The sequence below is a fragment of the Actinomyces procaprae genome (genome assembly GCF_004798665.1).
GTDB lineage: Bacteria > Actinomycetota > Actinomycetes > Actinomycetales > Actinomycetaceae > Actinomyces > Actinomyces procaprae.
In genome coordinates, this window is sequence record NZ_CP039292.1 from 1,842,586 (window position 1) to 2,073,271 (window position 230,686).

187 protein-coding genes, 3 rRNA genes, 3 pseudogenes and 2 riboswitches (2 of these 195 running past the window's edge) are annotated in these 230,686 nt (G+C 68.8%); of the genes and pseudogenes, 65 read left to right on the forward strand and 128 right to left on the reverse strand.

Translation table 11 applies throughout. The features are described from left to right. Positions 1 to 616, reverse strand: the start of a protein-coding gene (locus E4J16_RS07390; protein WP_136193254.1) for a DNA gyrase/topoisomerase IV subunit B. 1,604 nt of this gene lie to the left of the window's left edge; only the first 616 of its 2,220 coding nucleotides appear in the window; it begins with the start codon at positions 614 to 616; the stop codon falls past the left edge of the window. A gap of 214 nt (positions 617 to 830) precedes the next feature. Here E4J16_RS07390 and E4J16_RS07395 point away from each other — a divergent pair, with 214 nt between their 5' ends. After that, complete coding sequence (locus E4J16_RS07395) at positions 831 to 1,109, forward strand: DUF7455 domain-containing protein (RefSeq protein ID WP_136193253.1); 279 nt, start codon at positions 831 to 833, stop codon at positions 1,107 to 1,109. Here the strand turns inward: E4J16_RS07395 and thiD are convergent. The 4 genes from thiD to E4J16_RS15705 form a co-directional block, all read right to left on the reverse strand. Next, positions 1,060 to 2,010, reverse strand: coding sequence for a bifunctional hydroxymethylpyrimidine kinase/phosphomethylpyrimidine kinase (thiD, locus tag E4J16_RS07400; RefSeq protein ID WP_136193252.1), 951 nt, complete (start codon positions 2,008 to 2,010; stop codon positions 1,060 to 1,062). The genes E4J16_RS07395 and thiD overlap by 50 nt on opposite strands. Further along, positions 2,007 to 2,663, reverse strand: a complete 657-nt coding sequence (gene thiE / locus E4J16_RS07405) for a thiamine phosphate synthase (protein WP_136193251.1) — start codon at positions 2,661 to 2,663, stop codon at positions 2,007 to 2,009. Before thiE ends, thiD begins: the two co-directional genes overlap by 4 nt. Further along, a complete protein-coding gene (thiM, locus tag E4J16_RS07410) occupies positions 2,660 to 3,532 on the reverse strand; it encodes a hydroxyethylthiazole kinase (RefSeq protein WP_136313654.1) in 873 nt (290 codons plus the stop codon). Before thiM ends, thiE begins: the two co-directional genes overlap by 4 nt. Beyond that, a riboswitch (TPP riboswitch) is annotated at positions 3,522 to 3,610 on the reverse strand. Its footprint overlaps the gene before it by 11 nt. Before the next feature lie 85 nt (positions 3,611 to 3,695). Then, positions 3,696 to 5,390: an RNA polymerase sigma factor gene (locus tag E4J16_RS15705; protein WP_136193249.1), complete on the reverse strand. Its 1,695-nt coding sequence runs from the start codon at positions 5,388 to 5,390 to the stop codon at positions 3,696 to 3,698. Between the two features lie 268 nt (positions 5,391 to 5,658). Between E4J16_RS15705 and E4J16_RS07420 the strand changes: the two genes are divergently transcribed. Further along, entirely contained in the window at positions 5,659 to 6,840 is a 1,182-nt protein-coding gene (locus tag E4J16_RS07420; RefSeq protein ID WP_136193248.1) for a polyprenyl synthetase family protein, read from the forward strand. Between the two features lie 88 nt (positions 6,841 to 6,928). Continuing rightward, complete coding sequence (pknB, locus tag E4J16_RS07425; RefSeq protein WP_136193247.1) at positions 6,929 to 8,977, forward strand: Stk1 family PASTA domain-containing Ser/Thr kinase; 2,049 nt, start codon at positions 6,929 to 6,931, stop codon at positions 8,975 to 8,977. 143 nt (positions 8,978 to 9,120) lie between these two features. Here pknB and E4J16_RS07430 read toward each other — a convergent pair whose 3' ends face one another. From E4J16_RS07430 to E4J16_RS07445, 4 genes are all read right to left on the reverse strand, one after another. After that, on the reverse strand, positions 9,121 to 10,464 hold the full coding sequence (locus E4J16_RS07430; RefSeq protein ID WP_420809301.1) for a class II 3-deoxy-7-phosphoheptulonate synthase: 1,344 nt from the start codon (positions 10,462 to 10,464) through the stop codon (positions 9,121 to 9,123). A gap of 184 nt (positions 10,465 to 10,648) precedes the next feature. After that, entirely contained in the window at positions 10,649 to 11,881 is a 1,233-nt protein-coding gene (locus E4J16_RS07435) for a pyrophosphate--fructose-6-phosphate 1-phosphotransferase (RefSeq protein ID WP_136193246.1), read from the reverse strand. A gap of 106 nt (positions 11,882 to 11,987) precedes the next feature. Further along, on the reverse strand, positions 11,988 to 16,475 hold the full coding sequence (locus E4J16_RS07440; RefSeq protein ID WP_136313655.1) for a P-loop NTPase family protein: 4,488 nt from the start codon (positions 16,473 to 16,475) through the stop codon (positions 11,988 to 11,990). A 45-nt stretch (positions 16,476 to 16,520) separates the two neighbouring features. Beyond that, positions 16,521 to 17,459 (reverse strand): lysophospholipid acyltransferase family protein, encoded by a 939-nt coding sequence (locus E4J16_RS07445; RefSeq protein ID WP_240038057.1) that lies wholly within the window; start codon positions 17,457 to 17,459, stop codon positions 16,521 to 16,523. Positions 17,460 to 17,652: 193 nt separating this feature from the next. On the opposite strand from E4J16_RS07445, the gene E4J16_RS07450 reads away from it, so the two are divergent. Further along, positions 17,653 to 19,317, forward strand: a complete 1,665-nt coding sequence (locus tag E4J16_RS07450; protein WP_136314624.1) for a DEDD exonuclease domain-containing protein — start codon at positions 17,653 to 17,655, stop codon at positions 19,315 to 19,317. 63 nt (positions 19,318 to 19,380) lie between these two features. Here the strand turns inward: E4J16_RS07450 and E4J16_RS07455 are convergent, their stop codons facing one another. After that, a complete protein-coding gene (locus tag E4J16_RS07455) occupies positions 19,381 to 19,824 on the reverse strand; it encodes a DNA-binding transcriptional response regulator (protein WP_136193242.1) in 444 nt (147 codons plus the stop codon). Between the two features lie 228 nt (positions 19,825 to 20,052). On the opposite strand from E4J16_RS07455, the gene E4J16_RS07460 reads away from it, so the two are divergent. Then, entirely contained in the window at positions 20,053 to 20,700 is a 648-nt protein-coding gene (locus tag E4J16_RS07460) for a superoxide dismutase (protein ID WP_136193241.1), read from the forward strand. 112 nt (positions 20,701 to 20,812) lie between these two features. Here the strand turns inward: E4J16_RS07460 and E4J16_RS07465 are convergent, their stop codons facing one another. The 4 genes from E4J16_RS07465 to E4J16_RS07480 all read right to left on the reverse strand — a co-directional run bounded on the left by E4J16_RS07465 (position 20,813) and on the right by E4J16_RS07480 (position 24,973). Next, positions 20,813 to 21,796 (reverse strand): FKBP-type peptidyl-prolyl cis-trans isomerase, encoded by a 984-nt coding sequence (locus tag E4J16_RS07465; protein WP_136193240.1) that lies wholly within the window; start codon positions 21,794 to 21,796, stop codon positions 20,813 to 20,815. 131 nt (positions 21,797 to 21,927) lie between these two features. Beyond that, positions 21,928 to 22,329: a HesB/IscA family protein gene (locus tag E4J16_RS07470; protein WP_136193239.1), complete on the reverse strand. Its 402-nt coding sequence runs from the start codon at positions 22,327 to 22,329 to the stop codon at positions 21,928 to 21,930. Between the two features lie 146 nt (positions 22,330 to 22,475). After that, positions 22,476 to 24,134 (reverse strand): ABC-F family ATP-binding cassette domain-containing protein, encoded by a 1,659-nt coding sequence (locus tag E4J16_RS07475; RefSeq protein WP_187271269.1) that lies wholly within the window; start codon positions 24,132 to 24,134, stop codon positions 22,476 to 22,478. A gap of 107 nt (positions 24,135 to 24,241) precedes the next feature. Next, positions 24,242 to 24,973, reverse strand: coding sequence for a hypothetical protein (locus E4J16_RS07480; protein ID WP_240038058.1), 732 nt, complete (start codon positions 24,971 to 24,973; stop codon positions 24,242 to 24,244). 419 nt (positions 24,974 to 25,392) lie between these two features. Here E4J16_RS07480 and E4J16_RS07485 point away from each other — a divergent pair, with 419 nt between their 5' ends. Continuing rightward, positions 25,393 to 27,435 carry a glucose PTS transporter subunit IIA gene (locus tag E4J16_RS07485; protein ID WP_136313656.1) on the forward strand — a complete coding sequence of 681 codons (2,043 nt, stop codon included), beginning with the start codon at positions 25,393 to 25,395 and terminating at the stop codon, positions 27,433 to 27,435. A 121-nt stretch (positions 27,436 to 27,556) separates the two neighbouring features. On the opposite strand, the gene E4J16_RS07490 is transcribed toward E4J16_RS07485, so the two are convergent. The 6 genes from E4J16_RS07490 to E4J16_RS07515 form a co-directional block, all read right to left on the reverse strand. Further along, positions 27,557 to 28,426: a TrmH family RNA methyltransferase gene (locus E4J16_RS07490; RefSeq protein WP_136313657.1), complete on the reverse strand. Its 870-nt coding sequence runs from the start codon at positions 28,424 to 28,426 to the stop codon at positions 27,557 to 27,559. Continuing rightward, positions 28,423 to 30,417 carry an ABC transporter ATP-binding protein gene (locus E4J16_RS07495; RefSeq protein WP_136313658.1) on the reverse strand — a complete coding sequence of 665 codons (1,995 nt, stop codon included), beginning with the start codon at positions 30,415 to 30,417 and terminating at the stop codon, positions 28,423 to 28,425. The genes E4J16_RS07490 and E4J16_RS07495 overlap by 4 nt, the downstream gene beginning before the upstream one ends. Beyond that, positions 30,414 to 32,162 carry an ABC transporter ATP-binding protein gene (locus E4J16_RS07500; RefSeq protein ID WP_136313659.1) on the reverse strand — a complete coding sequence of 583 codons (1,749 nt, stop codon included), beginning with the start codon at positions 32,160 to 32,162 and terminating at the stop codon, positions 30,414 to 30,416. The genes E4J16_RS07495 and E4J16_RS07500 overlap by 4 nt, the downstream gene beginning before the upstream one ends. A 72-nt stretch (positions 32,163 to 32,234) precedes the next feature. Then, a complete protein-coding gene (locus E4J16_RS07505; RefSeq protein WP_240038059.1) occupies positions 32,235 to 33,467 on the reverse strand; it encodes an SPFH domain-containing protein in 1,233 nt (410 codons plus the stop codon). A gap of 70 nt (positions 33,468 to 33,537) precedes the next feature. Then, positions 33,538 to 34,002 (reverse strand): NfeD family protein, encoded by a 465-nt coding sequence (locus tag E4J16_RS07510; RefSeq protein ID WP_136193233.1) that lies wholly within the window; start codon positions 34,000 to 34,002, stop codon positions 33,538 to 33,540. A gap of 59 nt (positions 34,003 to 34,061) precedes the next feature. Beyond that, positions 34,062 to 34,844, reverse strand: a complete 783-nt coding sequence (locus tag E4J16_RS07515; RefSeq protein WP_136193232.1) for an ABC transporter ATP-binding protein — start codon at positions 34,842 to 34,844, stop codon at positions 34,062 to 34,064. Positions 34,845 to 34,907: 63 nt separating this feature from the next. On the opposite strand from E4J16_RS07515, the gene E4J16_RS07520 reads away from it, so the two are divergent. Continuing rightward, complete coding sequence (locus tag E4J16_RS07520) at positions 34,908 to 35,618, forward strand: hypothetical protein (protein ID WP_136313660.1); 711 nt, start codon at positions 34,908 to 34,910, stop codon at positions 35,616 to 35,618. Positions 35,619 to 35,708: 90 nt separating this feature from the next. On the opposite strand, the gene glgA is transcribed toward E4J16_RS07520, so the two are convergent. Further along, positions 35,709 to 36,941 (reverse strand): glycogen synthase, encoded by a 1,233-nt coding sequence (gene glgA, locus E4J16_RS07525; RefSeq protein ID WP_136193326.1) that lies wholly within the window; start codon positions 36,939 to 36,941, stop codon positions 35,709 to 35,711. A 252-nt stretch (positions 36,942 to 37,193) separates the two neighbouring features. Between glgA and glgC the strand changes: the two genes are divergently transcribed. Then, positions 37,194 to 38,438, forward strand: a complete 1,245-nt coding sequence (gene glgC, locus E4J16_RS07530) for a glucose-1-phosphate adenylyltransferase (protein WP_136193229.1) — start codon at positions 37,194 to 37,196, stop codon at positions 38,436 to 38,438. Positions 38,439 to 38,551: 113 nt separating this feature from the next. Further along, positions 38,552 to 39,262 carry a phosphoserine phosphatase SerB gene (gene serB / locus E4J16_RS07535; protein WP_136313661.1) on the forward strand — a complete coding sequence of 237 codons (711 nt, stop codon included), beginning with the start codon at positions 38,552 to 38,554 and terminating at the stop codon, positions 39,260 to 39,262. A gap of 117 nt (positions 39,263 to 39,379) precedes the next feature. Here the strand turns inward: serB and E4J16_RS07540 are convergent, their stop codons facing one another. Together E4J16_RS07540 and E4J16_RS07545 are read right to left on the reverse strand one after the other, a co-directional pair. Further along, positions 39,380 to 39,892 (reverse strand): SixA phosphatase family protein, encoded by a 513-nt coding sequence (locus E4J16_RS07540; RefSeq protein WP_136193227.1) that lies wholly within the window; start codon positions 39,890 to 39,892, stop codon positions 39,380 to 39,382. After that, positions 39,882 to 40,733 (reverse strand): SDR family oxidoreductase, encoded by an 852-nt coding sequence (locus E4J16_RS07545; protein ID WP_136313662.1) that lies wholly within the window; start codon positions 40,731 to 40,733, stop codon positions 39,882 to 39,884. Before E4J16_RS07545 ends, E4J16_RS07540 begins: the two co-directional genes overlap by 11 nt. Before the next feature lie 202 nt (positions 40,734 to 40,935). Here E4J16_RS07545 and dusB point away from each other — a divergent pair, with 202 nt between their 5' ends. Beyond that, a complete protein-coding gene (gene dusB, locus E4J16_RS07550) occupies positions 40,936 to 42,126 on the forward strand; it encodes a tRNA dihydrouridine synthase DusB (RefSeq protein ID WP_240038428.1) in 1,191 nt (396 codons plus the stop codon). Between the two features lie 67 nt (positions 42,127 to 42,193). Here the strand turns inward: dusB and E4J16_RS07555 are convergent, their stop codons facing one another. Beyond that, on the reverse strand, positions 42,194 to 43,585 hold the full coding sequence (locus E4J16_RS07555) for a YibE/F family protein (protein ID WP_420809302.1): 1,392 nt from the start codon (positions 43,583 to 43,585) through the stop codon (positions 42,194 to 42,196). 480 nt (positions 43,586 to 44,065) lie between these two features. Between E4J16_RS07555 and E4J16_RS07560 the strand changes: the two genes are divergently transcribed. Further along, positions 44,066 to 45,181 carry a hypothetical protein gene (locus tag E4J16_RS07560; protein WP_136313665.1) on the forward strand — a complete coding sequence of 372 codons (1,116 nt, stop codon included), beginning with the start codon at positions 44,066 to 44,068 and terminating at the stop codon, positions 45,179 to 45,181. A 240-nt stretch (positions 45,182 to 45,421) separates the two neighbouring features. Here the strand turns inward: E4J16_RS07560 and E4J16_RS07565 are convergent, their stop codons facing one another. Next, a complete protein-coding gene (locus E4J16_RS07565) occupies positions 45,422 to 46,816 on the reverse strand; it encodes a glycine--tRNA ligase (RefSeq protein WP_136313666.1) in 1,395 nt (464 codons plus the stop codon). Between the two features lie 134 nt (positions 46,817 to 46,950). On the opposite strand from E4J16_RS07565, the gene E4J16_RS07570 reads away from it, so the two are divergent. The 4 genes from E4J16_RS07570 to E4J16_RS07585 are packed head-to-tail and all read left to right on the forward strand — an operon-like array spanning position 46,951 to position 50,186. After that, complete coding sequence (locus E4J16_RS07570; protein ID WP_136313667.1) at positions 46,951 to 47,937, forward strand: metal ABC transporter substrate-binding protein; 987 nt, start codon at positions 46,951 to 46,953, stop codon at positions 47,935 to 47,937. Positions 47,938 to 47,968: 31 nt separating this feature from the next. Then, complete coding sequence (locus tag E4J16_RS07575) at positions 47,969 to 48,835, forward strand: metal ABC transporter ATP-binding protein (RefSeq protein ID WP_136313668.1); 867 nt, start codon at positions 47,969 to 47,971, stop codon at positions 48,833 to 48,835. Between the two features lie 26 nt (positions 48,836 to 48,861). Further along, complete coding sequence (locus tag E4J16_RS07580; RefSeq protein WP_204520019.1) at positions 48,862 to 49,770, forward strand: metal ABC transporter permease; 909 nt, start codon at positions 48,862 to 48,864, stop codon at positions 49,768 to 49,770. Then, positions 49,767 to 50,186, forward strand: coding sequence for a Fur family transcriptional regulator (locus tag E4J16_RS07585; protein WP_136313670.1), 420 nt, complete (start codon positions 49,767 to 49,769; stop codon positions 50,184 to 50,186). The genes E4J16_RS07580 and E4J16_RS07585 overlap by 4 nt, the downstream gene beginning before the upstream one ends. A 63-nt stretch (positions 50,187 to 50,249) precedes the next feature. Here the strand turns inward: E4J16_RS07585 and uppS are convergent, their stop codons facing one another. The 3 genes from uppS to leuA are packed head-to-tail and all read right to left on the reverse strand — an operon-like array spanning position 50,250 to position 53,624. Beyond that, positions 50,250 to 51,083 carry a polyprenyl diphosphate synthase gene (gene uppS, locus E4J16_RS07590; RefSeq protein ID WP_136313671.1) on the reverse strand — a complete coding sequence of 278 codons (834 nt, stop codon included), beginning with the start codon at positions 51,081 to 51,083 and terminating at the stop codon, positions 50,250 to 50,252. Between the two features lies 1 nt (position 51,084). Further along, on the reverse strand, positions 51,085 to 51,834 hold the full coding sequence (gene recO, locus E4J16_RS07595; RefSeq protein WP_136313672.1) for a DNA repair protein RecO: 750 nt from the start codon (positions 51,832 to 51,834) through the stop codon (positions 51,085 to 51,087). An 11-nt stretch (positions 51,835 to 51,845) separates the two neighbouring features. Further along, positions 51,846 to 53,624 carry a 2-isopropylmalate synthase gene (leuA, locus tag E4J16_RS07600; protein WP_136313673.1) on the reverse strand — a complete coding sequence of 593 codons (1,779 nt, stop codon included), beginning with the start codon at positions 53,622 to 53,624 and terminating at the stop codon, positions 51,846 to 51,848. Positions 53,625 to 53,956: 332 nt separating this feature from the next. Here leuA and E4J16_RS07605 point away from each other — a divergent pair, with 332 nt between their 5' ends. The 4 genes from E4J16_RS07605 to E4J16_RS07620 all read left to right on the forward strand — a co-directional run bounded on the left by E4J16_RS07605 (position 53,957) and on the right by E4J16_RS07620 (position 57,813). After that, a complete protein-coding gene (locus E4J16_RS07605; protein WP_136313674.1) occupies positions 53,957 to 54,880 on the forward strand; it encodes an ABC transporter ATP-binding protein in 924 nt (307 codons plus the stop codon). Continuing rightward, positions 54,877 to 55,728, forward strand: coding sequence for an ABC transporter permease (locus tag E4J16_RS07610; RefSeq protein ID WP_136313675.1), 852 nt, complete (start codon positions 54,877 to 54,879; stop codon positions 55,726 to 55,728). Before E4J16_RS07605 ends, E4J16_RS07610 begins: the two co-directional genes overlap by 4 nt. A gap of 1 nt (position 55,729) precedes the next feature. Continuing rightward, a complete protein-coding gene (locus E4J16_RS07615; RefSeq protein WP_136193212.1) occupies positions 55,730 to 55,954 on the forward strand; it encodes a helix-turn-helix transcriptional regulator in 225 nt (74 codons plus the stop codon). Between the two features lie 107 nt (positions 55,955 to 56,061). Beyond that, positions 56,062 to 57,813, forward strand: coding sequence for an ABC transporter ATP-binding protein (locus E4J16_RS07620; protein ID WP_136313676.1), 1,752 nt, complete (start codon positions 56,062 to 56,064; stop codon positions 57,811 to 57,813). 16 nt (positions 57,814 to 57,829) lie between these two features. Here the strand turns inward: E4J16_RS07620 and E4J16_RS07625 are convergent, their stop codons facing one another. From E4J16_RS07625 to E4J16_RS07660, 8 genes are all read right to left on the reverse strand, one after another. Beyond that, on the reverse strand, positions 57,830 to 58,534 hold the full coding sequence (locus E4J16_RS07625) for an ABC transporter ATP-binding protein (RefSeq protein WP_136313677.1): 705 nt from the start codon (positions 58,532 to 58,534) through the stop codon (positions 57,830 to 57,832). Beyond that, the gene (locus E4J16_RS07630) at positions 58,527 to 59,282 is read right to left on the reverse strand and encodes a hypothetical protein (protein WP_136313678.1); all 756 of its coding nucleotides are present in this window, start codon (positions 59,280 to 59,282) and stop codon (positions 58,527 to 58,529) included. The genes E4J16_RS07625 and E4J16_RS07630 overlap by 8 nt, the downstream gene beginning before the upstream one ends. A 134-nt stretch (positions 59,283 to 59,416) precedes the next feature. Then, entirely contained in the window at positions 59,417 to 61,294 is a 1,878-nt protein-coding gene (locus E4J16_RS07635) for an alpha/beta hydrolase family protein (protein WP_240038060.1), read from the reverse strand. 12 nt (positions 61,295 to 61,306) lie between these two features. Then, positions 61,307 to 62,317: a GTPase Era gene (gene era / locus E4J16_RS07640; protein WP_420809303.1), complete on the reverse strand. Its 1,011-nt coding sequence runs from the start codon at positions 62,315 to 62,317 to the stop codon at positions 61,307 to 61,309. A 10-nt stretch (positions 62,318 to 62,327) separates the two neighbouring features. Further along, positions 62,328 to 63,656, reverse strand: coding sequence for a hemolysin family protein (locus tag E4J16_RS07645; protein ID WP_136313680.1), 1,329 nt, complete (start codon positions 63,654 to 63,656; stop codon positions 62,328 to 62,330). Then, the gene (gene ybeY / locus E4J16_RS07650) at positions 63,653 to 64,111 is read right to left on the reverse strand and encodes an rRNA maturation RNase YbeY (protein ID WP_136193207.1); all 459 of its coding nucleotides are present in this window, start codon (positions 64,109 to 64,111) and stop codon (positions 63,653 to 63,655) included. Before ybeY ends, E4J16_RS07645 begins: the two co-directional genes overlap by 4 nt. Then, complete coding sequence (locus E4J16_RS07655) at positions 64,108 to 65,250, reverse strand: PhoH family protein (protein ID WP_136313681.1); 1,143 nt, start codon at positions 65,248 to 65,250, stop codon at positions 64,108 to 64,110. Before E4J16_RS07655 ends, ybeY begins: the two co-directional genes overlap by 4 nt. 185 nt (positions 65,251 to 65,435) lie before the next feature. Continuing rightward, positions 65,436 to 66,320, reverse strand: a complete 885-nt coding sequence (locus tag E4J16_RS07660; RefSeq protein ID WP_136313682.1) for an EamA family transporter — start codon at positions 66,318 to 66,320, stop codon at positions 65,436 to 65,438. Between the two features lie 651 nt (positions 66,321 to 66,971). Between E4J16_RS07660 and E4J16_RS15710 the strand changes: the two genes are divergently transcribed. From E4J16_RS15710 to brxL, 4 genes are all read left to right on the forward strand, one after another. Beyond that, positions 66,972 to 67,532, forward strand: coding sequence for an ATP-binding protein (locus tag E4J16_RS15710; RefSeq protein ID WP_240038061.1), 561 nt, complete (start codon positions 66,972 to 66,974; stop codon positions 67,530 to 67,532). A 71-nt stretch (positions 67,533 to 67,603) separates the two neighbouring features. Further along, positions 67,604 to 67,816: a Fic family protein gene (locus E4J16_RS15715; protein WP_240038062.1), complete on the forward strand. Its 213-nt coding sequence runs from the start codon at positions 67,604 to 67,606 to the stop codon at positions 67,814 to 67,816. Next, complete coding sequence (gene pglZ, locus E4J16_RS07670) at positions 67,813 to 70,353, forward strand: BREX-1 system phosphatase PglZ type A (protein ID WP_136313683.1); 2,541 nt, start codon at positions 67,813 to 67,815, stop codon at positions 70,351 to 70,353. Before E4J16_RS15715 ends, pglZ begins: the two co-directional genes overlap by 4 nt. Positions 70,354 to 70,362: 9 nt before the next feature. Beyond that, on the forward strand, positions 70,363 to 72,501 hold the full coding sequence (brxL, locus tag E4J16_RS07675) for a BREX system Lon protease-like protein BrxL (protein WP_136313684.1): 2,139 nt from the start codon (positions 70,363 to 70,365) through the stop codon (positions 72,499 to 72,501). 35 nt (positions 72,502 to 72,536) lie between these two features. Here brxL and E4J16_RS07680 read toward each other — a convergent pair whose 3' ends face one another. From E4J16_RS07680 to E4J16_RS07700, 5 genes are all read right to left on the reverse strand, one after another. Further along, a complete protein-coding gene (locus E4J16_RS07680) occupies positions 72,537 to 73,283 on the reverse strand; it encodes an ABC transporter permease (protein WP_136313685.1) in 747 nt (248 codons plus the stop codon). Continuing rightward, the gene (locus E4J16_RS07685; RefSeq protein WP_240038063.1) at positions 73,280 to 74,113 is read right to left on the reverse strand and encodes an ABC transporter ATP-binding protein; all 834 of its coding nucleotides are present in this window, start codon (positions 74,111 to 74,113) and stop codon (positions 73,280 to 73,282) included. The genes E4J16_RS07680 and E4J16_RS07685 overlap by 4 nt, the downstream gene beginning before the upstream one ends. Before the next feature lie 45 nt (positions 74,114 to 74,158). Further along, positions 74,159 to 74,818: a TetR/AcrR family transcriptional regulator gene (locus E4J16_RS07690; RefSeq protein WP_136313686.1), complete on the reverse strand. Its 660-nt coding sequence runs from the start codon at positions 74,816 to 74,818 to the stop codon at positions 74,159 to 74,161. 67 nt (positions 74,819 to 74,885) lie between these two features. Next, a complete protein-coding gene (locus E4J16_RS07695) occupies positions 74,886 to 75,374 on the reverse strand; it encodes a zinc-binding dehydrogenase (RefSeq protein WP_136313687.1) in 489 nt (162 codons plus the stop codon). Then, a complete protein-coding gene (locus E4J16_RS07700) occupies positions 75,375 to 75,965 on the reverse strand; it encodes an alcohol dehydrogenase catalytic domain-containing protein (protein WP_136313688.1) in 591 nt (196 codons plus the stop codon). A gap of 410 nt (positions 75,966 to 76,375) precedes the next feature. Between E4J16_RS07700 and E4J16_RS07710 the strand changes: the two genes are divergently transcribed. Next, positions 76,376 to 76,753: a hypothetical protein gene (locus E4J16_RS07710; protein WP_136313689.1), complete on the forward strand. Its 378-nt coding sequence runs from the start codon at positions 76,376 to 76,378 to the stop codon at positions 76,751 to 76,753. A 243-nt stretch (positions 76,754 to 76,996) separates the two neighbouring features. On the opposite strand, the gene E4J16_RS07720 is transcribed toward E4J16_RS07710, so the two are convergent. After that, positions 76,997 to 77,902: a 16S rRNA (uracil(1498)-N(3))-methyltransferase gene (locus E4J16_RS07720; RefSeq protein ID WP_136313690.1), complete on the reverse strand. Its 906-nt coding sequence runs from the start codon at positions 77,900 to 77,902 to the stop codon at positions 76,997 to 76,999. A gap of 112 nt (positions 77,903 to 78,014) precedes the next feature. Here E4J16_RS07720 and E4J16_RS07725 point away from each other — a divergent pair, with 112 nt between their 5' ends. Further along, a complete protein-coding gene (locus E4J16_RS07725; RefSeq protein WP_240038436.1) occupies positions 78,015 to 78,788 on the forward strand; it encodes a YggS family pyridoxal phosphate-dependent enzyme in 774 nt (257 codons plus the stop codon). Between the two features lie 51 nt (positions 78,789 to 78,839). Here the strand turns inward: E4J16_RS07725 and dnaJ are convergent, their stop codons facing one another. Both dnaJ and hrcA read right to left on the reverse strand, forming a co-directional pair. Then, positions 78,840 to 79,961, reverse strand: coding sequence for a molecular chaperone DnaJ (gene dnaJ / locus E4J16_RS07730; RefSeq protein ID WP_136193192.1), 1,122 nt, complete (start codon positions 79,959 to 79,961; stop codon positions 78,840 to 78,842). 44 nt (positions 79,962 to 80,005) lie between these two features. Beyond that, a complete protein-coding gene (gene hrcA / locus E4J16_RS07735) occupies positions 80,006 to 81,067 on the reverse strand; it encodes a heat-inducible transcriptional repressor HrcA (RefSeq protein ID WP_136313692.1) in 1,062 nt (353 codons plus the stop codon). A gap of 483 nt (positions 81,068 to 81,550) precedes the next feature. Between hrcA and E4J16_RS07740 the strand changes: the two genes are divergently transcribed. From E4J16_RS07740 to E4J16_RS07750, 3 genes are all read left to right on the forward strand, one after another. Continuing rightward, positions 81,551 to 82,360, forward strand: a complete 810-nt coding sequence (locus E4J16_RS07740) for a DUF3097 domain-containing protein (RefSeq protein ID WP_420809304.1) — start codon at positions 81,551 to 81,553, stop codon at positions 82,358 to 82,360. Positions 82,361 to 82,562: 202 nt separating this feature from the next. Further along, positions 82,563 to 83,927 carry a carboxylesterase family protein gene (locus E4J16_RS07745; protein ID WP_136313694.1) on the forward strand — a complete coding sequence of 455 codons (1,365 nt, stop codon included), beginning with the start codon at positions 82,563 to 82,565 and terminating at the stop codon, positions 83,925 to 83,927. 8 nt (positions 83,928 to 83,935) lie between these two features. Then, positions 83,936 to 84,517, forward strand: coding sequence for a hypothetical protein (locus E4J16_RS07750; protein ID WP_136313695.1), 582 nt, complete (start codon positions 83,936 to 83,938; stop codon positions 84,515 to 84,517). Positions 84,518 to 84,688: 171 nt separating this feature from the next. Here the strand turns inward: E4J16_RS07750 and E4J16_RS07755 are convergent, their stop codons facing one another. Continuing rightward, complete coding sequence (locus E4J16_RS07755; protein ID WP_136313696.1) at positions 84,689 to 86,092, reverse strand: sodium:proton antiporter; 1,404 nt, start codon at positions 86,090 to 86,092, stop codon at positions 84,689 to 84,691. A 194-nt stretch (positions 86,093 to 86,286) separates the two neighbouring features. Beyond that, on the reverse strand, positions 86,287 to 87,054 hold the full coding sequence (locus E4J16_RS07760) for a YciC family protein (protein WP_136193188.1): 768 nt from the start codon (positions 87,052 to 87,054) through the stop codon (positions 86,287 to 86,289). A gap of 812 nt (positions 87,055 to 87,866) precedes the next feature. Here E4J16_RS07760 and E4J16_RS07765 point away from each other — a divergent pair. Continuing rightward, positions 87,867 to 89,177, forward strand: a pseudogene (locus E4J16_RS07765) (ISL3 family transposase). A gap of 615 nt (positions 89,178 to 89,792) precedes the next feature. On the opposite strand, the gene hemW reads toward E4J16_RS07765, so the two are convergent. From hemW to glf, 5 genes are all read right to left on the reverse strand, one after another. Beyond that, positions 89,793 to 91,073, reverse strand: a complete 1,281-nt coding sequence (gene hemW, locus E4J16_RS07770; RefSeq protein ID WP_136193187.1) for a radical SAM family heme chaperone HemW — start codon at positions 91,071 to 91,073, stop codon at positions 89,793 to 89,795. After that, positions 91,070 to 91,978, reverse strand: a complete 909-nt coding sequence (gene trmB / locus E4J16_RS07775) for a tRNA (guanine(46)-N(7))-methyltransferase TrmB (protein WP_136193186.1) — start codon at positions 91,976 to 91,978, stop codon at positions 91,070 to 91,072. Before trmB ends, hemW begins: the two co-directional genes overlap by 4 nt. 79 nt (positions 91,979 to 92,057) lie before the next feature. Next, positions 92,058 to 92,942, reverse strand: coding sequence for an MOSC domain-containing protein (locus tag E4J16_RS07780; protein ID WP_136193185.1), 885 nt, complete (start codon positions 92,940 to 92,942; stop codon positions 92,058 to 92,060). Positions 92,943 to 93,024: 82 nt separating this feature from the next. Continuing rightward, positions 93,025 to 94,896 carry a translation elongation factor 4 gene (gene lepA, locus E4J16_RS07785; RefSeq protein WP_136193184.1) on the reverse strand — a complete coding sequence of 624 codons (1,872 nt, stop codon included), beginning with the start codon at positions 94,894 to 94,896 and terminating at the stop codon, positions 93,025 to 93,027. A 143-nt stretch (positions 94,897 to 95,039) separates the two neighbouring features. Next, on the reverse strand, positions 95,040 to 96,194 hold the full coding sequence (gene glf / locus E4J16_RS07790; protein ID WP_136313697.1) for a UDP-galactopyranose mutase: 1,155 nt from the start codon (positions 96,192 to 96,194) through the stop codon (positions 95,040 to 95,042). A 309-nt stretch (positions 96,195 to 96,503) separates the two neighbouring features. Here glf and E4J16_RS07795 point away from each other — a divergent pair, with 309 nt between their 5' ends. Beyond that, the gene (locus E4J16_RS07795) at positions 96,504 to 97,238 is read left to right on the forward strand and encodes a LytR/AlgR family response regulator transcription factor (protein ID WP_136313698.1); all 735 of its coding nucleotides are present in this window, start codon (positions 96,504 to 96,506) and stop codon (positions 97,236 to 97,238) included. After that, positions 97,235 to 98,575: a sensor histidine kinase gene (locus E4J16_RS07800; protein WP_136313699.1), complete on the forward strand. Its 1,341-nt coding sequence runs from the start codon at positions 97,235 to 97,237 to the stop codon at positions 98,573 to 98,575. The genes E4J16_RS07795 and E4J16_RS07800 overlap by 4 nt, the downstream gene beginning before the upstream one ends. Before the next feature lie 797 nt (positions 98,576 to 99,372). Here E4J16_RS07800 and E4J16_RS07805 read toward each other — a convergent pair. From E4J16_RS07805 to E4J16_RS07820, 4 genes are all read right to left on the reverse strand, one after another. Beyond that, positions 99,373 to 100,461 carry a glycosyltransferase family 2 protein gene (locus tag E4J16_RS07805; RefSeq protein WP_168708138.1) on the reverse strand — a complete coding sequence of 363 codons (1,089 nt, stop codon included), beginning with the start codon at positions 100,459 to 100,461 and terminating at the stop codon, positions 99,373 to 99,375. Positions 100,462 to 100,602: 141 nt separating this feature from the next. After that, the gene (locus E4J16_RS07810) at positions 100,603 to 101,226 is read right to left on the reverse strand and encodes a hypothetical protein (RefSeq protein WP_136193179.1); all 624 of its coding nucleotides are present in this window, start codon (positions 101,224 to 101,226) and stop codon (positions 100,603 to 100,605) included. A gap of 87 nt (positions 101,227 to 101,313) precedes the next feature. After that, complete coding sequence (locus E4J16_RS07815; protein WP_240038064.1) at positions 101,314 to 103,731, reverse strand: glycoside hydrolase family 3 C-terminal domain-containing protein; 2,418 nt, start codon at positions 103,729 to 103,731, stop codon at positions 101,314 to 101,316. A gap of 114 nt (positions 103,732 to 103,845) precedes the next feature. After that, positions 103,846 to 106,770, reverse strand: coding sequence for a glycoside hydrolase family 3 C-terminal domain-containing protein (locus tag E4J16_RS07820; protein WP_240038065.1), 2,925 nt, complete (start codon positions 106,768 to 106,770; stop codon positions 103,846 to 103,848). 268 nt (positions 106,771 to 107,038) lie between these two features. Between E4J16_RS07820 and E4J16_RS07825 the strand changes: the two genes are divergently transcribed. Then, positions 107,039 to 107,824 carry a hypothetical protein gene (locus E4J16_RS07825; RefSeq protein ID WP_136193177.1) on the forward strand — a complete coding sequence of 262 codons (786 nt, stop codon included), beginning with the start codon at positions 107,039 to 107,041 and terminating at the stop codon, positions 107,822 to 107,824. 377 nt (positions 107,825 to 108,201) lie between these two features. Here the strand turns inward: E4J16_RS07825 and E4J16_RS07830 are convergent, their stop codons facing one another. Continuing rightward, positions 108,202 to 110,607 (reverse strand): glycoside hydrolase family 3 N-terminal domain-containing protein, encoded by a 2,406-nt coding sequence (locus E4J16_RS07830; RefSeq protein WP_136313702.1) that lies wholly within the window; start codon positions 110,605 to 110,607, stop codon positions 108,202 to 108,204. Positions 110,608 to 110,973: 366 nt separating this feature from the next. Here E4J16_RS07830 and trpB (E4J16_RS07835) point away from each other — a divergent pair, with 366 nt between their 5' ends. Next, positions 110,974 to 112,299 carry a tryptophan synthase subunit beta gene (gene trpB, locus E4J16_RS07835; RefSeq protein WP_136313703.1) on the forward strand — a complete coding sequence of 442 codons (1,326 nt, stop codon included), beginning with the start codon at positions 110,974 to 110,976 and terminating at the stop codon, positions 112,297 to 112,299. Positions 112,300 to 112,351: 52 nt separating this feature from the next. On the opposite strand, the gene E4J16_RS07840 is transcribed toward trpB (E4J16_RS07835), so the two are convergent. After that, positions 112,352 to 115,393, reverse strand: a complete 3,042-nt coding sequence (locus tag E4J16_RS07840) for a glycoside hydrolase family 3 C-terminal domain-containing protein (protein ID WP_204519767.1) — start codon at positions 115,391 to 115,393, stop codon at positions 112,352 to 112,354. A gap of 410 nt (positions 115,394 to 115,803) precedes the next feature. Between E4J16_RS07840 and E4J16_RS07845 the strand changes: the two genes are divergently transcribed. The 7 genes from E4J16_RS07845 to E4J16_RS07875 all read left to right on the forward strand — a co-directional run bounded on the left by E4J16_RS07845 (position 115,804) and on the right by E4J16_RS07875 (position 124,489). Next, positions 115,804 to 117,462, forward strand: coding sequence for an anthranilate synthase component 1 (locus E4J16_RS07845; RefSeq protein ID WP_136313704.1), 1,659 nt, complete (start codon positions 115,804 to 115,806; stop codon positions 117,460 to 117,462). Position 117,463: 1 nt separating this feature from the next. Further along, positions 117,464 to 118,117: an anthranilate synthase component II gene (locus E4J16_RS07850; protein ID WP_136313705.1), complete on the forward strand. Its 654-nt coding sequence runs from the start codon at positions 117,464 to 117,466 to the stop codon at positions 118,115 to 118,117. A 48-nt stretch (positions 118,118 to 118,165) separates the two neighbouring features. Continuing rightward, complete coding sequence (gene trpD / locus E4J16_RS07855; RefSeq protein WP_136313706.1) at positions 118,166 to 119,248, forward strand: anthranilate phosphoribosyltransferase; 1,083 nt, start codon at positions 118,166 to 118,168, stop codon at positions 119,246 to 119,248. Beyond that, on the forward strand, positions 119,245 to 121,533 hold the full coding sequence (gene trpB / locus E4J16_RS07860) for a tryptophan synthase subunit beta (RefSeq protein WP_136313707.1): 2,289 nt from the start codon (positions 119,245 to 119,247) through the stop codon (positions 121,531 to 121,533). The genes trpD and trpB (E4J16_RS07860) overlap by 4 nt, the downstream gene beginning before the upstream one ends. Position 121,534: 1 nt before the next feature. Further along, positions 121,535 to 122,404: a tryptophan synthase subunit alpha gene (gene trpA / locus E4J16_RS07865; protein WP_136193170.1), complete on the forward strand. Its 870-nt coding sequence runs from the start codon at positions 121,535 to 121,537 to the stop codon at positions 122,402 to 122,404. 682 nt (positions 122,405 to 123,086) lie between these two features. After that, complete coding sequence (locus E4J16_RS07870) at positions 123,087 to 123,284, forward strand: hypothetical protein (RefSeq protein WP_136313708.1); 198 nt, start codon at positions 123,087 to 123,089, stop codon at positions 123,282 to 123,284. Further along, positions 123,284 to 124,489 carry a YeiH family protein gene (locus tag E4J16_RS07875; RefSeq protein ID WP_136193168.1) on the forward strand — a complete coding sequence of 402 codons (1,206 nt, stop codon included), beginning with the start codon at positions 123,284 to 123,286 and terminating at the stop codon, positions 124,487 to 124,489. Before E4J16_RS07870 ends, E4J16_RS07875 begins: the two co-directional genes overlap by 1 nt. A 27-nt stretch (positions 124,490 to 124,516) precedes the next feature. Here the strand turns inward: E4J16_RS07875 and E4J16_RS07880 are convergent, their stop codons facing one another. Further along, on the reverse strand, positions 124,517 to 125,200 hold the full coding sequence (locus E4J16_RS07880) for a response regulator (protein ID WP_204520022.1): 684 nt from the start codon (positions 125,198 to 125,200) through the stop codon (positions 124,517 to 124,519). A gap of 5 nt (positions 125,201 to 125,205) precedes the next feature. After that, positions 125,206 to 126,450 (reverse strand): sensor histidine kinase, encoded by a 1,245-nt coding sequence (locus E4J16_RS07885; protein WP_240038440.1) that lies wholly within the window; start codon positions 126,448 to 126,450, stop codon positions 125,206 to 125,208. 290 nt (positions 126,451 to 126,740) lie between these two features. Between E4J16_RS07885 and E4J16_RS07890 the strand changes: the two genes are divergently transcribed. The 3 genes from E4J16_RS07890 to E4J16_RS07900 are packed head-to-tail and all read left to right on the forward strand — an operon-like array spanning position 126,741 to position 129,402. Beyond that, entirely contained in the window at positions 126,741 to 127,772 is a 1,032-nt protein-coding gene (locus E4J16_RS07890) for an ABC transporter ATP-binding protein (RefSeq protein ID WP_136313710.1), read from the forward strand. Continuing rightward, positions 127,772 to 128,572 (forward strand): ABC transporter permease, encoded by an 801-nt coding sequence (locus tag E4J16_RS07895; protein ID WP_204519768.1) that lies wholly within the window; start codon positions 127,772 to 127,774, stop codon positions 128,570 to 128,572. The genes E4J16_RS07890 and E4J16_RS07895 overlap by 1 nt, the downstream gene beginning before the upstream one ends. Before the next feature lie 5 nt (positions 128,573 to 128,577). Beyond that, a complete protein-coding gene (locus E4J16_RS07900; RefSeq protein ID WP_240038066.1) occupies positions 128,578 to 129,402 on the forward strand; it encodes an ABC transporter permease in 825 nt (274 codons plus the stop codon). Between the two features lie 66 nt (positions 129,403 to 129,468). Here E4J16_RS07900 and E4J16_RS07905 read toward each other — a convergent pair whose 3' ends face one another. The 3 genes from E4J16_RS07905 to E4J16_RS15720 all read right to left on the reverse strand — a co-directional run bounded on the left by E4J16_RS07905 (position 129,469) and on the right by E4J16_RS15720 (position 131,533). Continuing rightward, positions 129,469 to 130,239, reverse strand: a complete 771-nt coding sequence (locus tag E4J16_RS07905; RefSeq protein WP_136193164.1) for a hypothetical protein — start codon at positions 130,237 to 130,239, stop codon at positions 129,469 to 129,471. A gap of 142 nt (positions 130,240 to 130,381) precedes the next feature. Beyond that, a complete protein-coding gene (locus tag E4J16_RS07910) occupies positions 130,382 to 131,269 on the reverse strand; it encodes an ATP-binding cassette domain-containing protein (protein ID WP_136193163.1) in 888 nt (295 codons plus the stop codon). After that, positions 131,270 to 131,533 (reverse strand): GntR family transcriptional regulator, encoded by a 264-nt coding sequence (locus tag E4J16_RS15720; protein WP_240038067.1) that lies wholly within the window; start codon positions 131,531 to 131,533, stop codon positions 131,270 to 131,272. It lies immediately after the preceding gene. A 119-nt stretch (positions 131,534 to 131,652) separates the two neighbouring features. Between E4J16_RS15720 and E4J16_RS15725 the strand changes: the two genes are divergently transcribed. Together E4J16_RS15725 and E4J16_RS15730 are read left to right on the forward strand one after the other, a co-directional pair. Continuing rightward, entirely contained in the window at positions 131,653 to 132,216 is a 564-nt protein-coding gene (locus E4J16_RS15725; RefSeq protein ID WP_240038068.1) for a transposase family protein, read from the forward strand. Further along, positions 132,185 to 132,646: an ISAs1 family transposase gene (locus E4J16_RS15730; protein WP_240038069.1), complete on the forward strand. Its 462-nt coding sequence runs from the start codon at positions 132,185 to 132,187 to the stop codon at positions 132,644 to 132,646. Before E4J16_RS15725 ends, E4J16_RS15730 begins: the two co-directional genes overlap by 32 nt. Positions 132,647 to 132,917: 271 nt before the next feature. Here the strand turns inward: E4J16_RS15730 and E4J16_RS07925 are convergent, their stop codons facing one another. From E4J16_RS07925 to E4J16_RS16230, 5 genes are read right to left on the reverse strand one after another with little or no spacing between them, the layout of a single operon-like run. Then, positions 132,918 to 134,678: an ABC transporter ATP-binding protein gene (locus tag E4J16_RS07925; protein ID WP_168708137.1), complete on the reverse strand. Its 1,761-nt coding sequence runs from the start codon at positions 134,676 to 134,678 to the stop codon at positions 132,918 to 132,920. Between the two features lie 58 nt (positions 134,679 to 134,736). Next, a complete protein-coding gene (locus tag E4J16_RS07930; RefSeq protein WP_168708136.1) occupies positions 134,737 to 135,885 on the reverse strand; it encodes a methyltransferase in 1,149 nt (382 codons plus the stop codon). Beyond that, a complete protein-coding gene (locus E4J16_RS16225; protein ID WP_136313712.1) occupies positions 135,882 to 137,051 on the reverse strand; it encodes a radical SAM protein in 1,170 nt (389 codons plus the stop codon). The genes E4J16_RS07930 and E4J16_RS16225 overlap by 4 nt, the downstream gene beginning before the upstream one ends. After that, on the reverse strand, positions 137,029 to 137,724 hold the full coding sequence (locus E4J16_RS07940; RefSeq protein ID WP_136193159.1) for an RING finger protein: 696 nt from the start codon (positions 137,722 to 137,724) through the stop codon (positions 137,029 to 137,031). Before E4J16_RS07940 ends, E4J16_RS16225 begins: the two co-directional genes overlap by 23 nt. Before the next feature lie 26 nt (positions 137,725 to 137,750). Then, a complete protein-coding gene (locus E4J16_RS16230) occupies positions 137,751 to 138,107 on the reverse strand; it encodes an SdpI family protein (protein ID WP_136193158.1) in 357 nt (118 codons plus the stop codon). Positions 138,108 to 138,479: 372 nt separating this feature from the next. Here E4J16_RS16230 and E4J16_RS15735 point away from each other — a divergent pair, with 372 nt between their 5' ends. After that, positions 138,480 to 138,938, forward strand: coding sequence for a transposase family protein (locus E4J16_RS15735; RefSeq protein WP_240038070.1), 459 nt, complete (start codon positions 138,480 to 138,482; stop codon positions 138,936 to 138,938). Beyond that, on the forward strand, positions 138,907 to 139,368 hold the full coding sequence (locus tag E4J16_RS15740) for an ISAs1 family transposase (RefSeq protein WP_240038069.1): 462 nt from the start codon (positions 138,907 to 138,909) through the stop codon (positions 139,366 to 139,368). Before E4J16_RS15735 ends, E4J16_RS15740 begins: the two co-directional genes overlap by 32 nt. Positions 139,369 to 139,607: 239 nt before the next feature. On the opposite strand, the pseudogene E4J16_RS07955 reads toward E4J16_RS15740, so the two are convergent. Next, positions 139,608 to 139,769: pseudogene (locus E4J16_RS07955) on the reverse strand (GntR family transcriptional regulator); the annotation flags it as partial. 162 nt (positions 139,770 to 139,931) lie between these two features. Between E4J16_RS07955 and E4J16_RS07960 the strand changes: the two are divergent. From E4J16_RS07960 to E4J16_RS07970, 3 genes are all read left to right on the forward strand, one after another. Further along, positions 139,932 to 140,564 (forward strand): type II toxin-antitoxin system PemK/MazF family toxin, encoded by a 633-nt coding sequence (locus E4J16_RS07960; RefSeq protein WP_136313713.1) that lies wholly within the window; start codon positions 139,932 to 139,934, stop codon positions 140,562 to 140,564. Positions 140,565 to 140,792: 228 nt separating this feature from the next. After that, positions 140,793 to 141,053 (forward strand): 30S ribosomal protein S20, encoded by a 261-nt coding sequence (rpsT, locus tag E4J16_RS07965; RefSeq protein WP_086614450.1) that lies wholly within the window; start codon positions 140,793 to 140,795, stop codon positions 141,051 to 141,053. A gap of 169 nt (positions 141,054 to 141,222) precedes the next feature. Next, entirely contained in the window at positions 141,223 to 142,710 is a 1,488-nt protein-coding gene (locus E4J16_RS07970) for a DUF1846 domain-containing protein (protein WP_136313714.1), read from the forward strand. Positions 142,711 to 142,790: 80 nt separating this feature from the next. Here the strand turns inward: E4J16_RS07970 and holA are convergent, their stop codons facing one another. The 4 genes from holA to E4J16_RS07990 form a co-directional block, all read right to left on the reverse strand. Then, complete coding sequence (holA, locus tag E4J16_RS07975) at positions 142,791 to 143,828, reverse strand: DNA polymerase III subunit delta (protein WP_136313715.1); 1,038 nt, start codon at positions 143,826 to 143,828, stop codon at positions 142,791 to 142,793. Between the two features lie 3 nt (positions 143,829 to 143,831). Further along, entirely contained in the window at positions 143,832 to 145,553 is a 1,722-nt protein-coding gene (locus E4J16_RS07980) for a ComEC/Rec2 family competence protein (protein WP_240038071.1), read from the reverse strand. Next, the gene (locus E4J16_RS07985) at positions 145,550 to 146,332 is read right to left on the reverse strand and encodes a ComEA family DNA-binding protein (RefSeq protein WP_136313716.1); all 783 of its coding nucleotides are present in this window, start codon (positions 146,330 to 146,332) and stop codon (positions 145,550 to 145,552) included. The genes E4J16_RS07980 and E4J16_RS07985 overlap by 4 nt, the downstream gene beginning before the upstream one ends. Positions 146,333 to 146,433: 101 nt before the next feature. Further along, complete coding sequence (locus tag E4J16_RS07990) at positions 146,434 to 147,267, reverse strand: DegV family protein (RefSeq protein WP_136193153.1); 834 nt, start codon at positions 147,265 to 147,267, stop codon at positions 146,434 to 146,436. 261 nt (positions 147,268 to 147,528) lie between these two features. Here E4J16_RS07990 and E4J16_RS07995 point away from each other — a divergent pair, with 261 nt between their 5' ends. The 3 genes from E4J16_RS07995 to E4J16_RS08005 all read left to right on the forward strand — a co-directional run bounded on the left by E4J16_RS07995 (position 147,529) and on the right by E4J16_RS08005 (position 151,040). Continuing rightward, positions 147,529 to 149,454, forward strand: a complete 1,926-nt coding sequence (locus E4J16_RS07995) for a helicase HerA-like domain-containing protein (protein WP_136313717.1) — start codon at positions 147,529 to 147,531, stop codon at positions 149,452 to 149,454. Between the two features lie 102 nt (positions 149,455 to 149,556). Then, entirely contained in the window at positions 149,557 to 149,940 is a 384-nt protein-coding gene (locus E4J16_RS08000) for a GntR family transcriptional regulator (RefSeq protein WP_136313718.1), read from the forward strand. Between the two features lie 20 nt (positions 149,941 to 149,960). Continuing rightward, positions 149,961 to 151,040, forward strand: coding sequence for a DUF1648 domain-containing protein (locus E4J16_RS08005; protein WP_136313719.1), 1,080 nt, complete (start codon positions 149,961 to 149,963; stop codon positions 151,038 to 151,040). 59 nt (positions 151,041 to 151,099) lie between these two features. Here the strand turns inward: E4J16_RS08005 and E4J16_RS08010 are convergent, their stop codons facing one another. The 9 genes from E4J16_RS08010 to E4J16_RS08050 all read right to left on the reverse strand — a co-directional run bounded on the left by E4J16_RS08010 (position 151,100) and on the right by E4J16_RS08050 (position 162,004). Continuing rightward, positions 151,100 to 151,756: a hypothetical protein gene (locus E4J16_RS08010; protein ID WP_136313720.1), complete on the reverse strand. Its 657-nt coding sequence runs from the start codon at positions 151,754 to 151,756 to the stop codon at positions 151,100 to 151,102. A 431-nt stretch (positions 151,757 to 152,187) separates the two neighbouring features. Then, positions 152,188 to 155,151 (reverse strand): leucine--tRNA ligase, encoded by a 2,964-nt coding sequence (locus E4J16_RS08015; protein WP_136313721.1) that lies wholly within the window; start codon positions 155,149 to 155,151, stop codon positions 152,188 to 152,190. A 212-nt stretch (positions 155,152 to 155,363) separates the two neighbouring features. Continuing rightward, positions 155,364 to 155,792, reverse strand: a complete 429-nt coding sequence (locus E4J16_RS08020; RefSeq protein ID WP_136313722.1) for an HIT family protein — start codon at positions 155,790 to 155,792, stop codon at positions 155,364 to 155,366. After that, positions 155,749 to 156,621 carry a metal-dependent transcriptional regulator gene (locus tag E4J16_RS08025; RefSeq protein ID WP_240038072.1) on the reverse strand — a complete coding sequence of 291 codons (873 nt, stop codon included), beginning with the start codon at positions 156,619 to 156,621 and terminating at the stop codon, positions 155,749 to 155,751. Before E4J16_RS08025 ends, E4J16_RS08020 begins: the two co-directional genes overlap by 44 nt. Next, positions 156,618 to 157,340, reverse strand: a complete 723-nt coding sequence (locus E4J16_RS08030) for a vitamin K epoxide reductase family protein (RefSeq protein ID WP_136193148.1) — start codon at positions 157,338 to 157,340, stop codon at positions 156,618 to 156,620. The genes E4J16_RS08025 and E4J16_RS08030 overlap by 4 nt, the downstream gene beginning before the upstream one ends. 138 nt (positions 157,341 to 157,478) lie before the next feature. Next, positions 157,479 to 159,269 (reverse strand): metallophosphoesterase family protein, encoded by a 1,791-nt coding sequence (locus tag E4J16_RS08035; protein ID WP_240038073.1) that lies wholly within the window; start codon positions 159,267 to 159,269, stop codon positions 157,479 to 157,481. An 89-nt stretch (positions 159,270 to 159,358) separates the two neighbouring features. Continuing rightward, positions 159,359 to 160,183, reverse strand: coding sequence for an HAD-IIB family hydrolase (locus E4J16_RS08040; RefSeq protein ID WP_136193146.1), 825 nt, complete (start codon positions 160,181 to 160,183; stop codon positions 159,359 to 159,361). Between the two features lie 71 nt (positions 160,184 to 160,254). Beyond that, a complete protein-coding gene (locus tag E4J16_RS08045; RefSeq protein ID WP_136193145.1) occupies positions 160,255 to 160,425 on the reverse strand; it encodes a methionine/alanine import family NSS transporter small subunit in 171 nt (56 codons plus the stop codon). A gap of 1 nt (position 160,426) precedes the next feature. Next, complete coding sequence (locus tag E4J16_RS08050; protein WP_187271302.1) at positions 160,427 to 162,004, reverse strand: sodium-dependent transporter; 1,578 nt, start codon at positions 162,002 to 162,004, stop codon at positions 160,427 to 160,429. Positions 162,005 to 162,352: 348 nt separating this feature from the next. Here E4J16_RS08050 and deoD point away from each other — a divergent pair, with 348 nt between their 5' ends. Then, the gene (gene deoD, locus E4J16_RS08055) at positions 162,353 to 163,069 is read left to right on the forward strand and encodes a purine-nucleoside phosphorylase (protein WP_136193143.1); all 717 of its coding nucleotides are present in this window, start codon (positions 162,353 to 162,355) and stop codon (positions 163,067 to 163,069) included. Positions 163,070 to 163,249: 180 nt separating this feature from the next. On the opposite strand, the gene E4J16_RS08060 is transcribed toward deoD, so the two are convergent. The 20 genes from E4J16_RS08060 to pheS form a co-directional block, all read right to left on the reverse strand. Further along, positions 163,250 to 163,651, reverse strand: a complete 402-nt coding sequence (locus E4J16_RS08060; protein WP_136193142.1) for a NifB/NifX family molybdenum-iron cluster-binding protein — start codon at positions 163,649 to 163,651, stop codon at positions 163,250 to 163,252. 48 nt (positions 163,652 to 163,699) lie between these two features. Further along, on the reverse strand, positions 163,700 to 164,455 hold the full coding sequence (gene ppgK / locus E4J16_RS08065; RefSeq protein ID WP_136193141.1) for a polyphosphate--glucose phosphotransferase: 756 nt from the start codon (positions 164,453 to 164,455) through the stop codon (positions 163,700 to 163,702). Positions 164,456 to 165,232: 777 nt separating this feature from the next. Beyond that, a 5S ribosomal RNA gene (rrf, locus tag E4J16_RS08070) occupies positions 165,233 to 165,352 on the reverse strand. Between the two features lie 478 nt (positions 165,353 to 165,830). Beyond that, positions 165,831 to 169,039: ribosomal RNA gene (locus tag E4J16_RS08075) — 23S ribosomal RNA — on the reverse strand. A gap of 322 nt (positions 169,040 to 169,361) precedes the next feature. After that, positions 169,362 to 170,924, reverse strand: a 16S ribosomal RNA gene (locus E4J16_RS08080). Together the 16S, 23S and 5S rRNA genes form the textbook arrangement of a ribosomal RNA operon. 413 nt (positions 170,925 to 171,337) lie before the next feature. Then, positions 171,338 to 172,600 (reverse strand): tyrosine--tRNA ligase, encoded by a 1,263-nt coding sequence (gene tyrS, locus E4J16_RS08085; protein WP_136313724.1) that lies wholly within the window; start codon positions 172,598 to 172,600, stop codon positions 171,338 to 171,340. A gap of 181 nt (positions 172,601 to 172,781) precedes the next feature. Next, positions 172,782 to 173,441, reverse strand: a complete 660-nt coding sequence (locus E4J16_RS08090) for an endonuclease III domain-containing protein (RefSeq protein ID WP_136313725.1) — start codon at positions 173,439 to 173,441, stop codon at positions 172,782 to 172,784. Beyond that, on the reverse strand, positions 173,438 to 174,076 hold the full coding sequence (locus E4J16_RS08095) for a class I SAM-dependent methyltransferase (protein WP_136313726.1): 639 nt from the start codon (positions 174,074 to 174,076) through the stop codon (positions 173,438 to 173,440). Before E4J16_RS08095 ends, E4J16_RS08090 begins: the two co-directional genes overlap by 4 nt. Further along, the gene (locus tag E4J16_RS08100; RefSeq protein WP_136313727.1) at positions 174,073 to 174,783 is read right to left on the reverse strand and encodes a DNA-3-methyladenine glycosylase; all 711 of its coding nucleotides are present in this window, start codon (positions 174,781 to 174,783) and stop codon (positions 174,073 to 174,075) included. Before E4J16_RS08100 ends, E4J16_RS08095 begins: the two co-directional genes overlap by 4 nt. Before the next feature lie 10 nt (positions 174,784 to 174,793). Next, positions 174,794 to 176,317 carry an argininosuccinate lyase gene (argH, locus tag E4J16_RS08105; protein ID WP_136313728.1) on the reverse strand — a complete coding sequence of 508 codons (1,524 nt, stop codon included), beginning with the start codon at positions 176,315 to 176,317 and terminating at the stop codon, positions 174,794 to 174,796. 7 nt (positions 176,318 to 176,324) lie between these two features. Then, positions 176,325 to 177,737 (reverse strand): O-antigen ligase family protein, encoded by a 1,413-nt coding sequence (locus E4J16_RS08110; protein ID WP_240038074.1) that lies wholly within the window; start codon positions 177,735 to 177,737, stop codon positions 176,325 to 176,327. Between the two features lie 312 nt (positions 177,738 to 178,049). Then, positions 178,050 to 179,273, reverse strand: a complete 1,224-nt coding sequence (locus E4J16_RS08115; RefSeq protein WP_136192178.1) for an argininosuccinate synthase — start codon at positions 179,271 to 179,273, stop codon at positions 178,050 to 178,052. A gap of 84 nt (positions 179,274 to 179,357) precedes the next feature. Beyond that, on the reverse strand, positions 179,358 to 179,912 hold the full coding sequence (locus E4J16_RS08120; RefSeq protein WP_187271420.1) for an arginine repressor: 555 nt from the start codon (positions 179,910 to 179,912) through the stop codon (positions 179,358 to 179,360). A 2-nt stretch (positions 179,913 to 179,914) separates the two neighbouring features. Then, the gene (locus E4J16_RS08125; protein ID WP_136313729.1) at positions 179,915 to 181,162 is read right to left on the reverse strand and encodes an acetylornithine transaminase; all 1,248 of its coding nucleotides are present in this window, start codon (positions 181,160 to 181,162) and stop codon (positions 179,915 to 179,917) included. Beyond that, positions 181,159 to 182,094 (reverse strand): acetylglutamate kinase, encoded by a 936-nt coding sequence (argB, locus tag E4J16_RS08130; RefSeq protein WP_136192181.1) that lies wholly within the window; start codon positions 182,092 to 182,094, stop codon positions 181,159 to 181,161. The genes E4J16_RS08125 and argB overlap by 4 nt, the downstream gene beginning before the upstream one ends. Then, positions 182,091 to 183,287 (reverse strand): bifunctional glutamate N-acetyltransferase/amino-acid acetyltransferase ArgJ, encoded by a 1,197-nt coding sequence (gene argJ / locus E4J16_RS08135; protein ID WP_136192182.1) that lies wholly within the window; start codon positions 183,285 to 183,287, stop codon positions 182,091 to 182,093. The genes argB and argJ overlap by 4 nt, the downstream gene beginning before the upstream one ends. After that, entirely contained in the window at positions 183,284 to 184,384 is a 1,101-nt protein-coding gene (gene argC, locus E4J16_RS08140) for an N-acetyl-gamma-glutamyl-phosphate reductase (protein WP_204519769.1), read from the reverse strand. Before argC ends, argJ begins: the two co-directional genes overlap by 4 nt. A 112-nt stretch (positions 184,385 to 184,496) precedes the next feature. Then, positions 184,497 to 184,988 (reverse strand): flavodoxin domain-containing protein, encoded by a 492-nt coding sequence (locus E4J16_RS08145; protein WP_136192458.1) that lies wholly within the window; start codon positions 184,986 to 184,988, stop codon positions 184,497 to 184,499. Positions 184,989 to 185,066: 78 nt separating this feature from the next. Continuing rightward, the gene (gene pheT / locus E4J16_RS08150) at positions 185,067 to 187,721 is read right to left on the reverse strand and encodes a phenylalanine--tRNA ligase subunit beta (protein ID WP_136313731.1); all 2,655 of its coding nucleotides are present in this window, start codon (positions 187,719 to 187,721) and stop codon (positions 185,067 to 185,069) included. A 1-nt stretch (position 187,722) separates the two neighbouring features. After that, complete coding sequence (pheS, locus tag E4J16_RS08155) at positions 187,723 to 188,811, reverse strand: phenylalanine--tRNA ligase subunit alpha (protein WP_136313732.1); 1,089 nt, start codon at positions 188,809 to 188,811, stop codon at positions 187,723 to 187,725. Positions 188,812 to 188,991: 180 nt separating this feature from the next. On the opposite strand from pheS, the gene E4J16_RS08160 reads away from it, so the two are divergent. From E4J16_RS08160 to E4J16_RS16055, 7 genes and pseudogenes are all read left to right on the forward strand, one after another. After that, positions 188,992 to 189,840: a MerR family transcriptional regulator gene (locus tag E4J16_RS08160; RefSeq protein ID WP_136192186.1), complete on the forward strand. Its 849-nt coding sequence runs from the start codon at positions 188,992 to 188,994 to the stop codon at positions 189,838 to 189,840. A gap of 69 nt (positions 189,841 to 189,909) precedes the next feature. Beyond that, positions 189,910 to 190,857, forward strand: a complete 948-nt coding sequence (locus tag E4J16_RS08165) for an ABC transporter ATP-binding protein (protein WP_136313733.1) — start codon at positions 189,910 to 189,912, stop codon at positions 190,855 to 190,857. Then, on the forward strand, positions 190,854 to 192,488 hold the full coding sequence (locus E4J16_RS08170; RefSeq protein WP_136313734.1) for an ABC transporter permease: 1,635 nt from the start codon (positions 190,854 to 190,856) through the stop codon (positions 192,486 to 192,488). Before E4J16_RS08165 ends, E4J16_RS08170 begins: the two co-directional genes overlap by 4 nt. A gap of 73 nt (positions 192,489 to 192,561) precedes the next feature. Beyond that, positions 192,562 to 193,419 (forward strand): MerR family transcriptional regulator, encoded by an 858-nt coding sequence (locus E4J16_RS08175; RefSeq protein WP_136313735.1) that lies wholly within the window; start codon positions 192,562 to 192,564, stop codon positions 193,417 to 193,419. Beyond that, entirely contained in the window at positions 193,416 to 195,077 is a 1,662-nt protein-coding gene (locus E4J16_RS08180) for an ABC transporter permease (RefSeq protein ID WP_240038075.1), read from the forward strand. The genes E4J16_RS08175 and E4J16_RS08180 overlap by 4 nt, the downstream gene beginning before the upstream one ends. A gap of 520 nt (positions 195,078 to 195,597) precedes the next feature. Next, a pseudogene (locus tag E4J16_RS08185) lies at positions 195,598 to 196,654 on the forward strand (IS30 family transposase). Between the two features lie 47 nt (positions 196,655 to 196,701). Then, complete coding sequence (locus E4J16_RS16055) at positions 196,702 to 196,959, forward strand: type II toxin-antitoxin system prevent-host-death family antitoxin (RefSeq protein WP_136313736.1); 258 nt, start codon at positions 196,702 to 196,704, stop codon at positions 196,957 to 196,959. 1,210 nt (positions 196,960 to 198,169) lie between these two features. On the opposite strand, the gene E4J16_RS08200 is transcribed toward E4J16_RS16055, so the two are convergent. Next, positions 198,170 to 199,249: an inositol-3-phosphate synthase gene (locus tag E4J16_RS08200; protein WP_136313737.1), complete on the reverse strand. Its 1,080-nt coding sequence runs from the start codon at positions 199,247 to 199,249 to the stop codon at positions 198,170 to 198,172. 265 nt (positions 199,250 to 199,514) lie between these two features. Between E4J16_RS08200 and E4J16_RS08205 the strand changes: the two genes are divergently transcribed. Together E4J16_RS08205 and E4J16_RS08210 are read left to right on the forward strand one after the other, a co-directional pair. Further along, on the forward strand, positions 199,515 to 200,126 hold the full coding sequence (locus E4J16_RS08205) for a TetR/AcrR family transcriptional regulator (protein ID WP_136313738.1): 612 nt from the start codon (positions 199,515 to 199,517) through the stop codon (positions 200,124 to 200,126). Continuing rightward, the gene (locus E4J16_RS08210; RefSeq protein WP_136192192.1) at positions 200,123 to 200,482 is read left to right on the forward strand and encodes a DoxX family protein; all 360 of its coding nucleotides are present in this window, start codon (positions 200,123 to 200,125) and stop codon (positions 200,480 to 200,482) included. The genes E4J16_RS08205 and E4J16_RS08210 overlap by 4 nt, the downstream gene beginning before the upstream one ends. 297 nt (positions 200,483 to 200,779) lie before the next feature. On the opposite strand, the gene E4J16_RS08215 is transcribed toward E4J16_RS08210, so the two are convergent. From E4J16_RS08215 to E4J16_RS08300, 18 genes are all read right to left on the reverse strand, one after another. Next, positions 200,780 to 201,634 carry an amino acid ABC transporter permease gene (locus E4J16_RS08215; protein ID WP_136313739.1) on the reverse strand — a complete coding sequence of 285 codons (855 nt, stop codon included), beginning with the start codon at positions 201,632 to 201,634 and terminating at the stop codon, positions 200,780 to 200,782. Next, positions 201,631 to 202,284, reverse strand: a complete 654-nt coding sequence (locus E4J16_RS08220; protein WP_136192195.1) for an amino acid ABC transporter permease — start codon at positions 202,282 to 202,284, stop codon at positions 201,631 to 201,633. Before E4J16_RS08220 ends, E4J16_RS08215 begins: the two co-directional genes overlap by 4 nt. 102 nt (positions 202,285 to 202,386) lie before the next feature. Then, positions 202,387 to 203,325 carry a glutamate ABC transporter substrate-binding protein gene (locus E4J16_RS08225; RefSeq protein ID WP_136192196.1) on the reverse strand — a complete coding sequence of 313 codons (939 nt, stop codon included), beginning with the start codon at positions 203,323 to 203,325 and terminating at the stop codon, positions 202,387 to 202,389. Between the two features lie 71 nt (positions 203,326 to 203,396). After that, on the reverse strand, positions 203,397 to 204,164 hold the full coding sequence (locus tag E4J16_RS08230) for an amino acid ABC transporter ATP-binding protein (RefSeq protein ID WP_136313740.1): 768 nt from the start codon (positions 204,162 to 204,164) through the stop codon (positions 203,397 to 203,399). A gap of 240 nt (positions 204,165 to 204,404) precedes the next feature. Further along, positions 204,405 to 205,352 carry a TrmH family RNA methyltransferase gene (locus E4J16_RS08235; RefSeq protein WP_136313741.1) on the reverse strand — a complete coding sequence of 316 codons (948 nt, stop codon included), beginning with the start codon at positions 205,350 to 205,352 and terminating at the stop codon, positions 204,405 to 204,407. Positions 205,353 to 205,492: 140 nt separating this feature from the next. After that, a complete protein-coding gene (gene rplT, locus E4J16_RS08240) occupies positions 205,493 to 205,873 on the reverse strand; it encodes a 50S ribosomal protein L20 (protein WP_108967610.1) in 381 nt (126 codons plus the stop codon). A gap of 30 nt (positions 205,874 to 205,903) precedes the next feature. Further along, complete coding sequence (gene rpmI / locus E4J16_RS08245) at positions 205,904 to 206,098, reverse strand: 50S ribosomal protein L35 (protein WP_136192204.1); 195 nt, start codon at positions 206,096 to 206,098, stop codon at positions 205,904 to 205,906. A gap of 114 nt (positions 206,099 to 206,212) precedes the next feature. Next, entirely contained in the window at positions 206,213 to 206,818 is a 606-nt protein-coding gene (infC, locus tag E4J16_RS08250; RefSeq protein ID WP_240038076.1) for a translation initiation factor IF-3, read from the reverse strand. A gap of 351 nt (positions 206,819 to 207,169) precedes the next feature. Then, positions 207,170 to 207,943, reverse strand: coding sequence for an SseB family protein (locus tag E4J16_RS08255; protein ID WP_240038441.1), 774 nt, complete (start codon positions 207,941 to 207,943; stop codon positions 207,170 to 207,172). A gap of 78 nt (positions 207,944 to 208,021) precedes the next feature. Further along, complete coding sequence (gene priA, locus E4J16_RS08260) at positions 208,022 to 208,765, reverse strand: bifunctional 1-(5-phosphoribosyl)-5-((5-phosphoribosylamino)methylideneamino)imidazole-4-carboxamide isomerase/phosphoribosylanthranilate isomerase PriA (RefSeq protein ID WP_136192206.1); 744 nt, start codon at positions 208,763 to 208,765, stop codon at positions 208,022 to 208,024. Between the two features lie 44 nt (positions 208,766 to 208,809). Further along, the gene (gene hisH, locus E4J16_RS08265) at positions 208,810 to 209,475 is read right to left on the reverse strand and encodes an imidazole glycerol phosphate synthase subunit HisH (RefSeq protein WP_136192207.1); all 666 of its coding nucleotides are present in this window, start codon (positions 209,473 to 209,475) and stop codon (positions 208,810 to 208,812) included. A 42-nt stretch (positions 209,476 to 209,517) separates the two neighbouring features. Beyond that, positions 209,518 to 210,348 carry a hypothetical protein gene (locus E4J16_RS08270; RefSeq protein WP_136192208.1) on the reverse strand — a complete coding sequence of 277 codons (831 nt, stop codon included), beginning with the start codon at positions 210,346 to 210,348 and terminating at the stop codon, positions 209,518 to 209,520. After that, positions 210,348 to 210,947 (reverse strand): imidazoleglycerol-phosphate dehydratase HisB, encoded by a 600-nt coding sequence (hisB, locus tag E4J16_RS08275; RefSeq protein WP_136313742.1) that lies wholly within the window; start codon positions 210,945 to 210,947, stop codon positions 210,348 to 210,350. Before hisB ends, E4J16_RS08270 begins: the two co-directional genes overlap by 1 nt. Beyond that, the gene (locus E4J16_RS08280) at positions 210,944 to 212,149 is read right to left on the reverse strand and encodes a histidinol-phosphate transaminase (RefSeq protein ID WP_136192210.1); all 1,206 of its coding nucleotides are present in this window, start codon (positions 212,147 to 212,149) and stop codon (positions 210,944 to 210,946) included. The genes hisB and E4J16_RS08280 overlap by 4 nt, the downstream gene beginning before the upstream one ends. Before the next feature lie 44 nt (positions 212,150 to 212,193). Continuing rightward, positions 212,194 to 213,861, reverse strand: a complete 1,668-nt coding sequence (locus tag E4J16_RS08285) for a cation:proton antiporter (RefSeq protein ID WP_136192211.1) — start codon at positions 213,859 to 213,861, stop codon at positions 212,194 to 212,196. Between the two features lie 35 nt (positions 213,862 to 213,896). After that, positions 213,897 to 215,093: a cobalamin-independent methionine synthase II family protein gene (locus E4J16_RS08290; protein WP_136192212.1), complete on the reverse strand. Its 1,197-nt coding sequence runs from the start codon at positions 215,091 to 215,093 to the stop codon at positions 213,897 to 213,899. A gap of 8 nt (positions 215,094 to 215,101) precedes the next feature. Continuing rightward, a riboswitch (SAM riboswitch) is annotated at positions 215,102 to 215,203 on the reverse strand. 80 nt (positions 215,204 to 215,283) lie between these two features. Continuing rightward, on the reverse strand, positions 215,284 to 215,940 hold the full coding sequence (locus tag E4J16_RS08295) for an OmpA family protein (protein WP_240038077.1): 657 nt from the start codon (positions 215,938 to 215,940) through the stop codon (positions 215,284 to 215,286). Beyond that, positions 215,937 to 216,593 (reverse strand): hypothetical protein, encoded by a 657-nt coding sequence (locus E4J16_RS08300; protein WP_136192213.1) that lies wholly within the window; start codon positions 216,591 to 216,593, stop codon positions 215,937 to 215,939. Before E4J16_RS08300 ends, E4J16_RS08295 begins: the two co-directional genes overlap by 4 nt. Positions 216,594 to 216,829: 236 nt before the next feature. On the opposite strand from E4J16_RS08300, the gene E4J16_RS08305 reads away from it, so the two are divergent. Beyond that, positions 216,830 to 219,130: a RecQ family ATP-dependent DNA helicase gene (locus E4J16_RS08305; RefSeq protein ID WP_136313743.1), complete on the forward strand. Its 2,301-nt coding sequence runs from the start codon at positions 216,830 to 216,832 to the stop codon at positions 219,128 to 219,130. 69 nt (positions 219,131 to 219,199) lie between these two features. Here E4J16_RS08305 and E4J16_RS08310 read toward each other — a convergent pair whose 3' ends face one another. From E4J16_RS08310 to E4J16_RS08345, 8 genes are all read right to left on the reverse strand, one after another. Continuing rightward, positions 219,200 to 220,819 (reverse strand): Tat pathway signal sequence, encoded by a 1,620-nt coding sequence (locus E4J16_RS08310; RefSeq protein WP_136313744.1) that lies wholly within the window; start codon positions 220,817 to 220,819, stop codon positions 219,200 to 219,202. A gap of 11 nt (positions 220,820 to 220,830) precedes the next feature. Next, entirely contained in the window at positions 220,831 to 222,774 is a 1,944-nt protein-coding gene (locus E4J16_RS08315; RefSeq protein ID WP_136192216.1) for a DUF2334 domain-containing protein, read from the reverse strand. Further along, positions 222,771 to 223,988, reverse strand: a complete 1,218-nt coding sequence (gene wecB, locus E4J16_RS08320; protein ID WP_240038078.1) for a non-hydrolyzing UDP-N-acetylglucosamine 2-epimerase — start codon at positions 223,986 to 223,988, stop codon at positions 222,771 to 222,773. The genes E4J16_RS08315 and wecB overlap by 4 nt, the downstream gene beginning before the upstream one ends. A 66-nt stretch (positions 223,989 to 224,054) precedes the next feature. Next, positions 224,055 to 224,732 carry a hypothetical protein gene (locus E4J16_RS08325; RefSeq protein ID WP_136313745.1) on the reverse strand — a complete coding sequence of 226 codons (678 nt, stop codon included), beginning with the start codon at positions 224,730 to 224,732 and terminating at the stop codon, positions 224,055 to 224,057. A 2-nt stretch (positions 224,733 to 224,734) separates the two neighbouring features. Next, complete coding sequence (locus E4J16_RS08330; protein ID WP_240038079.1) at positions 224,735 to 226,105, reverse strand: glycosyltransferase; 1,371 nt, start codon at positions 226,103 to 226,105, stop codon at positions 224,735 to 224,737. After that, positions 226,102 to 226,380 carry a hypothetical protein gene (locus tag E4J16_RS08335; protein ID WP_168709476.1) on the reverse strand — a complete coding sequence of 93 codons (279 nt, stop codon included), beginning with the start codon at positions 226,378 to 226,380 and terminating at the stop codon, positions 226,102 to 226,104. The genes E4J16_RS08330 and E4J16_RS08335 overlap by 4 nt, the downstream gene beginning before the upstream one ends. Before the next feature lie 327 nt (positions 226,381 to 226,707). Next, on the reverse strand, positions 226,708 to 228,066 hold the full coding sequence (hisD, locus tag E4J16_RS08340) for a histidinol dehydrogenase (protein ID WP_136313747.1): 1,359 nt from the start codon (positions 228,064 to 228,066) through the stop codon (positions 226,708 to 226,710). Positions 228,067 to 228,075: 9 nt separating this feature from the next. Continuing rightward, positions 228,076 to 230,484, reverse strand: coding sequence for a glycoside hydrolase family 3 protein (locus tag E4J16_RS08345; protein ID WP_240038080.1), 2,409 nt, complete (start codon positions 230,482 to 230,484; stop codon positions 228,076 to 228,078). Between the two features lie 88 nt (positions 230,485 to 230,572). Here E4J16_RS08345 and E4J16_RS08350 point away from each other — a divergent pair, with 88 nt between their 5' ends. Continuing rightward, positions 230,573 to 230,686 carry the beginning of an ADP-ribosylglycohydrolase family protein gene (locus E4J16_RS08350; protein WP_136192220.1) on the forward strand. 990 nt of this gene lie beyond the right edge of the window, so the window shows 114 of its 1,104 coding nt (coding positions 1-114); it begins with the start codon at positions 230,573 to 230,575; its stop codon lies beyond the right edge, outside the window.

Here is a 230,686-nt window from a genome sequence, read left to right on the forward strand (position 1 = left end):
GGTCCGGGGCGGGGAAGATCTCGGGGTCGGCCCAGTAGCGCACCCGGGTGCCGGTGACGCCCCGGCGCACCTTGCCGATCACGCGCAGCTGGGTGGCCTCGGTGTATTCCTCGAAGGGTGCGGCGGGGGTCGGGCCAGTCGAAGGATCGGAGAAGACACCGGGCACGCCGCGGCGGAAGCTCATGGCGTAGGTCTTGCCGCCGCGGTCCACCTCCACATCCATGCGGGCGGACAGGGCATTGACCACGCTGGCGCCCACACCGTGCAGGCCGCCGGCGGAGCCGTAGGAGCCGCCGCCGAACTTTCCGCCGGCGTGCAGCTTGGTGTAGACCAGCTCCACACCGGTCAGCCCGGAGGAGGGCTCGATGTCTACGGGCACGCCCCGCCCGGTGTCGCGCACCTCGATGGACCCGTCGGCGTGGACGACGACGGCGATGCGGTCCCCGTAGCCCTCCAGGGCCTCGTCCACACCGTTGTCGATGATCTCCCACACGCAGTGCATCAGGCCCCGCTGGTCGGTGGAGCCGATGTACATGCCCGGGCGCTTGCGTACAGCCTCGAGCCCCTCCAGCACGGAGAGGTGGCGGGCGGAATATGACTGGGAGGAGTCCGGCACGGCTGAAATCTAGCCGATAACGGCAGTAGGACCGGCATCCCGCGCCGCCGCCGCGGGTGTGGCATTCGTCCGCAACCGGGATCGGCCGGGTTGGCACCCGGTTACTGCTCGGGGCACGATTCCCGCCGTTCGCCGTGGGCGCAGGGGGTGCGCCCGGGGCGGAAAACGGCCGTTAGGCGTTGGCGCTGGCGCCCGGCGATGGTGGAATCGGGCCATGAGCACGACAACTCCTATGTCCCCCACGGTCGCCGCACGGGCGGCTGCACCTGAGCAGGCCGTCGGCCCGGCCCAGGCGACCGAGGCGCGTCCGCTCACCACCGCCGATCGTTGCGACGTGTGCGGTGCACAGGCGTACCTGCGCGTGGTCCTCGCCTCCGGCGAGCTGCTGTTCTGCGCCCACCACGGCCACGCGCACCAGGAGGCCCTGGAGCGCCAGGCCCTGTTCATTCAGGATGAGTCCGACCGCCTGACCCGCCCCGCCGAGGTCGACTGACCGACTGGACGGGCGGCGCGCCTGCCGGATCCTGCCTCTTACCGCCTACGCCCTCTGGCCGACTCGGCCAGAGGGCGTAGTAGTGGTGCACGGGGCCGTGCCCGTGGCCGACGGTGAGCCCGTCCGCGTGGGCCAGTGCGCCAGACAGGTAGGTCTTCGCCTCCCTTACCGCCGTGATCCAGCTGTCCCGCTGTGGGCGCAGTGCGGCAATCGCCGCGGAGAGCGTGCAGCCGGTGCCGTGCGTGTTGTCAGTGTTCACACGGGGACCGGGCAGCAGCACCGTGCCCTCGGCATCCGCGTACACATCGCTGGCCTCCCCCAGCAGGTGCCCACCCTTGAGCAGTACCCGGCGGGCCCCTGCGGCAAGCAGCAGTTCGGCCTGGCGGCGCATCTCGTCGGTGTCCGCTGCCGGGGCCCGTCCCAGCAGGGCGGCGGCCTCGGGCAGGTTCGGGGTGATCAGGTCCGCTCGCGCGCACAGGCGCCTGACGGCATCCATGGCCGCGGCGTCGAGCAGCCGGTCCCCGGAGGTGGCCACCATCACCGGGTCCAGGACCGTGTTGGCCATCCGCGCCAGGTACTCCCCCACCGCCTCGGCAGTCTCCGAGGTGGCGAGCATGCCGATCTTGGTGGCGTCGGGGCGGATGTCCACCAGGAGGGTGTCCAGTTGCAGGCGCACAAAGCCCGCTGGAACCGTGTGCACGCCGGTCACGCCGCGGGTCGACTGGGCGGTCAGTGCCGTCACCACGCTCATGCCGTAGGCGCCCAGCGCCCCCATGGTCTTCAGGTCGGCCTGGATGCCGGCGCCCCCGGAGGGGTCGGAGCCGGCGATGGTCAGCACCTTGGGCACCGGGGCGCCGCAGGACGGGGCGTCCACCACGCACGCGGGTGTTACGTCGCTCATTGACCCGACTCCCAGGCCCGGCGCAGCGCGCGGGCGGCCGCGCGCGGATCGTCCGCCAGACAGATGGCGGACACGACGGCGGCCCCGGCCAGTCCCCCGGCGCGCAGGGCGGGCAGGTCCGCCGCGGTGACGCCGCCGATGGCCACACACGGCAGGTCGGTACCGGCGGCCAGGCGGGCGATGCCAGGTGCTCCCAGACCGGCGGGCGCATCGGGTTTAGTAGTGGTGGCACGCACCGCACCGATGCCCACGTGGTCGCAGGCGCCCTCGGCCTGCGCCGTAGCCAGCTCCGCGGGCGTGGCGGCGGACAGGCCCAGGTAGGCGTCATCACCGATGAGCTCACGTACCACCGCAGCGGGCAGGTCGCGCTGTCCCACGTGCACGCCAGCCACCGGCGCGCCGAGCCGCCGGGCCGCGAGGAACACGTCTACGCGGTCGTTGACGATCACCGGGACCTGGCGGCCGACGGCGTGGGCGACGTCGAGCACCTGGGTGAGGAAGTCGGCGCCGTCGGCATGCTTGGCGCGCACCTGCACGCAGGTGGCGCCACCGGCGACGGCAGCCCTGACCGTGTCGGTGACGGTGCGGCCGCGGGCCCGGCACTGGGCGGCATCGGTGACCAGGTAGACCCGCAGGTCGGGGGCGGCTCTCATATCACCGGGATCCTGGCGAGGTCGTCGGCATCCAGCGCGTAGAGGGCGTCTAGCAGGGCGATCCGGAAGGAGCCGGGACCCGCGGCGGTCTCGGCGGCGATCTCCGCGGCGGCACTGTATGCGGCGTGGCACGCAACGGTCGCGGCGCCGGCGTCGGCCCCCGAGGCGCGTCCGGCGGCAACGAATCCGGCCACCAGCGCCCCCAGGGCACAACCGCCCCCGGTCACGCGGGTCAGCAGCGCCGAGCCGCCACCCACCCGGGTAACCCGGGCGCCGTCGACTATCGCGTCCATGGGCCCGGAGACGGCGATGACCGCGCCGGTGCGCTCTGACAGTGACCGGGCGGCGTCCAGGGCGGCCTCCACGTCGTCGGCGGAGTCCACGCCCCGGCCGCCCGCTCCGGAGCCTGCCAGGGCGATGATCTCCGAGGCGTTGCCGCGGATGACGGTCGGGGCCTCATCAAGGAGCCGGTGGGCCAGCGCAGTGCGATGCACCAGCGTACCGACCGCAACCGGGTCCAGCACCCACGGGACGCCCGCCGCCCGTGCGGCGGTGGCGGCCTCCACGGCGGCTGAGCGCTGCTCGGGCTGGGGCGTGCCCAGGTTGATCAGCAGGGCGCAGGCACCGGCGGCGAAGGGGCCGGCCTCCCCGGTGACGTCCACCATGGCGGGGGCGGCGCCGACGGCCAGCAGCACATTGGCGGTGAAGTTCGTGACCACCGCGTTGGTTATGCAGGCCACCAGCGGCCCGGTGGAGCGCAGGGACTCCAGTACCTCCACGGCGCCCGGGGGCGGCGCCGGCACTCTCAAGATCGAGGGTTCGGCCGGGCGGTCGTTCGGATGGGTGTTTGCGTGCGCGCGCTGCGTCATGCGACATCCCTTCGTCAGCATTATCTGGACAGGTTCAACGGGTTTGTTCTCAGCCTTGCGGCACCCCGTGTCGTGCGGCCAACAATAGCAAGCAGACGGCCGCCCCGGAACCGGTCGGTTCCGGGGCGGCCGAGCCGTGTAGGGACGAGGGCTTGCCGTCGCCTCAGTCGTCCAGGTAGTCGCGCAGCACCTGGGAGCGGCTGGGGTGGCGCAGCTTGCTCATGGTCTTGGACTCGATCTGCCTTATACGCTCGCGGGTCACCCCATAGACCTTGCCGATCTCGTCCAGGGTCTTGGGCTGGCCGTCGGTCAGGCCGAAGCGCATGGAGACCACGCCCGCCTCCCGCTCGGACAGGGTGTCCAGGACGGCGTGCAGCTGCTCCTGCAGCAGCGTGAAGCTGACGGCGTCGGCGGGGACGACCGCCTCGGAGTCCTCGATCAGGTCACCGAACTCGCTGTCGCCGTCCTCACCGAGCGGGGTGTGCAGGGAGATGGGCTCGCGCCCGTACTTCTGCACCTCGACGACCTTCTCCGGCGTCATGTCCAGCTCGACGGCGAGCTCCTCCGGGGTGGGCTCGCGGCCCAGGTCCTGCAGCATCTGCCGCTGGACGCGGGCGAGCTTGTTGATGACCTCGACCATGTGGACGGGGATGCGGATGGTGCGCGCCTGGTCCGCCATGGCGCGGGTGATGGCCTGGCGGATCCACCAGGTGGCGTAGGTGGAGAACTTGTAGCCCTTGGTGTAGTCGAACTTCTCCACCGCACGGATCAGACCCAGGTTGCCCTCCTGGATCAGGTCCAGGAACAGCATGCCGCGGCCGGTGTAGCGCTTGGCCAGGGAGACGACCAGGCGCAGGTTCGCCTCCAGCAGGTGGTTCTTGGCTCGCTGGCCGTCCTGCGCCACCCAGTGCAGCTCACGACGGTACTTGGCCTCAAGATCGTTGCCCTCGGTGGCCAGCAGGTGCTCGGCGTACAGGCCCGCCTCGATGCGCTTGGCGAGCTCGACCTCCTGGGCGGCGTTGAGGAGGGCGACCTTACCGATCTGCTTGAGGTAGTCCTTGACCGGGTCCGCGGTGGCACCGGCGGTGACGACCTTCTGAGCGGGCTCGTCGCCCTCGTCGGAGTCGGAGACCGTGAAGGATCCGTCCTTGCTCTTCTCCCCGGTCTTGGCCTTCTTGGACTTCTTGCCCGCGGTCTTCTCCGCCTCCTCCCGGCGCAGGCGGTCCAGCTCGCCGGTCAGCGCCGCGATGGACGGGTTCATCTTGATGCCCTTGATGATCCAGCCGCGGAAGATGAACCCGTTCTTGGTGAGGAACTCGCGGGCGACCACGGGCTCCTCCTCCCCGGGGACCACGAAGCGCGGCACCGGACCGTGCCCGTAGGGAGCCAGGGTGATCGGCTCATCCAGGGTGCCGTCGCCGGAGATCTCCAGGCCCTCGACGACCGTCCGGCTGCGTACGAACAGCGTGGCGCCGGGGGCGAGCCGCACGCTCTTCAGCGCAGCGGGAGTGTTGAATGGGTGGCGCTTGGTTCCGTCGCCGTTCTCCTCGAGCGAGACGTCCAGGTAGTAGTCGCGCAGCTCGGGCGCGGGGGCGGCAGCCTCCTCGGACTCCCCGGCGTCCTCATCGGAATCGTCCTCGGCGTCGTCCTCGTCATCGGCCTGCGCCGAGTCGGCGTCGTCGTAGTCGTCCTCACCGTCGTAGTCGTCCTCGGCATCGAGGTCGTCCTCTTCGTCCAGGTCGTCTTCCGCATCAAGCTCGACGTCCTGTCTGTCCTCGAGGACCTCGTCGACGTCGTCAGCGAGTTCGACACGCTCCCGCCTGGTCGTAGGAGCAGGAGCAACTGTGGAAGTAGCCACGGATTTCCTTTCACGGGGCGGACGGTTCAGCCGGAGTGGCGCACAGAGTCTTGAGCAAGTCTACGCGAGGATCCCAAGCGGGCCCGCAGGCGTGCGCGCAGCGCGCGAATGGGCTCCCCGCAGGACGACCCGACAAGACCTAGGCATCCGCCCCCAGCGCGAAGAGCAACGACCGGTGCCGCCCAGATATTCCCGCGCCCATCGCGCACCGTGGCCGAGTACCCGGATTCCGACGGAACCCGCGCAGCCGATCATCTAGCCTGGGCTCATGACCGACGTTGACGCACTGCTGCCGCTCGTACGCGGCGCTGTGGACGCGCGCCTCGAGCACGTACTGGCGAAACTGCGCTCTCAGTGGCACGACTCGACCGGCTCCGCCCAGGAGCTGTTCGACGCCGCCGAAACCGCGGTTGCCGGCGGCAAGCGCATGCGCGCGGTGCTGGGATCCGTGGGCCTGGCCATGCTCGTACAGGAGCCGGACCCCGACGGCGGCAAGGCCGCTGAGTGCGGTGGGCGGCGCACCGCTGTACTCACGGGCCCGACGGCGACCCGGCTGGGATCGGCGCTGGAGCTGTATCAGGCCAGTGCGCTCGTACACGACGACGTCATCGACGCCGCCGCCACCCGTCGGGGGGCGCCGTCCGCGCACTGCCGCTTCGCCGCCCGCCACCGCGAGGCCGGCTGGCGCGGTTCCGCCGACGGCTACGGCGTGAACGCCGCCATCCTCCTGGGCGACCTGCTCATGTCCGCCGCCACGAGCGAGATGGGTGCGGCCGCGTCCAACTGTGACCCCGTCGGCGCTCGGGCCGCCCGGGACGCCTTCGACGCCATGACCGCGGAGGTCGCCCTCGGCCAGTTCCTGGACGTGCACCATGAGGTGCTGCCACTTCCCGAGCCGAGGGATCATCCGGTTCAGGCGGGTGCAGCCATGCGTGCCGCGGCACTCGGGGTGGTGCGGCACAAGTCGGCGCGCTACTCGGTCATGTACCCGCTGCTCGTCGGCGCCCTGCTCGGCGGAGTGGACCCTCATGGCGCGCTTTTCAAGGCGCTGGAGGTCTTCGGCGAGGAGATCGGTATCGCCTTCCAGCTGCGCGACGACGCCCTGGGGGTATTCGGAGACCCCGCCGTGACCGGGAAGCCGGCCGGAGACGACTTGCGCGAGGGGAAGCGGACAGTGCTGCTCGCCCTGACCTGGCAGCGGTGCAATGACCACGGCCGGGCACTGCTGAGCCGAATACTGACGAACGGGGCTGCGGCCACGGATGCGGACATCGCCGCGGCCACCGGCATGATTCACGACTGCGGCGGCCTGGCGGCGCTGGAGGATGAGATCAGCGCTCACACGCGCACGGGCCTGAGCGCCCTCGCGGCGGTCCCCGCCGGGCTCGGCACCAACTCCCGGGACGCGCTCACTGCACTGGCACGGGTGCTGACCGCCCGGCGGAGCTGATGCCGGCGCCGCTGACCGATCCGCTGACGCGGACGGCGCCAGGCCGCGTAACGCGTCGGTGGGCGTCCTTGCCCGTACACTCGACCCCGTGACCAAGGATCCTCTCATCGGCCGCCTGGTCGACGCTCGCTACGAGATCGTCGACCGGGTGGCTCGTGGGGGCATGGCCACCGTCTATAGGGCGCGGGACCGGCGCCTGGATCGCCTGGTGGCGCTCAAGCTCATGCACCCGCACCTGGCGGACTCCCCCGACTTCGTGGCCCGCTTCCGGCGCGAGGCCCGGGCGGCGGCGAGACTGTCCAACCCGGGAGTGGTGGCGGTGTATGACCAGGGCAGCCTGGACGGGGTCGCCTACCTGGTGATGGAGCTCGTGGAGGGCCCCAACCTGCGCGACCTGATCGCCGCCGGCCCCCTGACGGTGCGTGAGGCACTCGGGCTGACGGCCCAGGTGCTCAGGCCGTTGGGGGCCGCCCATCGCGCCGGCCTGGTCCACCGCGACGTCAAGCCCGAGAACGTGCTGCTTCCCGCCGACGGCTCGGTGGCGAAGGTCGCCGACTTCGGTCTTGCGCGCGCGGTCACCGAGGTCACCCAGACGACCACCGGGAATGTGCTCGGCACGGTCGCATACCTGGCGCCGGAGCTGATCACCACGGGCGCCTCCGCCCCGTGCGCCGACGTCTTCTCCGTGGGCGTGATCCTGTACGAGCTGCTGACCGGCGCTCAGCCCTTCGCCGCAGACACCCCCATCCAGATCGCTTTTCGCAATGTGCACGAGGACGTGCCCGCGCCGTCGCTGCAGCTGCCGGATCTACCCGAGCCCGTTAACGCCCTGGTGGCGGAGATGACCCGGCGCGACCCGCAGGAGCGGCTGGTCGACGCCGATGCGGCGCTGGCGCGCCTGCGGGAGGTCGTCTCCGCGCTGAGCGAGGCCGAGCTCGCGGTCAAGCGCGGGGGCGCGACCGGTTCGGTGCGCACCCAGGAGGTACTGGCCGCGAACGCCGAGGCCGCCCGCACCGCGATGCTGGCGGCGGATGGGGCCGAGGACGCTCCCGACGACGACGGTGCGCCTGCGGACGCGGCCACGCCGGGCGCCGGGCTGCGCACGGTCTCCCTGCCCATAGGGTCCATCGCCCCCGACGAGGCCGCGGGCGTGAGGGACGGGACCACCCGCTCCCTGGACCGCCGCCAGGCCGTCCGGGCAGGCGAGCAGGAGGAGACCGCGAAGGTGGCACGGCACTCGGCCAGGCGTCCACGCCGACGCGCACTGATCGCGCTCGGCCTGCTGGCTGCGGTCGGCGGGGCGGGTACCTGGTACTTCGGAGCAGGACCGGGTCACACCGTTCCGGTGCCGGCCATCGCCGGGATGACGGCGGCTGAGGCGCAGAGCGCCGTGGAGGCCGCCGGGTTGGTGTGGGGCGCCCCCGAGCGCGCCTACTCCGACACGGTGCCCGCGGACTCAGTGATCTCCTCCTCCCCCGATGCCGCCGCCCGCCTGCATCCGGGCGAGGCGGTCACCCCGGTGATCTCCCGTGGGATTGAGCAGAAGACCGTGCCCGACGTCGTCGGCTCCACGCAGGACGACGCCACCGACGCCATCACCGAGGCGGGCCTGTCACTCGGCGCCGTCACCAAGACCTACTCCGACTCGGTCGCCTCCGGCATGGTCATCTCCTCCGATCCGGTTGCCGGCACCACCGTCAACCACTCCTCCGCCGTCGCAATCGTGGTGTCGCTTGGACGGCAGCCTGCCGTGGTCCCGGACGTGACCGGCATGAGCGTGGCGGACGCCACGACCACGCTGGAGGCTGCCGGCCTTGAGCTGGGTGAGCAGTCGGAGGCCTTCTCCGACGACGTCGCCTCAGGCCTGGTGATCGCATCAAGCCCCGCCTCCGGCGCCGCAGGCTACTACCACGGAGACTCCGTTGACGTGACCGTGTCCAAGGGACCGGAGATGGTCACGGTGCCGGACGTCTCCGGCATGAGCGAGCAGGAGGCGACCACCGCCCTGAAGAACGCGGGACTGGACGTGGAGGTCTCCCGGGTGCTGGGAGGACTGTTCGGCACGGCCCACTCCACCGACCCGGCAGCCGGTGAGAGCGTGCGCAAGGGCTCCAAGGTCACCCTGAACGTCGTCTGAGCTCCCGCCCGCAGGCGGCAATTTCTCAACGTCGACGTCGGCGGGGCCTGCGGGCGGCAAACACCCCACCCGCGGGCGGACGCACCAGGATGACCGGGGACGCGGAGTTGACCCACCTCCACGGCGGGACTGAGGCGAGTCCCTCAGCCCCGGAGCATCTCCGCAACCTCGAAGGCCATCTCCAGGGACTGCTGGTGGTTCAGCCGGGGGTCCACGAGGGTCTCGTAGCGGCGGGCCAGGCCGGCCTCGTCGATGTGTTCTCCACCGCCGAGGACCTCGGTGACGTCATCGCCGGTGAGCTCCACGTGAATGCCTGCGGGCACGGTCCCCAGGGAGCGGTGCACCTCGAAGAAGCCGCGTACCTCGTCCATGATCGTGTCGAACCGACGAGTCTTGTATCCGTTGTCCGAGGTGATCGTATTGCCGTGCATGGGGTCGGTGATCCAGGTGACGGGCCGCCCGTCGGCGCGGACGATCTCCACCAGGGGCGGCAGCACGTCCCGGATGCGGTCGGCGCCCATGCGGGTGATGAGGCTGAGCCTGCCGGGATCGCCTTCGGGGTTGAGCCGGTCGATGAGCGCAAGGAGCTCGTCGCGGGTCGTCGTCGGCCCGATCTTGACACCAACGGGGTTGTGCACGCCTGCCAGCAGGGCGACGTGGGCGTCGTCGGCGCCGCGAGTGCGCTCCCCCACCCACAGGAAGTGGGCCGAGGTGTCGTACAGGCGGCCGCTACGCGAGTCCTCGCGTGTCATGGCGTCCTCGTACTCCAGGAGCAGGGCCTCATGAGACGCATAGAAGTCGACCTGCCGCAGGGCGTCGAAGTCGACTCCGGCGGCCTCCATGAAGCGCATGGCCCGGTCGATCTCCTCGGCGAAGGACTCGAAGCGCTTGTATGCGGGATTGGCGGTGAAGCCCCGGTTCCAGGAGTGGACCTCACGCAGGTCGGCGTAGCCTCCCATGGTGAAGGACCGGATGAGGTTCAGGGTGGTGCCGGCACGCAGGTATGCGTCAACCATGCGCTGCGGGTCGGGGATACGGGCATCGGCGGTGAAGGCGTGATCGTTGACGGAGTCTCCGCGGTAGGAGGGCAGCGTGACGCCGTCCCGGGTCTCCGTGTCCGAGCTGCGCGGCTTGGCGTACTGGCCGGCCATGCGGCCGATCTTGACCACCGGGGTGGAGGCGCCGTAGGTGAGTACGGCGGCCATCTGCAGGATCGTCTGCAGCTTCAGGCGGATGTTGATCGCGGTGTTGTCGTGGAAGGACTCGGCGCAGTCACCGCCCATCAGCACGAATGCGCGCCCCTGGGATGCGGACACCATCTTCTCGCGCAGCGAGTCGACCTCCCCGGCGAATACCAGCGGCGGACGGGTGCGCAGGTCGGCCGCGGCGTCGGCGAGCGCCTGCGGGTCCGGGTAACGGGGCTGCTGGGCGGCGTGATGCTGACGCCAGCCGGCCGCCTCACCGGGAACCTGGAGCTCGTTCATCATGGCGCCAGCATAGGCGAGCGCCCTCTCCAGCTGGGGCCCGCGCCGAAAGGTGGGACGCAGCGCACGCCGTCGGCCGCGCTCCCCTGCCGCGACTCGTTGCGCGCAGCGAGCTCAGAAGGGGTCGGGCGAACGCGTTCTCCTGCGCCCGCCCGACCCCTATTAGCCGGTTGGCTGAGCCTGCGGCTCAGGCCTCGCCGCCGGTGGGTGCGGCGGGCTCGAGGTTCTGGCCGAGCTCGGCAAGCAGGTCGACGAACCACTGCTGAGTGATGTCGAAGGGCTTGCCGCCGGCGATGCGGTCAAAGGCGATGGCGCCGAGCTGGTCGCCGTTCTCCTCATCCTGGCCGATGACGCCGGGCTCGCCGCGCAGCGCGCACTCGACGGCGAGGTCGCACATCTGCTTGATCAGGGCCAGGTCCTCCTCATTGGCGGCGGATGCGCGCGAGTAGTAGCCGGACTTCTGCACCATGACCTTCTCGGCGCCGATCTTGTCGGCGAACTGGCGGGCGAACCACTGGCCGGGGTTGATGGTGTCGAGCTTGACGTGGCCGAAGGGGTCGCGCTGGACCTCTTCACCCTTGGCCTCCATCTCCGCGATGATCTCGGGGACGCCGGCGCCCTCGGACAGGAAGATGTTGACGTTGCCCTGCTCGTCCATGATGGCCTTGAGGCGCTCGGCCTCGGCGGCGATGTCCAGCTTGGCCTCCGGCACGAAGACGGCGTGCACGTCCCAGCGCTCCTTGGTGAGCCCCAACGAGGGCGCCCACTGGCGGTCCTTGAGCAGCTCGTGGTAGCGGCGGGCGGTCTCGGCGGTGAGGTAGCCGCAGTTGCGGCCCATGCACTCGTGGACGATCAGCATGCGCGGGTTCGAGCGGTGCTCGCCGATTACGTTGAGAGCGAAGCCGGCACCCTGCTCGGCGGCGGTCCAGGCGCCCAGCGACTGGCGGATCGGGACGACGTCGTTGTCGATCGTCTTGGGCAGGCCGACGACGGTGAGGTCGTAGTCGTGCTCGTGCAGGTAGGCGGCCAGGTCGGCGGCGGTGGTGTTGGTGTCGTCACCGCCGATGGTGTGCAGCACGTCGACGCCATCCTCGCGCAGCCGCTCCGCGGCGAAGGCGAGCGGGTCCACGCCCTCCTCAACCAGGCCGCGCTCGACCAGGTTCTTGGCGTTGGTGAGCTTGACGCGGGAGTTGCCGATCGGGGAGCCGCCGTACTGGCGCAGCACGCCGGCGTTCTTGCGGCCCTCGTCGTCGATGACGACGTAGTTGCCGGTGAGCAGGCCGTGGTAGCCGTACTGGTAGGCGATGATCTCAACGTCGGGGGCGACCTCGGTGTAGCGCTCGATGAGGTCGCCTACGGCGGCGGACAGGCAGGGGGCGAAGCCGCCCGCGGTGAGGAGGGCGACGCGACGGATCGACATCGGAAACCTTTCGTAGGTGGTGGGGCATGTCGCGGCCATCCTATCGGGATGCCGCCCCCGCGCGCCCGGAATCAGACCGAGCAGAAGCCTCCGGCAACGAATGAGGTCACACCGCCTCACCATGGTCCTCGGCGAGCAGGCGCTCGTCGACTAGCCGCGTCGCGAACTCGGGGGCGACGCACGCCAGCACATCGAAGCGCTCGAACACAGGTGCTCCATACAGCCAGCTCCGAGCAATCGCAGAGCGCGCCAGGCTGAGCCACCCCTCATATGCCTCCGGGTCGGCGACATGGCTTTGAGCGACTTCGACGCCGGCCTCGGCAAGGGTACCCAAGTAGGAACGACTGGCTTCAGAAGACTCGATCTCAACCGCTCGGACAATTTGCCCCTTGAATAGAGCTTCAGCTGCCTCGACGTCCCCCTCACGTACAAGTCCTTGAATCACTATCGACAGCGCGCGAGCCAGCGCAAGAGCCCGATCCATGAGCAGGGCGAAGTCAGTTTTCTGCGCAACGGCCAACGCCTCCTCGACGACCTCACGTGCCCGCCCGCTCTGTCCCATTTCCGCCAGCGCCCGCGCCACATCCACCAGCAGGCGCCCCCGATCCGAAGGATACTCGCTCTCACGCGCAGCGGCCAACGCCTCCTCGGCAAACTCACGCGCCCGCCCGCTCTGTCCCATTTCCGCCAGCGCCCGCGCCACATCCACCAACGCACGCGCTCGCCCCGGAGGATACTCGATCTCACTCGCAGCGGCCAATGCCTCCTCGGCAACCTCACGCGCCCGCACAACATCACCCACATCCACCAACGCACGCGCAACATCCGCCAACACGTCAATCCGGCCCGACGGATCCCAGGGTTCCTCAATCTGATGTGCAGTGGCCAACGCCTCCTCGGCAACCTCACGCGCCCGCACAACACCACCCACATCCACCAACGCACGCGCAACATCCGCCAACACGTCAATCCGGCTCCACGGATCCCAGGGAGACTCAATCTGATGTGCAGTGGCCAACGCCTCCTCGGCAACCTCACGCGCCCGCACAACACCACCCACATCCGCCAACGCACGCGCCACACCCGCCAACGCACCCACCATAAACGCCAATGCCTTCACCCGATCCGAGGAAGACTCAATCTGATGTGCAGTGGCCAACGCCTCCTCGGCAACCTCACGCGCCCGCACAACATCACCCACAAGCGCCGAAGCACGCGCCATGTTCATCAACAACACTGCCCGGAAACCAGACTGCTTGTTGATCTCACGCACAGCAGCCAGCGCCTGGTCGGCGACCTCACGCGCTCGCTCAGCCCACCCCGCGTCGGCCAGCGCACGGGCCAAATCCACCAAAAACACGGTCCGGTCACGAGACTTCTTGGGTTGACGCGCAGCAACCAATGCCTGCTCAGCAACCTCACCCGCCTGCACAACATCACCCATAGCTGCCAGCGCACCGGCCACATGCGCCAACGCCCACGCCCGATCCGAAGGAGACACGATCTCACGCGCAACAGCCAACGCTCGAGAAGCATCACCCGCGTCGGCCAGCGCACCGGCCACATGCGCCAACGCCCACGCCCGATCCGAAGGAGACTCGATCTCACGCGCAACGGCCAACGCTCGAGAAGCATCACCCGCGTCGGCCAGCGCACCGGCCACATACGCCAAAGCCCACACCCGATCCGGAAGATACTCGCTCTCACGCGCAGCGGCCAACGCCTGGTCGGCGACCTCGCCCGCCTGCTCAACCCGCTCCGCAGCTACCAAGCCCAGCGCCACATCCGCCAACGCCCACGCCCGATCCGAAGGAGACTCGATCTCACGCGCAGCCGCCAACGCCTCCTCGGCAGCCGCACGTGCACGCCCGCTCTGTCCCATTTCCACCAGCGCCCCCTCCACCTCAACCAACGCCTTAATCCGACCCCACGGACCCCAGGGAGACTCGACCTCGCGCGCAGCGGCCAACGCCTCCTCGGCAACCTCACGCGCACGCCCGCTCTGTCCCATTTCCACCAGCGCCCGCACCACACCCACTAGCACCCGCGCCCGATCCGAAGGTGACTCGATCTCACTCGCAGCGGCCAACGCCTCCTCAGCAACCTCACGCGCCCGCACAACACCACCCACATCCACCAACGCACGCGCAACATCCACCAACTCCCGCGCCCGATCCGAAGGTGACTCGAACTCACTCGCAGCGGCCAACGCCTCCTCAGCAACCTCACGCGCCCGCACAACACCACCCACATCCACCAACGCACGCGCAACACTCACCAACAGCCGTGCCCGATCCGAAGGAGACCTGATCTCACGCGCAGCACTCTCAGCAAAAGAGACTAAGCAGGACGCACTGTCTCCGCGCCCATTCCCATTAGGCGAGCTCCCAGCACCTTGGATTACCTCGCCGACGTCAAGGCGCTCAAGAGACTCCCGTATGGCGTCAATCCCAACATCAACCAATTCGCAGTCACTCGTTCCATGCGCACACACGTAAACCTGAACCGCGAGATCCACAAGACATCCCAGGACCGAATCGCGAAGCGAAGGAATCGCTACCACAGAGTCGATCACCTCGGGCACCAAGCGAACGAAACCATCTCCACGACCCGACTCGATCGCAGCCCTGACAACCTCCTTCAAAGCATCAATTCTCGCACTCGGTTCAAAGACCGCTAAAACTATGTCCATAACCGCCACAGCTTCTCGACTAAGATGCGTCACCCAAGTCGCCAATACCCCGGGAACATAACGCCAACGAGCTAGGATGCCATCGCGCTTTTCGGCGATTCCATGAAGTGCGGGAACCAGTCGTTCCGGTAGTTCACCATCGAGCACCTTCAGGTATTCCCGGTCAAGCACCCGCAATACCCTCGAAGCCGTGCCGGAACGTCTGCGGATCTCCTCATACCGACCCGGCTCAAGCAGCACCTCAACCGCCCCAGCATCCACACCCTCGCCGGACGCCACCATATCGAAACAAGCCTCACTCAGCATGTAGGCCGGCGTCTCCCTCGACCACCCCCGTTCCGCTCGATCCCTGACCCAACGCACGATATCCGCGCGGTAAGGAGCAAGCGCCCGCTCACGGACCCCGGCCCACCAGCGCTCATCGCCATCCCCATTGTCACTGGCAGCGTCAGAATCGATTTCCCGGAGAATCGCCCTCAGCACAGCGTCGTGCCCCAGGCGATAGGCACACACATCCTGATTGCCGAATTCCACTTTGACCGGAGTAAGCATGCGCCCAGGCGAACTGCTGACACACCGATTCACCTCATGCAAGGAAAGTTTCCGACTAGGTTCAAATATATTCAGCAATGAGCGCAGGTCATTCTCCGTGAGGGCCCCGCCGCTGGCAGCAAGGAAAGCGCCGATGTTCGCTGCGAGTGGGTTTTCGAAAAACCGCTCAATGCTCTTTGTATTGATGCTCCGTCTCGCGATAGTAGAGGGGACCAGCGGCACAACATCGCGACTCCCCGCCGCCTCACACAGCACATCCTCCGGCAGCCGGGGGTTGGGGCGGGAAGCGGTGATAATCTTGATTCCATCCGGAAGCTGGCGCGGAAGCAATGACAAAATAGAGGACACGCCACCCTGGTCGGCATGCTCGAAATAGACATCCTCATCAATTCCGTCAACGAGCAGCACCAATACCTGCGGTTCGCGGGCCGCACGGCAGGCGATTGCGGCGCGTTCCAACTGCAAGGTGAACTCAGTCGGTTGTTCGGGACCATTCGTCCAAGCCACATATTCCTCGCCAAGGATATCGGCAAGCTGGGCGCGGACCACGAAGGAGAACCTTTCGCGGTCGTTCCCGTCGCCACCAATACGGCGCACGAAAAAGGAGATCACTTTCGCGTCCGCTGGCGGCCTGCGAGCCAAGGTTGCCGTAAGCGCTGTTTTGCCGCTGACCATTTCCGCCTCCACCGCATACCAAGTTCTGCCGGAGTCACGGCAGAAGTCATGTAGGTCGGCAATCTCCGTCTCACGCGCCTCCAGCTCCTCCGGAGCGAGTTCTTGGATCACATCTGCATGTTCCGCAACAACCACTCGTGTCTTCGACGCCTGCGCAGGACGACTGCGCAGCTCACTCAAGGTCGAATCAATGCGGTCCATCTGCGTGAGCAGTTCACGCAGCGCCTCCTCATTACTGAACCGCTTTACCACCTGCTTGCACGCCACGGCGAGCACGAGGTCAAAAGCCTGCTTCGCGGACTCGTCCGCCAGCCTCGCTCGTCGCGTCTTACCACCATTCTCAAGCAGGGTATCTCGCAACTTCTCCCACTCAAACCCCGCGTCACGTCGCTGACGGTCCGTCAGCCTATCGATGAGCGCGGCGACCTCGCGTCCCACCACCGACCAATCCGCGTCAGAAATACCCTCATGCTCGCGCGGTACCTCGGCGGCGACATCACGAGCAATCGTCTCAGCGGACAGCGCCCGGATGGCCCCATGCTCGCAGCGCCGTTGAAACCGCTGGAGCAGCCCTGACACCTCGCCGACCACTGCAGCGGCTGTCCCATTTCCGGAGTCGAGGAGCAGCAGCTTGGTGATGGAGATGCCGATGTCGATGAAGGCATAAGAAACCACGGGTGCTCCTCGGGGAGTGATGGGCAGGTCCGGCGCCGCGCGGCGTCAGTCCACGGCATCGTCCGGCCCGCCCGGCTCGTCGCCCCGCTCCGGCCGCTCCTCCGGCTCGGCGGCGTCCGAGTCTACGCCCTCGCCGTCCGGCTCCGGCTCGGCGCCTTCGGGCTCGTCTGGCTCCGCCGGCGGCTCGGGGACCTCGACGTCGGGGGCGGGGCGGCCGCCGGGGGCCTGGACCGGAGCGGCCGCCGGCCGCTTGGCGGCCAGCTCCTCGAGCATCTCGTTGACGACCTCCTCGGCCGTCTTCTTCTCCGCGTCCATCGCCTTCTTCACGTCCGCGGCGTACAGGTCCACATACTCCTGGCCGGACAGCGCCATCAGCGCGTACATGATCTCGTCGGTGATGGAGCGCAGCACGAAGCGGTCATTCTCCAGGCCCTTATAGCGGGAGAAGTCCAGCGGCTCACCGATCACGATGCCCACCCGGTGCCGGGTGGAGGGCACCACCTGGCCGATGGGCTGCGCCAGGTTCGAGCCGATCATCGCCACCGGAATCACTGGCGCCCCGGTTGCCAGGGCGATCCGTGCGACCCCGGTCTTGCCACGGTAAAGGCGCCCGTCGGGGCTGCGCGTGCCCTCGGGGTAGATGCCGAACAGCTCACCTGAGCGCAGCCGGTCAATGCCGGCCTGCAGGGCCGCCATTGAGGCCTTGCCTCCGGAGCGGTCCACGGGAATGGTGCCGACGGCGGTCATGAAGTTCTTCACCGCCCAGCCCTTGATGCCCTTGCCGGTGAAGTAGTCGGACTTCCCGATGAAGGCGACCTCGCGGTCCATCAGCAACGGCAGGAAGAAGGAGTCGATCACCGCAAGGTGGTTCGAGGCCAGGATGGCGGGCCCCTCGGCGGGAATGTTCTCCTCGCCCCGGATCCAGGGCTGGTACAGCATCTCCATGGCAGGGCCGACGGCGGCCTTGATACCTCGGTACCCCATGAGGGCCTCCTGTGCTGCGGCGGGCGGGAAGTCGCCGGGCCGTCCGGGTTACGCCCGCCGGGCGTGTCCGCGGCTGGATCGGCTGCGCACAGCAGTCTAGCCTCGCGACGTGCCCGCCGATGCGCCATCGCCCGATCCGCCCGTCGCCGTCCGCCCCGACGACGACCGACGAGGCGTGCGCGAGCGGCTACCGGTGCAGGCATCATTCGCGGATATGGGCACGCCCCTGCGCGAGGCGACCTTCGTCGTCGTGGACCTGGAGACCACTGGCGGCGGGCCCGGAGCCCACGCCATCACTGAGATCGGTGCCGTCAAGGTGCGTGGCGGCGTGGTCGATTCGGAATTCTCCACGCTCGTAAATCCGGGCGCCGCGATCCCCGCACAGATCACGCTCATGACCGGCATCACCAACGCCATGGTCGCCGATGCCCCTGCGGTCGGCCAGGCGCTGGCCGCCTTTCTTCACTGGGCGCGCCTTGGCGACCGGACCACGGTGGCGGTGGCCCACAATGCCCGCTTCGACCTCGGGCATCTGCGCGGAGCCGCCCACGCCCTCAACCTGACCTGGGACGAGCCCACCGTACTGGACACCTTGGCGCTCGCACGGCGGGCATGGAGCCGGACAGAGGTGCCCAACCACAAGCTGGGGACGCTCGCCGCCTTCGTGGGCTCGCCGACTACGCCCACCCACCGCGCACTGGACGACGCGCGCGCCACCGTGGACGTGCTGCACGCCGCCCTGGAGGTGCTGGCCCCGCAGGGAGTCACCCACCTGGAGGACCTGGCCACCGCCACCGACCCAGTGCCCGCAGCCCGGCGGGTCAAGAGCCGTCTGGCGGACGGTCTTCCCGCCGCACCCGGCGTCTACCAGTTCCTGTCCCCCGCCGGGCAGGTGCTGTACGTGGGCAGTGCCGTCAACCTGCGCCGACGGGTGCGCTCCTACTTCACGGCCGCGGAGAAGCGCGCCCAGGTCGCCCGGATGCTGGACACGACCGTGTCCGTGCGGGCAATCGAGACTCCCACCGAGCTGGAGGCGCGCGTGCGCGAGCTGCGGCTGATCGCCGAGCTGGATCCGCCGGTCAACCGGCGCTCCCGCACCCCGCAGCGGCGTCCGTGGCTGCGCCTGGCTGCCGCACCGCACCCGCACCTGGCGCTGACCACCGCGCTGCCACTTGACGATGCGGGGGCTGCCATCGGCCCCTTCCCGTCGCGCACCGCTGCCCAGGAGGCGCGGCGGGCCGCCGAGTCGGTGCTGCGCCTGGATGCGTGGGATGGGCACAGCGCCCGCGCGGTGCGCCGCGCGGACTCTCCGGCCGACGGCGCCACGGCCGCCCGCGCCCTGGCTGGAGAGATCGACCTGGTGGCCCTGCCGCTGTTGGAGCGGATCGGCGAGCTGTCGGAAAAGGAGCGCTACGAGGAGGCGGGGCTGTGGACCCGGCGGCTGCGGGCGCTGCTGCTGGGGGCGTGCCGGGCGGAGAAGGTCCGGCCACTGCTGACCTGCCCGCGCCTGGTAGCGGCTCGACGGCGGGAGGGCGGCGGCTGGGAGCTGGTGGACGTGCGCTGGGGCCGCCTGGCGGGCTCGGCCGTAACGCCTCCCGGAGCGGACCCGCGCCCCACAATCGCGACGCTGCGCGCAACCGCGCAGGTGGTGGACCGACCCGCGCGCGTCGGGGCGGACACCAGTGTGGAGGAGACGGCACTGCTTGCGGACTGGGTGCTGGACGCGGGTGCGCGGCTGGTTGAGGTCGCGGGCGTCGACGACGCCTCCCCTCGCATTACCGACGGGCCGGCGACAGCGCTTACGTGGCCAGTGGGAGCCGCCGTGAGGCACCGCCGCGTCATCGACGCCGAGGCGTGAGGCGTTGACGCCGCCCCTCCCTCAGCGCCGATCGGCCGGGGGTCGGACGGCTTCGGCCGGCTCTCAGCCGGCGGGGGTGACGGAGCCGCGGCGGGCACGCAGCGCCTTGGCGACTGCCTCCTGCAGGCTGAGCGGGTCCAACGGCCGCGGGACCACGACTTCCGCCTTGGACCAGGCGGCCAGCCAGTCGTCCTGGGGGCGGGCTGTCAGCAGCACCACCGGCGGACGCTGGTCCAGCTCGGTGAACAGCTCATGCGCCAGCCCCATGCCGCCCAGCTTCTTGGTCTCGGCGTCGAGCACCAGCGCGGCGAAGGGGGCTTCACCGTTCTTGTCGCGGTCCTTGATGGCCAGGCGGACGCCCTCGGCGGTCGCCGCCTCGGTCCAGGTGACCGGCGGCGTCCCCTTGGCGGGGCGGCGGCCGACGCCGTCAATCACCTGGCGGCGCACGGTGGCGTCATCGGAGAAGACGAGGAGGTCGAGGGTGGCGGGTTGCGCCTGGTCGGTCATGCGGTCCTCCAGTGGACGACGTGGGCTTTAGCGGTCAGTGTAATCGCGCCGCCGGGGCGCGTCGCACTCTTCTCTGCGGACCAATCAACGTCTACGATGAATCTCGTCTAGGACTTCAGTCTCATGTATGAGTCTGTTGCCCTAAGACTGTCAGCAGCTGCCAGTGTCCGACGTGAGCCGGCAGCAACCCAGGCATACACAACGCACTATCCGCGAGGCAGGACCGCCATGACCGCATCAACCGATACCGCCGTCCCGAAGTACACGCTTCCCGAGCTCCCCTATGACTACGCCGCGCTCGAGCCGCACATCTCCGGGCGCATCATGGAGCTCCACCACGACCGCCACCACGCCGCCTACGTGACCGGCGCGAACGCCGCCCTGGAGCAGCTGGCCGCAGCCCGCGCCGACGGCGACTTCGCCGCCATCAACCTGTGGGAGAAGAACCTGGCCTTCAACCTGGGCGGACACCTCAACCACTCGATCTTCTGGAAGAACCTCTCCCCCAACGGGGGCGGCGAACCCGAGGGCGAGCTGGCCGAGGCCATCAAGGACTCCTTCGGCTCCTTCGGCGCCCTCAAGCAGCAGCTGAACGCCGCCGCACTGGGCATCCAGGGCTCCGGCTGGGCGGTGCTGGCCTACGACTCGCTGTCCGGCAAGCTGGTCACCTTCCAGCTGTTCGACCAGCAGGGCAACGTGCCCGTGGGCACGATCCCGCTGTTCCAGATCGACATGTGGGAGCACGCCTTCTACCTCGACTACCTCAACGTCAAGGCCGACTACCTGGCCGCCATCTGGCAGATCGTCAACTGGGAGGACGTCTCCGAGCGCCTGGCGAACGCCGTCGCCCACGCCGAGGGCCTGATCGTGCGCTGACACCTGCCCGCGCAGTCTGAGCTGAACAGGCGCATCGCATATGCGAGGGCCGCCCGGTACCAGTGTGGTGCCGGGCGGCCCTCGCCATGCCGGGGCCCGCAGCGGGCGGTTGTTACAGGATCTTGGCCACGTCGACGACGTAGGCGGCCGCGGTCGTGCCCAGCGACTCGTCGCCAGGCATGAGGATGACGACGCGGGAGCCGACCGGCACCCCCAACAGACCTCCGATTGGCGCCCCGGTGGCAACGGTCATGATCTGCGGGCCGCCCGCCTCCCAGGAGGACTGCAAGGAGCCGTTGTCGCCCCAGTTGACGAAGGCCAGTTCCAATACCACCTGATCGCCCTCGGCCACCTCGTCGCCGGTGCCACGGGCCAGCACGAGGTTCTGCTGCTCGGTGGGCGCCTCAGCGCCGTCGGCCACGGAAATGGTGGCCGCGGCGCCCAGATCGCCGGAGACGGTGACGCCCAGGTCCGTGAGAGCCTGCTGCGCCTCGGCGTCAACCTCCGCATCCTTCGTGGCAGAGACGACTTCATCGGTGTTGATCGCCTGTTGGACCTCGACCACGAACACCAAGGGGCCGGCTGGAGAGTTCGGTGACGCGGCCGGCTGGCCGTATGCCAGCTCGGCGGGAATGGAGAGCAGCAGCCGATCCCCGACACGATGCCCGGCAATCCCGCAGCGCCAGCCGGAGATCACCCCTTGCAGGCTGAAGGGCGTCGCCTCCCCGCGTGCGTAGGAGGAGTCGAAGACCTCGGTTGAGCCCCATTCCCAGCCGGCGTAGTTGGCGACGACGATAGAGTCCTCGGTCAGCTCGGCGCCGTCGCCCGCATCAAGGGTCTTGACGGTCAGGTTGGCCGGGGCGTCGCCGTCGCCCCAGGTGACCTTGGGCTCGGATCCGGCCTCCCCCTCCAGCGTGGGCAGGGAGTCGGCGTCGTCGTCAATGGTGAGTGCGGAGCAGTCGACGTTACTCAATGGCGTAACGGCGGCTTCAGCGGACGCGGAGGCGTCGGCGTCCCCGGACGAGTCGGTGCAGCCCGCAAGGGCCAGACAGGCGGTCAGTGCCAGCGCGGGCAGTACGGTTGCGGCACGGCGCAATTGAATACTCCTCGAATGCGTGCGTTCAGCGGCGGGGCGGGAGGGGGACGTGCGTCCGCCGCGCCACCCCGGCGCTCAGCGGCACCGGCTCCCAGGAGGGGCCGGCTGCACGTGGACTGGGCGACGAGTGCTCAGTGGAAGGACTCACCGCAAGCGCAGGTGCCGACGGCGTTGGGGTTGTCGATGGTGAATCCCTGCTTCTCGATCGTGTCGGAGAAGTCAATGGTGGCGCCGTTGAGGTACGGCACGCTCATCCGGTCCACAACCACCTCCACGGACGCCAGCTCGGCGTCCCCGGTCGCGAAGGAACGGATGGCGTCACCGTCCAGGACGCGCTCGTCGAAGTAAAGCTGGTACACGAGCCCGGAGCAGCCGCCGGGCTGGACAGCCACGCGCAGGCGCAGGTCGTCCCGGCCCTCCTGCACGAGCAGCCCGGCGACCTTTGCGGCGGCGGCCTCGGTGAGCATGACCTCGTGGGCGGGGGCGGCGGTGGTCGTGTCGCTGGAAGCGTCGGTCAGGGTGGTCTGAGCCATGTCTGTCTCCTACAAACTCCTACTAAGGGGTGCCTTGCACCGGGGCGAACACGCCAACGGTCCGAGATGTTCCCCTCACCTTACGTCGTGCCGCATGCTGGACGGGAACACCGGCACCAGTGATGACACTCACCGCCGCCATTGCGTCATGCGAGCGTGACCAGCTCCAGGTAGTCCTCGCTCCACAGGTCCTCATCCCCGTCGGGCAGCAGCAGCACCCGGTCGGGGTTCAGTGCCTTGACGGCGCCCTCGTCGTGGGTAACCAGCACGACGGCGCCGCCGAAGGTGCTCAGGGCCCGCAGGATCTCCTCCCGGCTGGCTGGGTCCAGGTTGTTGGTCGGCTCATCCAGCAGTAGCACATTGGCGCTGGAGACCACGAGCAGTGCCAGGGCCAGCCGGGTCTTCTCTCCGCCGGACAGGACGCGGGCGGGCTTGTCTGCGTCGGCCCCGGAGAAGAGGAACGAGCCCAGCACGCTACGCACCTCGGTGTCGTCCAGGCCGGGCGCGGCTCCGCGCAGGTTCTCCACCACGCTGAGCGAGTCGTCAATCGTCTCGTGCTCCTGCGCGTAATACCCGAGCTTCAGCCCGGTCCCGGCCACAACCTGGCCGGAGTCCGGCTCCTCAACGCCGGACAGCAGCCGCAGGAGCGTCGTCTTGCCGGCCCCGTTCAGGCCCAGGACCACCACCCTGCTGCCTCGGTCGATGGCCAAGTCGACGCCCGCGAAAACCTCCAGGGAGCCGTAGGCCTTCGACAGCCCGGCGGCCCGCAACGGCACCTTGCCGCACGGAGCGGGGTCGGGGAAGCGCAGGTGCGCCACTCTCTCCTGGGTGCGCTCGTCCTCAAGCCCCTCCATGAGGCGGTCGGCACGCTTGAGCATCTGCTGCGCGGCCACCGCCTTGGTGGCCTTGGCACGCATCTTCTCCCCCTGGGCGCGCAGCGCAGCCGCCTTCTTCTCGGCATTGGCGCGCTCACGACGACGCCGGTTCTCATCATCGGCGCGCTGCTTGAGATAGGCGTCCCAGCCCAGGTGGTAGACGTCCAGGACGCCGCGACCGGCGTCCAGGTACATGATCTGGTTGACGGTGTCACGCAGCAGCTCGACGTCGTGGCTGATGACGATGAAGCCGCCCGAGTAGGCGCGCAGGTGGTCGCGCAGCCAGAGGATGGAGTCGTGGTCCAGGTGGTTCGTGGGCTCGTCCAGCAGCAGCGTGTCGGGCTGCTGGAACAGGACCCGGGCCAGTTCGACGCGGCGCCGCTGCCCACCTGACAGGGTGCCGATCGGCTGGTCGAGTACCCGGTCGGGCAGGCCCAGGGAGGCACAGATCCGGGCTGCCTCGCTGGCTGCCGCATAACCGCCGGCCATGGTGAACTCGTGGTCGAGCCGGGTGTAGCGGTCCAGGGCCTTGGCCTGAGCATTCCCCTGGGTGGTGGCGATCTTCTGCTCGGCCCGACGGATGCGGGCCAGCAGGGCGTCAATGCCGCGAGCGGACAGGACCCGGTCACGGGTGATCTCGTTCAGGTCGCCCACCCGGGTGTCCTGCGGCAGGTATCCGACCGATCCGTTGCAGGTGATCAGGCCCTCGTGCTCCACGGCCTCCAGGCCGTGGCGCTCGTCGGCGTCGGCGACGGCCTGGCTGGTGCCCTGCGCCACCGAGGCTGCGGCCAGCAGCTTGGTCATGGTGGTCTTGCCGGCGCCGTTGCGTCCAACCAGCCCGATGCGCATCCCCTTGTCCACTCGGAAGGAGGCTCCGGACACCAGCTGCCTGGCGCCGATTCGCATGGTGAGGTCCTGGACGTTGATCACGGTGCGCATGCTACGGGCATCCGGGCGGCCGCCGACGCCAGTGGGCCGGGCGGCCGGCCCGGTTGTGCATCACACCCGTCCCGCGCGACTCCGCCCTCCGAGTCGGGTCAGTCCCACCACAGCCAGGTGCCCAGTTGCCCGTGGGTCCAGTGGCGGCGCAGCGGCTTTAACTCGTCAGGACCGCTGCGGGCGTCCAACTCATAGCGTTCGGCCACGTGACACCACACCTCCCGCAGGGCGAGGGCCAGCAGTGCCTCCAGCTCCTCCACGTCTGCGGGATCACGGTCCTCGTAGTCGTCCTCGTAGTCGTCCTCATAGGCGTCGTCCTCACCGAGGATCGCGTCAACCAGGTCCTCAAGCAGATCCGGGTCCTCGATCCACAAGCCCTCGACGCTGATGCGCTCGTCGCGGCGCTGCGGCCCGATCCCGTAGCCGGACAGGCGCACCCGTCCGTTCGCCCTCACGCATGCGCGCAGCAGGGTCCCCAGAGTGGGGCCGAGGTTCTGCCTGTCGTTCAGCTGCTCGGCGGGCAGGATATCCAGCAGGCGGCGCGCGGTTATCGGGCCCAGGTCGTGGAAGGGCGTGTAGTCGTCCGCCGGGGTGCCGTCGGCGTTGATGATGCCGGCTGGCGCGAAGCCGAACTGGGCGGGGATCACGGTGGACCGCAGCTCGTCGCGGCAGTCTGCCAGCGCGTGCCAGACGCCGGCGCGCACGGTCCAGCCGCGCGGCCCGTACAGACCCTCCTCATAGTCCGGGTCGTGTACGGGTTGCTGGGTGGGGCGACGCCGCGGGGCGCGGTCGGCGGGAACGCCGGTCGGGGTTGGTGACAGGGTGGTCATGGTGGGTCTCCTTGGAACTCGGCCCCGGAACCATGCAGCCGGCTGCAAGTCCATGCAGTCGCACTGGCTGCTGTACCGGTGCGTTGGTGCGACGACGTCTTCGCCGTCGGCCCCAGCCTGCGCCGCTTCCCTCCCGCCCCGCTGGCGGCCTGTGAATGGGACTCCAGGGCCCTGCGCCGAACCTGTACGGTGGATTTCGGCGGGTGCGCAGCGCCCGTCCGGACAACCGCGAGGCTCCCCCCATGGATGCGCCGGGCAAGATCCGGCAGGCGGCTGACGAGGACGCAAATCGGGTGACGCTATGTGCCAGATCACCTTACGGGCGTTACCCTGAGTCCAGGGTCCTATACAACCGGGGCCCCTCCACGCAGCCCGTGGGCCCTCCTGAAGCGGCGCCCACGGCCGACGGTAAGGTCAACATGGCAACAACCACATCCGCTCCAGAAGCGATTCTCGCGGCCGTTGGCGGGCCCGAGAACATCGTCAACCTCACCCACTGCGCAACCCGTTTGCGCTTCGAGCTCCAGGACGCCTCCGTGGTCGACAAGGCCACGGTGGAGAAGATCCCCGGGGTGATGGGTGCGGTCCCGCAGGCCGGCGACCGCTACCAGATCATCATCGGCGGCGCCGTCCAGGGCGTGTACGACGAGATCATGAACCTGCCCGCCATGAAGGGAGGCGGGGGCACATCCGGGCAGTCGAACGCAGACGTCAAGGCCGCCGCTCGTGCGAAGGCGCGCGGCAAGAACGCCTTCGTGGATGCGTTCTTCGAGTACTTGTCCGACTCCTTCCGGCCCCTGCTGCCGGTGCTGCTGGGCACCTCCCTGATCATCGCCGGCGAGGCCATGGCCGAGGCCTTCGGGCTGATCGACACGCGCGCCGAAGTCAAGCCCGCCTGGCTGGCATTCGTCGACGCGATGTACCGCTCGGTGTTCTACTTCCTGCCGATCATGGTGGCCTACAACGCCTCCAAGAAGCTCAGGATCGACCCGTGGGTGGGCACGGCCATCATGGCGGCCCTACTCACGCCGAACTTCATCGACATGAGCAACCTGGAGAAGACCTCCAACGTGGTCTGCACCCACAATGCTGTGCTCGACCAGGACTTCTGCACCGCCACCGTGTTCGGGCTGCCCATGCAGCTGAATGACTACGGCGGCCAGGTGTTCACGCCGTTGATCATGGTGGCGCTGCTGGCACCGCTCTACAAGGGGCTCACCCGGATCATCTCCCCGAACCTGCAGATGGTGTTCGTGCCCTTCCTGTCCTTCATCATCATGATGCCGATCACGGCCTTCGCCCTCGGCCCCATCGGCATCTGGGTCGGTACGGCCCTGGGTACGGCGCTGTCTACGCTGAATAACGCCGCCCCCGTCGTCTTCGCCATCATCATTCCGCTGCTGTACCCGTTCCTGGTGCCGCTGGGCCTGCACTGGCCGCTGAACGCCCTGATGCTGGCCAATATCGACACCCTGGGATACGACTTCATCCAGGGCCCCATGGGTGCCTGGAACTTCGCGTGCTTCGGCGCCACCGCTGCCGTGCTGGCAATCTCCATCCGGGACCGTGACAACGAGATGCGGCAGACGGCCTTCGGCGCGCTGGTCGCCGGTCTGTTCGGCGGCATCTCCGAGCCGAGCCTTTACGGTATTCACCTGCGCTTCAAGCGCATCTACCCGCGCATGCTGGTCGGTTGCGCCGTGGGCGGTCTGATCGTCGGCCTGGGTGGCGGTGTGAACGCACGAACCTTCGCCTTCACCTCGCTGCTGACCATCCCGGTCTTCTCCCCCATGGCCCTGTACGCGATCGCGATCGCGGCCGCCTTCTTCACCTCCTTCATCATCCTGTTCATCTCCGACTACCGCACGGCCGAGGAGAAGGCGGAGGCCCGCGCGGCCGCTGCCGCGGACGGATTCGTGGAGGCCTCCCCGGAGGAGACCGCCGCTGACCTGGCGCTGGAGGCCGCCAAGGCCGCCCCCAAGCCGGCCCTGGTCGCCGGCGTGGTCACCGAGCTGGTCGCACCCGTGCGCGGCACCGTGATCCCGCTCGCCGAGGTCGCCGACCCGGTCTTCTCCGGCGGCGCCGTGGGCCAGGGCGCGGGCATTGAGCCCTCCGAGCAGGAGATCGTGGTGGTCGCACCGGCGGCTGGAACCGTCGTGGTGGCGCCGGCCTCCGGGCACGCCTACGGCATCAACCTGGACTCCGGTCTTGAGGTGCTCATCCACGTCGGCCTGGACACGGTCGAGATGGAGGGCAAGGGCTTCAACGTCCTCGTCAAGCAGGGGGACCACGTCGAGGCCGGCCAGGAGCTGGTCCGCGTGGACCGGGCCACTGTCGAGCAGGCCGGTCATCCGCTGACCACTCCGGTGCTGATCACCAACACGGGCGCCTTCGCCTCCGTCGAGGCGATCGCGTCCGGCGCCGTCGCCCCCGGCGACCCGCTCCTGCGCATCACCGCCTGAGCCCGGCTCACCGGGACCAGCGCTGAGCCGAGGTCTCACACGCAGGTGGCCGACACCCGAGGGGTGTCGGCCACCTGCTTTTTTGCCTGCTCCAGATCCGGTCGCGAGATCCGGTCCCCGCTCAGGGCCGCACCCGCAGCTCCCAGAAGGCCACGGCCGCGGCCGCGGCCACATTGAGCGAGTCCACTCCCCCGGCCATGGGAATGCGTACGACGGCGTCGGAGGCGGCAATAGTGCGTCGGCTCAGCCCGTCGCCCTCGGTGCCCAGCACCACCGCAACCCTTCCCTCCGGATCACGGCAGGCGGGTGAGGCGGAGAACTCGTCCAGGCCGAGTGAGTCGCCGGTGAGGGCGAGGGCCGCGACCGTCCAGCCGCCGGCGTGCAACTCGTCCAAGGCGGGCCAGCGGTCTATGCGCGTCCAGGGCACCTGGAACACGGTTCCCATGGACACGCGCACGCTGCGCCGGTACAGGGGATCCGCGCAGTGCGGGGTGACCAGCACGGCGTCCACGCCGAGGGCGGCGGCACTGCGGAACACGGCGCCCACATTGGTGTGGTCCACCAGATCCTCAAGTACCGCGATGCGCCTTGCGCCGGCCCCGCCGCGCGCCCCGGCCAGCAGCTCGGTGACGCCGGCCAGGGCCGGGCGGTTCATGGCCGCCAGCGCGCCGCGGTGCAGGTGGAATCCGGTGATGGACTCCAGCAGCTCCTCCGGAGCAATGAAGACGGGAATGTCACCGCCGTCGTCGCGTCCGCCGCAGCCGGAGGCCGCCGCGATCACCGGCCGCATCTGCTCCCAGTGGCGCGGAGCCATCAGGAATGAGCGCGGGGCGTGCCCGGCGGCGACCGCCCGCGTGATTACCTTCGTGGACTCGGCCATGTATAGGCCGCGTTCCGTCTCCAGCCGACGCCGCAGGGCCACATCGGTCAGGCGCGTGTAGTCGGCCAGGCGCTCGTCGGCCTCGTCCAGGTGCTCCAGCGGGACGATCACGAGCGGGTCTTGCCCTTGGCGTCCCGCCCCACGGCGGTCAGGAGTGGATCGGCCACAACCGCAGCCTCCTCCTCCGCCTCCGGGCCGGCGAACTGGCTCTGGTAGAGCTCGTAGTAGGCGCCCCGGGCAGCCATGAGGGTGTCGTGGTCGCCCTGCTCGACGATGTCTCCGTGCTCCATCACCAGAATGGTGTCAGCATCGCGGATAGTGGACAGGCGGTGGGCGATCACGAAGCTGGTGCGCCCCTGGCGCAGTTGGACCATCGCCTTCTGTACCAGCAGCTCGGTGCGCGTATCCACCGAGGAGGTGGCCTCGTCCAGCACCAGAATCTGCCGGTCGGCCAAGAACGCGCGCGCGATGGTGATCAGCTGCTTCTCCCCCGCGGACACGCCCGCCCCGGAGTCGTCGATGATCGTGTCGTATCCGTCGGGCAGGGAGCGCACGATGTGGTCGACGCTGGCGGCCCGGGCGGCCGCGCGCACCTGCTCGGGCGTGGCGTGAGCGGCGCCGAAGGCGATGTTCTCCCCGATGCTGCCCTCGAACAGCCAGGTGTCCTGCAGCACCATGCCGATCTGCTCGCGCAGCTCGTTGCGGGCGACCTCCCTGGTGTCCACGCCGTCGAGCGTGATCGCGCCGCCCTGCGGGTCGTAGAAGCGCAGGAGCAGGTTGACCAGGGTGGTCTTGCCGGCGCCGGTGGGGCCGACGATGGCGACGGTCTGGCCGGGCTCAACCGTGAGGTTCAGGTCGGTTATCAGCTCGGTGTCGGGACTGTAGGAGAACTTCACGTGGTCGAAGACCACGCGGCCGGCCACCCGCTCCGGCAGCGCGGCGGCGACGGCGTCGGTCTCCTCGGGGGCGTCCATGATCTCGAACAGCCGCTCGGCGCTGGCGGCACCCGACTGCAGCAGGTTCGCCATGGAGGCCAGCTGGGTGATCGGCTGGGTGAACTGCTGCGAGTACTGAATGAACGCCTGCACATCGCCCAGCGTCATCTGGCCGTTGGTGATCCTCACGCCGCCGATGACGGCGATGATCACGAAGTTCAGGTTGGAGACGACGCGCATGGCCGGCTGGATGGTGCCGGAGATCCACTGCGCCTTGTAGGAGCCCTCGTACAGCCGGTTGTTCTCCTTCTCGAACAGGGCGTTGAAAGTCTGCTCGGAGTTGAACAGGGTGACCGCCTCGTGCCCGGTGAAGGCCTCCTCGACCACGCCGGACACGTCACCGGTGGCGTCCCACTGGGCGGTGAAGTGCGGCTGGGCGCGGGAGGCGATCAGCAGCGTGATGATCAGCGCCACCGGCAGCGTGGCCAGTGAGATCAGGGACAGCTGCACCGACACGGTCAGCATCATGGAGAACACGCCGACCACGGTGATGATCGAGTTCAGCGCCTGGGAGAGGGTCTGCTGCAGCGTCTGGGTGATGTTGTCAACATCGTTGGTGACGCGGGAGAGCATGTCTCCGCGAGAGCCATGATCGATGTAGGACAGCGGCACCCGGTCCAGCTTGGCGGACACCTCGGCACGCATGCGCTGCCCGGTGCGCTGAACCACGCCGGCGAGGATGCGGGCCTGCGTCCACAGGAACAGCGCCGAGAGCACGTAAAGCGCCAGGGTCTGCAGCAGGACCACCATGAGGGCGTGGCTGTCCAGGCCCTGGCCTACCACGACGTCGTAGGCGGAGAGCATGTCGGCATAGGTGTCCTGCCCGGCTGCACGCAGCACCTGCTCCAGCTGCGCGCCGGACAGGCCCTCAGGCAGCCCGAAGCCGCCCAGCATCTTTCCGAGCACGCCCTCGAAGATCACGTTGGTGGCGCGCGCCATCACCTTGGGCGCCGCCACGTTGAGGACGACGGCGGCCGTGGTCAGCGTGACGACAGCACCGATCCGCACCCGCTCCGGACGCAGCTCGCGCAGCAGACGCCTCCAGGTGCCCCTGAAGTTCTGCGCCTTCTGATTGGGGGCCCGCCTGGGCCCGGGTCCGTGACTCATGCGGCCTCCTCCGCGCTGATCTGGGACAGGACGATCTCTGCGTAGGTGGGGCAGGCGTCCATGAGCTCACTGTGGGTACCAACGCCGACCACGTGTCCCTCATCCAGGACGACGATCTGGTCGGCGTTACGCACCGAGGCGACGCGCTGGGCGACGACGACGATCGTCGCCCCACCGGTGGCCTGCGGCAGGCCCGCCCGCAGGCGGGCGTCGGTGGCGTAGTCGAGGGCGGAGAAGGAGTCGTCGAAGACGTACACGCCCGCCCGCCGTACCAGCGCCCGGGCGATGGCCAGGCGCTGGCGCTGCCCGCCGGAGAAGTTGACGCCCCCCTGGTCGACCTCGTGGTCCAGGCCGTCGTCGAGCGCCTGCACGAAGCCCGCGGCCTGGGCGGCCTCAAGGGCGTCCCACAGCTCGGCGTCGGTGGCGTCCTGCCGACCGTGCAGCAGCGTGGAGCGGATGGTGCCGGAGAAGAGGTATGCCTTCTGAGGCACCGTGGCGACGTTCTCGCGCAGCTCGTGGGGGTCCAGGTCGCGCACGTCGACGCCGTCGACGCTCACCGCGCCCTCGGTCGCGTCCAGCAGGCGGGGCAGCAGATTGGCCAGGGTGGTCTTGCCGGATCCGGTGGAGCCGATGAAGGCGGTGGTGGTGCCCGGCGCCATGTCGATGTTGACCTCCGCCAGTACGCGGGAGTCGGCTCCCGGGTAGCGGAAGGTGACGTTGTCGAGGGTGACCCGGCGGCCACGGCCCGGACCAGCAGGGGCCGGCAGGTGCAGCGGCTCGGCGGGTGCCTTGATGGCGGGGTCGACGCCCATGACCTCCTGGAAGCGGCCGGCGGCCACCTGGGCGCGCGGCAGGATGGTCACGAGCATCACCGCGATCATGACGGAGAAGAGGATCTGCATGATGTAGTTCAGGAAGGCGGTCAGGTCACCGACCTCCATCTGCCCGTCGTTGATGCGCAGCCCGCCGAACCACATCACGCCGATGGAGGCGAGGTTCATGATGACCGTGACCGACGGGAACAGCATGGCGAACAGGCGGCCGATGCGCAGCGAGGTGTCGGTCAGCGCGTCATTGGCCTCGGTGAAGACCTCACCGCGCTCCTTCTGCCGCACGAATGCACGGATGACGCGCACACCCTGGATCTGCTCCCGCATGACCAGGTTGACGCGGTCGATGCGGGCCTGCATGACCTGGAAGTGGGGCAGCAGCCGGCTCATGAGCACACCCACCACCACCAGCAGCAGCGGGATGAGCACGAGCAGCAGTGCGGACAGCGGCACGTCCACGCGCAGCGCCATGATGGTCCCGCCCACCAGCATGATCGGCGCCATGAGCATCATGGTGGAGGCCATGAACACCACCATCTGCACCTGCTGGATGTCATTGGTGGAGCGAGTGATGAGCGAGGGCGCCCCGAAGCGGGACACCTCCTCAAGGTTGAAGCGCTGGACGTGGTTGAAGATGTCCCTGCGCATCTCCCGCCCGAGCCCCATGGCCGCCTTCGCGGACAGGTAGGTTCCGATTACGGCGACGACTCCCTGGAGGACGGTGACGGCGAGCATCTGCCCGCCCAGGGACCAGATCTTGCCGGTATCACCCGTGACCACGCCGTCGTTGATGATGTCGGCGTTGAGGGTGGGCAGCGTTAAGACGGCGATCGTCTCGATGATCTTGAGAACGAAGACGATCGTCAACGAGGCCGCGTAGGGCCTGAGGTAATGACGAAGTGTCTTGAGTAGCACCTCGTGAGGCTACAACCGCCGGCCTCTCGCCGACCGTCCCTTTTCACTGTAGGCACATGGTTGGGGCGCGTCTCACGCATCCCGTCCCGACGGCGGGATCGAGGGGGGCACGTCCGCCGCCGGAGCACCGGCATGCCGCCCGGAGGTGGGCAGTGTCGCAGTAGCTCCCGCATCTGCACCCGCCTCCGCCGGTCCGCCCGGCTGCTGCGGCGCGGCGGGACGCCCGCTGCCGGGCGTATCCGCGGCCTCCGCCTCCTGCGACGCCGAGGCCGCCTCACCGCGGGCCTGGGCAAGCGCCTCCTCGGGCGCCTGCAGGCTGGTTTCGGCGAGGTCGCCAGCGATGTCGAGGCTGGACTCCATGCCGGACACGTCCACCTTCACGTCGTCGCCGCCTCCGGTGAAAGCGGCCGAGCCGGGGCCGGCAGGGGCGGTCTTCCCGCCCAGCGCGCCGGCGATGCCGTCCAGCGCGGCGGTGAACTCGGTGGGGACGATCCACATCTTCGAGGAGGAGCCGTTGGCGATCTTCGGCAGGGTCTGCAGGTACTGGTAGGCCAGCAGCTTGGGGTCGGCGTTGCCGCGGTGAATGGCGTCGAATACCTGCAGGATGGCGCGGGACTCGCCCTGGGCCTTGAGGATGGCGGACTGGGCCTGGCCCTCGGCGCGCAGAATCGCGGACTGCTTGTCACCCTCGGCGGTCAGGATCTGGGACTGCTTGACGCCCTCCGCGGTCAGAATCGCGGCGCGGCGGTCGCGCTCGGCGCGCATCTGCTGCTCCATGGCGCCCTGGATGGAGGCGGGCGGGTCGATGGACTTCAGCTCCACGTTGGATACGCGGATGCCCCAGCGGCCGGTGGCCTGGTCCAGCACGCCGCGCAGCTGGCCGTTGATCTGGTCGCGGCTGGTGAGCGTCTGCTCCAGATCCATGGCGCCGATGACGTTGCGCAGGGTGGTGACGGTCAGCTGCTCAATGGCCTGCAGGTAGTTGGCGATCTCGTAGGTGGCGCGCTTGGGGTCGGTGACCTGGTAGTAGATGACCGAGTCGATGGACACCACCAGGTTGTCGGAGGTAATCACCGGCTGCGGCGGGAAGGAGACCACCTGCTCGCGCAGGTCCACGGTGGTGCGCACCCGGTCGATGAAGGGCACCAGCAGGTGCATGCCCGCGCCGTATTCGGCCTGGAACTTGCCCAGGCGCTCGACGATGATCGCATAGGACTGGGGGACGATCTGCACCGCCCGGAACAGGGCGACGATCACCAGCAGCAGTATCAGTACGAGGATGACGAGAATCGCGGTCTCAAACACTGTCAGGCCTTTCTTTCGAGCGTTATCGGGAGCATACGGGTATGGGACGAACTGTTACCGCCGCAGCTCGCTAGCGGCCGCCGGCAAGCGGCGTCACCACCGCGACGGCGCCGTCAATGGCGACCACGCGCACGCGCGCGCCGGGCTCCACGTGCGCGGCGGCATTGGTGCCGTAGGCCTCCGGGCCCTGGGCCAGGCGAGCGCTCCACTCCTCGCCGTCCAGGTTGATGCGGCCGTCCCGGGTGTCGATCACGGTCAGCGCGGTCGCGTCCCTGCCGATGCGCGCCGCCGCGTTGGTACGCATCTCGGGCGTGGTCGCCGCCAGGTGCCGCTTCGCCCAGGGGCGCACCGCGACCAGTAGCAGGGTGGCGACCAGGGCGAACACGATCGCCTGCAGCCATATCGGGCCACCCAGCGCGGCCGTCAGGGCACCGCCGAGCGCGCCGCCGGCGAGCATGAGGAAGGTCAGGTCCGCCGTCGCCGTCTCGATGACGCCGAGGACGAGGGCGGCTCCGATCCACCATAGCCAAGTCATCTGGTCCTCCTCTGATTACGTTCGCCCCTGCGGCTGGGGGCGGCATTGGCGTGGACGGTTCAGGCGCCACGCGCCGTATACCGGCCGCGGTCCTTGGTGATCTCCAGCGGGAGGCCGAAGGCGGTGGTGACGACGTCGCTCGTGAGGACGGCGTCCAACGGGCCGGCGGCGACGGCCTCCCCCTGCCGCAGTGCCAGGCCGTGTGTGAAGCCTACGGGGATTTCCTCCAGGTGGTGAGTGACCAGCAGCATCGCGGGTGCGCCCGGAGCGGACACGATCTCGGTCAGTGCTGACAGCAGCTGCTCGCGTCCGGCCAGGTCCAGCCCGGAGGCCGGCTCGTCCAGGATCAGCAGCTCCGGGTCCGGCATGAGGGCACGTGCCAGCTCCACACGCTTGCGCTCCCCCGAGGACAGGCCCGCCCAGGCCCGCTCGGCCAGGTGGTCCGCTCCCAGCGCCGCCAACAGTGCGCGGGCGCGCTCGACGTCGAAGTCGTCGTACTCCTCGCGCCACACGCCGATCCTGCCGTAGGACGCCGACAGCACTACGGACAGGGCGGTCTCGCCGCCCAGGACGCGGGCCGCGAGCGCCGAGGAGGACAGGCCTATGCGCGGCCGCAGCTCGGACACGTCGACCCGCCCGAGCCGGTCACCGAGTATGTCCACGGTCCCCGAGGAGGGGAACAGCTGGGCCGAGGCGATGCGGGCGATGGTGGTCTTTCCGGCACCATTGGGGCCGAGCAGCACCCAGTGCTGCCCCTCCGCCACGCTCCAGGTCACGTGCGAGAGGATCTGGGTGGTGCCGCGGTGGAGCGAGACGTCGTTGAAACGGAGCACGCTGGTCATGTGCTCACCCTATCCTGAGGCGGGGCGCGCCTCCTTAAGCAACTGGGGCTATGGTGCGGCGTCGTGGATCCTCTCGCGCTGCCGCTGTCCGTCCTGCTGGCCCTGTGGGCGCCGCTGCCCTCCTCTCAGGGACGCGCCGTCGTGCAAGGTCCCGACGGCGTGCATGAGGCCGCCGACGACGTCTCCCCGTGGGGGCTGGGACGTGTCCCCCTGGAGCAGTGGGTGGCCGACTTCGGCCCGCTCGCCAGGGTGAGCGCGGTGCTGCCCTCCCCTGGGGACCCGCTTGCGGGACTGGCCGCCGCCGTCGAGGTCGGCGAGGGCGTCGTGATGCAGGCCGTCACCGGACGCAGCGTGCTGCTGGTACCGTGGGCCGCCGGAACCTCCGTGACCTGGCAGGTGGAGGAGATGCTCGCACCGCTTCCGCCGCTGGACGCATCCCAGGCGCGCCGCGACGTGCACTCCGCCACCGAGGACGCCATCGATGCGCTGGTCGAGCTGGACCTGGCCCGCGAGCGCCCCGAGCTGGCAGACACGCTCAACGACCTGGTCACCGCCGTCGTCGATCCGCGGCTGCTGCCGCCCGGCATGGATACGCGGCGGCGGGTACTGCTGGAGCGGTCCCTGCGCCTGCGGGCGATGTGCACCCTGGCCCTGGACGACGACGGCGCGGCCACCACGGCGCTGCAGGCCGACCGGCGCGCGGCGATTCTGCGTCCACTGCTGGCCGCCGCCCGGCAGGGCGTTGCCGCCGCCACCGAGTGGTGGGCGCACTGACGCTCCTGCGCCGAGGGCGCCGCCACCGTTCACAGGTGGCGGCGCCCTCGGCGTTATGCGGCAGTCCGGCTGGCTACGCGCGCGACGGCGTCAGCGCGGGTTGGCCAGCGCCCACCGGTAGACCTCCATGGTCCGGTCGGCGATGGCGGTCCAGGAGAAGTGCTCCTCCACCCGCTTGCGGGCGGCACGGCCCATCTGCTGGGCCTTGTCGGCGTCCATGACCAGCTCGGTGAGCCGATCGGCCAGGTCGGTGGCGAACTGCTCGGGGTGGATGGGGGTACCGGTGCCGTCTTGCAGCTGCTCGATCGGTACCAGGTAGCCGGTCTCGCCGTCGACGATGACGTCCGGGATGCCGCCGGTTGCGGAGCCGACCACGGGCAGCCCCATGGCCATGGCCTCGAGGTTGACGATGCCCAGGGGCTCGTACACCGAGGGGCAGACGAAGACGTCGGAGGCGGCCAGAACCGCCTGGAGCTCGCGGTGCGGGAGCATCTCCTCGATCATGATCACGCCGGTGCGCTGCCCCTGCAGGGCGGCGACGGCGTCATCCACCTCCGCCTTGATCTCGGGGGTGTCGGGGGCGCCGGCGCACAGGATGACCTGGACCTCGGACGGCAGCTTCTCGACGGCGCGCAGCAGGTGGGGCAGGCCCTTCTGCCGGGTGATACGGCCGACGAACACCACCGTGGGGCGGGAGGTGTCGATGCCGTAGCGCTGGCGGACCTGTGCGGCCAGTTCATCGAAGTCGGCGTCCTCGGGGCGGGCCCAGCCCGCCAGGTCGATGCCGTTGTGCACCACCTTGACGCGCTCGGGGTCGACGTTCGGGTAGGACTTGAGGATGTCGGCGCGCATGCCGTTGGACACGGCGATGATCGCGGAGGCCCCCTCGTAGGCCTGCTGCTCCGCCCAGGAGGACAGGGCGTAGCCGCCGCCCAGCTGCTCGGCCTTCCAGGGGCGCATGGGCTCCAGGGAGTGGGCGGACAGGATGTGGGGGATGCCGTAGAGCAGGCCCGCCAGGTGTCCGGCGAGGTTGGCGTACCAGGTGTGGGAGTGGACGATGTCCGCACCCTCGACTCCGGGCACCATCTCCAGGTCGACTCCGAAGGTGCGCAGGGCGGCGTTGGCGCCCTCGAGCTCGGCCACCTCCGGGTAGCCGGTCACGCCCGCGTCGGCACCCTCGGTGCCGGGCTCGCGCGGACCGCCGAAGGCGTGCACGCGCACGTCCGCAAGTGGTCGCAGTACCTTGGCGAGCTCATTGACGTGGACACCGGCACCGCCGTAGATGAAGGGCGGATACTCCTTGGTCAGCAGGTCGACTCGCAGTCCGTCACTGATGTTGGTTTCGTCGGTCACAGCACTCTCCTTCGTGGTTGTGCACCCATGCACATCCGGCGGGCCTTGTCGTAGGTCACACAGTATCTCCGACCGGGGCTCGGCGCCCAGTTTTGGCGCGTCCGGGTCCGCTCCCGTGCCGGCGGCGCGCTGGCACCCGGCGCGCCGGACGATCCGGAAGCACTTCAATCCAATCGGCCCATTCGACTCCCGAGATGACGAAAATCACCGTATGGTAGCCCCATGGCTTCTCCTCGCGTCCTCGCAATCATCCTCGCCGGCGGTGAAGGCAAGCGCCTCATGCCGCTGACGGTCGACCGCGCCAAGCCCGCCGTGCCCTTCGGCGGGATCTACCGGCTCATCGACTTCTCCCTGTCCAACATGATCAACTCGGGCTTCCTGAAGGTGGTCGTGCTCACCCAGTACAAGTCGCACTCGCTGGACCGCCACATCTCCAAGACCTGGCGAATGTCCGACATGCTGGGCAACTACATCGCACCCGTACCCGCGCAGCAGCGCGTGGGCAAGCACTGGTTCCTCGGCTCCGCCGACGCCATCTACCAGTCCCTGAACCTGGTTGAGGACGAGCGCCCGGACTACGTGGTCATCACCGGTGCGGACAACATCTACCGCATGGACTTCTCCCAGATGCTCGACCACCACATCGCCTCCGGGCTGCCGTGCACCGTCGCCGGCATCCGGCAGCCGCGCGAGCTCGCGGACCAGTTCGGCATCATCGAGTCCGACCCCGACTCGCGCGGCAAGATCAAGGCCTTCGTGGAGAAGCCCAAGGAGACGCCGGGCCTGCCGGACTCCCCGGATGAGGTACTCGCCTCCATGGGCAACTACATCATGGATGCCGACGCCCTGACCGAGGCGGTCACCATTGACGCCGCGGACGAGGCCTCCAAGCACGACATGGGCGGGAACATCGTCCCCTGGTTCGTCGGCCAGGGAGCAGCCGGCGTCTACGACTTCAAGGACAACGAGGTCCCCGGCGCCACCGAGCGGGACCGCGACTACTGGCGCGACGTCGGTACCGTGGACGCCTTCTACGAGGCTCACCAGGACCTGATCAGCGTCAGCCCCGTGTTCAACCTGTACAACAGCCGGTGGCCGCTGTTCGCGGGCTACACCAACTCAATGCCGCCGGCGAAGTTCGTCTACGGCCATCACGAGCGCCTGGGCCACGCCGTCGACTCCGTCGTCTCCCCGGGTGTCATCATCTCCGGCGGTGAGGTCATCTCCTCGGTGCTCTCCCCCGAGGTTCGGGTGAACTCCTGGTCCTCGGTGCGCGAGTCGGTGCTGATGGACGGGGTCAACGTCGGACGCAACACCGTGGTCAACCGTGCCATCCTGGACAAGAACGTCGTCGTCGAGGAGGGCGCCATGGTCGGTATCGACCCGGAGCACGACCGTGAGCGCGGCTTCACCGTGACCGAGTCCGGCATCACCGTCGTCGCCAAGGGCCAGCGGGTCACGCGCTGACGACGGATCGGAGTCCCTGACCCGGCGCAGAGCGGCCGGGTCACGCCGCCCCGGGATCGCGATGATCCCGGGGCGGCGTCGTGTGTGGCGCCGTCATTGGTTAGCATCCGCCCATGCACTCATCCACGCCCTCCGCCGTCAGCCCCGCCGGTACCCCGCGCATCAGCGGCGCACACGCCACCGGCGAGCTGGCCTCCATGGGGCCCGGCCTGCTGGTGATGGACGTCGACTCGACCCTGATCGAGCAGGAGGTGATCGAGCTGATCGCCGAGCGCGCCGGCACCCGGGATCGCGTCGCCGCGGTGACGGAGCGAGCCATGCGCGGAGAGCTGGACTTCGCCGCGTCCCTGCGTGAACGCGTGGCGACGCTCGCCGGCGTGCCGGACTCGGTATTCGCCGAGGTGCTGGAGCAGGTGCGGCTGACCCCGGGGGCGCGGGAGCTCATCGCCGCCCTGCACGCGCGCGGATGCCGAGTCGGGGTGGTCTCCGGCGGTTTTGAGGAGGTTGTGGGCCCGCTCGCACGGCGCCTGGGGATCGATCATGTGGCCGCCAACCGGTTGGAGGTTGCTGACGGCGCACTGACCGGCAGGGTGGAGGGGCGGATCGTGGACCGTGAGGAGAAGGTCCGTTGCCTGCGCGCATGGGCGCAGACGGACGGCGTCCCCATGGCGCGCACTATCGCCATGGGTGACGGCGCGAATGATCTTGGCATGATCGCAGCGGCGGGGCTGGGGGTGGCGTTCTGCGCGAAGCCGGTGGTGGCCGCGGCAGCGCCAGCCGCAGTGCATGTGCGTGACCTGACGGCGGTGCTGGAGCTGCTCTAGCACGCCAACCGCACCGAGGTCGGTCGTTGTTACCACCGAGGTCGGTCGTAATAACCACCGAGGTCGGTCGATATAACCACCGAGGTCGGTCGAAGTGGCGCCGTGGGTCGGCGTGGCTCAGCGCGGAGCGGTGACGATCTCGCTCAGGTGCGCGGCCCGGGGGCCGAGCCCGGCCCATTGCCCCGAAACCTGTAGCAGGAGTGCGGTGGCCGTCGGGATTCCGAAGGAGACCTGGTCGGCAAGGTCGTCGACGGTGTCGTGCAGCATGTGCGCCAGTACCGAGACGGTCGGCTCGTGGCCAACCACCAGCACCTGACGGGTCGTCTCCGGCAGGGGCTGCAGCAGGCGGAGTATGCCTCCGGGGCCCTCGTGGTAGATCTCCGGCTCCACCCGCGTTTGTGCGGGGGCCAGGCGCTCACGCATCGGGCCGGCGGTCTGGCGGGCGCGGGCAGCGGGTGAGACCAGCAGCAGGTCGAGGCTCGGCACCCTGCGTTCCAGAGAGCGGGCGAGCTCGTCGGCCAGGAGTCGTCCACGCGAGGTCAGCGGGCGCTCAAGATCGGTGGGAGCGTTGTGGGACGCCTTCGAGTGCCGTACCAGCACGAGGATCTTCCCGGGGGAGTCATTCGTCACGCGGATACCCTACCGTCAGCCGCAGGGGGGCACCGCCGTCGGCGTGGATGACTTGACCGGTGGTGGCCGGCAGCCAGTCCGACAGCAGCGCAACAGCGGTGCGGGCGACGGCGGTGGCATCGTTGCGGTCCCAGCCCAGTGGGGCGGCCGCCTCCCAGCTAGTCGCCAAGGCGTCCACCCCGGGGATGGCCGAGGCGGCGGGTGTTGCCAGTGGTCCGGCGCTGACAGCGTTCACGCGCACGCCCGCCGGGCCCAGTTCGACGGCGAGGCCGCGCACGCTCGCCTCGAGCGCCGCCTTCAGTGGCCCCATCCAGCCGTAGCCGGGGTGGACGTGCCCGGTGTCGAAGGTGAGGGCCACCACCGACGAACGCGGGCCGAGCAGGGGGCGTAAGGCGTCAACCAGTGCCGGGAGGGAGCCCGCCGACACGGTGAACGCCTCCGCCAGTGACCGGGCGCGCGCGCCCGGGTCTGCGGTATCACCCCCGGCCCCTGTGCGGGAGGGCAGCAGCGTGCCCAGCACGGTGGGGCCGCCGCGGGCGATGGCGTGTACCACGCCGTCCAGGCGCTCCACCCCCGCCGTGCGCAGCCGCTCCGGCAAGGCGGCCAAGGAGGCCGCGTCGGCCACGTCCAGGGGCAGCGCATCCGGTGACCCGCCAAGGCGGCGGGCCGTAGCCGCAGTCAGGTGCAGCGTGCGCGGGTGACCGGTGAGGACCAGGCGCGCACCCTGCTGCCGGGCGGCGACGGCGATGGCGGCCGCAATGGATGCGGGACGCAGTACGCCCGTGACCAGGATGGTGCGGCCGTCGAGTAGGCCCGCGGACGGGTGCGGTTGCTCGCTCATGGCACCAGCCTTGCACGCGGCGGCATCCTGAAGCAGGATGTGCCAGCATGTGCCGGTGACTCCTTCGTCTGAGCCGAACCTGCCGCCGAGCGCCTCGCCGGTGCCGGCATCGCACTGCCCCGCAGACGCCGAGGGTGATGTCGCACCACCGCCCCTGCGTATCGGCCCGCTTGCTATCGCCACACCCGTGGTACTTGCGCCCATGGCGGGAGTGACTAACGCCTCGTTCAGGCGCCTGTGCCGCCTCTACGGCGAGCGGGCGCTGCCAGACGCGCTACGGCCCGCACTTGAGGGGCCGGTCACCACCGACGACGGCGGCCTGGCTGCTCCGGCGGGCCTGTACGTCACCGAGATGGTCACCACAAGGGCACTGGTGGAGCGCAACGCCAAGACCCTCGCCATGGTGCGCACGGACCCCGCGGAGCGGGTTCGCTCCATTCAGCTGTATGGGGTGGATCCGGCCACGGTGGCCGCTGCGGTGCGGATCCTGGTGGAAGAGGACCTGGCCGACCACATCGACCTCAACTTCGGCTGCCCGGTGCCGAAGGTGACCCGCAAGGGCGGTGGCGCGGCTCTGCCCTGGAAGCGGGACCTGCTGGAGGCGATCATGCGCGCGGCGGTGCAGGCCTCGCAGGCGGCGGTACACGCCGCCCGCCGGGAGTACGAGGTGCCGGTGACCGTGAAGATGCGGCTGGGCATCGACGAGGAGCACGAGACCTTCCTGGATGCCGCCCGGCTCGCGGCCGATGCCGGGATCGCCGCGCTGGCGCTGCATGCGCGCACGGCCCGGCAGCACTATGCCGGCAAGGCCCGCTGGGACCAGATCGCCCGTCTGAAGGAGGCCACCAGCCTACCGGTTCTGGGCAATGGGGACGTGTGGAGCGGGGACGACGCCGTCGCCATGCTGAAGGAGACCGGCTGTGACGGCGTCGTCGTCGGGCGCGGCTGCCAGGGGCGGCCGTGGCTGTTCGCCGACATTGTCTCCGCCATGCACGGCCACAAGGAGCGCACCCGTCCCGACCTGGACGCGGTGATCGCCGTGATCAAGGAGCACGGGCGCCTGCTGGCGGCGGAAATGGGCGAGGACCGGGGGGTGCGTGACCTGCGCAAGCACATCGGCTGGTACCTGAAGGGCTATCCGGTGGGTGGGGCTGCGCGTGCCGAGCTGATGCGCGTGTCCTCGCTCACCGAGCTCGACGCGGCACTGGCACGGATGCGTGAGCGCCTACCCGAGCAGGTGCCCTTCCCCGGAAGTGCGGCAGAGGGTCCGCGTGGGCGGGCCGGCAGCCCGCGCCGACCCCACCTGCCCGACGGCTGGCTGGACTCCCCCTGCCTCGGCGAGGCGGATCGGGCGCTGCTGGCCGACGCCGAACTGGACGTCTCCGGAGGCTGAGCCGACGCGACGCGCCCAGCCGCTCGCTGAACCGAGACGGCGAGCCCGTTCCCCGCGGGCATGCGCCTCATGGCCGTTGCCCGCGGAGCACCGAGTCAGGCCCTTGCGGACGTGGTCGACTCGCCGGTGCGGCACACAGGGCGGCGGCGATCGCCGTCGTCGCCGGGATGGCCAGCACCAGGCCGATGGAGGACACCAGGGTGCGCACGACCTCCTCGGCGATCTCACCGGACAGGAGCGTGTCTGTGAATGACCGGTCGATCAGGGAGGCGGCCAGGATCAGCGGCAGGGCGGTGCCGGCGTAGGCGAAGGCGAGGGTGTAGACGGTGGAGGCGATGTGGTCGCGGCCGATTCGCATGCCGCCGGTGAACAGTCGTGCCCGCCCGAGTGCCGGGTTGGCGGCGTGCAGCTCCCACACGGCGGAGGCCTGGGTGATGGTGACATCGTTGAGTACGCCCAGTGCCGCCACCACCATGCCGCAGGTGAGCAGGGCCTGCAGGTTGATGCCGCCCACCATTGCCGTCAGTGTCAGCGCGGTCTCCTCGGTGGCACCGGTCAGGTTGGCAGCGTCCACGCCCCACAGTGACAGCAGGACGGTGATCACCACGCCGGCGAAGGTGCCCAGCAGGGCGGTGGTGGTGCGCACGGAGATGCCGTGGGCCACGTAGACGGCGGCGAGCATCATGGCCGATGCCCCCACCAGCGTCACCCACATGGGTGAGGCCAGGTCCAGCAGCGCCGGGATCATGAAGCCGAGCAGGACGCCCGTGGCCAGCAGCAGACCCAGCACGCTCAGTGCCCCCTTGCGTCCGGCAACGGCGACTACCAGCACCAGGTACACGACCGCCAGCGCCGCCACCGGAACCTGGCGGTCGTAGTCGACGAACACGTACGGGGTGCCGGAGGCGAGTGCTGCGGGGCTGTACATGACCTTCAGGCGATCTCCGGCGTCGGCCGCGGCCAGGGACTCGGCAGGGACGTGCACCGGCATGACCAGGCCAGCGCCGTCGCCTGAGGTGATCTCCGCGCAGACGGCGTCGGCCAGCAGGGAGTCGTTTGACACCCCCGCCAGTGCGCCGGTGGTGTCGGCGCAGTCGGCGGTGTCCAGGGAGGTGATGGTGGCGGACTCCATGCTCGCTCCGTCGGCGGTGAAGGGCCGAGAGCCAAGCAGGGAGCCGCCGCCCGGCCACAGCACGATCAGGCCGATCAGTGTGGCCGCAACCAGGGGCACAACGATTGCGGCCAGTACCAGGCGTACTCGCCCGGCCTCGGCAGCCCCCAGGTTGAGGGGGCCGGAGTGGCTGTGCGCCGCAGAGGGTGCGTGCGGGCCCGAGTCGTGCGAGCCCGAGGCGGCATCGGCACCTCCGGTCGGTGATTCCCCGGCGTCAGCGTTGCTCGGCTCATGGATGGGCGGCTCGGCGGGCGCTGCGGCGGCGTTCGGCGTCGTCTCGTCGTTCACGCCGCCATCATGCCCGCCGAACGGGCCGAACCGCGGGCACCGCGCAGGCACGTCGCCCTGATGCGGCCGGCCCCGGCTTGAGCCGGCTTGAGGTGCCTCGGGCGGCACGAGCCGGCAGGCGTGCGCCGACCAGCCGCTCATCCCCCCGGCCAAATACACCCCGGCACGTTGCACGACCCCGGGCCGCGTTGCACGGCCTTCGGGTGCGTTGCACGACCCCCGGGTGGTCGTGCAACAGGCACCGAGGTCGTGCAGTGTCACCGAGGTCGTGCAGTGAGAGGCCCGCGGCACCGCAAAATGAGACCAACCAGCGGTCGAGGATTACGGACAGTGCGGACCACCGAAATACTCCCGCGGAGGCCGGCCAACCAAGGCGCCAAAACACACAGGTGACATTAGCGGCACCCCAGACAACCGTTTGTCCACAGTCGACGATACGAGTAGTGGTCATCGCACCCGACTTCGGCGAATACTGAAGCCATGCCCGCCTCGCCTGACCAAGCTCGCGACCGTGATCTGTTTCCCGTGCTGATTCACACCGGTCGGCATGACCGCGCCGGCGTCGCGGTCCCCCGCTCCGCGCTGCGGCTTGCCCCCGGCATTCACTGGGTTCCAGCCCCCGAGGCGAAGCGCTGGCAGCACCGCTATACCTTGGCCTTGGCACGCGCCATAACCGCGCAAACAACGCACCGCTCCGCGTGCTGCCTCACGCACGCATCCGCCGCCCTTGTACTTGGCCTGCCAATGATGACCCAGGAACCGGACGTATACCTCGCGGTTCCCAGCACGCCCAAGCGAGTAAGCACGCCGCTGCCCTTGATCAGCGTGCCTCCCACGGGACCGCCGCGGTCGAGCGCAAACGAGGACTTCTACTGCCGACAGATCATGCTTTGGCGCCGACACTTGGACCTCCCGGAGAAAGACATCACCGTGGTCGGCGGGGTGCCGGTCACCACCGTGTTACGTACCGCCTTCGACTGTGCGTTCGACGAGCCCGCGCACAATGCCCTGGCGATTGCCGACGCGGCCCTGCGCCTGTACTGTCGCACGCAGCACGACAACCGCAGCCTGGATGCGCAGGCCGAAGCACGCGCCCGCGGCATTTGGCAAGAATGGCTTCAACAGTCCGCACGCAGACACGGAGTCGCACAAGCACGGGCAGTACTGGGGGCGGCGACGCCGCTGGCCGACTCTCCTGGCGAAAGCGTCATGCGCTGGCTGACTCTCGTACTCGGACTTGCGCCTCCACAAGTGCAGTACCGGGTGAGCGACCGCGCGAACATGTGGTGGCTCGACCTGTGCTGGCCCGAGCATGGCATCGTCATCGAGGTTGACGGCCGGATGAAGTACAACACCCGGGAGGACGCCTGGCAGGAGAAACTGCGCCAGGACGCCATCCAGGCCATGGGCTGGCGATTCATACGCGTGACTTACGGAGAGTTCCGCGATCTGCGCGCGCTGGCGGACAAGATCCTCGCGGCCTTTCCGCCCGGGGTTGTCGCCTCCCTCAGACCCAACCATGATCTGCTGCGGCCGGGTACGAGGCTGGAAGCGGGGCTGCACGAAGGCTCCCTGCTGGGAATGCGCCGACGCTGAACGCAGTCGCCCCACGCGTCCTCCCCGAACCGAGCCGACGCCGGGCACATCTCATGGACAGCACGACCCCCGGCTGCGCTGCACGACCTTGGTGCCTGTTGCACGACCACCCGGGGGTCGTGGAACACACACCAGGGTCGTGCAATGTCACCAAGGTCGTGGAACGGCCGCGCTGCCCGGCCAGACGCCACTCAAGCGCCGGCCGGGCAGCCAGCATCTAGTTGTCCAACAGCGGACTGTTCAGCAGCCGACCAGGCGCTCGGCCAGGTAGCGCTCCACGCCCTCGAGCGGGATGCGCTCCTGGGCCATGGTGTCGCGCTCGCGCACCGTCACCGCACCGTCCTCGGGCGACTCGAAGTCGTAGGTGATGCAGAAGGGGGTGCCGACCTCGTCCTGGCGGCGGTAGCGGCGGCCGACGGCGCCGGCCTCGTCGTACTCGACGTTCCAGTTGCGGCGCAGCCGGGCGGCCAACTCGCGGGCCGGGCCGGTCAGCTCCTCCTTGCGGCTCAGCGGCAGCACTGCGGCCTTGACCGGGGCCAGGCGCGGGTCCAGGCGCAGCAGCACGCGCTTGTCCACCCCGCCCTTGGTGTTGGGCGCCTCGTCCTCGGTGTAGGCCTCCACCAGGAAGGCCATCAGTGAGCGGGTCAGACCCGCCGAGGGCTCGATGACGTAGGGGGTCCAGCGCTCGTTCTTCCCCTGGTCGAAGTAGGACAGGTCCTTGCCGGAGTGCTCCGCGTGGGTAGACAGGTCGAAGTCGGTGCGGTTGGCGATGCCCTCCAGCTCGCCCCACTCCCCGCCGGCGAAGCCGAAGCGGTACTCCAGGTCAACGGTGCGCTTGGAGTAGTGGGAGAGCTTCTCCTTGGGGTGCTCATACAGGCGCAGATTGTCCTCGCTGATGCCCAGGTCCGTGTACCAGGCCGTGCGGTAGTCGATCCAGTACTGGTGCCACTCCTCGTCGGTTCCGGGCTCGACGAAGAACTCCAGCTCCATCTGCTCGAACTCGCGGGTGCGGAAGATGAAGTTGCCGGGGGTGATCTCGTTGCGGAAGGACTTGCCGACCTGACCGATGCCGAAGGGCGGCTTCTTGCGGGCGGCGGTCATCACATTGGTGAAGTTGACGAAGATGCCCTGCGCGGTCTCGGGTCGCAGGTAGTGCAGGCCGGCCTCGTCGTCGACCGGGCCGAGGAAGGTCTTGAGCAGGCCGGAGAAGGCCTTGGGCTCGGTGAAGGCGCCGCGGGTGCCGCAGTTGGGGCACACGAGCTGGTCCAGGGTGACGGTGTCCGGGTTGTCGATCCCGTGCTTGGCGGCGTAGGCCTCCTGCAGCTCGTCCTCACGCAGCCGCTTGTGGCAGGAGGTGCACTCGATCAGGGGGTCGGTGAAGGCGGCCACGTGCCCGGAGGCCACCCATGTCTCGCGCGGCAGGATGACGGAGGAGTCCAGGCCGACGACGTCGTCGCGGGAGCGGACCATGTACTGCCACCACTGGCGCTTGATGTTCTCCTTCAGCTCCACACCGAGCGGTCCGTAGTCCCAGGCCGAGCGGGTACCGCCGTAGATCTCACCGCAGGGGAAGACGAATCCGCGCCGCTTGGCGAGGTTGATGACACGGTCGAGCGTAGAGGGAGTTGCTGCCACTGTGTTTCTCCGTAGGTCCTGTAGGTGATGTCTTCTACTGTCCGCACGCGGTCGGTGGGACGAACGGTGGTCAGTCTACGGGTCTTGGCGGCCGGATTTGACGACCCGTCCACCACAAGATGAGAATGGTTCCCATGAACGTTTCTCGCCGCTCCCGCCGAGCGCTCGCCGTCATCTCGGCCGCCGCGCTCGGGCTCGCCTGCGCACCACTGACCGCATGCTCCACCGATTCCAGCCGCGACGCCGACGGCGCCCCCCTGTCCGTCGCCGCCTCCTTCTACCCGATCCAGTACTTGGCGCAGGCAGTGGGCGGCGAGCACGTGAACGTCACTTCAGTGACGCCAACCAACGTGGAGCCCCACGACTACGAGCTCGCCCCCAAGGACGTCACCGCCCTGTCCGACACCGACCTGGTGGCCTACGTGCCCGGTTTCCAGCCGTCCCTGGACGATGCCCTGACCGAGGTCTCCGGACCCACGGTCCTGGACCTGTCCGATGCGGTCACCCTCACCCACCACGACGGCGTGGAGCACGACCACGAGGACGGCGACGACGAGCACGCGGACACCACCCACGCGGAACACGGCGAGGACGCCGACGAGACCGAGGCCGCCGACCCGCACTTCTGGCTCGACCCGGTAAGAATGCGGTCGGCCGCCCAGGCGATCGAGACCGCCCTGGCTCAGGCAGACCCGGACCACGCGGCCGACTACGAGGCCAACCTCGCAGCTCTTACCGAGACCCTTGACGGCCTGGACAACGACTACTCCACCGGGCTCGCCCAGTGTGAGCGCAGCACCTTCGTCACCTCCCACGCGGCCTTCGGCTACCTGGCCGAACGGTACGGACTGACCCAGGCGTCCATATCCGGCGTCGACCCGGAGTCCGAGCCCAGCCCGGCGGAGCTGGCCGCTGTGAAGAAGATCGTCCAGGAGACCGGGACGACCACGATCTTCACCGAGGACCTCGTCTCCCCCAAGACCGCCGAGGCGCTCGCCGCGGAGACCGGCGCCACCACCGCCGTGCTCAACCCGATCGAGTCCGCCCCCGAATCCGGCGACTACGCCGCGGCCATGAGCACGAACCTGCAGGAGCTGCGGACCGCGCTATCCTGCAAGTGATCACGGTTCCCATCATCAGCGGAAGGGCTTCATGACATCCACTCCGGCACCGGCCCGCACGGACACGAGCACCCCACCGATAGAGGTTGCCGACGCCTCCGTCGTCCTCGGCTCAACGCTCATCCTGGACGCCGTCGACCTGACCGTGCGCAGGGGCGAGTCAGTCGCCCTCCTGGGCGCCAACGGCTCGGGCAAGTCGACCCTGGTCAAGACGGTTCTGGGGCTACTGCCCATTCGCGGCGGCTCGGTGCGCCTGTTCGGCCGTGACGTCACCGACCGCCACACGGTGCCCTGGGAGCGGGTCGGGTACGTGCCGCAGCGGGTCGGGGCGGCCTCGGGTGTGCCGGCCACGGCACTGGAGGTGGTCCGCTCCGGGCTGCTGGCCCCCGGCCGCCCCTTCGCTGATCGTGGCCGGACCGCACGACGCCGGGCCCTGGACGCCCTGGATGCCGTGGGGCTGGCCGACCGGGCCCAGGACCATGTGCAGGTGTTCTCAGGCGGTCAGTCCCAGCGGGTACTGATCGCCCGCGCGCTGGTGCGCTCCCCGGAGCTGCTGCTGCTGGACGAGCCCCTGGCCGGTATCGACCGCGCATCGCGCGAGTCCTTGGCCGTGACCCTGGCCGACCTGCGCGACCGCGGGCTGACGCTGCTGACCGTCCTGCATGAGATGGGCGAGCTGACGGGCGTCGTCGAGCGCGCAGTGGTGCTGGCGGAGGGCCGGGTCGTATTCGACGGGCCGAAGGACGACCTCCACCACGACCACGCCCGCCACGATGAGCTGGGCCACGACCGCCTGGACAACTGCGAGCACGAGCATGAGCACGGCAGCACCGAGCCGGCCGCGCACCACGCCCCGGTGCTGACCACTTCCGTGTCGCAGGCGGGAGGTGTGAAGTGAGCGCCGTCATCACCGCCCTGTCCGAGATGCTTGCGAGCCCGCTCATGCAGCGCGCCTTCGTCGTGGCCGTGCTGGTGGGACTGTCGGCCCCGGTGGTGGGCACCTACCTGGTGCAGCGGGGGCTGGCGCTGCTGGGCGACGGCATCGGCCACATCGCCCTGACGGGGGTGGCGCTCGGCTGGATCGCGGGCGCCGCCGCGAACGTCACCCCGCACGATGCCTGGGCGATTCCGGGGGCGATCGTCGCCTCCGTGCTCGGCGCGGTGCTGATTGAGGTCATTCGCGCCCGGGGGCGCACCCGCGGAGACGTGGCCCTGGCGATCTTGTTCTACGGCGGTATCGCCGGCGGCGTGATCCTGATCAAGCTGGCCGGGGGCACGACGACGAATCTCACCAGCTACCTGTTCGGCTCGATCGCCACCGTGTCGGTCTCCGACACCTGGTTCACGGTGGTGCTCGCCGCCGTCGTGCTGACCGTCGGCATCGGGCTGCGCGGCCCCCTGTTCGCGCTTTGCCACGATGAGGAGTTCGCCCGCTCCATCGGATTGCCCACCGGGGTGCTGAACGTGACAGTCGCGGTGGTGGCGGCGCTGACCGTATCGGTGTCCATGCGCGTGGTCGGGGCACTGCTGGTGTCGGCGGTGATGATCGTGCCGGTGGCCATCGCCCAGCTGGTCTCCTACTCGTTCGGCCGCACCATGCACCTGGCCATGGCGATCGGCGTGGCCGCCTGCGTGATCGGGCTGACCATCACCTACTTCCTGGCGGCCTCGCCGGGCGCCATGATCGTGGTGCTGCTGGTGTGCACCTACGCCGCCGTCGCGCTCCTCGGCGGCCTGGTACGCGCCGTCCACGGCGGGCGCCGACGGCGTGGAGCCGTCGGCCGGCGCCGTTTCGGCAACAGTGACCACAGCGAGCAGGAGGTGCCCGCATGACCAGTGCGGCCGGGGGCAATTCGGCGCGGCATCGTTCCACGTGGCAGCGGGCCGCGGTGGCCGACATGCTGGCGCGCACCGATGAGTTCCGCTCCGCCCAGCAGATTCACGCGGCCCTGCAGGCGGAGGGCACGAAGGTGGGATTGGCGACCGTCTACCGCAACCTGACGGCCATGGCCGAGGCCGGCGACGTGGACCAGATCCGCAGCGCCGACGGCGAGGTCCTGTACCGGGAGTGCGAGCGGCCCGAGCACCACCACCACATCGTGTGCCGCTCCTGCGGGCGCACCGTGGAGGTGGCCGGGGGCGAGCTGGAGGAGTGGATCCGCCGGGTCTCCGCCGAGCAGGGCTACACGGACATGCAGCACACGGTGGAGTTCTTCGGCCTGTGCCCCGCCTGCTCCCGAGGTCGGTAGATCTTACGTACCGAGGTCGGTAGATCTTACGCACCGAGGTCGGTTGAAGAGGCGTCGCCGGGTTCAGGACTCGGGCATCACCCGGTCGACGGCGCCGCCGAAGCGCCGCTCCCGGTGCGCGTAGGCCTCGCAGGCGCGCCACAGCTCGGTGCGGTCGAACTCGGGCCAGGGCAGGTCGGAGAAGTACAGCTCCGCGTACGCCGAGGACCACATCAGGAAGTTGCTGGTGCGCTGCTCCCCGCCGGTGCGGATCAGCAGGTCCACATCCCGCATGGTCGGGGAGTACAGGTAGCGCTGCACGGTCTTCTCGTTGATCGAGGCCGCCCGCAGCCGCCCGGCCGCCACGTCCTGGGCCATGGCGCGGGCGGCGTCGGCGATCTCGGCCCGGCCGCCGTAGTTCAGGCACATGTTCAGCACCATGGTGTCGTTGCCTGCGGTGATGCGCTCGGAACGGCGCACCTCCTTTAGCACCGACTTCCACAGCCGCGGCTCACGCCCCACCCAGTTCACGCGCACGCCCCAGGCCAGCAGGTCATCGGTCTGGGCGCGCAGCACCGACCGGGTAAAGCCCATAAGGAAGCGCACCTCTGCGGGTGAGCGCCTCCAGTTCTCGGTGGAGAAGGCGTACACGCTCAGCTCCTTGACCCCCAGTTCGACGGCGCCGGCGATCACGTCCATCATGGTCGACTCCCCCACCCGGTGCCCCTCGGTGCGGGGCAGGCCGCGCGCGTTGGCCCAGCGGCCGTTGCCGTCCATGACGCAGGCGACGTGCGCGGGCACGGCCGCCGGGTCGAGTGCCGGCGGGGTGAGTCCCTCGCGGTGGAGGGGGACGACGTCGAGCGGGCGCGGGTCGGTGCCGGTACCGTCGGCGGATGCTGGGCCTGTGGCGTCAGACATGTCATGCCCTTTCTACTAGGGAGAGGGAGCGCAGCCGCCGTTCCAGGTGCCAGGTCAGGTAGGCGGACACGCAGCCGGAGGCCTCGGCGCGCTGGCGCGAAGTGGAGGCATCGGCCAGCTCCCAGTTGCCCGAGAGCAGGGCGCCGAGCAGGGCCATACAGCCCGGTTCGACGTCGACGGACCTGGCGGGTCGGCAGGCGGAGCAGACGGCGCCGCCGGCCTGCACGTGGAAGGCGGTGTGAGGTCCGGGGGCGCCGCAGCGGGCGCAGTCGTAGCAGGAGGGCGCCCAGCCCGCCAGGGCCAGTGCCCGCAACAGGTAGGAGTCGAGTACCAGGCCGGGGGCGTGGCGGCGGCGAGCCAGCGCGGACAGCGCCCCGTACAGCAGCAGGAACTGCTGGGGGGAGTCGCTGGTGCCCAGGTCGCCGTCGTCCTGCGTGAGGCGCTCGGCGGTCTCCGCCATGGTCTCGGCGCAGGTGAACATGGCGTAGTCGGAGGCGATGCTGCGGCCGAAGGGGGCGATGGTCTCCACCTGCGTGACCACGTCCAGGCTGCGGCCGGCGTGCAGCTGCACGTCGATCATGGAGAAGGGCTCCAGACGCGCGCCGAAGCGGGAGGTGGTGCGGCGCACCCCCTTGGCGACGGCGCGCACCTGCCCGTGGGCGCGGGTGAGCATGACGATGATGCGGTCGGCCTCGCCCAGTTTGTAGGTGCGCAGGACGATGGCCTCGTCCCGGTAGAGCCTCTCCCCCAACGGCGACTCCGTCAGCGCATGGCGCGGTTGACGGCGGAGATGACGGCCTTGAAGGAGGCGGTGGTGATAGAGGGGTCGATACCGACGCCCCACAGGACCTGGCCGCCGACCTCGCACTCGACGTAGCAGGCGGCGCGTGCGTCGCGCCCCTCGCTGAGGGCGTGCTCGGCGTAGTCGAGGATGCGCACCTCGATGCCGGTCTGCTCCAGGGCGGTGACGAAGGCGTCCAGCGGACCGGATCCGGAGGCGGTGAGCAGCTTGCGCTCATCGCCGTCGGAGATGGTTACGGTGAGGATGGACTCGTCGTCGCCGACGGCGGTGAGCGTGGCGCCCTTGAGGCTGTAGCGGCCCCAGGTCGGCAGGTCGGCGCCGGGTGCGGCGGAGGCGGGCAGGTATTCGTCGGCGAAGATCGACCACAGGCTCTCGGCGTCAACCTCCCCGCCGTAGGTGTCCGTGTGGTGCTGGACGATGTTGGAGAACTCGATCTGCAGGCGGCGCGGCAGGTCCAGGTTGTGGGTGGTGCGCAGCAGGTAGGACACCCCGCCCTTGCCGGACTGGGAGTTCACTCGCACCACGGCCTCGTAGGAGCGGCCGACGTCGTGGGGGTCGATGGGCAGGTAGGGCATGGACCAGGTCACGGCCACGTCCGCCTCGGCCTCGCTCAGTCCCTCGGCGACCTTGGCGGCGACCTTCTCGGCGCGGGCGGCGAAGCCCTTCTTGATGGCGTCCTGGTGGGAGCCGGAGAAGGAGGTGTAGACGAGCTCGCCGGCGTACGGGGTGCGCGGGGGCACGTCCATCTGGGTGGAGTGCTCGACGACGCGCCGCACCTCGTCGATGTCGGACAGGTCGAGCATGGGGTCGACGCCCTGACTGAACAGGTTCAGGGCCAGGGTGACCAGGTCGACGTTGCCGGTGCGCTCGCCGTGCCCGAACAGGCAGCCCTCCACACGGTCCGCCCCGGCGAGCAGGCCCAGTTCGGCGGCGGCGATGCCGGAGCCGCGGTCGTTGTGGTTGTGGATGGACAGGCACACGGCGTCGCGGTGGGAGAGGTTGCGGCTCATCCACTCGATCTGGTCGGCGTAGACGTTGGGGGTGGCGCGTTCGACGGTGGCCGGCAGGTTGAGGATGATTTCGCGGTCGTCCTCGGGCTGCCACACGCCCATGACGGCCTCACAGACCTCCAGGGAGTACTCGCGCTCGGTGTCCACGAAGATCTCCGGGGAGTACTCGTAGCCGAAGATGGTGTCATCGGTGAGCACCTTCTCCGCCCGGGCCATGACCTGGCGCGTGCCCTCGACGGCGAGCTCGCGGATGTCGTCCCGGTCCATGCGGAAGACGACCTCCCGGAACAGCGGGGACAGGGCGTTGTACAGGTGGACGGTGGCTCGGGGCATGCCGACGCAGGCGTCCAGGGTGCGGTCGATCAGGTCGCCGCGGGACTGGGTGAGCACGGAGATGGTGACGTCTGCGGGAATGGCGTCGTCCTCCACCAGGGAGCGCACGAAGTCGTAGTCGGTCTGGGAGGCGGCGGGGAAGCCGACCTCGATCTCCTTGAAGCCCATGCGCACCAGCAGGTCGAAGACGGCGCGTTTGGCGGCGGGCCCCATGGGTTCGATGAGGGACTGGTTGCCGTCACGCAGGTCGGTGGTCAGCCAGCGGGGGGCGTGGGTGATGCGGTTGTTGGGCCAGGTGCGGTCCGGCAAGGAGGTTTCGACCGTGTCGAGGAAGGGCCGGTACTTGGTGAAGGGCATGCCGGAGGGCTGCTGGGGCGCGGGGCGGGCGGTTCGCATGGGTCTGGGTTCTCCTGAGCGGGTGTGCTGGTTCCCGGCGCCGGAGCCCGGCGCGCCGGGGTGGCTGGCTACGCGAAGCAAGCCGCGGTCGGGGTGCCGGCCTGGTCAGGCCCCGCCGCGGCGACTAAGCAGGAGGTTCCACTCCCGGACCGAGGTCGCGCGCACGGGGACACCGTACCCCGAATCGGCCGCCGTGCCACGCCAGGTCACAGTGTGGACCGCGCTACGGCGAGCGACTTTCACAACTCGCGACCACAGCACTCGTCATCCGCACACGCAAAACGTAGTAGGTCTGCTATATTCAATAGTGCACCTACCAGGAAGGAGCGCACATGTCCCCTGTCCCACCCGTCATCACCGCCGGGGGCATCGACTTCGCCTATGGCAAGACCCCCGTGCTGCACGACGTCAGCCTCACGGTCCAGCCCGGCGAGGTGGTCTGCCTGCTCGGCCCCAACGGCGTCGGCAAGACCACGCTGGTGGAGAATCTGCTCGGCTCCCTGCGCCCGCGCTCGGGCAGCGTCCGCGTGTTCGGTACGGATCCGCGCCGCGCGGATGCAGCCTTCTGGGCGCGAATCGGACTGGTGCAGCAGAACTGGTCCGACCACGCCAAGTGGCGGGTGAGGGACCAACTGGAGTGGATCCGCTCCGTGCTCGCGACGACGACGGCGCGCATCGCCACGGTGGCCGAGGTGCTCGACGCCGTCGGCTTGCCTGAGAAGGCGGACTCGCGCCTCTCGCGGCTCTCGGGAGGGCAGCGGCGCACGCTTGACTTCGCGGCGGCGCTGCTGGGACGCCCGGAGCTGCTGATCCTCGACGAGCCGACGACGGGCCTGGACCCCGCCTCCAAGGCGCGCCTGCACGATCTGATCATGGAGCGCGTCGACGACGACGCCACGGTGCTGATGACCACGCATGACCTGTCCGAGGCCGAGCGCCTGGCCTCGCGCGTGGTCATTATGGCGGCGGGCCGGATCATCGCCGACGGCACCGTCACCGAGCTGCGCGAGCAGCTCGGCCGCAAGGCGGAGGTGACCTGGCTGCAGGACGGCGAGCGCCACGTGCACGCCACCTCCGCCCCCGAACGCTTCCTGCAGCGTCTGGATCTGGACGCGATCAGCGGGTTGACCGTCACCCGTCCGACCTTGGAGGAGGCCTACCTCGCGCTGGTCTCCCAGTCGACGGGTACTGGCCCGACCGGTCCGACCAGCACCAACCACCCGATCACCCCAGCCACCGAGGAGTCCCAGTCATGAACCAGGCTCGTCCCCTGCCCTTGTCTGTACTGCGCGCGGCGGCGCGCCAGGCCTACGGCGACCTGCGCCCCAACCTCGTGGGAGCCGGGGCGATGTCCATCCTGTTTGCAGTAGCCGCCATATTGGTCGTCTCCCGGATAAGCGATGGCCCGTTCCAGGGATTAGACTCTACTAATGCCTTCGGTACCATGTTCGCGGCCAGTTGCGTCGGCGGCTTCGCCAGTTTCATCATGATGCAGATCGGAGCGGAGACTTATACCGACCGCATCGGCGGCGCGCTGCTGCGGGTACGGATCCTCCCGCACGGACCGCTCACCTGGGCGATCGGCAAAACGCTGTCCACCGTGGTGCTGGTTTTCATCATGCAGGCGATGATCCTTCTAGGGACTGCCTTCTTCATTGATGTCGTGATGCCCTCTGCCAGAACGGCGCTGCTCTGCCTGCTTATTGCCGCACTGGCTTCGCTGGCGTGCGCGCCGCTCGGGTTCTTCCTCAGCGCGTTCATCCGCGGCATTTACAGTTACATGGTGAACACGGTGATCTGCATCGCGCTGTTCGCGGCCGGTTGCTGCTACCCGACCTCCGCACTGCCGGGCTGGGTACAGGGCATTCAAATGGTGCTGCCGACCTACTGGTCCGGGCACTTGACCCGCTGGGCGCTTGTGGGCGACCCGTCTTGGGAGATCGGCGGCGCCTTCCACCCGGCACTGGCTGTCGGGGTGCTGCTGGCCTGGATCGTCGTCGGCTTTGCGCTGGTGCCGCCGGTGATTCGCCGCAGCTTCCGCAAGGAGACGATCGGCGGCCTGAGCCGCATGCAGTCGACGATCCGCTCACAGAGTGGGCTGTGAGATGTCCGGAGAGGTCGTTCACAACCGGATCGCCGTGCTGCGCGCGGACCGCAGGGTCAGCCGACGGCAGTTGGCGCAGGCGCTCGGCGTCCACTACCAGACGGTCGGCTACCTGGAGCGCGGCGAATATGCGCCGTCGCTGTACCTGGCGCTGCGCATCGCCCGCTACTTCGACGTACCCGTGGAGTCAGTGTTCTCCCTGGAGGAGTTCCCGCCCCTCACCTGAGCCGAGGCGCTCCGGGGGCCCGCCCCCGCCGAAGCCGGTCGATAAGGCATTCAGCTGTTGGGCTAACCTCACCTGCACCCCATGAGACTTGAGCTTTCATTGACCTCATGGCGACGCGCGAGGAGAACCGGGAGCGCATACGTGTCCTGTGGCAGTACATCAAGCCGCACCGGAAGGTGCTGGCCATCGGGGTCGTGCTCGGACTGGCGGGAACCGCCAGCTCGCTGGCCACCCCCATGGTGACCAAGTGGGTCCTGGACACCCTGGGAACGGGCGTCGACCTGCTGCACCCGGTGGGGCTGCTGGTGGCTTTGTTCGTGGTGGGGGCGATTGCTAGCTTCGCGCAGTACGTGGTGCTGGGGCAGCTGGCGGAGAACATCGTGCTGGATGCGCGCCGCTCCCTCATCAGCCGGTTCTTCCGCGCCAAACTGCAGCAGGTGCAGCGCATCCGCACCGGCGAACTGGTCACCCGTGTCACCAGCGATACGGTGCTGCTGCGGGAGGCGACCACCAGTTCCGTCACTCAGCTGGTGGACGGAGCGGTGGCACTGGTCGGCACCATCGCGCTCATGGCGGTCCTAGACGTGCCCCTGCTCATCGCCACGCTCATCACCCTCATGGTCATCGCCGTCCCGTTGATCGTCCTGATGCCCATGATCGGCGAGGCAGACAAGCGCGCCCAGGACTCGCTGGGCGAGCTCGGCGGCTCGCTCGAGTCCGGTATGCGCGCCCTGCGCACCGTCAAGGCCTCACGCGCCGAGGACCGGGAAGTAGCCGCCTCGCAGGACCGGGCGCAGACCGCGGCCAAGTTCGCGATCCGCTCGGTGTGGATCTCGGCCATGACCGGGGTAGTCGCCGGCGGCGGACTGCAGCTGGGGATCATCGCCATCCTCGGTTTCGGGGCCTGGCGGGTGAGTACCGGGGCACTGGCCGTCTCCACGCTCGTCGCGTTCCTGCTGTACGCCTTCAACCTCGTGACTCCGATCAGCAACCTGACCATGGCCTTCACCCAGCTGCAGTCCGGCATCGCGGCGGCCGGACGCATTCGTGAGACCCAGCATCTGGAACTCGAGGATCTGCACGCGGTTCCGGGCGGCGCCACCGACGTCGCCGATGCGGAATACTCGCCCCGGATCGCACTGCGAGACGTCGTCGCCCAGTACGCCGACGCGAAGCAGCCGGCCCTGAGCGGAGTCAGCCTGGAGATCCCCCACACCGGCCACGTGGCCCTGGTGGGTCCCTCCGGTGCGGGCAAGACGACGGTGTTCTCCCTGCTCCTGCGCTTCCTTGAACCGACTTCCGGAAGCCTTGAGCTCGACGGCGTCCCCTACAACCGTCTCAGCATCGATCAGGTCCGCTCGCGGATCTCCTATGTGGAGCAGGAGACACCGGTCATTCCGGGCACCATCCGAGACAACGTTCACTACCGGCATCCGGATGCCGACGATGCGGAGGTGTGGCAGGCGCTCGACGCAGTCGGCCTGGCGGACCGCGTGCGTCAGTTGCCCGAGGGGATCGACGCGCAGGTGGCCGCCACCAGCCTGTCCGGCGGGGAGAGGCAGCGGCTCGCCATTGCGCGCGCACTGCTGCGTTCCCCCGACCTGGTACTGCTCGATGAGGCCACCGCCCAGCTGGACGGTATTAGCGAGGCCGCGATCCAAAGGGCGATCCTCCAACTGGCACAGGCGGGGACCGTGGTCACCATCGCCCACCGCCTGTCCACCGTAATCGACGCCGACCGCATCATCGTCCTGGAGGACGGAAGGGTGCGCGATGAGGGCACGCACGCGGAGCTATTGGAGCGCGATGGTCTCTACCAGGAGTTCATCGCCGCCCTACGGATCGGGACGCCCCGGTAGGCGGTTTCGCTTGGCCCTATGACCCGCTGGATCCGCCGACGACGCCGAAGGCGTCCAGGTAGGCCCGTTCGGCGCCGCCTTCGCGCACGTCTACGGTAGCGGCCACCAGCCCGTCCTTGAGCAGCACCACCCGCTGGCAGACCTCGTCGAGCACGCTGAGGATGTGGCTGGACATCAGCGCGATGCCGCCGCCGTCCAGGTAGTCGGCCAGGGCGCGTCGGAACAGCAGCACGCCCTCCACGTCGAGCCCGTTCAGCGGCTCGTCCAGCACCACCACCCGAGGGCCACCGAGGAAGGCGCAGGCGATCCCCAGGCGGCGGATCATTCCCTGGGACAGGTGCCGTACCTCGGTGTCGAGGAAGTCGGCGCAGCCGAAGCGGTCCAGCTGCCCCTCCAGCGCAGTGTCGTCCAGGTCCAGGCGGCGCATGGCGGCCTCGAAGCGGCACGCCTGACGGGCGGTGAGCTGTGGGAACAGCCGACTTTGCTCGGGCAGGAAGCCACAGGCCTCGGCGGGCAGGCGCCGGCCCAGCTCGCGTCCGTCCAGGCGGACGGTGCCGGACTGGAAGTCGCTCACCCCGCACAGGGCGCCGAAGAGCGTGGTCTTGCCCGCCCCGTTGGGGCCGACGACGCCGAGCACCTCCCCCGCTGCCACCTCCAGGGTCAGCGGCCCGGTGCCGCGCCCGCCGCGGTACCGACGCTGTACGTCAATGACTTCAAGCATGTTCGCTCCTGCGCAGTAGGTGGGCGGCGGCCAAGAGCACCGCCAGGGGCAGCCCCGGAACCAGGGCGAGCAGTGCCCCGCCCAGTTCCGCGGCGGGCAGCATGCGATGCCGCCGGGTGTAGGCGGTGGCGGCGTCGGCCAGCGCAATCGCCAGTAGCGGCAGGTATACCAGACACATCAGCAGGTGGACGACATCGATGCGGGCCCCGGCGACCATGCCGAGCGAGCTAGCCGCCAGGCATTCGGCAACCAGTAGCGGCAGCGCCAGCGCGAGCTTGGCGCGCCGTAGCTCCGCGTCGGCGATGGCGTAACGGCTCCTGGCATAGCGGGCTGAAGGCGTGTCATCGACCTCGGCGAGAACGCCGATCACCGTCGCAGCCAGGTAGGCACCCGCGACGAACACGCCAACGAAGACCGACTGACCGAAGCGTCCCAGCGCGTATGCGCTCACCACGCCCACAGCTGCCACCAGAATCGTCGGCAACCAGGAGGCCGAGCACAGGTAGACCACGCACAGCGAAGAGACACGGCTCCGCAGCCTGGCACCGATCCGCAGCTTTAGCCGCGTCATTGGGAGCCCGGGTGCAATGCCGACGCGTCCAAGCCAGTCCGCGGCAACCGCCCCCAGCGCCGTCGTCACCGTCCACGCCGCCAACAGCAGCCCGAAGCGGCCCGGTTCGGACCAGCCCGGAAAGTCCAGTACTAACGTTCCACACACAGCCTCCAACGCCGTCAGCGGCAGGGACATGACTGCGTACAGCGCGAGGAAGTCCGCCGGCCCGAATCCGTAGTAGCGCAGCGCCCCGCGTCGAGCGGTGCAGCCGACACGCGACGGCGATCAAGCTCAGGGCTCTCACGGCCTGCCTTCACCCTCCCGATGACTCACACCAGCATGGGGAACAGGCCCCAGTAGGCGATGGCCACCAGCAGCACGACGGCTCCGGTCAGCGCCGCAGTGAACACGGCCGCCGCCGGCACGGTGAGCCAGCGGCCCTTCTCGCCGCGCTCCTGGTTGGCCGCGTGGGCGGCGGCGCGCATGAGCCGGGCGCGGTAGGTCAGTTTGACCAGGATAACCACGGCTACCACCGCAACCAGCTGGACCACCACCCAGCCGCCGTAGGAGAACAGGTAGTTGGTGTGGTAGCTGGTTGCCAGGGATGCCACGCCGAGGATGTAGACGATGTACAGCGCCCAGGCGACGATGACGCTCACGCACAGGGACACGGCCCAACGGCCGATCGGGTCCGGCAGGTGCAGGCCGCGCCGGCCCCGCAGCCGCGGCCCCTGTCCGAGCAGCCAGCCCAGCCCCGCCGCCGCCATCAGTCCGAAGCCGATGACGAATGTGGCCAGCATGAGGTCCCCGGAGGCGTACCAGCGGGTGGAGTCGGGCCGCTGCGCCCAGTAGGCCTGGGTTGGGGTGGCGCCCGCTACGTGGGGCTCGGCGGCGGCGGTCTCCGGCAGGCCGACCACCCAGCGGGACAGGTCACGGGTGACCCCCGGGGCAAGAGAACCATCGGTGGTGATGCCGAGCTTGAGACCGTGGTTGGCGCCGTCGTAGTAGCGGACGGTGAGCTGGTCGTTGTCGGAGGCCTGCAGTGCCTCCCACACGGTGCTGGGGCCCTGCACCAGGGGCATGGAGGCGTCGGCGGTGCCGTACATCATGAGGATGGGAACGGTGATGGTCTCCAGGTAGGACACGGAGTCGAAGTCGGCGTACTCGAAGCCGCCGCCGGGGATCTCCGCGCTGCCGAGCACGCGCGGAATCAGGTCGAGCATGGCCTGCGGCACGCCGACGTTGCGCATGTAGCTGTCCACGGCCAGCGCGGCCTGTTCGCGCAGCCGCACCACGGGGGCGCTGGCCAGAATGAGGAAGGCGACGCGGTCGTCCTGCGCAGTCAGCACCACGCCGGGGATGGCGCCCTCGGACTCCCCGTAGATGCCGACGTCTTCGCTGTCCACGCCGTCCAGGGCGACCAGGTAGTCGAGGCTGCGCTGGTAGTCGGCGGCCATGGACAGGTAGTCCCGGTCGGTTGTGGAGTAGTTCTCCATGGGTTTGGAGGGCACGAGCGTGGTGACGCCGGTGGAGGTGAGGGCCTCGGCCTGTTCGGTGAAACCCCAGATGGAGTGGGTGCCCGCCCCGTGCATGAAGACGACGCCGGGCGTGTCCTCCTCAGCCCCGACGGGACGGCGTAGCAGTGCGGGCACCTCCTCGCCGTCGGCCTGGGTGATGGTGATGGTGGTGGTCTCCACCTCGTAGGTGCCGACGGCGGCGGTGGCAATGTTCCCGCCGATGCTGGTGTCGGTGGTGGATGGGGCCAGGGAGTCGGTCAGCGGCTGGGGGTTCCAGCGGGGGCCGGCGAAGGTGCCGATCAGGCTGAGGCCGAGGACGGCGACCACCACGCCGCCGATGGTGCGGTGGTCGGTGGAGACCGCGAGCACGAGGGCGCCCAGGCCGACGGTCAGCATGAACTCCCAGATCTCCCGGCCGCCCGTGCCGAGCCACCCGAGGAGCACCGCCACGCCGACGGCGGCCGCCAGCACGATCAGAGTGCGACGCCGTTCGGTGCGCCACAGCAAGGAGAGCAGGGTCCAGGCGCGGCGGGGGAATTCACGCAACCAGGTCCAGCCGGAGCGCAGTTCGGCGGCGGTGATGCGTGCGGGCTGCCGCCTGGGGCCGGCTCGGCGGGCCAGGACCTGTTTGGGCCGGTCACGGCGCGCCGGGCGCTCTGGCCGGTTGCGGGAGTCGGGGAGCGGGGGCATGTGCGTGCGGCTTCAGAATCCGAGCCTGGCGAGTGCCTTCGGATCGGACTGCCAGTCCTTGACGGTGCGTACGTGCAGGTCGAGGTAGACCTTGCGGCCCAGCAGCTCCTGGATGCCGCGGCGTGCCTCGGAGCCGATGGCCTTGAGGTTGGCGCCGCCCCGCCCGATCACGATGGCCTTCTGGGAGTCGCGCTCCACCAGGAGGCTGACGCGCACCTGCAGCCGGTTGCCGGTGCCCTTGACGCGGCCCGCGTCCTGGGTCGTGGGGTCGACGATCTCGTCGACGACGACGGCCAGTGAGTGCGGCAGCTCGTCCCGCAGCCGCTCCAGGGCGGCTTCGCGGACGAGTTCGCCGACCATGACGGCCTGGGGCTCGTCGGTGACGGAGTCGGTGGGGTACAGCGGTGGGGATGGCGGCAGGTGGGAGGTGAGGACCTCTTCCAGGACGTCGACCTGCTCCCCCTTGACTGCGGATACGGGCACGATGTCCGCCCACTGTCCGAGCTGGTCGACGGCGAGCAGCTGCTCGGCCAGTTTGGCGCGGGAAACGGTGTCGGTCTTGGTGACGACGGCGACGACGGGCTTGCGCAGGTCGGCCAGTTCTCGGGCGATGAGCCGGTCGCCGGGGCCGATTCTGTCTCCGGCCGGGATGCAGAAGGCGACGACATCCACGCCCGCGAGAGTCTCACGCACCAGGTCGTTCAGGCGTTGGCCGAGCAGGGTGCGGGGGCGGTGGAAGCCGGGGGTGTCCACCAGCACCAGCTGAGAGCCGGGACGGCTGACGACGCCGCGCACGTTGTGGCGGGTGGTTTCGGGGCGACCGGAGGTGATGGCGATCTTCTGGCCCACCAGCGCGTTGGTCAGGGTGGACTTGCCGGTGTTGGGGCGGCCGAGCAGGCAGACGAAGCCGGCGCGGAAGTCCTCGGGATAGTCGGGGACGGTGATGGGTGCGCGGGTGGGGTCGTCGGCGTCCGGCTCGTCGGGCAGGATGGGGAAGCCGTCGGCGTCGGTCATGTTGGTCATCGCTGGTGCCTCACTGGTCGGATTCTTCGAAATGCTCGGTGGCTCGGTCGGTGGTTCCGGGTGTGGGTGCGTTGGTGCCGGCATCGCTGCGGGAAGCCAGCAGGGTGGCGACCTGGCGGCGTCGCCCGGCGCTCTCCTCGGCCACCAGGTGGATGCCCTGCACGTCGCCGCTGGCCCCGGGAAGTGGTACCCGGCCGATGGCCTTGGTGAGGAGCCCGCCGGCGGTGTCGACGTCGTCGTCCTCAATCTCCAGGTCGAACAGCTCGCCGAGGGCGTCCAGGCCGAGGCGCACGGGCACGCGGAAGGTGCCCGCCCCGAGGTCTTCGGCGATCGGCTCGGCGTGGTCGTGCTCGTCGGTGAGTTCGCCGACGACCTCCTCCAGCAGGTCCTCGAGGGTCACCAGGCCGGCGATGCCGCCGTACTCGTCCACGGCCAGGGCGATGTGGAAGTGCCCGAGCTGCATTTCCCGCAGCAGGTCGTCGGCTAGTTTGGTCTCGGGCACGTAGACGGCCTCGCGCACGAAGGAAACCACCGGGCGCTCTCCGTGCTCGGGGTGGTCGGACAGGCGCCGCAGGACGTCCTTGAGGTAGAGGATGCCGCGCACGTCGTCGGCGTCCTCCCCGATCACGGGCACGCGGGAGTAGCCGGAGCGGATGAACAGGCGCAGGCCGGCGGATGCGGGCTTGTCCTCGTCGATAGTGACCATGTCGGTGCGGGGCACCATGACCTCACGCACGAGCGTCTGGCCGAGTTCGACCACGCTGCGCAGCATCTCGCGGTCCTCGTCCTCGATGGTCTCGGAGTCACCGATCTCGTCGATCATCTCGCGCAGGTCCTCGGTGACTTCGGCGCGCATCTCAGCGTCGGTGAGCGTGGAGGCGTGCCCGAATCGGCTTTCAAGCCAGCGCCAGGGCGCGCCGAGCGCGTCGACGCGCTCCAGCACGCCGGCGAGCGCCAGCAGGGTGGCGCCGGGGTTGCGGCGGCCTGCCGAGCGTGGGGAGACGCCGACCAACAGGCCGAGCAGCACCAGGTTGAGGGCGATCGCCACCAGCAGGACCTGCCACCACTGCTCGAAGCGGCCGGCCACTCCCAGAGTCACCAGGATCGCGGCCAGCATGTCGACGCCGGCGCGCAGTCCGGCGAGGGTGCCGAGCACCTGCTCGCGCCGGTTGGTCAGGGCCGCAACCCGTCCGGCACCGCGCCGGCCGGCCTCCACGAGGTCCTCCGCCGCGGCCCGGGTCATGCGGGCCAGGGCCCCCTCCCCCGCCGACAGCACCATCCCGAAGCCGAGGACGATCACCGCCCCGGCCAGCAGCAGGACTGTGGGAGCGGCGGTCACTTGCCCCGCTCCGCCAGGAAGGTGAGCAGCAGGGTGCGCTGGAGGTCGAACATCTCCTGCTTCTCCTCCGGCTCGGCGTGGTCATAGCCGAGCAGGTGCAGGATGCCGTGGACGGTCAGCAGCAGCATCTCCTCCGCGGCTGAGTGCCCGGCCTCCAGGGCCTGTTTGGCGGCGACCTGCGGGCACAGCACCACGTCACCCAGGGTGCCCGGCGGCGTCTCGTTCTCGGCGGTGCCGGGGCGCAGCTCGTCCATGGGGAAGCTCATGACGTCCGTGGGACCCTCCAGGTCCAACCAGCGCACGTGCAGCTCGGCCATGGGCTCGGGGTCAATGAACAGGATGTTGAGTTCGGCCAGGGGGCTGACGTGCATGGCGGCCAGCACGTAGTCGGCCAGGGCGGCGAACTCGGCGGCGTCGATCTTGGTGGTGGTCTCGTTGATGACCTCGGTAGTCATGGGCGGTTCCTGTCTCGGAATTCGGAGGGGGTGCGGCGGCGGGGTCCACCGCGGCGGGTGGCCGGATCCGCACCGGCGGTGTCGGCGTGGGCGGCGTCGTAGCGGGCGTAGGCGTCGACGATCTGGCCGACGAGCCGGTGGCGCACCACGTCGGCGGCGGTCAGCTCGCAGAAGGTGATGTCCTCCAGGCCGTCGAGGATGCGGCGCACCACGCGCAGCCCGGAGGGGCGGCCGCCGGGCAGGTCGATCTGGGAGATGTCCCCGGTGATCACCATCTTGGAGCCGAAGCCGAGGCGGGTGAGGAACATCTTCATCTGCTCGGGGCTGGTGTTCTGGGCCTCGTCCAGGATGATGAAGGCGTCATTGAGGGTGCGTCCGCGCATGTAGGCCAGGGGGGCCACCTCGATGGTGCCGGCGGCGATCAGCTGCGGCAGGGCCTCGGCGTCGAGCATGTCGTGCAGGGCGTCGTACAGGGGCCGCAGGTAGGGGTCGATCTTGTCGGTGAGGGTGCCGGGCAGGAAGCCGAGGTTCTCCCCCGCCTCCACCGCGGGGCGGGTGAGGATGATGCGGGAGACCTGCTTGCGGACCAGGGCGTCGACGGCCTTGGCCATGGCCAGGTACGTCTTGCCGGTGCCGGCCGGGCCGATGCCGAAGGTGATGGTGGAGTTCTCGATGGCGTCGGTGTAGGCCTTCTGACCGAGCGACTTGGGGCGGATGGAGCGCCCGTGGGTGGCCAGGACCTCGTCGGTGAGGACCTCGGCGGGGCGGGCGGAGGTATCCAGCAGGCCGATGGCGCGGTCGACGGCGTCGGCGGTCAGGGGCGTGCCGGCGCGGGCGACGTCGATCAGTTCGGACAGCAGCACGACCACCACGTCCACCCGGGCGGCGGGGCCGGTCACGGTCACGGTGGTGCCGCGCACGTGTACGGACACGTCGGGGAAGCCGCGCTCGACGGCGCGCAGCACCTCGTCGCGGGCGCCGAGCAGGGCGACGGGGGCGAGGTCGTCGGGCAGGGCCAGGCTGCGGGTGACGTCGGCCGGAGCGGCACCGGCCGCATTGGCGGGTGTGCTGGTTGTACCAGCTGGGGCGGAGGTGGTCGCCGCGGTCGCGGCTACTGGTGTGATGGGCGAATTCGTCATCTTGAAGCCCATGCTACCGGCCGGACCCGGACGGTACAGGCCGCGTTCGTGCTGAACGGTGTCATCCCCACCACCGAAATCGGTAGATCTTACGCACCGAGGTCGGTAGATCTTACGCACCGAGGTCGGTAGATCTTACGCACCGAGGTCGGTCGATGTGGCGCGCCAGAGGCCAGAACCGCTAATCAGGCCACGGTCATCACCAGCGTGCCGACGACGAGCAGGAGAAGTCCGCCCAGATACCTTCGGCCGAGCCGCTCCCTCAGCACGAGCATGGAGAAGCCGACCGCCACTACTACGCTCAGCTTGTCGATCGGGACTACCACGCTGGCGGGCCCCGCCGCAAGGGCACCGAAGTAGCACAGCCAGGAGGCGCAGGTGGCCAGGCCGGAGGCAAGCACCCACGCCAGTTCGGAGCGCACGATCGGCGGACGCGCGCCGCCGCGGGTGCTGATACCGACCATGCCCCAGGCCATGACCAGCACCACCACGGTGCGGATCGCGGTGGCCAGGTCGGACGGAATGTCGGCCACACCGAGCTTGCCGAGGATTGCGGTCAGAGCGGCGAAGAAGGCGGAGCCGCAGGCGTATGGCAGCCAGCTACCGCCCGGGCGCAGACCGGTGGCGATAGAAGTCGGGAGGGCGCGCATATCCGCCGGGTCGAGCATGAGCGCTGTGCCGGCTGTTATCAGCAGCAGGCCGATCCAGCCCAGCGCTCGCACCGACTCACCTAGCAGCAGGGCTGCGAGCACGACGGTGATAACCGTGCTCAGCTTGTCCACGGGCACCACCCGGGAGACGCCGCCCAGTTGCAGGGCGCGGAAGTAGCACAGCCACGAGGCGCCGGTCGCCAGGCCGGATAGCACCATCCAGCCCAGCCCGGTCGCACTTATGTGCGGCAGGACGCGGATAGAGCCACTGAGCAGGGTCATGGCCCAGGCACCGAGGAGGATCACCGGAGTGCGCAGCGCCGTGGCGAGCGTGGAGTCCGTGGTGCGTACCCCGAGCTTGGCCAGGATGGAGGTCAGTCCCGCGAACAGGGCGGAGCCGCAGGCCAGGAGAATCCACACGGTTTCACGTTAGTCCGCCTTCCCGATGTGGGTAATGCCTGTCTTGTTGAACTCTCACCCGGCCCCGGCGCCTATCAGCCCAGGTCCGCCGAAACCGATGAAGGTTACGTCCCGAGACCGGTGGCAGCGCCGCACCTGCCGGCCCTGTCCGGATCAGCCTGGGTTGCCCCGCTGTTCAGCGGCAGTGAGGCCCGCGATCGATCTGGTGACGCTGGCAGACAAGACGGTGCTCGTTGTTGACGTGCCGCTTAGTACTCGCCGACCTCACTACATCACACGCCAGGGCGCCGAGGCCGGCGTCTACGTGCGCCTCGGCTCCACCACTCGGCAGGCGGACCCGGCGCTGGTGGCCGAGCTCGAACGCAACGCCCGCGGCATCGCCTTCGAAGACCTCCCCGAACCGCGCGCCACATTGGAAGACCTGGATCTGCAGGTCCTTTCCGATCCGCGCGGACGCGACACGTCCGTCGACGACCTCCTGGCACTCGGTCTTGCTGCCAAACAGGGTGACCAGATCGTCCCCACCAATGCGGGCATCCTCGCCGTCTGCCCTGACCTTATCCGCTTCCTGCCCTCCGCTGGGTCCAGTGCGGGCGCCTGCGCGGCCCGCACGGCACTGACATCTTCGACCAGACCGAGATCCACGGCCCTATGCCGCTGGCCGTCGACCCCGCCGTGGAGTTCCTGCTCAAACACGCCTACAAGACCGCGGTCTTCGGCGAGGTCCGGCGCCGGGATGTCTACTCGATCCCCATCGAGCCGATCCGCGAGGTGATCGTCAACGCCCTCGTCCACGCCTCCTATGCGGAACGCGGAACCCCGATCCGCATCGGCTTCTACGATGACCGCATCCAAGTAGACAGCCCCGGCCTGCTGCTGCCAGGCATGACCATTGACTCGATGCGGCGTGTGTCCCGCCTGCGTAACCCCGCCCTCGCGCGCATCTTCCGCGAGGCCGGGATCATGGAGCAGTGGGGCACCGGCGTTCAGCGCGTCTTCGAGCAGGTGGCCGAGGCCGGTCTGCCCGAGCCCGTTATTGAGGAGATCCAGGACCGCGTGCGGGTCACGATCTACGTGCCCAGCCACGATCCGGCCAAGGTCAGTGAACAGGCGAGCAAGTCGGGCGCGGATGGCGGTGCTCCAAGCGAACCGAGTGACTCACCAAGTCGAAGCACCAAGTCAAAGCACCAAGGCACCAAGATGAGGCACTAAGACACCAAGTCGGCTCAGCGAACACACCGCCCGCCACGCCGACTCCTAGTGAGTTGGCTGTCCTCCGTCTAGTGGAGTCAGCTCCAGCAAGCAGGGCAGAGATCATGGAACGGCTGGGCATCATCAACCAGACGCGCGCATTCCGTCGTCACGTAATACCACTGATCGATGCAGGACTCGTTGAGCGGACCATTCCCGACAGGCCAACCAGCGGACACCAGCGCTACCGGATCACCGACGCCGGCCGCGCCTACCTGCGCACCCTCACAGGAGACGCCGAATGAACGCCATGTCAGCCATCCAGCGTCAGCTTCGCGAGCGCTTCGACCGCCCCGGGGAAGCCGGACGGATCGTCATCTGGTCGGACCCGGAAGGCAGGTACGGCGACTCTCTCGATGACCTCAACCTGCCCGACGTCACCGTGTTGCAGGTCGAGAGCAATGAGTTCGCCATCAAGCGCCGGGTACTGGTCACCGAGCCGAAGACCAAGTTCCTGCTCTACCGCCACCGCCAGCCAGATACGCCGGAGACCGTGACGGACAACTGGCTCAAGGACATGGAACTCGCTTACGGGACCTTCACCGCGGACCACGACTCACTCCTTACGCAGGAGCTTGGGGGCGGTCCGGCGCTGCGCCGCGTCGTCGAGCAGTACCCGCGATTCTTCGACAGTAAGCGACGCCGTGAGGAGCTCAAACCGCGACTGCGTCCGAGCGACGACGCTACTGCCATCACTGCCTCCATGATCGCCGTCGTGCTGGGCACCGATGAGCGCTCACTGGAGGCGCTCTGGCGGAAGCTGCTGAAGGAGAACGCAGAAGGAAAGTCGGACGGCATTGATGAGATAACCCGCCTGGGACTGGCCGACTTTCATTGGGAGGGTACGCGCGACATCTACGGTTACGCCCCCGACGAAGCACCCAGCGTCGATGACTTCGTGGCGTGGCTGTTCAACCGGGCATGGGAGCAGTTCTCCCCCACCGAGCCGGACTTGGGCGCCGATCAGTACGCCAATATCCGCCGCGACTTCAGCACCTGGCACAACGACTTCAGCTTCGCCCCCACCTACCGGGTCCTGGCCGATCGCGCGGCAGAGCTACTCGGCATCGCCGAGCAGGTGGCCGACCTCTCCCTACCCGAGCTGCTGGGTCGGAAGACATTCCCCCTGGTGGACCAGGAACTCGTCCGCCGTCTGGCACGGCAGGTGCAAGAACACGCCCTCGCGGACATGGAAGTGCAAAACGCAGTGCACGGTCGCACCTCTCTGCCGTGGTACAGCGAGTTCGAGCACGGCTATGGGGCCGTCAGCGCGGCGTCAGCTCTGCTGACGCGTATCGACTCCGGCTCCTGGAACGCCTCCTCCCCACAGGAGGGCTTCGACCACTACACCCAGCAGTGGTTCGCCATCGACCAGGCCTACCGGCAGTTCAACCGACACCTCAACCTCTATGAGCCGGACTCCCCCCTCGACGCCCTGAAGGCGACGGTCGAAGCCGCCTACATCAATGACTTCCTGACTCCCCTCGGACAGACCTGGCGCAAGCAAGTCGCCGGCATGGAGCGCTGGCAGATCGAATCGGTCCCCTCGGCCACGTCCTTCTTCACCGAGCAGGTCAGTCGGCCTTGGCTGGACAAGGGCAAGAAAGTCGTCGTCATTGTCTCCGACGCACTGCGCTACGAAGTGGGTGAGGAACTGGGCCGACGCATTAGCCAGGAGGACCGCTTTACGGCCCGACTGTCCGCCATGCTCTCGGCCCTGCCGTCCTACACCCAGCTCGGCATGGCTGCGCTGCTGCCACATGAGTCGCTGGCATTCGCCGACGCCGACGACGGATCGGTTGAGGTTGACGGCGCGCCCAGCGGAGGAACCGAGAACCGGGCCAAGCTGCTCGCGCCCATGGGCGGCACCGCGATCCAGGCCAATCAGCTCTTGAGCCTAAAGCCCGGTGAAACCCGGGAACTCATCAAGACCCACCGGCTGCTCTACGTCTACCACAACCAGATCGACGCCACCGGAGACAAGCAGACCACCGAGCCGGACACCTTCCGTGCCTGTGAAGACGCCATCGCAGACCTGATCAGGCTCGTCAAGAAACTGGCGAACGCCAACGTCAACAACATCCTCATCACCGCCGATCACGGCTTCCTCTACCAGGAGAGCCGCCTGGAGGAGCAGGACTACCTGTCGGTCAAGCCACATGGTGACGCCCTACTGCATGTGAACCACCGCTTCGTGCTGGGGCGCGGTCTCAAGCGGGACGCCGCGTTCATCACCTACTCCCCCAACCAGCTCCGGATGTCCGGGGATATCGAGGCGCAGGTGCCCGGATCCATTCACCGCATCCGTACGGCGGGCTCCGGCACGCGCTTCGTGCACGGCGGGGCTTCTCTTCAGGAGGTCGTGGTGCCCGTCATCGCCGTCAACAAGCGGCGTTCCTCGGACACTCATCAGACGCCCGTCAAGATCGTCGCCGAGACGAACAGGATCACCACCGGGCAGATCACCGTCATGCTGTTCCAGCAAGAGCCGGTCAGCGAGAAGGTCAAGCCACGCCGTCTCATCGCAGGCCTGTACGCAGGCGACACATTGATCTCCGACGAGGTCACGGTGGACTGCTCTCAGGACTCCGCGGAGGCCCGGGACCGGTTCTTCCCAGTCACCCTGGTATTGATCAGGGACGCGGATACCTTCAACGGTAAGACCGTGGAACTACGGCTGGCCGAACCGGTCGGCTCGGAGCGCCGTCCCTACGGGGACAAGGCCCGTTTCACCCTGTCCCGCACCTTCACCAGCGACTTCGGAGCCGACTTCGACTTCTAGGATGCAAGCATGACCACCCCGCAGCCTACCGAGCCGGAGCCCACTGAGCCGAAGCCGACCGACCAGGCTCAGCGCCCCGATCCCACGCCGCTGGACCGCAAGATCGCGGCAGCATTCCCCGGCGTCGTCGTGCGCAAGGACCTCGTCAAGGCCGTCAAGGGCAACGCTATCGTGCCCACCTACGTGCTGGAATACCTGCTGGGCCAGTACGCAGCCACGGACGACGACGCCACCATTCGCTCCGGCATTGAGCAGGTCAGACGCATCCTCCGGGACCATTACGTGCACCGGGGCGAGAACCGCCTCATCCAGTCGCGTATCCGGGAGAAGGGGCGCCACCGCGTCATCGATAAGGTCTCCGTCTCCCTCAACGAGAAACTGGACATCTATGAGGCCGAGTTCTCCAACCTGGGCATCAGCAAAGTGGAGATCGGCGCCGAGACCGTGCGCAACCACCCCAAGCTCCTGACCGGCGGGGTCTGGTGCATCTGCGACATCGTCTACGCCTACTCGGGCGACCCGAAGGACGTTCCCTGGCGGCTGCACTCACTCAAGCCCATCCAGCTCTCGCGCCTGGACCTGGATTCCTACACCACCACCCGCGAGCAGTTCAGCACCGAGGAGTGGATCGACCTGCTCATCCAGTCCATAGGCTTCAACCCCGCCATGTTCGGCCCTCGGGCCAAGCTCCTTCACCTGGTACGCCTGATCCCCTTCGTTGAGCGGAACTACAACCTGGTGGAGCTTGGTCCCAAGGGGACCGGTAAGTCGCACATCTACTCCGAGTTCTCACCGCACGGCATGCTGATCTCCGGGGGTGAGGTGACAGTGCCGAAACTCTTCGTGAACAACGCCTCCGGGCGGATCGGCCTAGTGGGTTACTGGGACTGCGTCGCCTTCGACGAGTTCGCTGGCAAGAAGAAGCGGGCCGACCGGGCGCTGGTCGACATCATGAAGAACTACATGGCCAACAAGTCCTTCTCCCGTGGCGTCGAGACGCTCGGCGCGGAGGCCTCAATGGTGTTCGTCGGCAACACCTCCCACAGCGTGCCCTACATGCTGAAGAACTCCGACCTATTCGAGGAGCTGCCCGAGCAGTACCACGATCCCGCCTTCCTGGACCGCATCCACTGCTACGTGCCCGGATGGGAGTTCGAGCAGATCCGCGGCGAGATGTTCTCGTCCGGCTACGGATTCGTCGTCGACTACCTGGCCGAGGTGCTCCGCTCCCTGCGCGACACCGACTTCTCCGACCGCTACCAGCGCTACTTCACGCTGTCGGAAGACCTGTCCACTCGGGACCGGGACGGCATCCACAAGACCTTCTCCGGCCTGATGAAGCTCGTACACCCCTCCGGGCAGGCCAGCCCCGAAGAGATCGGCACTCTGCTGCGGATCGCGCTCGAAGGCCGTAAGCGGGTCAAGGACCAGCTCATCCGCATTGATGACACTATGACGGCGGTCAGCTTCAAGTACACCCACGCCGGGCAGCCCCATACGGTGACCACCCTGGAGGAGGACGAGTACCCGGAGCTGTACCACCACCGGGAGCCTGAGCCATCCCAGTCACCTGAGGCCGGCACCGGAGACACAGGAGAGGCCTCGCCGTCCGCCGACGCAAAGGGGACGGAGGATGCGACCACCCGGGCACAGGGCTCTGAACTTAAGGAACAACACCTCGAGTTCGCCGATGGCAGGCGCGGCTTCACCTACGACCGTTATTTCGGCCCGTATCTGCGCGGAGCGAGCCGCATCGAAGTCGTCGACCCGTTCATTCGTCAGCCCCACCAGGCGCGCAACCTGATGGAGTTCCTTGAGACCGTCGCGAAGTACACGGACACCACCAATGAGATCACCGTCCACCTGACTACGAAGCGCGATGAAGAGCCGCGCTACGTGCCCAGGCAGCAGGAGAACCTGGAGACGATCCGTACCAACTCTGCCGTCGCCGGCATCAGCTTCGAGTACTCCTTCAGCGAGACGATCCACGACCGCTCGATCACCACCGACACCGGCTGGATCATCATGCTGGGGCGCGGGCTGGACGTGTTCCAGCCCTTCGACACCGACTGGCTCGACCTGCGCCTGCGCCAGCAGTACTTCCGCCAGGTCAGGGAGTTCACGATCGCCTACATGCGCAAGCAATAGCCAGCCGCCCGCGCCTGCCTTCCCCCACGCCGCCCTTACCGCACCCGCCGCGGCACGGTCAGGGCGGCGACGGCGAGGATCACCGCTCCCGCCCCGGCCACGAGCCCGAGGTCGGCGGCGAAGGCGGCGGTCGGCGCCGTATTCGCACTCAGCTCGCCGACGGCGTCGACGGCCCAGCTCATGGGCAGGAGGTTGCTGCACAGCTCCAGCGCGCGCGGCAGCTGGTCGCGGGCCACCAGCAGTCCGCACAGGAAGATCTGCGGGCCGATGACCACCGGGAAGAACTGCACGGCCTGGAACTCGCTGCGGGCGAAGGCGGAGACGAACAGCCCCAGGGCCACGCCCAGGAAGCCGACCACCAGCGCCGTGAGCACCACCCACGCCCAGGAGGTGCCGATCTCCACGCCCAGGCACCAGGCCGCCACCGCGCACAGCAACAGGGACTGCCCGACCGCGGTGGCGGTGAAGGCGGTGGCATAGCCGAGCAGCAGGTCGGCGCGGTGCAGCGGCGTGGTCCACAGCCGCTCCAGCGTCCCCGAGGAGCGCTCACGCAGCATGGCCACGCTCGTGACCAGGAACATCACCAGCATCGGCAGAATCGCCATCATGGCCACCGCGATCCGGTTGAACAGAGACTCGCCATACGGGTAGTCGAGATAGACGAAGTACAGCAGGGTCAGCAGCGCGGCGGGGACGATCATGATCAGCCCGAGCGTGCGCCGGTCGGCCACCAGCTGCGCCAGCACCCGGCGGACGGTGGCGGCGTAGGCGCGCGCGTTCACCGGCGCCCCTCCCCGCCGTCCCGGCCGACCGCGACGGCACCCGCCTCCGCGCCGGCCGTCATCCCGTCCGCCCGGCGGACCACGTCCAGGAAGGCGGTGTCGAGCGTATCGGCACCGGTGCGCGCCAGCAGCTCAGTCGCGGTGGTGGAGGCCAGGAAGCGCCCCTCCCGCATGAGCAGCACGCGGTCGCAGCGAAGGGCCTCGTCCATGACGTGGCTGGAGATCAGGAGGGTCGCGCCCGCGTCGGCCAGGTCCCGGAACGCCTCCCACAGCCCCTCCCGGGTCAGCGGGTCCAGGCCGACGGTCGGTTCGTCGAGCACCAGCAGCTCCGGCCCGGCCACCAGGGCGCAGGCGAGCGAGACCCGGCCGGCCTCACCCCCGGAGTAGGTGCTCACGCGCCGGTCGGCCAGGTCGGTCAGCCCGACGGCGTCCAGCACCTCCTCGAGGCTGCGGGCGCGGGCTCCGGCAAGCGCCGCAAAGTAGCGCAGGTTCTGGCGGGCGGTCAGGTCCCGGTACACGGCCGCCGCCTGGGTCACGTAGCCGACCCGGCCGCGCACGGCGGGCGCGCCCGGCCGCTCCCCCAGAACCATGACCTCGCCGGCGTAGCGCTGCACGCCGACGAGCACCCGCATCAGGGTGGTCTTGCCGCAGCCCGAGGGGCCGAGCAGGCCGGTGATCGAACCGGGTCGCAGATCCAGGTCGAGGCCGTGGAGAATCTCGCGACCGCCGCGTGAGACTCGCAGGCCGCGCACGCAGACGGCGCTCCGGGATGATGCCGCCCCGGCGGTCGCAGGTGGGTCCGCCACGGCGTCCCAACCGTTTTTCATCATGTGATGAATATAGCGTGGCGTTCACCTTGTAGCAAGGGCCAAGGGCTACTTCCCGGGCCTCTCCTCCACCTCGGGCTCGTCCGCCTCCGCGGCGGAATCCCCGCTCGGTTCGCCCAGGTCACCGGTCAGGTAGTGCTGGATCACCGGACCGACGGCGGCGGCGAGCTCATCCGGCTGCGCGGCGGCGACGGCGTCGAGGCGGGCGATCCAGCGCGTCATGCCCAACCCGACCAGGTGTCCGGCGATCAGCTGGGACCGCAGCCGGACCCGATCGGGAGCCACACGTTCGACCAGCGGAGTCACCAGGGCGCCCACCACGAGCTCCCGGATGCGGGCGACGACGCCCTCGTGGGCCAGCGCCGCGCGCACCACCGCGGCGAAGCGGTCCGCCCCCATGCGGTCCCACTGGGTCACGAACAGGCGCACCAGGGCGGTTCCCTGCCGGGAGGCGGGCAGGCGCCGGACGTCGTCCAGAACGGCAGGATCCATGGCGGGCCCGTCCGGCCCGTCATAGACGGCCTCCACGAACAGGTGCGAGCGCTCCGGGAAGTAGTGGTGCACCAGAGCGGGGTCGACGCCGGCCGCCCGGGCGATGCCTCGCAGCGAGGCGTTGTAGCCGTCGCGGGCGAAGGCGGCGCGGGCCGCCTCTAGAATCGCCTGCCGGGTGTCCGGGCTTCCGGCCCGCCTACGCCCTCGCGTGCCCATCTCGCCCCCCCTGCGCAACTATTGACGAGTCGAAGGATACGTGCGGTGTCCTCATTACCGCCGGACTTTAGGAGGCCGCCGCCACCGCCGACCCGGCCACGTCGCACACGAGCTTGCCGGCCTGGTGCCCCCGAGCCAGTTGGGCGTAGGCGGCGGGCACCGCGTCAAGCGGCACCGTCTCGGCCACGCGGGCGTCGAGCCGCCCGGCGGCGACCAGTTCCAGCATCTCGGTGAGCATGGTCGCCAGGTCCGCGCGGTCGCGGGCGGTGCCCGCGGAGTAGGCGGCGCCGAGGGAGACCTCGTGGATCGAGGGCGAGATCGTGAATCCCGGCATGGCAGACAGATCGGGGCGCCCGCCGATGAACGCCAGGGCGCCGTTGAAGGCGAGCGCGCCCAGATTCGCGGTGGCGGAGGCGCCGTCGAGCGTGTCGAGCACGGCGTCTACGCCACGCCCCTGCGGAGTGAGGGCGCGGGCCGCCGCGGCGACGGCGTCGGGATCGCCGGCGGCGCGGTAGTCGATGACCTCGTCGGCGCCGAGGGCGCGGACGGCCCGCACCTAATCGGGCGAGGCGGTGGCGATGACGCGGGCGCCCAGGTGGTGGGCGATCTGCACGGCGTAGCCGCCCACTCCCCCGGCCCCGGCGGTGATGAGAATGGTCTGCCCGGCGGCCAGGCGCAGGCGGCGGGTGAGGGCGTGGTAGGCGGTCATGCCGGCGCAGGGCAGGGCGGCGGCGTCGGTGGCGGAGACCGCGTCCGGCAGGTGCGCCAGTGCGAGGGCGTCGACGACGACGTACTGGGCCAGGCCGCCGGGGCGCCGCAGGTCGTGGTGCAGGGCGACCGTGTCGCCGACGGCGAGATCGGGGCGCAGCGCGGTGGCGCCGTCCTCGGCGGGAGTGGCAACGCCGGGTCCGAGGGCGTCGACGGTGCCGGCCACGTCGAGGCCGAGCACGTGGGGCCAGGTCCAGGCCGGGTTGCCGCCGCGAGCGACCTTCCAGTCCACGGGGTTCAGGGAGCAGGCCTCCACGCGCAGCCGGACCTGGCCGGGACCGGGCTCGGGAACGGGCAGCCGCCCCAGGCGCATGGCTGCGGAGAGCTCGTCGGGCCCGGCTGGCCGGTCGAGCAGCAGGGCGGTCATGGTGTCAGGCACGGTCTCCTCCTGGACGTCCGGCGGCAAGCAAGGTCAATATGCGGGCCGCCCGGGCGCGCCCACCCGCAGCCTGCACGGTCCGCCGACATCGTATCGCCGCGCCCACAGACCGCTCCCGGCATAGGGCAGCAATGCGCCCGAATTCGTGTCGTACCCCTGGCGGACACTTGAGTCGAAAGGAACCGCCTACAACACCTCTTGACTACTTGCCGAAAGGGGGATTGAATAATGAAGCGCAGAGATCTCATCCGGCAGTTGGAGGAGGTCGCCCGTCAGAAGGGACAGAAGCTTGTACTCACCGAGGGCGGAAGGCACACCAAGGCAACCATAGGGACGTGGAGCGAGCCCATCCCCCGCCACCGGGAGATCAACGAGATGACCGCACGGGCAATCTTACGGAGGAGCAAACGATGACCAGAATTGAAGCCATGGCACAGTACTGCGAGGGTTGGTGGGCGATCGACTTCACCCTTGAAGGCCACGAGTACTCCACCCAGGCGCGACGTCTCGATGAAGTCGTCCCGATGGTCACCGATGCCGCCGTCCTCATGACGGGGCGCCCCACAGACGACTTCGAGGTGCACTACACGGTACGCAACGCGAACTACGTAGACGCCGTAGAACAGTACAAGGCAGCAGCGCAAGCATCCGCAAAAGCCAGTGCGGCCGCGGCAGCCGCCTCACGCCGCGCCGTCACCCTGTTGCGCGCCGACGGCCTACCGCTACGCGACATCGCCACTCTCATGGGCGTCAGTACCCAGCGAGTCTCCCAACTGGCTCGGGGTTGAAGTCAGGTGGCCGGCCTGCAGTCTCTCGACCCGGCGCGCACGCCATCACGCGACGCCACGCACTTCCGGCGCATCATCGCCGCGAAAAAACACGTGATAAACGCGGAACAGGACCTGGCTCGCGCCGTCGCCGACGCTCGTGCCGCCGGTGAGTCATGGACATTAATAGGCGCCGCCCTCGGCGTCTCGAAGCAGGCCGCGCACAAGCGCTTCGGCCACTCGTCCCCCCGCTAGCGACCCCTCTCAGCCCCACAGGCCGGCACGCTGGGCGAGCACCGCGAGCGCCACCGGTCCGGCCGATGCCGTGCGCAGCACGTGCGGCCCCAGCCGCACGGTGAGCGCCCCGGCCTGCTCCAGCGCCCCCACCTCCGCGGCGCTGATCCCGCCCTCGGGCCCGACGACGACGGCGAGCACCGGCGGCTTGCCGGCCTCCGCTGTGCCTTTGGACGCTGCGGTCTCCACGCGATCGGCCTCATCCCCCAACACGGCCTCCGGCGCCACCGCTCCCGCCCCGGGCCGCGCCGACCGCAGTGCCCCCGGCAGTACCACACCGCCGATGGGTGCGGTCGCCTCCTCGTGCAGGACCAGTACCAGTCCTCCGGCCTCGCACACCTGCCGTACCCAGGCGGTCAACTCGGTGGTGGTGAGCAGCTCGGCCACCTCGGGAATGCGGGCGCGACGCGCCTGCTTGGCGGCCTCGCGGGCGGCGGCCTGCCAGCGCTGGCGCCCCCGGGCGGCCTTCACGCCCCGCCACACCGACACGCAGCGCTCTGCCCACCACGGCACGATCAGGTCCGCGCCGACTTCCGTCGCGGTCTCGACGGCCTGCTCGTCGCGCCCGCCCTTGGCCAGCGCCTGCACGAGCACGAGGCGCAATCCCGCCGGCGGCTCTTCCACGCGTTCGACGACGCGCACGGCCAGCCGCTCCCGGCGCCCGCCGTCGGCGGCCGCGTCGGTCACCTCGCACACCAGGCGCAGGCCGACGCCGTCGACCAGATCAACCCGCTCGCCCGGGCGCAGCCGCCTGACCGCCACCGCGTGATGCGCCTCCGGGCCGACCAGCGTGAGCAGGCTTCCGGGAGTCGCCGTAGCGGCCGCTCCTGCGGGCTCGATTGTTTCGGGGGTGAGAACGAAGACGGGCGCGGTCACCGCAACAGCGTACGTTCGCCGACGCGCTGGCGCCGCAGTGCTAGCGTCACGGAACATGAGCGATCCCGCGTCCCTACCGTCCTCCCAACCGCCCGCCGCGCCCGCAAGCGCCATGCTTGCCTCCTCTCCGCCCGGAGCAGCCGCCGCGACCGCCACCACCGTGGAGGACTTCCGCCGTAATCTGGCCGCCGTGCGTGCCCGCATCGACGCCGCCGCCCGGGCCGCAGGCCGGGACCCCGCCGAGATCCGGTTGCTGCCGGTGTCCAAGACGGTGCCCGAGGAGCGGCTGCGGGCCGCCCATGCCGCCGGCATCACGCAGATGGGTGAGAACAAGGTGCAGGAGGCCAGGCGGAAGGCCGCCAACCTGGCCGACCTGGGCATCCACTGGGCGCTTATCGGGCACCTGCAGACCAACAAGGCCAAGGATGCGGCCGCCTTCGCCGACGAGTTCCAGGCGCTGGACTCGCTGCGCCTGGCCGAGGCCCTGGACCGGCGACTACAGGCGGCCGGACGCGGCCTGGACGTGTACGTGCAGGTGAACTCCTCCGGTGAGGCCTCCAAGTTCGGCCTGCCGCCGGAGGCGGTGGCCGGCTTCCTTGCCGCTCTGCCGGCCTACTCCTCGTTGCGGGTGCGGGGCCTGATGACACTGGCCGCCCACACCGACGACGCCGACCGTATCCGCGAGTGCTTCCGCATCATGCGTACCCTGCGCGACGCCGGGCTGCAAGCGGGCACGGTCGGTGACGGGCAACTGTCCATGGGCATGAGTGGTGACTTCGAGCTGGCGGTTGCGGGCGGGTCCACGTGCGTGCGCGTGGGCCAGGCGATCTTCGGCGCGCGCCCCGCCCCGGACTCGGAGTACTGGCCCGACAACACCGCGAAGTAGTCGGCGCCGGGCCCGGCCCCACCGTGGTGCCGGGCACGCCCGGCGCCCCGCTCAGCGGCCGGAGAGCTTCTCCTTGAGCTTGCCCATGACGGACTCGTCCTTGGGCGGGGCGTAGCCGTCCTCACCGCGCAGGGAGGCCAGCTCGGAAAGCAGTGCGCGCTGCCGGTCGTCCAGACGGGTGGGGGTCTCCACCACGATCTGCACGCGCAGGTCTCCGCGGCCGGGACGACGCAGCCGGCCCACGCCAAGGCCGGACAGGACGATCTCGTCCCCGCCCTGGGTGCCTGCGCGCACCGATACGGTGCGCTCGCCGTCGAAGGTCTCCAGCGGGAAGGTGGCTCCCAGTGCTGCGGCGGTCATGGGTACGCGCAGCTCGGTGTACAGGTCGTCGCCCTCGCGGGTGAAGGCCTCGTGCTCGTTCTCGTGGATCTCCACGTACAGGTCGCCGTTGGGGCCGCCGGCGGGCCCGGCCTCGCCGCGCCCGCCCATGCGGATGCGGGTGCCGGTCGACACCCCGGAGGGAATGTTGATGTCGATGGAGGTGCGCACGTGCTTGCGGCCCTCGGCGTCGCACTCCTTGCAGGGGGAGGCGATGACCGTGCCGTACCCCTGGCAGCGCGGGCAGGGACTGGAGGTGACCACGTTGCCCAGCAGGGAGCGCTGCATGCGCTGCACGGAGCCCTGGCCGTTGCACTCCGCGCAGGTCACCGGGGAGGTACCGGGGGCGCAGCAGGAGCCGTTGCACGTGTCGCACACGACGTAGGTGTCCATGGTGACGTTCTTGGTGGCACCGAAGACGACGTCGGCCAGGTCCACGTCCACGACCAGCAGCGAGTCCTGGCCGCGGCGGGTGCGGGATGCCGGTCCGCGGGCGGCGGCGCCACCGAAGAATGCCTGCTGGAACAGGTCGGAGAAGCTGCCGAAGTCGCCGGTGAAGCCACCGCCGAAGCCATTATTGCCGTGTAGGGCGTCCTCTCCGCCCAGGTCGTACATCTTCCGCTTCTCGGAGTCGGACAGGACCTCGTAGGCGGTGGAGACCTTCTTGAACTCGTCCTCGTGCCCCGGGCCGGCGACGTCGGGGTGCAGCTGGCGGGCCTTCTTGCGGTAGGCCTTCTTGATCTCATCGGCGGTGGCCTGGCGGGTGACGCCGAGGACCTCGTAGTAGTCGCTCACGCTTGCTGGTGTTCCTTCGTGGTGGGTTGTGTCGGGAGGCCGGTTCAGTTCGCCGCGGTGTCCGACTCCGTGAGGAATCTGGACAGGTAGCGGGCGACGGCGCGTACGGCCGCCATGGTGGCCGGGTAGTCCATGCGGGTGGGTCCGATGACGCCCAGGTGGGCGACGGCGTCGCCCGGGCCGTAGGCGGCCGAGACCACGGAGGCCTCGGCCAGGGCGTCCTCGTGGGTCTCCGAGCCGATGCGCACGGTGGTGCCGGTGTCGTCGGCGTCGGCGATGCGGGAGGCGTCGGAGGAGGTGAACAGCCGCAGCAGCACCACCTGTTCCTCGACGGCGTCCAGCAGCGTGCCGATTGCGGTGAAGTCCAGGGAGCGAGCGAGGTTGGCGGTGCCGGCGACGACGATGCGCTCCTCGGCGTCGGGCCGCAGGGCGGCGATCAGCTCGTCGGTGACGGCTGCCAGGACGGTGCGCTCCTCCTCGGGCGCCTGCTGTGCGAGCGCAGCCAGCACCGGGACGACCTCGGCGGCGCGGCGGCCGACCAGGGCGGTGTTCAGCCGCACGCGCAGCCGCTCCAGGACGGCGGGGTCCACCAGCCCGTCGGGGCCGCGGCCGGACAGGCCGACGGTTCGCTGCTCGACGCGGCCGGTATCCGTGATGATGACCATGAGCAGACGGGTGGGGCCGAGGGCCACCAGTTCCAGGTGGCGCAGGGTGGTGCGGCGCAGGCTGGGATACTCGACGACGGCGAGCTGCCCGGTCAGCTGGGCGAGCACCCGCACGGTGCGGGCGACCACCTGCTCCAGGTCGACGGCGCCGGATAGCAGCGCGTTGATGGCGGCCCGCTCGGGGACGGAGAGGGGCTTGATACGGGCGACCTCGTCGACGAAGCGGCGGTAACCTTTCTCGGTGGGCACGCGGCCGGCACTGGTGTGGGGCTGGTGGATGTAGCCCTCGTCCTCCAGGGTGGCCATGTCATTGCGGATGGTGGCCGGAGAGACGCCCAGCCGGTAGCGTTCCACCAGGGCGCGTGAGCCGACCGGCTCGCGGGTGCGCACATAGTCGGAGACGATGGCGGACAGCACCTTGAGTCGGCGGTCATCCGACATGGGGCTCTCCTCACTCGTCTGCTGCGGGGCGGAGCACATGCACCGCTCCCTTCGGGCGCGCTCACCCGGGTGCCCGGCCGCGCATGAGTCGCGGCAGTTAGCACTCCCGGGGTGCGAGTGCCATCCTACGCCGTGGCGCGGCGAGTCAGCAGGGGCGAGGGCGTGACCTTCCCCTACCGTGCCCAGAGTGAACACGCCACCCTCCCGCCGCTCCGGCCCCGTCCCTGGCGCCACTGCCGCCCGCCGTCAGGCCCTGCGCGAGCAGGCCGCCCGCCAGCAGGCGGCCGCCGGCCGCAGCGACGCCCCGGGGGCGCGGGTCGGGCCGCGGCGGCTTCCGGGCGTTCCGCGGCGGGTCGCGGGGGCCGCCAGGCCGCCACTCCCCCGCCCGCGCGTCCTTCGGCGGGCAACCGTTACGGCGGGGATGTGCTGGCGGTGGACCCTCACCGAGTTGGGCCGACGGCGGTGCGCCCGGAGTCTGTGCATGTGGCCCTCACGCGCGGCATGGTGCTTGAGGATCGGCAGACCGGCTTCGTGGGCGCGGCAGTGGCGGTGGAGAAGTCCGGGGGCAAGCACCTGGTGGTGCTGGAGGACCGCAGGGGCGTGCGGCGCGCCTTCCCGCTGGGGCCGGGATTCTGGTTGGAGGGCCGGCCGGTGATCCTGGACCCGCCGGCCCCGCGCAAGCGTCCCCCCGCCGGGCCGGTCAGCGCCGGCGGCCGCAGGCTGACCGCCTCGGGCTCCTACGCCGTCGAGGGCGAGCGGGCGCGGGTGGCGCGCGCCTCGCGCATCTGGGTGGAGGGCAAGCACGACGCCGAGCTGGTGGAGAAGGTGTGGGGTGATGACCTGCGCCATGAGGGCGTGGTGGTGCTCATGCTGGACGGCGTCGACAACCTCGAGGAGGTCATGGTCGAGTTCGGCCCCTCACCTCAGCGGCGGGCGGGCGTGCTGGTGGACCACCTGGTGCCCGGCTCGAAGGAGTCGCGCATCGCCGAGCAGGTGCGGGCCATGCCCGGCGGGGAGAACGTCCTGATCCTGGGGCACCCGTACGTGGACGTGTGGCAGGCGGTGCGGCCCGAGCGGGTGGGGCTGACGGCCTGGCCGGAGATTCCCCGCGGCACCGACATCAAGCACGGCACCCTGGAGGCGCTGGGGTGGCCGCACGCCGACCAGGCCGATATCGCCCGCGGCTGGCAGCGGATCCTGGCGACGGTGCGCTCTTACAAGGACCTGGAGCCGAGTCTGCTGGGGCGCATGGAGGAGCTGATCGACTTCGTGACCGCCCCCGGCACCCGCTAGCCACCCCCCTCATCGAGGTCGGTCGTAGTAACCATCGAGATCGGTAGAAGTAACCGCCGAGATCGGTAGATATGGCGAGGCGGCCGACCGCACCTCGAACCATCATTTCACAAGCGGTTCACAGCAGGTCTTTCAGGTGCTGTCCAATCTCACCCGCTTCCATCTGTGCATAACCCTGATGTCTACGGAAAGGAAGCCGACAATGATGATCTCGCGACGCTCCGTGATGCGGGCGGTGCCGGTGGCGGCGCTGCTCGGCGCCACCGGGATGGCCGCCTGCTCCAACGACTCCGGCAGCTCGACCAATACCTCGGGCTCCACAGCCGCCTCCACCACCAGCACCGACCTGGCCCTCAACCCGGCGGCCTGGAGCTATGACGCCGACGGCGACGTGTACTACCAGCTGGGACTGTCCTACGTGGCCTCCCCGCAGGACACCGGCTACGAGACCCTCGGCGTCTTCGTGCCCGGCGCCTACATGTCCGCCACCGACAACGGGGACGGCACCTTCACCGCCGAGGTCGCCTCCGACGGCGCGGTGGGCGACTGGACGGCCACGACGGCGCCGATCGTGCTGCCGGTCAACACCCCGGGCTACGCCGCCCAGCAGCCGCCCAGCGAGTACTCCTACGACACGGTGTCGACCTATATGGAGGCCGGCTTCATCTACGTACAGGCGGGCCTGCGCGGCAAGGACTCAACCACCGACGCGGCCCCCGGCAACGCGCCCTGGGGCGTGACCGACCTGAAGGCGGCCGTGCGCTACCTGCGTTACAACGCCGCCGCCCTGCCCGGCAACTCCGAGCAGACGTACGTCTTCGGCCACTCCGGCGGCGGCGCTCAGTCCGCCGTTATGGGGGCATCCGGCGACTCCGCCCTGTACACGCCCTACCTGGAGGCGCTCGGCGCAGCCACCACCGACGCCGACGGCGCCACCCTCTCGGACGCGATCGCGGGGGCCATGTGCTGGTGCCCGATCACCAGCCTGGATGCCGCCAACGCCGCCTACGAGTGGAACATGGGCCAGTTCGCCACCACCGGCACCCGTGAGGCGGGCACCTGGACGGAGGCCTACTCCAAGGACCTGGCCGCCGCCTACGCCGACCACCTCAACGGCCTGGGACTGGTCGACTCCGACGGCAACACCCTGGCCCTGGAGGAGTCCGCGGACGGGCAGTACCTGGCCGGCTCCTACTACGACCACATGGTCGCCGTAGTCGAGCAGTCGCTGAACGACTTCCTGGCCGCCACCGAGTTCCCCTACACGCCCAACACCACCGAGATGGCCGGTATGGAGGCCCAGGGCGGCTCCGGCGGGCCCGCGGGCGGCCCGGGCGGCCCGGGCGGCTCAACCGGCGATGCCTCCGGGCTCCCCTCCGGCGCCCCGGTGACGGCCAGGCCCCCGACGGCGCACCCACCGGCGAGGGCACGCAGGGTGCCCCCGCCGACGGCGGCCCGGACGGAGATGGCGCCACCGCCGGTGCGGGCGGCCCCGGGGAGGGCTCCTCGGCGGATTCCTCCGAGTCGGTCACCTACGAGACCGTCGAGGACTACATCGCGGCTCTGAATGAGGACGTGGAGTGGGTCTCCTACGACTCCTCGACCAACACGGCCACGATCACCGGCCTGGAGGGCTTCGTCACCAGCCAGAAGGCGGCGACCAAGGACGTGGGCGCGCTCGACGGCGTCGACCGGGGCCAGACCGAGAACACGGTCCTGGGCGTCGGGGAGACGGCGATGCACTTCTCCGAGCTCTCCCGCGACGTGATCGCCGCCAACCAGGACACCTACGCCGCCCTGACCAACTGGTCCGACGAGTACGGCTCTTCCGAGTACGACTCGGACTTTGCGCAGACCGACGCGCTCGGCGTCGACGTGCTCACCCGCGAGCACATGTACAACCCGATGTACTTCCTGTCCAGCGCCTACGAGGGCGCCGGCACCTCGACGGTGGCACCGAACTGGCGCATCCGCACCGGTATCACCCAGGGCGACACCGCCTCCACGGTTGAGGTGAACCTGGCGCTGGCCCTGCAGGCGGCCGGCCAGTCGGTGGACTTCGCGACCATCTGGGGCCAGGGGCACACCATGGCCGAACTGACCGGCACCGGCGAGGAGAACTTCATCGCCTGGGTGGCCGAGAAGGCGGCCTCCTGACAGTCCTCCGCCTCCACGGGGCCGTGCCATATCGACCGACCTCGGCGGTTATTGCGACCGACCTCGATGGTTATTACGACCGACCTCGCGGAGTGGGGTAAGCGATGGGGCCCGGACACCTGTGGGTGTCCGGGCCCCATCCGCTCATGCCGGCGGCGGTGAGCGCCGTCGTCAGGCGTCCGCCAGCGCCAGGCGGCGGCTGGAGCGCAGCAGCCGGATATTGTTGGCCAGCAGCACGAGTACCAGCACGACGCCGAGGAGCTTGGCCCACAGCGGGGAGGCGATGAACAGCAGGACCATCGCCACCAGGATCGGCCCTAGATACATGTAGGCACGGACGATATAGCCCCCGAAGGACGGCATCTCCACGTCGCGCGCCTCGGCGACGGACTTAACCATGAAGTTGGGGCCGTTGCCGATGTAGGTAAGGGCGCCGCACAGCACTGCGCCCAGCGAGATGGAACGCAGGTACAGTTCCGGGACACCCGCGACTGTCGCGCCTCCGGGGTGCGCCACCTGACCGGCCATCTCGAAGAAGGTGGCGTAGGTGGGGGCGTTGTCGAGCATCGATGACAGCCCGCCGGTGAACACGAAGAAGGTGATCTCGTTAAGCGGCAGGCTGCCGGCGACCTCGTCGAGGTAGCGCAGCGCGGGGATCATGGTCAGGAAGATGCCGATGAACAGGGCCGCGACCTCGGCGATCGGACCCCACTCGAACTGGTTGTCCTCGAAGCGGGCGCGCTTGTCGCCGAGCTTGTAGGAGGCGCCGGCGGCGGCGAACATGATGAGCTCCCGCAGCGGGATCCAGTCCATGAGTGCGGCGTGCCCCTCCTCTATGGCCTCGGTGTCGACGGAGGGGACGAAGGCGACGGCGGCAATGATCACCACGAACCAGATGAGGTTGCTGGAGCCGCGCAGGCCCAGCGGCTCGATCTCGGTCTTGTCCGCGAGAATGTCGGCCGCGGGCTCCTGCGAGTAGTACCAGGTGTCAAGGGCGAAGTAGCTGGCCAGCAGCATGGCGTTGACGAACAGCCACTCGATGGCGAGGCTGAAGGTCCAGGTGAAGGGGACGCCGCGCAGGAAACCGAGGAACAGCGGCGGGTCGCCGAGCGGGGTCAGCAGGCCGCCGCAGTTGGCGACCATGAAGATGGTGAACAGTACGGTGTGGACGCGGTACTCCCGCTCCCGGTTGGTGTTCAGCAGCGGCCGGATCAGCAGCATGGCGGCGCCGGTGGTGCCGACGAAGCTGGCCAGCAGGGCGCCGATCCCTAGGAAGATGGTGTTGTTGCGCGGGGTGGCCTGAATATCGCCCTTGAGGAAGATTCCTCCGGAGACCACGTACAGGGCGAACAGCAGCGCAATGAACTGCACGTACTCGACCACGGAGTCGAATACGGGATGCCAGCCGAGCGCCACCAGCATCCACACCGCGACGGGCAGCCCCAGGACCAGGGCGAGTGCCAGCCGGTGGGTGTTGTTCTCCCACCAGTGGGATGTCGCCGGGACCAGCGGGAGAATCGCGATCGAGGCGAGCATGACGACGAAGGGCAGTATGGACCACCACTGCAACTGCACGTGAGACTCCTCAGCTCGGGGCAGGTTCTCTGGTCGCCCCATCAAAGACGCGGCGACGCTAGCCTCACCCTATGACGAGATCCGTTTCGGATGGTGAGACATCGGCGCGTCCCGGGCACAAGGTGACCGGAAGCACGCCGTCGTCGGGCGGAACAGCGGCCCGACGACGGCGTCGCCCGGCCGGTGTCGCTGCGTCAGCCCTGGCTCTGGTGGCGGGCGACGTCGCGGCCCTGGACGCGCACATAGGCGTAAGTGGTCATCAGGGCCACCAGCGGACTGGTGACGATCCAGCCGATCACGGTGACCGCTCCGGCAATGTGCAGCAGTACGCCGACCAGCGCGAAGGGCAGCAGCACACCGACGTTGTCCGACAGCAGGCGCATCGAGGACCGCATGGCGGCAGTCGCCTCAAGGTTGCGCTCGACGGCGGCGTACTCGACGAAGGTGAGCAGGTAGAACAGGATGATTCCGGGGATGACCAGGAGGACGGCGCCGAGTCCGATCGCCAGACCCGACAGGATGAGGGCAAGAATGGTCTGTCCGAAGTTCGGGAAGGTGAAGAAGTCCTTGAAGTCCGCCTTCCGCCCGGAGGAGGTCAGCAGGCCCACGTGCGCCAGAGCGATGGGGCTAATGAGCGTGGCGACCAGGGAGATGATGCTGCTACCGGGGATGCCCACGCCGTAGCTGTGCTCGACGCCATTGATGGTGTAGCTCGCCTCCGCACCAATGCGGCCCAGGATCGTCCAGATGGCGAAGCCGCCCAGCAAGACAACCGCGTTGTCGGTGATGCGGGACCATGCCCAGGACAACCCGTCGCCGACCGAGATGCCGGGCTGAGCCGACGGCGTGTAGCCGTAAGAGCCGGAGGCGCCGGGTTGGGAGGCTCCATAACCGTACCCCTGGCCGGCGCCTCGGTAACCGTTGTTCTGGGGTGCTCCGTAATCGGGCGTGCCTGTGCTCATGGCTCCATGATGCCAAATCGACATCTCGCACGTCCTGCCTTAACACTATGGAGGCCGCCACGCAATCATCCCCACGCGCTCATGTCCGCGTACCGATCCGACAGACCCCGCCGCACCCTGGTGTCGGCAGCGCAGTGAACCGAGCCGATCAGCAGGCACCCCAGCGCGTGTCGATCTCCATCTATGGTGGCTCTTCCGGTTTGTGGGTGTGGTGGTTGGGGTCGGGGCTGCGGTGGGGGTGGTCGTTGCCGGGTTGGCGAGGTCGTCGTCGTTGTCGGTGGGTGGTGCTGGCTTGCGCTGAGTCGTCGGGGCCGTTGGGAGTATCTGGGTGCTGGACTGGGACTTCCGCCATTGAAGGCGCGCGGCGGTGATCTTGGTGCCCCACTTGACGGGCCCCCGGGCGCAGACGTGAGCGCTCGGGGTGCGGGCCTGGCGTGTTCGCCCGCGCGCCCCGGATGACGGTTCGGCACTTCGCCTGACAATTCGGCACTTCGCCTGACGGTTCGGCACTTCGCGCCAACGATTCGGCACTTCTGACGACGCTACGTACCCCTACCGTACGAACCGTCGCAAGAAAGTACGAATCGCCGACCAGAACATACGAACCCTCACGCGAAGGTACGAACCGCCGCGTCAACACACAAACCCCCAGCCCAACACACCCACAAACCGGAAGAGCCTCTATGGCTCTTCCGGTTTAAGGGTGTGGTGGGGTGGTCGCGGGTGCGCGTGTGAGGGTGGTGGGTGTGGGTCGAGGTCCCCGATGATTGGGAGCTGCTAAGACCAACCCGATCACAGAGACCTCGACATGGCTGAGTACTGCCTTCACTGTTCCTGATCTTGCTAGTTTCCTGGGCCTGGACGGCCTGGGACTGACCGTGACCGGTCAGCGGATAACGCCTGATGAGGCGCTGGTGGAGTGCCGGCTGCAGGTCTTGGAGGAGGATGTGTTCTGCCGGCGGTGTGGAGCCCAGGGCGTGGCGGTGGGGACCGTGGCCAGGCGCCTGGCGCACGTGCCGTTCGGCTGGCGTCCCACGCACCTGCTGGTCCGGATGCGGCGGTGGCGCTGCCAGGGCTGCGAACGCGTGTGGCGTCAAGACGCGTCTCGTGCCGCGGCCAAGCGGGCTGTGCTGACCCGGGCGGCCGTGGACTGGGCGATCCGGGCCGTGGGGGTGGAGTTCATGTCTGTGGCTCGTGTGGCGGCAGCGCTGGGGGTGTCATGGCACACCGAGGGCGACGCCATCCTGGAGCGGGCCAAGGACCGCTTGATCAATGATCCTGGACGTCTGGACGGGGTGGAGGTCATCGGGGTGGACGAGCATATCTGGCGGCACACCCGCAAGGGCGACCGGTACGTCACCGTCATCATCGACTTGACCCCGGTGCGCGACCGGACCGGTCCGTCCCGGCTGCACGGGCATGGTCGAAGGCCGCACCCGAGCAGGTCTTCAAGCAATGGCTCCAGGAACGCGATGAGGCCTGGCGCAGCCGGATCGAGGTGGTGGCAATGGACGGCTTCACAGGTTTCAAGACCGCCGCTGCCGAGGCCCTACCCGATGCGGCGGAGGTGATGGACCCCTACCCGCGTGGTTGCCCTGGCGGGGGACAAGCTGGATGAGTGCCGCCGCCGCACCCAGCGCGAGACCACCGGCCGTAGGGGCCGTAAGGATGATCCCCTGTACAAGGCCCGCAGGCTGCTGCGCACCGGGGCGGGCCTGGTAACCGACAGCGGCTGGGACCGGCTCGAACAACTGTTTGCCGACCCCCGCCACACGCCGGTAGAGGTGATGTGGGGCGTGCATCAGAAGATCATGGCCGCCTACCGCGCCAAGACCTCCGCCGAAGGCAAGCAGCTGATGAGCAAGGTCATCGACTCGCTCAAGGCCGGTGTGCCTGACGCCCTGGAAGAGCTGAAGTCGCTGGGCAAGACCCTCACCAACAGGCGTGGTGACATCATCGCCTACTTCGACCATCCCGGTACCTCCAACGGCCCCACCGAGAACACCAACGGCCGCCTGGAGCACCTACGGGGCATCGCTCTGGGCTTCCGAAACCTGACCAACTACACCATCCGCAGCCTCATCCATGCCGGCGGCTTCCGCAACCAGCTACTACACCCTTAAACCGGAAGAGCCTGTTAACCCCGAAGTGGCGTTGCAGACGGCGAAGTGGCGTAGCAGACGGTCCCGCTTCCGGGCGCCGGAGCTGTCGGCAGCCAAGTGCAGCCAGGCCAGGCGTTCTGGCGTGGTGAGCCGGCGCCGTGGAGGTTCAACCCGCGTCCTCGAGCGCTCCGCCCGGCCGCGGCGAAGACGCCCCCACCGGCCTGAGGACGCCCTCGCCGGCCCGAGCACGCCCGCGCCGGCCCGAGGACGTCCTTGTGCGCCCGACAACGACCTGCGCCGGTCGAGCACGTCCTTGTAAGCCCCAAACCCTCCCGCATGTGGAGGGTTTGGGGATGACGAGGACGTTCTCGGCAGACCAGCACCCACCGAGCACGACCCCCTGAGCCCGAACACGACCCCGCCAGCCCGACATCGACCTCATCCGCCCCCGAGAACGTCCCCGCCAGGCCGACACCGACCTCACCGCCCCAACCACGACCACCGCGAACACCGCAACCCGGACCAAAGCCACCACGCCGGTAGCACCACACCCTCAAACCGGAAGAGCCGACAATGGGCAACATGGTGTCGCCGAGCTCGTCGTGGTCCGCTAGACGACCATCGCGGGCCGTCCCGTCAGTCGATGAGCCCGCGGGTCACCGTGTCCGCCATGAGCCGTCCGCGCAGGGTGAGCACGGCGCGTCCGGCCATGGCTGCGGCGCCCTCAAGCAGGCCCTCCCCCACCAGCCGGCCGACCACAGGCACCAGCCGGGCGGGAGTGCCGTGCGCCGTCGTCGGCTCGGGGCCGTGGGGTCCTAAGCGGGCCAATCCGGCCAGCTCCAGGCCCTCGCGCGTGCGGATACCGAGCATGACCCGCTCCAGCTCCCGGGACTCGGCATCAAGGATCTCGTGCCCGGCCACCGGCAGCCGCCCGGCGGCAACCCGCCCGGCCCAGGCCACCGGGTGCTTGGTGTTCCACAGGCGCACGTCCCCCAGGTGGCTGTGCGCCCCCGGGCCTGCTCCCCACCAGTCCCAGTCACGCCAGTAAGCCTGGTTGTGCACGCACTCGTGCCCGGGCCGCGCCCAGTTGGAGATCTCGTACCACTCGTAGCCGGCCCGGTTCAGCAGCGCGTCGGCCAGCTCGTACTTGGCGGCCTCGTCGTCATCAGTGGGCAGCGGCAGCTCGCCGCGGCGCACCTGCGCCCACATCCGCGTGCCCTCCTCGATCACCAGGGCGTATGCGCTCAGGTGGTCCGGACCGATCTCAACCGCCGTCTCCAGGGAACGCCGCCAGTCGTCCATGGTCTCCCCCGGGGTGCCGTAGATCAGGTCGAGGCTCGTCTCCAGTCCGGCTTCCCGCGCCCAGGCCACTACCTGGGGCACCCGCGCGGGGGTGTGAGTGCGGTCCAGGGTGCGCAGCACGTGCGGCACCGCCGACTGCATGCCAAAGGACACTCGGGTGAAGCCGGCCTTCGCCAGGGCCGCCAGGTAGCGCTCGTCGACGGTCTCCGGGTTGGCCTCGGTAGTCACCTCCGCCCCCGGGGCAAGCCCCCAGGTGTCCCGCACCAGGGTCAGCATGCCGGCAAGGTCCCCGGCGGGCAGCATGGTGGGGGTGCCCCCGCCGACGAACACGGTTTGCGGTGCCCGCGGCGGCAGGGCGGCCCGATCCATGGCCGCCCGGGCCAGGCGCAGCTCACCGGCCAGGGTGTCCACATAGTCGCCGGCCGAGGCCCCGCCTCCCATGGCCAGGTTCGTGTAGGTGTTGAAGTCGCAGTAGCCGCAGCGCACCCGGCAGTAGGGCACGTGCAGGTACACCGAGAACGGCCGCTCCCGGCCCGACGACGACGCCGCGCTCGTCTGCTCGGGCAGCACCCCCGCTCCGGGCAGGGCCTCCCCCTCCGGCTGCCGCGGCGTCATACTGCGGGCGCCTCAGGCCGGGGCGGCACCCACATCTCCCCGGTGCGCACCGCGGTCAGGTCGCGGATGGTGCGGCCGGCACGGATGCCCTTGTCCTCGAAGCGGGTCATCACCCGCCCCGCATAGCGCTGCGACCAGCCGCCGCGCACGCCCGCAGGGGACCCGGGGTCGAAGCCGTTGCCGAGGCTGCCCTCCTCGGCGGTCTCGGCGCCCAGGGCGGGGCGCGCCCCGGCGTCGGGGAAGCGGAAGTACGGTCCGGTGCAGTCCGCCTCCATTCCTCCCGGCAGGGCGGAGGCGGCCTCCAGCACGTCGCGCATCTGCCAGGCGTAGTCCGCCCAGTCGGTGGCCAGCCTCCACACGCCTCCCGGGCGGAGCACGCGGGCCACGGAATCGGCGAAGGCGGCGTTGACCAGGCGACGCTTGCGGTGCCGGGGCTTGCGCCACGGGTCCGGGAAGAACACCCACACCTCGCTGGCGCAGCCAACCGGCAGGGCCGTGGCCAGCAGCTGGGCGGCGTCGGCGGGCACCACCCGCAGGTTGCGCAGTCCCGCGCGCGCCGCGCCGGCCACGATCCGGGCGATCGCCGTCTCCCAGGCCTCCACGGCCAGGTGATCCACGCCCAGGTGGGATCCGGCGTGGGCGAGGATCGCCTCCCCCGCGCCGGATCCCACCTCCACGATCAGCGGGCGCAGCTGGCCCACATGCCCGAAAACCGCGGCGGGGTCCAGGCGGAAGGCCGGATCGACGGTGCGGATCGCATCGGCGCGCGGCACGTCGACGACGTAGCGGTCCCCGTAGCGTTCCAGGGCACGGGCCTGCGAGTCGGTCAGGCGGCCTCCTGCCCGCGAGTATGACCGCACCCGGGCGCGAATGGCGTGCGAGCGGGGAGGGTGCTGTTGGGGCACTGGACCGGTTCCTCCTGGTTGTGTGCTGGCTGTATTGCGGCTGGTGGCGACGCCGGTTGAGGCGAGGGGCACGCCCGGCTCAGCCGACCTGCTCATGAGCGGCCGCCTGCACGTACTTCTTGGTGAAGGGGGCGAGCACGCAATTGCCGAAGGCCTCGGAGTTGAGCAGCGCCTGGGCGTCGCGTGGGTCGTGGTGGGCGAACCAGCGGGCGCAGGTGACCCGGTGCCCGGGCGAGCAGGCCACCCGCACCCGATCGCCGACGCGCACAGTCCCCTCCTTGAGCACCTCCAGGTAGACGCCCACCCGATTGCGTGCAGAGAAGACGTCCACCCAGTCGCCGCGGCCGACCCCGCGCGCAAAAGTGGGACAGGGGTTGCGCACCCCGGTGACCCGCACCCGCAGCCCGTCGCCGTGGGGTTCGCCGATGGACAGCACGGCGCCGAGCTCGACGTCGTCTATGCCCCCGGCCGTGGCCGGTTCGATCACCAGGTTCTCCCCCAGCGCGCCGGGGCGGGCACCACCCAGCACCGCCGCCCAGTGCCGTTGCTCGACGGCGTCCAGGGCGTACAGGGCCTTGTGGAGGCCACCGTGGTGGGCGCGATCCGCCTGCTGATCGAGGACGATCCCGAGCCGGTTCACAGTCACCGGCCCGTCCAGAGGCGCCTTGTGGATGGCGGACACACCCGCCTCCCCGGCGTCAGGGCGCAGCCGCGACACGGCGCACACGGCGGCAACCGCCCCCACCAGATCACCCTCATGGAAGGGAGAGGGCTCATCACGGTGACGGCCGTCGGCGCCCGCATGGGGCCGGTCCAGACGCCGCGCGAGCGGGGTGGTCAGCTCGATGCCAGAGCCGTCGTCGGTCAGCGCGCCCTGAACCGTGCCGGTTAGAGCCCTGCCGGAAGTGACCGGGACGCCGTCGAACCGGTACTGGGCCCGCCCGCGCTCGCTTGCCTCGCTCATCTGTCCGCTCCTGACCTCCGTGTCCGCCGCTCACTCACCCTACTGCGAACCGTCCGTCCCGCCGAGGGGTTTACCGAGCGCGTCACTTGCCGGTCGGCTGATCCGCGCCGAGCACGGCGATGAACGCCTCCTGGGGGACCTCCACGCGGCCGACCGCCTTCATGCGCTTCTTGCCCTCCTTCTGCTTCTCCAGCAGCTTGCGCTTGCGGGTGATGTCACCGCCGTAGCACTTGGCGAGCATGTCCTTGCGCAGGGCCCGGATCGTCTCGCGGGCGATGATGCGGGTCCCCACGGCGGCCTGTACCGGCACCTCGAACTGCTGGCGGGGGATCAGCTCCTTGAGCCGGCGAGTCATCTTCTGCCCGTAGGACTGTGCCGAGTCCTTGTGGACAATGGCGCTGAAGGCATCCACCTTCTCCCCGTTGAGCAGAATGTCCACCTTGGTCAGGTCGGCGCTCTGGGTGCCGTCGGGCTCATAGTCCAAGGAGGCGTAGCCGCGAGTGCGCGACTTCAGGGCATCGAAGAAGTCGAACACGATCTCCGCCAGCGGCAGCTGATAGCGCATCTCCACCCGGGTCTCGGACAGGTAGTCCATGCCGAGCATGTTGCCGCGGCGCGACTGGCACAGCTCCATGATCGCCCCGATGTACTCGCTGGGGGTGAGGATGGTGGCGCGCACCACCGGCTCCTGGACGTCGCGGACCTTGCCCTCGGGGAACTCACTCGGATTGGTGACCGTGTGGACGCTGCGGTCCTCCATGGTGACCTCGTAGACCACCGAGGGGGCGGTGGAGATGATGTCCAGGTTGAACTCGCGCTCCAGGCGCTCCCGGATGATCTCCAGGTGCAGCAGGCCCAGGTAGCCGCAGCGGAACCCGAATCCCAGTGCCACCGAGGTCTCCGGCTCGTAGGTGAGGGCGGCGTCGTTGAGCTTGAGCTTGTCCAGCGCGTCTCGCAGCGCCGGAAAGTCCGAGCCGTCCACGGGGAACAGGCCGGAGAAGACCATCGGCTTGGGGTCTTGGTAGCCCGACAGCGGCTCGGTGGCCGCAGATGCGGCGGAGGTGACGGTGTCACCCACCTTGGACTGACGCACGTCCTTCACCCCGGTGATCAGGTAGCCGACCTCACCGGCCCGCAGTCCCTGCGTGGGAACCGGCTCGGGACTGATCACGCCGATCTCCAGCAGGTCGTGGACGGCACCGGTGGACACCATCTTGATGCGCTCACGGGCGTTCAGGGCACCGTCGACTACACGCACGTAGGTGACCACACCCCGGTAGACGTCATAGACGGAGTCGAAGATCATGGCGCGGGCCGTGCCGTCCGCGTCCCCTGACGGCGGCGGCACGGCCGCCACAATCCGGTCCAGCAGCTCGGGCACACCCGCCCCGGTCTTGCCGGATACGCGCAGCACCTCCTCGGGCTCGCAGCCGATCAGGGAGGCGATCTCCGCCGCATGCCGGTCCGGCTCGGCCGAGGGCAGGTCGATCTTGTTGAGCACCGGGATGATGGTCAGGTCACCCTCCATGGCCATGTACAGGTTGGCGAGGGTCTGGGCCTGAATCCCCTGGGCGGCATCCACCAGCAGGACGGCGCCCTCGCAGGCGGCCAGCGACCGGTTGACCTCATAGGAGAAGTCGACGTGTCCGGGGGTGTCGATCATGTTCAGCGCGTAGGCGCGGGGGACGCCGTCGGCTCCAGTGACCGCCCAGGGCATGCGCACCGCCTGCGACTTGATGGTGATGCCGCGTTCACGCTCGATGTCCATGCGGTCCAGGTACTGGGCACGCATGTCGCGCGGGGCGACGACGCCGGTGGCCTGCAGCATCCGGTCCGCCAGGGTGGACTTGCCGTGGTCGATATGCGCGATGATCGAGAAATTGCGGATCTGGGCCTGCGCGGTGGCTGCTGGGGCCACGGCGGCGGCCTGCTCGGACGTGGGGATCGGTGGCACGTGAATCGGTTCCTGGCTCTTCCTGCGGTCGGTGTGGGCGCCCGGTGGGCCGGTCACGCCGGTTCAAACGGCGTCTAGTCTCCCACGGACGGTCACCACCGCCCGGGTCGGATCAGTGTGAAATGCGGTGACGTGCCCGGCCCTCAGCCGAACCATGGCCGCACCCGCTGCTCGAAGCAGTCCAGGGCCGCGGCGATCGCCCGGTCCATGTCGAGGTACCGGTAGGAGCCCAGGCGTCCGCCGAATGCGACCTGCTGGGGCTCCACCTCCGCCGTCAGCCGCTGGTACTGGGCCAGCCGCGCACGATCCGACGGCGTGCCGACCGGGTAGTAGGGATCGTCGTCGGAGCCCGCCATGCGCGAGTACTCCCGCATGATCACAGTGGCGTCGTCGGGGTAGGTGCGCTCGGGGTGGTAGTGGCGGAACTCGTGGACCCGCGTGTAGGGGACATCGGCGTCGGAGTAGTTGATGACCGCGGTGCCCTGGTGGTCCCCGGTGGGCAGGATGTGGGTGTCGAAGTCGAGGGTGCGCCAGGTCAGGGCGCCGAGCCGCTGGTTGAAGAATCGGTCCAGGGCGCCGGTGTACACCACCGGCACCCGCCCGATGCAGGCGTCACGGGTCAGCGGGCCGTCAGTGCCCAGGAAGTCCTCCCCCAGGCGCACGTCGATCCGAGGCTGGTCCAGCATCCGCTCCACCCAGGTCCCGTAGCCGTCCACCGGTATGCCCTCGTGGGGATCGGAGAAGTAGCGGTTGTTGTAGTTCAGGCGCACCGGCAGGCGGGTGATGATGGCGGCGTCCAGCTCGGTGGGGTCTGTCTGCCACTGCTTGGCGGTGTAGCCGCGGATGAACGCCTCGTACAGGGGGCGGCCGATCAGGCTGATGGCCTTGTCCTCCAGGTTGGCGGGTTCGCCGGTGATCTCGGCGGCCTGCTCGGCGATCAGCGCGCGGGCGGCCTGCGGGCCGAGGGCGGCCCGGAAGAACTGGTTAATGGTCCCCAGGTTGATCGGCAGGGGGTAGATCTCACCGCGATGGTTGGCGTAGACGTGGTGCCGGTAGTCGTTGAAGTCGGTGAACCGGTTGGCGTACGCCCACACCCGCTCGTCGGAGGTGTGGAAGATGTGGGAGCCGTAGCGGTGAACCTCAATGCCGGTCTCCGCGTCCCGGTAGGAGTAGGCGTTTCCGCCCAGGTGCTCGCGGCGCTCTACCACGACCACATGCACCCCCAGCTCCTCCGCGGCGCGCTGGGCGACCGTGGCGCCGAACAGTCCCGAACCGACCACCACAAGATCCGCTTGCATTGGTTCCGCCCCTCCGTCGTCGCCCGGCGCGACCCTCCCGCCGACCGTCGCTCAGATCATCTGCGCGGGCCGACTCGGGTCAACTCGGGTCAACTCAGGTCAACACTGATCGATACTGACTTGCGTGCCGCGCACGTGGCTGTTTCCAGGGCCGCAGCCGACCCGCGGCGCCGGTACACTAACATGGTTGCAACTGTTACTTTCGGCGCTCACGAGAAGGCGCGCGTCAGCTGCTCCCCGGCCACCGCACCCCTCCGCGCCTCCTGTATCAGAATTCGTACACCGTGCTACCCGCAGCCGCCTTTGAATATGAACACGAGCCTCTCCCCCACAATCCGTGTCGGCATCGTCGATGATGACGCCCACCACCGCAACGTCGTGTCCGAATACCTCGACCGCTTCGGCCGTGAACGGCACCTCGACCTGCGCGTGTCCGGGTTCGACGACGGACAGACCCTCCTGGACGGGTTCCGCCCGGTCTACGACGTCCTCATGCTGGACATACGTATGCAGGGCACCGACGGCCTGGCCATCGCCCGGGCGGTACGGCGCGCGGACCCGAATGTCGTCATCATCTTCATCACTGCGGCGCAGCAGTATGCGATCAACGGCTACGAGGTCTCCGCCCTCGGCTACCTGGTGAAACCCTTCCCCTACGCCTCTCTCGCCAGGGAACTGGATCGCGCCCTGGAGGTGCTGCGGCGGCGGGACAGAGCCGACGTCGTGCTCAAGGACGGCCAGGGGCTGCGACGCGTGCCCATACGCGACATCGTCTACCTGGAGTCCTCCGGCCACCGCCTGGACGTGCACCTGACCGACGGCACCATCACCCTGACCGGTTCTCTCAAGCAGATGGAGCCGCAACTGGCGCCGCACGGGTTCTTCCGCTCCAACTCCTGCTACATCGTCAACCTGCGCCACGTGGTGGCAGTGCGAGAGCAGGACTCCGTGATGAGCACTGGACAGTCGCTACGCATCTCCCGACCGCGTAAGAAGGATTTCATGCGGGCATTGACCGAACACGTCGCCGGGACGCTCACGTGATTCAGGACGCCCTGCCGGACATCCCCCGCCTGTGGACGGCACTGGCCGAGTGGGGCGCGTGCCTGCTTTACGTGCTGGCCACCTGGCGGCCGCAGGACTCGCGTCGCCGTGGGATCGCCGTGATGACTGCGGCACTACCGTCCCTGTGCGCATACCAGGTCCTGGTCGCACGCCTGCCGATCTCGCTGTGGCTGGCGGGGATGCTGGGGGCCGTGGCCGCCATGTGGGGCATCCTGCACCTGGCGCTGAGCGGTTCGCTGCGGCGCTCCACCTACCTGGTGGTGCGTGCATTCGTTGCCGCCGAGTTGGTGGCCTCCCTGGAGTGGCAGGTGGAGTTGTTCCTCCTCGACAGCCACGCCGGCACGGCACCGGCGCTACTCTGCGTGCTCGCCGTCGACGGCGTCGTCCTGGGGAGCGTCTACCTGATGGAGCGCCCCAGGTTCCGCGCCGAGGTCGTGCCCACAACCGCGACCGTTGCCGGGGCGGCGGCGATCGCCGCCATCACCTTCGCCATGTCCAATCTCAGTTTCCTGAGCACGGCCACGCCCTTCTCCGGCCGTCTGGGAGCCGAGGTCTTCTACATCCGCACTCTCGTGGACCTGTGCGGGTTCATCATCCTGTACGCCCAGCGGGAGGTGGATCTGCAAAACCGGGCGTCCTGTGAGCTGGCCACCTCCGAGGCGCTGTTGCGGGCCCAGTATGAGCAGTACCTGACCTCCAAGCGCGCCATAGACATCGTCAACCGCAAGTATCACGACCTGCGGCACATGATCGCATCGGTGCGCGCCGAGCCGGATCCCGCGGTCCGGCTGGAGCGCCTCGGGGACCTGGAGGAGTCGGTGCGCCCGTATGAGGTGTTCGTGCGCACCGGCAACCCCGTGCTTGACGTGATCCTCACCGACCGTGAGCAGGCCTGCCAAGATGCGGAGGTCACCTTGACCACGATCGTCGACGGCGCCGCGCTCGGCTTCATGGCGGCCGCGGATCTGGCCACACTGGTGGGAACCGCCTTGGACAATGCTTTAGAGGCGGTTTCGCGCATTGACGACGCCGGTGATCGGTGGATTCGTCTGGACGTGCGCACCCGGCGTGGATTCGTGCTGATCGAGGTGGCCAATCCAGAGGGGCACGGGCAGGCCGTGGCCGCAGACGGCAAGCTCTCACGGCGCACCGGCGCGAGCAGCAGCACGCACGGCTACGGCCTCGGCGCCATTCGCGCGGCCGCCGAAGCTTACGGAGGGCAGGTCACGGCCGGGCAGAACCCGCAAGGCGCCTTCACCCTGCGCGTACTGCTGCCAATACCCTCCGCTCCCCCGCACCGATCTCGGTCGTTATAACCACCGAGATCGGAGGCCATCGACCAGAACGCGCTGCTTAAGAGCGGGGTTTTGCTTCGTGTGGTGCGGGAAAGTCAGGATGCTTACAGTCCATGGGGTTGGCCTGGGCGGCGCGCGTGGCACCCGCAGGTAAGCGGGCGGGCCGTGATGACGCGGTACCTGCGGCAAGGTCCCCGCGAGCAGGGCTCTAGATCAGGTCGCGTGAGTCGTTGGTGCTGGTAGGTCGGTGCCGACGATGTGGGTGGTGGTCTGTTAGCGGATGGCGAGTTCGTCGCATCTGGTGGCAACAGGGCCCCAGTCTGAGGGGGCTGCGTGCACCCGTCGAGCACGCAAGTCACCTTCGTGAGCACGCTCGCGACTTCGTGGGCACGTTCCCGCCTTCGTGAGCACGCTTGCGTCCTCGGGAGCACGCTTGCGCTGCTGGGGCGTCGTCCCGGAGCCGGGTTGCCGCCGCGGGCGCCTCCGAGCTGGTAGGCCTGTGTGCTCGGTGAGGATCGTTGTGCGCAGCCAGGCGCGTGGTGCCGTTTCCGCGATGCCGGGGCCCGGTTGCCGGCAGCCGAAGGGGGCGGGGTCTATTGCGCCGCCCGGTTGGACCGCCCACGCCCCGATGGACCGCTTACTTCCCGTTGGACCGCTCACGCCCCGTTGGACCGCTGTAACCAGCGTCTACGGCGGTCCAACGGGGGAACAGGGGTCCAACGGGGGAACAGCGGTCCAACTGGCAGGCTCCCCGAACACGCCCAGCCCCTCCAACACGCCCAGATCGGTATGGCACCGGCGCCACAGCGCCACCGTTCTCAGTTCAGGGCGAGTACCCGGCGGGCCACCTGGTAGCCGGCCACCGGCACCCAGTTGCCGGGACGCCCCGGCAATGTCATCAGCCGCCCCATGACGGAGCTGCGCACGCGCCGAGCCACGTCCGGTCGCTCGGTGTCCAGGCGCTCCCACAGCTGCCGCTTGATGGCCAGGTTACGTGGTGTCCGTGAGCGCAGCGCCATGGTGGTGATGACCACCGCGCTCATGGTGTAGATGTGCACCAAGTAGCGCAGCAGCGCCGCCGGTACCTCGCCCTCGCGGGGCATCGCCTCCAGCATGAGCGCGTTGACCCGATCGTGCTGGTCCAGGCGCGCGACGATCACGTCGTCCGCGACCGACTGCCCGGCCCTCCCCACCGTGTAGTAGTAGAGGTCCAGATCGACGTAGGTCAGCGTGCGCACATGCCGCAGCGGCTCGAAGGCGAACAGGTTGTCCACGTAGAAGCAGTGCTCGGGCAGCCGCATCCCGGAGCGCTCCAGCACCTCACGCCGGTAGGCGAGGGAGTGCATCATCAGGTACTGGTCGGGGCGGAAGCGCCCGACGTCGTTCCAGCCGCCGATGCGCCCGCTCGGTAGCAGGCCCCTGAAGCGCACTACGTGACGGCCGGGCCGGACCCCCCGGGGGCCCCTGCGGGCGGGCCCGTGACTGAGGCGGTACCAGGATGGTGTGCCCTCCCGGACGTATACGAAGTTGGTGACCACCAGGTCCGGTTCTGTACCCGCCCGGCGCCACGAGCGCAGGGAGGCGAGCAGGGCGCGCAACGCCCCGGGGTCGATGGCGTCATCGGCGTCGCATACCTTGACCCACGTGCCCCGTGCCGCGGCGACGCCGGTGTTGATGGCGCCCCCATGGCCCTTGTTGTCCTGGTGGATCACCTCGATGGAGCTGTGAGCCCCAGCATAGGCGTCGGCGAGCGCACCGGTTCCGTCGGATGCGCCGTCGTCGACGACGATGACCTCCACGGCGCCACTCCCGTCGTCTGCTGCGACGAGACTGGACAGGCAGCGGCCCAGGCAGTCCTCGGCATTGTAGGCGGGGACGACGACCGTTATGAGCGGGCTGGCGGGCACCGTGCGGATCTCCTTGCTCGGCGGAGTCAGCCGGCGTACCGCGGTCGCCGGGCAGGCGCCCGGCCCGCGCTCGAGGCGCTCCTGATGATTGACGTGGACGACACTACCGGACCCGGGCCCGGATCAGCGCACCGACGACGGCTAGACCTGTGCGGCACCCTCCGGCTGCGCCTGCTCGTCCTCGGGAACGCGCTTGAAGATGACCTTGAAGATCGGGAAGAACACCCAGAAGGAGATGGCCGCGTTGATGATCATGGTGAGCACGTCCGCGACGGTCTCACCGGTGGAGGCACCGAGCGTGCCCTTGCACCAGGAGTAAATGGGCTCCTTGTAGAGCACCTGGAGGGCCGCGGCCACGATGGTGATGACGACGTAGGCCAGCGCGTACCAGAAGGCGGCCTTCCAGATCGAGGAGTTCGACTTGAAGGTGATGGAGCGCTGGGCGAAGAAGTTGATCACCTGGGCGATCAGCAGCGTGATCTCGACCGCCAGGAAATAGGCCAGGCCGCCGCCTGAGCCGTCGGCCTGGATGGGTCCGGCCACGTAGTCGAACAGGTAGACGGGGCTACCACCGGATGAGCCCACCGGCAGGAACTGGAAAGTGGTGCCCTGCAAGGAGGTGAATCCGAAGATCCACCGGAACAGCGGCATCAGGATCAGCTGCAGCACGGTGACGCCGTTGGACAGGATGAAGAAGACGATGAACTGGGCGACGGTCTCATGGCGTTCTTCGAAGCGGTGCCACCAGGCGGTGATCGGTTTCATATGCGGTCTCGGTTCTCTAGTGTCTGTGTTTGCGATGGGAACTGTAGGGATACACGGATGCGGACCCGGGAGCGGGGCGCGGCGCGGTCAGTCAGAGGCGTCGAGCCTCCTCTGGGTGAGCTTGTCCTGACGCCGGTTGCGGAAGAAGCCGCCCACGATGGTGCGCAGCCCGTGCACGCCGCGCCCGTTGGTGAACTCGACGATGCCGTCGACCATCTCCTCGGACACCATGCCGCCGGTCATCTTGCCCATGGCGCGCAGCGGCATGTTGAGCATGAACAGCACGTTCAGGTCGGGCTTGCCGGAGGCGTCGGCCTTGTCCTTCTGGCGCTCCAGGACCTTGACGGCCAGCCTGCCGATGCGGCTGCGGCCATGGGCTAGGTCGGAGACCGGGCTGTTGCGGCCGACGCGTCCACTCGCATCAGGCTGTGGCACCGGTCGTCCCAGCAGGGCGGCGAACTCGGCGTCGGTGACCTTGGTGACGGTACCGTCCAGGTAGTGACCCAGCGCCGGGTCTGCGGGGGCGACCGGGTCGCCGTCCACCTCCCAGAGGGCCTCGAGCGGGAGGTCATCGGCGTTGCGACCCACCCGCACGGTCCAGGTGCCGGCGGGTCGCACCCAGCGGCCCGCGGTCACCGAGTAGCGGCGGAAGGTGTAGTCATCGAAGGGGATGGTCACGGTAGCCGTCTGCCCCGCCGCCACGGGGACCTTGGCGAAGCCCTTCAACTCGCGTACCGGACCCCACACACCCTCGGGAGCGGTGACGTAGAGCTGCACCACCTCGACGCCGTCGACGCCGGAGGTGTTGGTGACCGTCAGGTGCGCACCGGAGTCGTCCAGGGTCAGTCCGGAGTACTCGAAACTGGAGTAGGACAGTCCGAAGCCGAAGGGGTGGGCCACTGGGGTGCCGGTGGTGGTGTAGTAGCGGTAGCCGACGTAGGGGCCGTCCTTGTACAGGGCGAGCTCCCCCGTAGCCGGGAACCAGGCGGAGGTGGGGTTGTCCTCATAGCGCACGGGGTAGGTCTCCGCCAGGCGGCCGGAGGGATTGACCTCGCCGGTGAGCACCCGCAGCGCGGCGCCGGCGCCGGCCTGCCCGGACAGGCTCGTGTGAACCACCGCCCGGGTGTGTGACTCCCAGTCGGTTTCGACCGCGGATCCGGCGGAGACGACGGCGACCACATTGGGATTGACGCGGGCGAGGGCCGCAAGCAGTTGCGTCTGCACCTGCGGCAGACGCATGTGTGAGCGGTCAAGGCCCTCCGACTCGGAAAGTTCGTCCAGTCCGATGTAGGCCAGCACCACGTCGGCCCGCCCGGCCAGGGCGACCGCGTCGTCGAGCAGGGCCTGGTTCGGCTTGCCCTGACGGTCGTAGCCCTGGGCGTATCCGACCAGTTCCAGGCCGGTGCCGGCGATCTCCTCCAGGGTGGTCTCCAGCCGGGTCGGGTTGATCTGGGAGGAGCCCGAGCCCTGGTAGCGGGGCGTGGAGGCCATGTCGCCGACGACGGCGACGCGCGTTCCGGCGGCCAGCGGCAGGATTCCGTCCTGGTTGCGCAGCAGCACGATCGACTCCTCGGCGACCCGCCGCGCCAGGGCGTGGTGGGCGTCGGGGTCGAAGGTCGGCCGGCCCTCCGCACAGGGCACGGCCGAGGGCGCCGCCGCGGCCATGGCTATGACCTCGGCGGCCCGCGCGTAGACGGCCTCGCGGCTGATGCGTCCCTCCTCGACGGCGGCGACGATCTCACGCGCGGAGTGCAGACCCGGGGCGGGCATCTCCAGGGAGGAGCCGGCTGCGGCCGCTGCGGCGGCGTCATTGGACCCGCCCCAGTCGGAGACCACCAGCCCCGTGAATCCCCATTCCTCCCGCAGGATCTCGGTGAGCAGCTGGGGGTGCTCATTGGCGTAGGTGCCGTTGACCCGGTTGTAGGAGCTCATCAGTGCGCGCGGCTGGGCCTCGCGCACGACGATCTCGAATGCGGTCAGGTAGATCTCCCGCATGGTGGCCTCGTCAACCACGGAGTCGGAGGCCATGCGGCGCAGCTCCTGGCCGTTGACGGCGAAGTGCTTGGGCGTGGCCGCCACTGCCTGGGACTGGATGCCGCGGACCAGACCGGCCGCCATGCGCCCGGCGAGGATCGGGTCCTCCGAGTAGTACTCGAAGTTGCGTCCACACAGCGGGGACCGCTTGATGTTCATTCCCGGCCCCAGCAGTACGTCCACTCCGAGGGCGCGTGCCTCCCGTCCCAGTGCCTGCCCCATCCGCTCGGCGAGCTGCGGGTCCCAGGAGTTGGCGACCGTGGCCGCCGTCGGGAAGCAGGTGGCGGGTTCGGACGCGGCGATGCCGAGGTGGTCGCCGCTGCCCAGCTGGCGGCGCACCCCGTGCGGACCGTCGGACAGGACGAAGGACGGAATGCCTCGTTCGGGCAGAGCGCGCGAGTCCCATTCGGACGCCCCTGAGAGCAGGGCGGCTGCTTCCAGGAGGGTGAGTTCCGATGCGGTGGCGGTCACGACGTTCTCCATAATCCTTGAGGAACTGGCTGGGGGTGATGCGTGGTTCAGGGTGGCCGGACGGCCCAACCGGGGTGGGGCGGGGACGCCCCTGGCCCCACCCCGGTGTGCCGATTACTCGGTTTCGGCGCCCTCGGCGACGGCCGTTACCTCGGCCCGCCGCTTGCGGTAGCGCCGGATCGCCAGCGTCTCCAGGGCGATCAGGCCGATACCCAGCGCCGCCAGCACGCCCCAGGTCACGTACTCCCAGGAGGCGCGCTGCACCGCGGGCTGCCCGTCCTGGTAGATCCAGGAGTTGGCGACCGTGTACAGGATGTTGTGCGCGGCCTCCCGCATGGCGATCACTCCGGTGGCGGAGGTGTTCTGCACATAGTTGACGGTGATGTCGGTGGTGGCGAGCATCATGTCACCGCCGTTGCGGGTGAGCTGGTCGGCGTTCTGGTACCCGTAGCCGGCGAAGTAGTCCGTCAGCGTCATGCCGCGGAAGCCCCACTCGTCACGCAGTACGGTCTGCTGCAGCTCGGGCAGCGCCCCGGCGTAGGTGGTGCCGATGTAGTTGAAGGCCGTCATCACGGCGCCGGCGCCACCGTCCTTGATGCCGATCTCGAAGGGCCTGAGGTAGATCTCGCGGATCGCCTGCTCATTGGACCAGGTGGCCAGCATGTTGGTGCGGTTGGTCTCCTGGTCGTTCATGGCGAAGTGCTTGATGAAGGCGTATACGCCCAGCTCCTTGGCGCCCTGAATCTCCTGGGCCACCTGGTTGCCGGCCAGCACCGGGTCCTCGGAGAAGTACTCGAAGTTGCGTCCGGCGTAGGCGTAGCGGTGGGTGTTGGTGGCGGGCGCGTACCAGCCGGCCACGTCCATGTCATGCGCCATGGTGCCGATGGCGGTACCGAACTCGTGCGCCAGCTCCTGGTTCCAGGCGGCGGCCACGGACACCGCCGAGGGCAGGCCGATGGAGCCGACGCCGGTGAAGTTGTTGTTCAGCGAGGCGGGCCCGTCGACGTCGGAGACCCGCACCTTACCGACGGAGTCCACGGCCACGGAGCCGTAGCCGCCGTTGGCGATCAGGTTGTTCATTTCGCTGACGGACAGCTGGTCGAGCAGCTGGTCCCACTTGGCGTCGTCGTAGTCGAGCCCGTACATGTCCCCCAGGACCAGGCCGTTGTTGGCGCCGGTGGTGGGCATCTGGTCGGAGTCGTCGTCCAGCGCGGTGGAGTCGTAGTTGGAGTTGGCGACGAATGCCGCCAGGTGCTCCTCCGACATCTCCAGGCTTGCCGGGGCGGCGGTGGCCTCCTCGTAGTTCGCGAAGGAGTCAGCACGGGACAGGTAGGTGACATCGCCTGCGGCGGAGTCGAACTGGTTGGTGGCCACCGCGACGTCGCCGGCGTGGGTGTTGTCCGCGGAGTCGTAGGTGATGGTCTGGTCAACCGTGAGGTTCTGCTCGTCGATCACCGTGTGGGAGTCCGAGCGCAGGGAGATCGTGTACTCGCCCTCCTCCAGCACGTAGGCCTTGGCCCCCTGGTAGTCGTAGGAGGCCATCTCGTCCTCGTCGAAGGTGATCGTGACGGTCTCGGAGGCGCCGGGCTCAAGCAGGCCGGTCTTGCCGTAGGCGACCAGGTTGACCGCGGACTTCTCAATACCACCGTTCGTGTAGGGAGCGGTGTAGTAGATCTCCACGACGTCCTTGCCGGCCACGTCACCGGTGTTGGTGACGGTCACGTCAGTGGTGATGGCACCGTCGGCGTCGCGGCTGAGCGTGCCCATCTCCTGGGTGAAGGTGGTGTAGGACAGGCCGTAGCCGAAGGGGTAGACGACCTGCTCGTCGTAGTCGATGACGCCCTCGAGGGCGGCGGTCTCATACCAGCGGTAGCCGACGTAGATGCCCTCGACGTAGTTGACGAAGCCGGGGTAGGTGGTGGTGTTGGTGAAGGGTGAGGACTGGCCGTACTCCTCCATGTTGGTGTAGGTGAAGTCACCGAAGTTGTTGGCGGCCGGGGAGGTCTTCAGGTCCGCGACGAAGGTGTCGGGAGTCTTGGCGGAGGGGTTGACCTCGCCGTCGAGGATGCGGCCCAGGGCGTTGAAGCCCACCTGCCCTCCGGGGATGGCCCAGATGATGGCGTCGATGTCTGGGTCGGCGGCCAGGTCGGACAGGTCGAAGGCGTTGGCGCCGTTGTAGACGACGACCACGGTTTCGGAGTTGTCCTTGGCGAGCTGAATGAGGTCGCGCTCGGGGGCGGTCAGCTCCAGGTAGCCCTGCCCGTCGGCGAAGTCGGGCTGGTCGGTGGAGTTGTCGGTGTAGGAGAAGGCGCCGTTCGCGGCGACCTCGGCGTTGACGTCCAGCGGCAGGTCGAAGCCCTCACCGCCGGAGCGGGCGATGGTGACCACGGAGGTGTCGGAGAAGTCCTGGATGGAGGACACGAGGGAGTCCGTGTAGGCGTCGGACGCGGGCTCGGGCAGAGTCCAGTCGGCGGCGAACATGCCGACCTCGGGCCTCTCGGCGCGGTAGGCGGTGTAGAAGTCGCTCAGCGCGGTGTTGGTCTGGAAGCCGGCGTTGTGCAGGCCGTCCAGCAGGGAGGTCGTGGGGTTGTCCGGGGACAGCGATCCGGAGCCGGTGCCGCCGTAGACGGGATTGGTGGAGGCCCAGCCGAGTACGTTGATGGCGGAGCCGTCCTCCAGGGGGAGGGCGGCGTTGTCATTCTTGAGCAGCACCATGCCCTCGTCGGAGATCGTGTTGCCGAGCTCCTCCACGGTGGCCTTGGTCTGCTCGGTGAGTGTGCCCGAACCTGAGGAGAGGTCCAGGATGGTCTTCAGGCCGCCGTACATCATTCCGGTGACGGCTACCGCAACGGCGACCACCGCGGCGACCCAGGTGGTGGAGCGCACGAGCTTGCGGACCGGTCGGCTGAGCCGCCGCACGGCGATCGTAATGACGAGCGCTACCAGCAGCGCCACGCCTATGGCAATGAGCTGCGGCCGCAGACTCACCACCACGTTCCAGACGTCGTTCCAGTTGATTGACAACACTGTCGCAGACACCTCTCTGTGTTCCTCGCATGGGACTGCAAGGGGTGGGGCGGGGATGCTCACCGGCACTCCGCAGCCCGATTCACCCGAATACCGGGCATCCGGGGTCGCGTCCCGCCGGTGATTGACATGCAGCACTATTTCAGCCGATGCTGGCCCGCAACAACGTAGTGACCGCTGGATCTGTCGGTTCGGGCGCATAACCTGTCAGTGCGCGTCCGGGCACCGTCCGGGCGTGATGCCCGTAGCCGCCATCGCTGTGACCAATCAAGGAGGATGGATGGACACCGCGCACCTGCTCATCACGATCGCCACCTACGCTCTCAGCATCATCATGGTGGTGGCCACGGTCCCCCTGCTGCGGAACGGGGCCCGCCCTGAGAGGGCACGCATCACCGAGCCCCTGCCCGGGGCGGGGACAACCACCTACGAGTACCCCGTCCAGCGGCCCTCCGGCACAGTCCAAATCGGCCTGGTGATCCTGTTCGGCTGTGCCGGCATACTGCTCGTTCTGCTCGCCCTGCCCATGATCGACGATCTGAAGGCGGCTGGGGTCATCGCCGCGTTGGCGCTCATCTGCGTCGGCTACTGCTGCTACGACCTGGCGGCATATCGCAACGCCAGCCTCATCGACGCCCCGACTCTGGTCGCCGGCACCGACTGGCGTGGCCGCCCCCTGCAGATCCCCCACCAGGAGATCGCCTCTTTCACGACCACCGGGCAGCGCTCGTCGGTCGTCTACAACCGGCACGGGCAGAAGCTTCGGCTCAATATGACCTGGTTCTCCGCCCCCAACCTGGCCCTCTACCTACTGCGCGCCACCGCCGAGGGGCGCTTCCCGGGCAAGCGCCCGGGTGACCCGCGGGAGCTCAACCGCGGTCTGAACCGGGTGCAGTCCGCGCTGAACTTCCAGTGCGCAAAGCCCCTGCGGGAGGTACTGCTCCAGGGGCCGGCCGCCAATCCGGCGGCCTTCCGTCGTGACCCCACCGCGCCGGAGGGCACCGGCTGGACCGGCCCGGAGTACGAGGCGTGGGTCGGCGCGGTGAACACCATCTTCTGGAGCTAGGTCCGGTTGTGTGAGTGTATGGGTGGCGGTGCGCGGTCGGGTGCCCGTGTGCGTGGCCGTCGAGCCTGCCGGTTGGACCCCTGTGCCCCGGTTGGACCCCTGTCCCCCGCTTGGACCCCTGTCCCCCCGATGGACCGCCGTAGCCGCTGGTTACAGCGGTCCAACGGGGCGTGAGCGGTACAACGGGGCGTGAGCGGTCCAACGAGGCGCAAGCGTGCTCACGAAGGCGACTTCTGCTTCCTCCACGGGCGCACGCAGCCCACTCAAACCACGGCCCCGCAGCCACCAGACACGACCAACTTGCCATCCGCTACCAGACGCGCGGGCGCAGACAGACGGCTGTCCGCGCCCGCGCACCGTTCGGCTGAGCCACTGGCTCAGTCAGCAATCACCGAGCCGTCCAGGTGCAGGCCGAAGCCGTAGTCGTAGGTATTGCCTGCGGAGTCGGTGTAGGGGGTCACGTCCTTCGGAACGTCCTCCTGATTGGCCTCCACGGTGTCCATGTCCGCCGGGAACTGGATGGGCAGGCGGCCGTTGGACTCGTGCAGGCCGAGTGCGATCCGGATAAGAGCCTCGTCGGCAACGCCGAAGCCGACTATGACGGCGTCGGCATGCGCCTCAAACTCTGCGGGGATCACCGGGTTCGTGGCCTTGAGCGCCACGACGACGGGAATGTCCCGCCCCGAGGCTGCCACCGCCTCGGCGGCGCGGTTGAAGGCGTCCAGGTCGGCGCCGTTCGAGATCGCCGAAGTCGCCCCGTAGTAGGAGCGGTTCTCCCGACTGCCGTCGGCGCGGACGTCCCCGGAGACCGAGGTGCGCCGGACGTGCTCCCCATCGGCGGTGTAGGCGCCGTACTGGAGGGTGAGCGGGTACCAGCTGTCCTCCTCCTCGTTCCAGCCGGCCTTGGAGAAGCTGGTGCCATTGATCGGCGAGCGCATGCCCACCAGCACCAGGTCCACATCGGTCAGGTCGGGGGCGGTGTAGCCGGTGACGTGTCCGTCGGCGTCGTATTCGACCTCGTCGGTGACGACCTGCCCGAAGTACTGTTCGGCGACCTCCACGTCCAAAGAGGGTCCCTCGGTGTACTCCGCCTCGCTGAAGGCACTGTTGAATCCCGTGTCGTAGGTCTGCGGGATGTAGACGGTCTTGTCAGAGAAGTCCGCCTGCGGGTCCAGGGCGATGGCGCCGTCGTTCTTGAGGGTCACGACGGAGTTGAGCTGGGCCTCCTGTCCGGCCGTCACCTTGTCCTGTGATCCCACCTGCGCCTGGGACGCGGCCAGGTCCAGGAACGGGTTGTCGAAGGCGCCGATGTTGAAGGACATGGTCAGGATCCGCGCCGCCGACTGCTGCCAGCGGGTCTGCGCGTCAATGTCCAGCTCCCCGGCCTCGTACGCCTCCTGCCACAGGTCGTAGGCGGCCAGGACGGGGGCGGCGTCGTTGTTGCCGCCGAACATGTCGGTGCCGTTCTTGATGATCTCGAAGTGACGCTCCGCGACGCTCAGGTCCTCCGCCCCCCAGCCGGTTGCGATCACCGGGTCGTCGGGGTCGGTGGTGGCGCGGGTGACACCCCAGTCGGTGACCACGACGCCCTCATAGGAGTTGCCCTCGCGCAGCTCGGAAAGCTTGCCGTCGTCGTAGGAGGAGCCCATCCGCTGGGCGTACTCGGGCTCGCCGTCGGCGTTCAGGGTGATGGAGTAGGAGGTCATCACCGCCGCGGAGTCCAGCGCCTGTTGGAACACCGACCGGTGCTCTGCGGAGTTGCCGCCCACCATGACCTCGTACTTGCCGGCATTGGTGTGGGACTCGCGCCCGCCCTCGCCGGCGCCGTCTCCGGGCCAGTGCTTGATCATGGTAGCCACCGAGTCCGTGCCCCAGCCGCTCTCGCCGCCGTCCTGCGTGTACGTGCCCTGGAAGCCGGCGACGTAGTTGGCGGCCATCGCCCCGGCCATCTCGGCGTCCTCACCGAAGGTGCCGGACACGCGCAACCAGCGGGGCTCCGTAGCCAGGTCGATCTGCGGGGACAGGGCCGTGCCGATGCCGAGGCTCCGGTATTCCTGGGAGGCCATCTGCCCGAACTGGAGCACCGTGTCGGGGTCGAAGGTGGCGGCCAGTCCCAGCGATCCGGGCCAGCTGGAGAGCTCACCCGCTCCCGTGAAGGCGCCGTCGCCGGAGGCGTCTGAGCGCGGATCGGAGGAGAAGTTGACGGGAATGTAGGGGGTGTCGGCCGCGGCCAGGGTCTCCACGTACGCCTGCATCTGGTTGACCCACTGCACGTTGGCGGTTACGTCCGAGCCGCCCGCATTCAGCACTGCCCGCAGGTGGGACTCGGACAGGTACTCCTGCTGCTCCGTGGTCAGCCCGTCCTCGGGCGCGCGCTCATGGGCGGAGAAGAGCATCAGTCCGGCCATCTGCTCCTTGGACAGTCCGACGGCGTAGTCGGCGGCGCGCTCGCTCCCCTCCAGTCGCCAGTCCTCGGCGGGGTCGAGTTCGCCGTTGCCGTTGAGGTCCTTGAAGGCGTAGGTGTACTCGCCCTCGACCTGCTCAATGACGGTCATGCCGCCGTCCGCCGAGTAGCTCAGCACCCGGCCCCCGTTGGGGTTGACGATTCTGATGAACCTGGTCTGGCCGTCATCCAGTTCCTGGGTGACATAGGTGTTGCTGTTGTTGTCCAGGGTCGAGGATGCGGTCGCATCGGCGGTGGAACCGCCGGAGGTGCATCCCGTCAGGGCCAGGGCCGCAGCGACGGCTATGGCGGCCAGGCCCCTTCCGTACGTGATCCTCATTGATCTCTCCTTGCAGGGTTCTACAGGGCTCAGCGGCCCACCCCGGGGGAGGCGGAGCCGCCCGCTCGGACGCGCCCTCAGGGGGTGCGACGACGCCGGTCTCCTCACCGCGCCCATAAGGGACGCAGGTGTGCCCGCGCCGTCAGCTGGGATGTCCGAACCCCACGATCATATGAGACGCAGCTCACCCCAAACCTGCCTTTCGGCGCGTTCTGTCGCTTACGGCGCATGTTCTGCGGTCACACCGCCCCAGCCGTTGTCCCGTCATATGAGACACCGGGGTGCGCTTTTGCCCGACGCCCGGACGCCTCCTAACCTCACGAAGGCGACCGCCGTCGGGCGGTGGAACCAGTTCAGGAGGAGCCAGTGCACACCCCCGCAGACCACGAGACCCCCCTCCCCGGGGCGGCCCCCACCGCCAACCGCGTGCCCACCGGCCCCCTCGGCCCCGACGCGCCCGGATACACCCCTCCCCCGGCGGGCGCGGACGTCCCGCGTGAGACGATCCTGCCCGCATACTTCGGCCGCTTCGGCGGCCAGGAGGTGCCCGCCGAGCTGCTGCCGGCGCTTGATGAGCTCGAGGCGGCCTACACCGAGGCGGTCGCGGATCCCGCCTTCGAGGCGGAGCTGGCAAGCCTGCGAGCCGACTACCTGGGGCGCGAGACCCCCATCTTCGAGTGCCGTCACCTGCCACTGACCGGTGGGGCCCGCATCCTGCTCAAGCGGGAGGACCTGGCTCACGGCGGCGCCCACAAGGGAAACAACGCCCTCGGCCAGGCACTACTGGCCAAGCGCATGGGCAAGCGGCGGCTGATCGCGGAGACCGGCGCCGGCCAGCACGGCACCGCCACCGCCATGGTGGCGGCACTGATGGGCATGGAGTGCACCATCTACATGGGTGCGCACGACGTGGAGCGGCAGCGCCCCAATGTTGAGCGCATGGAGCTGATGGGCGCGACCGTGGTTCCGGTGACCGCCGGGCAGGCGGGCCTGAAGGATGCGATCGACGCCGCCCTGGCCGAGTGGTGCACCCGCCTGGAGGACACCTTCTACCTGATGGGCTCGGCCACCGGGCCGCACCCCTTCCCCTCCATTGTGCGCCACTTCCAGGAGGTCATCTCGGCGGAGTCCCGCCGCCAGGTGCTGGAGCGCTTCGGCGCCCTGCCCGACGCCGTCATCGCGGCTGTGGGAGGCGGCTCGAACGCGATCGGCGCCTTCGCCGCCTACCTGGATGACCCGTCGGTGCGGCTGATCGGGGTGGAGCCGGCCGGGCGGGGCCTGTCCACCGGCGAGCACGGCGCCCCCATCAACGCCGGGCGCACCGGCGTGCTGCACGGCATGCGCTCCTTCGTCATGCTCGACGACGACGGCACCGTCCTGCCCTCGCACTCGGTCTCCGCCGGGCTCGACTACCCGTCGGTGGGCCCGGAGCACGCTCACCTGGCGGACACCGGTCGGGCCGAGTACGTGGCCGTCACCGACGCCGAGGCGCTGGAGGCCTTCCGCCTGCTGAGCCGCCACGAGGGCATCATCCCGGCGATGGAGTCGGCGCACGCGGTGGCGCAGGCGCTGAAGATGGCCCGCAAGCCCGCGGAGCAGGCAACGCCGGGCGCGCCCGGGCCGCTGCTGCTGGTGAATCTGTCCGGTCGTGGCGACAAGGACATGGACGAGGTGCGCGAGCACCTGTCCTGACGGACGAGGTACCCGCGCACCTGCCATATCTGCCCAGATCAGCGCAGTCGTTTCACTCGGCGCTCGCCCGGGCCTTGGCCCGCTTCGACCGCCACCGCAGCACGACGGCGGTCATCGCGCCCACGCACAGCAGGCCGGTGGCCACGTCAATGACGATAGCCATGGTGGTGAGCCGGTCCAGGCCGCCATCATCGGTCTCCACGGTGTAGTTGCCGGAGTTGGCCACCGTGTAGAGCACGTTCTTCGAGGCCTGCCGCAGCGCCGTCACCATGGTCGGCGAGTCCGGGTTCTCAATCTCCGAGCGGGCCTGGGAGCCCATGCCCAGCATGATGTCGTTGCCGTTGAGCACCGAGTCCATGGTGATCTGGTAGCCGTAGGAGCCGTACCAGTCGGTCAGCACCATGCCCTCGAAGCCCCACTCGTCCCGCAGGACGCCGTTGAGCAGGTCCGCGTTGGCGCCGGCGTACCGGTTGCCGATGAAGTTGAAGGAGGACATCACCGCGTACGGTCCCTCCGCCCGGTTCTTCACCACGATCTCGAAGGGCTTCATGTAGATCTCCCGCATGGTCTGCTCGGTGGCGTAGGTCTGCAGCAGCGTGCAGCGGTTGATCTCCTGGTCGTTCATCACGAAGTGCTTGATGTAGCCGTACACGCCCTTGGCCGCCGCGGCGTTGGTGGTTGCCGAGGCGAGCTTGCCCGCGAGCACGCCGTCCTCCGAGTAGTACTCGAAGTTGCGCCCGCCGAAGGCGGTGCGGTGGGTGTTCATGGCGGGGCCGTACCAGCCGTAGATGTGGGCGTCGGCGTACTCCTGGGCGATACCTCCGCCGACTTCGCCTGCCAGCTCGGTGTTCCAGGTCTGGGCGATGAGCACCTCGGCCGGGTAGGGGGTGCCCATCACGCCGATTACCCAGTCGTTCAGGCCGGCGGGTCCGTCGGAGTCGAGCGTGGCCCGCTTGTCGATGGAGCCGATGCCGACGGTCTGGAAGCCGCCGACGGCGACCAGCTCGGACATCTCCGCGACGGTGAGCTGGTCGAGCAGTTGCTCCCACTGCTCGTCGTCGTAGGCCAGGCCGGTCATGTCTCGCAGGCTCAGGTCGCCGCGTGCACCCGTCGTGGGCATGACCGCGTCGGGGTCCTCATGATCGGCCGGGTTGTAGTTGGCCACCGAGTAGGAGTCGATGAAGGCCTTCTCCTCCTCGGTCATGGTCAGGTCCTCGGCACTCGGCGCGGCGGTGGCCTCGTCATAGTTGGCGAAGCCGCCGGCGCGGGAGAGATACGTGACGCCGCCCGCCGAGTAGTCCTCGAAGCGGTTCGTGGCGGTCTCGAAGTCGGAGGTGCGCCCCTGGGCGGAGTAGTCCACGTCGGCATCGACCGTGAAGGTCTCGGAGTCCAGCACGGTGTGGGAGTCGGAGCGCGCGGAGATGGTGTACTCGCCGGCCTCCAGCACGTAGCCGCCGTCGGCGGTCTTCAGGGCGGAGGAGTCGTAGGAGGCGAGCTCCTCCTTGGGAATCACGAAGTCGATCGCCTGGGTGGCACCGGGGTCGAGCAGCTCCGTCTTGGCGAAGTCGATCAGGTTCACGGAGGCCTTCTCGATGCCGCCGTCGGTGTACGGCGGCGTGGAGTACAGCTCGACGACGTCCTTGCCGGCCACGTCACCGGTGTTGGTGACGGTGACCGTCACCTGCACCTCGTCCCCGTCGGCATTGAAGGCGGTGATGTCGTGGGTGAAGTCGGTGTAGGACAGCCCGTAGCCGAAGGGGTAGCGCACGGCGGCGTCGTAGTCGAAGCCCTCCACGGCGTCGTCGTGGGCGGTCTCGTAGTAGCGGTAGCCCACGTAGATGCCCTCGTTGTAGCTCACGCGGCCGAGTACGCCCTGGAATCCGGGATCGGCGGCCGTGTACTGCTCCACCAGGTCATCCACATTCGTGTAGGTGAAGTTGCCGTAGTTGTTGTAGGCGGGCGTGGCGGTCAGGTCGTTGACGAACATGTCCACGGTGTGCCCGGAGGGGTTGACCTCGCCGGACAGGATGCGCCCCAGGGCGCCCATGGCGTTCTGGCCCGTTCCGGGGGCCAGCAGCACGGACTTGATGGAGGGGTAGTCGTCCAGCCAGCCCAGCTCCATCGTGTTGTTGGAGTTGATCAGCACGATCACCTGGGAGAAGTTGTCGTTGACGATCTGCAGCATGTCCTTCTCGGTGCGCGACAGCTGCAGGTAGTGCTCGCCCGCCTCGAAGTCGTCGTAGTCGCCGTTATTGGTGTACTCGGCGTTGAAGTAGGAGTAGCGCTGATTGCCGCCGGCCACCGTGTCGGCCATCTTGGCGTAGTCGCCGTCGATCACGGCCTTCATGTCGGTGGGCAGGTCCTGTCCCTCGCCGCCGGAGCGGGCCAGCACCACCACGGCGGTGTCGGAGAAGTCCTTGGCCTCATCCAGCACCTCGTCGGTGTAGGCGTCGGCGGTCGGCTCCGGCAGGGTCCAGTCGGTGAAACCGATCGTGCCGGTCTCCAGCAGTGCGCGGGTGTCCCGGTAGGAGGTGTACAGCTGCGTGAGGGTGTCGTTGGTGGCGTAGCCGGCGTCGTGCAGGGAGTCCAGGACACCGGTCGCGTTGGACATGTCCGCGGCGCCGGAGCCGGTACCGCCGTAGATCGGTACGGTGGAGGCCCACCCGAAGACGTTGAGGCTGGTGGTCTCGGCGGGCAGCGGCAGCAGGTCGTCGTCGTTCTCCGCCAGGACGAATCCCTCGTCACCGACGCGGCCGATGATCTCCTCCGACGCGGCGCGCGAGGCGTCGGAAACCGATCCGCGTACGTTCACGAGGATGGACACGGTCGAGTACAGCGGACCGAAGACCACCAGGTTGCCGATCACGACGACGGCCACCACGCCGGTCAGGCCGGCGCCCCAGCGCCACAGGTGGCGGTCCCCCTTCTTGGCCAGCCAGTGCGCGCCGATCGCCACCGCGATCGCCACCAGGATGATGGCCAGGAGCGCGTAGATGTAGCCGGCGCAGTTGTGGACATATGTCTCGACGTCGGCCGATGAGACTCCCATGCCGCCGAGTATTGGCGTGAGGATGTTGATGATGAGTTGGAGCACAGCGGTCTCCTTGGACGGGTAGGGTTCGGGTCGTGCCCCATGCGGGGCCTGCGGCTCGGCGTGCGCAGGCAGGTGCACAGCGGCGAGCGGGCCATCGTTGGCGTCTTCGACCTTATGGCTCCGGTCACAGGCACGCTACCGATGCCGCACAATCTGTCCGCCCGGGCGCATTTTCTGCCTCAGGGCCGTCTGCTGGGCCCGTCTCACCACGTGTCGCCGATTTGGCCGGTCCCGCGGACCGTTCTAGCCTGCAGCCATGACCGCGTTCCGCACCAGCCAGTGGTGGTGGCTCCCCAACGGGCGAGCCACTCAAGCCGCGTAGTCGGCGCCGGATCACAAGAGCTCGCCACCTGGCGGGCTCTTCGCATTCGGGGCGGATCCTGCCGGTGGCCCGACCAGGAAGGCACCCCATGACACCTCCCCCACCCACCGTGCTGACACGGTCGGTGCGCTATCACGAAGACGCCGGCCGACTGCTGGAGCAGCTGGCAGGTCGTGGCTTGATCGCCACCACGGCGGACACCGGCGAGCCGCGTCCGCTCGACACCGTCCTGCTGGAGTCGGTGGACATCGCCACCAAGGTCTCCCGTACGACGATCGCCGTTCTGGAGGCCTCGGCGCGCCTGACCTGCCAGGGACGGGAAGTCACGGCCGAGGCGCTTCCCCAGGCAAGCGCCGACGGCGCCGCCGCGCTGGAGCGCCTGCGCACCGCCCTGGCTGAGTATGTCACCGCCGACGCCGACCAGACGCTCACCCTCGCCTTCCCGGCCGCCCCGGGCGACGTGGAGGAGCGCGACCGCCTCAAGTCCGTCTCCACCATTGAGCCGCTGCGGGCGCTGGCGTCCACGGAGGTGGATCACCCGCACCTGCCACTGGTGGCCGGCGCATTCGCCTTCGACTACCTGGCGACCTTCGAGGACCTGCCCGAGGTGGCGATGGGTGCGAACACCTGCCCCGACTACCTCTTCTATAGCGCCCGCATCATCCTGGTGATCGACCACCCCACCCGCAGCGCGACGCTCGTGGGCGCCTCGGTGGACGCCGCCGACCTCGCCGACCGCATCGACGCGCTGGCGGCTGCCGCGGACGCCTTCGCCGCCGGGGACGCCGCAGCCACACAGAGCCCGGTCCCGCGGGGCGCCGCTGGCGGTGTCGCCCGCCCGGTCCTGCACGCCGCCCCCACCCAGTCCGACGCCGACTACGCCGCCGTCGTGGAGTCCTTGAAGGAGTCGATCGCCGCCGGGGATGTCTATCAGGTGGTGCCCGCCCGCGGCTTCACCCTGCCCTGCCCGGACGCGCTGGCCGCCTACCATGCGCTGCGCGAGTCCAACCCGAGCCCGTACATGTTCTACGTCGCCGCCCCGGACTTCGAGCTGCTGGGTGCCTCCCCGGAGTCGGCGCTGCTGCACTCGGCCAAGACCGGGCAGGTCGCCATCCGGCCCATTGCCGGCACCCGGCCGCGGGGGCTGCGGCCCGACGGCACCGTCGACCACGAACTGGATACGCGGCTGGAGCTGGAGCTGCGCACCGACGCCAAGGAGGTCGCCGAGCACGTGATGCTGGTGGACCTGGCCCGCAACGACGTCGCCCGGGTGTCCGTGCCCGGAACGCGCCGGGTAGAGGATCTGCTGCGCGTGGACCGCTACAGCCGGGTCATGCACCTGGTCTCGGAGGTATCCGGGCAGCTGGCCCCGGACCTGGACGCCCTGGACGCCTTCCGCGCCTCCATGACCATGGGCACTCTCACCGGCGCCCCCAAGCTGCGGGCGGCCGAGCTGATCCGCGACGCCGAGGGGGTGCGGCGGGGCAGTTACGGCGGCTCGGTCGGCTACTTCCGGGGCGACGGCGAGCTGGACACCTGCATCGTCATCCGCTCCGCCTTCGTGCGCGGGGGCACGGCGCTGGTGCAGGCCGGGGCCGGCGTGGTCGCCGACTCGGTGCCGGCCGCCGAGGCCGCCGAGACGGTGCACAAGGCCAGCGCGGTGCTGGCGGCCGTCGCCGCCGCGCAGGGGGCCGAGCTCGTCATCGACTCCGGCGATAACGCCGCCCAGCCGGAAGGGAGGCGCTGAAATGCGCGTAGTCCTACTCGACAACCGCGACTCCTTCGTCTACAACCTGGTGGACCAGTTCGCCTCCCTGGGGGCGGACATCGAGGTCTATCGCAACACGGCGCCGGCTAACACGGTGCTGCGGGCACTCAACCCCGCCGACGGCGCGCACGCCGATGCGGTCGGCGGCGAGCGCCCGGTGCTGTGCCTGTCCCCCGGCCCCGGTCACCCCCGCACCTCCGGGAACCTGATGGAGCTGATCAGCGCCGCCCTGGAGCGCGGTATCCCCACGCTCGGCATCTGCCTGGGCTTCCAGGCGATCGTCGAGGCCTGCGGCGGCAGCATCGGGCGGGTCGGGCCCGTGCACGGCCGCAGCGTGCGCGTGGAGCTGACCGAGGCGGGGCACGCCGACCCGGCCTTCCGGGCCCTGCCCGACGGTCGCCTGGACGTGGCCCGCTACCACTCGCTGGGCACGCGGGAGTTGCCGCCGCCGTTGCAAGCGCTGGCGGTGACCGGGGCGGGGGATCCCGTCGGCCCCGACGCCGTCATGGCGGCCAGGCACCGCTCCCGCCCCGTCGTCGGACTGCAGTTCCATCCGGAATCGGTCCTTACCCCTCAGGGCCCCGGCATCCTGCACGCGCTCACCGCCGGCCTGGCCGCCGCGGCCGCCGCCTGACCCCGAATAGTCAAGTATCCACGCCACTCGATCTTCAAGGAGTTCATCATGACCCCCGCACCCGCTGAGAACAACGCCATGCATACCCCCGCGGTGGCCGACGCCGAGGACGCCCACCGCCTGCTGCGCGGCGTCATCCAGGGCAAGCGCCTGACCCAGGACGAGACCGGCATCGTCTTCGCCGCGCTCGGCGCCGGAGACCTGTCCGAGGCCGAGACCGCCGCCCTACTGGCCGCCCTGCACGCCCGCGGCGAGACCGCCGATGAGGTGGCCGGCGCCGCGAGCGCCTTCCGCGACGCCGCCCGTCCCTTCCCCGAGGTCACCTTCCCGCTGGTGGACGTCGTCGGTACTGGTGGCGACGGCGTGGGCACCATCAACATCTCCACCGGCGCGGGCATCGTGGCCGCCTCCATGGGCGTGTCCGTGGCCAAGCACGGCAACCGGGCCGTGTCCTCCAAGACCGGCGCCGCCGACGTCGTCGCCGCCCTGGGCCTGCCCCTGGACGTCACCCCCGAGCAGGCGGTGGAGATCCTGGCCCGCGACCACTTCACCTTCCTGTTCGCCCAGGCCTACCACCCGGCCATGCGGCACGTGGCCCCGATCCGCAAGGCCCTGGCCACTCCGACGATCTTCAACGTGCTGGGCCCCCTGCTCAACCCCGCCCACCTGACCTACCAGCTGATGGGTGTGGCCGACCCGGACATCCTGGACATGATCGCCCAGACCATGGTCAAGCTGGGCCGCAAGCGCGCCCTGATCGTGCACGGCGCGGGCACCGATGAGATCGCCGTGCACGGCCCCACCCAGGTGCGGGAGGCCACCCCGCGCGGAGTCAAGGCCTACGAGGTCACCCCCGAGGAACTGGGGGTGTCCACCTACGACCTTGCCGACGTGCTGGGCGGCGAGCCGGAGGAGAACGCCGCCCTGCTGCGGGAGGTCTTCGCCGGCCGGGGCGAGCCCGCCCACCGCGACGCGATCGCCGTCAACGCCGGCGCGCTGCTGTACCTGGCCGGTCCGGCCGACAACCTGGCCGACGGCACCCGCATGGCCCTGGACCAGCTGGCCAGCGGCCGGGTCGCCGAGCACCTGGCCTCCATGACCAAGGCCGCCGCGGAGGGTGAGGCCCGATGAGCGGCGCCCCCAACGCCGGCGGTGCCCGGCCTCAGCGCCGTCCGGTGGACGAGCGGCTGATCGCCACCGGCACCGTCCTGGATGCGATCGTGGCCGCACGGCGCGAGCGCCTGCCGGAGCTGCGCGCCCGCTTCGGGCACCTGCGCGCCGAGCAGCTGGAGCCCTCCCGGCGCTCCTTCGCCGACGCCCTGCGCACCCGCAGCGGCGATCACGCCGGCCCGCGGCCCGCCCTGATCATGGAGTGCAAGTCCGCCTCCCCCTCACGCGGCACGATCCGCTCCAGCTACGATCCGGCGGCGCTGGCGCGCGCCTACGCGCCGTGGGCGGCGGCGGTGTCCGTGCTGACGGAGCCGGACCGCTTCAACGGCTCCTTCGAGGACCTGGCCGCCGTGCGCGCGGTGGTGGACGTGCCGGTGCTGTGCAAGGACTTCATCGTGGATCCCGTGCAGGTGCTGGCCGCCCGCAGCCTGGGGGCGGACGCGATCCTGCTGATGCTCTCGGTGGTGCCGGACGACGTCTACGCCGAGCTGGCGGAGCTGGCGCACTCGCTGGGCATGGAGGTGCTCACGGAGGTGTCCACGCCTGCGGAGATGCACCGGGCCGCCGCCCTGGGGGCGCAGGTGATCGGCATCAACAACCGCGACCTGCGCACCCTGGCCACCGATGTCTCCCGCACGGAGCAGATGGCACCGCTGGCGCCGTCGGGCGTGGTGCTGGTGGGCGAGTCCGGGGTGGAGACGGCCGACGACGTGCGGCGCCTGGCCGGGCAGGTGGATGCCCTGCTGATCGGCTCGGCCCTGTCGGCGGCGCCCGACCCGGGCGTGGTCGCCGAGGTGCTGGCCACCGCCGTGCCGGTGCCCGAACGCGGTCAGGCGCGCGACGCCGCCCACGCCGCCCAAGCCACGGAACGGGTGGCCGGGGCGGAAGTCGGCCGGGCGCAGCGGGAGCACGCCGACCACACGCACCCGCGGTTGAGCGCCTACTTCGGCCCCTACGGCGGCCAGTACGTGCCGGAGCTGCTGATCCCCGCCCTGGACCAGTTGGAGGACGCCTACATCGACGCCCAGGCGGACCCGTCCTTCGCCGCCGAGCTGGACGAGCTCATGCGCCGCTACCTGGGGCGCCCAACCCCGGTGACGGAGCTGCACAACCTGCCCCGCGAGGGCAACGCCCGCATCTTCCTCAAGCGGGAGGACCTGGTGCACGGCGGCGCCCACAAGGGCAACCAGGTGCTGGGGCAGGCACTGCTGGCCAGGCGCATGGGCAAGACCCGCATCATCGCCGAGACGGGCGCCGGCCAGCACGGCACCGCCACCGCGATGGTGTGCGCGCTGCTGGGCCTGGACTGCACCATCTACATGGGCGCCACCGATGTGGTGCGGCAGGCCGCCAATGTGGAGCGCATGGAGCTGATGGGGGCGCGGGTGGTACCTGTGGCCAGTGGCGCCGGCACCCTGAAGGACGCCGTCAACGAGGCCCTGCGCGACTGGACCGCATCCTTCGCCACCACCCACTACCTGCTGGGCACGGCCGCCGGCGCGCACCCCTTCCCCACGATCGTGCACGAGTACCACCGCTGTATCTCCCTTGAGGCGCGCGCCCAGATCCTGGCCCTGACCGGGCGCCTGCCCGATCAGGTGATCGCCTGCGTGGGCGGCGGCTCGAACGCGATCGGCATGTTCTCCGAGTTCATCGACGACGTCGGCGTCGGCCTGATTGGCGTGGAGCCGGCCGGCGAGGGGCTGGACACGCCCCGCAACGGCGCCCCCATCAACAACGGCACCACCGGCATCCTGCACGGGGCACGCAGCTACCTGATGCGCACCCCGGAGGGGCAGGTGGAGGAGTCCTTCTCCGTGTCGGCGGGGCTGGACTACCCCGGCGTCGGGCCCGAGCACGCCTGGCTGGCAGATTCCGGGCGGGCCCGGTACGTGGCGATCACCGACGACGAGGCGGTGGACGCCTTCCGCCTGCTGAGCCGCTGGGAGGGCATCATCCCGGCCCTGGAGTCCGCCCACGCGCTCGCCCAGGCCCTCAAGATCGCCCGCGAGACTCCGCCCGATGCCCCCACGCCGCACCTGCTGGTGTGCCTGTCCGGGCGCGGGGACAAGGACCTGGAGCAGGTGCGCATGCGCCTGGGCGGCAGCTTCTCCGAGGACTCCGCCGTCGCCCGGGCCGCCGCCATGGTGGAGCAGATGGGCAAGCGCACCGAGTACCTGTCGCTGGCGCGTGCCGGGGCGACCGCAGAGTCGGCAGCGCCGACTCACCAGCCTGAGGAGGCCTGAGATGAGCCGTTATCCCGCCATGTTCTCCCGCCTGGCCGACGCCGGTGAGGGCGCCTTCGTGCCCTTCGTCATGGTCGGCGACCCCACCCCCGCAGCCTCGGAGGCGATTATCGAGGCGCTGATCGACGGCGGCGCGGACGCCCTGGAGCTGGGCACGCCCTTCTCCGATCCGGTGGCCGACGGGCCGACGATCCAGCGCGCACACCTGCGTGCGCTGAACGCCGGGGGGAGCTTTGCCGACTGTCTGGACGTGGTGGCGCGGGTGCGTGCACGCCACCCTCAGCTGCCCATCGGCATGCTCATCTACGGCAATGTGCCCTTCGCGATCGGGCTGGAGGAGTTCTACGCCCGCTGCGCCGCTGCCGGCATCGACTCGGTGCTGCTGCCTGACGTGCCGGTGCGCGAGTCGGCGGAGTTCTCCGCCGCCGCCGCGGCCGCCGGAATTGACGCCGTGTACATCGCCCCGCCGTCGGCGACCGCCCAGACCCTCGACGCGGTCGCCAAGGCCTCCCGCGGCTACGTGTACGCGGTCTCCCGGGCCGGGGTGACCGGGACCGAGCGCGCCTCCTCCACCGTGGGCCTGGCGCAGTCGGTGGCGCGGCTGCGGCAGGATGCGGCCGCCCCGGTGATGCTGGGCTTCGGCATCTCGGCCCCCGCGCAGGTGGCCGAGGCGATTGCCGCGGGCGCCGACGGGGCCATCTCCGGATCGGCGACCGTGAAGATCATCGAGTCCCACGTGCCGACGCTGGCCCGCCTGGTGCAGGAGTCCGGTGAGGACTCCCCCGAGTACGCCGCCGCCCTGGAATCGCTCCAGGGCGAGCTGCGCGACTTCGTCGCCACCATGAAGGCCGCCACCCGCCGAGATCGGTAGTTGTTACACACCGAGATCGGTAGTTGTTACACACCGAGATCGGTAGAAGTTACGTACCGAGGTCGGTAGAAGTTACGTGGCTCTTCGCGCTTGCGGGTGTGGTGAGCTGATGGGAGCTCATACGCTCCGTCTGACAGTGCGTGTGTTGCGGTTGACGGTTCGGCACATCCGACGACGGTTCGTGGGGTAGGTGTACGTACCATCGTCGTTCATGACGAACCGTTGGTGCTACCTGACGACCCGTCACCCGAACACGACCACCTGGTAGGCCGGCCCCCGTCGAGTAGAGCCCCGAACCCGACCACCACACAGCAGCCCGAGTCCGAACCACCACGCTCGCACCCACAAACACCAACAGCCACTTGCGCGCCGAGAATCACCGCAGTTCGCCATGCGGACGGGCCTGGATTGTCGGCTCCGCCCCGTCCTATGGTCAGAGCCGTGTTCAGTACTCTCCCGCTCCGTTCGGTCGTCCGTGCAGTCGGCGGCCGTTCCGGCGCGGCCGAGATGTGTATGTGTCGCGGTATCCGCATCACCGCTGCCGACTGACACGCCCTTCCCTTGACACGAGCTGCGTCGGCAGGTGCCTGCCGACGACTCCTCCTGTGTCTGTCCCTCTAACGGGCCCCAATTGTCGGGGCAGGTCCTGACGTGTACGCAGCAGTACCCGAAAGGTCTGCCCATGCCCCCTACCAGTAACACGGGCCGTAATACCAAGACCGCGGACGGCCACGTGGACGCACCACCCACCACCGTCCTCCCGCCCGACGGCGACGGAAAGTTCTCCCTGAGCGAGGACTGGGTCGCCACCATCACCGGGCTCGCCCTGCTCGGCCTGGCCCTGCTCGGCATCATCCCGAACATCTCGGGGTGGTTGTGATGAGTGCTCCCGCCCGCGTCAACACGCCCGCGCCCGCTGCTGTCGGCCCCGACGCCGAGCCCACCCCGGACGCCCGCCCGGAGGCCACCTCCCCGGGCTGGACGCTGCTCGGTGTCATCGTCGTCGTCGGCCTGGGCGCCGCCGTCGACTACCTGGACAGTCACGTCCCCGCCTGGAGCGAAGGCACCTGGTTCGGCGGAATCGCCGGGTCGATCGAGTTCCCCGTCTACGCCATCGCCCTGGGCTTCGCCGCCAATGCTCTCCTATCGGCGCTCGGCGTCATCGACCGCCTCTCGGCGGCGTTCCGCACCGAGTTCTTCATCAAGACGGGGCTCGTACTCCTGGGGTCGACCGTCAACATCAACGTGATCGTCTCCGCGGCGGCACCGGCGATCATTCAGGCCCTGCTCATGATCTCCACGGTCTTCCTGTTCACCTGGTGGATCGCCGGCCTGCTGCGCGTCGAGCCGCATCTCAAGGCCCTGTTGGCCACGGCACTGTCGATCTGCGGGGTCTCGGCCGCCGTGGCGGCGGCAGGCGCCGTCAACGCCAAGCGCGAGCAGCTCGCCTACACGGCCGGGCTCGTCGTGGTCTTCGCCCTGCCGAGCATCTTCCTGCTGCCGTGGCTCGCCGCCCTCCTGGGACTGTCCGCGCCGGTGGCGGGGGCCTGGATCGGCGGAAACATCGACACCACGGCGGCGGTGACCGCCGCGGGGGCCGTCGCCGGCGAGGACGTGCTCGAGTTCGCCGCGATTGTGAAGATGACGCAGAACGCTCTCATCGGCTTCGTTGCCGTGGGCCTGTCCCTCTGGTTCGCCCTGCGCGTGGACCGCCGTGGCGCCGACGGCACCGCCGCCTCTGCGACCCGCCCCGGTTGGCGCGAGGTCTGGCAGCGCTTCCCGAAGTTCGTTCTCGGCTTCATCGCCGCGTCGGTGCTGGTCTCCGCCATTGCCGCCGCCGCGCCCGGCCTGGTCGCGGACGGGAGCAGCTGGTTGAGCACCGGTCTGGCCTCCGCCAAGGCGCTCCAGACCCTGTGCTTCACACTGGCCTTCGTGTCGATCGGCCTGGAGTTCCGCGTCGGTGCCCTGCGGGAGGCCGGCTGGAAGCCCGTGCTGGTGTTCCTCGCCGGCACGCTCTGCAACCTGGTGGTCGGCCTGCTGTACGCCCAGGCACTGTTCGGCTGGATCTTCGGAGGACTGTTCTGAGTCTGTCAGCCGCTCACCTCAGTGTTCTCACGGCGCGGTCTCAGCCAGCAGCTCATCAAGCTCGACGACGCCGGTGCGCAGCGCCAGTAGCACCAGCTGCACCCGGTCGCGTGCCCCGGTCTTGGCCAACAGGTGGGAGATGTGCGTCTTCACCGTCGCCATGGACAGCCACAGCCGGTCGCAGATCTCCTGGTTGGTCAGCCCCCGGGCCACCAGCGCGAGTACCTCCGTCTCCCGCTCGGTGAGCCCACCGGGCAGCGGCGGCGGCTGGATCCGGGTTTGCTCCACCTGGCCGGCGCGTACGGCGGTCAACAACCGCCGCGTCGGTCCGGGCGAGATGACCGAGTCGCCGGCATGGACGGTGCGCACCGCCTCGATCAGCCGCTCCGGGGCCGTGTTCTTCAACAGGAACCCGGCCGCGCCGGCCTCGATGGCACCCATGACGTAGCCGTCGGTGTCGAAGGTGGTGAGTATGACGATGCGGCCCTGAGCTCCCGCCTCAATCAGGCGGCGGGTCGTGGCCAGGCCATCGAGGCCCGGCATCTGCACATCCAGCAGGATCACGTCCACGGGATCGCTCTGCGCACGCCGCAGCGCCTGGCCACCGTCGCCGGCCTGCCAGGCGACCTCGATGTCCGGCTGCGCCCCCAGCAGCATGGCCAGCCCCGCGGTGAACAGCGGCTCGTCGTCCACCAGCGCGACCCTGATGATGGCGTTCATGCGGCCTGTCCCGGCTGCGCCTGGGTGAGGTGCGGCGGCGCCGGCAGGGTGACGTGCACCCGCCAGCCGCCCTCCGACCGCTCCCCGGCCCACAACCGGCCGTTGAGCGCCACCACTCGTTCGCGCATGGTCTGCAGCCCCGCTCCCCGCCGGGTGTCGTCGTCCAGCACGCCTGCGTTACCGCCTCCGGCCGATATGGGCTCCGCATTCTCGACGACGATATCGACTCCGCCGTCCTCGCCCCGCACCCGGACCTTGGTCGGCGCAAATGCGGCATGGCGCATCACGTTGGTCAGCGCCTCCTGTACGCAGCGGTACGCCGCCTCTCCCACCGGGGCCGGCGGCTCGGCGTCGCAGCGCAGGTCGAGGGTGAGCGGCAGGCCCGCCCGCCGCGCACCCGTAACGAGCTGTGGCACGTCGTCGAGGCCCGGACTCGAGCCGACCGGTGCCGCGCTCCCGTCCGACTGCGGCGAGGGCCGGGCCAAGGGGGATTCCCCGACGTCGGCGCGCAGCATGTCGACCAGTGAGTGCACTTCGGAGACGGAGCGCCGGCTCGTCCGCCCGATCACCGCCAGCGCCTCGGCGGCGGCCGCGGGATTGGTAGCCAGGACGGCCCGGGCGCCCTCGGCCTGCATGCCGATGACGGACAGCGAGTGCCCCAGCAGGTCGTGCACGTCCCGGGCGATGCGCTGCCTCTCGGCCACCACGGCCAGACGCCGTTCGGCCTCCTGCTGGGCGGCCAGTACCTCTGCCCGCTCCAGGGCCTGCTCGATCCGCTCGCGAGCGCGTCGGCGCAGCAGGCCGGTCAGGACGGCGACGGTGATGAACGCCCAGCTCACCGCGAGGACGATCAGCTCAGCGCCCGGGGTGGGCGGGTCGACCACCTTGTCCGCGCGCAGGGCGCCGGCCGCGCCACCGAGGTAGCCCAGGGCCACCAGCGGCCAGGCGTGGGGGCGCGGGACACGACTCGTGCAGGTCTCCACCGCCACCAGGCAGGCGACGATGGCGAGGATGGAGAGCCCGTCGAAGATCAGTACGTGAGCGGCAAGCGCCACTCCGACGGCGACAACGGCGGCGGTCGGGGCGAGGCGGCGCAGCGCGATGGCCACGCAGCACACGGCGAGGATGATGACGTAGGCACCGGAGTCGACGAGTGCGGTGCGCAGAGCGCCGGTCGGCTGCTCCGTGATCATGGGCTGATTCCATGCGCACACATAGGCCAGGGAGACGGCCAGCAGCATGTCGGCCACGCCCGGACGCGCCCGTGGCGGCCACCGCCGCGCGCCGCTGTCCGGCACGGCCGACGCCAACCGGCCACGCCCCGCTGCCTCGCCGTCGCGCATCCTCATCCCCGCCTCTCCCCACCTGCGTAAGGGGCCCGCCCTCCACGGAGCGCTGTCCGGTATGCGACGGTAGCGGCACGGCGGGAGTCGGGTCTTCATACCCGAGTATGAGTCCGGTGACCGAGCGCGCCCGAACTTCCGCCCCGGGCCCGATGCCGACGACCGCGGGCGCGGGAATGCTGCAAGGCATGAACACAGTCACCCCCACCCGCCCCGGACCCACCGGGGGCGACGCCGCGGTGCGGTTCCCGGACGCCGTCGTCACCACCCGTGCCCTGACCAAGACCTTCGGCAGGGGCGCCGCCGCCCGCACCGCTGTCGACCACCTCGACCTGGTCATTCCCCGCGGGGTCGTCTACGGCTTCCTGGGCCCCAATGGCTCCGGCAAGTCCACGACCATGAAGCTGTTGCTCGGCCTGCTGACACCGACGTCTGGAAGCGTGAACCTGTTCGGCGTCCCACTGGATCGGCGCAGTCGCGGCGGGCTCATGGCGCGCACCGGCTCCATGATCGAGCAGCCGCCCGGCTACGGGCACCTGACCGGCGCGGAGAACATGCGCCTGGTGCAGCGCATGCTCGGGCTTTCCGACGCGCAGGTGGACCGGGCGCTCGACCTGGTGCGTCTGACCGGTCACCGGGACCGATTGGTGAAGACCTACTCGATGGGCATGAAGCAGCGGCTGGGGATCGCCATGGCGCTGGCCCGCCAGCCGGAACTGCTGATCCTGGATGAGCCCACCAACGGGCTGGATCCGGCCGGCATTGAGGAGATCCGCCGCCTGCTGGTGTCGCTGGCGGGGCAGGGGGTGACCGTGATGGTCTCCAGCCACCTGCTCGACGAGATCGACCGCATGGCGGGCGTGCTCGGCATCCTGTCGGCGGGCAGGCTCGTCTTCCAGGGCACGCGCGCCGAGCTCATGCGCCGTTCGGTGCCGGACCTGCTGGTCGTCACCCCCAGGCCGGAGGCGCTCACCCCGGCGCTGCTGGCCGGGCTCGCCGGCGCCCGGCGCGACGCCGGCGCCCGGGCAAGCCGCGCCCTCGCCCCGGCCGGAGCGGAGACCGGCGCCGGGGTGCGGATCAGCGGGCTTCCGCCCGACGGCGCCGCAGAGCTGGTGCGGCGCCTGGTGGCGGCGGATGTGCCCGTGCACGAGCTGCGGCGGGAGGCGCGCAGCCTGGAGGACGTCTTCATGGACCTCACCGGCGGGGCGGGGGCGCTGTGATGGGCACACAACCGGCCGCATACGCGAGCATGTCCGGCATCTCGCCCGCCACAGCCGTGCGCCTGGAGCTGGCCAAGCTGCACCGCCTGCGCACCATGCCGGTCGTGTCCGTGCTCGGCGTGACCGCGGCGGCGTTCGCCGCACCGCTCTCCGTCTCCGCCAGGCAGACGCTGACCGATCCCGCACTGCACCCCTGGGAGGCGCTGCTGCTGCAGTACGCCCTGATCAACGCCCTGTTCTCCCCGATCCTGGTGGCCGTGCTGGCCAGCCGGCTGACCGATATCGAACATGCCTGCGGCGGCTGGTACCTGTCGGCGACTGCGGGGCTGACTCCGGGACGGCTGTGCCGGGCCAAACTCGCGGCCCTGGCGCTCGTGCTGGTGCCGACGCTGGCACTGCAGACCGGGCTGCTGGTGGGCGCGACGGTGATGGCCGGCACCACCGTCCCGTTGTCTACGGGGGTGTGGGCCGCATACACCGCCGGGCTGATCGCCGTCGATCTGGCCATGTGCGCGCTGCACATCCTGCTCGCCGCCGTGCTCGACAACCAGATCCTGTGCGTGGGCGCCGGCATGCTGGGCGCATTCATCGCCGTGTACCTGTTCCTCGCCCCGCCATGGCTGGCGCGCCTGCTGCCGTGGGGATACTGGGCGCTGATCTGCCCCATATCCCAGACCGGCACCGCCGGCGGCGATGTCGCGGTCGCCAGCCCGCCCCTGGGGTGGATCGCCGGGTTCCTGGCCCTGGCCGTCGGCTGCTTCTACGCCATCACGGCCCGACTCGACCGGATCGAGAGGTGATCCCCGTGCCTGCCAAGCAGTTCTCACGTCCCCTGCCCGCCCCGACCGCCCCGACCGCGCCGCCCGCCCGGCGCACGTGGCCGGCGCTGCTGGCCGCCGAGGCGCTCAAGCTGCGCCGCTCCCTGGTCTGGTGGGTGGTGGCGGTGCTGCCGGTGCTCGCCGTCGTCTCCGGGTCGGTCAACTTCGCCGTCAACCAGGGCGTGCTGGCGCCCACCTGGGAGTCCTTCACCGGCCAGGTGACGTTGTTCTACGGCCTGTTCTTCTTCTCCGTGGCAATCGCCCTGCTGCTGGCGGCGGCCTGGCGCCCCGAGCACCGCGGCTCCTCCTGGAACTACATGGCCACGACGCCGCACCCGCCGGCCACGGTCGCACTGGCGAAGACGACGGTAATCCTGGCGCCGGTGGCCGTCATGCAGCTGCTCCTGGTGGCCCTCACCCGGCTGTCCGGGCTGGTGCTCCTGCGCCTGGAGGGCGGCGTACCCGCCGGGTTCGCGGTCTCGACCCTGCTGGCGGTGGTGGCGGCCGTGCCACTGGTCGGCCTGCAGTCGCTGCTGTCCATGCTCATGCGCTCCTTCGCCGCCCCAGTGGGGCTGGGACTGGCCGGAGCGGTGATCGGCATCGGGGTCGCCTACCAGACGCAGGCGCTGGCGGGGCTGTGGCCCTACACGCTGGTCACGCGGGCGCTGACGCTTGGCTCGAGCGCGATCGCCACCGGCGGCGGCCTGGACTGGGCGGGCATCGGCCCGGTGCTGGGCTGGGCCGTGACGGGCGGCGCGGTCTTCTGGGCACTGCTAGCGCGCATGGCCCGACGGGCAACGCCCCGGGTCTGACCGGATGGGTTGGCCGGTTGTTCAAGGAGTCGGGGCAGACCAACCAGTGGTGCCATCGTCAGCGGGTCAGTCACGCCCCACCTGCGCGAAGCGGATCGGGCCTGCCCCCGCCAGCACCCATGCCGTCGGCATGATCGACGACAGCGCGACCAAGCACAGGGCCAGGGTGATGACACTGCCACCATCCGTGAGGAAAAGAACGAGGGCTCCGACGCATGCGATGAGAATTACCCCATATGTCATGGCCACCACTAGCGTGAGCCGAGGGCCTCGTCTGTACGCATGTCCCAACGCCTGCCCGAAAGCGGCGAACACAGCCCAAACGAACGCCATAATGACAACCTGCCACCAAGTGCCGGAGGTCCACCCGCTCACAGGGCCCAGTTTCAACGAGTCCAGCGTTGTCCCATCGGTGAAATGCAGCTGGGTCGGTAGGATCAGGAAGCCGATGGCCCAAACTATAAGCGCTCCGGCAACAGTGATTAGCGTGCTCAGGCAGTGCACGATGCGGATCGTACGAGGTCCGACCCCCGCCAAGGACATGTGTGGTATCGCAGACGTGGCCTGCAGCATGCCGTTCACGAATAGCAGGAGCGTCCACCCAAAGAACCAGGTTGAATTCGCCGCGAAAGCAAAACCGTCCAGGGGACTAGTAGCCCCATTGGTCAGCGCTGGGACCACATAATTGAACAATCCGCTGCACACCGTTCCAACACCCGCCATCAGCCATAGCCACCACGTCTCACTGAGAGCATATTTGAGCAACGGCAGCAAGTTGCTCCGCAGCCCCCGATCCACAAGAATGCTATGGCCGGAACCAAGAGGAACGATAGTCATGTGTAATACTCCTAAGTTGATCTGGGGAAAAGGTGGACCTAGGCGGACAAGCGACCCGGCCGCAAGCCCGACGACGCCGAGCCAACCACGATTTAATCCGCTGCTCGACTGCAGCCACGCGCCACCATGACGACGCAAATCATCAGGCCATGCTGTGGTCTATGAGTGATACGAAGCTGTCCTGGAATGACAGAGACTGCACCTCGACATCAGCGGCGACAAGGGTGTCCAGGCAGACATCGGTGAACCCCGTCGCGACGATCCGAACAAAACGGCCGAGTTGGCGCTCGGAGAGGATGCGGGTCCCGGCGTCAGCTTCGAGGATCCGATGGATCACCTCGGGCCGACCGACAAGCGCCAGCGCGTAGGCACGCAGGTGCTCGGCGGTATCCGCACAGACGACCCTGCCCTGGGAGAGAACGATGACGTTCTCAATCAGGGACTCCAGCTCGGACACCAGGTGGCTGGCAACCAAGAACGTACGCGGAGTCCCTGCCTCCGCAGCATCGGCGGAAGCGCGAATGATCTCCTCCGTCAACGCCATGCGTGTAGGAACATCGAGCGCGTCGGTGGGCTCATCGAGCATTGTGATCGGAGCGCCGCAGGCCAAAGCAATCGCCGTCGCGAAGAGCGAGCGCTCGCCCTGAGACCGTTGGCCGAGGCTACCGCCGAGCGCGAGTTGGAAACGCTCACTGAGCCGGGCGAATCCGCCCTCGTCCCAGGTGGGCCGACAACTGGCCAGACGCAACAAGGACCTAACAGAAACACTAGTGGAGTCCGCGTAGTTGCCGGCATACATCCCCAGGGCGATCCGTTGGTCTCGCGATGTTTCCTGGCCGTCGATGATGATGGCGCCAGAGGCCGGCTCGATGTAACCGACAAGAGCGTGGAATAGTGTGGTTTTGCCGGATCCGTTAGGGCCGAGCACTCCGGTGATCGAGCCCTCGGCGATGTCCATGGAGACGTTGTCGAGTGCGGCGGTCTTAGAACCCCGGTACGTGTGGGTGAGGGAGTCGATGTGTATCATCATTCACTCCTTGGTCTGGTCCGTTGCGCCTTCGGCGGAAATGGCGCGGATGTGTTCGATGAGGGTGTTCGCGTCGATACCGAGTGCAAGCCCCTGACGGACGACCGCGGAGAAGGTCTGATCAATGAATCCGGTGTACTCGGCGGCGATCAGACGTTCACGGGCGCCTTCAGCTACGAACATGCCAAGGCCTCGGCGCTTGACGAGAAGCCCTTCCTCGATCAGCTGAGCGAACGCCTTGGCAGCAGTGGCCCAGGGGCTCGGCAAAGTTGTTGGCTGGGTTGGGGGTTGTTAGGGGTTTTCGGCGTGTTGGTGCGGGCGCGGCGCGACCCGCCGGTGACGATAGGTGGTGCAAACAATCCCGTAACCGGAGAGGTCGCGCCGCTGTGTCATCATCCACCACCACGCCCTTGTCGCGCCAGCCCCTGACAGGGGTGTTCGCCACGGTCCCCGACCCCCGGCACCGTCGCGGGCGCCGCCACCGGCTGGGCACTGTGCTGGCTTTGGCGGCGGTGGGGGTGCTGGCCGGGTGTCGCACCCTGCTGGCCGTCTGGGAGCACGCCCGGGACCTGACGCCCGGCCAGCTACGCGACCTGGGGCTAGGGCAGGGCCGCCCACTGCCGTCGGAGTCGACGATCCGCCGCACCCTGCAAGCCTTGGACCCAGATGACCTGGACGCTCGGATCGCGTCGTGGATGTTCACCCGCACCGGCACCACAGGCGGCAGGCGGGTGATCGCGGTTGACGGCAAGACCATGCGCGGCGCCAAGACCAACAACAGCAGCGGGGACGGTGACGGCGGCTGGGCGCCGCACCTGATCTCGGCTCTGGACCAGGAGACCGGGGCGGTGTTCGCCCGGCAGCGCGTACGAGATAAGAGCAGCGAGATCCCCGCCCTGAAGGACCTGCTGGCGCCCCATGACCTTTACCGGCGCGGTGGTCACCGCTGATGCGCTGCACACCCAGCACGAGACCGCCGAATGGATCATCTCCCGGGGTGCCGACTATGTGCTGACAGTCAAGGGCAACCAACCCAGTCTCAGAGCGAAGCTGAAGGCCCTGCCCTGGAAGGATGTCCCCGCCACCTCTGGGGTGGACACCTGTCACGGGCGCAGGGTACGGCGCACCATCAAAGCCGCAGCAGTACCCGCCTGGGTTGAGTTCCCCGGCGCCGCCCAGGTCCTCCAGGTACGCCGCACCCGCACCACCACCAAGCGCCGTCCCGACGGTCAGATGGAGACCAGGCGCACCACGCAGGTCGTCTACCTCGTCTGCTCCGTCCCCACCGAGCAGGCCCGGCCCGAGCAAGTAGCAGCCTGGACCCGCGGGCATTGGGGTATTGAGAACCGTGTTCACTGGGTACGTGACGCCCGCCTTTGATGAGGACCGGCACCAGCTGCGCACCGGCGCCGGCCCCCAGGTCATGGCCACCCTCAGGAACCTCGCCATCAGCCTCATCCGCACCCTCTACGACGACCCCACCACCACCACCACCACCAGCAGCGTCGCCTCAGCCAACCGGGGTCGCCTCAGCCAACCGGGCCATGACCCGGAAACCCGCCAAAGCCATCAAACTCCTAACAACCACCTAACCAACCAACAACTCTGCCGACCCTCTGAAACCGCAAGCACGACCAGGGACAAGAATAAGTCAATGCGCACCAAAAACAGCACGATAACCCTCACAACGCTCAAGCAACTCGTCGTGCGAGCCTTCGTCGACAACACGACCGTTGTCAAGAAAAACAACATGATCAGCGCAAGCAATCGTCGACGGACGGTGAGAAATCAATATAACCGTAACATCATCGCCGTGAGAAGACAACTCGCGGAAGATCTGGCGTTCAGACTGCGGATCCAAAGAACTTGTAGGTTCGTCCAACACCAACAGCCTTGGACTCTTCAAGAACGCCCGCGCCAGAGCGACCCGTTGCCACTGTCCTGTAGACAGCTGCACCCCACCGTCGAACAACCGACCCAAAGTATCATCAAGACCAATCCCATTTACACTTCCAACACCACACACTCCCGCTTTAGTCATCGCACGAGCGAGCGCGAAGTCATCATCGATCAACGCAAGTTGCCCGAATCCAACATTCTCGCGCAAACTAAATTCGTACATCATATAGTCCTGGAAAAGGACAGAACTTACATCATAAAGATGATTACGTCGAATATCATCCAAACTTAAGTCGTCGAAATATATCCGACCGCGTTTTACAGTATAGAACTTCAACATCAGCTTAATAAGGGTTGACTTACCTGAGCCGCTAACACCGACAATCGCCGTCGTTTTGCCGCTTGGAACATCGAATGAGACATCCTCCAATACGTCCGTAGATGAACTAGGGTATCTAAACCAAACGTTCCTAAATCGTATTTGCGGCGCGCTCTCGAAATCAAACTCCGCGGAGCGACCCTGCATGTCAGAGTCATCAAGTAAAGAAATCCTTCGCACGAGGCCCGTGAACTCGCGCCAATTTACGAGAAACAAACCCGACTGGAATGCCGAACTAAAAGAGGAAATCACAGCTTGTACGCTCGCAGTCATGGAACTAACCGCTGAGACGAATCCGGCAAACTCGCCCACTTTCGATTCAACGATAGCCTCAAATGCTGCGATTACAATAGCGCCGCAACTTGCAGTAACCGACAATAGTCCACAAATCAAAGTGATCACCAGCGCATGCCTTGCTAACCGGGTATCTTGCTTGGCGAACAACACCATCAGACATCGGTAATCTTCCAACAGCCGCCTCGACGTGCCAAACACCTTCATCTCGCGGACAGCCGGGACATCGAAAAACAGTGATCGGATATACGATGCCTTTCGCGCATCTTGCGCCCGTTTGTAGTCGAGCGCATATTTGGCCTTAGCAATCCCAATAGTGGCCAATCCCGAAGGAACAGCAGCAACCATAATCAACACCGCGATTTTTACATTCCACGATACGATCACTGCGCCGACGCCAATGACAGACAGCAACGCCTGTATACCAGCCCTAATTCCGCTCACCATGTCGTAAATCCGCGCGGACACGTCACCGCTGGCTCGATGAACCTTATCGAAAACAGCAGGATCTTCAAGCTGTTCAACCTCAAGAAGCGACGCAATCTCAACAGTCCGCAAGCTGATATGTTCCCTCAACCTGATCGACAGTCTCGTACCAATATAGTCCAAAACACACTGTGAAATGACGCCAAATGTCAACAAACCACAAAATAACGCCAACGCTTCAAAAAGTAAAGTACGATCAGCAGAGTAAGCGACAGCGTCGACCACCGTCTTAACGACAGTAATCTGAACGCCAGGAATTGACGACATGATGATAGTCAAGACAGCCAGTGTGACGAGATGTGCAGGAGCACTGCTAACGACCAGACGTATCACCGAATCTTCATGTTTGCTCATGGGCCACATGATCGCTCAATTCTTGCCATTCGCCATGCATATACCTTCGCCTACGCGTTTACTCCAACCACCACCGTATGCCATCATATTGCGCGTCTGATAAGTCAATGTACCTGTGTAGGCCATGCACCTGCTCTCCTTTTTCCGTGCAAGCTGGCGCAATAAGCGTCAGGGCAAACGAGTACACTTCAGAAATACCTGCTGAGTGGTATGCAGACATAACTTCGTGCGGCTCGCTGTACCCCCGTTCAAGCGCGTAACCATCAACCGAGCGAGTAATAAGATCTAACCATTTCGAGCCTGCCGCAACCGGACAACGTGACAGCACCGACAATACCGCTCGGAGAGGGGTCTGAGAAACAATAGAATCCACAGCATCGGCGACATAGGGGCCGTGTTCATTTCCGCCGGACAGGCCGATCGTTATCAATTCACCTCCCGGGGCCAAGATGTCACAAGCGTGCCCAATGATAGACCTAGTTATCTTGAGGCCGTCTACGCCGCCCGCCCCGACCAAGGCGTAAGGCATTCCCTCCGGTACTGGAACCAGCGGTGGATTGGCATAAACCCGGTTATATACACCAACTGATTTCGAACTGAAGAAATCATCTATCGAGGCTTCAACCACACAATATTTCTCAACGCATCCGTTGAGAGTCGCATTGCAGCGCGCCACGCTCGCCGCTACGGGGTTAATCTCTACCGCAGTAACGTCGCAGCCTAGCGCGGCTGCCAATATACCTTGAATGCCTGGCCCGGAACATAGGTCGAGCACTTTTCCGCGCAGAGGACGCAGCAAATCTAACCGAGTGGCCAACGCAATTGAGTCTTCGCCGTAATATAGCGAAATCAACGGGCCCGGCGTCTCTGCGAAGTACAACAGACCTTGAATTACGTACAGCGACAGCGAACTCGTACATATTGATTCGCCCAGCGTCCTTACGATACCCGAAGGTTCAAGCTTCAGCGCCGCGTCACGAAGGCCTTCTGAAAGGGACCGCAACGAGACACGTCGCCCAAGGCAAAACAATTCGCAGGCCGCTCGTAGTTCGCCGTCAAAGCATCTCAACTGCTCTTTTATCAAAGTGTGTGGGTAAACCCTAAGGTCTATATCGCTCATCAATGATATGTACCCATCCAGGAGCAAAGCCTCATAAAGCTCCTCGCCTATCACGCTGTTCAGTTCCGCATAATCATAGTTTCTCATCTGCATCGTCCCCGGGTCCACCCGAATAGTTTGCACACACGGTAATGCTGTTCTATTTGTTGTTCAATAAGTTCGCGTTTGTCATATAGGACATCAATGAGTGCCCTATCGCCAGTCAAACGCTCGCATATCTCGCATACGCTCATGGCTTTCGTGCGCCTTACCGACGTCGCACTTTCTGTCGCTAAATGGTATAGATAAGTTGGGCCGAGAGTTCGTATCGCATGTAGGATCAAACCTTGAAACTCGTCGACGTCGTATGAACCGTTGCTCATCAACTCCTGGATGTCTCCAATCGTTAAGATCGAGTTGTGTTCAGTATTCGTACCGCAGCAAACACCCACGGTCCCGTCAGCATTGACTGTAGGAGGATCCATTAGGGCAGGACAGCCACCATATAGTTTACTTAAATTAAATTCCTCATGACTGCCGAAGTACTCCGATCGAAGACGTCGCCCTCTTCCAAGTCGTGATATGGCGGACTGCGAAATTAGGTAGCGAGTTCCGTCTTCGGCAGGTTCAGGAAGATTATCGTCACCACGGTCCAGGCTCTCGACAATCGGAATTTGCTCGCCTAGGAACTCGCTGACGCTCATCGGCGTAATCTTGCTCCGAGGCCCACTACATACAGCTATTAGGACCGTCTCGAACCCCTGTCCTTTCGAAGCATTCCACGCTCGTTTTACGTTGGCCAACGGAATCCATACCGAATGGAAGTCGTCAGTTGAGTAGTTTATCTCGGTCAATCCTGCATTCCGTAGTTCAAAAACCGTTGACTCTGCCGATATTTGGTCCTCCGCCCATGAAGCGTTAGTTACGAGCCGACTCATAATACCTTGCTCGGAACAATAAGATATTGCTTCAAGCAGGGAGTCGCCTAGAAGGGTGGACTCGCCACCTGTGAAAGCAACGAGCTTAAGCGGTGTATTGCTGGCATAATAGTCAATTATACCGATCATTTCTGATGCGGTCAGTTCCTCGGTTCCTGTTGGCCCGGAGTTCATGAGGCAATGTGCGCAACGTGCTTGGCACCGGTTAGTTGTCGCAATTGCAATGCGCCTGACATTCCCGTGATTAGATACTGGATCGTATGACGCTCTCCCAATCGGAGCATTCTTCAATTCCATGAGTTTTCCGTCTAGGCTATACCACCACTGAACCATCATTGATGATGATAGTTTGGGTTGAGTTATCTGAGCTTGCTGTCACCTTGAAATGAGTTCCCCGATACGTGGAAGACACAGTGATTTCATTTTCTCGGTCAGTGTCGAACTTAGACAATGCACGGCGTAGCAATCGTTTTTCTCGTGATTCACCGACACCCTGTTCCACAAAATGAGAATGAAGACTATGAGCAATATAGAGCTCACTGAAGTGCATCGGCGGTGGAGTGAGTCGTTTGTCGGTCGCGGCCGGAAGAGGCGTGTCTACCGCGCCGGTATATTTCGCATTCTTGAGCGCAATGGCGTTTGCACCGACACCGATGTTGGCGCCCGCCAGATGATAGACCCCAACATTACCGATAACTGCCACGTTATATATTGCAGCCAGAACCACACCGACATACAGTACTGGGATCGCATCGGGATCAGATTCGGACTTCCCTGTACTCAACCAACTCACACAGTGATCAAGGGTGAGGAATCGCACACCTCGGGGACTTTCAACTACAGCACGCCTCACTGAACTACCTGTTTCGCCCAACTCGGTCAACTCAGCCAGAAATAAATCGGGTGATCGTTCAAATTCATCCATCTTCTGCGGACTGGACAACAGCCGATGCCGAAGCTGTATTAAGCGTTCGCAGATGTGTTTGTCGGGGGCTATTACAGTCATCATGTTCTCCTTGGCTGTTCGGTTTATGTTCATCGATTATTTACGTTCAGTACTACGTACAGCATATAGCAGTATCCCAAAATCAGTTGAATCGACATAATGGAGACCGGAACCATTATTGGGATGGCACTAGGAAATATTGCTTGAACCACAAACAATGCTGCCGAGTCGAAACATATGACACCTACGGCTATTGCAGGATGCGCGCATTTGGCTTGAATTCTGTACCAGTCTTCTTCGCTGCGATATGCACTGGGGATTCGCACGCCAGCTAAGGAGTTTGGTTTAAGAGAACCTCGTTTCATCTTTACGCCGGTAACTGTAAGTGCAATTCCACATAGAGTCATAGCAGCAGCTACTATTGAACTGGTCAGCCATTCGAACATCGTCGTTCCTGCCGTTTTTCAGGGTGCCACCTGCGATATGTGGACTTATGGTAGCACGTGGTCTGTCCGGTGTCAAGGTGTCGATGAGACTCATTACATGTGCCCGCGAAAGAGGCTCGGTGCCTCACCCAGGGGCTCGGCAAAGTTGTTGGCTGGGTTGGGGGGTTGTTAGGGGTTTTCGGCGTGTTGGTGCGGGCGCGGCGCGACCCGCCGGTGACGATAGGTGGTGCAAACAATCCCGTAACCGGAGAGGTCGCGCCGCTGTGTCATCATCCACCACCACGCCCTTGTCGCGCCAGCCCCTGACAGGGGTGTTCGCCACGGTCCCCGACCCCCCGGCACCGTCGCGGGCGCCGCCACCGGCTGGGCACTGTGCTGGCTTTGGCGGCGGTGGGGGTGCTGGCCGGGTGTCGCACCCTGCTGGCCGTCTGGGAGCACGCCCGGGACCTGACGCCCGGCCAGCTACGCGACCTGGGGCTAGGGCAGGGCCGCCCACTGCCGTCGGAGTCGACGATCCGCCGCACCCTGCAAGCCTTGGACCCAGATGACCTGGACGCTCGGATCGCGTCGTGGATGTTCACCCGCACCGGCACCACAGGCGGCAGGCGGGTGATCGCGGTTGACGGCAAGACCATGCGCGGCGCCAAGACCAACAACAGCAGCAGCGGGGACGGTGACGGCGGCTGGGCGCCGCACCTGATCTCGGCTCTGGACCAGGAGACCGGGGCGGTGTTCGCCCGGCAGCGCGTACGAGATAAGAGCAGCGAGATCCCCGCCCTGAAGGACCTGCTGGCGCCCCATGACCTTTACCGGCGCGGTGGTCACCGCTGATGCGCTGCACACCCAGCACGAGACCGCCGAATGGATCATCTCCCGGGGTGCCGACTATGTGCTGACAGTCAAGGGCAACCAACCCAGTCTCAGAGCGAAGCTGAAGGCCCTGCCCTGGAAGGATGTCCCCGCCACCTCTGGGGTGGACACCTGTCACGGGCGCAGGGTACGGCGCACCATCAAAGCCGCAGCAGTACCCGCCTGGGTTGAGTTCCCCGGCGCCGCCCAGGTCCTCCAGGTACGCCGCACCCGCACCACCACCAAGCGCCGTCCCGACGGTCAGATGGAGACCAGGCGCACCACGCAGGTCGTCTACCTCGTCTGCTCCGTCCCCACCGAGCAGGCCCGGCCCGAGCAAGTAGCAGCCTGGACCCGCGGGCATTGGGGTATTGAGAACCGTGTTCACTGGGTACGTGACGCCCGCCTTTGATGAGGACCGGCACCAGCTGCGCACCGGCGCCGGCCCCCAGGTCATGGCCACCCTCAGGAACCTCGCCATCAGCCTCATCCGCACCCTCTACGACGACCCCACCACCACCACCACCACCAGCAGCGTCGCCTCAGCCAACCGGGGTCGCCTCAGCCAACCGGGCCATGACCCGGAAACCCGCCAAAGCCATCAAACTCCTAACAACCACCTAACCACACACCGACTTTGCCGAGTCCCTGAGCAGTGGCCGGGTTGATCCGGTAGGTGGTGGCGTACTGGGTGGTCGACATCACCCGATCCCCGTCAGTCAGCGCCCTGATGAGGATCTGGTGACGAATGTCGTCGGCTATCTGTCTGTAGATCGGCGCGGTCGAATCAAACTCCACGGAACACCCCCTCATCGGTTCATTACATGACTACTGAACCATATGACCATCAGGGTGTCAAACCGTCTCGTGACGCTGCGAGCCCCGACGTTTCTCTGAGGCAGGCATCGTGGAGACTTCCCCGCGCCTGCCGGCCAGAAAGCCCCAGACTCATATGCGTACCGGTAGGGTCTGCCCATGCCCTCCCCACTGCTCAAGCGGATCGCCAGAATCTTCACCTCCACCGCCAAGGAGGCGGTGGCCGACGCGATTGAGAAGGAGCTGGCGACCGGTGAGAAGTCGCGCGCACGCGCCGCGTCCGGCTCCGGGGCGAAACGATCGGGAGCCGCGAACCACTCCGGCTCCCGCACCACCTCCCAGCCGGATGCCCGCAGCCCCCGCGCGGGCGCGCACGACGGCGTCGGCGTTTACGACGTCGCCTCCCTGGGACTTCCGGACTTCACCTACTCCCCCGATCCCGACGGCGACGCCGACCCCGGCGAGGTGGTGTGGACCTGGGTGCCCTTCGAGGAGGACGCCACCCAGGGCAAGGACCGTCCCGTGCTCGTCCTGGCCCACCACGGCAAGCGGCTCGTCGCCGCCCAGTTGACCAGCAAGGACCACGACCTTGACGCCGCCCAGGAGGCCCGCTGGGGTCGCTACTGGCACGACGTCGGCACCGGGCCGTGGGACTCCAAGGGCCGTCCCAGCGAGGTGCGCCTGGACCGCCTGCTGCTCGTCGAGCCGGATGTGGTGCGCCGCGAGGGCGCCACCATGAAGCGGTCGACCTTCGACGGCGTCGTTACCGCTCTGCGGGCGCACTGGTCCTGATCACCCACCACGGGCGGCTGCGGCGCGACGCACTTCACGTCGTCGGCCGGTATTCGACCGGGGATCGCCGGTCCATCCGGTGTTAGAGTTCGCTCGGACCTCTGGCCTGGCCGGCTTCGGGGTCCGGCGACCGGGCCTGCCTGGTGCTTCCACCACCTCAAGTCCGCCCGCGGCGCCAACCCTCTCTCCGGCCATTGACCATTCAGACACCAGAAAGCTTCACTCACAGTGGCGAACATCAAGTCTCAGATCAAGCGCATCAAGACCAACGAGAAGGCCCGCCTGCGCAACAAGGCCGTCAAGTCCGAGCTCAAGACCTACGTGCGCCGGACGCGCGAGGCCGTCGAGGCCGGCGACAAGCAGGCCGCCGAGGAGCACCTGCGCAAGGCCTGCCGCAAGCTGGACAAGGCCGTCTCCAAGGGCGTCATTCACCGCAACCAGGCCCGCAACCGCAAGTCGAAGCTGGCCAAGCGCGTCAACGCCATGTGACCCGGCGCGCGCACGATTGCGTCTGGAAGGGCGTCTCCCACCTGGGAGGCGCCCTTCCTGGTTTCCGTCTTCCGGACCCGTGCTCGTGGCCCGCTCCGACGGCGTTACGATTCCTCAGGCCGGCGCCCTCCCGCCCGGCCGCACATTCAGGCGACCGTGAGGAGAACGCATGCGCATCGGGTTTGACCGGGACAAGTACCTCAAACTGCAGTCCGAGCGAATCGCACAACGCCGGGCCCAGTTCGGCGGCAAGCTCTACCTGGAGTTCGGCGGCAAGCTCATCGACGACATGCACGCCTCCCGCGTCCTGCCCGGTTTCACCCCCGACAACAAGATCGTGATGCTCGCCGAGCTGGCCGACGACGTGGAGATCATCGTCGCCGTCAACGCCAAGGACTTCGCCCGCCACAAGATCCGCGCCGACCACGGCACCTCCTACGAGGACGAGGTACTCCGCCACGTGGACGCCTTCCGCGACTACGGGCTGTACGTGGGCTCCATCGTGATCACCCAGTGGACCGACGACAACCTCCAGGCCGCCGAGTTCAAGCGCAAGCTGGAAAAGCTCGGCATCACCGTCTACCGCCACTTCCCGATCCCCGGCTACCCCAACGACGTCACCCGCATCGTCTCCGAGCAGGGCTACGGGCGCAACGAGTACATCGAGACCTCCCGCGACCTGGTGGTGGTCACCGCGCCGGGGCCGGGATCGGGCAAGATGGCCACCTGCCTTTCCCAGATCTACCACGACCACGTGCGCGGCATCTCCTCCGGCTACGCCAAGTTCGAGACCTTCCCCATCTGGAATCTGCCGCTGGACCACCCGGTCAACATCGCCTACGAGGCCGCCACCGCCGACCTTGACGACGTGAACATGATCGATCCCTTCCACTTGGCGGCCCACGGCGTGCAGACCGTCAACTACAACCGCGACGTCGAAGTGTTCCCGGTGCTCTCGCGCCTGTTCGAGCAGATCATGGGCGCCTCCCCGTACGCCTCCCCCACCGACATGGGGGTGAATATGGCCGGCTACTGCATCAGCGACGACGACGTGTGCCGGGAGGCCTCCAAGCAGGAGGTGATCCGCCGCTACTACAAGGCACTGGTGGCAGAGAAGCGGGACATGCTCGAGCCGGTCCAGTCCGGGCGGATCGCCCTGCTGATGAGCAAGCTCGGCATCGCCAAGGAGGACCGGCCGGTGGTTGTGCCGACGCTTGAGCTCGCGGAGGCGACCAACGCGCCGGCCGCGGCCATTGAGCTGCCGGACGGATCCATCGAGCTGGGCAAGACCTCCCCGCTGCTGGGCTGCTCCTCCGCGATGCTGCTCAACGCCCTCAAGCGCCTGGCCGGCATAGACCCGACGGTCGACCTACTCGCCAAGGAGTCGATCGAGCCGATCCAGACGCTCAAGACCCGCCACCTGGGCAGCCGCAACCCGCGCCTGCACACCGACGAGGTGCTGATCGCGCTGGCGGTCTCCGCCAACGGGGATGCCAACGCCGCCCGCGCACTGGACGAGCTGGGCAGCCTGCGCGGCTGCGACGTGCACACCTCGACCATCCTCGGGCCCGTGGACGAGGGCATCTTCCGCTCCCTGGGGATTCAGGTGACCAACGAGCCGGTCTTCGCCACGAAGTCCCTGTATCGCAAGAAGTAGCACCGTCACCGAGCTGCCCCTGGCCGCCATCACACAGTCCTGAGCGGCAGTCGGCCAATGACCCGTCCATAGGTCCGGCGCTAGGAGGAGCGCCCCGGCAATCTCCCGCGGCGGGCGTCGCAGATGGTGATCACGGCCCGCTCGACGGCGTAGACGGGATCCCGGGAGGCACCCTTGACCTCGGCGTCGGCGCGGGCGACCGCCTGGATCGCCACGGCGAGGGCGTCGTCGGACCAGCCGGCCAGCTCGCGGCGGGCGCGGTCGGCCTGCCACGGCGCCATACCCAGGTCACGGGCGGTCAGCCCCCGACGCCCGCCCATGGCTGCTACCCGGGCGAGTTGGCGGATCTTCATGGCCAGGGCGGCGACGATCGGGACCGGATCGGTGCCGGTGGCCAGCGCGTGCCGCAGGGCGGTTACGGCTTTCACGACGTTCCCGGCCGCGGCGGCGTCGGCCACGGTGAAGCCGGTGGCCTCGAAGCGGCCCGCATAGTAGGTGTTGACAGTCGCGATCGTGATGGTGCCCTGGGTATCGGCGATCAGCTGCTCGGCGGCCGAGCACAGCTCCCGCAGGTCGGTGCCCAGCGCATCCACCAGTGCCCCGACGGCGTCTGGATCCATACGGCGCCCGGCTTGGCGCACATCAGCGGTGACCAGCGCCGCCTTGTCCTTGGGAGACTTGACTGCCTGGATGGTGCACACCGGGTAGGACGACTTGGCCAGCGCGTCCAGCAGCTTCTTGCCCCGCTGGCCGCCATTGTGCCGCAGTACGACGGCGACGTCGGGGGCAGGCGCAGAAATGTAGGCGAGCAGGTCGGTGAGCAGCGCGTCGGTCATCTGCTCCAGCGCAGGAATGAGTACCAGCTTGGGCTCGCCGAACAGAGACGGCGACACGAGCGTGTCCAGTTGATGAGCCTCATAGGTGGCGGCCTCGACGGTACTGACCTCGGTGGCCGGATCCTGCTGACGCGCCTGGTTCAGCAGACGGGCGACTGCCCGATCGGCCAGCAGCTCCTCCCCCGCGCGGATCAGGACAATCGGTGCCAGCTCGACCTCGTCCCAGCCGGGTCCGGCGGGGGCGCGCCGGGCGGCGCCGCGTGCGGGTCGGGAGGATGCCATGGCTCATAGCCTGCCATGCCTGCGCGGACGGTGCGCGCGGCGTCGCCCCCACCAGTACACGCCGCCGATGACTGCGACCTCGGCGGCGGCGAGCGCCAGCGCCCCACCCGCCTGCCCCGGCCAGGCGAGTGACGCTCCTGGCAGCTGAGCGAACCGGTGCGCCACCAGCGCGAGCCAGGCGCACGACGCCGTCGCCGGCCAGGCGATCACGGTCGCCGCCTGCGGCCACAGGGGCGCTACCAGGGCGGCAAGGATGCCGCATACCGTGGCCACCGGTACGGGAGGTGCGGCCAACACGTTTGCGGGCACTGACCAGATCCCGACCACCGGTCGCAGCAGTACCAGCACCGGGGCGCAGGCCAGCTGGGCGACCAGCGGCAAAGCCACGCCGGCGGCCAGGGGACGGGGCAGGTGCCGGGACAGCACGGCAGCCAGGGGCGCCGAGCCGAGGAGGATGCCGGCGGTTGCGACCACCGACAGGGCGAAGCCGTAGTCCCGGGCCTGCCATGGGTCGAGTAGCAGCAGAACGATCACGCCCGCGCACAGTGCGGGCAGGGATGCGGAGCGTCTTCCCGCGCCCACTCCCAACAGCATGACCACGCCCATTGCGGCTGCCCGCAGCACGGATCCGTCGGGGCGCACCAGCACCACCAGTCCGGCAAGCACCAGGGCCCCGGCGGCGGCGCGCACCCACCGGGGCAGGATGCCCAGAGCAGACAGCGCCAGTCCCATGACGATGGCGACGTGCTCTCCGGAGACGGCGGTCAGGTGGGTCATTGAGACGGTGCGCATATCGTCTCGCACCTGCGCGGGCAGGGCGTGGTCGTCGCCGAGAGCTACACCGGGCACGAGCGCGCGGGCGCCGGGCGGCCAGCTGACTGCGGCACCGGTCGGGCCGGGTTCATCAGCAGTCGGTTCTCGACCGACGGCGTCGGCAAGACCGTCCCTCAGTCCCGCAACGAGGCCGAGAACTCCCCTCGCCGGGCCCATAACGGATACGGTGGCGCCGGCTCCGATGACCGCCGCCTCCCCGCTTCCGGGATCGGCAGGACGCAGGCGTGCCTGCACGCGTACGGGTGTGCCCATGGGGATCTCCAGCCAGTCGGCGTCGCCCAGGACCGTTGCGCTCAGGCGCGAAGGGCTCCCGTCAACGGTGTCAACGGATAGACCGCTCAGCACGGTGGTCCGCTTGGCTGTTGCGGTGGCTCGCGGACTACGGGTGACGGTGCCGGTGAGAGTGACGGTGCGCTCCTGCTGTGCGGCGCGGGTCAGCGGATCCTGAGCCCGGGCCCAGGATCCTGAGGCGGTCACGATCAGTACCGCCACCACGGTCAGCACCAGCGCCAGGAGTGATGCCGCTGGTGAGCCGATGGCCGAGCCGTCGGCTGCGCCCGCGCCGGGGCGCGGGTCGTAGCGGTGCCGGGGCGGGTGGAAGCGGGAGGCGGCCACCGCCAGCGGTATCGCCGCAACCGCGGCCACGGCTGCGGCGAGGGCCGCGGGGACCCAGGACTGCTCCCCTTCCAGGCCGACTGCCCAGAAGGCGGCGGCCCAGGCCCCGAGTGCGGCCGGTCCCAGACGCAGGTCGAGCGGTGAGGGGGCGCTTTCCCGAGTGGCATGGCGGGCACGACGGCGCGGAGAGTGGCGGCGCAGCACCTCCGGGTCGTCCCAGGGGGCGGGCTCGGTGCGCTGGGTGCGATGCCTGCGTGGGGTGCTGGGCGGAGTCATACTGTCGCCCGGTCCCGGAGTTCCTCGAGCTTCGCCGCACCGATTCCGGAGACGCCCGTCAGGTCGTCGACTGAGGTGAAGGGGCCGTGTTCGTTGCGGTAGTCGATGATGCGCTGCGCCAGTGCCGGACCGATGCCGGGCAGATTCTCCAGCTCGGCAGCACCGGCCGTGTTGATGTTGATCCGGCTGGCGCCGACGGTGCTCTGGCCGGAGCCGTCCGCCCCGTCGGCCACGGCGTCGGCACCGCTGCCTGCGCCGGTGTTCCAGGCAGAGGCATCCTCACCCTGGTGCGGCACGCGAACCTGTTCGCCGTCCGTGAGGATGCGGGCGAGGTTGAGCTGGTCGGTGTCCGCATCCGGCAGGGCGCCGCCGGCGGCGCTGATGGCGTCGACGACGCGTGCGCCCGCGGGTAGCACGACCACCCCGGGACTGGTGACGGCACCGGCGACGTGAACTACCAGCTCACCACCCGGGTCGGTGGGCGGTGCGCTCCCCAGCGGGTCGGTAAGCGGAACGGCGGCCGTTGGCGCCGCACTCTGGGATGCGGTGGTCGCAGGGGCTGCGGAAACGGACGGCGGGGGCGAGACCAGCACTGTGCGAGCTGCGAGGGCAAGGGCGAAGAGCACCAGCACGCTGCCGAGCCCAATGGCGGCCCTGGGTGCGAGGGCAAGGCGTCGGGGCCGCCGCACCGGTTCGGCGGGGTCCGTGGAGCAGGCGATGCGGACGAAGTCCGTCAGGGGGCGCTTGCCCGCCCGGTCCGCCACCCGCTTGCCACTCATGGATCGACGGTAAGGCCATGGCGCGCTGTCCGTCCCGGCGCCTGTGAACGCCGTCGCCCGAGGCTGCGGCGAAGGTCCCCTGTGGACGGTGGCGGCCCCTCCTACCGGGGGGACTCAAGGTGCGGTGCGACGACGATCCCCAGGGCGCCCGGCCCCAGGTGGACGCGGCTGGCGGGATCGGCGGGTGAGCGCATGATGGACTCGACGAGGGCCCCGGCCTCCACCATGGCATCAGCCAGGTCATTCTCCAGGGCGCGCCCATCGGCCGGGTCATCGCAGTAGTGGACTGCGAGCCGCACGGGTGCTGCCGGAGGCCGCGGGCCGGTCAGTGAGGTTCCGCCGGTTGCGCGCACCGCCTGCGCGATCAGGTGGCGGCGGGCGCGGGCGGCCCCGCGGACCATTTCGACGACGCCGATTCCCTCCGGTCCAGTGGTCAGGATCGGCCGGATGCCCAGGGCGCCGCCGGCGAAGGCGGTGGCGCGGTCAATGCGACCGCCGCGACGCAGATGAGCCAGGTCCTGCACCAGGAAGAACAGGTGGGAACGCGCCACGGACTCGCGTGCTCGGGCTGCCCCGCGGCGGGCGTCGTCGGCCTCTGCGGCTGCCAGCGCGGCCAGCCCCAGTACGCCGCCGGAGGCCCCGGAGTCCAGGACGGTGATCGTCGCCCCCTGGGCGGCGAGCTCACGCGCCGCCAGCAGGGCGTTGTCAACCGTGCCGGACAGGGATGCAGTGACGTGCAGTGCGAGCACCTCGTTGCCGCGCTCGGCGGCGCGCAGGTAGGCGTCGGTTAGCTCGGCGACCGAGGGACGCGCCGTCGTCGCCGGCGCGCCGTCGTCCCCGTCTACGGCATGCAGCGGAACGACCATAATGCCGTGCTCCTTCGCAAGCGCTGCGGGCAGGCAGGCTGACGAGTCGGTGACCACGGTGAGCGACATGATCGAAGCGTAAGCCTTCGATGCCGATACCTTGTCGACCGGCGCTTCCGATTTTCGGGTGTGGTGGCGGGTAGGGGGCGCCTGCGCGGGTGGACCGTCTGGTGAACGAGCCCCAATGGGAGTCGGGGGCGGTGTGGAGTGAAGCGTGGCGGTCCGCGCGCTGGCCTGACGGACCGACCTCGGCACGTAACAACTACCGACCTCGGCACGTAACAACTACCGACCTCGCGTTGGAATTGCATGGCCGCATACGATGCGGGCATGACGAGTCCCACACCCGACCCAGCCGAGATCGCCCGCCTGAAGGCCGAGGCGGCGCAAGCGGCCGCGGACGCCGCCGCGGCAAGGGCGGCCGCGGCACAGGCAGCGTTGGAGGCAGCACTGGCCGCCCAGAGTGATCCCTCCGCCACGGCGTCGCCGGATCCCGCAGCAACGCAGCCGCAGGACGCCCCGGTGGTGGAGCCGCAAGCGGTCTCCGGCTACGCCGCCCGCGTGCGGGACGGATACGCCTTCGCCGGCCCCGTACTGCCGGTGGGTACCTACCTGGCTTACCCCACGCCGGACGACCCGCCCGCGGACCCGGATGCGGACCCCGCACCGGTGCCCGGGGTGAAGGTGGGCATCCCGCTCGGTCTGCTCAACCGTCACGCCCTGGTCGCCGGCGCCACCGGTACTGGCAAGACGCGCACGCTGCAACTCTTGGCTGAGGGGCTGTCCACCGCCGGCGTGCCCGTGTTCCTGTCAGATGTGAAGGGGGACCTGACGGGTTTGGCGGAGGCCGGTGCCGCCTCCGACAAGCTCGCGGCTCGCAACGCCGCCACCGGGCAGGCGTGGGAGGGGCGGGCCTTCCCGCTGGAATTGTTCACCCTCGGGGATTCGGAGGGGACGGCGGCGCAGTCGGCCACCGCGGCGGGCGCCTCCACCGGGACCCCCATCCGCACCACGGTGACGGCCTTCGGGCCGGTGCTGCTCTCCCGCGTACTCGGGCTGAACGACACGCAGACCTCCGCGCTGGAGCTGGTGTTCCACTGGGCGGACGCGCAGGGGCTGGCACTTATTGACCTCAAGGACCTGCGCAGCGTGGTCGACTACTTGACCGGCACCGAGCCCGGCAAGCAGGAGTTGCGCGGCATCGGCGGGGTGTCCAGCGCAACGGCGGGGGTGATTCTGCGGCAGGTCTCCGCCTTGGAGGCGGCCGGCGGCTCGGTCTTCTTCGGGGAGCCGGCCCTGGACGTGCACGACCTGCTGCGGACCGCCGCCGACGGCCGCGGCGTCATCTCCTCCCTGGAACTGGCGGACATCCAGTCTCAGGGGACGTTGTTCTCCACCTTCCTGATGTGGTTGCTGGGCGAGCTGTTCGAGGTGCTGCCGGAGGTCGGCGACCCGGACAAGCCGGCGCTGGTGTTCTTCTTCGACGAGGCGCATCTGCTGTTCGACGGTGCCAGCAAGGCCTTCCTGGAGGCGGTCACGCGCACGGTGAGACTGATTCGCTCCAAGGGAGTCGGCATCGTGTTCATCACCCAGTCCCCCACGGACGTGCCCGAGGCCGTGCTGGCCCAGCTGGGCAGCCGCATCCAGCATGCGCTGCGCGCCCATACGCCGGCCGACGCCGCCAAGCTGAAGCAGGCGGTATCAACCTTCCCGGTCTCCCCACTGGAGCTGACTCGAGTGCTCACCGTCCTGGGTACGGGCCAGGCGGTGGTATCGGTGCTGGATGAGAAGGGCCGTCCCGCACCGGTGGCGCCCGTCGTGGTGAACACTCCGGCCGCGGTAATGGGCCCGGCACAGCCGGCCACAATCCGGTCGGTGCTCTCGGCCTCGCCACTCATGCCCAGGTACGCCGCCGCAGTGGACAACGAGTCCGCCTACGAGCTGCTGGCCAAGCGCACCGAGGAGGAGGCGGCCCGCACCGAGGCGGCCCGCGCCGAGGCCGAGGCCCAGGCCGCGGCGGAGAAGGCCGCGCAGGAGGCGGCCAAGGCACAGGCGAAGGCCGAGGCCCAGGCCGCCCGGGAGGCCCAGCGCACCGCCGAGCGGCTGCAACGTGAGGCGGAGAAGGCGGCTGAGCGCGAGCAACGGGCACGGGAGCGGGCCGCCGAGCGGCGTCAGCGCGAGGTGGAGAAGCTGATCGGCTCCGCCGGCCGCCAGATCACCCGCTCCATCCTCGGCAACATCCTGCGCGGCCGCTGACCCCAGCACGTATAGCGTCGACGCACCTGGCCCACCTACACCATCTGTACTAGTATTAGTAGTACAGATCAGTTCGTCGTACCCTCACCGGGAGTTAGCAGCATGGACCTGGAAGTCGACCCCCTGTCCCCCACCCCGATCTACCAGCAGCTCCGCGACCGGATCGTGGAAGGAATTGCGCGCGGCGAGCTGCCGCCCGGCCGACGACTCCCCTCCGTGCGCGCCCTCGCCGGAGCCTTCGCCATCAACCCGGCCACCGTCTCCAAGGCCTACGATCTTCTGCGTGCCGAGGGCTTGGTTGTCACCAACGCCAAGTCCGGCACCGTCATCGCTCCTGCGGGTGACTGGACCGAGGCCGCCGCGTGGCAGTCGCGGCTGCGCACGCTACTGGCCGAGGCCCGTGCACACGGCCTGGCCGAGCAGCGGATCCTCGACGCCGCCGCCCACCAGCTCGACACGCTCTCACCGGTGGGGAGCGAACGGTAATGCTGGCCTACACCGTAAGCATGAGCTTGACCGCCGTGGTGCTGGGCCTGGCGTTCTGGGCGACTCCGGCCATCTCCCGGGACACGCTCCCGCTGGGCGTGTCGGTACCCGCCGAACGCGTCCACGACCCGGTTGTGCTACGCGCCATTCGTACCTGGCACAGATGCTGCCTGGTCGGCACCGCCGTCGCGGTGGCGGCGATTGTGCTGCTGCACTTAAGCGGCATCACTGCCAGCCGCCCGGGCCTGCCCGTAATCATCATGTTGGCACAGTTGGGCGCGGGTTTCGCGTCCTGGACGGTGGTGCGCCTGCCCATCATTGAGGCCAAACGGCAGGAGGGCTGGTACGAGGACCGGCGGGTGCGAAAGCTGGCCCCGATCGGCACCCCCGAGGAGTCTGGCAGCGCAATGCCCTGGTACGTCGCCTCGGTGCTCCTCCTGTTGGTCGCCGCGGTCTTCGTGCTGCTGCGCTACGACACGCTGCCCGACCCGCTGCCGATCCACTGGGGAGCCGACGGCGCCGTCGACGGCTGGGCGCGGCGCACCCCCCTGCAGGTGCTGCTGCCTGCGGCCATCGGCCTCGTGCTGGTCGCCGTGGTGGCGCTGTGCACCAGCATCGTCCGCCGCAGATTGCTGGCGAGCATCCCCGTCGACGGCGACCGGGACCGAACTCGGCGGCTCACCCGCGCCCAGGCGCACCTGATCGACCGGGTAATGGGGCCGCTGGCCCTGGCCACGGGCGTCTCCTTCGCCGGCATCCTGGTATTGCCGCTTGCGAAGTCACCTGCCGCCGCGCGCTGGTGGCTGGCTATCACGGTGACGGCCATCTGCCTGCTGATCCTGTGGATGATCGCCGACCTGATCCGACTCTCCCGCCGATTCACACGTCGGCTCACACCCGTGGACGCCGACTCCCCCGACGACGACGAGCTATGGCTCGGCGGGTTGTTCTACGTCAACCGCGCGGACCCCTCGCTGCTGGTGCCCAAACGCGCCGGCGTCGGCGTCGACCTGAACTATGGGCACCCGGTCGGGCGGGTGCTCGCAGTCTTCATACTGATCGACCTGGTATTCACCATCGGCGTGTGCATCGTGGCGTGACCAGACACGCGCCGGACAGACTGGAAAACCCCAGAATCGTCACTACATTATGTGTTTCATCACCGATCAGACACATAGTCATTGAGATGTCCTACGAGAGTTTCTATAAGACTATCCGTGACCTGAACCTGCCACCTCCCATATCTGGCTTCGACAGGCAATCCCATATAACCACTACGATGCCCTTCAACTGAATCCTTCCTTGGATTGTATATCACAAAATCGAAATCTTTAACGAGAAAGAAAAAATCTTCTCGCAAGTATTTGACGACAATCTTTGCGTCCTCGTTATGGAGGCTGCGCAGAGCCATGACCTGCCCACGAGACCTGCTGTCATCAGGAAGGAAGTATACGTAGGAAACGCCTCGTCGAAGGTTCTTTTTAACAGCCTCAATAAAGTAACCACCATTCACATCTCCTGCGATGTCTTTAGACACTATCCACACCTCTTCCACCGAATTATCCAACTCAATTGACTCCAAGCGAGCATTGTCCACCATCCATCCAGTCCGCTCCGCCGACAGCTCCGCAAGCGCCGCGTCAACTTTGCGCTCTATTGCCGCCAGCACCTCGTTCGCGGGATCGAGATAGTACCTGTGAACAAGGTAGACGGTCAGAGTAAACACGATGTACGAAGCCGAAAAACCCAGCACCGTAAGCATAAGCCCGGCGCGCCCCTGTATCTCGGCAAGCAGTAACGTAAGCACCATTGCCAAAAACGGAATAGTGACTTTACCAATGGTGGGAGACCATAGTTTCCTCCACCAGGGCTCCGAAGGCCTCGACATATACAACACCTCCCAACCGGGCGCCCGCTATACTACCCCGAATGCATTAGGGGTCAGGATAACGCAAATACGCCCGATTACTATTCAATGACCCGTCTACCAGTCTCACGACGACGCTAATCCCGCGAGAGACGTTTCGGCTGAACGAGCACGATTGTCCCACAAAAAACGTAGCTCCGCAGGCGTGTCGCAGCACCGCTACCCAGTACAGTCCCAGCGGACAAACTCAGACCGATTTCGACGTAAGTGAGTCACCGCGCGCACGGTGCCGCGGTATCTCAGTATTCATGTCAATACAGTCATCTCAGCGGTGCGTGACTGCCGTAGTAAACCCAGGCAGTGTGGTGTCACCACAATCCTCACTCGGGGACGACGCTCACCAGCTTGGGGGCGCGCACGATCACCTTGCGCACGCCGCGGCCGTCCAGAGCACGGACCACGCCGGGGGCGGCCAGGGCCAGCTTCTCCAGCTCGGCGGCGTCGATGTCGGGGTCGACCTCCAGGCGGTCACGGACCTTGCCCTTGACCTGCACCACGCAGGTGACCTTCTCGGCCGCCAGCAGTGCCTCGTCGGTAACCACTGGGAAGGGCTCGTGGGCGAGCGAGCGCTCATGCCCGAGCCGCTGCCAGATCTCCTCGCAGATGTGCGGGGCGACGGGCGCGGCCATGAGCGCCAGCGCCTCCACGGCCTCACGCGGCACGGTCTTCAGACCGGTGAGGTGGTTGTTGAGCACGATCAGCTTGGCGATCGCCGTGTTCAGGCGCATGCCCTCATAGTCCTCGCGCACGCCCACGATGGTGCGGGCGACCAGGCGCCGGGTGGCCTCATCGGCGGGAGCAGCGGACACCGTCACCTCGCCGGTGGTCTCGTCGACGACGTTGCGCCACAGCCGCTGCAGGAAGCGCTGGGCACCGGCGACGGCGCGGGTATCCCACGGACGGTCCTGGTCGAGCGGCCCCATGCTCATCTCGTAGACGCGGAAGGTGTCGGCGCCGTAGGCGTCGTACATGTCGTCGGGGGTGACGATGTTCTTCAGGGACTTGCCCATCTTGCCGTACTCACGGTTCACGGGCTGCCCCTGCCAGGTGAAGACCGAATTGCCGCCCTCGTCCTGGGTCTCCTCGACCTCGTCGGCGGGCACGTACTGGCCCCGGGAGTCGGTGTAGGCGTAGGCCTGCACGTAACCCTGGTTGAACAGCTTGTGGTACGGCTCGGAGGAGGACACGACCCCCAGGTCGAAGAGCACCTTGTGCCAGAAGCGGGAGTAGAGCAGGTGCAGGACGGCGTGCTCGACGCCGCCCACATACAGGTCGGTGCCGCCGGAGGTATTGCCGGCCTCCGGGCGCGGCCCCATCCAGTAGGCCTCGTTGGCGGGATCGACCAGCTGCGCGTCATCGGTGGGGTCGATGTAGCGCAGCTCGTACCAGCAGGAGCCGGCCCACTGGGGCATCGTGTTGGTCTCGCGCCGGTAGGTCTTGAGCCCGTCGCCCAGGTCGAGCTCAACCTCCACCCACTCGCTCGCCTTGCCCAGCGGCGCCTCCGGGGAGGAGGTGGCGTCGTCGGGGTCGTAGGTGCGCGGGGAGTAGTCGCTGACCTCGGGCAGCTCCACCGGGAGCATGGACTCCGGCAGGGCGTGGGCGTGACCGTCCTCGTCCCAGACGATCGGGAAGGGCTCGCCCCAGTAGCGCTGGCGGGAGAACAGCCAGTCGCGCAGGCGGTACGTGACGGCGCCGTGCCCGTAGCCCTTGGACTCCAGCCAGGCGGTCATGGCGGCCTTGGCCTCGTCCTTGCCCATGCCGTTGAGGCTGATCTCGGCGTTGGCGGAGTTGATGATCTGCCCGTCACCGGTCCAGGCGGCCTCGTCCAGGGAGAATCCCTCCGGCGGGGCGATCGTGGCGATGACGTCCAGGTCGTAGGCGCGGGCGAAGTCCCAGTCGCGCTGGTCACCTGAGGGGACGGCCATGATCGCACCGGTGCCATAACCCATAAGCACGTAGTCGGCGACGAACACGGGCACCTGTGCGCCGTTGACGGGGTTGGTACCGAACAGGCCCGTGAAGACGCCGGTCTTGGTGCGCTCGGTGTCGGTGCGCTCGGCCTCCGTGGCCTGGGCGGCGCGGGCCCGGTAGGCGGCCACCGCCTCCGCCGGGGTGGCGTAGCCGCCGGTCCAGGCGTCCCGGGTGCCCTCGGGCCAGGAGGGTGGGACGGTCAGGGCGGCGGCGTCCTGCTCCGGGCTGGCGCCGGACAGGCCGCCCAGCAGCGGGTGCTCGGGGGCGACCACCATGAAGGTGGCGCCGAACAGGGTATCGGGGCGCGTGGTGTAGACGGTCAGCTCGTTCTGGCTGGCGCCGACGGCGTCGGCCCCGGGCAGGGCGAAGGTCACCTCCGCGCCCTCGGAGCGGCCGATCCAGTTGCGCTGCATGGTCTTGACCTTCTCGGGCCAGTCCACCGTGTCCAGGTCCTCGGCCAGCCGGTCGCCGTAGGCGGTGATGCGCATCATCCACTGGCGCAGGTTCCGCTTGAACACGGGATAGTTTCCACGCTCGGAGCGGCCCTCGGCCGTGACCTCCTCGTTGGCCAGCACGGTGCCGAGCCCGGGGCACCAGTTCACCGGGGCGGAGGATACGTAGGCGAGGCGGTGGGAGTCGACGACGTCGGCCTGCTCCCCCGGCGTCAGCTCGGCCCAGGGGCGGCCGTCGGGAGTGGGGACCAGCCCGGAGGCAAGCTTGTCGACCAGTTCGCTCACGGGGCGGGCGGCACCGGTGCCGCGGCCGTCGCGGCGGGGGGCGTCCGGGTCGAACCAGGAGTTGAACACCTTAAGGAAGATCCACTGGGTCCAACGCACGTACTCCACGTCGATGGTTGCCAGCGAACGGCGCGGATCGTGCGACAGGCCGAGCCGGCGCAGCTGGCGGCGCATGTTGGCGATGTTCGCCTCGGTGGAGATACGCGGGTGCTGGCCGGTCTGCACCGCGTACTGCTCCGCCGGCAGGCCGAAGGCGTCGTACCCCATGGTGTACAGGACGTTCTTGCCGGTCATGCGGGTGAATCGGGCGATGACATCGGTGGCGATGTAGCCCAGGGGGTGCCCCACGTGCAGTCCCTTCCCCGACGGGTAGGGGAACATGTCCAGCAGGAAGAACTTCTCCTTGCCCGCCTGCGGGCCGGCCAGCCCGCCCGCAGGGTTGTCGGCGTTGAAAGTGCCCTCCTTCTCCCACCGGTCCTGCCAGGCGGTCTCCAGGCGTCCGGCCAGGGCGGCCGTGTACCGGAAAGGCGTGGCGTTCTGCTCGGCGGCCTGCTGGGCCAGGCTGTTCTCCGTCATCGCGGGAGCGCTCCCTTGGTTCGTGCGAATGGGGCAGGGCCGCAGCGCCGTCGGCGGACAGGCCGAACGGCGCGCGGCCCCGTTGCTGCGGGCCAGCCTATCCCCCGCCCGGCCTCGCTCCGGCTCGGGTCCGCCAAGTGGAGGCGCGAGCCCGGTCACGTCGGCCCCGGGCGGGGCGTGGGGCAGGACGCGACGAGCCTGCGGGGTCGCGCTCAGGCCAGTGCCGGAGAGTCGAGCGCCGCAGGAACCTGCTCGCCCCAGCCGTCCTCGCGCAGGCCGGCGCGCAGACGCTCCATGGCGGCATCGAGCTCCGCAGCGGGCACGTCCTGCCGGGCGGCTGCGGGCGCGACGTCCCCCTCGGCGCGGATGGGCAGTACGTGCAGGTGTAGGTGGTCGACCTCGTAGCCGACCACCATGACGGCGGCGCGCGCAGCATCGAACACACGCGTCTGGGTACGGCCGATGCGCTTGGCGACGACGGCCAGGTGGGCGATGAGCTCGTCGGGGGCGTCCACGTAGGAGACGACCTGCTGCCGGGGCACGACCAGGACGTGCCCGTCGGTGTGCGGGGCGATGGTGGCGAAGGCGACGCAGGTCTCATCGGCCCAGACGAAGCGTCCGGGAAGGTCGCCGTTGATGATCTTGGTGAAGACGGACTGCGCGGGGAGTGGTTGTTTCGCTCACAGCCCCAGGGTAGTGGAATCGGCCGAGGACTACTGCGCCGCCCCTGTACCCTCCGGCCGGGCGACTACCCACAGGCCGCCCTCCGGGACGGCGACGAGCTCCTCCCCCGCGGCCGCACCCTCCGGCTGCTCGGCCCGCACACGAGTAGTGGGCCGGCCGTCGGCCGCGCCGTTGTCCCCGCGCCCCACCCACGAGTACGCGGGAATCCAGGCCGATCCCCGCGCGCGCCAGCTGCTTGAGGAGGGCGGCGTCATCCCGGATGCGTCCTACTACGCCGCACTGCCCAACACGCAGCGACTCGACCGCGCGCAGCTTCGGCACAGCGACCCGCCCTTCGGGATCCGGGATGGGATCCCCGTGCGGGTCCCGCACGGGATGCCCCAGGGCCGCGTCGAGTGCCGCCAGCAGCCGGTCGGAGACGGCGTGCTCAAGCACCTCCGCCTCGGCGTGGACCTCGTCCCACTCGAATCCCAGCGCCGCTACCAGGTAGGTCTCCAGCAGCCGGTGCCGACGCACCATTGCCTGTGCCAGGCGTCGGCCCCGGTCGGACAGGGTTACGGCCCGGTAGGGGGCGTGTTCCAGCAGACCCGCATCCACCAGGCGGGAGACGTTCTCCGACGCGGTCGACGGCGCCACCCCCATGCGCCGGGCGAGCCCGGTAATGGAGGCTCCTTCACCGCCCCACTCGGAGGCCGCCCACACGGCCTTGAGGTAGTCCTGGGTGACGGCCGAGCCGTCGGCGGCGGTGGGCTCTTCTGCCGGCTCGCCCTGGTGCACCGGGCTCACCGCAGCATCGCCACCCAGCCGTCCCAGAATGCCACCAGCACTATGACGACGATCGCGGCGTACATGACCCCGGCGATCCACCAGCGCCCGGCCACCAGGGCGCGAACAGCGGCTTGAGGCAGTCCGAGGTGGCCGCCCTGCGCCGCCCGCGCCCAAGTACTGGTGGCGATCGGGATGGTCACCGCCCAGATCAGGGTGCAGAAGGGGCAGAGCTTGCCGAAGGTCAGCACCGATACGGCCAAGAACCAGGCGACGAACCCGATGCCGCACACGGTCCCCGCCGCCAGGCCCCACCACACCCAGCGGGGCAGCCGGCCGCCCGCCGCCAGCAGCAGTCCGATCAGCAGCAGCACCGCGAAGGCCATGGCACCGATGAAGGAGTTGGGGGCGCCCAACAGGTTGCCCTGCCAGACGTTCAGGGAGTCCCCGCAGGACACCAGCGGGTTCACGTCGCAGACCAGGCCGGCGTCCGGCTCACGCAGCTGCCTGATCTGGCTGACGATCAGTTCCCAGCAGGCACCGATGCCGATCAGCGAGCCGACGATCAACAGCGCCGCGTAGGAACCGGGCGCACCGGTCGCGGTCTGCCAGGCGGGCGCTCCGGGCGATTGCGCGGGCGCGGCGGGCGCCGGGGCATCGGCCAGGTAGGCGTCCAGCTCCTCCTCGCTCATCGCGTCGATCATCGCGTCGACCTCGGCCTGGGTGGGCACATGCGCCATCGGCGGAACTCCTCGGCTGCTTGTGGATGTGGGAGCGTCCCGGTAACCGCGGGAACGCGTCCCCTATTGTGCCTCACTGCCGTTGCGCCGCGAATGCGCGGCAAAGCCGCCCGGGAATACCGCCCAGGACTCAATCCCTCACGGCTCCGCGGGCTCCTGCGCCGCGGGCACGGGCCGCCAGGCACCGACGGTGACGGAGGCGTCCGGGTGCAGGGTGACGGTACGCCAGGCGACCAGGTCGCCGTCGGGACTGAAGGAGAATACGTGCAGGTAGGCGTCCTCAGTGACCTGGCCGATCGAGGTTCCGCCCTTCCCCGCACCGGAGACGAGTTGGGCGACGTCGAGGTTCCCGCCGACGGTGGTGGTCATGCCCCGCTCCTGGTGGACATGCCCGGCGACCAGGAGCGGCGCGCAGCCCTCTGCGACCAGTGGGCCGAAGGTGTAGGGCTGGTGGATGAGCACGAGGTCGACCCGGTTGTTCGCGTCGGCCGCCTGGCAGGAGGTGGAGGCCAGGCGGGCGCCCAGCTGCGCAGCGTCCTCGCGCCCGCGTGGGACCGTGCCGCTGGCGGAGGTGCGGTCGGGGTCGACATCACCGAGCACGTTGAGCCCGGCGACCTTCTGGACCGTCCCGTCGGTGACGGTCCACCCCTGGGCGCGCAGGCGCGCCACGGTGGATTCAGAGTCGTGGTTGCCGATCGTGGCCACGCGCGCAACCCCGGAGGGCACCGCGTTTGAGAGCGCATCAACGCAGATCGACTCGGGCTGGCTCCCGGTCATGGTCAGATCGCCGTCGTCCAGGTGCAGATCCGCGTCGGCGAGCTCGTCCAGTACGCCGGCGAAGGAGATCACGTCCAGGTTGCAGTGAAGGTCGGTTGACAGCACGGCGGTGATGTCGGTGTCGGGTTCCACCGCCCAGGCTCCGGTGACCGGAGCGGTCGCGGTCGGGTCGGCGTCGGGCCCCGTGCCGGCGGACGCAGTGTGGCCCGCGGTGAGGGCCCGCGTGGGCTCAATGCCCGTGGCGGTGCCGGGCGGAGCCGTGGGCGAGGCGGACTGGGGCGTCTCGGCGACGGGCACTGAGAGAGCAGTGGTGCCGCGAGCAGTTGCCGCGTCGCGGGCGAGGCTCACGGCCTCTTCGTCGACCATCCCGTCAGCGGCAGTGACATCGACGGCCCCGTCGACGGCGGCCGCCGCGCTCCACGCCGCCCTGAGATTGCTCTCCGCCGCGGTGTAGAAGGCGGTGTTCTCGTCGAGGAAGGCGGTTACACGGCTTCCGTAGGCCTGCACGATGTCGGCCACCCGCCCGGACAGGCGAGCGCTCTCCAACGGTGTCCCCGCCAGCGCCTCCAGCCGCGTCCCGGGGGGCGCAGTGGTGCGCACCGCCGGCACTGCCACGGCGAGCACGCAGGCAGCAGCCGTCGTCGCCGCCAGAACCACCGCCGCACGCGGCACGTCCCGTACCTTGCTCGGCCGCAGTGGGCGCAGCCCCGCCAGGCGCCAGACGACCACCAGGCTCAGCAGCACCGATTCCACCAGGCCGGCGCGCCGGATGGCGTCATCAGCGAGGGCGCGCAGGCCGCGCTGGACGGTGAGCTCGGGGTGGGTGGCCAGAGATACGTATGCGGCACCGTCGGAGCTGAGCGCCTGCCCGAGTGTCTCCTCCGAGACGACGTCGGGGTCGGCTTCTCCCGGGATCTCCCCCACTGTCACGGCGACTCCGAGAACCGGGGTCGGCGAGTCCATGGTGACCGAACCGAGTGGGCCGAGGTCGACGGTGAGCGTGGAGTCCAGCGTCACCGCCCAGTCGGCTTCATGCGGCCCCAGTGGCGCCGACGCCGTCGCCGTCGACACACCGATGACCAGTGACAAGCACCCGGTGACCGCCAGCAGGGTGCATGTGCGCACAACCTTGCGGAAACGGGCCGTGCGCAAGCGCCACCACCGCAGCAGCAGAGCCCACGCCCTGCCGAGCGCCTCAGCGCCGCCTCGCAGCGGCGACCGGGGATCTATGCGGGGAGGAGTCAGTTCCGGTCACCCGCCGCGATGCGTGCGGCCAGGTCGGTCACGAAGGCGGCCGTGTCCTCCCAGGTACCGACGGCCTGGCAGGTCACTCCCATGGCCTTGACCGGGTAGTCATTGCCGTCGGGATCGAGCCGGTCCCCCACGAACAGCATCTGCTCCAGCGCAATGCCGGTCACCTCTGCGAGCCTGCGCATGCCGTAGGCCTTGTCGATTCCCTTGCGGGTGATGTCCACGCTGGTGGATCCGCCGGAGCGGACCTCCAGTTCGGGGAGCCGCGCGGCTACGGCATCGCGTAGGCGGCCCTTCTTCTCCCCCGTGGGGTCCCACGCCTGCTTGGCCTCCAGCGGCGCCTCCTGCCCGAGTGCGGAGAAGGTTATCTGGCTGCCCCGGTCCTCCAGCGCCGGCCCCCAGGTCTGCTCCTCCCACAGCCCCAGGCGACGGGCCTCGGACTCCACGACGGCGCAGGCCTGCGCGACCTGTTCCGGTGTCAGGTCATTGGCGTACACCAGTGTCCAGTCGCCGTCGTCAGCGTTGTAGGTGTAGTAGCGCGTGCCGCAGGTGGGCATGAGGTGAAGTCGTGCGAGCTGGTCGGGCCGGGCGTCCAGGCGGGCGAGTACCTGCTGGCGGAACTGTCCGATCTGGCCACCGGAGATGACGCATACAGGAATGACGTCGAGCAGCGCGCGCAGGGCCGTGGCCATGCGCGTCGGCATGGGCGACTTGGAGGGGGCGAGTGTCCCATCCAGGTCGAAGGCGACCAGCCGCGGGGCGTTCTCAGGCATATCGGTGGGGACGACGGGCGTTGCATCCGGGGTCGAGGGCATGGGACGCATTGTGTCGCACGTCTGCGGCACCACAAAACCTGAGTCAGCTGGCGGAGTAATGGCTCCGGCCATCAGGACTCCTGCGGATGCCTCAGGTGCTCGTGGGCGGCAGCCAGAGCCGCCTCCCTCGCCTCAACATCCTCACGACGTCCCCGCACGATCAGGGCCGTCACGGATACGGCCAGGCCGCCCCAGATGATGACAATGGCGATGAGCATTACGGCGATTGCCTGTCCGGTCACCTCAGTTCACCTCCTCCAGCACATCCAGGTCCAGGGGTAGGTAGTCATCGACCGGGGTGCGCCAGGGCATCCGGGTGAAGACCACGGTGGCGACGGCGACCAGGAAGATGGTGCCCCACCCGAAGACCGCTTGCAGGCCTACGGAGTACTCGTCGTACCCGCTGGTCACATAGGACCAGACGTTCTGAACGAACATGTATCCCAGCAGGAGGGGCGCTACGACGGCAACCAGGCCCCGCCACCAGCCGCCGATGATGCGCGTATCGGACACGAGGTTCAGGTGACGCTGCAGCTCCTTCAGGCGCCGCAGTACCAGGCCCAGCCCGACGCACATGACGATGGCGGAGCCCACCACGCCGATGTAGTTGATGTAGGCGTCAACGATATCCAGGTCCCACAGACCCGAGGCGGTGCCGAACAACATGAGCGAGAGAGCGGCACTGGGCAGCCCGGACGCCACGGTCGCCTTGGCGTTCGACCAGCCGAGCTTCTCCCCCACGGCGGGAGCGACAACCTGCAGGATGGAGATGAAGGAGGTCAGCCCGGCCATCGAGAATGAGGCGAAGAACAACACGCCGAACAGCGCGCCGCCGGGCATCTGGGAGATGACGGTCGGGAAGGTGATGAAGGCGAGCCCGACGCCCTGGATCCCCTCCAGATCAGCAACCGCCACACCTTCGACATGCGCCATGAAACCCAGCGTGGCGAACACGCCGATACCGGCGAGAATCTCGAAGGAGGAGTTCGCGAATGCCGCGGTGAAACCGGTGCCCACAAGATTCGAGCGCCGCTTGAGGTACGAGGCGTAAGTGAGCATGATGCCGAAGCCGATAGACAGGGAGAAGAAGATCTGCCCGAAGGCCGCTACCCAGACCGTGTAGTCAGTCAGCCGGCTCCAGTCGGGTGTGAACAGGGTGTTGAGGCCGTCTGTGGCGCCGGGTAGCAGGATGGCTCTTGCCACGAGCACGACGAACATGATCACCAGCACGGGCAGGAACACCCGGTTGGCCCGTTCAACGCCTCTGGAGATCCCACGGGCAACGACGAAGATCCCGAACGCCCATACCAGTGCCAACGGAATCACGACACCCAGGATGGGAATCGGTGAGTACGCGGGGGTTGAGCTGTCCGCCAGGGTGGTCTGGCCGATGTAGTCACTGAAGAAGCCGGCTGCGTCGTCCCCCCAAGCGGTGGTCAGGGAGAAGAGTGTGTAGCGCAGGGCCCAGGCAACGATCACCGCGTAGTAGGTCATGATGACGAAGCAGATGAAGACCTGCCACCAGCCGAGCCACTCGAACCGCTTGGACACTCTCCGGAAGACGGCCGGCGCGGATCCACGGAAGCGGTGTCCGAGCGCGTAGTCGAGGAAGAGCACCGGGAGGCCGGTGATCAGCAGAGCGATGATGTACGGGACCATGAACGCGCCACCACCATTGTTGTAGGCGGTGCCGGGGAAGCGCCAGATATTGCCCAGTCCGACTGCGGAGCCGATCGCGGCCATGAGGAATCCGAGCTGTCCGCTCCACTGCTCGCGCGCGGGCATCTGCGTCTGATTTGGCGTTCCGGGACTGGAGGGCATCGAGGACCTTCCGGGTTGTGAGGAGCCGGTATGTGCGGCTGCCCGTGCGTAATGGCACAGGCCTTGAAGTAGTAGGACGATAGTCGCACCTTGGACACAGCCCTACCATGTCCCGGCATGTGGACGGTGGAGTGTGCTGCCCCAACCGTTCCCATAGGCCGGTCCGACGCCGTCGCCCCAGGTCGGCTCCACCGGCAGCGCCGATTGGTCTCGTATAGGTGCCTCTCCGGGTGACCGGCCCCACGTCGCCACGGGTTGTGCGACACTGGCATGTCGCGCATTCGGAGCCTCCCGGTATTCCCGGCGCTCCCCTGCGCGGCAATTTGAACGATGACTGAAAGGACCACCATGGCAACGCCTCATATCGCCGCCGAGCCCGACGACTTCGCCCCCGCTGTGCTCATGCCGGGAGATCCCCGCCGCGCCCAGCGCATCGCCGAGGGCCTCATGGATGACGCCCGCCTGGTGACGGACGTGCGCGGTATGCTCGGCTTCACCGGAACCGTCGACGGCAAGCCGTTGTCCGTGATGGGGTCCGGTATGGGGCAGCCTTCCTTCTCCATCTACGCCACCGAGCTGTTCAGCCAATTCGGGGTCGAGCGCATTATTCGCGTGGGCACGGCAGGCGGCATCGGGAAGCACGTGCATGTCGGTGATGTTGTCATCGCCACCGGCGCGCACACCGACTCCGCAATGAACCAGCTGCGCATCCCCGGAGTGAACTTCTCCGCCGTGGCCGACTTCCGGCTTGCTATGGCCGCCTATCGGGCGGGGATCGAAGCGGGGCTGTCGGATCGCATGCACACCGGCACGATCATCTCCCGCGACCACTTCTACTTCACGCCCGAGGGGCAGACCGAGCGCCTGTCCGCATACGGGACTCTCTGTGTGGAGATGGAGGCGGCGGCCCTCTACGGCGTCGCAGCCGAATTCGGTAAGCAGGCACTAGCCGTGTTGACCATCTCCGACCATCTGCTGGATCACTCCGGAGACATGACCGCCGCCGAGCGGGAGACTCGTTTCCAGGACTCTCTGCGGCTGGCGGTGGCGGCCGCGCTCAGTTGAGAGGCGCCGGGCGGGCCATGAGGTCGCCTCGGCCCGCCCGGCTCCGGTCCGGTCAGTAGCAGCGCCCCTGCCGAGCTCGTTACGGCGGCCGGCACGGCGACGCCCACCCGGGCACGCACGCGGGATCCCGACCGGCCCGCCCCGCGGGCCGATGGCGCCCCTTGCCAAGCGCTGTCTGTGTCAGTACGGGAGCTCTCCCGCTTCACCCGCCTCCGAGCCGGCCAGGGCCGTGACCACCGCCGCGCGCGCGTTGCCAACTGGCGTTAGGAGCAGGCGGATACCCATACGGCCGACCACTCTGCGCATGCCGGGTCCCATGTGCGCTGCGACGATCGTGTCCACCCGGTGCTGATTCAAGAACCGGACGATCCGCGCATGATGTGAGCCCTCGGTCCCGGCGTCGTGGGCCGTGTCCCAGCCCACCGAGAACTCCTGCCAGCCGGTGATCACTCCGTCCGTCACACTAGCGACCGCAACTCGCGGAGCGCGGCCGAAACGCGGCTCGACGTCGCCCGTAGGGGTGACGGGGACCAGCACGACCGTTGTCGGACTCGCCAGCGGTTCAGTGTGGAATGCCTTCATGTCAGTACCCTATGCCGCGTTGCGAGCACTGGCGGCTGTCGCCGCGGCCTACCGCTGCTGTTCTCGGCTTGCCTGATAGGCAGCGCCGACGATCCCCGCGGTGTTCAGCAACTGTGCGGGGACGATCGGCGTCTTGAGATCAAGCCGAGGCAGGAACTTCTCATGCTTCTTGGAGACGCCTCCGCCCACCACGAACAGATCCGGGGAGAACAGCATCTCGACGTGAGAGTAGTACCGCTGCAGCCGCTTGGCCCACTTCTTCCATGACAGCTCCTGCTGCTCCCGCTGCCCTGAAGAGGCGCGTTTCTCGGCGTCGTAGCCGTCGATCTCCAGGTGTCCGAGTTCGGTATTCGGCACCAGGGTGCCGTCAACGATGATCGCTGAGCCGATCCCCGTGCCGAGCGTAGTGACGATCACCGTGCCCGGCACTCCCTTCGCGGCTCCGAAGGCAACCTCGGCGAGTCCGGCAGCGTCGGCGTCATTGAGGGCGGTGACCTCCCGTCCCAGGTGCCGCAGCATCAACTCGTTGACGTCGATGCCCGCCCACGATCCGTCGAGGTTGGCGATGAATGGCACGGTCCCGTGCACGATCGGGGCGGGGAAGGCGACACCAACTGGGACGTTGGCGCTCACCCCGAGCCCCTCGAGCAGCTCCCTGCACACCTCTGCCACGGCGTCTGGGGTCGCAGGCTGGGGAGTCTCGATCCGTATGCGGTCACCGATGAACTCGCCTGTTTCAAGATCAACTCTGGCACCCTTGACTCCCGAGCCGCCGATGTCGATGCCGCACGCGATCGAAGTCATGTCGTCCTCCTCATGCCGACTATGCCCGTGCATGCCGAGGATAACCCAACGGGGGTCCGAGCAGCCGCGGTTTGCGGGCTCTTCGCGTTTGAGGGTGTGGTGGTGTGCAGGTGGGGGCCTGGTGGCGGTCGTTGTGGACGTCCCGGCGGGGCCGCTCTGCCAGGTACGGGTAGGGCGGGCGTGATTGATCGTCGTGAGCCTGGGCGGGTCACTGCAGGTCCCGACGGATACGCCGATTCCGGGCGGGTCCCTCCGGGATGCGGCGGATGGGATGGGAGGACTCGGATGCTCGCCTGGCGGTTCGTACCTTCTGGTCAACGATTCGTACTATCCGGCGACGGTACGTACCCCTGGGTGCCGAACCGTCGCAGGAAGGTACGAACCGTCGGCGCTATGTGCCGAACCGTCAACCAAAGGTACGAACCGTCAAGCGAGCACCCGAACCGTCGTGTTGATCCGCGTGTGCGCCTGGCGATCATCCGGTGTCCTGATGACGCCCCGTACGGGGCGGTGGCCGCCTCCTCTTGCGACCAGCACGCCATCGGCTGGTGGCTCCTGGCGCCTGGCCGGGTCGGCGTGCTGCGGCCGTAAAACGGGCCCGCGCCCGGCGACTCGGGTGTCAACGACGACGCCCGACCCCGCACCCCAGCAGATAACTCACACCCCCACCAACCACACCCACGAACACGAACAGCCGCTTTGCGCCGCCGCTTTGGGACGCGTACGCGCTGCTCAGCGCAGTGTTTTGTTTTGGGTGTGGTTGTGGGTGGGTGGGTGTGCCGGCGGTGTCCTACTCTCCCGCCCGCCTGTCGGGGGCAGTACCATTGGCGCTGGGGGGCTTAGCTTCCGGGTTCGGAATGGGTGCCGGGCGTTGTCTCCCCCGCTATGACCACCGGCACGACCCACCCACCCACGACCACACCCCCACTGTTCGTCCCCGGGGGGTTCCGCGCCCCCCCCGGTGGCGTGTGTGCCGCTTGGGGTGGCGTGGTCGCACGGCAGTGGCTGCCTGTGCCTGCTGAAGCACTGTGCTGTTATAACCCCCCCACCCCGCCACAACCACTACTGGTTGGTGGCGGGCCGGCTGGTGGCCTGCGGGGGGGCGGGTCGCGCACCCGGCCCCTGGGGGGGTTCTGCGGGCGGGTTGTGGTTGGTCGTGGACCGTACAGCGGACGCCCGCACCCACCCGTTGGGGGTTGTCACGCCCGAACGGCGCCCCCCAACAAAAAAGGAGTGTGCGTGTGTGTGTTGTTGCCTGGCTGCCGGCGTGCTCGCTGCCGCCCCCCCTCTTGCGGGTGGCGGCCGCTGCTGCCCTGCCCCCTTTTTTTTTGGCTTGTGCCCGCCCCCACTTACGGCCTGGCCGTGCGGGGGTGGGTTCGTGTTGTGTTCGGCTGTTGTTAGTACCAGTCAGCTCAAGCAGCAGGTTGACCCCTCCCGGGGCTGCCTGCTTCCACATCTGGCCTATCAACCCAGTAGTCTACTGGGAGCCTTCCACGCCCCCCAATAGCCGGGGGGCGTGCGGAGACCTTATCTTGGAGTCGGTTTCCCGCTTAGATGCTTTCAGCGGTTACCCGGCCCGAACGTAGCCAACCAGCCGTGCCCCTGGCGGGACAACTGGCGCACCAGAGGTTCGTCCGTCCCGGTCCTCTCGTACTAGGGACAGGCCTCCTCAAGTCTCCTGCGCGCGCAGAGGATAGGGACCGAACTGTCTCACGACGTTCTAAACCCAGCTCGCGTACCGCTTTAATGGGCGAACAGCCCAACCCTTGGGACCTGCTCCAGCCCCAGGATGCGACGAGCCGACATCGAGGTGCCAAACCATGCCGTCGATATGGACTCTTGGGCAGGATCAGCCTGTTATCCCCGGGGTACCTTTTATCCGTTGAGCGACGACCCACCCACACGGGATCGCCGGATCACTAGCTCCCACTTTCGTGCCTGCTCGACCCGTCAGTCTCGCAGTCAGGCCCTCTTGTGCGCTTGCACTCAACACCTGGTTGCCGACCAGGCTGAGAGAACCTTTGAGCGCCTCCGTTACTCTTTAGGAGGCAACCGCCCCAGTTAAACTACCCACCAGGCACTGTCCCTGACCCGGATCACGGGCCGAGGTTCAGACGCACGCCACAGCCAGAGTGGTATCCCAACGACGACTCCACCAGCACTAGCGTGCCGGCCTCACAGTCTCCCACCTATCCTGCACAAGCCATGGCGGACGTCAATACCAAGCTATAGTAAAGGTCCCGGGGTCTTTCCGTCCTTCTGCGCGTAACGAGCATCTTTACTCGTAATGCAATTTCGCCGAGCTCATGGTTGAGACAGTAGAGGAGTCGTTACGCCATTCGTGCAGGTCGGAACTTACCCGACAAGGAATTTCGCTACCTTAGGATGGTTATAGTTACCACCGCCGTTTACTGGGGCTTAGGCTCACCGCTTCACCCCACAGCACGTGGGGCTGACGGATCCTCTTAACCTTCCAGCACCGGGCAGGCGTCAGTCCGTATACATCGCCTTACGGCTTCGCACGGACCTGTGTTTTTAGTAAACAGTCGCTCCTCCCTGGTCACTGCGACCCTCACCCCCAGCCCGCACGGGGCCTCAGGGCTCGGGCCCCCCTTCTCCCGAAGTTACGGGGGCATTTTGCCGAGTTCCTTAACCATGATTCACTCGCCCGCCTGGGCATACTCTGCCCGACCACCTGTGTCGGTTATTGGGTACGGGCGGTAGCGCACCTCGCGCCGAGGCTTTTCTAGGCACCCCAGGATCACCCTGCTATCCCCCACCCCAACGGGCGGGGTCACCATCACGCCTCACCCCACCCCCCAACACGGGGGGCATGGCACCCGGATTTACCTGGGCGCCGGGCCACACGCTTGGACGGGACAAGCCATAAGCCCCGCCGGGCTACCTCTGTGCGTCACCCCTGTTAACACGCTTGCCTACCAGCACGGAGGACCCCCAGACCAACACCCCCACAGGCACCGCCCGGCCCGAAGACCGGCACAGCACCCAAGCAAGAGGGCGCCGGCGTGGGTTAGCACCCGCACGTCAGCATGGACGGTGCACCACCGGTACGGGAATATCAACCCGTCATCCATCGACTACGCCTGTCGGCCTCGCCTTAGGCCCCGACTCACCCAGGGAGGACGAACCTGCCCCTGGAACCCTTGGTCATACGGCGCCGGGGAATCCCACCCCGGTCTCGCTACTCATGCCTGCATTCTCACTCCCACGCCGTCCACCCACGGTCACCCCCGGGCTTCACCCAGCGCAGGACGCTCCCCTACCACCCCGCACCACACAAGGGCACGGGATCCGCGGCTTCGGCGGTACGCTTGAGCCCCGCTACATTGTCGGCGCACGACCACTCGACCAGTGAGCTATTACGCACTCTTTCAAGGATGGCTGCTTCTGAGCCAACCTCCTGGCTGTCACCGCGACCGCACATCCTTTCCCACTTAGCGTACTCTTAGGGGCCTTAGCCGGCGGTCCGGGCTGTTTCCCTCTCGACCACGAAGCTTATCCCCCGCAGTCTCACTGCCGCGCTACAACCACGACGGCATTCGGAGTTTGACTGGCATCAGTAACCCAGTAAGGCCCCTCAGCCAACCAGTGCTCTACCTCCGCCCGGCAACACGCGACGCTGCACCCAAATGCATTTCGGGGAGAACCAGCTATCACGGAGTTTGATTGGCCTTTCACCCCTACCCACAGCTCATCCCCCCCGTTTTCAACCGAGGTGGGTTCGGTCCTCCACACGCTCTTACACGTGCCTCAACCTGGCCATGGGTAGATCACCCCGCTTCGGGTCCAGAACGTGCCACTAAAACGCCCACTTCGGACTCGCTCTCGCTACGACTACCCCACAACAGGTTAACCTCGCGACACGCCCTGACTCGCAGGCTCATTCTTCAAAAGGCACGCCACCACCCAGGCACACCCCCACCCAAAGGCAGGAGCCCACCCAGGCCCTGACGGCTTGCAGGCGCCCGGTTTCAGGTACTCTTTCACTCCCCTCCCGGGGTACTTTTCACCATTCCCTCACGGTACTAATCCGCTATCGGTCACCAGGAAGTATTTAGGCAGCCAGGTGGTCCTGGCAGACTCACGCAGGACTCCACGAACCCCACGCTACAAAAAGGGGAAAAACACGCCCCACACCACACCAGCAGCTTCAGCCTACGGGGCTATCACCCTCTACGGCCCCCCTTCCCAGAGGATCCGGCTAGCCACCAGCAACAGCGCGGGCCCACGGCAGCAGGCCCCAGACGCGCCCCACAACCCCGCAGCCGCAACCCCTGCCGGGTAATCACACGACCACGGTTTAGCCTCCTCCGCTTTCGCTCGCCACTACTCACGGAATATCCTCTCCTACGGGTACTGAGATGTTTCACTTCCCCGCGTAACCCCCCACCCCCTATGAATTCAGGGACAGGTGGCGCGGCACAACCCGCGCCGGGTACCCCCATTCGGAAACCCTCGGATCACAGCCCGCAAGCCGGCTCCCCGAGGCATATCGCAGGCCGCCACGTCCTTCATCGGCCCCTGGTGCCAAGGCATCCACCGAGCGCCCAAAAAAACAACACAAACAAGAACACAAGCAAAAAAACGCAGAACAGCAACCACAAACACGCGACAAACAAGACAACAAAAACACTCGCGTCCGCTATACAGTTCACAACCAACCAGCCCACACCACCACAACCAGCCACCACCAGGCAACCAGCCGCGCCAGCAGGACCCACCCAGGGCGCGCAGCCCCGGAACCCGACAGCATGCCACCCCACCCCCACCCACCAACACAGCAGGAGGAGAACCACGGGGCCCCGCACGGCCAGGCCCACAACAGGCCCGAGAAAAACCACACGGAGTGCCTGCCTGCCCGGCCAGCGCCAAACAGTCTCCCTAGAAAGGAGGTGATCCAGCCGCACCTTCCGGTACGGCTACCTTGTTACGACTTCGTCCCAATCACCAGCCCCGCCTTCGACCGCTCCCCATAGGGCCACGGGCTTCGGGCGTCACCGGCTTTCATGACGTGACGGGCGGTGTGTACAAGGCCCGAGAACGTATTCACCGCGGCGTTGCTGATCCGCGATTACTAGCGACTCCAACTTCACGGTGCCGAGTTGCAGGCACCGATCCGAACTGAGACCGGCTTTAAGGGATTCGCCCCGCCTCACGGCATCGCAACCCACTGTACCGGCCATTGTAGCATGCGTGAAGCCCAAGACATAAGGGGCATGATGATTTGACGTCATCCCCACCCTCCTCCGAGTTCACCCCGGCAGTCTCCCGCGAGTCCCCGCCACAACGCGCTGGCAACACGGGACAGGGGTTGCGCTCGTTGCGGGACTTAACCCAACATCTCACGACACGAGCTGACGACAACCATGCACCACCTGCAGGCCGGCCCGCACCACAAAAGCAGCACGGGAACCACCGTCTCCGGCAGCAGCCGACCCATGTCAAGCCTTGGTAAGGTTCTTCGCGTTGCATCGAATTAATCCGCATGCTCCGCCGCTTGTGCGGGCCCCCGTCAATTCCTTTGAGTTTTAGCCTTGCGGCCGTACTCCCCAGGCGGGGCACTTAACGCGTTAGCTACGGCGCGGAAGCCCCGGAAAGGGCCCCCACACCCAGTGCCCAACGTTTACGGCGTGGACTACCAGGGTATCTAATCCTGTTCGCTCCCCACGCTTTCGCTCCTCAGCGTCAGCAACGGCCCAGAGACCCGCCTTCGCCACCGGTGTTCCTCCTGATATCTGCGCATTCCACCGCTACACCAGGAGTTCCAGTCTCCCTACCGCGCTCAAGCCAGCCCGTACCCACCGCAAGCCCCCAGTTAAGCCAGGGAATTTCACGGCAGACGCGACCAGCCGCCTACAAGCCCTTTACGCCCAGTAATTCCGGACAACGCTCGCGCCCTACGTATTACCGCGGCTGCTGGCACGTAGTTAGCCGGCGCTTCCTAACCCGGCTACCGTCAACCCACCCACAAACGAGGCAGGCCTTCACCACCGGAAAAAGAGGTTCACAACCCGAAGGCCTCCATCCCTCACGCGACGTCGCTGCATCAGGCTTCCGCCCATTGTGCAATATTCCCCACTGCTGCCTCCCGCAGGAGTCTGGGCCGTATCTCAGTCCCAGTGTGGCCGTCCACCCTCTCAGGCCGGCTACCCGTCAAAGCCTTGGTAAGCCATCACCCCACCAACAAGCTGATAGGCCGCGAGCCCATCCCCCACCGGAACAACAAAAAGCTGAACCTATACCAACCCACCCATGCAGGCAGGCCAGACCACCCCGTATTAGCCGCCCTTTCAAGCAGTTATCCAGGAGAAGAGGGCAGGTCACTCACGTGTTACTCACCCGTTCGCCACTAACCAACCCACCAAAAAAGCAGGCCAGCCCGTTCGACTTGCATGTGTTAAGCACGCCGCCAGCGTTCGTCCTGAGCCAGGATCAAACTCTCCAAACAAAACAAAAACCAAACAAAGAAACCAACAAAAAAAACACCAACCAAACAAACAAACACGACACACTATCGAGATCCCAAACAACACACCCACCGAGTGTCCGCAATACCTTGCCGGTCATTACTTCTTCTCGGAAGCGCCGGAGGAACTTTAGCGAACCGCGCGATCCGGGTCAAACCGGGAATCCGTGATTCCCGTCTCGGTCAGCGGCTCTGTTCAGTTACTCCGTTCCGCCTTCCCGGGTGAACCCCGTTCCTGGCGGCAGGGGATTACTTTACGCACCCGCCCTGCCGCGGTCAAACAGATCGGCGGTGACAACAGCCACATGCCGTTGTCACCGCCGCTGGCACCCGGTATTCGCCGGGGCCTGCCCACTACACCCAGTCGGCATGGTCGCCGCTCAGCGCGAGTGTTGTCATGCCCTTCTGGCGACCGCGAGATTGCGCCTGCCCTTCCGAATGAGGACCACGCCCCCGGCAAGCACTTGCTCCGCCCCCACCGGCGCGTCCTCGTCGGTGACCTTGACGTTGTTGAGGTAGGCGCCGCCGGCCGCGACCGTCTTCCGCGCCGCGTTACGGCCCTTCTCCAACCCGGAGGCCACCAGCAGGTCGACGATCGTTGACTCGCCGACCTCGAGTGCTGCGGCAGGCAGGTCGGCGGTCGCAGCCGCAAGCGTCTGCGCATCCAACTCGCTCAGCTCTCCCCTCCCCCACAACGCCGCGGTAGCGGCCTCGGCCTGCGCAGTCGCCTCCACCCCATGAACCCAGGTGGTCACCTCGTGTGCCAGGGCGCGCTGCGCCTCTCGGGCCTTCGGATTCGTTGCCACGGACTCCTCCAACCGCTCGATCTCCTCACGCGGCAGGAAGGTGAATACCTTGAGGAAGCGGACGACGTCGGCGTCCTCGACCTGGAGCCAGAACTGGTAGAACGCGTAGGGGCTGAGCATTTCAGGGTCGAGCCAGATCGCACCGCCCTCGGTCTTGCCGAACTTGGTTCCGTCAGCCTTGGTGATCAGCGGGTTGGTCATCACGTGAACCGAGGCACCCTCGACCTTGTGAATCAGGTCCATGCCACCCACCAGATTGCCCCACTGGTCGTTGCCACCCACCTCAAGGGTGCAGCCGTGACGGCGGAATAACTCCAGGTAGTCGTTTGCCTGGAGGATCTGGTAGCTGAACTCGGTGAAGGAGATGCCCTCCTCACTGGCCAGGCGGCGGGCCACAATGTCCTTGGACAGCATCGTCCCCATGCGGAAGTGCTTGCCGAGATCGCGCAGGAAGTCGATCGCGGACAGCTGCGCGGTCCAGTCCAGGTTGTTGACGATACGGGCGGGATTGTCGCCCTCGAAGTCGAGCAGGTGCTCAAGCTGCTCCCGCATCCCCTGTGACCAGCCGGCCACGACCTCCTTCGTATTCAGCGTCCGCTCGCCCTTGGCGCGCGGGTCACCGATGAGCCCCGTGGCGCCACCCACCAGGGCCAGCGGATGATGGCCGGCCAGCTGCAGGTGCCGCATGACCTTGACCGCGACAAGGTGACCGTGATGCAGGGAGGGCGCGGTCGGGTCGAAGCCGCAATAGAAGGTGACCGGTCCGGCGTTCAGCGCTGCGCGCAGCGCGTCGATGTCGGTGTGCTGGGCGATGAGGCCCCGCCACTGCAACTCATCCAGGATGTCGGTCACGGTCCTGTGCCTTCCCATGTCTGCTCCCGGCACATGCAAGCCGGGGCCGGGGCGGTTGCCCGGCGCGGGCTAGTCTGCCACGGCCGTGCCGCATGCCAGACGAAGTGTCAGGAGAGCGGACATGCGCCTCCCCCGAGATCGGCGCCTCATCCCCGGTACATCCTCTGGATGCACGCAATATCTATCGGGGCCGCGCCACGGCAATGCCGATCGTGGGGCCGTAGGCCTCCCACCCGCCGGCCGCCCGGGCGCGCTTGCCCGCTTCGATGATCAGTCCGTGCAGGTCTACCAGCTCCGCATGGCTGAGTCCCTCGGCATCGATGTGGGACTCCAGGGCCTTCCTGGTGGTCTCGTAGTCGTGGCCGACGGCGTAGCCGGCCTGTCGTAGCAGACGCCGCCCGTAGGCGTCGAAGATGAAACGACGCCTGCCATAGACCATGAGCGCCGCCACATCGACGCTTTCCGGCCCAATGCCGGGCAAGGACAGCAGCGCGGCGCGCAGGGCGTCGTCGTCCAGCTCCACCGCGGCCTTCCCGTCCGCGGACAGCATCCAGGCGGCGAAGGCGCGCAGCGCACGCGACTTGGCCCGCATGAAGCCGGCCGGGCGGATGAGCGCGGTCAGCTCCGTGTCGGTCAGGCGCAGCAGCCTGTCCGCCTCGAATCCGGTGGCCTCCCACAGCAGCGCAAGGGCGCGCTCGACATTCGTCCAGGCGGTGTTCTGCACCAGTACGATCCCGCACACGTATTCGAAGGGGGTCCGCGCGGGCCATACCGGAGTCTCCCCCAGCGCGGCGTGCGGGAGCGTCAGTAGGTCGCGCACCGGCAGTGGGTCGCCGGTCATTGCCCCGCCCCCCTCGGGCGGTCCCAGACCAGTGAGTAGCGCCAGTAGAAGCGACGACGCATCCGGGACCCCGGCAGGATCCGGGCGGACGCCGCGCGAATCTCCTGCAGCGACTCGCGCGCCGGCGCCGTGGGCACACCGACATCGCGCCTTTCGCCGTGCAGCAGGCTCGCGATCCGAATGGGTACCACGCTCATGGCGCTCAGCGCCCAATCCCAGGCAGAGGCGTTGGCGGCCAGCCCGACGATCAGGAGCCGACCTCCCGGAGCGACCAGTGCGGCCAGCTGCTCCAGCCCCGCCTCCAGCGGCAGGTGGTGCAGGACCGCCACGCAGGTGACGGTGTCGAACTCTCCAAGGCAGTCGGTCGCGCCCGGCGCCAGCACGTCCGCCTGCCGCACATCGGCTCCGGGGAGCCCGGTCAGGCGCGCGCGAGCACGGCTCGCGGTATCCGGATCGGTCTCGATCCCGACGACCTGGTCGCACACGGCTGCGAGCCGTTCCATGAGCAGTCCCTCACCGCAGCCCACGTCCAGGGCCCGCCCGCCGCGGCGGGCGGCGTCCGCCACGAGCTCTTTGTGGAAGGCCGCATTGTGGTTCCAGTAGCGGTTGGAATGCGCGGTGCCTGCGGCGCTCATCGTCTGCTCCCGCCCCGGCTGCGTGGACGCGCGGGCTTGTAGGGAGAGACCGTCGGCTCGCCGTCGATCCAGAAGCGCCACGGGTAGGCGACGCCGTCTCCGCCGGAGCCGGACACACCGGTGCGCGGGCCGGTGCAGATACAAGCGGGGTCCGGTGCGCCTCCCGGTACGGGCAGCGTCAGGACCACGCGGGAGCCCGCCGGACCGAGCCGGACGCCGTCGTCGTCCCGGGTCAGGCCGAGTGCCTGACACAGGCGGGCCGGCCCACGTGCCAGGTCGCGGTCGGTGCGGGCGGCGGGCCGACGCCGGCGCGCCAGGTCGAGTCCGTCCACAACCTCCCCGCCGCGCAGCAGTACGGCGCGGGAGCACCCGGCGGGGCCGCAGACGATATTCGCGCAGTAGTGCATGCCGTAGGTGAAATAGACGTAGATGGCGCCGGCGGCCTCGAACATGGAGGCGTTGCGGGCGGTGCGGCCGCGGTAGGCGTGCGAGCCCGGGTCCGCCTCACCCCGGTAGGCCTCGACCTCCGTCAGGCGCACCGACACCAGACCCTGCGGTGAGTTGGTGGTCAGCACCGCGCCGAGCAGCCGCGGAGCCACGTCGACCGGGTCGTCGGCAAGCAGCCGGGCGATGTCCGCGGGCACGCCCGGCGCGCCGGCGGGGTCATCGTGGGGAGACTCCGTCCCCACCGCCTCCGACCACGTCATGCGCCCGTCCCTATGACTCCCGGACGGTGGTCCCGCCGGGCTCCGCCCCGGCGTCGGCGGGACCGTCGAGCAGGGAGCCCTCCCAGGAGAACACGCGCAGCTCGGCGGAGTGCTCGACGGCGCGAGCCAACTGCTCGACCACGCGCACCGGGGCGGTTCCTCCGTGGCCGGCCCGGGCGGCGACGGATCCCTCGGCGGAGAGCACGCTGCGCACTTGCGGCGTCAGCCGCGGATCGATGGCGGCGAAGTCAGCGTCGGTCAGGTCCCACAGCTCGATGCCGCGCCCCTCGCAGGCGCGCACGCAGGCACCGGAGAGCTCGTGGGCCTCGCGGAAGGGAACCCCCTGCTTGACCAGCCACTCGGCGATATCGGTTGCCAGGGAGAAGCCCTGCGGCGCCAACTGCGCCATGCGCTCATAGTTCAGGCGCATGGTGGCGACCATGCCGGACACGGCGGGCAGCAGCACGGCGAGCGTGTCGACGGCGTCGAAGACCGGCTCCTTGTCCTCCTGCAGGTCGCGGTCGTAGGCGAGCGGCAGGGCCTTGAGGGTGGCCAGCAGCCCGGCCAGGTCGCCGATGAGGCGGCCGGCCTTGCCCCGGGCCAGCTCGGCGACGTCGGGATTCTTCTTCTGCGGCATGATGGACGAACCGGTGGAGAAGGAGTCGTCGAGGGTGACGAAGTCGAACTCCTTGGTGTTCCAGATGACGATCTCCTCTGCCAGGCGGGAGACGTCCACCGCGGTCATGGCCAGGATGAAGGACATCTCCGCGACCGTGTCACGGGCGGAGGTGCCGTCGATGGAGTTCTCGCAGGCGGCGTCGAAGCCCAGGTCGGCGGCGACGGCGTCGGGGTCGAGCCCGAGTGTGTTGCCGGCCAGGGCGCCCGATCCGTAGGGGCTGACGGCGGCCCGCGCATCCCAGTCCTGCAGCCGCTCGACGTCGCGCATCAGCGGCCAGGCGTGGGCGAGCAGTTGATGGGCGACCAGCACCGGCTGGGCGTGCTGCATGTGGGTGCGCCCAGGCATGATGGCCTCGCCGGCGGCGGCTGCCTGGTCGACGAGGGCGTCGACGACGTCGAGGACCAGCCCGGCCAGGTGGCGGGCCTGATCGCGCAAGTACATGCGGATCAGGGTGGCGATCTGGTCATTGCGGGAGCGGCCCGCACGCAGCCTGCCGCCCAGATCCGCCCCGGCGCGTTCCATCAGCCCGCGTTCAAGCGCGGTGTGAACATCCTCATCGGCGGGCGTCGGGGCGAAGGCGCCAGAGACGACGTCGTCCTCCAGATCGCCCAGGGCGTCCAGCATGCCGTCCAACTGGGCGTCGTCGAGCAGGCCGGCGGCGCGCAGGGCGCGGGCGTGCGCACGCGAGCCGGCGATGTCGTAGCGGGCCAGGCGCCAGTCGAAGTGCGTGGAGACGGACAGGGCCGCCAGTGCATCGGCGGGACCGCCGGTGAAGCGCCCGCCCCACAGGCTGATGCCGGCGGGGGCTGCGGGAGTCGCGGGGGCGGAGGGGGACTGGCTCGGCTGACTCGTCATGGGGCCATCATGGCGTATCGGAGTGGGTGAGCGTGAGCCGGCCCGAGGCGTGGACCGGTCCCGGGTCCTCAAGACGAGGGCCTGCTGCCGCAGCACCTGAGTGCATGCCGTTACGGCTGCGCTCGTACAGGCGGTGCAGGCCCAGCCACGTGCCCAGCGCGCACACAAGCACCCAGTTGCCCTCGCTGAGCAGCCGCGACTCGGTGAAGGACTGCACCGTAAGCGCCGTCATGAGCAGCGCGGGCAGCAGCACCGAGGCGTCGGAGTCGATGTTGCGCAGAGCCAGCCGGAAGGAGCGGAACAGGAGCAGCAGCACCAGCACCACCACGAGCGCCGCCCCGACCACGCCGGTCTGGAACAGTGCCTCAATGTAGGCGTTGTGCGCGCTCATAGTCGGGGTGCCGTCCGGACGGACCACCAGTGTGGCGAAAACGGGCAGCCACGGCACCCAGTACATGATCCAGCCCCACCCCAGGATGGTGTGCTCCTCCCACAGGTCCAGAACCCGTTGCCAGATCTCCCAGCGTCCCGACATGTCCGCGCTGCGTCCGAGCACCGCCGTCACCTGCGAGTGCAGGCCGATCGCAGCGGCGACCAATGCCACCCCCACAGCCGCCGCCGTCATCAGCAGGACCGGGCGCAGGCGCACGGGAGCATGCCGCACCAGCCAGAGCAGCAGGCATATGGCGACGCACACCACCAGCGCCACGGATACGGTCGCCGAGCCGGTGAGCACCAGCACCAGCACGGACAACGCCGTCCACACCGCCAGTCCCAGCGGCCGCACCCGCCGGTCGGCCCAGCGCACCGCGACGCACAGCAGGGTGAGCAGGGCGATGAAGGCCAACGGGTTGCGGTTACCGACGATTCCTTGAATCGGTCCCCCGCGGGCCAGGTCGCCGTTCACCCAGTAGTAGGAGATCGGGACCTCGTCCCAGTCCCGCATGTACAGCGGAATGAGCGGATGGCGCAGCACCAGTGCGACCCAGGCCTCCAGCAACAGGCTCAGCACGAGCGTGGCCTCCAGGGCCCGGCTGAGCGCGTCGGTCATCTGCCGTAGCGACAATCCGCAGGCGAGCAGCACACCCGCAGCACTGGTGGCCACCATCAGCAGCGCCGCCAGCGCGGTTTCCTCCGGATACTGGGACCACAGGACACTCAGCACGCAGACGCCTACGTAGGCGCTCGTCACCGGCGGCAGTGCGCGCCACGGAACCCGATGCCCCTCGTACAGGAATACGAGCAGGAGCACGATGCCGCTGACCGCGGCAATCAGGCCGAAGGCCCACCAGCCGACGACGTTGCGCACTCCCTGTCCGGAGAAGGTCAGGAAGAACGCCCAGGTTCCCACGGCCGGCAGCAGCGGGCGGCGTGAACCGCGCACCGCGGCCGCCATTGGGGCGTGGGCCTTAGCTGACACGCTCTCCTCCTCGTACTCGTCCCCGTATCCGGGCCCGGGCGGCCGTTCGGGACATGCGGTTGTCACAGGGGCTCGTTGCGGCACCGACCGCAGCGGCCTGCTGTTGCCGTAGCGTAACCGCATCTGTTAGTTCGCGAGCCGGAATGCGGAGCGATTTCAATCGCCGGAGCGCCGACGCGCACGACTACCGGTGCACGGCGGGCGGCTTCTTGGCCCCACTGGTATGCCGATGGCCGACGCCCCGTGGAGGGACGCCGACCATCGGTGGCAAGACCGTGACGTGTAGCGGCGTGCTTGTGCGCCGCCGGGGCGCTAGAAGGAGACCCCCCGTCCCAGGCGCACATCGCGGGCGGCGGCGAGCTTGGACTGCATGCCGTAGATCTCAATGAAACCCCGTGAGGAGGACTGGTCGAAGGTGTCGCCGGTCTCGTAGGTGGCCAGGTTGAAGTCGTACAGGCCGGTTTCGGTCCGCCGCCCATTGACCGTGGCACGGCCCCCGTGCAGCACCATGCGGATGTCACCGGTCACGTAGTACTGCGTGTCCTCGATGAAGGCGTCCATGGAGCGCTTGAGCGGCGAGTACCACTGGGCCTCGTAGACGAGCTCGCTCCACGTCTGCTCCAGCTGCCGCTTGTAGCGGCGCTGCAGGCGCTCCAGGGTGACCGACTCCAGCGCCTGGTGTGCCTCAATGAGCGCGACGGCGCCGGGAGCCTCGTAGATCTCCCTGGACTTGATGCCGACCAGCCGGTCCTCAACCATGTCGATACGGCCCACGCCCTGGGCGCCGGCGCGGCGGTTGAGCTCCTGGATCGCCTCCAGCGGGGTAACCGCCTTGCCGTCGATCGCGGTGGGCACGCCCTGCTCGAAGTGGATGACGACCTCGTCGGGCAGCGGCGGGTAGGTGGGGTCGTCGGTGTAGACGTAGACGTCCTTGGTGGGCGCGTTCCACAGGTCCTCGAGGAAGCCGGTCTCGATGGCACGGCCCCAGACGTTCTGATCGATGGAGAAGGGGTTGTGCTTGGTGGTCTCGATCGGCAGGTCGTGCTTCTCCGCGTACTCGATGGCGACGTCGCGGGTCAGGGCGAGGTCCCTCACCGGGGAGATGCAGTTCATATCCGGGGCCATGGAGGTGATGGCCACCTCGAAGCGGACCTGGTCGTTGCCTTTGCCGGTGCAGCCGTGGGCGACAGTACTGGCACCGAACTCGCGGGCGGCCCGCACCAGGTGCTTGGCGATCACCGGACGAGACAAGGCGGACACCAGCGGGTACTTGCCCTCGTACAGCGCGTTCGCCTTCAACGCGGGCATGCAGTACTCCTCGGCGAACTCCTCGCGCGCGTCGGCCACGTAGGCCTCCACGGCACCGCAGTCGAGAGCTCGCTGGCGGATCACCTCCAGGTCCTCACCGCCCTGGCCGACGTCGACCGCGACGGTAACAACCTCTCGGCCGGTCTGCTCACCGATCCAGCCGATCGCGACGGAGGTGTCCAGGCCCCCGGAGTAGGCGAGGACGACACGGTCCTGGTGCTTGCTCATATGTGTTCTGTTTCTTTCTCTGTGGTGTCCGATAGAAGACAAGTTTGGAGTGGATGCTTCGGGTGCGGTGGGGCGGGCCGGGGATCAGCCGTGCGGACCCGGGCCGGCCAGGGCCAGTAGGTGCGCGGCCACATCTGCGGCCACCGCCTCGGAACGGGTGATCACCAGCACGGTGTCGTCCCCGGCGATGCACCCGAGCACACCCGGAAGCATCGCGTCGTCGACCGCGCCGGCCAGCAGCTGGGCGGCGCCCGCAGGGGTGCGCAGGACCAGCTGGTTGCCGGCCCACTCGGCGGTGACCACCAGGTCGGCGCACCAGCGGGCCAGGCGGGCGGTGGTGTGCTCGGTCAGGGGCTCATCGTCACCGCCGATGGGCGGGACCTGGCCGGGGGCGCCGGCCTCGGGGATGGCATACACCTGCGTTCCGCCGACTGAGCGGACCTTAGTGGCGCGCAGTTCCACCAGGTCGCGCGACAGCGTCGCCTGCGTGGTGGTCACCCCGTGCCGGGCCAGTGCCTCACGCAGCTCCGCCTGGGAGTGGATGCGCTCGTGGCCGAGGATCCGGGCGATCAGGGCGTGCCGGGCCGCCTTGGTCGAGGGCGTGCCGGCACCGTCAAGGGCGGGTGCGTCGTGGGCCATCGTCATGCCGCCGCGCGCCCGCCCAGGACGTCGGCCAGTGTCACGGTGAAGCCGTCGGCGTCGTCGTCGGACAGGATCAGGGGCGGTGCCAGCCGGAGGGTGTCCGGCCGGGGCGGGTTGACGATGAAGCCGCGCCGCTCCAGGTCGGCCGCAACCTGCGCAGCCGGGCCGACGGCGTCTGCCAGACCGATCCCGCGCAGCAGGCCGGCTCCGCGTACCTCGGTCACGCCGGACACGGCGGCCAGCTCAGCCGCCCACCGGTCCCCCAGCTCGGTGACCCGCTCAAGCAGGCGCTGTGAGCGGATCGTGTCGATGACGGCCAGGGCCGCGGCCGCGGCCACCGGGTTGCCGCCGAAGGTGGTGCCGTGCTGGCCCGGCCCGAGTAGCCCGGCCGCGGCGCCGACTGCGACGGTGGCGCCGATCGGCATTCCCCCGCCCAGCCCCTTGGCGAGAGTGACCACATCCGGGACCACGCCGGGGGCGAGCAGGTGATGCGCCATCCAGGCACCCGTGCGGCCCATGCCGGTCTGCACCTCGTCGAGGATCAGCAGTGCACCCGCCGCGGAGGTGAGTTCCCGCGCGGCCTCCAGGTAACCGGCCGGCAACGGGCGTACCCCGGCCTCCCCCTGGATGGGTTCCACGAACAGGGCGGCAACATCATCACCCATGGCTTCGCGCAACGCGTCGACGTCACCGGCGGGAATGAACTCCACCCCACCCGGCAGGGGCTCGAAGGGCTCGCGGTAGGCGGCCTTGTGCGTCAGTGCCAGCGCGCCCATGGTGCGGCCGTGGAAGGCCTCCTCAAGGGCGAGCACACGGGGGCGGGAGGGGCCGCCATGGCGCCGGGCAATCTTGAAGGCCGCCTCATTCGCCTCCGCGCCGGAGTTGGCCAGGAACACCCGGGCATCGCCGTGCGCTTCCGGGTACACCAGTGCCGCCAGGTTCTCGGCAAGGGTGATCTGCGCCGGTGAGGTGAACAGGTTGGAGATGTGTCCCAGGGTGCCCAGCTGCTCGGTGACCGCGGCGACCAGGGCCGGATGGGCGTGGCCCAGGCAGTTGACCGCGATGCCGGCCAGCAGGTCGACGTACTCGTTGCCGTCGGCGTCCCAGACATGGGCGCCCCGTCCGCGCACGAGCACGCGGGAGGGCGTGCCGAAGGTGTTCATGACCGCGTCGGCGTAGCGGCCTCGCCAACTCTCATTGGTGCCGGTAGCCGTGGCTGCGGTGAAATCGGGTTCGGGGCTGGTCATAGCGTGGCGCCTCCTTTCGTGCGCGACTGCGGAATGACATCGGGATGGACCACGGTGCCGACGCCGTCGTCGGTGACGATCTCCAGCAGCATGGAGTGGGGCTGGCGCCCGTCGACGACGTGGGCCTGCCCGACGCCGCCGCGCACGGCCCGCAGGCAGGCCTCCATCTTGGGGACCATGCCGCTGGACAGTTCGGGCAGGAGCGCCTCGAGCGCGTCGGCGCCGATGCGGGAGACCAGCGAGTCCTTCTCCGGCCAGTTGGAGTACAGGCCCTCCACGTCTGTGAGCACGATGAGCTTCTGTGCCCTCAGGGAGACGGCGAGGGCCGCGGCCGCGGTGTCGGCGTTGACGTTGAGCACCGTTGTCGCGTCGGCGACCAGGGGGGCGACCGAGGAGACGACCGGGATGCGGCCCTGGTCGAGCAGCTCGATCACGGAGCGGGGGTCGACCTCCACGACGTCGCCGACCAGGCCGACGTCGACGCTCTCACCGTCCACGGTGGCCAGGCGCTGGCGGGCGCGCAGCAGGCCGCCGTCCTCTCCGGAGATGCCCACGGCGGCGGAGCCGAACTCGTTGAGCAGGCTCACCAGCTCACGCTGCACGCCCCCGGTGAGCACCATGCGCACCACGTCCATGACCTCGGGAGTCGTCACGCGCAGCCCGCCCCTGAACTCGGACTCGATGCCGAGCCGCGCCAGCATGGCGCTGATCTGGGGGCCGCCGCCGTGGACGACGACGGGCCGCAGCCCCACCTGGTGCAGGAAGAGGACATCCTGGGCGAAGGCGCGTTTGAGGTCTTCGTCAACCATGGCGTTGCCGCCGTACTTGATGACGATGGTGGCGCCCTTGTAGGCGCGCAGCCAGGGCATGGCCTCAAGCAGGACGGAGGCCTTCTGGGTGGGAGTCAACGAAGCGGGAAGCGTAGTGGTCATGTCGTGTAGTCCGCGTTGATGGTTACGTATCCGTGGGTGAGGTCGTTGGTCCAGACGGTGGCCGCGGCGTCGCCGGCGTTCAGGGCGATGTCGATGCGGGTCTCGCGCGGGGTCATGTCCACGGTGGAGCGGTCCTCGCCGAGGGCGCCGTGGCGGTAGATCGTCACCCCGTTGATGGCTACATCCACGGCGTCGGGGTCGAAGGGGCACAACGCCTCGGGAACAGTACCGAGCTGGGAGACGACGCGCCCCCAGTTGGGATCCTCCCCGGCCACGGCGCACTTGAGCAGGTTGGAGGCCGAGACGGTGCGGGCCGCCACCTCCGCCGCGGACTCGGTGACCGCGCCGGTGACGGTGATGGCGATGTCGTGGGTGGCGCCCTCCGCATCGGCCACCAGCCGGCGTCCGAGGCGGCCCAGCAGCTCCTGGACGGCGGCGCCGAAGTCCTGCGCCGTCGGGGTCGTCCCGGAGGCACCGGAGGCGAGCAGCAGCACGGTGTCGTTGGTGGACATGCAGCCGTCGGAGTTGATGCGGCCCACGGTGCGGGCGGCGGCCCGGGACAGGGCGGACTGGGCGGTGTAGGCATCGACGACGGCGTCGGTGGTGATCACGCACAGCATGGTGGCGAGGCCGGGGGCGAGCATGCCCACGCCCTTGATCATGCCGCCAATGGTCCAGCCGTCCAGGTGGAGGGTGTCCTCCTTGGAGACCGTGTCCGTGGTCATGATCGCGGTGGCGGCTGCATGTCCCGCCTCCGCCGTGGTGTCCAGTGCCTGGGCTGCGGTGGCGGCCCCCGCCAGCAGTGCCGTCATATCCAGTGGGACGCCGATGACACCGGTGGAGCACACCAGCACCTGGCCCGCCTGTATGCCCGGGTGATCGTCGGCCAGCAGCTCGGCGACGCGGTCGGCGGTGGCAGCCGTGTCGGCGGCGCCCTGGGGGCCGGTGCAGGCGTTGGCCGAGCCGGAGTTGAGAATCACCGCACGGGCGGCGCCGGCCCGGCCGCGTCCCCCCGCCAACACGCTGCGGCACCATTGCACGGGGGCGGCGGCGACCCGGTTAGTGGTGAACACGCCTACGGCTACATCCAGGGGGCCGTCGTTGACCACCAGGGCGAGGTCGCGCTTGCCCGACTCCTTGAGCCCGGCACTGATCCCGGCGGCGCGGAAACCGGCGGCGGCGGTGACGCTCACGGGGCGACTCCTTCGGTGATGACCCCGGTGACCTCGGGCAGGCCGAGGGCGAGGTTGAGGGACTGGATGGCGGCAGAGGCGGTGCCCTTGCCGAGGTTGTCGATGGCGCAGATGATGACGGCGCTCTCCGCTGCGGCGTCGTAGGCGACCTGGACGGTCGCCAGGCCGGTACCGGTGACGGCGCCGGTAACGGGCCAGGTGCCCTCGGGCAGCAGATGGATCAGGGGCTCACCGCCGCCGGTGCCGCCGTAGACGCGCTGCCACGCGTCGCGCAGGAGGGCGCCCGGATTGTCCGCTGCGCGCACGGCCTCGGTGACCGGCGCGGTCACGGTGGCGAGAATGCCACGGCTCATGGGCACCAGCACCGGGGTGAAGGACAGCCGGACGGCCCCGGGGGCGGCACCGGCCACCTGGAGGTTCTGGATGATCTCGGGAATGTGCCGGTGGGTGCCGCCGACGGCGTAGGGCTGCGCGGAGCCGAGGGCCTCGGAGGCGGTCAGGTGTGGCTTGAGGGCCTTGCCGGCCCCGGAGTAGCCCACGGCCAGGACGGTACTGATCCGGGCGGGGTCGATGAGTCCGGCGGCGATGCCTGGCTGGGCGGCGAGAGTCACTGCGGTGACATTGCAGCCGGGGACGGCGATGCGGCGGGTGGAGGCGAGCTCGGCGCGTTGTGCGGCGGCGGCCCCCTCACCGTCATGCAGCAGCTCGGGCATGCCGTAGGTCCAGGCGCCGGCGTAGTCGGTGCCGTAGAACCGCTGCCAGGCGGCGGCGTCGGTGAGCCGGTGGTCGGCGCCGCAGTCCACGAGGATGGGGGTCGGGCCGGGGGCCTCCTCCAGGGCTGCGGTGATGGCCCCCGAGACGCCGTGCGGCAGCGCCAGCACCACAATGTCGTGCCCGGCCAGGTGCTCGACGTCGGTCGGGGTGACCTCTCGGTCGGCCAGGGAGATCAGGTGGGGGTGGTGCTGCCCCAGGCGGGTGCCGACCGAGGCGTTGGCGGTTACGTTGCCGATCTCGATCTCGGGATGGGCGGCAAGAAGGCGAAGCACCTCTCCGCCGGCGTACCCGGTCGCTCCGGCGACCGCTGCTGTCCAAGTCACCCGGAAACCATACATCCGACTGGATACATATGCACAACCGGCTCGGGGCGCAGCCGAGTCGGCTTACTCACAGCACGCGCGCAGCCGCGCCCCAGCGAGCCACCGGCTTGGTTCAGTGCGCTGCCAGGGCCTCGGCGATCGACCTGCTCCACTCACGTACCGCATCCAGATCACGGAAGTCCCCCTCAGAGGCGCCGCCCATGCGGGCGATCGAGCGCTCACGCAGCGTCAGTGCGGAGGGGTTGAAGCGTCCGGCGAAAGTGACGTGGTCCTCAGGGTCGATGGACAGCAGCACCGGGCCGATCCTGTGCGGATCGGAGATCTTGCCCTTGGGCAGCCCGGACAGCCCCACCGAGAACGCCCACACCGGGTGGGACTGCAGCTCCTCATGGAAACGCTCGGTGAAGTCGACGGCCTCGGGGGTCCAGCGCGTCATGTACACGGCGCTTCCCAGCACGAAGGCGTCATATCCCGCGACGTCGGTAACGTCCTCGGGATGGGCCTGGTCCACGTCGTGGCCCGCGGCTCGCAGCTCCTGCGCAATGACCGCACCGACCTCGTCGGTGGAGCCGTGGCGGGAGGATGATGTGAGCAGGATCTTCATGGCCTCAGTATCGCCGTGCGGGTCGGCTTCCCGCAGCGCGTCACGCATCGGAACGACCATCCGTGACCACCCCCACACTCATGCGCGCAGCTCGGCACCAAGACGCTTGGCGGCACGCTTGACCACGCGCTTGCGCACCGCGGCGGTCTCCTCAGCCGTGAGGGTCCGGTCTGCCGCACGCAGTCGCAGGGAGAGGGCCAGGGACTTGCGCCCCTCCCCGAGCTGCGGGCCACGGAAGACATCGAACAGGCGTACCTCCTCGGCCAGGTCCCCGGCCGCCTCGCGCACCACCTGCTCAACCGCGGCGGCGGTGACCGACTCGTCCACGACCAGGGCCACATCCTCCTTCGCGGCCGGGAAAGTGGACACCGGACGCACCTGGAGGACGCCGACTTCTGCGGCGGCCGCCAGCAGCGGCTCCAGGTCGAGTTCGACGGCGCAGGCCCGGGGAGGCAGCCCGAGGTTACGGGCGACGCGCGGGTGCAGCTCGCCGGCGTGGGCGATCAGCGCTCCGGGCACCAGTTCGCGGCCCTGCCGGACAGCGGGAAGCCGCACCTCAGCGGTGCGTCCGGGATGCCAGGGCGCGTAGGGAGCCTGCGGGGCGGCCACTTCGACAGCGACGCCCAGCGCGGCGGCGATGGTGCGCACCAACTGGATGGCGTCCGCCCAGTCCCAGGGGCGGGCGGCACCGAGCACGCCGGCGCGCTCCCGGTCCCCGGCCAGGACGACGCCCACGTGCGTGGGCTGGGCCGGGATGCCGGCGTTCAGCGCGGCGATCTCCGCCTCGGAGGGGCGGTGGTCCACGCCCGGGATGGGCGCCGGCACGGTCCCGGCGGGGTGGGTGACACTGCCGACCTCGAAGACGGCAAGGTCCTCCAGACCGCGGGAGACGTTGCGGCGGGCCACCTCCAGCAGGGAGTCGAGCACGCTTGTGCGCAGCAGCGGGGCGTCGTCGGCCAGTGGGTTGGCCAGGCGCATCGCCGCTCGGCGCGGATCGTCGGCGGGCAGCTCGAGACGGTCGTGCGCATCGCCGATGAACGGGTAGGACAGCACCTGCGTGAGGCCGGCGTCGGCGAGAATGCGCACCACGTCGCGGCGGGCGCGCTGCCGGAATGTCAGGCCCGTCCCCGCAGGCGCCACCGGCACGATGGAGGCGATGTTGTCGTAGCCGTCCAGGCGGGCGACCTCCTCCGCGAAGTGGGCGGCGCCCACCAGGTCCGGCCGCCAGGTGGGCGGGGTGACCGCGAGGAGCTCCACGCCGTCGGCGTCCGTTCCGGCCGGCTCAACCGTGCAGCCGATGGCGCGCAGCAGTTCGGTGACGCGGGCGGTGCCGTAGGCGACGCCGGTCAGGCGCTGCGCGGCGTCGGCGCGGATGGTGATCGGCTGCGGCGCGACGGTGCGGTTGACGTCGGTGGCTACCGCATCGGCGGTGCCGCCGCCGTACTGGACCAGCAGGTCCACGGCACGCTGCGCGGCCACGGGAGCGAGCTCGGTGTCCACGCCGCGCTCGTTGCGCCTGGAGGACTCGGTGGGCAGCTTGTGCCTGCGGGCGGAGCGGGCGATGGACACGGCGTCGAAGTGGGCGGCCTCGATGAGCACGTCGGTGGTCTCGGCGTCGATCTCCGTCTCCGCGCCGCCGAACACGCCCGCGAGCACCAGCGGCCGGGAGCCCTCCCCGGACGGGGAGTCGGTGATCAACAGGTCCTCGCCGTCCAGGGTGCGGGTGACCTCGTCGAGGAAGGTGAGGGGCTCCCCCTTCCGGGCGCGGCGCACCACGATCGGGGCGGCCAGCTTGTTCAGGTCGAAGGCGTGCAGCGGCTGGCCCAGATCCAGCATCACGTAGTTGGTCACGTCCACGGCCAGGCTGATCGGGCGCATGCCGGCGGCGATCAGGCGGTCCTGCATCCACTTCGGGGAGGTGGCGGAGGGGTCGATGCCGCGCACCACGCGGGCGACGTAGCGGTCCACGCCCGGGCGGCCGTGGATGGGGGCGGTGTCCTCGGCGAAGCGCACGGGGAAGCCGTCCGCCCCGGCCGGGACGATTCCCTGCGGGAAGCGCTCGGGGTTGGTGGCGTCGGCCGGGTCCGTGAAGGCGGCCCCGGTGGCGTGGGAGTACTCGCGCGCCACGCCGCGCATGGAGAAGCAGTAGCCGCGGTCCGGGGTGATGTTGATCTCCAGGACCTCCTCCCCCAGTCCGAGCAGGCCGATGGCGTCACTACCCGGGGCGGGGATCTCCTCGCCGTCGCGACCGTGGGCGGCCAGCCAGCGCTCGAGCACGATGATGCCGGAGTGGTCGTTGCCGAGGCCGAGCTCCCGCTCGGAGCAGATCATGCCGTCGGAGATGTGCCCGTAAGTCTTGCGGGCGGCGATGGTGAAGTCGCCGGGCAGGACCGCTCCGGGCAGCGAGACCACCACGTGGTCGCCGGCCTCGAAGTTGTGGGCGCCGCACACGATGCCACGGCTGGGCAGCTCGGATGGCTCCTTGCCGGTTCCGGGGGCGTCGTTGTGCTGGCCGACGTCGACGCGGCAGTAGTTGATCACCTTGCCGTTCTTCTGCTCCTTGGCCTCACGGGTCAGCACCCGGCCGACGACGAGGGGGCCGGTGACGGCGGGGGGAACGATGCGCTCCTCCTCCAGTCCGACCTTGACCAGGTCGGCGGCCAGCTGCGCGGCGCTCGTTCCTACAGGGATGTCTACGTGCTCGCGGAGCCACTCGATCGGGACGTACGGCATGTCAGTTACCCCTTCCGGTGGTGCCGAACTGCTGGGAGAAGCGGATATCGCCCTCGACGATGTCGTGCATGTCGGCGATGCCGTGACGCAGCATGAGGGTGCGCTCCAGGCCCATGCCGAAGGCGAAGCCGGTGTAGACCTCCGGGTCGATACCGCAGGCGGTCAGCACATTGGGGTTGACCATGCCGCAGCCGCCCCACTCGATCCAGCCGGGTCCGCCCTTCTTCTGCGGGAACCACAGGTCCATCTCGGCGCTGGGCTCGGTGAAGGGGAAGAAGGACGGCCGCAGCCGGGTGCGTGCCTCCGGCCCGAACATGACACGGGCGAAGTGGTCCAGGGTGCCCTTCAGGTGTGCCATGGTCAGGCCCTTGTCCACGGCGATGCCCTCGACCTGGTGGAACACGGGCGTGTGGGTGGCGTCCAGCTCGTCGGAGCGGAAGACCTTACCGGGGCAGGCCACATAGATGGGAGGGGCCTGATTCAGCATCACGCGCGCCTGCACCGGCGAGGTGTGGGTGCGCAGTACCAGGTTCGCCGTCGCGCCCGGGGCGCCGCCCACGGAGGCGCCGTCGACGTAGAAGGTGTCCTGCATCTGGCGGGCTGGGTGGTCGGCGTCGAAGTTGAGGGCGTCGAAGTCGAACCACTCGTGCTCGACCTCCGGTCCCTCGGCGATCGACCAGCCCATGGCGGTGAAGAAGTCGGAGACCTCGTCGATGAGGACGTCCAGTGGGTGGCGGGCGCCGGCGGCGGTGCGGTCGGTGGGGACGGTGACGTCGACGGCCTCGGTGGCCAGCATCTTCGCCTCGGCCTCGGCCTCGAGTACCTCCTGGCGGGCGGCCAGGGCGGCGGAGATACGGCCGCGAGCGCCGCCGAGCAGCTTGCCGGCGGCGGCTTTGGCGGCACGGTCGGGCAGTCGGCCGATCTCCCGGTTGGCCAGGGCCAGAGCGGAGGCGTCGCCGACGTAGGTCAAACGGGCCTCCTTCAGCGCAGCGAGGTCGGCGGCGGCGTCGACAGCGTCGATGGCCTGGACGACGAGGGCGTTGACGCCGGCCTCGTCCGTTGGCGAGAGAGCGCCGGGGGCGTCAGTCATATGCGGTTGCCTTCCACCAGATGAGTCGGGAATCTCCGGGGCCAGATTAGTCCGCGCCGCGCCAGGGCCCGAAATCGTCTCAGCAGCGGCCCGCGCGGCGTGGGCCCGCCTGCGCACCTCTCCTGGGCGGAGACCGGCGGGCCTTGACGGTGACGTTACGTCACCTGCTGGGATGGGTGCATGCGCATCAAGGAGATGGCCGACCTGGCCGGCACCACCCCGCGGGCGGTGCGTCACTACCACCGCCTGGGACTGCTGCCGGTGCCGCCGACCGTGCGCGGGCGGCGGGAGTACGGGCTGGCACACCTGGCCCGGCTCATGCGGATCCGTTGGCTGGCCGACGGCGGGCTGCCCCTGGCGCAGATCGCCGAGGTGCTCGCCCAGGATCCGGGTGGCGCCGACCGGGAAGCGGTGCTGCACAGCCTGCGGGCCACTAGGGACACGGTTATTGCGCGCCGCCGCGAGCTGCAGGCGCAGGAGGCCCGTATCGACGAGTTGATCGCCCGAGTCGAGGACGGTGAGGGGCTGGAGCCGATCCCCCAGTTGCTGGTGCGCTTCTACGACGCCGTGCAGGCACGCCTGGAGGAGGAGGGCTTGAACAGCCGCGGACTGCGGGCCGAACGGCAGGTGGTGACGGCGCTGGCCGCCCTGGGCCTGGTCCCCGACAGCATCGGCACCTTCCTGGCCGAGCTGGATGCCGCGGAGTGGGAGGCGGGCGTACGCATCTACGCCCAGATCGCCCGCCTGGAGCAGCTGGGCGGAGAGGAAGCCCGCACCGCGGCCCTCGACCTGGCCGAGGAGACCTGGGAGTACACCCTCCGGCACCGGTCTACGGCGCTGGCCGCATTCTCCGACTTTCCGACCGGATCTCCGGGTCGCACCACCTGGCGGCTGACCCAGATGATCACCGATACCTACACCGGACCGGCACAGCACCTGTACCTCGACCGTTTCCTGGAGCTGCTCCTGGCCGATCCGGACTTCGCCGTCGTCATTCGGCGCCTGGCCGGTGACGAGCCCGCGCTGTAAGCGGCTCCTGCTCCGGGCCGTCCCTGATCCCGATCCCACCACCCGCACTCTCATGAAAGGACACCATTGATGACAACACGCAAAGACAGGGGCCGCGCCGTCGGCGCCACGAATCCGTCCGGAACCCCGATTCGGGTTCAGGGCCTGGTCAAGCGCTTCGGGCGCTTCACCGCCCTGGACGGCCTGGACCTGGAGGTCGCCGCCGGGCAGGTGCACGGCTTCCTCGGCCCGAACGGGGCGGGCAAGTCCACAACCATCCGCGCCCTACTGGGGCTGTATCACCCCGACGGCGGCACGGTGCGTGTACTGGGGCGCGACCCGCGGCGAGAGGCGCCGCGAATCAACCGGGAGGTGTCATACGTGGCCGGGGATGTGGCGCTGTGGCCGAACCTGACCGGCGGGCAGGCGCTCGACGCCCTGGCGGGCCTGCGCGGCAGGCGGGACCGCGCCCGGGAGGAGGAGCTGATCGAGCGCTTCGCCCTGGACCCGAGCAAGAAGGTGCGCACCTACTCCAAGGGCAACCGGCAGAAGGTGGCGCTGGTGGCGGCACTGGCCGCACCAACAAGCCTGCTGATTCTCGACGAGCCGACCAGCGGCCTGGACCCCCTGATGGAGCAGGTCTTCATGGATGAGGTGACCCGGGCCGCGGCCCAGGGGCGCACCGTGCTGCTGTCCAGCCATATCTTCGCCGAGGTGCAGCGTCTGTGTAGCGCCGTGACGATCATCAAGGACGGCCGTGTGGTGGAGCAGGGCGACCTGTCCCGGCTACAGCAGCTTGCCCGTACCCAGATCGAGGTCGGCGGTGACGCGGATCTGCTGCGCGGCATAGCCGCGTCGCTGCCGCAGCTGGAGGACGAGCTGACTGTGGAGGACGGCCGCCTGAGCGTGCAGGTGGGCGCCGCCCGGGTACCGGCGGTACTGGCGGCGGTCGCCGCGCAGGGAGCCACCGACGTGATCTGCCGGCCGGCGAGCCTGGAGGACCTGTTCCTGCGTCACTACGAGGAGGTGCGCGGATGAACCTGCGCAACGACCTGCGCGGCCTGGGCCGCGCCCTGCGCCTGACCGCCAGGAGGCTGCGGGTGCAGGCGCTCGCCTGGATACTGCCCCTGTGGCTAGGCATGGCGTCCTTCGCGCCGGCCTATCAGGACGCCTACTTCTCCGCAGCTGGCGACGCCGGTGGTGCGGGCGGCAATGCGGTGGTCGAGGCGCTGCGGGCCTCCCCGGGCACGCGCCTGTTGTACGGCGAGCTCCCCGACCCGGGCACCATCGGCCAGCTGGTGCAGTGGGAGGGGGCCACCTACCTGCTGGTGTGCACCGCGCTTATGGCGGTGCTGCTGACCTGCCGCCTGTTACGCGCGGATGAGGACGAGGGTCTGATCGAACTTTTGCGGAGCGCGGGCACTGGGAGGTGGGTACCTTTCCTCGCCCCGGTGCTGGTTATCTGGGCGGCGGTCGGCGTCCTGGCCGCCTTGGTGGGCGGCACGCTCGCGGCCGAGGCCGCGCAGATCGAGTCGCTTCCAGCGGCGGGCGGATGGGCGTTGGCCGGAGTGACCGCCGTCGTCGGCTGGGGCTTCGCAGGCCTGGCCGCCGTAGCCTGCCAGTTGGCGCGCAGCGCCGCCGGCGCCCGCCCGCTGGCCCTGGCATGTGTTGGGGTTGCCTTCATGGTGCGGGTGGCCGCCGACCAATGGGAGCTCACCTGGCTGCGGTGGCTCACACCCCTGGGCTGGCGCGATCTGGTCGCCCCCTACACCGACGACGACCCCATGCCACTGGCGGCATGCGCGGCGATATGCGTTGTCCTAGTGGCGGCGGCCGGAGCCCTGTACGCCCACCGGGAGTATGCCGGCGGCTACCTGCCCGACCGGGCCACCAGCGGGCGCCGCTGGCGGATCCACGGCTACGCCGACCTACTCACGCGCCTGTCCACACGCACAACACTGGCATGGGCGGCGGCGGTGGTCTGCTTCGCGGCGTTGTTCGGTTCTACGACCGAGGGCATCCTGGAGATGATGCGGGACGAGCGCATCGCCGAATACGTGAACATGCTGGTACAGGCCGGCGCCGACATGATGGAACAGTTCATGTCGCTGATGACCGTGATGATGGTGCTGCTGATCGCGGTGGCGGCGACTGGGCAGGCGGGTCGGCTCGCCGCCGATGAGGCCGCCGGACTGGTGGAGGCCGAGGCCGCCGTCGGGGTGCCGCGCCGGCGCCTGTTCCTGATGCAGGCAGTCTCGGCGGCAGCGGTGGGGGCGATTCTGCTGGTGTTGTGTGGGGCCGTGCTGGCCGCAGTCACGGCCACGCAGGTGACCGAGGATCATGCCGTGGCGCGGGCCTTCGTGTTCACCGTCACCCAGCTGCCCGGAGTGCTGGCGGCGATCGGCATCGCCCTGGCGGTGGTCGGCGTGGCGCCGCGACGTTTTGGCCTCGTGTGGGCAGTGATCGCCTGGAGCGCCTTCGCCAGGCTGCTGGGCGGCATGATGGACCTGCCGACCTGGGCGCAGGACCTGAGCGTGCTCGGGCACTACCTCGACGTCGTCGGCGACCCGGACTGGGTACCGCTGGCGGTGCAGACGGCTATCGGCGTCCTCGGTACCGCCGTCGGCCTGGTGGCCTACCGACGCCGCGACCTGAGTGGAGCCGGGTGAATCGAGGGGTACGTGCGTACCGCCTCTGCCTGGCAATTGACAGCGACGCAGGGTCGCTTGCTGGGATGTGGGCATGCGCGTCAAGGAGATGGCCGACCTCGCCGGCACCACCACACGGGCGGTACGCCACTACCACCGGCTCGGCCTGCTGCCGGTACCGCCGTCGGCGGGAGGGCGCCGGGACTACGGCGTCGAACATCTGGCCCGGCTGCTGCGCATCCGTTGGCTGGCGGACCGCGGCCTCTCCCTGACCCAAGTCGCACAGATTCTCGCCGCGGATGCGCGGGGCACGGATCGCGAGGCAATCCTGCAGGACCTGCGTTCGGCACGTGAGAACATCGAGGAACGGCAGCGGGCGCTGCGTGAACAGGCCGATCGCGTCGATGAGCTCATCGCCCGGGTTGCCGGCGGCGGCCCTCCCTCACCATTGCCCACTGCACTCACCTACTTCTACGACGACGTCGCCCGCCGGATACGCGGCCTGGAGGCCCCGGCCCGGGACCGGGCCTTGCAAGTCCTGACCGGGGAACGGCGCCTCATGATGACGCTCGCCGCGCGCGAGATGATTCCCGCCAGTGCGAGCCGGTTCATTGCGGAGCTCGACGCCGCCGAGCGCGACGCGTGCGCCCGACAGATATGCGCCTTCGCCGAATTGGAGCAGACGGGTGATGCCGGTGCGGTCGAGCTGGCGCAGGAGTCCTGGGCGCTGGCCCTGCGGCACAAGCAGAGTTCGCTGGCCATCCTGAACGATCTTCCCGAGGGCGAGCTGGGGCGAGCCCTGTGGGATTTGGCCGGGGTCCTCTCGACCATAAGCTATCCGCTCAAAATCCACCGGGTATTCACCGGCGCACTGCTCGATCTGATGCTGGCCGACCCGGATTTCGCGGCGGCGATCCACCGGTCGGCCGGCGGGAGGCGGGTCAGCTTGTGACAACTCGCGCCGAGCGCCGTCCCGTACGGATGCGCGCCGCACCCAGGCCGCAGGCAACTGCGCCTCTCCATGGGCTGCGCCCGACCGTGCATCTGCTGTGGCGACGCCTGCGGTGGCAGGTCCTTGCCTGGTGCCTGCCCCCATGGCTGCTGGCGGCGCTCACTCCCCCGGCGTATGAACGCGTGTATCCCTCGCCGCAGACCCGGGAACTGCTCGTACAGAGCATGCGCGACACGCCGGGTACCCGCCTGCTGTACGGCGTCCTACCGTTGCCGGGACGGATCGGCCAGCTGGTGCAGTGGGAGACGGGCACTTACCTGTTGTTCTGCGTGAGTCTCATGGCGGTGCTGTTGGTCACCAGGACGATGCGCGCCGACGAGGAGGACGGACTGGTCGAGGTACAGCATGCGGCGGGAGTGGGGTGGGCGATTCCCTTCGCAGCGCCGTTGCTTGTGTGCACCGGGGCGGTTGCGGGGTTCGGACTCGGCGTCGGCCTGGTTCTGACCGGCGTGGCTCGATTCGTGACCGAGATGACGGTTGTTGGGGCTTGGATGCTGGCGGGCGCGGTAGCGGTGACCGGCTGGGCCTTCATCGGTCTGACGGCGTTGGACTGTCAGTTGTATCGGCGGGCGAGCCAGGCGCGGTTGCTCGCCCTGGTGACCCTGACGGTGGGGTTCGCGCTGCGGGTGGCGGCGGATGAGCTCGGTGCCGCCTGGCTGCGGTGGCTCACACCCCTGGGCTGGCGCGACCTGGCGGCTCCCTACACCGACGACGACCCCATGCCACTGGCCCTGTGCGCCGCGACATGCGTTGCCCTGGTGGCGGCGGCCGGAGCCCTGTACGCCCACCGGGAGTACGCGGACGGCTACCTGCCCGACCGGGCCACCAGCGGGCGCCGCTGGCGGATCCACGGCTACGCCGACCTACTCACGCGCCTGTCCACACGCACAACACTGGCATGGGCGGCGGCGGTGACCTCCTTCTCCGCACTGTTCGGTGCCATGGCGGGCAACCTCACCGGCCTGCTGAAGCCGGGCTCGGCGACCGGTTCGTATGTCGGGAAGATGGCCGCCGGCAGCCCAGTCCAGCAGTACCTGTCGCTGCTCACAATAATGACTGTCCTGCTCGTCGCGGTGGCCGCGGTGCAGCGGATCAACGTCGTCGTTCTGGAGGAACGGTTCGGCCTGATCGACGTCGATTACGCGGTCGGGCTGTCACGGACCCGGTTGTTCGTGGTGCTGGGCGGTGTGGCCGCGGTTGAGGCCTTCGGCCTGCTGGTGCTCTCCGGCGGTGTGCTCGCAGCCGCGACGGGTTCTCAACTCGCCGAGGACCATGCCGTGGGCCGGGCCTTCGTGTTCACCGTCAGCCAGCTGCCCGGAGCGCTGGCGGCGATCGGCATCGCCCTGGCGGTGGTCGGCGTGGCGCCGCGACGCTTTGGCCTCGTGTGGGCAGTACTTGCCTGGAGCGCCTTCGCCAGGCTGCTGGGCGGCATGATGGACCTGCCGACCTGGGCGCAGGACCTGAGCGTGTTGGGGCACTACCTCGACGTTGTCGGTGACCCGGACTGGGTGCCGCTGGCGGTGCAGACGGCTGTCGGCGTCCTCGGTACCGCCGTCGGCCTAGTGGCCTACCGACGCCGCGACCTGTCAGGTGTCTGAAGCGCGGCAAGTCCGGCCAGGTGACATGCGGCCGCAGCGACAGCACCGACCCCTGGACGGTTGCCCCGCCCGCGCGCGGGTGGCTCCGGTGGCCTGACTGGCGGGATGACTGTCGGTGCGACCGCCGGACCCGCGCGCGGGTGTGCCCGGCGTGAGCGCGCCGCACGCTCAGTTGTGGCGCAGTTTTAGGGATTTGGCGGAATCATGCGGAAAACACCTCAGCCGGTGAACGCGGCATTCGGCTCCCACGTGCGCCGACCCCCGCGGCGCACGTGGGAGCCGAACGACCTCCTTCAACCCAAAACCAAGAACGTTGAAATACCAGGCAAAACTCGCTGTCCGGTCAGAGCGGCAAGATGACTGAGCGTGCGCCGCCACGGGAGGCAACCCGCATTGGAATGTCGCGTACCCCGTTGTCTATGAAGAAGTGCAACACCGTGCCTACTAGCCTGGGTTCTGTGAGGAATCCGTTGGCTTTGGAGAGGAACGGTGCTGCACCGTGTGTAGAGGATACCGGCACTTGAGCGGTGAGGAGCGTGATGTGATTCAGGCGATGCTCCCCCACTCATTCGCTGCGGCAGATCGCCACCGCGCTGGGCCGCAGCCCGGCGACTATCAGTCGGGAGGTGGCCCGCAACTCCTGGCGGCCCTCCCACCTGGCCCAGGCCTACAGGCCCTACCGGCCCGCCAGGTTGAAGACCGACTGGTGGACCGGGCGGGCATATGTGGCCTCCCGCGCCGAGGCGGCTGCGCGCTCACGCCACCACGGCCGGCGTGCACGCATGAGTCATGACCCCCTGGTCGCCTATGTAACCGAGCGGCTGCGCCGGGGGTGGAGCCCGCTGGTGATCAGCGGCCGCCTGAGGCTGGACCACCCCGATGATGAGCGGATGCGGGCCTGCCCGGAGACCATCTACGCCTGGATCTACGTCACCCAGGATCGGGCCGCCGGCCTGTCCGGCTACCTGGCCAGGGCTCACCGGCGCCGCCGCCACACCGGCGGGCGCAGGACGGTTGGCTCCCCGATCCGTCTGCGCGTGGGTGTCAGCCACCGGCCCAAGACAGCGGATGAGCGCTCCCAGGCGGGTCACTGGGAGGCCGACTCTGTGATCTGCAAGCATGGGGTCATCCACACCCTGGTGGACCGGGCCACCCGGTTCATGCTCACCGCCCTGCTGCCGGACAAGACCGCCGCCGCCACTTCCGCCGCCCAGACCCGCCTGCTCGATGGCCTGCCCACCCATATGCGCAGGACGATCACCTACGACAATGGTAGTGAATTCGCTGCCCACCACACCCTGGTGGAATCCCACGGGGTACTGACCTACTTCGCCGACCCCTACAGCTCCTGGCAGCGGGGCACCAACGAGAACCGCAACGGCGTGCTTCGCCGCTACCTGCCCAAAGGCACCGACATCACCCACCTGGACCCAACGGAACTAGCCGACATAACCACCGAGATCAACAACCGCCCCCTACGGGTCCTGGGCTACCACACACCAGCCGAAGCCCACCAACAAGCCCTGACCCAACATACAATCAAAACCACCAACCCCAGGCGTTGCACTTCAACCTAGACAACGGGCGTAGACGATCTGCGCTACGCTTGCTACAGAGTGATGTCATGACTACGATTCCACACCGCGAGCTACGGAACGACAGCGCCGCAATCCTCCGCCGAGTGGAGGCCGGCGAGAGTTTCGAGATCACCAACAACGGATGTCCCGTGGCCGAGCTTGTACCTATTACTCACGACCGCCTCGCGCTACTGCGTCGGCAAGGCGCTACGCGTCCAGCGGTCCCCACAGACTTCAACGCCTTAATGCGCGCGCGAGGACTCAGCTCAAAAGATGTACTGGAAGATCTGCGCGGCGAGCAATGACCATTTGCTACCCAGATACCTCCGCGGCGCTCAAGCTTCTTATTGAGAAAGCCGAGTCAGATCCTTTAGCGGCTCTTCCGGTTTGAGGGTGTGGTGGGTGGTGTTGGCTTGCGCTGATTCGCCGGGGCCGTTGGGGTCATCCGGGCGCTGGACCGGGGCTGCCGCCATTGACGACGCACGGCGGCAAGCTCGGTGCCCTACCCGCCAGGCCCCGGGCGCAGGCGTGAGCGCTCGGGGTGCGGACCTGGCGTGTTCGCCCGCGCGCCCCGGGTGACGGTTCGGCACTTGGCGTGACGGTTCGGCACTTGGCGTGACGGTTCGGCACTTCGCGTGACGGTTCGGCACTTGGCACCAACGATTCGGCACTTCCGGCGACGCTACGTACCCCTACCGTACGAACCGTCGCACGACGGTACGAATCGCCGACCAGAACATACGAACCCTCAGGCGAAGGTACGAACCGTCGCGTCAACACACAAACCCCAGCCCAACACACCCACAAACCGGCTCTTCGTGTTTGTGGGTGTGGTGGTTCGGGCTCGCGGGTGGTCGTGTTCGGCGCGGACGGGTCCGACTTGGCGGTGGCGTTCGGGACTGGGAGGTCGTGCTCGGGCGTCCGGGCGAGGTCTGAGTGGGGCCTGCGCCGACATTCTGGGGCCGACGAGGACATGTGGCCGGCAAGGGGGTGTCCCCGGGGCGGCGTCACGGGCGTCGAGCGAGTGCGGTCAAGACCAGCGCGCGGTCATCGGGTACGCCCCTTCGGCGTCTGCCACGCCAGTTAGACCTCCACTGAAAGGCCCAGAACCCTCCAGCAGACACCAAACCCGAGTAGTAAACCCCGAACCGGCGCAACAGACCACGCCAGCGCAAACCACGCCGACGAACCACCTCCCGGCTCCACCCACACCCCCAAACACGAAGCGCCCTCAAACCGGAAGCGCCCCTTTAGCCACCTGGCTGACCGAGCAGACCGCAAACGGCTTGTCATGATTGATTCCCAGGGCACCGTCGGGACTCGCCTTGAATTGCGCGCCCACTTGGAGCGCCTTATACGCGATCTCAGACGATCCAAGTAGAGGAACACGGCCCAACTGGACAAACGCGGTCAGCGCGTGTGATGACCGGCTTGACTCACAAGTACGCAGGTCGGCCCGCAGCAACTCATGGCTGCTGCGGGCCGACCTGCGTGTGTGCATGGCGGAACGAGCGATCAGCGCTCGACCTCACCCCGGATGAAGGCCTCAGTGGAGTCCATGGCCTCCTCATCGGGGCGCTGCTGGGGCGGGGACTTCATGAAGAAGGACGATGGCGACAGCAGCGGACCACCGATGCCGCGATCCAGGCCGATCTTGGCGGCCCGGATGGCGTCGATGACCACGCCGGCGGAGTTCGGGGAGTCCCAGACCTCAAGCTTGTACTCCAGGCTCACGGGAGCGCCGCCGAAGTTGCGGCCCTCCAGGCGCACGAAGGCGAACTTGCGGTCGTCCAGCCAGCCTACGTAGTCGGAGGGGCCGACGTGAATGTCCTTCTCGGCGAACTGCGTGGAGACGTTGGAGGTGACCGCCTGGGTCTTGGAGATCTTCTTCGACATCAGCCGCTCGCGCTCCAACATGTTCTTGAAGTCCATGTTGCCGCCGACGTTGAGCTGGTAGGTGCGGTCGATGGTGATGCCGCGCTCCTCGAACAGGCGCGCCAGTACCCGGTGGGTGATGGTGGCGCCGATCTGGGACTTGATGTCGTCGCCGATGATCGGCAGGCCGGCATCGGTGAACTTCTGTGCCCAGGCCGGGTCGGAGGCGATGAACACCGGCAGGCAGTTGACGAAGGCGCAGCCGGCGTCGATGGCGCACTGGGCGTAGTAGCGGTCGGCCTCCTCCGAGCCGACGGGCAGGTAAGAGACCACAACGTCGACCTGGGCGTCCTTGAGCGCCTGGACCACGTCAACCGGAGGCTCACTGGACTCCTGGACGGTCTCGCGGTAGTACTTGCCGAAGCCGTCCAGGGTGACGCCGCGCTGGACACTCACGCCGGTGGGGGCGACGTCGGCGATCTTGATGGTGTTGTTCTGTGAGGCGTTGATGGCGTCGGCCAGGTCGAGCCCGACCTTGGCGGCGTCGACGTCGAAGGCGGCCACGAACTCGATGTCTGAGACGTGGTAGTCGCCGAACTGGACGTGCATCAGGCCGCCCACCGTGTCGGTCGGTTTGGCGTCCGCGTAGTGGGTGACGCCCTGCACCAGCGACGACGCGCAGTTGCCCACACCGACGATGGCGACACGTATCTTGCTCATCTGTTCTCCTAATCGGCCCATTGGGCCGTTCGAGGATCTGACGCGCGCGATTTTAGCCATCCGCCCTGGTCAAGGCATGTCACGCCCGTGAATAGCGGCATTCAGCGAATACGCACCTCGGCGCCCGGTCGGCGCACCAGAGCCAAGGACTCGTTGCCGGCGTGGGCCTTGCAGTCGCGCGGAAGAATCGGTATGCTGGCTGAACACGCTCAGCGAACGCGTTCAGTGAACGCGTTCTAAGTAGGGCCGAGTCCAAGGAGGGTCAATGCCCACACGCGCCGAATCACGCGATGCCACCAGGGCCCGGGTCTTGGCAAGCTCGCGAAGGCTGTTCGAGGAAAGAGGTTTCAACGCGACGACCATCAAGGACATCGCGGCGGACGCCGGCGTCAGCGTAGGAAGCGTCATGTACGTCGGAGACAAGAGCGGCCTGTTGGTTGCATGCTTTGACGAACGCATAGAGGCGCTACACACCGGTTACCCTCCGACCAGCCGCGCACAAGTGCGGTCTGAAGGTGGCGGCGATGGCGCACAGGCGATCCTCGACATCCTCTCTCCCTTCATCGACTTGTTCGGCAGTTGCCCCGACCTCACCCGGTCCTACGGAGCGGTGCTCATCTCCGGCGCTCACAGTTCGAGAGTCTTCAGCGAACTGCGGGAGGAGTTGATCAACGAACTCCAAGACGTCTTTGCCGCGGCCTCCGACTGCTCGACGACGGCCGCCAAACAGCGTGCCACAACTGCATACCTTGCCTATCTGGGCGCACTTCTCGAATGGGCATCCATCCCGAGAGCCGGGACGGACGCACTCCGCAGCCGAGTGCGCGACGCGGTCCACCCGCTCCTGACAGCCTCCAACGAGGAGCACGACCAATGACACTGCTCCCTCACTTTCCGTGGCTGGTGGTCCTCCTCGCAGTTGTACTGCTGGGTGACGCCACCTTGTCACTGCGACCTCCTGCCTTCATCCGTAACTGCCTCACCGGAGTCGGATTTCCGCGGCAGTGGTGGTGGACTCTTATAGTCATCAAGGTCTTGGCGGCCGTCGGCCTGCTTATCGGTTTGCGCGTGCAGGGAGTCGCGCTCGCCGCCAGCACAGGCGTGATCTGCTACTTCCTATGCGCCGTCGTCGCCCACGTCAGGGCAGGGTTCATGGGCCGCGAGCTGTGGATCAACTGCCTGGGCATGCTAACCCTGGCTGTTGTAACTGCGGTCACGTCATTCGTCGGCTAGCCCCTCCCGGTCATCACCGCATCAGTCGCAGAGTCGTGTCTGCGCGCCCATGCTCATCTTGCCCGTCGCCCTGACCGTCGCGCTGGTGGGCTACTGGAGGCGGCGCGCATAGTCCATAGGCGTACCGCCACCGGGACCACGCCGCTCTCCTGTCACCAGATGCACCACTTTCCCGGTCGGCTCCGCATAAGCATCAGGCTCCTCCCCCGACATCCAGGGGTACACGCACCTGCCCTAACTACTCGACCGCAGAATGTGGTGCATCCAGTGACACCATCGGCTCTCGAATAGGCCGTTTCAGCGGGTGCGCGCCTCCACGCGCCGGGCCAGGGCACCCAGGGCCCAGTTGATGAGCACGTAGATCAAAGCGATGATCACGTAGGCGGGCAGGTAGACGTCGAGGTGGGCGGTCACCCGTGCCGAGGAGGTCAGCAGGCGGCCTGCGTACATCAGTTCCAGGTAGGCGACCACGTAGCCGAGCGAGGAGTCCTTCAGGATCGTCACCAACTGGGTGATCAGCGTCGGCAGCATCAGCCGCAACGCCTGCGGGGCCAGAATCAGTCGCATGGTCTGGCCGCCACTGAGCCCCAGCGCCTGCGCGGCCTCGGTCTGGCCGCGGTCCAGGGCCAGCACCCCAGAGCGGAAGACCTCCGCCGTCGTCGCCGAGGAGCACATGACGATGGGCACGGTAAGCATCCAGAAGGGCGACAGCGTCAGCCCCCAGCGCGGCACCGCCAGCAGGAAGAAGTAGATCAGCAGCAGCATGGGAATGGCGCGCATGGTGTCGATCCAGGCGCCGAACACCGCACGTACGAACGCCATGCCGCTCATGCGCGCCCATCCCAGCAAGATGCCCAGCGGGAAGGACAGAGCAGCGCCCACGACGGTCACCAGCAGCGTGTCAGCCAGGGACCGAGCGAGGTAACCGACCACAGACTGCCCCAGGAAGTAGCGCCACTTGGGGTACGCGAGCTGTCCGGCCTCACCGAGCTGGAAGAGCGCAGCCGCCACGAGCGCCCCTACGATCAGGGTCACCAGCACCGACCCTATGAGAATCCGGCGCCGTCCCCTGGGGCCGGGGGCGTCGAAGAGCAGGTCGGCGTCGGTGGCTCCTGATGAGCGCGTGGGAACACGTGTGGTCAACACACTCATGCGCGGACCTCCCGTCCGGTGATGCGGCGCTCGAGCAGGCCGCCGAGCTTGGTCGCCAGGAAGGCGATGACCAGGTAGGTAAGACCCGAGGTCAGGAAGGTGATCACCGCTTGCGCGTAGCGCAGGTTCAGCTGCTGAGTGACGTTAGTCAACTCGGGAACACCAATCGCCGCGGCCAGAGAGGAGCCGATCAGGCAGGAGATGAAGATGTTGACCAGCGGCTGAATGGTGCGGGCCAGAGCCTGCGGCAGCACTACGGCGCCGATGATCAGCCCGAAGGGCATGCCCAGGGCACGAGCCGCCTCGATCTGTCCCTTCGCCACGGAGTTGATTCCCGAGCGCACCGTCTCGCACACGAACCCTGAGGCTGAGAAGACGATGGCGGTGACGGCTGCGGCGAAAAGGGACAGGGGCACGCCAGCCCGGGGCGCGGCGAAAGCTGCCAGGATCATCAGGCACAGGGTGGGAATGTTGCAGGCCACCGTCACCCAGGCGGCACCGAGCGCCCGCAGCGGGGGGATCGGGCTGACCCGGAAGACCGCGATCACCGTGCCGACGACGAGCGCGCACGCGAAGCCGACGACGGCGATTGTCAGGGTCGTGGCCAGGCCCTGGCCGATCATGCCGAGGTTGTCGGTGATGACATTCATGGGCGCCTCCTCCGGAGCATTGGGGCGGCCGCCTCGGAAAGGCGGGCCGCCCCAGCCACCGTGCTGTGCTAGCGGATTGATGTTGGCCCGAGCCGGCCGTGCTCAGTCGGTCTCGGAGCCGGGCACGGAGCCGATCACGGGCGGCTCGGGAGCGTCACCGCCGATGATGGCGCCGATGGTTGCGGCCCAGATGGCGTTCCAGGTGCCGTCGTCGTAGATGGTCTGCAGGAAGGTGTTGACGAATGCCTGCGCGTCGGAGTCCTTGGGCAGGCCGATGCCGTAGGGGTCCTCGGTGAAGGGCTCACCTACGATCTTGACGCCGTCGTTGGACTGCACCTCGCTGAGCTCAAGGGACTGGTCGACGACGTAGGCGTCCACCTGGCCGGCCTCGAGCGCGGCCACGCAGCTGGGGTGGTCGGTGAACTGCACCTGCTCGGCGTCGGGCGCGGCCTCGTCCAGGGCAGGGCCGGAGGAGGAGTTGGACTGGACGGCGACCTTCACCCCGGCGAGGTCGTCGACGCCGTTGATGCCGGACTCATCCGCGCGCACCAGGACCGACTGGCCCGAGGAGTAGTAGGGGCCGGCGAAGGAGATCTTCTCGGCGCGCTCCGGAGTGATCGTGTAGGTGGCGAAGACGGCGTCGACCTGGCCGTTCTCGATCATGGTCTCGCGCGTGTCGGAGGTCACCTGGGTCACCTCCAGGAGGGACCGGGCGTCATCCCCACCGATGATGTAACGAGCCAGCGCCTGGGCGAGGGCGGCGTCGAAGCCGGAGATCTGGCCAGTGGCGGGGTCCTCAATGGAGAACACCTCTGAGGTCTTGGTGCCACCGGTCTTCAGCACCCCCGCCTGCTTGACGGCCGACGCCCAGGTGGAGGCGGCCACGACGTCGTCGGCGGCTACGGGGCCGGAGTTGATGACGGCGTCGTAGTCGCTGTCATCACCGCTGGAATCGGCGCAGGCCGCCAGCACGGCGGCGAGCGAGGCCGCACCGGCGGCGGTCAGCAGGGTACGGCGCGTGAGCTGAGGAAGTACGGACATGGTGGTTCCTTTCGGATGCGGCAGGGTGGTTACCAGGAATCGATGGTGGCCGCTGAGCTCAGTGGCCGAGTTCAGTGGCTGAGCACCTTGGACAGGAAGTCACGGGCGCGCTCGGTGCGCGGGGCGTTGAAGAACTCGGCGGGTGCGCCGAGCTCGACGATCTGACCGCCGTCCATGAAGGCGACGCGGTCGGCGACCGAACGGGCGAAGCCCATTTCGTGGGTGACCACAAGCATGGTCATGCCCTCGGCGGCCAGGTCCTTGATGACGTCTAGGACTTCGTTGATCATCTCCGGGTCCAGCGCGGAGGTGGGCTCGTCGAAGAGCATGATCTTGGGGTCCATCGCCAGGGCGCGAGCGATGGCGACCCGCTGCTGCTGCCCGCCGGACAGCTGCGGCGGGCGCTTGGCGGCCTGGTCAGCCAGTCCGACGCGTTCGAGCAGCTGGAGGGCGCGGGCCTCGGCGTCGGCCCGAGGCACCTTGCGCACGCGGGTGGGGGCGAGGGTGATGTTGTCCAGCACGGTGCGGTGCGGGAACAGGTTGAAGGACTGGAAGACCATGCCGACCTCGGCACGCAGGCGGGCCAGTTCACGCCCCTCCTCGGGCAGGAGCTCGCCGTCGATCTCAATGGTGCCGGACTGGATCGTCTCGAGCCGGTTGATGGTGCGACACAGGGTGGACTTGCCGGAGCCGGAGGCCCCGATGACGGCGACCACCTCACCACGGTGAATGTCCAGGCAGACGTCGTCAAGCGCCTTGAAGTCGCCGTAGTACTTGTAGACGTGGCTGATGCGCACGAGCGGGTACTCGCGGGTGGAAGGGTTGGCGGGAGCAGGCATAGGAGCCTCTTCTCGTGTAGGGGCGAATGGGACTGGGGCTGCCTCAGCGACAGCTACAGCAACACATTCGCATGACCACTGGATCCCTCCGGTTCGGATTCGCGGCGACCGGCCCTCCCGGCCACCGTTGCGGCGCCCCGATCCGGGCGGACCGCACGGTGGGCGCGAGTTGCACAGTAGCACCCCAAGCCTAGAGGCGCGTGCGCGCGCCTCCAGCAAGCGGAAACACTGGGAGCGGCGTCACACTCCCGTCTCGGTGTTTGAGACGCAAGGAGCTTGATAAGCATGCTGCGCCCGGGCGCTGGTGTACAGGCAGATGGCGGCGGCGGAGGCGACGTTCAGGGACTCGGCCCGCCCGTAGATGGGGATCGAGACCACCGTGTCCGCCGCATCCAGGGCTGCAGGCGCCAGCCCGCGGGCCTCGTTGCCCAGCAGCCAGGCCGACGGCGCCGCCAGCTCCGCCTCGGCGTCGAACAGGCTCACGGTGCCGCGCCCATCGGCCGCCAGCAGCCTCAGCCCCACCGCCCGCAGCATCCGCACGGCCTCCTCGAGCTCGACGCCGACCAGCAGCGGCAGGTGGAACAGGGAACCAGCAGTGGCGCGCACGACCTTCGGATTCGTCGGGTCGACGCTGCCCTTAACGAGCACAACGGCGTCGGCGCCCGCAGCATCGGCGGCACGGATGATAGTGCCGGCATTGCCGGGATCCTGGGCCTCGGTGAGCACCGCCACCAGGCGCGCCCCGGACAGGGCCGCCTCCAGGCCAGAGGCGGAGCAGGCATCGGCCTCACCCGCGGCGGCATCTGCCTCCTCCGCACCCGCAGCTGCCTTGACCGTTCCCCCGCCGATTCCCGTCTCCGGCGACGCCGCCACGGCGTCGGCACTCACTACGGCCAGCACGCCCTGGGCGTCCGTGCTCATAGCGGCCATGACCTCGGGGGTCACCAAATGGGTGTACAGCCCAGCGGAAGCCGCGGCGCCGGCAATATCAACGTGAGCCCGAGCCGCCTCCTCGGTGAAGTAGACGTCCAGCACGTGCCCTGCGGCATGCCGCACCGCCTCGCGCACGCCCTGCGGCCCCTCCGCCAGAAAGCGGTGGTGCTTATTGCGGGCGGAACGCCGAGCCAAGCCCGCCACCCGGGTAATGCGAGTGGCCTTGGGATTGTCCAGAATCGCGCTCGTGCTCATGGGCGCAGATTACCGGGAACAACGAGACGGCCCCTCACCGGGGCCCGCCGCTCGGCGGGTTCATGGGTGAGGGGCCGTCTCAAGCCCCGCGGCCGCGCGTGGCGACCGGCCGCGTCCGACGGTGTCGGGCGCCGACGGGCTCAGGCCTTGGGGGCGTTGACGTCCGCGGGCAGCGCCTTGCGGGCGGTGTCCACCAGCGCCTTGAAGGCGGCGGGCTCGTTGACGGCCAGCTCGGCGAGCATGCGGCGGTCAACCTCCACGCCGGCCAGGCCCAGGCCCTGGATGAACCGGTTGTAGGTCATGCCCTCGGCGCGGGCGGCGGCGTTGATGCGCTGGATCCACAGGCGACGGAAGTCGCCCTTGCGCGCCCGGCGGTCACGGAACGCATACACGCCGGAGTGAGTGACCTGCTCCTTCGCCTTGCGGTACAGGCGGGAGCGCTGCCCGCGGTAGCCGGAGGCGCGGTCGAGTACGGTACGACGCTTCTTCTGGGCGTTTACAGCCCGCTTCACACGTGCCATGTGATGACTCCTTGTTGTGTTGTGGGCCGATCAGCGACCGAGCAGACGCTTGACCTGACGGGTGTCCGCCGGGGAGACGGCCTGGTCCTGAGACAGCCTGCGCTTGCGCCGGGAGGACTTGACCTCCAGCAGGTGGCGCTTGCCGGCCTGCTCGCGCATGAGCTTGCCGCTTCCGGTGACCCGGAAGCGCTTCTTGGCACCGGAGTGCGTCTTGTTCTTCGGCATGTTTGTTTCCTCATTCTCGGTCCCCGGCTCCGGATGGGCCGGGGGCTGCGGACCTCGTCGAGCGACGGGGCTAGGTATGTGTGCGCGCCCGCAGTGCGAGCGTGCTGCCGGGGCTCACTCGCCCTCGGTGGACTCCTCGGCGGCCTGTGCCTCCGCCTTGGCCTCACGCGCCGCCCTGGCCGCCTGCTTCTCGGCGCGGCGGCTGGCGCGGGCGGCCTCACGGCGTCGGCGCTGATCGGACTTGACCTCCGCCTTCTTGCGGGTGGGGGCCAGCACCATGACCATGTTGCGGCCATCCTGGCGCGGGTGGGACTCGATGTTGCCCAGCTCGGCAACCTCCTCCGCCACGCGCTGCAGCAGCCGGATGCCCAGCTCCGGGCGGGACTGCTCGCGGCCGCGGAAGCGGACGATGCACTTGACCTTGTCCCCACCCTTGAGGAAGCGCTCGACGTGCCCCATCTTGGTGGCGTAGTCGTGCTCATCGATCTTGGGCCGGAACTGGATCTCCTTGAGCTGAGTGTTGGCCTGGTTGCGCCGGGCGTCGCGTGCCTTCATGGCCGACTCGTACTTGAACTTGCCGTAGTCCATGAGTCGGCACACCGGGGGGCGTGCGTCAGGGGCGACCTCTACGAGGTCAAGGCCGGCCTCCTCGGCCAGGCGGAGGGCGTCCTCCACCCGGACGATGCCGACCTGCTCACCGCTGGGGCCGACCAGCCGCACCTCGGGGACGCGGATCCGTTCGTTGATACGGGGCTCGCTGATGACTGTTCCTCACTCTTGTCAGTGGTTACCGTCGCAACGAAGAAGGCCTTCGCCGCATACGCGCACGAAGGCCTTTCATGTGCTCATCCGAGCACGGTCGCGGAGCCCAGAAGGACAGCGACCACGAGGACCACTCCTCGCATGACCCGGCCCCCTTGAGGGACCCAGGTGGGATTTCTCCGCTTGCGCGCCGGAGCTGGAACCCCGGCCGGTCGGCAAGCAAGCTTAGCAGTCTCGTCCCGTGCCGACGACGCTGTAGGGGCGCGCGGGAACGTGACGCTGCCCATAGGCGCCACCTGCGTGCATCCGTCAGGCGGGCACCGGGCACAGCTCCACGGTATCGATGAACTCACCCCAGGCAGGGTTGACCATCACGTACTGGCACTGCTCCAGTGCGGCGGCCACCGCGGGCGTGCCCGCGGAGGCGTCTACGCGGATGAACACACGCAACTCGGCGCTCTCCCCCGGCGCGAAGGCCACCCCGGTGACGCCCTCGACGGCGCCGAGCTGCGCGGCCACCTCCGCCTGCACCGGCTCGTTGCGCCAGGAGGGGATCCAGTCCTCTCCCCCGGCCAGGGCGACCACGGCGGGCCGGGGCAGACGCAGGTCCCGGGTGCCGGGGTCCAGCACCCAGAGCTGATCAGTCTGTGCACAGGCGACCTGGGCGGCGCGCTCGGGGGTGACGGGCACGGGACGTACATCTTCGCGCCAGGCCGCCACCGCCGCCGCCGAGGTGAACACCGGCAGGGCCAGGTGGCCGTCATCAAGCCGGACGGCCAGGTCGGCGGCGTCCCGGGCGGCGTCGGCGGTGTGCGGCTCGTGCGCAGGCGCGGCTGCGTCCGGCCTCCCCAGTCGCAACGGCGTGGGTCCGCCGACGGCGTGCGCCGCAACGGGAACAATCAGGCGACTGGCCGCCAGGGCGGCGAGCAGCCGGTCCAGGTACTCGTGGCGGGTGAGCCCCTGCGCCTCCAGTGCGGCGGTGACAGCGGGATCGGCGGAGCCGTCGTCGGCGGCGAAGGGAGTCGGTGCGGACAGCAGCTGCTCAAGACGGCTGCGGGCGGCCAGGGCGGCCTCCAGCTGCATGTCCGTGGGCAGGGCCCGGCCGCCTCCATCAGCGGAGGCGGCCCGCCCGCCGGCGGCATCAGGGTTCCCGGCCATGGCTCAGCGCGCCCCCTGCGCGGAGTCCTCGCCGCCGCATACGGCCAGTGCCTCCTGGAGGGTGAAGTTCCCGTTGTACAGAGCCTTGCCTACGATCGCGCCCTCCAGCCCGGATCGCTCCAGGCGGGCGAGTGCACGCAGGTCATCCAGGTGGGCGATGCCGCCGGAGGCGACGACGGGAGCACCGGTACGCTCGCACACCTCACGCAGCAAGTTGATGTTCGGCCCCATGAGGGTGCCGTCCTTGGTGACGTCGGTGACCACGTAGCGGGCGCAGCCGGCGGCGTTCAGACGCTCCAGGGTCTCCCACAGGTCTCCGCCCTCCTTGGTCCACCCGCGAGCCGCCAGCCTGGTGCCGCGCACGTCCAGACCGACGGCGATCCTGTCGCCGTGCTCAGCGATGACCCGTTCGGTCCACTCGGGGTCCTCCAGCGCGGCGGTGCCGAGGTTGACGCGGGCGGCCCCGGCTGACAGCGCCCTGTGCAGGGAGGCGTCGTCGCGGATACCGCCGGACAGCTCCACCTTCACGTCCACCTCCCCGACGATGCGGGCGAGCAGCGGGGCGTTGGTGCCCCTTCCGAAGGCCGCGTCCAGATCCACCAGGTGGATCCACTGCGCGCCGGCTTCAACCCAGTCGCGTGCCGCGTCGATGGGGCTGCCGTAGTCGGTCTCGCTGCCGGCCTCGCCTCGCAGCAGGCGGACGGCCTTGCCGTAGGCGACATCGACGGCAGGAAAGAGGGTGAGCATGGGCGTCTCCTTGAAGCGACGAAGGTGTTGAGGTCTTGCGTGGCTCACAGGGTGGTGAGCCAGTTGCGTAGTAGTTGTGCGCCGGCGTCCCCGGACTTCTCGGGGTGGAACTGGGTGGCGCTCAGCGCCCCGTTCTCGACGGCGGCCACGAAGTCCTCCCCGTGTGTGGCCCAGGTGGCGCTGGGCAGGCGCATACTGCCCTGCTCCAGCAGCGCCGCCGGGTCGGTCTGCGCAGCGTAGGAGTGCACGAAGTAGAAGCGTTCGGAGCCGGAGGAGTCGAACAGGCCGTCGAACAGCACCGTGTCCGCCGGCGGGCGCACCTGGCTCCAGCCCATGTGGGGCACGACCTCCGCCACCAGCCGGGACACCGTGCCGGGCCACTGCCCCAGGCCGGGAACCGGCTCGCCGCCTGCCTGCTCGGTGTGCTCGGTGGAGGCGGCGAACATCACCTGCATACCCACACAGATGCCGAGCACGGGCCTGCCCCCGGCCAGCCGCAGGTCAATAAGCCTGGGGGCGTCCACGCCCCGCAGCTGCTCCATGACGGCGGCGAAGGCGCCGACGCCGGGCACGACCAGTCCGTCCGCGTTGGCCACGACCTCGGGGTCCGCGGTCAGCTCGACGACCGCGCCGACGCGCTCCAGGGCGCGCACGGCCGAGCGCACGTTTCCACTTCCGTAGGACAGGACGACGACGTGTGGTTGCCTCACGGGGCCACACTACCTACACCCGCGAGAGCCGCGGCCCCCATGTCAGTTCCCGGAACGGTCCCCCTGGTCACGGTCCCGGCCGCGCGGGCGCATCCCGCGGCCCAGCCAGCGCATCATGCGGCCCGGCTTGACCTCACTGGTGTTGATGGCGCCCGGCGCGTCCTGCACCCGGGTGGCGCCGAACAGCAGGTCCTCAACGACCTCATCCAGATCGGGCAGCAGCAGTCCGGGGCTGATCTCCTCCCCCGCCTCGCCGCCCCGGAAGCGTCGTGCGGTGATGGTGCCGGACAGGCCGGTCTCGATGCCGACGTCGGTGGCCAGGTCGGCGGTTACCAGCACCACCCCCGGGCGGCTCAGGCGCGACAGGGCGGCGGCGAGCTCGGCGGCCTCGGCGGGCTCGGTGTCTGCGCCGCCCAGGAGCTCGGCGATGTCCCACTCGGCGTGCGCGGAGACGAATTCCTTGACCGCGATGGCACCCGAGCGTGAGGGCACCACCCAGCAGTCCAGGCCGCCGACTGCGCACAGGGCGGCCAGGGCGTCGGCGCCGGCCAGGGGGGTGAGCACGATCGCAATCTTCACGGCCCGCGCGGCTCCGGCCTCGGCGTGTGCGTCGCCGTCCAGGGCCGCGGCGAGGGCCTCGACCTCGGCGAGCTGCTCCGGGGTCAGGCCTCCGTCATCCTCAGAGTCCTCTGAGGCAGCCCCGCCGGGGACGCCGTAGAGGTTGTGGGGGACGTCGTCGGTGGAGACGGGGCCGGTGGCCTCCGGCGGGTCCGCGGGCAGGTCCATGCCCTCGATCATGGCGGCGAACTCGGCGTCGATATCGGGCTCGTCCTCGCGGTGGCCGCCGGTGCCGGCGGAGTGCTCATCATGCATCACAGCGCTCCCTTGGTTGAGGGGATGCCGTCGACGCGGGGGTCGGGCTCCACCGCGGCACGCAGCGCACGGGCCAGGGCCTTGAACTCCGCCTCGGCGATGTGGTGGGGGTCGCGCCCGGAGATGACGCGCACGTACAGGCAGATGCCGGCGTGATAGGCGATCGCCTCCAGGCAGTGGCGGACCATGGAGCCCGTGAAGTGTCCGCCGATGAGGTGGTGGACGAAGGCCTCGGACTCGCCGTCGTGCATGAGGTAGGGGCGGCCGGAGATGTCGACGACGGCCTGGGCCAGCGCCTCATCCAGGGGCACGAGGGCGTCGCCGAAGCGGCGGATGCCGCGCTTGTCCCCCAGGGCGGTCCTCAGGGCCTCGCCGATGCAGATGGCGGTGTCCTCCACCGTGTGGTGCACGTCGATATCGGTGTCGCCGGAGGCGTGCACCGTCAAGTCGATCAGGGAGTGCTTGCCCAGGGCGGTGAGCATGTGGTCGTAGAAGGGCACCGTGGTGGAGATGTCGGTCCGGCCGGTGCCGTCGAGGTTGAGCTCGACGACCACGGAGGACTCACTGGTGGCGCGTTCGATGCGGGCCGTGCGGTTCATGCGGGATTCTCCTCCAGGTTCTGGCCGTTGCGGTCCGGTTGGTGCGGGCCGTCGCTGGTGACGGCAGTGAGGGCGGTACGGAAGTCGGCCATCTCTGCCGGCGTGCCGACGCAGACCCGAAGGTACCCCTCCGGGCCGACGACCCGGATCAGGACGCCGCGGTCGAGCAGCCCCTGCCACACGGCTTCGCGGTCGGTGAAGGGGCCGAACAGCACGAAGTTGGAATCGGAGTCGTAGGCGGTCCAGCCCTGGGCACGCAGCCACGCCACCAGGTCGTCGCGCTCATCGCGCAGGGAGGCGACCTGGCTCATCAGCTCCTCGCGGTGATCCAGGGCCGCCAGGGCCGCCGCCTGGGAGACGGCGGACAGGTGATAGGGCAGGCGCACGATGCGCAGCATGTCCACCAGCTCACGGGACGCCGCCAGGTACCCCAGCCGCAGCCCGGCCATGCCGAAGGCCTTGCTCATGGTGCGGGTGACGGCCAGGTGCGGGTAGCGGGGGGCGCCATCGCCGTCGGTGCGCTCCAGCAGCTCCAGTGCGCTGGGCACACCGGGGCGGCGGAACTCCGCGTAGGCCTCGTCGATCACCACTACGCAGTCGGTGGCGACGTCGTCGCCTGCCGCCGCGTCGGCGGGCCCGTGACCGCGGGCGGCCTCAAGGATGGCAACCACGTCGTCGAGCGGCAGGGCGGTGCCGGTGGGGTTGTTGGGGCTGGCGAGGATGACCACGGCCGGGTGCTCGCGTGCGATGGCCGCGGCGACGGCGTCGACATCCACGGTGAAGTCCTCCCGCCGCGGCCCGGTGACGTAGCGGGTGAAGGTGTCGCGGGCGTACTCGGGGTACATGGAGTAGGTGGGGGTGAAGGACAGGCAGGTACGCCCGGGCCCGCCGAAGGCCTGCAGCACATGTGCCATGACCTCGTTGGAGCCGTTGGCGGCCCAGATCTGCTGCCAGTCCAGGGTCACACCGGACTCGGCGGCCAGGTAGTCGGCCAGGGCGGCCCGCAAATCTGGGAAGTCCCGGTCCGGGTAGCGGTTCAGCCCGGAGGCGGCCCGTCCGACGGCGGCGGCGATGTCCGCCACCACGGCCGGGCTGGGCTGGTAGGGGTTCTCATTCACGTTGAGGCGCACCGGCACGTCCAGCTCGGGTGCGCCGTAGGGTTCACAGCCCGCCAGATCGGGCCGCAGCGGAAGAGCGGTCACGTCACGAGAGTCTACGCGGAGTCCGCCCGGCCCCGACACGCGTCCTATTCCGCGGCGGTCAGCATGATCTCCTTCGCGTCCAGGAGTTCAAGCGCATACTCCAGGCTGCTGGAGGAGAACAGGCCCTCATCGCGGGCGTCGAGCAGTGCCCGCCGCTGCACACGGATGCTCTCAATGGCGAGCTCACGCGCCTCAGCGGGGGTGAGCACGTCGGCATGCCGACTGGTGGCGGCATCATCCAGCAGCCGGAGCAACCGCCCGCGCTCGGCATCGAAGTCGGTGCGGGAGCCCAGGCGCGGGCGGACGAGCCGGATGACACCGCCCAGCGTGAGCCCCTGGATGACCAGTGACCCACTGGCCACCAGCAGGGCCACCAGCAGCAGGAAGGGGCGGTCGGGCGTCGTCAGGGGAAGGGTCTGGGCCGCGGCCAGGGTTACGGCGCCGCGCATGCCCGCCCACACGATCACCGCCCCCTCGCGTGGCCCGAGCGGATCGGCGGTGAAGTAGTCCAGGTCGGCTCCCCGGCGCCGCTGGCGCCGTTGGCCGCGCTCCAGGCGGTCGCGCCAACCGGTGACCGCCTGGTGCCACTGCTCCGCGGACAGGCCGTGCTTGGCCAACAGCTCGTCATCGATGCCTCGTGCCTGCTCCAGCCGCCTCTCGAAGCGGTCCAGCCGCTGGCGCTCCTCCTCCAGGTGCTGGCGGTGGCGGCGGCGCACGTGACGCAGCCAGACCAGCAACGGCGCTACGAAGGCCACCCGCACCAGCACCGCCATGGCCCCGGTTCCGGCCGCCAGCAGCACGGCGGCGCGCAGGCCGAAACCGCCGTCGACCACGTCCTGGACGATCCCGTAGGCCTGCAGCCCCATGAACAGGAAGACGCCGCCCTCCAGAATCAGCTCGATGGTGCGCCAGTTCTGCTGGGCGGTCTGCCGGTGGGCGGGTGGAAGCAGACGCGGCCGACGATAGGAGATGACCAGGCCGGCGACGACGGCCGCGACCAGCCCGGAACCGCCCAGATGGTCCGTGGGCAGGGAGGCCAGGAAGGGGATGGTGAAGGACACGACCGTGTCCGCCGTCGGGTTGGTTATGCGGGAGCGAACCCGGATGCTGCCCTCCCCCACCGCCCAGCCGATGGCCAGGGCGAGGGCCAGCGAGGTGAGGAAGCCGGAGACGAGTGCGGCGGGCTGCAGGGCGTCGGCGCTGTGGGCGATGCCGGCGGCCGTGGCGGAGGACAGCAGGATCAGGGCGGTGGCGTCGTTGAACAGCCCCTCCCCCTCCAGGATGGTGATGATCCGCTGGGAGACGCCCGAGCCGCGGGCGACGGTAATGGCGACGGCGTCGGTGGGGCTCAGCACCGCCCCCAGGGCGATCGCCCAGGGCAGTGAGATCGTCGGCATGACGGCGTGCACCACCAAGCCGGTGACGGTGGCGCTGACGGCGACCAGTCCGACCGCGAGCGCCGCGACGGCGCGCAGTTCGCGCCGGAAGTCCATCACGGGCATGGACACCGCGGTGGAGAACAGCAGCGGCGGGAGCACCACTTCGAGGACGATGTCGGGATCCAGCTCGATCGCCGAGACGAACGGCAGGAAACCGACACCCGCCCCCAGGGCGAGCAGCAGTAGCGGAGAGGCTACGCCGACCCTGGGGGCGAGTTGGTTGCCGGCGGCGATGACGAGCAGGCCCGCGACCGCGATGATGAGTATCTCCACGGCCGCACCCTAGGACGCGGCGCCTGGAAGGAGACTCACAGGCGCGCGGAGGCCAGCCGGGCGCCCTCGGTCAGCGAGGCCAGCTTGGACCAGGCGATGTGGGCGTGCACGCGTCCGCCCAGCCCGCAGTCGGTGGAGGCGACCACGCGCTCGGGCCCTACCAGCCGGGCGAAGCGCTCGATGCGGTCGGCGACCAGCTCCGGGTGCTCCAGCACGTTCGTGGCGTGGGAGACCACTCCGGGGATCAGGTACTTGCCGTCGGGCAGGGCGGTGTCCTGCCAGATCTTCCACTCGTGCTCGTGGCGGACGTTCGCGGCCTCGAAGCTCAATCCGTTGGCGTTCACGGACAGTGCCAGGTCCACGATCTTGTCGAAGCCCAGGTCGGTGGAGTGCGGGCCGTGCCAGGAGCCCCAGCACACGTGGTAGCGCACCTGGGCGGGGTCGATGCCCTCCAGGGCGTGGTTGAGGGCCTCAATGCGCACAGCGGAGAAGCGGCGGTAGTCCTCCAGGGACGGCTCGGTGATGAACTGGTCCCAGGACTCGGCCAGGTCGGGGGCGTCGATCTGAACCGTGAGCCCGGCGTCGGTGATCGCCCGGTACTCCTCCCGCAGGGCCTCGGCCCAGGCCCATACGGCGGCCTCGTCGTCCTCGTAGAAGTAGTTGCCCACGCGGGCCGCCGACGCCGGGCTGACGGAGGCAACGAAGCCCTCGCTCAGCGGCTTGCCGGCCCTTTCAAGCCCGTGCTTGAGTGCGGCGATGTCGCGGGCGACAATGTCCTGACCGGTGTAGCGGATCTCGCCGGTGACTACGGGGAACACCCAGGGCCTGCGCGTGGCCAGGTGGATGCCGGAGGTGGGGTCTGCGTAGGCGTCGGCGTAGGCGACCCAGTCGCGGCGGTCGGTCATGGCGTCGAGCTCGAGCCTGCCGGCCGGCGTGGGCTTGCGCTCGGGCAGCTGGTCGAGCAGCTCAAGGCCGCTGAAGCGGGTGAAGGAGTATGACCACCAGGCGCCGTAGTCGACCTTCTCGGTCATGGCGTGCCCGTACTCGCCGTCGTTGACGATCGTCAGGCCGGTCTCGGCCTGCCGGGCGACGACGGCGTCGGTCTGCTCGGCGACGACCGCCGCGAGCCCGGCGTCGTCGAGGGTGCCGGCCGCGTGAGCGGCGTTAGCCTCAAGCAGCGCCTCGGTGCGGGGCAGGGAGCCTACATGGGTGGTGCGGATTTGCTTGGCCATTTCAGGTCCTTCCATCGTTCCTGGCGGGAGCACCGCACCGCCGGACGCAGCCGGTGGCGTGGTTGCTGCGGCGTCAACGAGCCAGGTCTCTCAGCCGCTCTGGATGGTGCCCGCACACCATATCAGGGCCCACCCGCAGGCCGGCGCCATCGGCGCGCCCGCGCCGCCGCCGGCGGCCGGAGTCAAGGGCCTAGCCCTCGGCGACGATCTCGACGCGACGGTTGGCGGCCCGTCCCTCCTCAGACACGGAGCCGTCCTCCTCCGTCTCCGAGGCGATCGGCTCGGACTCCCCCTTGCCCTGCGCGGTGACGTCCAGGTCGGGCAGCTGGTCGGTGATATAGGTCTTGACCGCCTCGGCCCTGCGCTCGGACAGGTCCTGGTTGTAGTCGTCCTCATCCACCGAGTCGGTGTGGCCGGTGATCGTGACCGTGGTGGGTGGATCGTCCCGCCACTGCGCGATCAGCTCGTCCAGCACCTCGTGGGCGCGGTCGGTCAGCTCCGCGGAGTCCGCCTCGAAGTTCACGTCGCTGGACAGCGTGGTGGTGGTGCGGTCCCCCAGCTCCACCACGGAGGCCGCGCCATCCGTGGTGCCGATCGGCGCCTCGATGTCATAGCTCCGCATCTCGATGGAGTACACGGGCGCCTCGACGCTCTCACCGGCCTCGGGCACGACGCCGGGGGCGACGTATCTGGTGGCCACGGCAGTGGCCGAAGGAGTCGGCGTCGCCGACGCGGCCAGTGCCATAGGCTGGGAGGCGAGCGCGCCCACCGCCGCCGCCAGCACCATCGTGCCTCCCACGGCCGCCGCGCCCCTGGCCCGCGGGGCGTTCACGGATCGGCGAGTCATCGGGTCACCGCCACGTCCGTGAACAGCTGCAGGCCGGGGATGGAGACCGTGACGGTCTCCACGTTCTCCGGCAGGGGCGCGTACATGTTGTAGTAGATCGCCGTGTCACCCGGGCGGATACGGTCGGGCTGGGAGCACAGCTGCTTGCCGTCGGTGTTGCGGGCCGTCTCATAGGTCTTCTGGTTCAGGGCGTCAATAATCATCACGCCCGAGGTCGTGCCAATGCCTCCCGAGCTGCTGAACGCGGTGGTCGGGTACAGGCCCTCATGCTCGTCGTCGTCGGGCGAGAGGCTGGTCACCGAGAAGGTGACGATCGTGAAGCCCCCGGTCACGGTGACGGCATTGAGGTCCACGCGAGCCGGCTCCTCTGCTGAGAAGCCGTTATTCAGCTCCACCTCCTGCGAGCCCAGTACGGGCAGGTTGCCGGTGAAGGGCAGGGCCGTGCCCGCCGCCGATGCCTGTGCCGCCGCAGTGGCGACGTCCCCGCCTCCGGCCGCGCCGTCGTCGTCGCCACCGCGGTCGGTCAGGCTGCATGCCGCCAGCACACCGGCGGCCACCGCGGCGCCTCCCCACGCCAATAGCCGACGACGGCTGTGGATCCGGGACGGCGCTGGGGCTCCGGTGGGCGCCGGGTTGAGGGAGGACGAAGGCATATGGCAACTCCTTGGTACGGGGAGGCAGCGGGCACGCGCGCATCGCACTCGTGCACCCGGCGTCAGGTGCTGAGCCCACTCCCACTCATTATGTATCGAAACGTTATCCAGATTGCCTGGTGCAGTCAATCCTCCACACGATCCTCCGCAGCTGTCACGCCGCTGACCTCACCTCCCTGTCCTTCGGTGCCGCGGCGGAGGGATTCGTGTCGGTGCGACGGGCTAGCGTGGCCGCCATGAATCGGCTCGAACCGCACCGCCCACCCGCAGCACCCGGCTCGGGAGACTCGATGCCGGCTATCCGCGAGCGCGCCGAGGCGGTGCTGCGCGAGCTGGTCGGGCGGGCGGACGCACGGCTGCGCCAGGACCAGTGGCGCGCCATCGAGGCACTGGTGGTGCAGCGGCGCAGGGCACTAGTGGTGCAGCGGACGGGCTGGGGAAAGTCCGCCGTCTACTTCGTTGCCACCGTGCTACTGCGGGAGGGCTGGGGCGCGTGGCGGCCCGGGGAGCCGCCTCCTCCCCCGGGGCGGCGCGGCGGTGCGGGCGCCACGGTGATCGTCTCCCCGCTGCTGGCGCTCATGCGTGACCAGGTGGCCGCCGCCCGCCGCGCCGGCATCAGCGCCCTGACCATGAACTCGGTCAATGCCCCGCAGTGGCCGCAGATCCAGGCTCAGGTGCGGCGGGGCGAGGTGGATGTGCTGCTGGTATCCCCTGAGCGGCTCAACAATCCGGTCTTCCGGGATGAGGTCCTGCCGCGCCTGGCCGCGGATGCCGCCCTGGTTGTGGTAGACGAGGCTCACTGCATCTCCGACTGGGGCCATGACTTCCGCCCCGACTACCGGCGCATTCGCACCCTGCTGGCGCAGCTGCCGCCGAGCACTCCGGTGCTGGCCACCACGGCGACGGCGAATGCCCGGGTCACCGCGGATGTCGCCGAGCAGCTCGGGGCGAGGCCGGCGCCTCCGGCGGGTCGGGTCGACGGTCCGGCCGGGGACGCCGCCGACTCCGCCGGCGTGCTGGTGCTGCGTGGAACGCTCGAACGCACCTCCCTGCACCTGGGGGTGTGCCGCCTGCCGGATGCCGCCGCGCGCCTGGCCTGGCTCGTCGACTATATGCGGGCCACGCCCGGGTCCGGAATCGTCTACTGCCTGACGGTGTCGGCGGCGGGTGAGGTTGCCGAGCAATTGCGTGAGGCGGGTCTGGCGGTGGCCGCCTACACGGGGCGCACGGACTCTGCGGAGCGGGAGCGGCTGGAGGAGGAGCTGAAGGAGAACCGGGTGAAGGCGCTGGTGGCCACCAGCGCGCTGGGCATGGGTTTCGACAAGCCGGATCTTGCTTTCGTGGTGCACGTGGGGGCACCGAGCTCGCCGGTGGCGTACTACCAGCAGGTGGGCCGTGCGGGGCGCGGAGTCGACCGCGCCGAGGTGATCCTCCTGCCGGGGGCTGAGGACCGCGCCATTTGGGACTGGTTCGGCGCCCAGGGCTTCCCGCCCGAGGATGCGGTGCGCGGGGCTCTGGCCGCGCTCGAGGGCGCCGCAACCGCCGGGGCCGGGCCGCTGAGCACGAATGCCCTGGAGACCATGGTGCCGGTGCGGCGCGCCCGGCTGGAGTCCATGCTCAAGGTCCTCGACGTCGACGGCGCGGTGCGGCGTGTGCGAGGGGGCTGGGAGGCGACCGGGCGGTCCTGGGAGTATGACGCACCGCGGTACGCACGCGTGGAGCGGGCGCGGCTCGCAGAGCAGGACTTGATGGTGCGCTATGAGTCCCTGTCCGCGCCGGACTGCCGCATGGCCTTCCTGCGGCGGGTGCTGGACGATCCGGAGCTTGCCGACGGATGGCGGTGCGGGGCATGCGACTTGTGCGGTGGCCTGCAGCTGCCCCTGGCGCCGGGTGAGCGGGAGATCGCCGCGGCCCGAAAGGCGCTGACTCGCGTGGGCGTGTCCATTGAGCCCCGCAGGCGTTGGCCGAGCGGAATGGACCGCCTGAACCTGCCCGAGCTCAGGGGGGCCATCGCTGAGGAGGATAGGCACGAGCCCGGGTTCGCGGTCGGCCGCCTGGACGGTTTGGGGGTCTCCGGCGCACTGCGTGATCTGTTCGACTCCGGCGGCGACTGCGAGGTGCCGGACGCGCTGCGCGGCCCGGTGCTGGAGGTGGTGGACCGGCTTGCCGACGCGCACGCCGTGACGGCTGCGGCAGGCACCGCCGTGGTGATTGTCGACTCGCGCACCCGCCCCCGGCTGGTGCGCCACCTGGGGCACGCACTGGCCCGACGTCTGGGCGCCGTTCCCCTGGGTGTCATCGGGGTGCGCGGTGAGCCCGGCAGGCACGACGTCGGCTCCGCTTTCCGCCTGGCCGACGTATGTCGTGCGCTTACGCTTGAGGACTGGTCTGCGCAGGCGCTGGCGCGTCTGCGGGGATGCTCCGTAGTGCTGGTGGACGACTGGACCGAGTCCGGTTGGACGCTCACCGTAGCGGCCATGCTGCTGCGCCGGGCCGGGGCGGCGCGCGTGTACCCCTTCGTGCTAGCGCAGCGCTGACGGCAGCGGGCAGCCACAGGACGTGCTGCGAATTCGCCTACGACCTCGGCTTGCCGGTGCGCCCCGGGGTCATTCGGCTTTGGCGCGGGCCGCGTCCACCAGTTCCTGCGCGATCCCTGCCACGCCGTCCTGGGACGCGTGCGCGCCTGCGGGCAGGAGGCCCTCGTCCTGCAGGTAGTACCACCAAAGTGGTGCGGCCCAGGCGCGCGGCTGCCCGAGCGCGACGGCTGTGAGATGCCGTGCGACCGCCTCCCGGCCGGCGCCGGTGTCGGTGGCGGAGCCGAACCACCACGGGCCGTCGTCCAGGTCCTCGGCGCCGTAGCCGAGCTCGGTCAGGGCCACGGGCAGGTCCCCGGCGACCCGCCCCAGGGCCTCCAGGACGCGCCTGGCGCCCGCCCCCAGCGGATGCCACTGCGGGTATACGGACAGTCCGACGACGTCCGTCAGCCCCGTCAGCTCCTCCCCGAGGTTCGTGGCGGCCCATGAAATGACGGACTCCTCCTGCGTGCCCTGTCCCAGCTGGTAGTACAGGGTGAGCACCCGGGGCGCGGCGGCGGTCGCCGGGTCGGCGGCGAGCGCCCGGGCCGCCTGCACAGTCCGCTCCACGGCGTGGGGGCCGGTCCACTCCCCGGCGAGCTCGTTGCCGGTCTCCCAGGCGTCGGCGTCGGGGAAGGCGGTGATCAGCGCGCTTATCCGCTGCTCCCAGGCGGCCTCGTCGTAGTCGGTGAGTGCCTGCGAGTCGCAGGCCTGCACCATCACCAGGGCGCCCGCCCGGTGCAGTTCGTCGACGCACCTGCGCCACCGGCCGATCTCCTCGCGGTCGTCGGCGTCTTCCACGACGATGCGCACCAGCGGTCGGCGCCCCGCGCCGGCCAGCCTGTCGACGGCGAGGTCGGAGTCTCCGGGCGCCGGTGGGGCGGTGAAGGTGACGCCCAGCATCGCGTCATCGGGGCCGAGCAGGGCGGCGGTATCATCCTGGGCCAGTTGCGCAGCGGTTGCGGCCTCGAGTGCGGCGTTGGCCAGCACGGCGCGCTCGGCATGGGTGGCTGCGGCCTCGCAGTCCTGCAGGGCCTGGGCGGTCCTGTTGCGGAGCGCGTCGATGGTTCCGACCCGGGTGCTGTCTGCGGTCTGCCGCAGCTGGGCCTGGATGTCCTCCTGGGCCGTGTGCAGTCCCCGGGCGGCCAGCTCGGCGAGCGCGTAGTGCCCGGGTCCGGGCAGGTCCGCGAACAGCGCGGAGTAGCCGTGGCCGGTCGGCCAGGACAGGGTCAGGCAGACGGGCGTCGCGGGCAGCTCCAGGGCCGCCGTGGCCTCGGCATGCCGCTTCAGCGGCGCCAGTTCGACCAGTTCGAGCGTGGTGGCGTCCAGTAGGGCGTCATCGCGCAGCTCCTGGCCGGCGCCATTGGTCTGCACGGTAAGCAGCCCGGCGAGGTCCAGGACCGTGCCGTCGGGGGCGGCCACGTCGAGCAGAACCAGCCCGCCTCCGCCCGGTGCCGTCGGGGAGGGCACCGGGTCGGGCCGAGGGCGCCCCAGCAGCCGGAGTACAGCGAGGACCGCCGCCACCAGGGCGGCGATCCCGGCCGCTATCAGGCCGATGGCCTTGCGCCGAGACAGCGCGGCCGACCGCGCCGGCTCAGCGTCGGCGCGGGGCCGACGGGGCGTCCCGTCGGCCCCGCCGCCTGCGTGCCCCATCCGCTTCCTCCTCAGTTCAGCTCGGTGGCAGCCACGAAGGTGTACCCCTCCGCCTGGATGCCCTCCACGATCTCCCGCAGCAGGCTCACGTCATAGTAGGGGTGGAAGAAGAAGCTCGCCGTGGCGTGCGTGCCGACCAGGTTCGCATGGGCCGCGGCAACGATGTCCGCCGGGAGGCGCGGCGGGTGCTGGTTGTATGACTCAAGCTCCACGTTGCCCAGGTTCTCCGGCAGCACGTGCGTGCCGTAGGGGTCGTTGACTGCGTAGGGGAAGAACTGGCCGAAGTACTCGAAGTCTCCCCCGGCGCGTCCGGTGAGCAGGCCCGCGTGCAGGATCTCGCGCTCATACCGCACCTGGTAGACCTGGGAGATGCCGCTGTAGGCGGCGGCGCCGGCCGCGTAGTGCGGTGTCTCGAAGACCGTCGGCTCGGGCAGGCCCGCCTGGGTGAACAGGGCCCGGCCCTCAGTCACCTGCTGGGCCGCCCAGGCGGCGTCGGTGCCGGGCAGGTCGCCGCCGATCTGCACCCACGAGTTGTTCTGGCAGGTGACCGCGGGTGCGGAGTTGTCATTGGTGTCGGTGCACCAGGAGCGGATGAACTCGAAGTCATCCGTGCTCACCCCGTTGTACGGATTGCTCAGGTTTGAGAACTGGTGACGGGTGCCGTGCTGGATCAGGGTGCCGCCGTTGGCGACGGCGTAGGCGAGCACCTCTACCAGCTCCGGATTGTCCGCCAGGGTGAGGGTCTCGGGGGTGCCGTCGTTATACACCCCCTCCGGGTCGGTGTAGATCGGGACGACGGCGAGCTGGAACGGTACTCCCGCCCCGACGAGGTAGTCGACGATGGTGCGCAGCTCGGCGCCCGTGGTGGCGGGGCTCACGTCCTCGATGCGCACGGCCGCCTGGCGCACGTTCTCCGCTCCGGGCTGGAGGGTGTCCAGCACGATGTCCGCGGCGGCCAGGTACCGGTCGGTCTCCCCCAGGTATGACAGCGGAACCTCCCCGATATAAGTGAGGTTCGCGGACTTGACCGCCCACGGGAAGGTTGCGCCGGTCGACTGCGTGATGGGGGCGCAGTCGGTGGCGGTGCCTGCGGCGTCGGAGCAGTGGGCGGTCCCCAGGACGGTGACGTCCTGCGGGCTGGTGATGTGCGGGGCGAGTATGCCGCCGGTGTTCAGCGCGTTGCGGCCCAGTTCCTGCCCGTTGTAGGTGACGGTGGTGACCGTGTCCGCCGAGTCGATGTAGGAGCTGGCCGCATCCCACCCGTACCGGGCGGTGAAGGCGGCGCGGTCCTCCGTGGTGGAGGCGAGCTGCCAGATGTTGAATCCGGACCACAGCACGGGCACGTCACCGGTGAGCACGTCGTTGACGAAGGCCTGCGGCAGTGGCTCGTCATAGGTTGAGCCGGAGTAGATGACGGCGGTGTAGGAGCCGGCCAGTCCCGCGACGTAGTCGGTCACGGGCAGGGTCGTAACCGTGCCCGAGTGCGAGGCGAGCATGCCCATGCCGAGGGCGTAGTACTCACCCAGGTGAGCGTAGCCACCCGTGGAGTCGAACAGGACGAGGGTGCGTGCCGGCCCGGCCTGTTCGGTGGAGAAGGTGCGTGCGGATGCGGGCAGGGCCACGCCCTCGGGCAGGTCGCGCACCTCGGGTTCTGCTGCGGCCTCGGCCGGCTGGGCGAGCTCCGCTTCCTCGGCCGCGCCGCCGGCCACGAGCGGGAGCACCTGCTCGGCGGCGGCCTCCGGCTCCGGTGGCGCCTCCACCGGCGCCTCCTGGATTACGTCGACGACAGGGGCGTTCGCCGGCACCGCGGCGGGTGTCCGGTCCTGCGCCGCGGGCAGTGCCGTGGCGGTGATTGGCAGTGCCGTCACGGCGGCCGTCAGCACGACCGCCGCAAGTAGGCGGCGGCGTCGATTTCGGCGCCGATTACGGGGTCGATTCAGGGATGGGTGACTCATGCGTTCTCCTGAGCGCTGTTGGTGGGGTGGACAGGGGTGAATTCGGGGATGCGCTCACCCACGCCTGTCAGCGCCGCCATGGCGGCGCTGATACGGGCGCAGGCCCGCCCGTCCCCATAGGGGTTGGCGGCGCCGGCCATATCGGCGTAGGCGGAGTCGTCGTCCAGCAGGCGGCACACCGAGTCGACGATGTTCTGCTCCCCGGTGCCCACCAGCTTGGCGACACCGAAGTCGATGGCCTCAGGCCGCTCGGTGTTCTCCCGCATGACGAGCACCGGTTTGGACAGGGCCGGCGCCTCCTCCTGCACGCCGCCGGAGTCGGTGAGCACCAGGTGAGACCGGTTCATGAGAGTGCAGAACTGTCCGTACTGAAGCGGCTCGGTGACGACTACGTTGCTCAGGCCCGAAACGTGCGGCAGCAGGGCAGAACGCACCTTCGGGTTGCGGTGGGCGGGCAGGACGATCACGTCGTCGGGGTGACTGAGGGCGATGCGGGCCACCGCCCGGCCGATACTGTGCATGGGCTGTCCCCACGACTCGCGGCGGTGCGCAGTGACCAGGACGATGCGCCGTTCGGGATCGGCGGTGGCCCGGGCGAGGGCGGGGTCGGTGAATGGCAGCGGCCGACGGACTGCTTCCAGCAGCGCGTCGATGACCGTGTTTCCGGTTACGACCACGCGGGCAGGATCCGTGTTCTCCCGCAGCAGGTTGTCACGCGCCGTGGTCGTGGGGCACAGGTGCAGTGCGGTCACCTGAGACAGCAGGCGCCGATTCGCCTCCTCCGGGAACGGGGAGTCGATCGAGCCCGTACGCAGGCCGGCCTCGACGTGTACCACCGGCACTCGGTGGTAGAAGCCCGCCAGGCCTGCGGCGAATGCCGAGGTGGTGTCGCCCTGAACGGCAATCAAGTCCGGCTGGTGCGCGTCAATGGCACGCTCAACCCCCTCCAGCGTGCCGACGGTGACCTCGGTCAGGCTCTGGCCGGGCCGGTGGATGTCAAGATCCGTGTTCGGGGTGATGCCGAAGAAGTCGTTGACCTGGTCGAGCATCTCGCGGTGCTGGCCGGTCACCACCACGATCGGCTCGAAGCGCTCGTCACGCTGCAGGGCGCGCACCAACGGGGCCATCTTGATGGCCTCCGGCCTGGTGCCGTATACGAGCATGACGCGCGGCGGCGGGCCGACTGTGGTGCTGGGGGCGGTTGGGGCAGTCATTGTTTCTCCTGGGGTGGTCGGGCATGCGGTCCGGGTAGCGTTCGGAATCGGAACAGGGCCGACGTCTCAGTAAGTGGCCGGGCTGAGGGTGACCTCGACGGTTGCGTCCTCGGTATAGGCGGCTACGGCACCGGCGCAGTAGGGTGAGTCGGCGTCCGTCACGGTGGCGAGGTGCTTGCCGTCGACGTCGATGGTTGCGGTCATGGTCCCGGGCGCAGTCGTGTCCACCCTGACCGTGACTTGATGTGCCTGTCCGACGGCGAACGCGGGGGTGCTGCCGGAGGCGAGGAACTGCTGCTTGCCGGGATAGGCGGGGTTCTGCTTGGAGACCTCCCATCCGTTGGGCTTGAGCGCGAGCGCGTAGAAGTGGTCGTTGTCCCGGTAGCTCCACAGCAGCCACGCAACCTCCCACGGGTTCGGCGCGCCGCCCCGGCGAAGTTGGGCGCGGGTGAGGACGGTGGCCCGCGCGACTGTGACTCGCCCCTCCTCCACCGAGACGGTTCGCGACGTCGCCAGGGCGGCGTGCGTCTCGGCGGCGCGGTTGGCAACCGCGGGGCTGAGCGTGACCGTACGGGCGTTGCACACGGCCGTGCCGTACCCGTTGAACACCAGGCGCCAGTCGGAGCAGTTCATGCCGCCGTCCTCCGCTGAGGAGCCCGCGGTCGGCAGCAGGGCGACCGTGATCGCCAACAGGACTACGGGCAGCTTCTTCGGCCGCGGAAGATGAATAGGTCTGCCGGGCATGGTCACCCCTCACTCGGGCGGGCGTCGGGCATGAGGGCCTCGGGGGCGCGGACGGCCTCGCGGGCGGTCTTGGCCCACCCGGAGCGGCCGATCAGCTCGCGCGCCAGTGCTCGCCATCCGAAGACGCCGGACAGCAGGCCGTAGAACACGAACACATGGCACCACGCGATGCAGCGGACCAGGCCGGCTCCCTCCCGCCTGACCTGGCGCCAGTAAACCAGGGCATACAGGTAGGAAGGTCCGAATGCGAGTAGGTAGGCGGGCGGCGCCCAGGCCCATGACTGGGGCACACCGGCCGCTGCGGCGATGACGCGGGCGCACAGAATCAGCAGGAAGGAGACGGGCAGCAGGGATCCGGCGAGCAGCATGTAGGGGCTGAGGACCTGCCACAGGGTGTCCGCCCGGGCAGTGCCGTGCAGGTTGCGGGCGACGAAGCCGAGCAGGTTCCGCGCCTGCAGGTTGCCCTGGAACCAGCGTGTGCGTTGGCGCACGAGGCGGCGCAGGGAGGTCACCCCCTCCTGGTGCACCGCGGCCTCGCCCCGGTAGTCGTTGACCCACTGGGTGCCGTTGAGCCGGATGCCCAGATCGAAGTCCTCCGTCAGGGAACGGGTCCAGGGCCTGGGCCCCAGGGCATCCAGCGCAGACAGGCGCACGAACTGCGCATTGCCGCCCATGCCCACGCTCCGCAGGCGTCGGCGGCCCTGCTGGAACACCGAGGTGAAGGTGACGAATTCGAGGTCCTGCATTCGGGCCAGCAGGGAGGCGTTCCGGTTGGAGATCCGCACTCCGAGCTGAACCGCACCGATTGTGCTAGCGGCGAATGCCTCCCGCAGAACCTGCCAGGCAGTGGGGTCAAGGTGTCCGTCGGCATCGACCACGCCCACGATCACCTGCTCGGGGTCCGTACCCCGGTATCGTTCGCGAACCGCCTCGACGGCCTGGTTCAGCGCCTCCCCCTTTCCCTGCCGGGCGTTGGGAGGATCACGTCGCAGCAGGCCGACGCGGGGGTCGTCAATCCCACGAACGATCTCGCTTGTGAGATCCTCCGAGCCGTCGTCGATGACCATCACCTCCAGCTCGGGACTGGGATCGGCCAGGAGCCGCCGCACAGAGGGGCCGATGACGGCCTCCTCGTTCAGGCACGGCATCAGCACCACGATTCGAAGTGGTGCTCGGGCGGCATCCGAGTGTGTCCCGCTCGCAGCCGGCGGGCGCATGCTCCGACGATGCAGGCTGTAGGCGGCGCCGGCAAGCAGGCCGAGGTAGCACAGCGCCACGACCACCATGGCGAAGGCGGCTGCCGAGCCGATTGTGTCCAGTACCACTGACGAACCCGGCCGGGTGAGGACCGGAATGGTTGCTGCGCTAGTCATGGGACCGGATTCCTCACCGCGTCGTCGGTCGGGCCGGGCGCGAGCCCCATCAGAGTGGCGGCGGTGGGCCCGCGCCCCGTGGCGCCGACGTCGCCGCGCAGCGAGCAGGCCGCACCGTAGGCGTTGAGTACCGCAAAGACAAGGAGTATCAGCAGGAAACTGAGTCCCGCCAGGTCAAGCAATAGACGAGCCAGCAATTCTAGCCCGTGAAGTTCGACCGGATGGAGGCCCGGGTCGACAAAGTCGAACCCGGCCGGGAGCATTGGATTATACATGACAACTCGCCAAAAACAGGGACAAGGAAATGAGCGCACCAAACAGGACCAGGGGACCCCGTTCGAACCGCAGGGCTGCGCCCGCAAATAAGTTAGCACAGTTCAACCAGAAACGCCATCGCGTTAATCACGACATCAAGGCTAATCAATGCGACGCCAATTTACTCCTGGCTATCCCATACCTAGTGTTTTACTAGTTGCGGGAACCCTGCATTTAAAGCTGCGCTGGCATGCCCATCGGACGCGGGCTTAGGCGCAGATGCATGTACGAATGGTCGGACGGGGGCCCGCCGTCGCATCACGACGGCGGGCCCCCGTCCGAGCGGCTCAGCTGCGCCGGGCGCGAGCCGCCTCGCCGTGAGCCGGCAGGCTCTCGGACTGGGCCAGTGCCGTCAGGGGCGCAGTCATCGCCTCCAGCGCACCGGCGTCGTACTCAATGACCTGCACGGGTTTGAGGTAGGCCATGACGTTCAGCCCCGCCGCGAAGCGGGCCGTGCCTCCGGTGGGCAGCACGTGGTTGGATCCGGCCAGGTAGTCACCCAGGGGCACCGGGGAGTACGGGCCCACGAAGATCGCGCCGGCGTTGCGGATGCGGCGCGCGACCGCGGCGGCGTCGACGGTCTGTACCTCCAGGTGCTCAGCGGCGTATGCATCCGCGACCGACACCGCCTGCTCCAGGTCGCGCACCAGCACGATCGCGGACTGAGCACCCTGTAGCGCCGTGCGGGCGCGCTCGCGGTGGCGAGTGGCCTCCAGGCGGCGGGCCAAGGCGGTATCCACGGCGTCGGCCAGGCGCAGCGAGTCGGTCACTAGGACGGATCCGGCGTTGGGGTCGTGCTCGGCCTGCGAGAGCAGATCGGCGGCCACATACTCGGGGTTCGCGCTCGCGTCGGCAATGATGGCGATCTCCGTCGGCCCCGCCTCGGCGTCAATCCCGACGGCTCCGCGCACGGCGCGCTTGGCGGCGGCGACATACACGTTGCCGGGTCCGGCGACGACGTCCACCGGTTCGCAAAGGGTGCGTCCGTCACCTCCGCCGGCCAGGGAGTCGGCGCGGTCGACGTCGTCGGCAGCCTCCGCGCCGTAGGCGAACATGGCGATCGCCTGGGCGCCGCCGACCGCATATACCTCGGTGATTCCCAGCAGGGCGCAGGCCGCCAGCACCGTGGGGTGAGGCAGCCCGTCGAACTCCGCCTGGGGCGGGGACGCCAGGGCGATCTGCTCCACGCCGGCCACCTGGGCGGCTACGGCATTCATCACCACGGAGCTGGGGTAGACGGCCAGGCCGCCGGGCGCGTACAGGCCCACGCGGCGCACGGGGATCCAGCGCTGGAACACGTGACCGCCGGGAATGATCTCGGTGTCCCGCTCGACTGGCAGCTGGGCGGTGTGCCCGGCGCGGTTGTGGGCGATGGACAGCTCCAACGCCTCACGGACCGCGGGGTCCAGCTCCTCCAGGGCCGCCTGCAGGGCCGCTGCGGGCACGCGCAGGTGCCGCGGGCGCACGTGGTCGAAGCGCTCGGCGGCATCGCGCAGGGCCGCGGCCCCACGGTCCCGCACGTCGGCGATGGTCCCGGAGACGGCCTCCAGGGCCGCGGCGACGTCCTGGTCGGCCCGCGGCAGAGCCGCCGCCAGTTCCCGAGGAGTCAGAGTGGCTTCGCGCAGGTCGATGCGGTTGAGGAGCATGGGGCGAGCCTACCGGCTCCGGTAGCGGCGGGTGCGCGCATCCGCAATCGGCCCCGCCCAGTCCAGGCCGTATCCGAATGCGTAGGCATGCCCGACGGCGTCGGTGTAGGCCGCGTAGTCGAAGGGTAGGTCCTCGCAGTGCCGCTCCACCGCCTCCATGGAGGCGGGCAGCGTGATCGGCAGCAGGCCGCTGGGCTCGAACACCCCGGCAAGCAGCTGCCACACGGCCTCCTGCTGCACTCCGAAGTCGACCACGATCGCGTCGGCGTGGGGCTCGAACTCGGCGGGCACAACCGGGTTGTGCATGCGCACCACCACTACCACGGGCCGGTCACCCATCAGCTCGCGCGCACGGATGACCGCGTCCAAGTCGCTTTCATTGGCGGCCCGGTTGGTCTTGCCGTGGTAGCCGCGGTCACCGGGCTCCCGGAAGTCTCCGGCGGCCAGCGAGCGGGCGCGGGCGGCGGCGGCCGTGTACGGACGGTACTGGAGTGTGAGCGGCAGGTACCCGTTGCCGCCGGCGTCACGGTCCGCCGTCGAGTAGGGATCCGACAGGGGAGACTCGATGAACACCACGGCGGCGTCGGCGTCCTGCGGGTCGGTGACGCGCTCATACGGGCAGGCGGTGGCCTCGAAGGGGTCTATGTCGCGGGCGGGCTCGCCGCCCCGCATGAAACCGGGCTGGGACTCCAAGTGGCGCGTGGGCACCCACACGCGGTGCACGCCGGCGCCCAGCGGCAGCACTGGCGCGCCGCCGCCTGCGGCGTCGTCGGCAACGGCCACGGCGCGCCGATTCTTGAGCAGCACCAGGCTGTCGCGCTGGGCGGCGCGGGCGGCGGCGGTGAAGGGCTCGCAGCCGACGATGGCGGCCGAGGCCTCCGGATCCAGATAGGGGTTCTCGAACAGGCCCGCACGGAAGAACACCCGCAGCAGCCGGGTGGCGGAGGCCTCGAAGCGGGCGCGGGCCGTGGCCTCGCCGTCGCGGGCGACGATACGGCGGTAGGCCTCGATGATCGGGGCGGCCTCACTGTTGCCACCGAACTGGTCCACGCCGTTGTCGATGGCCAGTAGGTGACGATCCGCTACATCCAGGTCCTCCACGCCGTAGCAGCGCTGACCGAAGTGGTTGATCTCCGGGTCCGGGTCGGCGGTGATGCCCCAGTCGGTGCACACCACGCCGTCGAAGCCGTAGCGCTCGCGCAGCAGGTCGTGGACGATGGCGCGGTTGTAGGCGTTGGCGCGCGGCGGCGTCAAAGCGCCTTCGCCGTTGAGCACCTTCCCGTCGGGGGTGTGGTAATGCCAGGAGATCGTGTAATAGGGCATGACGGCGCCTGCCGATCCGGTGGGGCCGTCCAGGTGGAAGGCGGCGTCGAAGGAGCGCAGGTGTTCGGACTCGTTGCCGCCGGGGTAGACGGCGAACTTGCCGAAGCCGTAGTGGGCGTCGCGGCCGCCCTCGCCGGTGCCGCCGCCGGGCCAGTGCTTAACCATTGCGGACACGGACGCGCCGCCCCAGCCGGGGTCGGTGTAGGAGACGGCCGTCGGCGGCAGGTCGGCGTGGCCCGGAGTCAGGCCGAAGGCGGCGCCGGTGCCGTCGGGAGTGGTCTGCATGCCGTCGCAGTAGGCGCGGGTGTAGTCGGCCACCAGGCCGGAGTGCGGCCCCCAGGTGTCCTGCAGCCGCATCCAGCGGGGGTCGGTGGCGATGTCGATCTGGGGGCCGAGTGCTGTCGTGATGCCCAGGGCCCGGTACTCGCGGGAGATGATGGCGGCGTACTCGGCCACCCGGTCGGGCTCGAACAGGGCGGCCATGCCCAATCCCTCCGGCCAGCGGGACACATCGGCGGCGGAGGTGGCGAACTCGGCGCCTGAGGCCTCCGCGGCACCGTTGCGCGGGTCGGTTGAGGTGTTCACCGGGATGCCCAGCGGTTCGGACTCCGCGAGCGCCTGCATGGCGTTGTTCCAGCGGGCGGCGGTATCCGCATCCTGGAGGGTGAAGACGAGCACGTGACGGACGTGGTCAGCGGTGAGCATGGCGCGCTGCTGGTCGGTCAGTGCCCAGGCGGGTACGCCGGCCTCCGGGTAGGGGCGGCCGCCGTAGGTGCCGGCGAAGGGGCCGACGCCGGGGTTGGGGACCGGCTGGTGGGGCGAGTAGAGCATGAGCCCGGCGATCGCCTCCAGGCTCATCCGGGAGGCGAGGTCGGCGGCGCGCGCGGCGGCGGGCAGCCGCCAGTCCTCGTAGGGCAGCAGCGTCCCGGTGCGGGCCAGGTCCTTGAACAGGCGGCCGTCGACCTCGATCACGGGGGCTGAGGTGACCCCCAGGGTGGGGCCGTCGTCCTGCGGGTAGAGCGTGACGGCGGGCTCGGCGTCGACGGGGACGTCGAGTGGGGAGTCAGGACTCGAGCCGTTCGATGGGGTGGTCACGGAAGCTCCTTCTTCGGGCGATACGACGCACGGACGCCGAGACAAGCATCGCACGGCGGCGCCGGGGTTGCACCCCTACGCTGCCCTCATGAGACTCGCCAACCCGAACTCCGCTTCCGCGGGCGCCCTGACCGACTCCCAACTGGACCGCATTGAGGGCGTGCTGCTGGCGCAGGCGGTCGGCGATGTCATGGGGGTGCCC

What these genes read in the sequence shown, in the direction of transcription:
- E4J16_RS07395 (WP_136193253.1), top strand. Translation starts at nt 831, where the DNA reads ATGAGCACGACAACTCCTATGTCCCCCACGGTCGCCGCACGGGCGGCT.
- thiD (WP_136193252.1), bottom strand. Translation starts at nt 2,010, where the DNA reads ATGAGCGACGTAACACCCGCGTGCGTGGTGGACGCCCCGTCCTGCGGC.
- thiE (WP_136193251.1), bottom strand. Translation starts at nt 2,663, where the DNA reads ATGAGAGCCGCCCCCGACCTGCGGGTCTACCTGGTCACCGATGCCGCC.
- thiM (WP_136313654.1), bottom strand. Translation starts at nt 3,532, where the DNA reads ATGACGCAGCGCGCGCACGCAAACACCCATCCGAACGACCGCCCGGCC.
- E4J16_RS07420 (WP_136193248.1), top strand. Translation starts at nt 5,659, where the DNA reads ATGACCGACGTTGACGCACTGCTGCCGCTCGTACGCGGCGCTGTGGAC.
- E4J16_RS07430 (WP_420809301.1), bottom strand. Translation starts at nt 10,464, where the DNA reads ATGATGAACGAGCTCCAGGTTCCCGGTGAGGCGGCCGGCTGGCGTCAG.
- E4J16_RS07435 (WP_136193246.1), bottom strand. Translation starts at nt 11,881, where the DNA reads ATGTCGATCCGTCGCGTCGCCCTCCTCACCGCGGGCGGCTTCGCCCCC.
- E4J16_RS07445 (WP_240038057.1), bottom strand. Translation starts at nt 17,459, where the DNA reads ATGGGGTACCGAGGTATCAAGGCCGCCGTCGGCCCTGCCATGGAGATG.
- E4J16_RS07455 (WP_136193242.1), bottom strand. Translation starts at nt 19,824, where the DNA reads ATGACCGACCAGGCGCAACCCGCCACCCTCGACCTCCTCGTCTTCTCC.
- E4J16_RS07460 (WP_136193241.1), top strand. Translation starts at nt 20,053, where the DNA reads ATGACCGCATCAACCGATACCGCCGTCCCGAAGTACACGCTTCCCGAG.
- E4J16_RS07470 (WP_136193239.1), bottom strand. Translation starts at nt 22,329, where the DNA reads ATGGCTCAGACCACCCTGACCGACGCTTCCAGCGACACGACCACCGCC.
- E4J16_RS07480 (WP_240038058.1), bottom strand. Translation starts at nt 24,973, where the DNA reads ATGACCACCCTGTCACCAACCCCGACCGGCGTTCCCGCCGACCGCGCC.
- E4J16_RS07485 (WP_136313656.1), top strand. Translation starts at nt 25,393, where the DNA reads ATGGCAACAACCACATCCGCTCCAGAAGCGATTCTCGCGGCCGTTGGC.
- E4J16_RS07495 (WP_136313658.1), bottom strand. Translation starts at nt 30,417, where the DNA reads ATGAGTCACGGACCCGGGCCCAGGCGGGCCCCCAATCAGAAGGCGCAG.
- E4J16_RS07510 (WP_136193233.1), bottom strand. Translation starts at nt 34,002, where the DNA reads ATGACTTGGCTATGGTGGATCGGAGCCGCCCTCGTCCTCGGCGTCATC.
- E4J16_RS07515 (WP_136193232.1), bottom strand. Translation starts at nt 34,844, where the DNA reads ATGACCAGCGTGCTCCGTTTCAACGACGTCTCGCTCCACCGCGGCACC.
- glgC (WP_136193229.1), top strand. Translation starts at nt 37,194, where the DNA reads ATGGCTTCTCCTCGCGTCCTCGCAATCATCCTCGCCGGCGGTGAAGGC.
- serB (WP_136313661.1), top strand. Translation starts at nt 38,552, where the DNA reads ATGCACTCATCCACGCCCTCCGCCGTCAGCCCCGCCGGTACCCCGCGC.
- E4J16_RS07545 (WP_136313662.1), bottom strand. Translation starts at nt 40,733, where the DNA reads ATGAGCGAGCAACCGCACCCGTCCGCGGGCCTACTCGACGGCCGCACC.
- dusB (WP_240038428.1), top strand. Translation starts at nt 40,936, where the DNA reads ATGGCGGGAGTGACTAACGCCTCGTTCAGGCGCCTGTGCCGCCTCTAC.
- E4J16_RS07560 (WP_136313665.1), top strand. Translation starts at nt 44,066, where the DNA reads ATGCCCGCCTCGCCTGACCAAGCTCGCGACCGTGATCTGTTTCCCGTG.
- E4J16_RS07570 (WP_136313667.1), top strand. Translation starts at nt 46,951, where the DNA reads ATGAACGTTTCTCGCCGCTCCCGCCGAGCGCTCGCCGTCATCTCGGCC.
- E4J16_RS07575 (WP_136313668.1), top strand. Translation starts at nt 47,969, where the DNA reads ATGACATCCACTCCGGCACCGGCCCGCACGGACACGAGCACCCCACCG.
- E4J16_RS07580 (WP_204520019.1), top strand. Translation starts at nt 48,862, where the DNA reads ATGCTTGCGAGCCCGCTCATGCAGCGCGCCTTCGTCGTGGCCGTGCTG.
- E4J16_RS07585 (WP_136313670.1), top strand. Translation starts at nt 49,767, where the DNA reads ATGACCAGTGCGGCCGGGGGCAATTCGGCGCGGCATCGTTCCACGTGG.
- uppS (WP_136313671.1), bottom strand. Translation starts at nt 51,083, where the DNA reads ATGTCTGACGCCACAGGCCCAGCATCCGCCGACGGTACCGGCACCGAC.
- leuA (WP_136313673.1), bottom strand. Translation starts at nt 53,624, where the DNA reads ATGCGAACCGCCCGCCCCGCGCCCCAGCAGCCCTCCGGCATGCCCTTC.
- E4J16_RS07605 (WP_136313674.1), top strand. Translation starts at nt 53,957, where the DNA reads ATGTCCCCTGTCCCACCCGTCATCACCGCCGGGGGCATCGACTTCGCC.
- E4J16_RS07610 (WP_136313675.1), top strand. Translation starts at nt 54,877, where the DNA reads ATGAACCAGGCTCGTCCCCTGCCCTTGTCTGTACTGCGCGCGGCGGCG.
- E4J16_RS07615 (WP_136193212.1), top strand. Translation starts at nt 55,730, where the DNA reads ATGTCCGGAGAGGTCGTTCACAACCGGATCGCCGTGCTGCGCGCGGAC.
- E4J16_RS07620 (WP_136313676.1), top strand. Translation starts at nt 56,062, where the DNA reads ATGGCGACGCGCGAGGAGAACCGGGAGCGCATACGTGTCCTGTGGCAG.
- E4J16_RS07625 (WP_136313677.1), bottom strand. Translation starts at nt 58,534, where the DNA reads ATGCTTGAAGTCATTGACGTACAGCGTCGGTACCGCGGCGGGCGCGGC.
- E4J16_RS07630 (WP_136313678.1), bottom strand. Translation starts at nt 59,282, where the DNA reads ATGTCCCTGCCGCTGACGGCGTTGGAGGCTGTGTGTGGAACGTTAGTA.
- E4J16_RS07635 (WP_240038060.1), bottom strand. Translation starts at nt 61,294, where the DNA reads ATGCCCCCGCTCCCCGACTCCCGCAACCGGCCAGAGCGCCCGGCGCGC.
- era (WP_420809303.1), bottom strand. Translation starts at nt 62,317, where the DNA reads ATGACCAACATGACCGACGCCGACGGCTTCCCCATCCTGCCCGACGAG.
- ybeY (WP_136193207.1), bottom strand. Translation starts at nt 64,111, where the DNA reads ATGACTACCGAGGTCATCAACGAGACCACCACCAAGATCGACGCCGCC.
- E4J16_RS07655 (WP_136313681.1), bottom strand. Translation starts at nt 65,250, where the DNA reads ATGACGAATTCGCCCATCACACCAGTAGCCGCGACCGCGGCGACCACC.
- E4J16_RS15710 (WP_240038061.1), top strand. Translation starts at nt 66,972, where the DNA reads ATGCCGCTGGCCGTCGACCCCGCCGTGGAGTTCCTGCTCAAACACGCC.
- pglZ (WP_136313683.1), top strand. Translation starts at nt 67,813, where the DNA reads ATGAACGCCATGTCAGCCATCCAGCGTCAGCTTCGCGAGCGCTTCGAC.
- brxL (WP_136313684.1), top strand. Translation starts at nt 70,363, where the DNA reads ATGACCACCCCGCAGCCTACCGAGCCGGAGCCCACTGAGCCGAAGCCG.
- E4J16_RS07685 (WP_240038063.1), bottom strand. Translation starts at nt 74,113, where the DNA reads ATGATGAAAAACGGTTGGGACGCCGTGGCGGACCCACCTGCGACCGCC.
- E4J16_RS07690 (WP_136313686.1), bottom strand. Translation starts at nt 74,818, where the DNA reads ATGGGCACGCGAGGGCGTAGGCGGGCCGGAAGCCCGGACACCCGGCAG.
- E4J16_RS07710 (WP_136313689.1), top strand. Translation starts at nt 76,376, where the DNA reads ATGACCAGAATTGAAGCCATGGCACAGTACTGCGAGGGTTGGTGGGCG.
- E4J16_RS07725 (WP_240038436.1), top strand. Translation starts at nt 78,015, where the DNA reads ATGCTTGCCTCCTCTCCGCCCGGAGCAGCCGCCGCGACCGCCACCACC.
- hrcA (WP_136313692.1), bottom strand. Translation starts at nt 81,067, where the DNA reads ATGTCGGATGACCGCCGACTCAAGGTGCTGTCCGCCATCGTCTCCGAC.
- E4J16_RS07745 (WP_136313694.1), top strand. Translation starts at nt 82,563, where the DNA reads ATGATGATCTCGCGACGCTCCGTGATGCGGGCGGTGCCGGTGGCGGCG.
- E4J16_RS07760 (WP_136193188.1), bottom strand. Translation starts at nt 87,054, where the DNA reads ATGAGCACAGGCACGCCCGATTACGGAGCACCCCAGAACAACGGTTAC.
- hemW (WP_136193187.1), bottom strand. Translation starts at nt 91,073, where the DNA reads ATGACGCCGCGGCAGCCGGAGGGGGAGGCCCTGCCCGGAGCGGGGGTG.
- E4J16_RS07780 (WP_136193185.1), bottom strand. Translation starts at nt 92,942, where the DNA reads ATGAGCGAGGCAAGCGAGCGCGGGCGGGCCCAGTACCGGTTCGACGGC.
- glf (WP_136313697.1), bottom strand. Translation starts at nt 96,194, where the DNA reads ATGCAAGCGGATCTTGTGGTGGTCGGTTCGGGACTGTTCGGCGCCACG.
- E4J16_RS07795 (WP_136313698.1), top strand. Translation starts at nt 96,504, where the DNA reads ATGAACACGAGCCTCTCCCCCACAATCCGTGTCGGCATCGTCGATGAT.
- E4J16_RS07810 (WP_136193179.1), bottom strand. Translation starts at nt 101,226, where the DNA reads ATGAAACCGATCACCGCCTGGTGGCACCGCTTCGAAGAACGCCATGAG.
- E4J16_RS07825 (WP_136193177.1), top strand. Translation starts at nt 107,039, where the DNA reads ATGGACACCGCGCACCTGCTCATCACGATCGCCACCTACGCTCTCAGC.
- E4J16_RS07830 (WP_136313702.1), bottom strand. Translation starts at nt 110,607, where the DNA reads ATGAGGATCACGTACGGAAGGGGCCTGGCCGCCATAGCCGTCGCTGCG.
- E4J16_RS07845 (WP_136313704.1), top strand. Translation starts at nt 115,804, where the DNA reads ATGACACCTCCCCCACCCACCGTGCTGACACGGTCGGTGCGCTATCAC.
- E4J16_RS07850 (WP_136313705.1), top strand. Translation starts at nt 117,464, where the DNA reads ATGCGCGTAGTCCTACTCGACAACCGCGACTCCTTCGTCTACAACCTG.
- trpD (WP_136313706.1), top strand. Translation starts at nt 118,166, where the DNA reads ATGACCCCCGCACCCGCTGAGAACAACGCCATGCATACCCCCGCGGTG.
- trpB (WP_136313707.1), top strand. Translation starts at nt 119,245, where the DNA reads ATGAGCGGCGCCCCCAACGCCGGCGGTGCCCGGCCTCAGCGCCGTCCG.
- trpA (WP_136193170.1), top strand. Translation starts at nt 121,535, where the DNA reads ATGAGCCGTTATCCCGCCATGTTCTCCCGCCTGGCCGACGCCGGTGAG.
- E4J16_RS07870 (WP_136313708.1), top strand. Translation starts at nt 123,087, where the DNA reads ATGCCCCCTACCAGTAACACGGGCCGTAATACCAAGACCGCGGACGGC.
- E4J16_RS07875 (WP_136193168.1), top strand. Translation starts at nt 123,284, where the DNA reads ATGAGTGCTCCCGCCCGCGTCAACACGCCCGCGCCCGCTGCTGTCGGC.
- E4J16_RS07885 (WP_240038440.1), bottom strand. Translation starts at nt 126,450, where the DNA reads ATGCTGCTGGCCGTCTCCCTGGCCTATGTGTGCGCATGGAATCAGCCC.
- E4J16_RS07890 (WP_136313710.1), top strand. Translation starts at nt 126,741, where the DNA reads ATGAACACAGTCACCCCCACCCGCCCCGGACCCACCGGGGGCGACGCC.
- E4J16_RS07895 (WP_204519768.1), top strand. Translation starts at nt 127,772, where the DNA reads ATGGGCACACAACCGGCCGCATACGCGAGCATGTCCGGCATCTCGCCC.
- E4J16_RS07905 (WP_136193164.1), bottom strand. Translation starts at nt 130,239, where the DNA reads ATGACTATCGTTCCTCTTGGTTCCGGCCATAGCATTCTTGTGGATCGG.
- E4J16_RS07910 (WP_136193163.1), bottom strand. Translation starts at nt 131,269, where the DNA reads ATGATGATACACATCGACTCCCTCACCCACACGTACCGGGGTTCTAAG.
- E4J16_RS15730 (WP_240038069.1), top strand. Translation starts at nt 132,185, where the DNA reads ATGACCTTTACCGGCGCGGTGGTCACCGCTGATGCGCTGCACACCCAG.
- E4J16_RS07925 (WP_168708137.1), bottom strand. Translation starts at nt 134,678, where the DNA reads ATGAGCAAACATGAAGATTCGGTGATACGTCTGGTCGTTAGCAGTGCT.
- E4J16_RS07930 (WP_168708136.1), bottom strand. Translation starts at nt 135,885, where the DNA reads ATGAGAAACTATGATTATGCGGAACTGAACAGCGTGATAGGCGAGGAG.
- E4J16_RS16225 (WP_136313712.1), bottom strand. Translation starts at nt 137,051, where the DNA reads ATGATGGTTCAGTGGTGGTATAGCCTAGACGGAAAACTCATGGAATTG.
- E4J16_RS07940 (WP_136193159.1), bottom strand. Translation starts at nt 137,724, where the DNA reads ATGATGACTGTAATAGCCCCCGACAAACACATCTGCGAACGCTTAATA.
- E4J16_RS16230 (WP_136193158.1), bottom strand. Translation starts at nt 138,107, where the DNA reads ATGTTCGAATGGCTGACCAGTTCAATAGTAGCTGCTGCTATGACTCTA.
- E4J16_RS15740 (WP_240038069.1), top strand. Translation starts at nt 138,907, where the DNA reads ATGACCTTTACCGGCGCGGTGGTCACCGCTGATGCGCTGCACACCCAG.
- E4J16_RS07960 (WP_136313713.1), top strand. Translation starts at nt 139,932, where the DNA reads ATGCCCTCCCCACTGCTCAAGCGGATCGCCAGAATCTTCACCTCCACC.
- E4J16_RS07970 (WP_136313714.1), top strand. Translation starts at nt 141,223, where the DNA reads ATGCGCATCGGGTTTGACCGGGACAAGTACCTCAAACTGCAGTCCGAG.
- holA (WP_136313715.1), bottom strand. Translation starts at nt 143,828, where the DNA reads ATGGCATCCTCCCGACCCGCACGCGGCGCCGCCCGGCGCGCCCCCGCC.
- E4J16_RS07980 (WP_240038071.1), bottom strand. Translation starts at nt 145,553, where the DNA reads ATGACTCCGCCCAGCACCCCACGCAGGCATCGCACCCAGCGCACCGAG.
- E4J16_RS07985 (WP_136313716.1), bottom strand. Translation starts at nt 146,332, where the DNA reads ATGAGTGGCAAGCGGGTGGCGGACCGGGCGGGCAAGCGCCCCCTGACG.
- E4J16_RS07990 (WP_136193153.1), bottom strand. Translation starts at nt 147,267, where the DNA reads ATGTCGCTCACCGTGGTCACCGACTCGTCAGCCTGCCTGCCCGCAGCG.
- E4J16_RS07995 (WP_136313717.1), top strand. Translation starts at nt 147,529, where the DNA reads ATGACGAGTCCCACACCCGACCCAGCCGAGATCGCCCGCCTGAAGGCC.
- E4J16_RS08000 (WP_136313718.1), top strand. Translation starts at nt 149,557, where the DNA reads ATGGACCTGGAAGTCGACCCCCTGTCCCCCACCCCGATCTACCAGCAG.
- E4J16_RS08005 (WP_136313719.1), top strand. Translation starts at nt 149,961, where the DNA reads ATGAGCTTGACCGCCGTGGTGCTGGGCCTGGCGTTCTGGGCGACTCCG.
- E4J16_RS08015 (WP_136313721.1), bottom strand. Translation starts at nt 155,151, where the DNA reads ATGACGGAGAACAGCCTGGCCCAGCAGGCCGCCGAGCAGAACGCCACG.
- E4J16_RS08030 (WP_136193148.1), bottom strand. Translation starts at nt 157,340, where the DNA reads ATGGCGCATGTGCCCACCCAGGCCGAGGTCGACGCGATGATCGACGCG.
- E4J16_RS08040 (WP_136193146.1), bottom strand. Translation starts at nt 160,183, where the DNA reads ATGCCCTCGACCCCGGATGCAACGCCCGTCGTCCCCACCGATATGCCT.
- E4J16_RS08050 (WP_187271302.1), bottom strand. Translation starts at nt 162,004, where the DNA reads ATGCCCTCCAGTCCCGGAACGCCAAATCAGACGCAGATGCCCGCGCGC.
- deoD (WP_136193143.1), top strand. Translation starts at nt 162,353, where the DNA reads ATGGCAACGCCTCATATCGCCGCCGAGCCCGACGACTTCGCCCCCGCT.
- E4J16_RS08060 (WP_136193142.1), bottom strand. Translation starts at nt 163,651, where the DNA reads ATGAAGGCATTCCACACTGAACCGCTGGCGAGTCCGACAACGGTCGTG.
- ppgK (WP_136193141.1), bottom strand. Translation starts at nt 164,455, where the DNA reads ATGACTTCGATCGCGTGCGGCATCGACATCGGCGGCTCGGGAGTCAAG.
- E4J16_RS08090 (WP_136313725.1), bottom strand. Translation starts at nt 173,441, where the DNA reads ATGACCGGCGACCCACTGCCGGTGCGCGACCTACTGACGCTCCCGCAC.
- E4J16_RS08095 (WP_136313726.1), bottom strand. Translation starts at nt 174,076, where the DNA reads ATGAGCGCCGCAGGCACCGCGCATTCCAACCGCTACTGGAACCACAAT.
- E4J16_RS08100 (WP_136313727.1), bottom strand. Translation starts at nt 174,783, where the DNA reads ATGACGTGGTCGGAGGCGGTGGGGACGGAGTCTCCCCACGATGACCCC.
- argH (WP_136313728.1), bottom strand. Translation starts at nt 176,317, where the DNA reads ATGACGAGTCAGCCGAGCCAGTCCCCCTCCGCCCCCGCGACTCCCGCA.
- E4J16_RS08115 (WP_136192178.1), bottom strand. Translation starts at nt 179,273, where the DNA reads ATGAGCAAGCACCAGGACCGTGTCGTCCTCGCCTACTCCGGGGGCCTG.
- E4J16_RS08120 (WP_187271420.1), bottom strand. Translation starts at nt 179,912, where the DNA reads ATGGCCCACGACGCACCCGCCCTTGACGGTGCCGGCACGCCCTCGACC.
- E4J16_RS08125 (WP_136313729.1), bottom strand. Translation starts at nt 181,162, where the DNA reads ATGACCAGCCCCGAACCCGATTTCACCGCAGCCACGGCTACCGGCACC.
- argB (WP_136192181.1), bottom strand. Translation starts at nt 182,094, where the DNA reads ATGACCACTACGCTTCCCGCTTCGTTGACTCCCACCCAGAAGGCCTCC.
- E4J16_RS08145 (WP_136192458.1), bottom strand. Translation starts at nt 184,988, where the DNA reads ATGAAGATCCTGCTCACATCATCCTCCCGCCACGGCTCCACCGACGAG.
- pheT (WP_136313731.1), bottom strand. Translation starts at nt 187,721, where the DNA reads ATGCCGTACGTCCCGATCGAGTGGCTCCGCGAGCACGTAGACATCCCT.
- pheS (WP_136313732.1), bottom strand. Translation starts at nt 188,811, where the DNA reads ATGACTGACGCCCCCGGCGCTCTCTCGCCAACGGACGAGGCCGGCGTC.
- E4J16_RS08160 (WP_136192186.1), top strand. Translation starts at nt 188,992, where the DNA reads ATGCGCATCAAGGAGATGGCCGACCTGGCCGGCACCACCCCGCGGGCG.
- E4J16_RS08165 (WP_136313733.1), top strand. Translation starts at nt 189,910, where the DNA reads ATGACAACACGCAAAGACAGGGGCCGCGCCGTCGGCGCCACGAATCCG.
- E4J16_RS08170 (WP_136313734.1), top strand. Translation starts at nt 190,854, where the DNA reads ATGAACCTGCGCAACGACCTGCGCGGCCTGGGCCGCGCCCTGCGCCTG.
- E4J16_RS08175 (WP_136313735.1), top strand. Translation starts at nt 192,562, where the DNA reads ATGCGCGTCAAGGAGATGGCCGACCTCGCCGGCACCACCACACGGGCG.
- E4J16_RS16055 (WP_136313736.1), top strand. Translation starts at nt 196,702, where the DNA reads ATGACTACGATTCCACACCGCGAGCTACGGAACGACAGCGCCGCAATC.
- E4J16_RS08200 (WP_136313737.1), bottom strand. Translation starts at nt 199,249, where the DNA reads ATGAGCAAGATACGTGTCGCCATCGTCGGTGTGGGCAACTGCGCGTCG.
- E4J16_RS08205 (WP_136313738.1), top strand. Translation starts at nt 199,515, where the DNA reads ATGCCCACACGCGCCGAATCACGCGATGCCACCAGGGCCCGGGTCTTG.
- E4J16_RS08210 (WP_136192192.1), top strand. Translation starts at nt 200,123, where the DNA reads ATGACACTGCTCCCTCACTTTCCGTGGCTGGTGGTCCTCCTCGCAGTT.
- E4J16_RS08215 (WP_136313739.1), bottom strand. Translation starts at nt 201,634, where the DNA reads ATGAGTGTGTTGACCACACGTGTTCCCACGCGCTCATCAGGAGCCACC.
- E4J16_RS08220 (WP_136192195.1), bottom strand. Translation starts at nt 202,284, where the DNA reads ATGAATGTCATCACCGACAACCTCGGCATGATCGGCCAGGGCCTGGCC.
- E4J16_RS08225 (WP_136192196.1), bottom strand. Translation starts at nt 203,325, where the DNA reads ATGTCCGTACTTCCTCAGCTCACGCGCCGTACCCTGCTGACCGCCGCC.
- E4J16_RS08230 (WP_136313740.1), bottom strand. Translation starts at nt 204,164, where the DNA reads ATGCCTGCTCCCGCCAACCCTTCCACCCGCGAGTACCCGCTCGTGCGC.
- E4J16_RS08235 (WP_136313741.1), bottom strand. Translation starts at nt 205,352, where the DNA reads ATGAGCACGAGCGCGATTCTGGACAATCCCAAGGCCACTCGCATTACC.
- rplT (WP_108967610.1), bottom strand. Translation starts at nt 205,873, where the DNA reads ATGGCACGTGTGAAGCGGGCTGTAAACGCCCAGAAGAAGCGTCGTACC.
- rpmI (WP_136192204.1), bottom strand. Translation starts at nt 206,098, where the DNA reads ATGCCGAAGAACAAGACGCACTCCGGTGCCAAGAAGCGCTTCCGGGTC.
- E4J16_RS08255 (WP_240038441.1), bottom strand. Translation starts at nt 207,943, where the DNA reads ATGCAGCTGGAGGCCGCCCTGGCCGCCCGCAGCCGTCTTGAGCAGCTG.
- priA (WP_136192206.1), bottom strand. Translation starts at nt 208,765, where the DNA reads ATGCTCACCCTCTTTCCTGCCGTCGATGTCGCCTACGGCAAGGCCGTC.
- E4J16_RS08270 (WP_136192208.1), bottom strand. Translation starts at nt 210,348, where the DNA reads ATGCATGATGAGCACTCCGCCGGCACCGGCGGCCACCGCGAGGACGAG.
- hisB (WP_136313742.1), bottom strand. Translation starts at nt 210,947, where the DNA reads ATGAACCGCACGGCCCGCATCGAACGCGCCACCAGTGAGTCCTCCGTG.
- E4J16_RS08290 (WP_136192212.1), bottom strand. Translation starts at nt 215,093, where the DNA reads ATGGCCAAGCAAATCCGCACCACCCATGTAGGCTCCCTGCCCCGCACC.
- E4J16_RS08295 (WP_240038077.1), bottom strand. Translation starts at nt 215,940, where the DNA reads ATGACTCGCCGATCCGTGAACGCCCCGCGGGCCAGGGGCGCGGCGGCC.
- E4J16_RS08300 (WP_136192213.1), bottom strand. Translation starts at nt 216,593, where the DNA reads ATGCCTTCGTCCTCCCTCAACCCGGCGCCCACCGGAGCCCCAGCGCCG.
- E4J16_RS08305 (WP_136313743.1), top strand. Translation starts at nt 216,830, where the DNA reads ATGAATCGGCTCGAACCGCACCGCCCACCCGCAGCACCCGGCTCGGGA.
- E4J16_RS08310 (WP_136313744.1), bottom strand. Translation starts at nt 220,819, where the DNA reads ATGGGGCACGCAGGCGGCGGGGCCGACGGGACGCCCCGTCGGCCCCGC.
- E4J16_RS08315 (WP_136192216.1), bottom strand. Translation starts at nt 222,774, where the DNA reads ATGAGTCACCCATCCCTGAATCGACCCCGTAATCGGCGCCGAAATCGA.
- wecB (WP_240038078.1), bottom strand. Translation starts at nt 223,988, where the DNA reads ATGACTGCCCCAACCGCCCCCAGCACCACAGTCGGCCCGCCGCCGCGC.
- E4J16_RS08325 (WP_136313745.1), bottom strand. Translation starts at nt 224,732, where the DNA reads ATGCCCGGCAGACCTATTCATCTTCCGCGGCCGAAGAAGCTGCCCGTA.
- E4J16_RS08330 (WP_240038079.1), bottom strand. Translation starts at nt 226,105, where the DNA reads ATGACTAGCGCAGCAACCATTCCGGTCCTCACCCGGCCGGGTTCGTCA.
- E4J16_RS08335 (WP_168709476.1), bottom strand. Translation starts at nt 226,380, where the DNA reads ATGTATAATCCAATGCTCCCGGCCGGGTTCGACTTTGTCGACCCGGGC.
- hisD (WP_136313747.1), bottom strand. Translation starts at nt 228,066, where the DNA reads ATGCTCCTCAACCGCATCGACCTGCGCGAAGCCACTCTGACTCCTCGG.